208 protein-coding genes and 7 pseudogenes (1 of these 215 running past the window's edge) are annotated in these 226,067 nt (G+C 73.5%); 126 read left to right on the top strand and 89 right to left on the bottom strand.

The window, feature by feature from the left end; all coding sequences use genetic code 11:
* Both IE294_RS15135 and IE294_RS15140 read left to right on the top strand, forming a co-directional pair.
* On the top strand, positions 1 to 525 hold a 525-nt coding region (locus tag IE294_RS15135), incomplete at its 5' end, for an LLM class flavin-dependent oxidoreductase (RefSeq protein ID WP_189886196.1).
* 75 nt (positions 526 to 600) lie between these two features.
* Entirely contained in the window at positions 601 to 1,032 is a 432-nt protein-coding gene (locus IE294_RS15140) for a tetratricopeptide repeat protein (protein ID WP_189886198.1), read from the top strand.
* A gap of 550 nt (positions 1,033 to 1,582) precedes the next feature.
* Here the strand turns inward: IE294_RS15140 and IE294_RS15145 are convergent.
* Genes IE294_RS15145 through IE294_RS15160 form a run of 4 tightly spaced genes read right to left on the bottom strand, consistent with a single transcriptional unit; the run spans position 1,583 to position 3,615 of the window.
* A complete protein-coding gene (locus IE294_RS15145; protein ID WP_189886200.1) occupies positions 1,583 to 1,855 on the bottom strand; it encodes a hypothetical protein in 273 nt (90 codons plus the stop codon).
* 19 nt (positions 1,856 to 1,874) lie between these two features.
* Complete coding sequence (locus tag IE294_RS15150; RefSeq protein ID WP_189886202.1) at positions 1,875 to 2,324, bottom strand: hypothetical protein; 450 nt, start codon at positions 2,322 to 2,324, stop codon at positions 1,875 to 1,877.
* Positions 2,321 to 3,322: a metallophosphoesterase family protein gene (locus IE294_RS15155; protein ID WP_229917170.1), complete on the bottom strand. Its 1,002-nt coding sequence runs from the start codon at positions 3,320 to 3,322 to the stop codon at positions 2,321 to 2,323. The genes IE294_RS15150 and IE294_RS15155 overlap by 4 nt, the downstream gene beginning before the upstream one ends.
* Positions 3,319 to 3,615, bottom strand: a complete 297-nt coding sequence (locus IE294_RS15160; RefSeq protein ID WP_189886204.1) for a cupredoxin domain-containing protein — start codon at positions 3,613 to 3,615, stop codon at positions 3,319 to 3,321. The genes IE294_RS15155 and IE294_RS15160 overlap by 4 nt, the downstream gene beginning before the upstream one ends.
* Positions 3,616 to 4,408: 793 nt before the next feature.
* Here IE294_RS15160 and IE294_RS15165 point away from each other — a divergent pair.
* From IE294_RS15165 to tatC, 6 genes are all read left to right on the top strand, one after another.
* A complete protein-coding gene (locus IE294_RS15165) occupies positions 4,409 to 5,026 on the top strand; it encodes a sigma-70 family RNA polymerase sigma factor (RefSeq protein ID WP_306433448.1) in 618 nt (205 codons plus the stop codon).
* Between the two features lie 25 nt (positions 5,027 to 5,051).
* Entirely contained in the window at positions 5,052 to 5,849 is a 798-nt protein-coding gene (locus tag IE294_RS15170; protein ID WP_189886206.1) for an anti-sigma factor family protein, read from the top strand.
* Positions 5,850 to 6,378: 529 nt separating this feature from the next.
* Positions 6,379 to 6,909, top strand: coding sequence for an ATP-binding protein (locus IE294_RS15175; RefSeq protein ID WP_189886208.1), 531 nt, complete (start codon positions 6,379 to 6,381; stop codon positions 6,907 to 6,909).
* 2 nt (positions 6,910 to 6,911) lie between these two features.
* Positions 6,912 to 7,328 carry a hypothetical protein gene (locus IE294_RS15180; protein WP_189886210.1) on the top strand — a complete coding sequence of 139 codons (417 nt, stop codon included), beginning with the start codon at positions 6,912 to 6,914 and terminating at the stop codon, positions 7,326 to 7,328.
* 212 nt (positions 7,329 to 7,540) lie between these two features.
* On the top strand, positions 7,541 to 7,822 hold the full coding sequence (gene tatA / locus IE294_RS15185) for a Sec-independent protein translocase subunit TatA (RefSeq protein WP_189886212.1): 282 nt from the start codon (positions 7,541 to 7,543) through the stop codon (positions 7,820 to 7,822).
* A 31-nt stretch (positions 7,823 to 7,853) separates the two neighbouring features.
* On the top strand, positions 7,854 to 8,669 hold the full coding sequence (tatC, locus tag IE294_RS15190; RefSeq protein WP_189886214.1) for a twin-arginine translocase subunit TatC: 816 nt from the start codon (positions 7,854 to 7,856) through the stop codon (positions 8,667 to 8,669).
* Positions 8,670 to 8,896: 227 nt separating this feature from the next.
* Here the strand turns inward: tatC and IE294_RS15195 are convergent, their stop codons facing one another.
* Complete coding sequence (locus IE294_RS15195) at positions 8,897 to 10,273, bottom strand: alkaline phosphatase PhoX (RefSeq protein WP_189886216.1); 1,377 nt, start codon at positions 10,271 to 10,273, stop codon at positions 8,897 to 8,899.
* Positions 10,274 to 10,439: 166 nt separating this feature from the next.
* Between IE294_RS15195 and IE294_RS15200 the strand changes: the two genes are divergently transcribed.
* Complete coding sequence (locus IE294_RS15200) at positions 10,440 to 12,761, top strand: ATP-binding protein (protein WP_189886219.1); 2,322 nt, start codon at positions 10,440 to 10,442, stop codon at positions 12,759 to 12,761.
* Here IE294_RS15200 and IE294_RS15205 read toward each other — a convergent pair.
* The 3 genes from IE294_RS15205 to IE294_RS15215 all read right to left on the bottom strand — a co-directional run bounded on the left by IE294_RS15205 (position 12,754) and on the right by IE294_RS15215 (position 16,092).
* Complete coding sequence (locus tag IE294_RS15205; RefSeq protein ID WP_189886222.1) at positions 12,754 to 13,737, bottom strand: AraC-like ligand-binding domain-containing protein; 984 nt, start codon at positions 13,735 to 13,737, stop codon at positions 12,754 to 12,756. The two genes, IE294_RS15200 and IE294_RS15205, sit on opposite strands and share 8 nt — an antisense overlap.
* A 110-nt stretch (positions 13,738 to 13,847) precedes the next feature.
* Complete coding sequence (locus tag IE294_RS15210; protein ID WP_189886224.1) at positions 13,848 to 14,717, bottom strand: LysR family transcriptional regulator; 870 nt, start codon at positions 14,715 to 14,717, stop codon at positions 13,848 to 13,850.
* A 133-nt stretch (positions 14,718 to 14,850) separates the two neighbouring features.
* Positions 14,851 to 16,092 (bottom strand): MFS transporter, encoded by a 1,242-nt coding sequence (locus IE294_RS15215; RefSeq protein WP_189886226.1) that lies wholly within the window; start codon positions 16,090 to 16,092, stop codon positions 14,851 to 14,853.
* Positions 16,093 to 16,422: 330 nt separating this feature from the next.
* Between IE294_RS15215 and IE294_RS15220 the strand changes: the two genes are divergently transcribed.
* Together IE294_RS15220 and IE294_RS15225 are read left to right on the top strand one after the other, a co-directional pair.
* Positions 16,423 to 17,475 carry an AraC family transcriptional regulator gene (locus IE294_RS15220; protein ID WP_189886228.1) on the top strand — a complete coding sequence of 351 codons (1,053 nt, stop codon included), beginning with the start codon at positions 16,423 to 16,425 and terminating at the stop codon, positions 17,473 to 17,475.
* Positions 17,476 to 17,677: 202 nt separating this feature from the next.
* Entirely contained in the window at positions 17,678 to 18,649 is a 972-nt protein-coding gene (locus tag IE294_RS15225; RefSeq protein WP_189886230.1) for an alpha/beta hydrolase, read from the top strand.
* Between the two features lie 42 nt (positions 18,650 to 18,691).
* Here the strand turns inward: IE294_RS15225 and IE294_RS15230 are convergent, their stop codons facing one another.
* Positions 18,692 to 19,672 (bottom strand): AraC-like ligand-binding domain-containing protein, encoded by a 981-nt coding sequence (locus IE294_RS15230; RefSeq protein WP_189886232.1) that lies wholly within the window; start codon positions 19,670 to 19,672, stop codon positions 18,692 to 18,694.
* A gap of 309 nt (positions 19,673 to 19,981) precedes the next feature.
* On the opposite strand from IE294_RS15230, the gene IE294_RS15235 reads away from it, so the two are divergent.
* The 4 genes from IE294_RS15235 to IE294_RS15250 all read left to right on the top strand — a co-directional run bounded on the left by IE294_RS15235 (position 19,982) and on the right by IE294_RS15250 (position 23,056).
* The gene (locus IE294_RS15235) at positions 19,982 to 20,707 is read left to right on the top strand and encodes an alpha/beta fold hydrolase (RefSeq protein WP_189886234.1); all 726 of its coding nucleotides are present in this window, start codon (positions 19,982 to 19,984) and stop codon (positions 20,705 to 20,707) included.
* 43 nt (positions 20,708 to 20,750) lie between these two features.
* Positions 20,751 to 21,599, top strand: coding sequence for an alpha/beta fold hydrolase (locus tag IE294_RS15240; RefSeq protein ID WP_189886236.1), 849 nt, complete (start codon positions 20,751 to 20,753; stop codon positions 21,597 to 21,599).
* A gap of 102 nt (positions 21,600 to 21,701) precedes the next feature.
* Positions 21,702 to 22,349: a DUF4232 domain-containing protein gene (locus IE294_RS15245; RefSeq protein WP_189886238.1), complete on the top strand. Its 648-nt coding sequence runs from the start codon at positions 21,702 to 21,704 to the stop codon at positions 22,347 to 22,349.
* A 62-nt stretch (positions 22,350 to 22,411) separates the two neighbouring features.
* A complete protein-coding gene (locus IE294_RS15250) occupies positions 22,412 to 23,056 on the top strand; it encodes a TMEM175 family protein (protein ID WP_189886240.1) in 645 nt (214 codons plus the stop codon).
* 15 nt (positions 23,057 to 23,071) lie between these two features.
* On the opposite strand, the gene IE294_RS15255 is transcribed toward IE294_RS15250, so the two are convergent.
* The 3 genes from IE294_RS15255 to mdlC form a co-directional block, all read right to left on the bottom strand.
* On the bottom strand, positions 23,072 to 24,319 hold the full coding sequence (locus IE294_RS15255) for an MFS transporter (RefSeq protein ID WP_189886242.1): 1,248 nt from the start codon (positions 24,317 to 24,319) through the stop codon (positions 23,072 to 23,074).
* 93 nt (positions 24,320 to 24,412) lie between these two features.
* A complete protein-coding gene (locus IE294_RS15260; protein ID WP_189886244.1) occupies positions 24,413 to 25,867 on the bottom strand; it encodes a benzaldehyde dehydrogenase in 1,455 nt (484 codons plus the stop codon).
* 54 nt (positions 25,868 to 25,921) lie between these two features.
* The gene (mdlC, locus tag IE294_RS15265; protein ID WP_189886246.1) at positions 25,922 to 27,502 is read right to left on the bottom strand and encodes a benzoylformate decarboxylase; all 1,581 of its coding nucleotides are present in this window, start codon (positions 27,500 to 27,502) and stop codon (positions 25,922 to 25,924) included.
* A 95-nt stretch (positions 27,503 to 27,597) separates the two neighbouring features.
* Here mdlC and IE294_RS15270 point away from each other — a divergent pair, with 95 nt between their 5' ends.
* Positions 27,598 to 28,527, top strand: a complete 930-nt coding sequence (locus IE294_RS15270; protein ID WP_189886248.1) for a LysR family transcriptional regulator — start codon at positions 27,598 to 27,600, stop codon at positions 28,525 to 28,527.
* Between the two features lie 92 nt (positions 28,528 to 28,619).
* Here IE294_RS15270 and IE294_RS15275 read toward each other — a convergent pair whose 3' ends face one another.
* The 4 genes from IE294_RS15275 to IE294_RS15290 are packed head-to-tail and all read right to left on the bottom strand — an operon-like array spanning position 28,620 to position 32,120.
* Positions 28,620 to 29,861 carry a cytochrome P450 family protein gene (locus IE294_RS15275; protein ID WP_189886250.1) on the bottom strand — a complete coding sequence of 414 codons (1,242 nt, stop codon included), beginning with the start codon at positions 29,859 to 29,861 and terminating at the stop codon, positions 28,620 to 28,622.
* Positions 29,858 to 30,901 carry an amidohydrolase family protein gene (locus tag IE294_RS15280; RefSeq protein WP_189886252.1) on the bottom strand — a complete coding sequence of 348 codons (1,044 nt, stop codon included), beginning with the start codon at positions 30,899 to 30,901 and terminating at the stop codon, positions 29,858 to 29,860. The genes IE294_RS15275 and IE294_RS15280 overlap by 4 nt, the downstream gene beginning before the upstream one ends.
* The gene (locus IE294_RS15285; protein ID WP_189886255.1) at positions 30,898 to 31,785 is read right to left on the bottom strand and encodes an NAD(P)-dependent oxidoreductase; all 888 of its coding nucleotides are present in this window, start codon (positions 31,783 to 31,785) and stop codon (positions 30,898 to 30,900) included. The genes IE294_RS15280 and IE294_RS15285 overlap by 4 nt, the downstream gene beginning before the upstream one ends.
* Complete coding sequence (locus IE294_RS15290) at positions 31,782 to 32,120, bottom strand: antibiotic biosynthesis monooxygenase family protein (RefSeq protein ID WP_189886257.1); 339 nt, start codon at positions 32,118 to 32,120, stop codon at positions 31,782 to 31,784. The genes IE294_RS15285 and IE294_RS15290 overlap by 4 nt, the downstream gene beginning before the upstream one ends.
* Positions 32,121 to 32,458: 338 nt before the next feature.
* Here IE294_RS15290 and IE294_RS15295 point away from each other — a divergent pair, with 338 nt between their 5' ends.
* Complete coding sequence (locus tag IE294_RS15295; RefSeq protein WP_189886688.1) at positions 32,459 to 32,785, top strand: hypothetical protein; 327 nt, start codon at positions 32,459 to 32,461, stop codon at positions 32,783 to 32,785.
* A 990-nt stretch (positions 32,786 to 33,775) separates the two neighbouring features.
* Positions 33,776 to 35,065, top strand: a complete 1,290-nt coding sequence (locus IE294_RS15300) for an MFS transporter (RefSeq protein WP_229917173.1) — start codon at positions 33,776 to 33,778, stop codon at positions 35,063 to 35,065.
* Between the two features lie 62 nt (positions 35,066 to 35,127).
* Here IE294_RS15300 and IE294_RS15305 read toward each other — a convergent pair whose 3' ends face one another.
* Together IE294_RS15305 and IE294_RS15310 are read right to left on the bottom strand one after the other, a co-directional pair.
* On the bottom strand, positions 35,128 to 36,033 hold the full coding sequence (locus IE294_RS15305; RefSeq protein ID WP_189886261.1) for an endonuclease/exonuclease/phosphatase family protein: 906 nt from the start codon (positions 36,031 to 36,033) through the stop codon (positions 35,128 to 35,130).
* 49 nt (positions 36,034 to 36,082) lie between these two features.
* On the bottom strand, positions 36,083 to 39,847 hold the full coding sequence (locus tag IE294_RS15310; RefSeq protein WP_189886263.1) for a CHAT domain-containing protein: 3,765 nt from the start codon (positions 39,845 to 39,847) through the stop codon (positions 36,083 to 36,085).
* Between the two features lie 288 nt (positions 39,848 to 40,135).
* Between IE294_RS15310 and IE294_RS15315 the strand changes: the two genes are divergently transcribed.
* Positions 40,136 to 40,561: an ATP-binding protein gene (locus IE294_RS15315; RefSeq protein WP_189886265.1), complete on the top strand. Its 426-nt coding sequence runs from the start codon at positions 40,136 to 40,138 to the stop codon at positions 40,559 to 40,561.
* Between the two features lie 86 nt (positions 40,562 to 40,647).
* A complete protein-coding gene (locus IE294_RS15320) occupies positions 40,648 to 42,720 on the top strand; it encodes a SpoIIE family protein phosphatase (RefSeq protein ID WP_189886267.1) in 2,073 nt (690 codons plus the stop codon).
* 111 nt (positions 42,721 to 42,831) lie between these two features.
* Here the strand turns inward: IE294_RS15320 and IE294_RS15325 are convergent, their stop codons facing one another.
* Entirely contained in the window at positions 42,832 to 43,851 is a 1,020-nt protein-coding gene (locus tag IE294_RS15325; protein ID WP_189886269.1) for a sigma-70 family RNA polymerase sigma factor, read from the bottom strand.
* 398 nt (positions 43,852 to 44,249) lie between these two features.
* On the opposite strand from IE294_RS15325, the gene IE294_RS15330 reads away from it, so the two are divergent.
* Together IE294_RS15330 and IE294_RS15335 are read left to right on the top strand one after the other, a co-directional pair.
* On the top strand, positions 44,250 to 44,756 hold the full coding sequence (locus IE294_RS15330) for an NUDIX domain-containing protein (protein WP_189886271.1): 507 nt from the start codon (positions 44,250 to 44,252) through the stop codon (positions 44,754 to 44,756).
* A 41-nt stretch (positions 44,757 to 44,797) separates the two neighbouring features.
* Positions 44,798 to 45,541, top strand: a complete 744-nt coding sequence (locus tag IE294_RS15335) for a PIG-L deacetylase family protein (protein ID WP_189886690.1) — start codon at positions 44,798 to 44,800, stop codon at positions 45,539 to 45,541.
* Here IE294_RS15335 and IE294_RS15340 read toward each other — a convergent pair.
* The 3 genes from IE294_RS15340 to IE294_RS15350 all read right to left on the bottom strand — a co-directional run bounded on the left by IE294_RS15340 (position 45,516) and on the right by IE294_RS15350 (position 48,462).
* Entirely contained in the window at positions 45,516 to 46,499 is a 984-nt protein-coding gene (locus IE294_RS15340; RefSeq protein ID WP_189886273.1) for a threo-3-hydroxy-L-aspartate ammonia-lyase, read from the bottom strand. The genes IE294_RS15335 and IE294_RS15340 overlap by 26 nt on opposite strands.
* 74 nt (positions 46,500 to 46,573) lie before the next feature.
* Positions 46,574 to 47,773: an alanine racemase gene (locus IE294_RS15345; RefSeq protein WP_189886275.1), complete on the bottom strand. Its 1,200-nt coding sequence runs from the start codon at positions 47,771 to 47,773 to the stop codon at positions 46,574 to 46,576.
* A 14-nt stretch (positions 47,774 to 47,787) separates the two neighbouring features.
* Positions 47,788 to 48,462, bottom strand: coding sequence for a helix-turn-helix transcriptional regulator (locus IE294_RS15350; protein ID WP_189886692.1), 675 nt, complete (start codon positions 48,460 to 48,462; stop codon positions 47,788 to 47,790).
* 125 nt (positions 48,463 to 48,587) lie between these two features.
* Between IE294_RS15350 and IE294_RS15355 the strand changes: the two genes are divergently transcribed.
* Positions 48,588 to 49,367 (top strand): thioesterase II family protein, encoded by a 780-nt coding sequence (locus tag IE294_RS15355; protein WP_306433449.1) that lies wholly within the window; start codon positions 48,588 to 48,590, stop codon positions 49,365 to 49,367.
* 71 nt (positions 49,368 to 49,438) lie between these two features.
* On the opposite strand, the gene IE294_RS15360 is transcribed toward IE294_RS15355, so the two are convergent.
* Positions 49,439 to 49,939, bottom strand: a complete 501-nt coding sequence (locus IE294_RS15360; RefSeq protein WP_189886277.1) for a peptidylprolyl isomerase — start codon at positions 49,937 to 49,939, stop codon at positions 49,439 to 49,441.
* A gap of 123 nt (positions 49,940 to 50,062) precedes the next feature.
* Positions 50,063 to 51,136 (bottom strand): NAD(+)/NADH kinase, encoded by a 1,074-nt coding sequence (locus IE294_RS15365; protein ID WP_189886279.1) that lies wholly within the window; start codon positions 51,134 to 51,136, stop codon positions 50,063 to 50,065.
* A 334-nt stretch (positions 51,137 to 51,470) separates the two neighbouring features.
* Between IE294_RS15365 and IE294_RS15370 the strand changes: the two genes are divergently transcribed.
* A complete protein-coding gene (locus tag IE294_RS15370; RefSeq protein ID WP_189886281.1) occupies positions 51,471 to 52,097 on the top strand; it encodes a DUF4232 domain-containing protein in 627 nt (208 codons plus the stop codon).
* Here the strand turns inward: IE294_RS15370 and IE294_RS15375 are convergent.
* Complete coding sequence (locus IE294_RS15375) at positions 52,060 to 52,986, bottom strand: alpha/beta fold hydrolase (protein ID WP_189886283.1); 927 nt, start codon at positions 52,984 to 52,986, stop codon at positions 52,060 to 52,062. The genes IE294_RS15370 and IE294_RS15375 overlap by 38 nt on opposite strands.
* Positions 52,987 to 53,083: 97 nt before the next feature.
* On the opposite strand from IE294_RS15375, the gene IE294_RS15380 reads away from it, so the two are divergent.
* Together IE294_RS15380 and IE294_RS15385 are read left to right on the top strand one after the other, a co-directional pair.
* Entirely contained in the window at positions 53,084 to 53,509 is a 426-nt protein-coding gene (locus tag IE294_RS15380; protein ID WP_189886285.1) for a winged helix-turn-helix transcriptional regulator, read from the top strand.
* 140 nt (positions 53,510 to 53,649) lie between these two features.
* Positions 53,650 to 55,791: a sigma-70 family RNA polymerase sigma factor gene (locus tag IE294_RS15385; RefSeq protein WP_189886287.1), complete on the top strand. Its 2,142-nt coding sequence runs from the start codon at positions 53,650 to 53,652 to the stop codon at positions 55,789 to 55,791.
* A gap of 213 nt (positions 55,792 to 56,004) precedes the next feature.
* Here IE294_RS15385 and IE294_RS15390 read toward each other — a convergent pair whose 3' ends face one another.
* Positions 56,005 to 56,865, bottom strand: coding sequence for a CAP domain-containing protein (locus IE294_RS15390; RefSeq protein ID WP_189886289.1), 861 nt, complete (start codon positions 56,863 to 56,865; stop codon positions 56,005 to 56,007).
* A 507-nt stretch (positions 56,866 to 57,372) separates the two neighbouring features.
* Positions 57,373 to 57,567: a DUF2795 domain-containing protein gene (locus IE294_RS15395; protein WP_014670942.1), complete on the bottom strand. Its 195-nt coding sequence runs from the start codon at positions 57,565 to 57,567 to the stop codon at positions 57,373 to 57,375.
* Between the two features lie 186 nt (positions 57,568 to 57,753).
* Between IE294_RS15395 and IE294_RS15400 the strand changes: the two genes are divergently transcribed.
* From IE294_RS15400 to IE294_RS15415, 4 genes are all read left to right on the top strand, one after another.
* Positions 57,754 to 57,909 (top strand): hypothetical protein, encoded by a 156-nt coding sequence (locus IE294_RS15400; RefSeq protein ID WP_189886291.1) that lies wholly within the window; start codon positions 57,754 to 57,756, stop codon positions 57,907 to 57,909.
* A 10-nt stretch (positions 57,910 to 57,919) separates the two neighbouring features.
* Entirely contained in the window at positions 57,920 to 58,243 is a 324-nt protein-coding gene (locus IE294_RS15405) for a DUF2795 domain-containing protein (protein ID WP_189886293.1), read from the top strand.
* An 88-nt stretch (positions 58,244 to 58,331) separates the two neighbouring features.
* The gene (locus tag IE294_RS15410) at positions 58,332 to 59,885 is read left to right on the top strand and encodes a purine-cytosine permease family protein (RefSeq protein ID WP_189886296.1); all 1,554 of its coding nucleotides are present in this window, start codon (positions 58,332 to 58,334) and stop codon (positions 59,883 to 59,885) included.
* Positions 59,882 to 60,469, top strand: a complete 588-nt coding sequence (locus IE294_RS15415; protein WP_189886298.1) for a cysteine hydrolase family protein — start codon at positions 59,882 to 59,884, stop codon at positions 60,467 to 60,469. Before IE294_RS15410 ends, IE294_RS15415 begins: the two co-directional genes overlap by 4 nt.
* 70 nt (positions 60,470 to 60,539) lie before the next feature.
* Here IE294_RS15415 and IE294_RS15420 read toward each other — a convergent pair.
* Positions 60,540 to 60,923: pseudogene (locus IE294_RS15420) on the bottom strand (alpha-L-fucosidase); the annotation flags it as partial.
* A gap of 87 nt (positions 60,924 to 61,010) precedes the next feature.
* Here IE294_RS15420 and IE294_RS50125 point away from each other — a divergent pair.
* The 3 genes from IE294_RS50125 to pqqB all read left to right on the top strand — a co-directional run bounded on the left by IE294_RS50125 (position 61,011) and on the right by pqqB (position 62,964).
* Positions 61,011 to 61,148, top strand: coding sequence for an alpha-L-fucosidase (locus IE294_RS50125; protein ID WP_435858090.1), 138 nt, complete (start codon positions 61,011 to 61,013; stop codon positions 61,146 to 61,148).
* A 341-nt stretch (positions 61,149 to 61,489) separates the two neighbouring features.
* Positions 61,490 to 61,888, top strand: coding sequence for an SseB family protein (locus tag IE294_RS15430; RefSeq protein ID WP_030644112.1), 399 nt, complete (start codon positions 61,490 to 61,492; stop codon positions 61,886 to 61,888).
* 179 nt (positions 61,889 to 62,067) lie between these two features.
* Complete coding sequence (pqqB, locus tag IE294_RS15435; RefSeq protein WP_229917174.1) at positions 62,068 to 62,964, top strand: pyrroloquinoline quinone biosynthesis protein PqqB; 897 nt, start codon at positions 62,068 to 62,070, stop codon at positions 62,962 to 62,964.
* Here pqqB and IE294_RS15440 read toward each other — a convergent pair.
* The gene (locus IE294_RS15440; protein ID WP_189886300.1) at positions 62,961 to 63,395 is read right to left on the bottom strand and encodes a MarR family winged helix-turn-helix transcriptional regulator; all 435 of its coding nucleotides are present in this window, start codon (positions 63,393 to 63,395) and stop codon (positions 62,961 to 62,963) included. The two genes, pqqB and IE294_RS15440, sit on opposite strands and share 4 nt — an antisense overlap.
* Positions 63,396 to 63,468: 73 nt before the next feature.
* On the bottom strand, positions 63,469 to 63,819 hold the full coding sequence (locus IE294_RS15445) for a VOC family protein (protein WP_014670933.1): 351 nt from the start codon (positions 63,817 to 63,819) through the stop codon (positions 63,469 to 63,471).
* A gap of 220 nt (positions 63,820 to 64,039) precedes the next feature.
* Here IE294_RS15445 and IE294_RS47560 point away from each other — a divergent pair, with 220 nt between their 5' ends.
* A complete protein-coding gene (locus IE294_RS47560; protein WP_229917175.1) occupies positions 64,040 to 64,810 on the top strand; it encodes a hypothetical protein in 771 nt (256 codons plus the stop codon).
* On the opposite strand, the gene IE294_RS15455 is transcribed toward IE294_RS47560, so the two are convergent.
* Genes IE294_RS15455 through IE294_RS15470 form a run of 4 tightly spaced genes read right to left on the bottom strand, consistent with a single transcriptional unit; the run spans position 64,791 to position 68,960 of the window.
* Positions 64,791 to 65,822, bottom strand: coding sequence for a LacI family DNA-binding transcriptional regulator (locus IE294_RS15455; RefSeq protein WP_041664975.1), 1,032 nt, complete (start codon positions 65,820 to 65,822; stop codon positions 64,791 to 64,793). The genes IE294_RS47560 and IE294_RS15455 overlap by 20 nt on opposite strands.
* Positions 65,819 to 66,724, bottom strand: coding sequence for a carbohydrate ABC transporter permease (locus IE294_RS15460; RefSeq protein ID WP_189886302.1), 906 nt, complete (start codon positions 66,722 to 66,724; stop codon positions 65,819 to 65,821). The genes IE294_RS15455 and IE294_RS15460 overlap by 4 nt, the downstream gene beginning before the upstream one ends.
* Positions 66,721 to 67,647 (bottom strand): carbohydrate ABC transporter permease, encoded by a 927-nt coding sequence (locus tag IE294_RS15465; protein ID WP_189886304.1) that lies wholly within the window; start codon positions 67,645 to 67,647, stop codon positions 66,721 to 66,723. The genes IE294_RS15460 and IE294_RS15465 overlap by 4 nt, the downstream gene beginning before the upstream one ends.
* On the bottom strand, positions 67,644 to 68,960 hold the full coding sequence (locus IE294_RS15470; protein WP_189886306.1) for an ABC transporter substrate-binding protein: 1,317 nt from the start codon (positions 68,958 to 68,960) through the stop codon (positions 67,644 to 67,646). Before IE294_RS15470 ends, IE294_RS15465 begins: the two co-directional genes overlap by 4 nt.
* A gap of 236 nt (positions 68,961 to 69,196) precedes the next feature.
* On the opposite strand from IE294_RS15470, the gene IE294_RS15475 reads away from it, so the two are divergent.
* The 13 genes and pseudogenes from IE294_RS15475 to IE294_RS47570 all read left to right on the top strand — a co-directional run bounded on the left by IE294_RS15475 (position 69,197) and on the right by IE294_RS47570 (position 84,410).
* Complete coding sequence (locus IE294_RS15475; protein ID WP_189886308.1) at positions 69,197 to 71,218, top strand: beta-galactosidase; 2,022 nt, start codon at positions 69,197 to 69,199, stop codon at positions 71,216 to 71,218.
* 214 nt (positions 71,219 to 71,432) lie between these two features.
* Positions 71,433 to 72,469: pseudogene (locus tag IE294_RS15480) on the top strand (glycoside hydrolase family 53 protein); the annotation flags it as partial.
* A 188-nt stretch (positions 72,470 to 72,657) separates the two neighbouring features.
* Entirely contained in the window at positions 72,658 to 72,945 is a 288-nt protein-coding gene (locus tag IE294_RS15485; RefSeq protein WP_189886310.1) for a helix-turn-helix domain-containing protein, read from the top strand.
* Positions 72,946 to 72,999: 54 nt separating this feature from the next.
* Positions 73,000 to 73,959: an SMP-30/gluconolactonase/LRE family protein gene (locus IE294_RS15490; RefSeq protein ID WP_189886312.1), complete on the top strand. Its 960-nt coding sequence runs from the start codon at positions 73,000 to 73,002 to the stop codon at positions 73,957 to 73,959.
* A 68-nt stretch (positions 73,960 to 74,027) separates the two neighbouring features.
* A complete protein-coding gene (locus IE294_RS15495; protein ID WP_189886314.1) occupies positions 74,028 to 74,291 on the top strand; it encodes a hypothetical protein in 264 nt (87 codons plus the stop codon).
* Between the two features lie 329 nt (positions 74,292 to 74,620).
* The gene (locus IE294_RS15500; RefSeq protein WP_189886316.1) at positions 74,621 to 75,457 is read left to right on the top strand and encodes an undecaprenyl-diphosphate phosphatase; all 837 of its coding nucleotides are present in this window, start codon (positions 74,621 to 74,623) and stop codon (positions 75,455 to 75,457) included.
* A gap of 184 nt (positions 75,458 to 75,641) precedes the next feature.
* On the top strand, positions 75,642 to 76,319 hold the full coding sequence (locus tag IE294_RS15505; RefSeq protein ID WP_189886700.1) for a FadR/GntR family transcriptional regulator: 678 nt from the start codon (positions 75,642 to 75,644) through the stop codon (positions 76,317 to 76,319).
* Positions 76,316 to 77,752 carry an amino acid permease gene (locus IE294_RS15510; RefSeq protein WP_189886318.1) on the top strand — a complete coding sequence of 479 codons (1,437 nt, stop codon included), beginning with the start codon at positions 76,316 to 76,318 and terminating at the stop codon, positions 77,750 to 77,752. Before IE294_RS15505 ends, IE294_RS15510 begins: the two co-directional genes overlap by 4 nt.
* Before the next feature lie 40 nt (positions 77,753 to 77,792).
* A complete protein-coding gene (locus IE294_RS15515) occupies positions 77,793 to 78,809 on the top strand; it encodes an asparaginase (RefSeq protein WP_189886320.1) in 1,017 nt (338 codons plus the stop codon).
* A gap of 116 nt (positions 78,810 to 78,925) precedes the next feature.
* Positions 78,926 to 80,338: an aspartate ammonia-lyase gene (gene aspA, locus IE294_RS15520; protein WP_189886322.1), complete on the top strand. Its 1,413-nt coding sequence runs from the start codon at positions 78,926 to 78,928 to the stop codon at positions 80,336 to 80,338.
* 138 nt (positions 80,339 to 80,476) lie between these two features.
* On the top strand, positions 80,477 to 81,406 hold the full coding sequence (locus IE294_RS15525; RefSeq protein WP_373315822.1) for a glutaminase: 930 nt from the start codon (positions 80,477 to 80,479) through the stop codon (positions 81,404 to 81,406).
* Positions 81,407 to 81,618: 212 nt separating this feature from the next.
* Positions 81,619 to 83,013 carry a polyprenol phosphomannose-dependent alpha 1,6 mannosyltransferase MptB gene (gene mptB, locus IE294_RS15530; protein ID WP_189886324.1) on the top strand — a complete coding sequence of 465 codons (1,395 nt, stop codon included), beginning with the start codon at positions 81,619 to 81,621 and terminating at the stop codon, positions 83,011 to 83,013.
* Positions 83,010 to 84,410, top strand: a complete 1,401-nt coding sequence (locus tag IE294_RS47570) for a glycosyltransferase family 87 protein (protein WP_306433450.1) — start codon at positions 83,010 to 83,012, stop codon at positions 84,408 to 84,410. The genes mptB and IE294_RS47570 overlap by 4 nt, the downstream gene beginning before the upstream one ends.
* A gap of 80 nt (positions 84,411 to 84,490) precedes the next feature.
* Here the strand turns inward: IE294_RS47570 and IE294_RS15535 are convergent.
* A pseudogene (locus IE294_RS15535) lies at positions 84,491 to 85,339 on the bottom strand (D-alanyl-D-alanine carboxypeptidase family protein); the annotation flags it as partial.
* A gap of 101 nt (positions 85,340 to 85,440) precedes the next feature.
* A complete protein-coding gene (gene rho / locus IE294_RS15540) occupies positions 85,441 to 86,589 on the bottom strand; it encodes a transcription termination factor Rho (RefSeq protein WP_189886328.1) in 1,149 nt (382 codons plus the stop codon).
* 388 nt (positions 86,590 to 86,977) lie between these two features.
* Between rho and IE294_RS15545 the strand changes: the two genes are divergently transcribed.
* Complete coding sequence (locus tag IE294_RS15545; RefSeq protein WP_189886330.1) at positions 86,978 to 88,228, top strand: cytochrome P450 family protein; 1,251 nt, start codon at positions 86,978 to 86,980, stop codon at positions 88,226 to 88,228.
* Positions 88,229 to 88,344: 116 nt separating this feature from the next.
* On the top strand, positions 88,345 to 89,232 hold the full coding sequence (locus IE294_RS15550; protein WP_229917176.1) for a hypothetical protein: 888 nt from the start codon (positions 88,345 to 88,347) through the stop codon (positions 89,230 to 89,232).
* Positions 89,233 to 89,262: 30 nt separating this feature from the next.
* Here IE294_RS15550 and IE294_RS15555 read toward each other — a convergent pair whose 3' ends face one another.
* The gene (locus IE294_RS15555) at positions 89,263 to 89,661 is read right to left on the bottom strand and encodes a nuclear transport factor 2 family protein (RefSeq protein WP_189886706.1); all 399 of its coding nucleotides are present in this window, start codon (positions 89,659 to 89,661) and stop codon (positions 89,263 to 89,265) included.
* Between the two features lie 76 nt (positions 89,662 to 89,737).
* On the opposite strand from IE294_RS15555, the gene IE294_RS15560 reads away from it, so the two are divergent.
* From IE294_RS15560 to IE294_RS15570, 3 genes are all read left to right on the top strand, one after another.
* Positions 89,738 to 90,352, top strand: a complete 615-nt coding sequence (locus tag IE294_RS15560) for a PadR family transcriptional regulator (protein WP_189886332.1) — start codon at positions 89,738 to 89,740, stop codon at positions 90,350 to 90,352.
* 27 nt (positions 90,353 to 90,379) lie between these two features.
* Positions 90,380 to 90,844 (top strand): hypothetical protein, encoded by a 465-nt coding sequence (locus IE294_RS15565; RefSeq protein WP_229917177.1) that lies wholly within the window; start codon positions 90,380 to 90,382, stop codon positions 90,842 to 90,844.
* A gap of 96 nt (positions 90,845 to 90,940) precedes the next feature.
* On the top strand, positions 90,941 to 91,714 hold the full coding sequence (locus tag IE294_RS15570; RefSeq protein ID WP_189886333.1) for a class I SAM-dependent methyltransferase: 774 nt from the start codon (positions 90,941 to 90,943) through the stop codon (positions 91,712 to 91,714).
* Here the strand turns inward: IE294_RS15570 and IE294_RS15575 are convergent.
* The 6 genes from IE294_RS15575 to IE294_RS15600 all read right to left on the bottom strand — a co-directional run bounded on the left by IE294_RS15575 (position 91,684) and on the right by IE294_RS15600 (position 97,641).
* Complete coding sequence (locus IE294_RS15575; protein ID WP_189886335.1) at positions 91,684 to 92,427, bottom strand: GntR family transcriptional regulator; 744 nt, start codon at positions 92,425 to 92,427, stop codon at positions 91,684 to 91,686. The genes IE294_RS15570 and IE294_RS15575 overlap by 31 nt on opposite strands.
* A 153-nt stretch (positions 92,428 to 92,580) precedes the next feature.
* Positions 92,581 to 93,780 carry a serine hydrolase domain-containing protein gene (locus IE294_RS15580; protein ID WP_189886337.1) on the bottom strand — a complete coding sequence of 400 codons (1,200 nt, stop codon included), beginning with the start codon at positions 93,778 to 93,780 and terminating at the stop codon, positions 92,581 to 92,583.
* 109 nt (positions 93,781 to 93,889) lie between these two features.
* Complete coding sequence (locus tag IE294_RS15585) at positions 93,890 to 94,858, bottom strand: acetylxylan esterase (RefSeq protein WP_189886339.1); 969 nt, start codon at positions 94,856 to 94,858, stop codon at positions 93,890 to 93,892.
* A gap of 247 nt (positions 94,859 to 95,105) precedes the next feature.
* Positions 95,106 to 95,690 carry an Rv1733c family protein gene (locus tag IE294_RS15590; protein WP_189886710.1) on the bottom strand — a complete coding sequence of 195 codons (585 nt, stop codon included), beginning with the start codon at positions 95,688 to 95,690 and terminating at the stop codon, positions 95,106 to 95,108.
* Positions 95,691 to 96,287: 597 nt separating this feature from the next.
* Positions 96,288 to 97,043 carry a ferredoxin reductase gene (locus IE294_RS15595; protein WP_189886341.1) on the bottom strand — a complete coding sequence of 252 codons (756 nt, stop codon included), beginning with the start codon at positions 97,041 to 97,043 and terminating at the stop codon, positions 96,288 to 96,290.
* Positions 97,036 to 97,641, bottom strand: a complete 606-nt coding sequence (locus IE294_RS15600) for a sulfite oxidase-like oxidoreductase (RefSeq protein WP_189886343.1) — start codon at positions 97,639 to 97,641, stop codon at positions 97,036 to 97,038. Before IE294_RS15600 ends, IE294_RS15595 begins: the two co-directional genes overlap by 8 nt.
* 322 nt (positions 97,642 to 97,963) lie before the next feature.
* Here IE294_RS15600 and IE294_RS15605 point away from each other — a divergent pair, with 322 nt between their 5' ends.
* Positions 97,964 to 98,725 (top strand): GNAT family N-acetyltransferase, encoded by a 762-nt coding sequence (locus tag IE294_RS15605; protein ID WP_189886345.1) that lies wholly within the window; start codon positions 97,964 to 97,966, stop codon positions 98,723 to 98,725.
* 33 nt (positions 98,726 to 98,758) lie between these two features.
* On the opposite strand, the gene IE294_RS15610 is transcribed toward IE294_RS15605, so the two are convergent.
* Positions 98,759 to 99,157, bottom strand: a complete 399-nt coding sequence (locus tag IE294_RS15610) for a MarR family winged helix-turn-helix transcriptional regulator (RefSeq protein ID WP_229917181.1) — start codon at positions 99,155 to 99,157, stop codon at positions 98,759 to 98,761.
* Between the two features lie 126 nt (positions 99,158 to 99,283).
* On the opposite strand from IE294_RS15610, the gene IE294_RS15615 reads away from it, so the two are divergent.
* Together IE294_RS15615 and IE294_RS15620 are read left to right on the top strand one after the other, a co-directional pair.
* Entirely contained in the window at positions 99,284 to 100,378 is a 1,095-nt protein-coding gene (locus IE294_RS15615) for an ABC-2 transporter permease (protein ID WP_189886350.1), read from the top strand.
* 210 nt (positions 100,379 to 100,588) lie between these two features.
* Positions 100,589 to 101,380, top strand: coding sequence for a putative protein N(5)-glutamine methyltransferase (locus IE294_RS15620; protein WP_189886352.1), 792 nt, complete (start codon positions 100,589 to 100,591; stop codon positions 101,378 to 101,380).
* 78 nt (positions 101,381 to 101,458) lie between these two features.
* Here the strand turns inward: IE294_RS15620 and IE294_RS15625 are convergent, their stop codons facing one another.
* Positions 101,459 to 103,537 (bottom strand): SpoIIE family protein phosphatase, encoded by a 2,079-nt coding sequence (locus tag IE294_RS15625; RefSeq protein ID WP_189886354.1) that lies wholly within the window; start codon positions 103,535 to 103,537, stop codon positions 101,459 to 101,461.
* Positions 103,538 to 103,874: 337 nt separating this feature from the next.
* On the opposite strand from IE294_RS15625, the gene IE294_RS15630 reads away from it, so the two are divergent.
* From IE294_RS15630 to IE294_RS15645, 4 genes are all read left to right on the top strand, one after another.
* Entirely contained in the window at positions 103,875 to 104,756 is an 882-nt protein-coding gene (locus IE294_RS15630; protein WP_189886356.1) for a hypothetical protein, read from the top strand.
* A 94-nt stretch (positions 104,757 to 104,850) separates the two neighbouring features.
* On the top strand, positions 104,851 to 105,225 hold the full coding sequence (locus tag IE294_RS15635; RefSeq protein ID WP_189886359.1) for a hypothetical protein: 375 nt from the start codon (positions 104,851 to 104,853) through the stop codon (positions 105,223 to 105,225).
* Between the two features lie 162 nt (positions 105,226 to 105,387).
* Positions 105,388 to 107,403, top strand: coding sequence for an NADPH-dependent 2,4-dienoyl-CoA reductase (locus IE294_RS15640; RefSeq protein ID WP_189886361.1), 2,016 nt, complete (start codon positions 105,388 to 105,390; stop codon positions 107,401 to 107,403).
* Between the two features lie 31 nt (positions 107,404 to 107,434).
* On the top strand, positions 107,435 to 107,980 hold the full coding sequence (locus IE294_RS15645; RefSeq protein WP_189886363.1) for a PadR family transcriptional regulator: 546 nt from the start codon (positions 107,435 to 107,437) through the stop codon (positions 107,978 to 107,980).
* 36 nt (positions 107,981 to 108,016) lie between these two features.
* Here IE294_RS15645 and IE294_RS15650 read toward each other — a convergent pair whose 3' ends face one another.
* Together IE294_RS15650 and IE294_RS15655 are read right to left on the bottom strand one after the other, a co-directional pair.
* Positions 108,017 to 108,589, bottom strand: coding sequence for a hypothetical protein (locus IE294_RS15650; protein WP_189886365.1), 573 nt, complete (start codon positions 108,587 to 108,589; stop codon positions 108,017 to 108,019).
* Positions 108,590 to 108,843: 254 nt separating this feature from the next.
* Positions 108,844 to 109,821, bottom strand: coding sequence for a fibronectin type III domain-containing protein (locus IE294_RS15655; RefSeq protein ID WP_189886367.1), 978 nt, complete (start codon positions 109,819 to 109,821; stop codon positions 108,844 to 108,846).
* 419 nt (positions 109,822 to 110,240) lie between these two features.
* On the opposite strand from IE294_RS15655, the gene IE294_RS15660 reads away from it, so the two are divergent.
* Positions 110,241 to 111,020: a glycoside hydrolase family 75 protein gene (locus tag IE294_RS15660; protein ID WP_268252791.1), complete on the top strand. Its 780-nt coding sequence runs from the start codon at positions 110,241 to 110,243 to the stop codon at positions 111,018 to 111,020.
* 305 nt (positions 111,021 to 111,325) lie between these two features.
* Here the strand turns inward: IE294_RS15660 and IE294_RS15665 are convergent, their stop codons facing one another.
* From IE294_RS15665 to IE294_RS15700, 8 genes are all read right to left on the bottom strand, one after another.
* Positions 111,326 to 111,736 (bottom strand): PTS-dependent dihydroxyacetone kinase phosphotransferase subunit DhaM, encoded by a 411-nt coding sequence (locus tag IE294_RS15665; RefSeq protein ID WP_189886369.1) that lies wholly within the window; start codon positions 111,734 to 111,736, stop codon positions 111,326 to 111,328.
* Positions 111,733 to 112,338: a dihydroxyacetone kinase subunit DhaL gene (dhaL, locus tag IE294_RS15670; RefSeq protein WP_014670885.1), complete on the bottom strand. Its 606-nt coding sequence runs from the start codon at positions 112,336 to 112,338 to the stop codon at positions 111,733 to 111,735. The genes IE294_RS15665 and dhaL overlap by 4 nt, the downstream gene beginning before the upstream one ends.
* Before the next feature lie 67 nt (positions 112,339 to 112,405).
* Entirely contained in the window at positions 112,406 to 113,398 is a 993-nt protein-coding gene (gene dhaK / locus IE294_RS15675; RefSeq protein ID WP_189886371.1) for a dihydroxyacetone kinase subunit DhaK, read from the bottom strand.
* A gap of 197 nt (positions 113,399 to 113,595) precedes the next feature.
* Positions 113,596 to 114,441 (bottom strand): class I SAM-dependent methyltransferase, encoded by an 846-nt coding sequence (locus tag IE294_RS15680; protein ID WP_189886373.1) that lies wholly within the window; start codon positions 114,439 to 114,441, stop codon positions 113,596 to 113,598.
* A gap of 31 nt (positions 114,442 to 114,472) precedes the next feature.
* The gene (locus tag IE294_RS15685) at positions 114,473 to 116,869 is read right to left on the bottom strand and encodes a glycoside hydrolase family 65 protein (RefSeq protein WP_189886375.1); all 2,397 of its coding nucleotides are present in this window, start codon (positions 116,867 to 116,869) and stop codon (positions 114,473 to 114,475) included.
* Positions 116,866 to 117,609 carry a beta-phosphoglucomutase family hydrolase gene (locus tag IE294_RS15690; RefSeq protein ID WP_189886378.1) on the bottom strand — a complete coding sequence of 248 codons (744 nt, stop codon included), beginning with the start codon at positions 117,607 to 117,609 and terminating at the stop codon, positions 116,866 to 116,868. Before IE294_RS15690 ends, IE294_RS15685 begins: the two co-directional genes overlap by 4 nt.
* 140 nt (positions 117,610 to 117,749) lie before the next feature.
* Positions 117,750 to 118,964 carry a cytochrome P450 gene (locus IE294_RS15695; RefSeq protein WP_189886380.1) on the bottom strand — a complete coding sequence of 405 codons (1,215 nt, stop codon included), beginning with the start codon at positions 118,962 to 118,964 and terminating at the stop codon, positions 117,750 to 117,752.
* Between the two features lie 210 nt (positions 118,965 to 119,174).
* Positions 119,175 to 119,342 carry a hypothetical protein gene (locus IE294_RS15700; RefSeq protein ID WP_189886382.1) on the bottom strand — a complete coding sequence of 56 codons (168 nt, stop codon included), beginning with the start codon at positions 119,340 to 119,342 and terminating at the stop codon, positions 119,175 to 119,177.
* 273 nt (positions 119,343 to 119,615) lie between these two features.
* Between IE294_RS15700 and IE294_RS15705 the strand changes: the two genes are divergently transcribed.
* Complete coding sequence (locus IE294_RS15705) at positions 119,616 to 119,987, top strand: DUF3040 domain-containing protein (protein ID WP_189886383.1); 372 nt, start codon at positions 119,616 to 119,618, stop codon at positions 119,985 to 119,987.
* Between the two features lie 110 nt (positions 119,988 to 120,097).
* Here IE294_RS15705 and IE294_RS15710 read toward each other — a convergent pair whose 3' ends face one another.
* Together IE294_RS15710 and IE294_RS49035 are read right to left on the bottom strand one after the other, a co-directional pair.
* Positions 120,098 to 120,667 (bottom strand): hemerythrin domain-containing protein, encoded by a 570-nt coding sequence (locus tag IE294_RS15710; RefSeq protein ID WP_189886385.1) that lies wholly within the window; start codon positions 120,665 to 120,667, stop codon positions 120,098 to 120,100.
* Between the two features lie 101 nt (positions 120,668 to 120,768).
* The gene (locus IE294_RS49035) at positions 120,769 to 121,662 is read right to left on the bottom strand and encodes a polysaccharide pyruvyl transferase family protein (protein WP_189886387.1); all 894 of its coding nucleotides are present in this window, start codon (positions 121,660 to 121,662) and stop codon (positions 120,769 to 120,771) included.
* Between the two features lie 283 nt (positions 121,663 to 121,945).
* Here IE294_RS49035 and IE294_RS15720 point away from each other — a divergent pair, with 283 nt between their 5' ends.
* The 16 genes and pseudogenes from IE294_RS15720 (at position 121,946) to IE294_RS15795 (ending at position 138,534) form a co-directional block, all read left to right on the top strand.
* Positions 121,946 to 122,953, top strand: a complete 1,008-nt coding sequence (locus tag IE294_RS15720) for an NAD-dependent epimerase/dehydratase family protein (protein ID WP_189886389.1) — start codon at positions 121,946 to 121,948, stop codon at positions 122,951 to 122,953.
* Between the two features lie 33 nt (positions 122,954 to 122,986).
* On the top strand, positions 122,987 to 124,621 hold the full coding sequence (locus IE294_RS15725) for a carbamoyltransferase family protein (protein ID WP_189886391.1): 1,635 nt from the start codon (positions 122,987 to 122,989) through the stop codon (positions 124,619 to 124,621).
* The gene (locus IE294_RS15730; RefSeq protein ID WP_189886392.1) at positions 124,618 to 125,613 is read left to right on the top strand and encodes a glycosyltransferase family 2 protein; all 996 of its coding nucleotides are present in this window, start codon (positions 124,618 to 124,620) and stop codon (positions 125,611 to 125,613) included. The genes IE294_RS15725 and IE294_RS15730 overlap by 4 nt, the downstream gene beginning before the upstream one ends.
* Positions 125,610 to 126,596, top strand: coding sequence for a D-glycero-alpha-D-manno-heptose-1,7-bisphosphate 7-phosphatase (locus IE294_RS49335; RefSeq protein ID WP_189886395.1), 987 nt, complete (start codon positions 125,610 to 125,612; stop codon positions 126,594 to 126,596). Before IE294_RS15730 ends, IE294_RS49335 begins: the two co-directional genes overlap by 4 nt.
* Entirely contained in the window at positions 126,593 to 127,603 is a 1,011-nt protein-coding gene (locus tag IE294_RS15740) for a glycosyltransferase family 9 protein (protein WP_189886398.1), read from the top strand. The genes IE294_RS49335 and IE294_RS15740 overlap by 4 nt, the downstream gene beginning before the upstream one ends.
* Complete coding sequence (locus IE294_RS15745; protein WP_189886400.1) at positions 127,600 to 128,562, top strand: glycosyltransferase; 963 nt, start codon at positions 127,600 to 127,602, stop codon at positions 128,560 to 128,562. The genes IE294_RS15740 and IE294_RS15745 overlap by 4 nt, the downstream gene beginning before the upstream one ends.
* Positions 128,559 to 129,791 (top strand): glycosyltransferase, encoded by a 1,233-nt coding sequence (locus IE294_RS15750; RefSeq protein WP_189886402.1) that lies wholly within the window; start codon positions 128,559 to 128,561, stop codon positions 129,789 to 129,791. Before IE294_RS15745 ends, IE294_RS15750 begins: the two co-directional genes overlap by 4 nt.
* Positions 129,788 to 130,387: pseudogene (locus IE294_RS47585) on the top strand (D-sedoheptulose-7-phosphate isomerase); the annotation flags it as partial. The gene IE294_RS15750 and the pseudogene IE294_RS47585, both read left to right, overlap by 4 nt.
* Before the next feature lie 362 nt (positions 130,388 to 130,749).
* The gene (locus IE294_RS15760; protein WP_189886406.1) at positions 130,750 to 132,171 is read left to right on the top strand and encodes a PfkB family carbohydrate kinase; all 1,422 of its coding nucleotides are present in this window, start codon (positions 130,750 to 130,752) and stop codon (positions 132,169 to 132,171) included.
* A 372-nt stretch (positions 132,172 to 132,543) separates the two neighbouring features.
* Positions 132,544 to 133,548: a glycosyltransferase family 9 protein gene (locus IE294_RS15765; RefSeq protein ID WP_189886408.1), complete on the top strand. Its 1,005-nt coding sequence runs from the start codon at positions 132,544 to 132,546 to the stop codon at positions 133,546 to 133,548.
* On the top strand, positions 133,538 to 134,479 hold the full coding sequence (locus IE294_RS15770; RefSeq protein WP_189886410.1) for a glycosyltransferase family 2 protein: 942 nt from the start codon (positions 133,538 to 133,540) through the stop codon (positions 134,477 to 134,479). The genes IE294_RS15765 and IE294_RS15770 overlap by 11 nt, the downstream gene beginning before the upstream one ends.
* A gap of 257 nt (positions 134,480 to 134,736) precedes the next feature.
* Positions 134,737 to 135,669: a glycosyltransferase family 2 protein gene (locus IE294_RS15775; protein WP_189886413.1), complete on the top strand. Its 933-nt coding sequence runs from the start codon at positions 134,737 to 134,739 to the stop codon at positions 135,667 to 135,669.
* A 124-nt stretch (positions 135,670 to 135,793) separates the two neighbouring features.
* Entirely contained in the window at positions 135,794 to 136,297 is a 504-nt protein-coding gene (locus IE294_RS15780; RefSeq protein WP_229917178.1) for an STAS domain-containing protein, read from the top strand.
* A gap of 179 nt (positions 136,298 to 136,476) precedes the next feature.
* Positions 136,477 to 137,685 (top strand): ANTAR domain-containing protein, encoded by a 1,209-nt coding sequence (locus IE294_RS15785; RefSeq protein WP_189886415.1) that lies wholly within the window; start codon positions 136,477 to 136,479, stop codon positions 137,683 to 137,685.
* A 100-nt stretch (positions 137,686 to 137,785) separates the two neighbouring features.
* Positions 137,786 to 137,983: a hypothetical protein gene (locus IE294_RS15790; protein ID WP_189886417.1), complete on the top strand. Its 198-nt coding sequence runs from the start codon at positions 137,786 to 137,788 to the stop codon at positions 137,981 to 137,983.
* A gap of 95 nt (positions 137,984 to 138,078) precedes the next feature.
* Entirely contained in the window at positions 138,079 to 138,534 is a 456-nt protein-coding gene (locus tag IE294_RS15795; RefSeq protein ID WP_189886419.1) for an RpiB/LacA/LacB family sugar-phosphate isomerase, read from the top strand.
* 49 nt (positions 138,535 to 138,583) lie between these two features.
* On the opposite strand, the gene IE294_RS15800 is transcribed toward IE294_RS15795, so the two are convergent.
* Positions 138,584 to 138,934 carry a DUF6479 family protein gene (locus IE294_RS15800; protein ID WP_189886421.1) on the bottom strand — a complete coding sequence of 117 codons (351 nt, stop codon included), beginning with the start codon at positions 138,932 to 138,934 and terminating at the stop codon, positions 138,584 to 138,586.
* Between the two features lie 146 nt (positions 138,935 to 139,080).
* On the opposite strand from IE294_RS15800, the gene IE294_RS15805 reads away from it, so the two are divergent.
* Together IE294_RS15805 and IE294_RS15810 are read left to right on the top strand one after the other, a co-directional pair.
* Entirely contained in the window at positions 139,081 to 139,452 is a 372-nt protein-coding gene (locus IE294_RS15805; protein WP_189886423.1) for a four-helix bundle copper-binding protein, read from the top strand.
* A gap of 114 nt (positions 139,453 to 139,566) precedes the next feature.
* The gene (locus IE294_RS15810) at positions 139,567 to 140,745 is read left to right on the top strand and encodes an acyl-CoA dehydrogenase family protein (RefSeq protein WP_189886425.1); all 1,179 of its coding nucleotides are present in this window, start codon (positions 139,567 to 139,569) and stop codon (positions 140,743 to 140,745) included.
* On the opposite strand, the gene IE294_RS15815 is transcribed toward IE294_RS15810, so the two are convergent.
* The 5 genes and pseudogenes from IE294_RS15815 to IE294_RS15835 all read right to left on the bottom strand — a co-directional run bounded on the left by IE294_RS15815 (position 140,643) and on the right by IE294_RS15835 (position 143,274).
* Positions 140,643 to 141,020 (bottom strand): site-2 protease family protein, encoded by a 378-nt coding sequence (locus IE294_RS15815; protein ID WP_189886426.1) that lies wholly within the window; start codon positions 141,018 to 141,020, stop codon positions 140,643 to 140,645. The genes IE294_RS15810 and IE294_RS15815 overlap by 103 nt on opposite strands.
* Before the next feature lie 25 nt (positions 141,021 to 141,045).
* Complete coding sequence (locus IE294_RS15820) at positions 141,046 to 141,504, bottom strand: pyridoxamine 5'-phosphate oxidase family protein (protein ID WP_189886428.1); 459 nt, start codon at positions 141,502 to 141,504, stop codon at positions 141,046 to 141,048.
* 60 nt (positions 141,505 to 141,564) lie between these two features.
* Positions 141,565 to 142,142 (bottom strand): annotated as a pseudogene (locus IE294_RS15825) (putative PEP-binding protein); the annotation flags it as partial.
* Entirely contained in the window at positions 142,124 to 142,771 is a 648-nt protein-coding gene (locus IE294_RS15830) for a CBS domain-containing protein (protein ID WP_189886431.1), read from the bottom strand. The gene IE294_RS15830 and the pseudogene IE294_RS15825, both read right to left, overlap by 19 nt.
* A 44-nt stretch (positions 142,772 to 142,815) precedes the next feature.
* Positions 142,816 to 143,274: a Crp/Fnr family transcriptional regulator gene (locus IE294_RS15835; RefSeq protein ID WP_189886433.1), complete on the bottom strand. Its 459-nt coding sequence runs from the start codon at positions 143,272 to 143,274 to the stop codon at positions 142,816 to 142,818.
* 1,012 nt (positions 143,275 to 144,286) lie between these two features.
* Here IE294_RS15835 and IE294_RS15840 point away from each other — a divergent pair.
* Positions 144,287 to 145,153, top strand: a complete 867-nt coding sequence (locus tag IE294_RS15840; RefSeq protein WP_189886435.1) for an oxygenase MpaB family protein — start codon at positions 144,287 to 144,289, stop codon at positions 145,151 to 145,153.
* A 54-nt stretch (positions 145,154 to 145,207) separates the two neighbouring features.
* On the top strand, positions 145,208 to 146,770 hold the full coding sequence (locus IE294_RS15845; RefSeq protein ID WP_189886437.1) for a phytoene desaturase family protein: 1,563 nt from the start codon (positions 145,208 to 145,210) through the stop codon (positions 146,768 to 146,770).
* Positions 146,771 to 146,785: 15 nt separating this feature from the next.
* On the opposite strand, the gene IE294_RS15850 is transcribed toward IE294_RS15845, so the two are convergent.
* A complete protein-coding gene (locus tag IE294_RS15850; RefSeq protein ID WP_189886439.1) occupies positions 146,786 to 148,573 on the bottom strand; it encodes a serine hydrolase domain-containing protein in 1,788 nt (595 codons plus the stop codon).
* A 164-nt stretch (positions 148,574 to 148,737) separates the two neighbouring features.
* On the opposite strand from IE294_RS15850, the gene IE294_RS15855 reads away from it, so the two are divergent.
* The 3 genes from IE294_RS15855 to IE294_RS15865 all read left to right on the top strand — a co-directional run bounded on the left by IE294_RS15855 (position 148,738) and on the right by IE294_RS15865 (position 153,102).
* Positions 148,738 to 149,850, top strand: coding sequence for a nitronate monooxygenase (locus IE294_RS15855; protein ID WP_189886441.1), 1,113 nt, complete (start codon positions 148,738 to 148,740; stop codon positions 149,848 to 149,850).
* The gene (locus IE294_RS15860) at positions 149,847 to 151,406 is read left to right on the top strand and encodes an acyl-CoA synthetase (RefSeq protein ID WP_189886443.1); all 1,560 of its coding nucleotides are present in this window, start codon (positions 149,847 to 149,849) and stop codon (positions 151,404 to 151,406) included. The genes IE294_RS15855 and IE294_RS15860 overlap by 4 nt, the downstream gene beginning before the upstream one ends.
* A 199-nt stretch (positions 151,407 to 151,605) precedes the next feature.
* The gene (locus IE294_RS15865; protein WP_189886446.1) at positions 151,606 to 153,102 is read left to right on the top strand and encodes an acyl-CoA synthetase; all 1,497 of its coding nucleotides are present in this window, start codon (positions 151,606 to 151,608) and stop codon (positions 153,100 to 153,102) included.
* Between the two features lie 389 nt (positions 153,103 to 153,491).
* Here IE294_RS15865 and paaK read toward each other — a convergent pair whose 3' ends face one another.
* Positions 153,492 to 154,796: a phenylacetate--CoA ligase PaaK gene (gene paaK / locus IE294_RS15870; RefSeq protein WP_189886448.1), complete on the bottom strand. Its 1,305-nt coding sequence runs from the start codon at positions 154,794 to 154,796 to the stop codon at positions 153,492 to 153,494.
* A gap of 171 nt (positions 154,797 to 154,967) precedes the next feature.
* On the opposite strand from paaK, the gene IE294_RS15875 reads away from it, so the two are divergent.
* Entirely contained in the window at positions 154,968 to 155,804 is an 837-nt protein-coding gene (locus IE294_RS15875; RefSeq protein ID WP_189886450.1) for an alpha/beta fold hydrolase, read from the top strand.
* A gap of 105 nt (positions 155,805 to 155,909) precedes the next feature.
* Here the strand turns inward: IE294_RS15875 and IE294_RS15880 are convergent, their stop codons facing one another.
* A complete protein-coding gene (locus IE294_RS15880; RefSeq protein ID WP_189886452.1) occupies positions 155,910 to 157,529 on the bottom strand; it encodes an acyl-CoA synthetase in 1,620 nt (539 codons plus the stop codon).
* Positions 157,530 to 157,717: 188 nt separating this feature from the next.
* On the opposite strand from IE294_RS15880, the gene IE294_RS15885 reads away from it, so the two are divergent.
* The 9 genes from IE294_RS15885 (at position 157,718) to IE294_RS15925 (ending at position 167,228) form a co-directional block, all read left to right on the top strand.
* The gene (locus IE294_RS15885; RefSeq protein WP_189886454.1) at positions 157,718 to 158,518 is read left to right on the top strand and encodes a crotonase/enoyl-CoA hydratase family protein; all 801 of its coding nucleotides are present in this window, start codon (positions 157,718 to 157,720) and stop codon (positions 158,516 to 158,518) included.
* 113 nt (positions 158,519 to 158,631) lie between these two features.
* A complete protein-coding gene (locus IE294_RS15890; protein ID WP_189886457.1) occupies positions 158,632 to 159,573 on the top strand; it encodes a Zn-ribbon domain-containing OB-fold protein in 942 nt (313 codons plus the stop codon).
* Complete coding sequence (locus tag IE294_RS15895; protein WP_189886459.1) at positions 159,570 to 160,640, top strand: thiolase family protein; 1,071 nt, start codon at positions 159,570 to 159,572, stop codon at positions 160,638 to 160,640. The genes IE294_RS15890 and IE294_RS15895 overlap by 4 nt, the downstream gene beginning before the upstream one ends.
* Positions 160,637 to 161,803, top strand: a complete 1,167-nt coding sequence (locus tag IE294_RS15900; RefSeq protein WP_189886461.1) for a thiolase family protein — start codon at positions 160,637 to 160,639, stop codon at positions 161,801 to 161,803. Before IE294_RS15895 ends, IE294_RS15900 begins: the two co-directional genes overlap by 4 nt.
* Before the next feature lie 116 nt (positions 161,804 to 161,919).
* Positions 161,920 to 162,162, top strand: coding sequence for a DUF397 domain-containing protein (locus IE294_RS15905; RefSeq protein ID WP_014670828.1), 243 nt, complete (start codon positions 161,920 to 161,922; stop codon positions 162,160 to 162,162).
* Between the two features lie 117 nt (positions 162,163 to 162,279).
* A complete protein-coding gene (locus IE294_RS15910) occupies positions 162,280 to 163,182 on the top strand; it encodes a universal stress protein (RefSeq protein ID WP_189886463.1) in 903 nt (300 codons plus the stop codon).
* A gap of 416 nt (positions 163,183 to 163,598) precedes the next feature.
* Positions 163,599 to 164,855 carry an extracellular catalytic domain type 1 short-chain-length polyhydroxyalkanoate depolymerase gene (locus tag IE294_RS15915; RefSeq protein ID WP_189886465.1) on the top strand — a complete coding sequence of 419 codons (1,257 nt, stop codon included), beginning with the start codon at positions 163,599 to 163,601 and terminating at the stop codon, positions 164,853 to 164,855.
* A gap of 140 nt (positions 164,856 to 164,995) precedes the next feature.
* The gene (locus tag IE294_RS15920; RefSeq protein ID WP_189886467.1) at positions 164,996 to 166,444 is read left to right on the top strand and encodes a 3-hydroxybutyrate oligomer hydrolase family protein; all 1,449 of its coding nucleotides are present in this window, start codon (positions 164,996 to 164,998) and stop codon (positions 166,442 to 166,444) included.
* A gap of 286 nt (positions 166,445 to 166,730) precedes the next feature.
* On the top strand, positions 166,731 to 167,228 hold the full coding sequence (locus IE294_RS15925) for a glycosyltransferase family protein (RefSeq protein ID WP_189886469.1): 498 nt from the start codon (positions 166,731 to 166,733) through the stop codon (positions 167,226 to 167,228).
* 51 nt (positions 167,229 to 167,279) lie between these two features.
* Here the strand turns inward: IE294_RS15925 and IE294_RS15930 are convergent, their stop codons facing one another.
* Together IE294_RS15930 and IE294_RS15935 are read right to left on the bottom strand one after the other, a co-directional pair.
* Positions 167,280 to 169,250, bottom strand: coding sequence for an N-acetylmuramoyl-L-alanine amidase (locus tag IE294_RS15930; protein ID WP_189886471.1), 1,971 nt, complete (start codon positions 169,248 to 169,250; stop codon positions 167,280 to 167,282).
* Between the two features lie 263 nt (positions 169,251 to 169,513).
* On the bottom strand, positions 169,514 to 170,659 hold the full coding sequence (locus IE294_RS15935) for an aminoglycoside phosphotransferase family protein (RefSeq protein ID WP_189886473.1): 1,146 nt from the start codon (positions 170,657 to 170,659) through the stop codon (positions 169,514 to 169,516).
* Positions 170,660 to 171,003: 344 nt separating this feature from the next.
* Here IE294_RS15935 and IE294_RS15940 point away from each other — a divergent pair, with 344 nt between their 5' ends.
* Positions 171,004 to 172,500: a DNA-binding protein NsdB gene (locus tag IE294_RS15940; protein WP_189886475.1), complete on the top strand. Its 1,497-nt coding sequence runs from the start codon at positions 171,004 to 171,006 to the stop codon at positions 172,498 to 172,500.
* A gap of 46 nt (positions 172,501 to 172,546) precedes the next feature.
* Here IE294_RS15940 and IE294_RS15945 read toward each other — a convergent pair whose 3' ends face one another.
* Positions 172,547 to 173,965, bottom strand: coding sequence for a PP2C family protein-serine/threonine phosphatase (locus IE294_RS15945; protein ID WP_189886478.1), 1,419 nt, complete (start codon positions 173,963 to 173,965; stop codon positions 172,547 to 172,549).
* A 347-nt stretch (positions 173,966 to 174,312) separates the two neighbouring features.
* On the opposite strand from IE294_RS15945, the gene IE294_RS15950 reads away from it, so the two are divergent.
* Entirely contained in the window at positions 174,313 to 174,726 is a 414-nt protein-coding gene (locus IE294_RS15950) for an SsgA family sporulation/cell division regulator (RefSeq protein WP_189886480.1), read from the top strand.
* 73 nt (positions 174,727 to 174,799) lie between these two features.
* On the opposite strand, the gene IE294_RS15955 is transcribed toward IE294_RS15950, so the two are convergent.
* Together IE294_RS15955 and IE294_RS15960 are read right to left on the bottom strand one after the other, a co-directional pair.
* Positions 174,800 to 175,825 carry a Gfo/Idh/MocA family protein gene (locus tag IE294_RS15955; RefSeq protein ID WP_189886482.1) on the bottom strand — a complete coding sequence of 342 codons (1,026 nt, stop codon included), beginning with the start codon at positions 175,823 to 175,825 and terminating at the stop codon, positions 174,800 to 174,802.
* Positions 175,826 to 175,892: 67 nt separating this feature from the next.
* On the bottom strand, positions 175,893 to 176,987 hold the full coding sequence (locus tag IE294_RS15960; RefSeq protein ID WP_189886484.1) for a baeRF3 domain-containing protein: 1,095 nt from the start codon (positions 176,985 to 176,987) through the stop codon (positions 175,893 to 175,895).
* A gap of 776 nt (positions 176,988 to 177,763) precedes the next feature.
* Between IE294_RS15960 and asnB the strand changes: the two genes are divergently transcribed.
* A complete protein-coding gene (gene asnB / locus IE294_RS15965) occupies positions 177,764 to 179,605 on the top strand; it encodes an asparagine synthase (glutamine-hydrolyzing) (RefSeq protein WP_189886486.1) in 1,842 nt (613 codons plus the stop codon).
* 4 nt (positions 179,606 to 179,609) lie between these two features.
* Here the strand turns inward: asnB and IE294_RS15970 are convergent, their stop codons facing one another.
* Entirely contained in the window at positions 179,610 to 180,134 is a 525-nt protein-coding gene (locus IE294_RS15970) for a DUF4232 domain-containing protein (protein ID WP_189886489.1), read from the bottom strand.
* A 178-nt stretch (positions 180,135 to 180,312) separates the two neighbouring features.
* Entirely contained in the window at positions 180,313 to 181,917 is a 1,605-nt protein-coding gene (locus tag IE294_RS15975; RefSeq protein ID WP_189886491.1) for an alpha/beta hydrolase, read from the bottom strand.
* A 283-nt stretch (positions 181,918 to 182,200) separates the two neighbouring features.
* Here IE294_RS15975 and IE294_RS15980 point away from each other — a divergent pair, with 283 nt between their 5' ends.
* Both IE294_RS15980 and IE294_RS15985 read left to right on the top strand, forming a co-directional pair.
* Positions 182,201 to 182,884, top strand: coding sequence for a chaplin (locus IE294_RS15980; RefSeq protein WP_189886493.1), 684 nt, complete (start codon positions 182,201 to 182,203; stop codon positions 182,882 to 182,884).
* A 357-nt stretch (positions 182,885 to 183,241) separates the two neighbouring features.
* Entirely contained in the window at positions 183,242 to 184,096 is an 855-nt protein-coding gene (locus tag IE294_RS15985) for a GNAT family N-acetyltransferase (protein WP_189886495.1), read from the top strand.
* A gap of 3 nt (positions 184,097 to 184,099) precedes the next feature.
* Here the strand turns inward: IE294_RS15985 and IE294_RS15990 are convergent, their stop codons facing one another.
* Positions 184,100 to 184,591 carry a nucleoside deaminase gene (locus tag IE294_RS15990; RefSeq protein WP_189886497.1) on the bottom strand — a complete coding sequence of 164 codons (492 nt, stop codon included), beginning with the start codon at positions 184,589 to 184,591 and terminating at the stop codon, positions 184,100 to 184,102.
* A complete protein-coding gene (locus IE294_RS15995; RefSeq protein WP_189886498.1) occupies positions 184,575 to 185,861 on the bottom strand; it encodes an MFS transporter in 1,287 nt (428 codons plus the stop codon). The genes IE294_RS15990 and IE294_RS15995 overlap by 17 nt, the downstream gene beginning before the upstream one ends.
* A 59-nt stretch (positions 185,862 to 185,920) precedes the next feature.
* Between IE294_RS15995 and IE294_RS16000 the strand changes: the two genes are divergently transcribed.
* Positions 185,921 to 186,292 carry a MerR family transcriptional regulator gene (locus IE294_RS16000; protein WP_189886500.1) on the top strand — a complete coding sequence of 124 codons (372 nt, stop codon included), beginning with the start codon at positions 185,921 to 185,923 and terminating at the stop codon, positions 186,290 to 186,292.
* A gap of 73 nt (positions 186,293 to 186,365) precedes the next feature.
* The gene (locus IE294_RS16005; protein ID WP_189886502.1) at positions 186,366 to 187,142 is read left to right on the top strand and encodes a GNAT family N-acetyltransferase; all 777 of its coding nucleotides are present in this window, start codon (positions 186,366 to 186,368) and stop codon (positions 187,140 to 187,142) included.
* Between the two features lies 1 nt (position 187,143).
* Here IE294_RS16005 and IE294_RS16010 read toward each other — a convergent pair whose 3' ends face one another.
* Positions 187,144 to 187,407 (bottom strand): GlsB/YeaQ/YmgE family stress response membrane protein, encoded by a 264-nt coding sequence (locus IE294_RS16010; protein ID WP_189886504.1) that lies wholly within the window; start codon positions 187,405 to 187,407, stop codon positions 187,144 to 187,146.
* 228 nt (positions 187,408 to 187,635) lie between these two features.
* Between IE294_RS16010 and IE294_RS16015 the strand changes: the two genes are divergently transcribed.
* Entirely contained in the window at positions 187,636 to 189,081 is a 1,446-nt protein-coding gene (locus tag IE294_RS16015; RefSeq protein ID WP_189886506.1) for a hydrolase, read from the top strand.
* A gap of 60 nt (positions 189,082 to 189,141) precedes the next feature.
* On the opposite strand, the gene IE294_RS16020 is transcribed toward IE294_RS16015, so the two are convergent.
* Both IE294_RS16020 and IE294_RS16025 read right to left on the bottom strand, forming a co-directional pair.
* Complete coding sequence (locus tag IE294_RS16020; RefSeq protein ID WP_189886508.1) at positions 189,142 to 191,856, bottom strand: glycoside hydrolase family 2 protein; 2,715 nt, start codon at positions 191,854 to 191,856, stop codon at positions 189,142 to 189,144.
* A 106-nt stretch (positions 191,857 to 191,962) separates the two neighbouring features.
* Positions 191,963 to 193,147 carry an ROK family protein gene (locus IE294_RS16025; protein WP_189886510.1) on the bottom strand — a complete coding sequence of 395 codons (1,185 nt, stop codon included), beginning with the start codon at positions 193,145 to 193,147 and terminating at the stop codon, positions 191,963 to 191,965.
* A gap of 116 nt (positions 193,148 to 193,263) precedes the next feature.
* Here IE294_RS16025 and IE294_RS16030 point away from each other — a divergent pair, with 116 nt between their 5' ends.
* Together IE294_RS16030 and IE294_RS16035 are read left to right on the top strand one after the other, a co-directional pair.
* Positions 193,264 to 194,721, top strand: coding sequence for an APC family permease (locus IE294_RS16030; RefSeq protein WP_189886512.1), 1,458 nt, complete (start codon positions 193,264 to 193,266; stop codon positions 194,719 to 194,721).
* A 68-nt stretch (positions 194,722 to 194,789) separates the two neighbouring features.
* Positions 194,790 to 195,320 carry a GNAT family N-acetyltransferase gene (locus tag IE294_RS16035; RefSeq protein WP_189886515.1) on the top strand — a complete coding sequence of 177 codons (531 nt, stop codon included), beginning with the start codon at positions 194,790 to 194,792 and terminating at the stop codon, positions 195,318 to 195,320.
* 297 nt (positions 195,321 to 195,617) lie between these two features.
* Here the strand turns inward: IE294_RS16035 and IE294_RS16040 are convergent, their stop codons facing one another.
* The 3 genes from IE294_RS16040 to IE294_RS16050 all read right to left on the bottom strand — a co-directional run bounded on the left by IE294_RS16040 (position 195,618) and on the right by IE294_RS16050 (position 199,404).
* On the bottom strand, positions 195,618 to 196,052 hold the full coding sequence (locus IE294_RS16040) for an SPW repeat protein (RefSeq protein ID WP_189886517.1): 435 nt from the start codon (positions 196,050 to 196,052) through the stop codon (positions 195,618 to 195,620).
* A 371-nt stretch (positions 196,053 to 196,423) separates the two neighbouring features.
* The gene (locus IE294_RS16045; protein ID WP_189886519.1) at positions 196,424 to 197,800 is read right to left on the bottom strand and encodes a cryptochrome/photolyase family protein; all 1,377 of its coding nucleotides are present in this window, start codon (positions 197,798 to 197,800) and stop codon (positions 196,424 to 196,426) included.
* A gap of 92 nt (positions 197,801 to 197,892) precedes the next feature.
* The gene (locus IE294_RS16050) at positions 197,893 to 199,404 is read right to left on the bottom strand and encodes an SDR family oxidoreductase (RefSeq protein WP_189886521.1); all 1,512 of its coding nucleotides are present in this window, start codon (positions 199,402 to 199,404) and stop codon (positions 197,893 to 197,895) included.
* Positions 199,405 to 199,766: 362 nt separating this feature from the next.
* Between IE294_RS16050 and IE294_RS16055 the strand changes: the two genes are divergently transcribed.
* From IE294_RS16055 to IE294_RS16065, 3 genes are all read left to right on the top strand, one after another.
* On the top strand, positions 199,767 to 199,943 hold the full coding sequence (locus IE294_RS16055) for a DUF8839 family protein (protein WP_167360873.1): 177 nt from the start codon (positions 199,767 to 199,769) through the stop codon (positions 199,941 to 199,943).
* 591 nt (positions 199,944 to 200,534) lie between these two features.
* Positions 200,535 to 201,089, top strand: coding sequence for an NADPH-dependent FMN reductase (ssuE, locus tag IE294_RS16060; protein ID WP_189886523.1), 555 nt, complete (start codon positions 200,535 to 200,537; stop codon positions 201,087 to 201,089).
* Positions 201,090 to 201,234: 145 nt separating this feature from the next.
* Entirely contained in the window at positions 201,235 to 202,374 is a 1,140-nt protein-coding gene (locus tag IE294_RS16065) for an LLM class flavin-dependent oxidoreductase (RefSeq protein ID WP_189886525.1), read from the top strand.
* A gap of 79 nt (positions 202,375 to 202,453) precedes the next feature.
* On the opposite strand, the gene IE294_RS16070 is transcribed toward IE294_RS16065, so the two are convergent.
* Positions 202,454 to 203,629 carry an acyl-CoA dehydrogenase family protein gene (locus tag IE294_RS16070; RefSeq protein WP_189886527.1) on the bottom strand — a complete coding sequence of 392 codons (1,176 nt, stop codon included), beginning with the start codon at positions 203,627 to 203,629 and terminating at the stop codon, positions 202,454 to 202,456.
* Positions 203,630 to 203,823: 194 nt separating this feature from the next.
* Between IE294_RS16070 and IE294_RS16075 the strand changes: the two genes are divergently transcribed.
* The 9 genes from IE294_RS16075 (at position 203,824) to IE294_RS16115 (ending at position 212,483) form a co-directional block, all read left to right on the top strand.
* Positions 203,824 to 204,174: a YciI family protein gene (locus IE294_RS16075; protein WP_189886530.1), complete on the top strand. Its 351-nt coding sequence runs from the start codon at positions 203,824 to 203,826 to the stop codon at positions 204,172 to 204,174.
* Between the two features lie 71 nt (positions 204,175 to 204,245).
* Positions 204,246 to 205,463, top strand: a complete 1,218-nt coding sequence (locus IE294_RS16080) for an RNA polymerase sigma factor (RefSeq protein WP_189886532.1) — start codon at positions 204,246 to 204,248, stop codon at positions 205,461 to 205,463.
* A gap of 121 nt (positions 205,464 to 205,584) precedes the next feature.
* On the top strand, positions 205,585 to 206,907 hold the full coding sequence (locus IE294_RS16085) for an aldehyde dehydrogenase family protein (protein ID WP_189886534.1): 1,323 nt from the start codon (positions 205,585 to 205,587) through the stop codon (positions 206,905 to 206,907).
* 223 nt (positions 206,908 to 207,130) lie between these two features.
* Positions 207,131 to 207,841 (top strand): chitinase, encoded by a 711-nt coding sequence (locus IE294_RS16090; RefSeq protein WP_189886536.1) that lies wholly within the window; start codon positions 207,131 to 207,133, stop codon positions 207,839 to 207,841.
* A 45-nt stretch (positions 207,842 to 207,886) separates the two neighbouring features.
* A complete protein-coding gene (locus tag IE294_RS16095; RefSeq protein WP_189886538.1) occupies positions 207,887 to 208,795 on the top strand; it encodes an aldo/keto reductase in 909 nt (302 codons plus the stop codon).
* Positions 208,796 to 209,048: 253 nt separating this feature from the next.
* The gene (locus IE294_RS16100; protein WP_189886540.1) at positions 209,049 to 209,429 is read left to right on the top strand and encodes a BlaI/MecI/CopY family transcriptional regulator; all 381 of its coding nucleotides are present in this window, start codon (positions 209,049 to 209,051) and stop codon (positions 209,427 to 209,429) included.
* A complete protein-coding gene (locus tag IE294_RS16105) occupies positions 209,426 to 210,355 on the top strand; it encodes a M48 family metalloprotease (protein WP_189886542.1) in 930 nt (309 codons plus the stop codon). Before IE294_RS16100 ends, IE294_RS16105 begins: the two co-directional genes overlap by 4 nt.
* Positions 210,356 to 210,966: 611 nt before the next feature.
* Positions 210,967 to 211,356, top strand: a complete 390-nt coding sequence (locus IE294_RS16110) for a VOC family protein (RefSeq protein WP_189886544.1) — start codon at positions 210,967 to 210,969, stop codon at positions 211,354 to 211,356.
* A 47-nt stretch (positions 211,357 to 211,403) separates the two neighbouring features.
* Complete coding sequence (locus IE294_RS16115; protein WP_189886546.1) at positions 211,404 to 212,483, top strand: adenosine deaminase; 1,080 nt, start codon at positions 211,404 to 211,406, stop codon at positions 212,481 to 212,483.
* Here the strand turns inward: IE294_RS16115 and IE294_RS16120 are convergent.
* A complete protein-coding gene (locus IE294_RS16120; protein ID WP_041665879.1) occupies positions 212,480 to 212,980 on the bottom strand; it encodes a mycothiol transferase in 501 nt (166 codons plus the stop codon). The two genes, IE294_RS16115 and IE294_RS16120, sit on opposite strands and share 4 nt — an antisense overlap.
* A 109-nt stretch (positions 212,981 to 213,089) precedes the next feature.
* The gene (locus IE294_RS16125) at positions 213,090 to 213,998 is read right to left on the bottom strand and encodes a LysR family transcriptional regulator (RefSeq protein WP_189886548.1); all 909 of its coding nucleotides are present in this window, start codon (positions 213,996 to 213,998) and stop codon (positions 213,090 to 213,092) included.
* A gap of 111 nt (positions 213,999 to 214,109) precedes the next feature.
* Here IE294_RS16125 and mgrA point away from each other — a divergent pair, with 111 nt between their 5' ends.
* Positions 214,110 to 215,102, top strand: coding sequence for an L-glyceraldehyde 3-phosphate reductase (gene mgrA, locus IE294_RS16130; RefSeq protein WP_189886551.1), 993 nt, complete (start codon positions 214,110 to 214,112; stop codon positions 215,100 to 215,102).
* Positions 215,103 to 215,243: 141 nt separating this feature from the next.
* Here mgrA and IE294_RS16135 read toward each other — a convergent pair whose 3' ends face one another.
* Positions 215,244 to 215,627, bottom strand: coding sequence for a nuclear transport factor 2 family protein (locus IE294_RS16135; protein WP_189886553.1), 384 nt, complete (start codon positions 215,625 to 215,627; stop codon positions 215,244 to 215,246).
* Between the two features lie 349 nt (positions 215,628 to 215,976).
* On the opposite strand from IE294_RS16135, the gene IE294_RS16140 reads away from it, so the two are divergent.
* Complete coding sequence (locus IE294_RS16140) at positions 215,977 to 216,387, top strand: hypothetical protein (protein WP_189886556.1); 411 nt, start codon at positions 215,977 to 215,979, stop codon at positions 216,385 to 216,387.
* Positions 216,388 to 216,621: 234 nt separating this feature from the next.
* Positions 216,622 to 217,119: an ATP-binding protein gene (locus IE294_RS16145; protein ID WP_189886558.1), complete on the top strand. Its 498-nt coding sequence runs from the start codon at positions 216,622 to 216,624 to the stop codon at positions 217,117 to 217,119.
* Between the two features lie 60 nt (positions 217,120 to 217,179).
* Here the strand turns inward: IE294_RS16145 and IE294_RS16150 are convergent, their stop codons facing one another.
* Positions 217,180 to 218,070, bottom strand: a complete 891-nt coding sequence (locus IE294_RS16150) for an RNA polymerase sigma factor SigF (RefSeq protein ID WP_189886560.1) — start codon at positions 218,068 to 218,070, stop codon at positions 217,180 to 217,182.
* 263 nt (positions 218,071 to 218,333) lie between these two features.
* Here IE294_RS16150 and IE294_RS16155 point away from each other — a divergent pair, with 263 nt between their 5' ends.
* On the top strand, positions 218,334 to 218,768 hold the full coding sequence (locus IE294_RS16155) for a helix-turn-helix domain-containing protein (protein WP_189886561.1): 435 nt from the start codon (positions 218,334 to 218,336) through the stop codon (positions 218,766 to 218,768).
* A 147-nt stretch (positions 218,769 to 218,915) separates the two neighbouring features.
* Positions 218,916 to 219,398, top strand: a complete 483-nt coding sequence (locus IE294_RS16160) for a VOC family protein (RefSeq protein WP_189886564.1) — start codon at positions 218,916 to 218,918, stop codon at positions 219,396 to 219,398.
* A gap of 22 nt (positions 219,399 to 219,420) precedes the next feature.
* On the opposite strand, the gene IE294_RS16165 is transcribed toward IE294_RS16160, so the two are convergent.
* Positions 219,421 to 220,335, bottom strand: a complete 915-nt coding sequence (locus IE294_RS16165) for an aminoglycoside phosphotransferase family protein (protein ID WP_189886566.1) — start codon at positions 220,333 to 220,335, stop codon at positions 219,421 to 219,423.
* A 119-nt stretch (positions 220,336 to 220,454) separates the two neighbouring features.
* Here IE294_RS16165 and IE294_RS16170 point away from each other — a divergent pair, with 119 nt between their 5' ends.
* Positions 220,455 to 221,249 (top strand): VOC family protein, encoded by a 795-nt coding sequence (locus IE294_RS16170; protein WP_189886568.1) that lies wholly within the window; start codon positions 220,455 to 220,457, stop codon positions 221,247 to 221,249.
* A gap of 34 nt (positions 221,250 to 221,283) precedes the next feature.
* Positions 221,284 to 222,006, top strand: a complete 723-nt coding sequence (locus IE294_RS16175) for a ribonuclease H family protein (protein ID WP_189886570.1) — start codon at positions 221,284 to 221,286, stop codon at positions 222,004 to 222,006.
* Here the strand turns inward: IE294_RS16175 and IE294_RS16180 are convergent.
* Both IE294_RS16180 and IE294_RS16185 read right to left on the bottom strand, forming a co-directional pair.
* A pseudogene (locus IE294_RS16180) lies at positions 222,007 to 222,382 on the bottom strand (tyrosinase family protein); the annotation flags it as partial.
* A pseudogene (locus tag IE294_RS16185) lies at positions 222,382 to 222,708 on the bottom strand (tyrosinase family oxidase copper chaperone); the annotation flags it as partial. The pseudogenes IE294_RS16185 and IE294_RS16180, both read right to left, overlap by 1 nt.
* 220 nt (positions 222,709 to 222,928) lie before the next feature.
* Here IE294_RS16185 and IE294_RS16190 point away from each other — a divergent pair.
* The 3 genes from IE294_RS16190 to IE294_RS16200 form a co-directional block, all read left to right on the top strand.
* On the top strand, positions 222,929 to 224,131 hold the full coding sequence (locus IE294_RS16190) for an FAD-dependent monooxygenase (protein ID WP_189886572.1): 1,203 nt from the start codon (positions 222,929 to 222,931) through the stop codon (positions 224,129 to 224,131).
* A gap of 34 nt (positions 224,132 to 224,165) precedes the next feature.
* A complete protein-coding gene (locus tag IE294_RS16195) occupies positions 224,166 to 224,987 on the top strand; it encodes a lipase family protein (protein WP_189886574.1) in 822 nt (273 codons plus the stop codon).
* A gap of 154 nt (positions 224,988 to 225,141) precedes the next feature.
* Positions 225,142 to 226,067, top strand: the 5' portion of a protein-coding gene (locus tag IE294_RS16200) for an MFS transporter (protein ID WP_189886576.1). It continues 547 nt past the right edge of the window; only the first 926 of its 1,473 coding nucleotides appear in the window; its start codon is at positions 225,142 to 225,144; its stop codon lies off the right edge, out of view.

Here is a 226,067-nt window from a genome sequence, read left to right on the forward strand (position 1 = left end):
GAGATCGCCGAGCAGGCCGCGTACTACGGCGACGGCTTCTTCCACAACAACATCTTCTGGCCCAAGGAACACACCAAGAAGCTGATCGACCTGTACCGGCGGCGGTACGCCCACTACGGGCACGGCACCCCCGAGCAGGCCATCGTCGGACTCGGCGGTCACGTCTACATGCGTCCGAACTCCCAGGACGCCGTCCGGGAGTTCCGCCCGTTCTTCGACCACTCACCGGTGATGGGAGGCGGGATGTCGATGGAGGAGTACATGGAGCAGACCCCGCTGACCGTCGGCACGCCCGAGCAGGTCATCGAGAAGACGCTCACCTTCCGTGAGCACTTCGGGGACTACCAGCGTCAGCTGTTCATGGTGGACGGCGGCGGAATACCGCTGGAGACCGCGCTGGAGCAGATCGAGATGCTCGGTGCGCAGGTCGTACCGGTGCTGCGGCAGGAGTTCGCGAAGCACCGGCCGGCCGACGTGCCCGACGCGCCCACCCACGCGTCCCTGCGCGCGGCCCGCGACGCGTAACGCGTGCGCACCACCGGCTCGGCGGCCTGAGGCCGAGGCACACGCAAGCCCCACGGCAGAGGAGAACGAGGAACGATGACCGACAACTTCAGCGGATACACGGCGGGCGACGGAGTGGCCCCCGACCGGTGGGCGAGCGCCCTGCACCTGTTCGACAACGGCGCCGGCGCGCCGCACGAGGAGACCACCACGGAGCGCTGGGAGCGCGCGCAGCTGCTCTTCGAGGCCAAGGACTACATCGGGGCCGCGCGACTGCTCGCCCTCGTCGTGGAGGAGGCTCCGGAACAGACCGGTCCCCGGCTGCTGCTGGCCCGTGCCTACTACCACTCCGCTCAGCTGCGGCGTGCCGAGGAACAGCTCCGCGCGATCATCGAGCGTGATCCGGTGGAGCACTACGCCCACCTGATGCTGGGCCGCACCTTGCAGCGCCAGGGGCGGCAGGACGAGGCCGAGCCCTTGCTGCGCATGGCCGCCGCGTGGTCGGGCGAGTTCCCGGAAGACGACTGAGGGAAGCGGCGCCAAGACCCGTCCCGTGGGTTCCGTCCGGGGTGTCCGGGGTCACAGCCCCGGACACCCCGGCGGCTTGCGGTCAGGCGGTCAGAGGCGGCACGTGCGAACACGGGGAGCCGCGTGAGGAGGCGGGGGTCCGCGGCGTCGCGGACATCGCAGTTCGGCCTGGGGCCGGACAGGGGGCCGAGCCCGTCCCCGTAGCGGGTGACCAGCCAGGCTTCCGGACCGCCCGCGATCACCGCACGCCGGGCCGGGCCGTCCTCGCGCGGCTCCCGGTGGAGCGGGAAGGGGTCCGCCAGGAAGGCCGGGTCGGAGCACGGCAGGAGCACCGGCTGCCGGCTCGTCGTGGCTCCCGGGCCGACCCCGGCCCATGCCGGCTCCGCGACCATGCCGCACGTCGGTGCACGGATGTGCACCGACGTGCGGCAGGCGACGGCGTGAAGCGGGGCGCCTCGGCTCGGGCGCGCGGCTCGGTCGCTCACCGGAGCCGCCACCCGTCGCCCCGCACCGCGCGGTGCTCGCGATCTCCAGGGCGGCCGGGTGCCGGTCAGCGCGGCTCGTGGCCGAGCAGGGCGGCCCGCAGCTCGCGCTCGGTGATCTGCTCGGCGGGGCGGTGGAGCACCCAGCGGTGGGGTTCGCCCTCCATGGGCAGCACCGCGACGACGGTCTCCCGCGGTGGGTGGCCGGCCTGGCCACAACTGAGCTGACGGATGATGACGGCGGTGTCGTCGTCCAGGCCGAGCAGGGCGCGTACGGCGTCGTTCAGTTCGCGCAGGCGCGGGCTCGGCCAGGCGATTCCTGGGCGTGGTTGCAGGTACATGGGGTGTCCCTCGGGCGGTTCAGCCGGGTGGTGTGCGGGTGGTGGCCCAGGCGCCCGTGCCGACGGGCGGCCGGGCGGCGCGGGGGCGTCCGGCCAGGGTCACCTGCCAGACGGCGAGGAGCAGCAGCGTGCCGGTCTCGGCGAGGAGGCTGAGGAGGGCCTGTGGCGCGGGTCGCAGGCCGTGCTCGGCGAATCCGAACACTCCGGCGGTGCGCGAAGCGGCGAAGCCGCCCAGGGCGCCGAGCGCGATGCCCGCCGCGGCGATCCTCAGCATCAGGGGCGGTGTTCCGATCAGCAACAGGACGGCGAGCGCGAGGGAGGCGCCGGCCTGGAGCAGGAACAGGGGGCCGATGACGGGGATGAAGCGGTAGCCGTCGACGTAGAGCTGGGCGTGGAGGTACCCGCCGGCGGCGAGGGTCGCGGCGGTCGCCGTCCGCAGGGCGGGGGCGAGGAGCCGTCGGGTGTTCATATGAGCCTCTGGTCCGTGATGGCCAGTTCGCGCTCGCCCCGGCGGTAGCCGACGGTACGGATACCGAGGGCCTCTTTGAGCTGCCGGGCGGGGACGACCTGCGGGGTGGGGGCGGGAGCGCGGCCCGGGTGGGGCAGGGGGTAGGCGGTGGTGGTGGCGGAGTGGAAGGTGATGTTGCCCTCCGTCTTGGTGAAGAGCTGGTGGACGTGCCCGTTGAGGCAGGTGACGGAGGAGAAGCGGCGCAGGAGGGCGATGACCTTCAGGGCGTCGTCCGTGCTCCAGCCCCACTTCGGGTACATGGCGAACAGCGGGATGTGGCTGAAGACCACGATGGGGGTGTCCGACGACAGTCCGGCGACGTCCTTGCGGACGAAGTCGATCTGGGCGTTGCCGAGGTGGCCGAGCTTCTCCAGGCTCAGGGTGTTGACCAGGGCGATGAAGTGCACGCCGTGGGTGTCGAAGCTGTACCAGCCGTCGCCGAGCGTGCCCGAGCCGAAGGCCCGCCGGTAGGCGCGGCCCGCGTCGCCGATGGAGTCGTGCTCGCCCGGCACGGTGAAGACGCGGTCGGTCCGCAGACCGGTCATCATCTGCTTGACCTGGTCGAACTGCCCGGCCGTGGACAGGTGGGTCAGGTCGCCGCTGTGCATCACGAAGTCGGGCCGGAAGCCGAGCGCGTTGACCTGGTGGATCGCCTCGGAGAACGAGCCGGCCACATCCGTGTTGGCCGGACCCTGGAACCCGATGTGGCTGTCGGAGACCTGTACGAACCGCAGCGCCCCGGTTTCCGCGGCGGCGGCCCCGGCGGCGCCCCGGGAGGTGCCTTCCCGGGCGTCGGCGATCTGGCTGATCACCTGTCCGCCGGCCACGGTGAGCACCACCGCGCCTCCGAACCAGGCGGTGTGGCGCATGAGTTGACGCCGGGTCATACCGTGCTCGGTGTCGGGCCGGCCGGTGTCGTCGGCCGGTGCTCCGTCGTGGCTGTTCCAGTGGGCGGTCATCGGGTCACCTCCACGGTGGCGGTCATGAACGGATGGATGGTGCAGAGGTAGGCGTAGGTGCCGGGCTTGGTGAACGTGTGCCGGTAGGTGGCGTGGGTGGCCAGGGCGGCCGAACGCAACGGGCCGCCCGATCCGGTGCTGGTGACGGTGTGGGCGTCGGTGTCCTGATTGGTCCACGTCACCGTCGTGCCCGCCTTGATCCTCAGCTTGGCCGGGGAGAACGCGAAGTTCTTGATCGCCACCGCGTTGCCGCTGACCGGCGCGGCCTGCGCGCCCTTGGCCGAGGGACTCATGGGCATGCTCATGCTCGGCATCGGTGAGGCGCCGGGAGTGGAGCCCGCCGCGCCCCCCGGCCCCGTGGCGCCGGACATCCCTGCCATCCGGTGCTGACCCGGGCCAGGTGTGAGGGCACCGGCTCCGGCCGCCGGGGAGTGCGACGACTGGCCGCATGCGCTGAGGAGCCCCAGAGCGCCGCCGGCGGTGACGATGACGACGGCCATCCCGGCCGCGGCGCGTGACCGGCGGCCCGGCGCGCGAAGGTTCAGGTACATGGTGTCCGTTCCTCGTTGATCGGGCGGAGGCGTGGACCGCGCCGGATCGGCGCGCGCACCCGCGCGAATGTGTGGTGGATGCCGTGTTCGTGGGCGCGTGCCCCTCACCGGCCGGCCGGCGGACGAACAGGGGCACCGCCCCGTGCACGCCGCTCGCCTCGACGTGTCCCGCGCCGCACCTGCGCCCCTGCGCACCGCGAAGGTGCGGGCGGGGGCAGGGCGGACGGCGCCGGGAGCGCTTCCGTCGCGTGGCATGTTCCGGCCACCTCTGCCCCCTCCTTCGCTATGCGGGGGACCGGTGAGGAATCGCGCCGGAGTCGGCTCTTGTCCGGCTTCACGGACGGCGGGGGCCCCACGGTTCGACACATGGGCACCTTTCCGGGACGAATCGGTATCGCCACAGGTCAGCCAGGGCTCCGGGCGTCACGCACGCCGGCCGCCGGCGGTGCCGCACGGTCCGGCAGGGTGCCTCGCCCACGGGGTCCGCCGCCCGCCACTTGCGCCTTTCCGTGCATTACAGGACAAAGGAGTGCATATGCGCGACGATCGACTCATGCCCTGGAACCAAAAACGTGGCCCGCGGACCCGTCCGGATCGCTCCGCAGACCGTGTCACTGGTGAAGGGACCCTTTCGACCGCGGACGAGGAACTGCTGCGCACTCTGTACGCCGAGCACGCGGGACCTCTGTTCCACTACGTACTGCGGCTGACCTCGGGAGACTGGCAATGGGCGGAGGACGTGGTGCAGGAGACACTGCTCCGGGCGTGGCAGCACCCCGCCGCGTTCGACCCCGCACGCGGCCCGGCCCGGGCGTGGCTGTGCACGGTCGCCCGGCACCTGGTCATCGACGCCCACCGGGCCCGGCGGGCGAGGCCGGCCGAGGCCGGCGGCGAGGCGCTGGAGCGGGCCGCCGAGCAGAACCCGGGCGAGGACGAGATCGATCAGGCACTACAGAGCTGGGCGGTCGCCGACGCCGTCCGGTCGCTGTCCCCGGACCACCGCGCCGTCCTGCTGGAGACCTACTACCAGGGCCGGACCATGGCGGAGGCGGCACGCGTGCTGGGCATCCCGCTGGGCACGGTGAAGTCGCGGACGTACTACGCCCTGCACGCGCTGCGGCTGGCGTTGCAGGAACGCGGGATCGAGCCATGACAGAGGCGTGCGGGAGGTGGCGACCGTGAGTGCGGAGCACGACGATCTCCGGCTGGCGCTCGGAGCGTACGTCCTGGGCACCCTGCCACCGGAGGAAGCGGAACTGGTGCGCGCCCACCTCGCGCACTGCGCGGAGTGCCAGGCGGAACACGCCCGGCTGGCGGGACTGCCCGCGCTGCTGGCGACGGTGTCCGTGGCGGAGGCTTCGGGACGTACGGTGCCGGCGGCCGACGGGAACCTGGCCGACCGGCTGGTGGCACGGGCGGGCGAAACCGTGCGCGGCCCTTCACCCGAAGAGCCCACGGCGCCCGCCGTGCCCGTGACACCGCCCACGCCGGAGAGAGGTGTGCTGGAGAGACTGCTCCAGCAGGCCGCGACCCGGCGCCGCAGAACCCGGCGCCTGCAACTGGCCGGCGCGGGCGCCTCGGTGGTGCTCGTCGCGGCAGCGGCCGGCGGCACGTGGCTGGCCGCCGTCGGCACCGTGGGCAGCGTGGCGACGCCGCCCGGGCCGAGCGCGCCCACGTTCACGCGCACCTTCTCCGGAAGCGACCCTGCCACCGGCGTCTCCGCCTCGGTGAAGGTCTCGCCCTCCGTCTGGGGCAGTGTCCTACAGGTCTCGGCCAGGGGGGCGCCCGCCGGGACCACCTGCCGGCTGCAAGCGGTCGGGCCCGGCGGAGTCAGGGCGGACGGCGCTACCTGGTGGGCCGGCAAGTACCCTGCCGGCAGCACGATCCCCGGGACGGTCGCCATGGCCCCCGAGGCCATCCAGCACTTCGAGATCATCGCGGACAACGGCCAGAAGCTGGTCACGATCCGGGCGTGACCCGGCGACGGCCGGACCCGGCGACGGCCGTCGGATGTGTGCACAGGGCGGGACGAGGGGCCGGGAGGGGTCCGGGCGGCCGACGGGAGGTGAGCCGCCCTACGACCGGTGGACCAGCCCGAGGGAGCGCGCCCAGGACGTCCGGCGTACGCCCTCCTCCCGGCACGCGCGGCGTCACCGTCGCCGGCCGGTCCCACCACGCGGCACGGCTACGGCGGCGGTGGGGCCGTCCGACCACGGCAGCTCACGGATCAGCGTGGCCACCTCGGCAGCCGGTACCGGCACCTCCGTGGCCGAGAGGCTGACCGGCGTGGCCCGGGCCGGTGCGCGGGCAGGGGCGTTGCTCCCCGGCTCCGCGGCGCGACGGTCCGCAGGGGCGTCTCCGCCCGGTTCAGTGACGCCGCGTACCCGCACCCCGCGTGAGCCCGGCCGGGCCGCCGCCCTGACGTGAGCCGCAAGAAGCCGAGCAAAAGGGGCCGAGCACCGAACCGTTCAGCATGCGCCACCCGTGAAACCAGATGAGCGCGCCATGCAGGACCAGCCCGCCGACAACCCGAAAGGTTGCCGCTGGTGGTCCCCCTTCCCGGTCTCCGCACACTCACAGAAGAGCCAGAAGACCATGTTCGTGACCGACTCCCCCCGCACCAGTGCACAGCCCGGCCGGCCCTGCCGCCACGAGGCGCTGCTCACCCTGCCCGCGCAGGAGGCGCACGTCTGCGCCGTCCGTCACTTCACGGCGGATCTGCTGGAAGCCTGGCAGGTACCCACGAGCGAGCGGGACTCCGCCGTTCTCATCGTCGACGAACTCGCCGCCAACGCCGCCCAGTACGGCCGCGAGCGCATGACCCTGCGGCTCGTCCTCCACGACGGCACGCTGCACATCGTGGTCACCGACTCCGGTGGGGCGGTGGAACGGCACCGCCCCGACCTCGCCTCCGACGAGCACGGCCGCGGCACCGGCATCGTCCAGTACCTCGCCCAGTCGACCGAGGCCCACCAGACAGGCAGTGGCCGCGAGGTCCGCGCCTGCCTGAGTGCTCGTCACGACCAGGAGGAGTGACCATGGACATCACGCCGGACAACGGCGAGGGCATCGACGTCCCGCCTCCGCACGAGGCGTACGCCAACGCACCGGGCCTGCGCCGCGAGCTGCACCAAGTGCTCGCACTCGACGCCGAACGCGACGGCCGCCGGACCGGGCCCGGCACCGGTTCCCCGGCCGATGCGACGGCCGCCGAACGCACCCGACTGCTGCGCCGGGCCGCCCTCATGGACCGACTGGCCTGCGCCGCCCCCGGTCCCGGCCCGATCGCGGCCGCCGCGGAAACCGCCGAACAACTCGTCCTGCACGAGCGCCGCCACCCCGACCTGGTGGCCGGTCCGCACCATCCCGACGCGATCACGTTCGCCCGCAGCCGCCGCCTCTACGTCCGCCAGGAGTACGCCGCCTGGACGGCTGCCGGGCACCCCGGAACCTGAACCGGCCGACCCGACCAGGAGCCGGCTCCGACCCGACCGGAAGAAGGAAACATGACCAGCGACGACCGCGACACCCGGCACGTCTCCGCGCCGGCCGGCCGACCCCCCTCACCTCGCCCGCCCCGCCCGACAGCCGTGCGGGAACGCGCCGACCGGCAACAGGAACGCTCACGCGGTACGGGCGCCGACACGTTCGAAAGGGCGGTGTGACGATGTTCCGCAACGCGCTGGAGCCCTGGCACCTGCTGATCCTGGTCGCCGTGGTGATCATGATCTTCGGCTCGAAGAAACTGCCCGACACCGCCCGGGCGCTGGGCAGGTCCATGCGGATCCTCAAGAGCGAGACCAGGGCGATGAAGGACGACGGCGCCTTGGACGAGGCACGCCCCGAGGCGGCGCCCGCACCGGGGCCGCGGACGGCCCCGGACGCTCCCACGGACGCCGCCACCACCCGCACCACGCTCACGGACGGCACGTCCGGCGACCGGGACTGAGCGGGTCCGCCGCACGAGACGAGGACATGGCATGGCCCAGTCGGTCCGCAACAAGGAGAAGGACCCCGAGGGGCGGATGCCGCTCGCGGAGCACCTTCGTGAACTCCGCAACCGGCTCGCCAAGGCCGTCCTCGCCATCCTGGTCGTCACGGTCGTCGCGGCCTTCTCCTACAAGAGGATCATCAACTTCCTCACCAGGCCGGTCCTGGCATCGGTCGGCTGCCCGACCTCCTTCGCGGATCTGGCCGGGCGGCCCACGAACACCGCCTGCGCGCACATCACGATCAACGGTCTGCTCGCGCCCTTCACCCTGGCGCTGAAGGTCTCGCTGGTGGCCGGCGTGGTGCTGTCCTCTCCCGTCTGGCTGTACCAACTGTGGGCGTTCGTCGCCCCCGGCCTGCACGAACGCGAGCGGAAACACGCCTACGCGTTCGTCGGCGCGGGCGTCCCGCTGTTCCTCGGCGGCGCCTTCTTCTCCTACAAGGTGCTGCCCAGGACCGCGAGGGTGTTGATCGGCCTCACACCGCACGGGGTGAACAACCTGCTGCCGCTGGACGACCTCCTCGACCTCGTCACCCGCATGGTGGTCGTCTTCGGTCTCGCCTTCGAGATGCCGCTGCTGCTGGTGATGCTGAACCTCACCGGAGTGCTGTCCGGCCGGCGGATGCTCGGCCGGTGGCGCGCCATGGTCGTGGGCATCACGGTCTTCTCGGCTGTGGCGACGCCGAGCACGGACCCGCTGACCATGCTGGCACTGGCCGCGCCGATCTGGGCGCTCTACTTCGCCGCCGTCGCCTTCTCACTCCTCGGTGACCGGCGCAAGGCGCTGCGAGAGCATCCGATCTAGCTGTCCTCCCGGAGCGGGTCGCGATGCCCCGCCACCGTTCCCAGCGGTGGACGCAGCGCTCCGGCCTGTGCGGTCGGTCCGCCGCGGGACCGGCCGATGGCGTGGCCGCCGGGTTCGCCGGCCGGGACCCCCTTTCACGGGCCCCGGCCGCGTGCCCGGTGAGCGCGCACGACCGCGCAGTCCACCACGTGGACGCGATGACGATCAGGTGACCTGAACGAAACGGCCTAGCCGCGCCAAGGTCCGGTCACCGCGAACGTGGTGCCGGGCGTGTAGCAGTTGACGTACATCGTCTCGCCGTCGGCGGAGAAGGTGACTCCCGCGAACTCGCCCCACTCCGGCTCCTGCGCCGTACCGCCCGCCGTGAGGACCTGGCGGCCCCGGGCCATCGGGTACACCTCGCCCTTGCGGGTCACGCCGAAGACGTGCTGGGCCCCGTTGCCGTCCTCGCACACCATCAGGCCGCCGCCGGGGGCGAGGCAGATGTTGTCCGGGGACTCGCCGGGGAGCCGCACATCGGTGTCCGGGCCGAACACGACGACCAGGGTCAGCCGGCGGTGCGCCGGGTCGTAGCGCCAGATCTGGCCGTAGTGGTCGGCCGCGGAGCCCTCCGCGCTGCGGGCGAAGGACGACACGAAGTACACACAGCTGCCGCCCCAGTAGCAGCCCTCCAGCTTCTGCGCGTGGGTGATGCCGCCGGGTCCGTAGTCCTGCAAGCGGGTGGGAGTGGAGGCGGCCAGCGGGTCGGGTACGTCCACCCACTCGATGCCGTCGAAGCGCGTTCCCGGCTCCTGGACCGGGGACAGGTCCGGTACGCCGGGCACCCGCATCGCCTGGAGCCGGCCGCCCGCACGCAGTGAACCGACGCCGCCGAGCGGCTTGTCCGGCAGGAAGCGGTAGAAGAGGCCGAACGGCTTCAGGAAGGCGTCCTCGGTCTCGTAGACGATGCCGGAGCGCGGGTCGATCGCGACCGCCTCGTGCTGGAAGCGGCCCATCGCGGTGAGCGGGACGGCGCCGGTGCGGTGCGGGTCGGTGGGGTGGACCTCGAAGATGAAGCCGTGGTCCTTGGTGTAGCCGTTGGTGCCCGCCTTGTCCTCGGTCTCCTCGCAGGTCAGCCAGGTGTCCCAGGGGGTACGGCCGCCCGCGCAGTTGACGGCCGTACCGGCGATGGCGACCCGCTCGGACAGCACGTGCTGGTGCGCGTCGAGCGTGAGCGCCGTACAGCCGCCCTTGCCGGCCGGGTCGTAGGTGAGGCCGCTGACGGTCGGGACCGGGATCGGCGCGGTGACGCGGTTCTCGTGGTTGCGGACGAGGTGGGTACGGCCCCCTCGGCCGGCGAAGGCGGCCATGCCGTCGTGGTTCGAGGGGACTCTGCCCTCTCCGGAGCGGAGCTGGTCGCCCTCGCGGGAGAGCACGGTGTAGCGGAAACCTTTCGGCAGGTCGAGCAGGCCGTGCGGATCGGAGACGAGCGGGCCGTAGCCGGTGTGGCCCAGGTTCTGCGCGGCGGCGGTGCCCGCGAAGAGCTCGGACAGGGCCCCGGTGAAGGCGATGCCCGCTCCCAGGGCGCTCGCTTTGGCCAGGACCTGACGGCGTGTTGCAGACATGCGGCAGCAACCTTCCTGTTGGCGGACAGGAACTGTGATCCCGCTGTGTCTACCACCTGCCGCGGGCCGCGGGAACCAGGCGTGTACCACGTGTCACGCCACGTGACGTATGCCAGACGGGCGTCCGTATTAACATGTTCAAGCGGAGTCGGGGGAAAGGGCGGACATGTCCGGACAGGAGGTCGCGTTCGGGCCGTTGCTGCGCTCGATGCGACGGGCGAAGTCGCTGACCATCGAGGCCCTGGCGGAGGCCTCCGGGGTCAGCGAGCGGGGCATCGGCGACCTGGAACGCGGACGGCGGGCCGCACCGCAACGGCGGACGGTGGCCGCGCTCGCGGACGGCCTCGGCCTGGACGACGCCGACCGGGAACGGCTGCTCGCCGCCGCCCGCGCCGGACGCGCCCCGGGATACAGCCCCGTCGGCGTCCGCTCCTTCCCGCGGGGCATCGACGACTTCGTCGGCCGCGCGGACGAACTGTCCGGGCTGGACGCGCTGGCCGCGCCCCGGGAGGTCCGCGCCGCCGGGGAGGTCCGCGGTGTCCCGGACGACCAGCCCGTCGTGGTCGTCATCCACGGACCGCCCGGCACCGGAAAGACCACCCTCGCGCTGCGCGCCGCCCGCCGACTCGCGGGCCGCTTCCCGGACGGCGAGCTCATGGTCGACCTCAGGGGGACCGACGACAGCCCGCCCGCCCCTTCCGAGCTGATGGTCCGGGTGCTCAAGGCCTTCGGCGTGCCCGACCGCGACCTGGCCAAGGCGGGACCGCAGGCCCACCCCGTCCTCTACCGGCAGGTCCTCGCCGACCGCCGCTGTCTGCTGGTGCTGGACAACGCCCGTGACGAGGCGCAGGTACGCCCGCTGCTGCCGGGCTCGGGCGGGACCCTCGTCCTGGTGACCAGCCGCCGCATGCTCACCGGACTGGACGACGTGCACCGGCTGCCCCTCGGCCGGCTCGAACCCGCCGAGTCGGCCGCCTTCCTGACCTCCCTCGTCGGCGAGGCGCGCGCGACGGCCGAACCCGAGGCCCTGGAGGAGGTCGCCCGGCTCTGCGAGCACCTGCCGCTGGCCCTGCGGATCGCGGGCAACTGGCTGGCGACCCGCACGGGATGGACCGTGCGACGGCTCGCGGACCGGCTGGCGAGCGAGGAACGGCGGCTGGACGCGCTGTCCGCCGGGGACGTACGCGTCGCGACCGCCTTCGACCTGTCCTACCGGCAGCTCACGCCCACGGCCGCCCGCCTGTTCCGGCGCCTGTCCCTGGTCCCCGGCCCGGACGTGGGCGCCGCCTGCGCCGCCCGGCTCACCGGCCAGGACGTCCACGACACCGAGGACACCCTGGAGGAACTGGTCGAGGCCGGCCTGCTCGGCGGCGTCGAGGACCGCTACCGGCTCCACGACCTGCTGTGCCTGTACGGCCGTGGCCGTCTCGTCGCGGAGGACGGCGAGGCCGACATCGAGCGGGCCCGCCGGTCGATGTTCCGCTGGCTGCTGGAGACGGCCGTCGTGGCGGGGCGGTGGTACGAACCCGGCCACGGAGCCCCACCCGCTTCCTGGCGCGGCACGGTGGACCTCTCCAGCGCCGACAAGGCCCGCGAGTGGCTCCAGGCCGAGGCCGCCAACTGGCTGGCGGCCCTGCACGCCGCCGCGGCGGACGGCGAGCACGCCACCGTGGTCGAGGTGGCCGAGTCCCTGCACTGGTTCTCCGACCAGTGGATGTTCTGGGGGCACTGGCCGGAGGTCTTCGGCACCGCTGTCCGCTCCGCCGAGGCGCTCGGCGACCCCCTGCTCGAAGCGACCCAGCTCAACTACTACGCCTGGGCGCTGATGATCTGCGAGGGCCGGCCCCGGGACAGCCTCCCGTACGCCGCCCGTGCGCTCGCCGCGGCCCGGCGGGCCGGTGACGCCGGGCAGCAGGGGTGGGCGCACGCGTACGCCTCCTGGGCCCACCGTGCGCTGGGCGAGGACGGCCCGGCCGCCGAGCACAGCGACCACGCCATCGCGCTGTTCGAGGCCGCCGGCGACCTGTACGGCCTTCTCCAGGCCCTGATCTCGCGCGCCCTGCACCTGAGGGGCGTGGGCCGCGACGAGGAGGCGATCGAGACCTACCAGCGGGTCCTGACCCGACTGGACGAGGCCGGCGACCGCCTCGAACCGCACATCGCCGCCTTCACCCGGGTCAACGCGCTGGCGGGCCTCGGAGGCTGCTACGGCCACCTGGGCCGCTGGGAGGAAGCGGTGGAGTACCTGCGGGCATCGGTCGAGCTGTCCCGGACGGACGGCAACATCGCCCTGGAGAGCCGCTACCTCCTCTCGCTCGGTGACATCCTCCTCCAGGCCGGCCGTCCCGCCGAGGCCCGTGAGGCGTTCACGCGGTGCGTCGCCCTCGGCAGCGACGCGGACCCGCGACGGGTCGCCGAGGCCCGCTCCCGGCTCGCCCGCGTGGACGGCGACCGGCACCGCCCGCCTCCTGGCGTGGGCGTCAGGTGAGGGTCGGACCCGCCGGCTGCTCGTCCTCGCCCCGCTCCAGGTGCAGGGTGCGCCATTCCCGGGGGGAGAGCCCGTACGCGGCGCGGAACGCCCGGCTGAAGTGGGCGGGATTGACGAATCCCCAGCGCCGGGCCACCGCTGAGACGGTGGGTGTCACCCGTCCGCGACGGGCGAGTTCACGCCCGCACGCCTCCAGTCGCCGCTGCTGGATGAAACGGCTGACGGTCATGTCCTCGCCCTCGAAGAGCCGGTGCAGATAGCGGACGGATATGTGGTGCGCCCGGGCGATGGATTCCGGTGAGAGGGAGGGGTCGGCGAGCTTGCGGTCGATGTGGGCCCGGACGCTCACCACGAGATGGTCGCGGTCGTCGTCCGGGTCCCGCAGGGCGTGATCGGTGATCAGGGTGGCGAACAGGTCGACGACATGGCCGGCCAGCCGGTGCCCGATGGCCGCCGGGTAGGAGGGGGCCGCGTCGGCCAGCGTGGCAAGGAAGGGCCGCAGCACAGCGCCCAGGCCGTGTGCCGTGTCGATGGCGGTGCCCGTGACCCGCTTGATGTCACTGTCCGCGACGCTCAGCACATGCCGCGGCAGCTGGAAGACATGGGTGGCGAACCGCTCCGGATAGGTGAAGGAGAACGGCCGCGCGGTGTCGTAGAACACCAGGTCGCCCCCGCCCATCTCGGCCCGCCGGCCGTCCTGGATGAAGGTGGCGCTGCCCGACACCATCAGGCCGACCGCCACGAGGGCCTCGGGTGAACGCTCGATCAGGGCCGGCGTGCGGCTGACCCGCCCGGCGTCGGCCTCCATGCGCGAGACCCGCAGGTAACCCAGGGAGTCGCTGGTGATCCTGCCGTCGAACCGCCGGCCGTCGCGGGGGGCCACGGTGACCGGCACGAGTGCCCTGCTGACCGCGTCGTTCCAGTACGCGACCTTCTCCTGGTCCGGCACCGTGTCGGTCGTCAGCACCAGGCTCAACTGGCTCTCCCTTGGCATGCGTGGCACCGGGGCGCCGTACTGGTTCTGTTCCCCGGCCAGCCAAGCAGTGGGAGCCGGGGAGCACCAGGAAGGAAGCAGGCAGAAATTGATCAAGCGAAGTGCCGCCACAGCGCGGCGACCGCCGGTGACGCCTCGCCCGGAGGGCGCACCAGCATGATCTTCCAGCTGGGTGCGTGGTGCCGGAAACCATACGCGGTCAGGTCGGGGAAGCGGTCGGCGATCGACCTGGGCAGGATGCAGATCCCCAGGTCGTTGCGGACCAGCTCGGCCGCCGCCACGATGTCGTTCACCTCGAACGTCGTGCTGCGGTCGACGCCCGCGGCCCGGAAGGCGCGGTCCACCGAGTGACGGATCGCCCAGCCCGGGCTGAAGTCCACCAGCGGCAGCCGGGCGGCATCGGCGAGTTCCACCTCGCCCCGGGGCGTCGTGGCCCCCACGACCCGGCGCGGCGACGCGACCAGCACCATCTCCTCCTCGGACAGCAGCCGGGTGGTCAGCCCGCGCTGCTGCTGGCGGTCCAGCGCCACCACGGCCAGGTCGACCGTGCCCTCCCGCAGCGCCTGCCGGATGTCGGCGACCGCCGCCTGCCGCAGCTGCACGCCGAGCCCCGGGTGCTCCGCCCGCAGCGCGGCCAGGGCGTGGTGCAGCCCGGCCCAGACCCCCTGCATGGTGCCCACGGTGATCCGGCCGCGCAGTTGCCCCCGCACCGCGTCGACCGCCTCCCGGGCGGCTTCCGCGGCCCGCAGGGCGGCGCGCGCCGCCGGCACGAACGCCTCACCCGCCGGCGTCAGCGCGACACGGTGCGTGGTGCGGTCGAAGAGCGCCGTGCCCAGCTCGCGTTCGAGTGCGCGGACCGTGCCCGACACCGCCGACTGGACCACGTGCAGCTGTCGCGCCGCCGCCGTGAAGCCGCCCGCGTCGGCCACCGCGACGGCGACCTCCATCTGCCGCAGATCCATCGTGTGCTCCTTCGGGCTGGTGCGGGGGTGGTCGCCGGCGGGTGGGACCCGTGCCGCATCGTAGGGGTGCGCCTGACGGCGGATGTCCGTCAGGCGCCTGTGCGGGGTGTGTCGGCCGGCCTTGCCCGGCGTCTCAGTCGCGGGTTTCCGCGGCCGGGGTCCGCCGCGCGGCCCGGGGCCGCTCGAAGGCCCAGTAGACGAGCGCGGCCAGCGGGAGCGCGGCGCCCAGGACGGTGAGGCCGGCCCAGCCTCCGGCGTGGTACACCGTGGACCCGAGCTGCGAGCCGGCGGCGCCGCCGACGAAGAACATGGCGATGAAGGCGCTGTTCAGACGGGCCCGGGCGCCGGGGTCGAGCGCGTAGATGGTGTGCTGTCCGAGGATGAGCGTCGCCTGTACGGCCATGTCGATCAGGATCGCGGCCAGGGCTATCAGCACGATGCTGTGTCCGCCCAGACCCGCGAGCAGGAAGGCCAGCGCGGCGACCACGAACGCGGCACCGGTCATGGGACGCGTGAGCCCCCGGTCGGCCCAGTGGCCGGCGAACGGGGCCACCGCCGCGCCCGCCGCGCCCACGAGCGCGAAGATGCCGACGCCGACCGGCGAGTAGTGGAAGCGGGGGCCGGTCAGGACGAAGGAGACCGTGGTCCAGAACGCGCTGAACGCACCGAACATCGCCGCCTGGTACAGCCCGCGGCGCAGCAGCGCGGGATGGGTGCGCACCAGCCGGACCGTGGAGCGCAGCACGTGGTGGTACGGGACGGAGGTGGTGGGGGCGTGATCGGGGAGAGCGACGCGCAGTGCCACCGTGAGGACGGCCATCAGGGCGGCGGAGCCGAGGAAGACCACCCGCCAGCCGGCGACGTCGGAGACCAGACTGCTCAGGGTCCGGGAGAGCAGGATGCCGGTGAGCAGACCGCTCATGACCCGGCCGACGACCCGGCCCCTGGCGTGGTCCGGGGCGAGGCTGGCCGCGAAGGGCACCAGGATCTGGGCCACGACCGAGGTGGCACCGCTGATCAGCGCGGCGATCAGCAGCACGGGGAAGTTCGGGGCCAGTCCCGCCACCACGAGGGCCGCCGTCGTGACGATCAGCAGGACGGAGACCAGATTGCGCTTCTCCAGCCGGTCGCCGAGCGGCACCAGGAAGATCATGCCGAGGACGTAGCCGATCTGGGTCAGGGTGATCAGCGTGCCGGCGGTGGCCTCGCTGATCCCGAACACACCGCTCAACGACGACAGCAGCGGCTGCGCGTAGTAGAGGTTGGCGACGGTCATCCCGGACGCGACGGCCAGGAGCGCGACCAGCCAGCCGGGCACGCCCTGCACCTCCCGGGCGGCGTGGGTCCTACGGCGGAGATCAAGTGGTGTGGACATGGGCACCTTCTTTCGTCATGCAGCACAACGACCTGACCGCCGGCCGCCTTCCTCACCTGGCGCGATCGTTCGGGATGTCAGTCATCTCGCATGGAGATGAGCATGCGAGCACCGGGCGTCGACCCTAGAGGCGGGCGGACGGTGCTTCTTGCCAGGTGACGCACGCGACGATGCCTCACCGCGCACGGCTCATGCCCCTGCCCGCACGGAACACCGGACGGCCGCCTGCGCGCTGCCCAGCCGCTCCAGGCTGGCATCCGTGGACTCCTCACCGGACGTCCACCGCCGGCCCGTCCCGGCGCGGAACCACCGTTTCAACCAGGGGACCCCATGAATCCGATGCCCCCGCCCACCGGAACCGGCAGCGCCGCCGGCCGACCCCCGTACCCGGACCTGACCCTGGCGAGCGCCCCGGTGCCCGCGCCGATGCGGGCCCTCCTGCCCGCCCACGTCCGTGCCACCGCCCGCTTCACCGCACCGGCACAGGTCCGCATGCTCGGCCTCCTCCAGGTCAGCACCTACCGCGGACCGGCACGGTCCTTCGTCCGCTCCGCCGAGGACACCACCGAGCCGCATCTGACGCTGGGCGTCCACTCCTCCGGCAGGGCGACCCTGGTCCGGGAGGACGGCACCGCGGCCTGCCGTCCGGACGACATCTTCGTCTGCGACCAGGCGGTGCCCTTCCTGCTGCACGAGTCGGTGGACTTCGAACTGCACCTCGTCCGGATCCCACGGGTCGCGCTCACCCTGACCGACCGCCAGGTGCGGGCGCTCAGCGCCCGGGCACCCTTCGCCGACGGCCCCGTGGCGCCCCTGCTCGGCCCCCTCCTGCGGGGGTTGCTCGACACCCTGCCCGCGTACTCGCCGGCGACGGCCCTCCGCCTGGCCACGACCGTCACGGGGTTCGTCGGTTCGCTCGTGGCGGAGGGCCCGGGGCACTCGCAGGACGTGGAGGACACCGTGGACGTGGCGAGGACGGAGGGCGCGGCGGGCGCCGGACCCGCGTCCGGACCGGTGCAGGAGCAGCAGGACCTCCTGTGGCGCGTGCGTGCCTACGTCGACGCGCGGCTGTGGGACCGCACCCTGACCCCCGCCACGATCGCCGCGGCCCAGCACATCTCGGTCCGCTATCTGCACAAGCTCTTCGAGGGCCAGGGCAGCACGATCGGCCGGTGGATCCAGCACCGCCGCCTGGAGGAGGCACGGCGCGAGCTGGCCCGGCCCGAGGCGTGGGACGTCACGGTGGGGGCGGTGGCCAAACGGTGGGGCTTCGCCAACGCCACCCACTTCAGCCGCAGTTTCCGCGCGGCCTACGGCATGTCACCCCGCGAGTGGCGCAACCGTATCCGGCCGTCCGAGGACCCCACGGGCGCGGACGGCTGACGGCGGAAACTGTGCACGCAGCGGCAAGTATCCACAGCACGGTGCCGCCCCCATCCCGTTCGCCGCGCCCTAGGCTGGGCACTCGTGCCGGTGGAGCCGCCTCCGGCGCCGCACGCCTGCCTGCCCGGTCGCGGGGGAGGGGCCGGCACCCTTTCCGACGGTCCGGTCCCTTGCACGGCCGGGCCCCCGCGCAGGAGTTCTCTTGCAAGATGACGTTCCCGCCCCTCGGGCCGCACCCGTCCTGGAGCGGCTGGCACGTGCCTTCGTCGAGAGGTACGCGCTGCCCGCGTCCTCGGACCCGGACGGCGCCAGGGCGCGAATGGCCTCCTTGTGGGCCGGTGACGGCGGTGACGAGCCGGACATCGAGGAGGAGTGGCTGGCGCTGCCGGGCAGCGACGGCCACCGCGTCCGGGTGCGCATCCTCCGGCCCGCCGGCAGTGACGAACCGCTGCCGGTGGTGCTCTACCTGCACGGACTGGGCTGGATGCTGACCGACGCGTACGCGCACCGGCACCTGCTGACCGACCTCGTCCTCGGAACGGACGCCGCCGTGGTCATACCGGAGTACGACGCGCCGGAGGACGTCCGCTATCCGGGCGCCGTCGAGCGGGCGTACACCGTGGCCCGGTGGATCGCCCGGCACGGCTCGGGATGCCGGCTGGACGGGAGCAGGATGGCCGTCGTCGGTGCCAGCGCGGGCGCCCAGCACGCCGCCTCGCTCGCCCTCCTGGCGCGGCAGCGCGGTGGTCCGGCCCTCCGGCACCAGGTGCTGCTCTGCCCGGTGACCGACGCCGCGATGGACACCCCCTCCTACGACCAGTTCGCCGACGGCTACTTCCTGAGCCGCGCGGCCATGCGCGACTACTGGGAGCAGTACGCACCCGACCCGCGGATCCGGACGCACGACACCGTCTCCCCGCTGCGCGCATCCACCCGGTCGCTGCGCGGCCTGCCGCCGACGCTCGTGCTCACCGCGGAGGCGGACGTGCTCCGCGACGAGGGCGAGGCCTACGCCTCCCACCTGAGGGAGGCGGACGTCCCCGTGGTGTCCATCCGCTACCACGGCACGATCCACGGCTTCGTGCTCTTCGACCCCCTCCGCGACACCGACGCCTCCCGCGCGGCCCGCATCCAGATGACGGACACCCTGCACACCGCGCTGCACGCCGCCTGACCCGTCCGCCCGGGGCGCGCCGACGCGGGCGGCGCGCCCGGCTCACCCGGCCGCGCCCATCGCCTCCTCGCGCTTCAGCCGCCGCCACTCGCTGGGCGACACCCCGTACGCCGCCTGGAAGCGCCGGCTGAAATGGCTCGGGCTGCTGAACCCGCAGCGGGTGGCGATCGCCGCCACGGTGAGACGGTCGTACCGGGCGGCGGCGAGCATCCCCTGTGCCTTGCCGAGGCGCTCGGTGATGAGCCACTGCTCCAGGCTGAGCCCCGCCCCACTGAGCAGCACGTAGAGCCGGCGCACGGAGATCGCGTGCTCCGCCGCGATCCGTTCGGGCGTCAGAGCGCGATCCGCGAGGTGGCGCCGCGCATGGGTCATGATCCGGGTGAGCAGGGTGTCGTCCATCACGGACCGGACCTCGGCGGACTCCTCGGCGTGCGCGGCCGACACGAGCAGCGCGCGCACCAGATCGGTCGTCGCGGACGCCAGGTGCCGCGCGCCGGGGTCGGCTTCCAGGCCGTCCGGGTCGCGCCACACCCCGCGCAGATGGGCCAGGACCAGGTCGTGCAGCGGACTGGCACGCAGCCGTTCCGCCGCCCGCACCACCACGTCCACCGGCAGGCCGAGCCGGTGCATGTCGAACATCATCGACTGGGACGCCCCGTCACCGGACCAGCCGTACACCCGGGGCGACAGCTCGTGGAAGACACAGATGTCGTCCGGGCCCAGCAACCGCCGTGCGCCGGAGACCTCGGCCCGGTGCACACCCTCGGGCTGGAGCGAGACGGACACGATCGGGTTGCTCCGGTGGTGCCGGACGTGCCGTTCCGTTCGCCGCACCTCGAAGCCGGAGTTGCGGGTGGCGAAGAGATGCAGATCGCCCACCCGCCACATCCGCATACGGGCGTGGATGCCGGAAGCGGGCTCCTCGTGGACCACGTCGTTGGGCACCGATGAGTCCGTCAACGCGTGGTGGAACGCGTCCGCCCGGTCACGTGGTGCCACGGTGGCGAGATCGAGCAGCAGCACACAACCCCCCGAATCGACTTCCTGGATGCCGCGGTCCCGACGATACGACGCCCCCGGACGGGCCGGTGGCCGCTGAGCGCGCACAGGCCACAGCTGGTGCACAGACAGTCAATCCACCCCCTTGCGCCCGCCCTAGGGTCTCGGAGGTACCGGCGGCTTCGCCACGGCGCGGTGGCGCGCTCCCCGCGCACGAACCGGACGATCGACCCGTCCGGACGTCTCACGGCCCCGGCACCACCCACGAGCCACCCACCCGCCCGGCAGCCGGGCATGGGCCGGCACCCACCCCAGCGACCAGGGAGTCTTCCCATGTCCCGTACCGACGGACCCACCGTCGTCCTCGTCCACGGAGCCTTCGCCGACGCCTCCAGCTACGCGGAGGTCATCCCCCGGCTGATCGCCCGCGGCCTCGACGTCGTCGCCCCGGCCGTGCCCAACCGCAGCCTCCTCGGGGACGCCGCCTACGTCGCCGGCATCGTCCGCCAGATCCCCGGCCCCGTCGTCCTGGTCGGCCACTCCTACGGTGGTGCCGTCATCACGGTCGCCGGGACCGAGGACAACGTCAGCGCCCTGGTCTACCTGGCCGGCTACGCCCTGGAGGAGGGCGAGAGCCTCGGCGAGCTGCAAGGCCGCTTCCCCGACTCCGACCTGGCCGGCGCCCTCGTCTACACCCCGTTCCCGACCGAGGGTTCGGACCAGCCCGGAACCGACGTGTCGGTCCAGCCCGACAAGTTCCCGGCCATCTTCGCCGCCGACGTCGACCCCCGCCTCGCCTCGGCCCTCGCCGTCTCCCAGCGCCCGCTGGCCGCCCAGGCCTTCGCCGAGGCGGCCCCGGCCGCGGCCTGGAAGACCAAGCCGTCCTGGGGCCTGGTCGCCTCCGCCGACCACACCATCAACCCCGACGTGGAGCGCTACGGCTACCGGCGGGCCGGCATGACCACCGTCGAGGTGGACTCCTCCCACCTGGTCATGCTCGCCCACCCCGAGCGGGTCGTGCGCCTCATCGAGGACGCCGTCCGGGCCACCTCCCGCTGACCCCGGCCCGCAGCCACCCTCCACCCCAGACAGAGAGCGAACGATGACCGCACCGATCTCGCGCCGTACCGTGACCACGTCCCTCCTGGCCGGTGCCGCCGCCCTGGGCACCGCCGGAATCGCGCACGCCGCGCCGGCCGCGGGCCGTCCGGCCACCGGACACGGCCGCCCGGCCGACCCCACCGTCGTGCTGATCCACGGCGCGTTCGCGGACGGCTCAAGCTGGCGCGCCGTCGTCCAGCGCCTGCTGCGGCAGGGCCACCGCGTGCTGGCGCCCGCCCTGCCCCTGCGCGGACTGGCGAGCGACGCCGCCTACATCCGCAGCGTCCTGGAGAGCGTCAGCGGACCGATCGTCCTGGTCGGGCACTCCTACGGCGGCGCCGTCATCAGCCAGGCCGCGGCCGGTCTCCCGAGCGTCAAGGCGCTGGTCTACATCGCCGCCTTCGTCCCCGAGATCGGGGAGAGCGCGCTCCAGCTCACCGGCAAGTTCCCCGGCAGCACCCTGGGAGAGGCGACCGTCACCCAGCACTACCCGCTGCCCGACGGCGGCCAGGGCGACGAACTGGTCATCAGGAAGGACCTCTTCCGCAACCAGTTCGCCGCCGGTGTCCCCGTGCCGACCGCCCAGGTCATGGCCGCGGGCCAGCGCCCGATCACCCTGGCCGCGCTCCAGGAACCGGCCACCGCCGCCGCGTGGAAGAAGATCCCCAGCTGGTACCTCGTGGCCACCGAGGACCGCAACATCCCGCCGGCCGCCGAACGCTGGATGGCCGAGCGCGCCCACGCCCACACCGTCGCCGTCCGCGCCCCGCACGCGGTGTCCGTGAGCGACCCCGGCCCCGTCACCGACCTGATCCTGCGCGCGGTCCGCTCCGTCCGCACCGGCCACTGATCCGGCCCGCCGCCCGTCACCGCGCCGGCCCTGTGCCGGCGCACACACCTGCCACGGCGCCCGTGAGCCCCGAGCGCCCGTGAGCCCCGAGGGAGAAGCACCATGACACTCCGTCGCATCCTGCCCGCCGTACTCGCCTGCTGCGCCGTGCTGACCGCGTGTACGAGCCACAGCGCGGACGGCACCTCCGGGGGCGCCCCGCCGGCGTCCACCGCGGCCACCGGTGCGCCGTCGGCGACCGCCTCGGAACCCGCCGGCGGCGACACCGCCGGCCCCTCCGAGCCGACCGGCACCGGCACGGCGGCGGCGTCACCCGCCGCACCGGCCCCCAAACGCTGCCGCACCTCCGACCTCAAGGCGTCCCTCGGGCCCGACCACCCCGGGGCCGGGCAGGAGAACTTCGCCCTCGTGCTGACCAACCGGTCCCCGCACACGTGCAGCCTGTACGGCTTCCCGGGCGTGGCGTTCGTCGACGGAGCGGGCGACGCCGTCACCCCGGACCCGGAGCGGGCCACCGGCCAGCCGCAGCAGCGGGTGACGCTCGCCCCGGGGGACGACGCCTGGTCGGCGCTGAGCTACAGCGATCCGGCGATCACCGGCGTCACCACCGTCACGCCGCAGGCCCTGCTGGTCACCCCGCCCGACGAGACCACCTCGCTCTCCGTCCCCTGGACCGGCGGCAAGGTCTCCAACACGGGCAAGGCGTCCGTCCCCCAAGTGAGCCCCCTCAGGCCGGGCAGCGGGGCCTGACACACCCGTCCCGGCCCCGGCCCCATCCCGTCCCGTTGTGAACCAGCACGTCAGGAGCCAGTGTGTCCCGCACCCGCCTCCGCGGTTTCTCCCGGTCCGACACCACCCGCGCGGAGGCCTTCAGCGACGGCGTGCTGGCCATCGCCGTCACGCTGCTGGCCCTCGGCCTCGCCGACCCACCGCACCGGCCGGGCGGCCTCGGCCACGCCCTGCTGGCCCAGTGGCCCGCCTACCTCGGCTACCTGGCCTCCTTCGGATACGTGTCGGTCATCTGGCTCAACCACCACCAGGCCTTCGTGCGGGTCCGTGTGATGGACCGGGGGCTGCACGCCGCGAACCTGCTGCTGCTGTTCAGCACGGCGGCGCTGTCGTTCCCCACCGCGGTCGTCGCGGACGCGCTCCAGGCGGACCCCGACGGTTCCGACGCCCGGGTCGCCGTCGCCCTCTACGCCGGTCTGGCGGCGGTGATGTGCCTGAGCTGGGTGGCCTTCTACCACCAACTGGCGCGCCGCCCCGAGCTGTTGACCCCGGAGGTGGAGAGCACGTACGTACGGCACGGCCGCCTGCGCTCCTGGGCGGGAGCCCTGGCGTACAGTGCCGCCGGGCTCCTCGGCGTCGTCGTCGCGCCGCTGGTGGCCGTCGCCGTCTTCGTCATGCTGCCGGTGTTCTACTTCATCACCAGCGACGGTTTCCCCGAGGGACGGTGAGCGGACGCCGCCGTGTCAGGCGGTGGGGTCCTGCGGGGGCCGGGCCGGGAGGGTGAGCACGGCCAGGAAGGCCAGGACGGCCACCGTGGCGAAGAAGTAGAAGCCCCACGGGTGGCCGATCCCGGCGGAGACCAGGGCGCCGGTGATCGACGGGCCGACGATGGAGCCGATGCGGCCGATGCCGGACGCGGAGCCGAGCGCGGTGCCGCGGACGGAGGCCGGGTAGTACTGCGTGACGTAGGCGTAGACGAGCACCTGCGCCGAGAAGACGAACACGCCGGTGAGGAAGACGACCGTGTCGAGCAGCAGGTCGCTGTCCATCTTGACGCTGAGACAGGCCAGCATGCCCACCGAGACCGCGAACCAGCCCAGCGTGGTGAGCTTGATGCCGCGCCGGTCCGCCACGAAACCGCCCAGCACCAGGCCGGCCACACCGCCGACGTTGAGAACGAGGAGCTGGGTGACGGCCGTGGGGACGGGGTATCCGGCGTCGTTCATGAGCTTGGGCAGCCAGGTGTTGAGGCCGTAGACCAGCAACAGGCCCATGAAGGAGGCCACCCAGATCCCGATGCCGGCGCGGAGGTAGGCCGGCTTGAGCAGCTCGGTGAACGGAACGCGCTCGGCACCCGGCGCCTCCTTGGCGCGGACGAACGCCTCCGACTCCGGCAGACGGAACCACTGGACGGCCGCGACGACCAGTCCCGCGACGCCCAGGACGTAGAAGAGGACCTCCCAGTCGCCGGTCACCCGCAGCGCGAGCAGCGAGGTGATCACGGCGCCGGTGTGGTAGCCGGTCATGGTCAGCGTGCTGGCGCGCGCCCGCCGGTCCGCCGGCATGTGTTCGGCCATCATCGTCAGGGACACGGGCATGCACGCACCGAGCCCCAGACCGGCTATGAGGCGGAGTACGGCGAACACCGTGACCGAGCCGGCGAGCGGCACCAGCAGGGTGAAGACCGAGAACAGCACCACCGAGCCGATGAGCAGCAGGCGCCGGCCGAGCCGGTCGGCCAGCGGGCCGACCAGTACCGCGCCGATGGCGACGCCGACGAGCGACAGCGTGGCGACGGTGGTCGCGTCCCCCGCGGTCATGCCGAGGTGACGCGTCTTGAGCAGGGTCGGGATGATGGCGCCGAGGACGACGAGGTCGTAGCCCTCCAGCAGGACGGTGATCCAGCACAGGACCACCGTCCAGAGGTTGCGTCCGGCGGTGCCGGTCCCCGTGGTGGTGCCGGACGCGCCGGACGAGGCGATGGATGCCATGGCGGTGTTCCCCCTGTGAGCGGCTGCGGGAGATGGAGACGGAGATGGGGTGAGTGCTGAGCGGTGGTGCCGAGGGCGGTGCCGGGCCCTGGTTCAGAACGGGTACTCGGCGATGTCGGGCCGCACGGTGAGCCACTGCGTCTCGGTGAACGCCTCGACGTTGGCGGCTGCTCCGCCGAACCGGGAGCCCGTACCCGACGCCTTGACCCCGCCGAAGGGCGCGTGGGGTTCGTCGCCGACGGTCTGTTCGTTGATGTGGACCTTGCCGGAGTCGATCCGGTCGGCGAGCCGCATCGCCGTACCGACGTCACCGAGGATGCCGACGGACAGCCCGTACTCGCAGTCGTTCACGATCCGCGCGGCCTCCTCCGGCGTGGAGAAGCCGATGACGGGTGCGACGGGTCCGAAGATCTCCTCACGCCACGCCGGCATGTCGGTGGTCAGGCCGGTCAGCACGGTGGCGCGGTACCCGGCGCCCACGATCTCGCCGCCCGCGGCCAGTGTCGCGCCCGCCGCGACGCTCTCGGTGACGATGCCGTGCACCCGTTCCAGCTGCCGCCGGTCGATGATCGGGCCGAGCGCCACGTCCTCCCGGGCCGGGTCGCCGACGGGCAGCGCCCGGGCCTTCGCGACGAGCGCGGCGGTGTACTCCTCCAGCAGGGACTCGTGCACGACGTGCCGGCCGGTCGTCATGCAGATCTGCCCCTGGTGCAGGTACGAGCCGAACGCACCGGCCGAGGCCGCCTTGCCCGCGTCGGCGCCGGGCAGCACCACCAGGGCGTTGTTCCCGCCGAGTTCGAGGTGGGCCCGCTTGAGCAGACGGCCGGCCCGCTCGCCGATGGCCCGCCCCACCGGTGTGGACCCGGTGAACGAGACGACCCGCACCTCGGGGGCCTCGACGACCGCCTCGCCGACCGAGCCGTCGCCGGGGAGCAGATGGAGCACACCGGAGGGCAGCCCGGCCTCCTCGAAGACCCGCGCGATGACGACACCGCCGCTCACCGCCGTGCGGGGATCGGGCTTGAGCAGCACCGCGTTGCCCAGCGCCAGTGCGGGAGCCACCGAGCGCAGCCCCAGGAGCAGCGGGAAGTTGAACGGCGCGATCACGCTCACCACCCCGGCCGGGCGACGGCGGGCGAACGACCAGCGGGGGTCCTCGGACGCCAGCACCTCACCCTGCGGATACGTCGGCAGCGCCGCGCACTCGAAGCACTCGCCGCGCGCCAGCCCCACCTCGAAACCCGCCTTGGCCCGGACGGAGCCCGCCTCCCGCACCAGCCAGTCCTCGATCTCGGCGGCGTGCTCGGTGAACAGCTCGCCCGCGCGGCGCAGTACGGCCGCCCGCGCCTGCGCGGGGGTGGCCGCCCAGGCCCGCTGAGCCTCGGCGGCGCGGGCGGCGGCGCGGCCCACCTCCTCGGCCGTGGCCAGGCCCACGGTGCCGAGCCCGTCCCCGGTCGCCGGCTCGACGACCGGCTGCTCGCGGGTGGCGGCCGTCCAGCCGTCGCCGAAGATCTTCTTGCTCCAGACGCCGCTGTCCAGGAGTGTCATCGGATTCCCTTCGTGGAGCTGCCGTGGAACGGGGGACTCGCGGGCGTTGCGTGCTCAGGAGGGCGTGGTGAGCGCCGTGTCCACCTGGACGAGCCGGGGACCGTCCGGGCGTTCGGCGAGGACCGCCCGCAACTCGTCCACGCCGTGGGTGTGCAGGGCGGGCACCCCGTAGCCCTCCGCGATACGGGTGAAGTCCAGACCCGGGATGTCCAGGCCCGGAGCGTCCGGCACGCCCAGGAGGCCGCCGAACCAGCGCAACGCGCCGTACGTCCCGTTGCGCAGCAGCACCACGGTGAGCGGCACCCGGTGCTGGGCGGCCGTCCACAGCGCGGTGACGCCGTAGTTGGCCGAGCCGTCCCCGATCACCCCCACGACCGGCCGGCCGGGCTGGGCCATGGCGACCCCGACCGCGCCGGGCAGGCCGAACCCGAGACCGCCCGCCGCCGGGAAGTAGTAGGAGCCCGGCCGGCGCAGATCCATCTGGCGCCACCACGAGGAGTTGGTCGAGGTCGACTCCACCACGTACGCGGTGTCGGCGGGCAGTTCGTCCCGCAGGGCCGCGAAGACCTCCTCCGGATGCAGGCGCGGCCCCTCGGCGGAGCGCGGCGCCGGCACGGGCCGGTAGTCGGCCGAGGGCACCCCGGACGCGTCGAGCGCGTTCGCCAGCAGCTCGATCACCGCGCCGGGATCGGCGACCAGCGCCTCGCCCATCGGCGCCCGCGCGGCGGCGGACGCGTCCTCCGTCACCTGGATCAGCCGGGTGCCCGCCGGCAGATACCGCCCGGGGATGTGCTCGTGGTAGCGGAACACGGGGGCGCCGAGCACCAGCACCAGGTCGTGGCCCTCGAAGGCCCGGCAGACCGGCTCGATACCGGCGGGGAGCACCCCGCGGAACAGCGGGTGGCGGTTGGGGAAGGGCAGCCGGAAGAGCGAGGGCGCCGCCCACACCGGGCCGCCGAGCCGCTCGGCCAGCCGCACCGCGTCGTCGAAGCGCCCGGCCGTGTCGATGTCACCGCCCAGGACGAGCGCGGGCCGCCGGGCGCCGGCCACCGCCTCGGCCAGCCGGTGGCCCTGTTCGCCGGCGGGCACCCCCGCGCGCTCGACCCACCGGTCCAGCACGGCCGGCGCGTTCTCGCCCGCGTCGGCCGCCCAGTCGTCGTACGGGACGGAGAGGTAGGACGGCCGGCGCTGCAACCGCGCCTCGAAGACGGCCTGGGCGAGCGCGCGCGGCACGTCCTGGGCGCACGCCGGTTCGGCGGCCCAGCCGACGAGCGGCCTCATCAGCGCCGGGGCGTCGACGTTGGCGAGGTTGGCCTCCGGCCCGATGGCCGGCCGCACCTGCTGACCGGCCACGATCACCAGGGGCGTCCGCGAGGCCACGGCGTTCGTCAGCGCCCCCATCGCGTTGCCGGAGCCGGAGGCGGCGTGCAGGTTGACCAGCACCGGCCGGCCCGTCGCCTGGGCGTAGCCGTCGGCCATGCCCACGACGGCACCCTCGTGCAGGCCGAGCACGTACCGGAACCCGTCGGGGAGACCGGTGAGGAAGGGCAGCTCGTTCGAACCGGGGTTGCCGAAGACGGTGGTCAGACCCTGGCGCTCCAGGAACTCATGGGCGATGCGGCGCACGGACGGCACAGGCGTTCCTCTCCGAAGTGACGCAGCACACGCTAGGGAGCGCGCGACCAGGCCACCAATAGATGTTGGCGCGCCGCGATATAGAGTCGATCGATATGGGCAGCTTCGATCTCAACCTCGCCCGGGTCTTCGTGCTGCTCTACGAGACGGGCAGCGTCACGGCCACCGCCGAGACCCTCCACGTCACCCAGCCGACGGTCAGTTACAGCCTGGCCAAACTCCGCCGGCACTTCGACGACGACCTCTTCCGCCGCACCGGCCGCGGCCTGACCCCGACCGCCGGCGCCCGCCGCCTCTACGAGCCGCTGCAACGCGCCCTGGCCGACATCGACGGGGCGATCCGCCAGGGCGACGACTTCGACCCGGCGACCATGGCGGGCCGCTTCACCCTCGCCCTGTCCGACCTCGGCGAGGTGACCCTGCTGCCCCGTCTCGTGGCGGCGGCCCGCGCCCGCGCGCCCCGGGTGTCCTTCACCGTCCGCGCCCTGGACGTCGACGACGCCGAGGGCCAACTGCGCCGCGGCGAACTCGACGCGTTCGTCGCCACCCCCGTTCTGACCTCCCACCGCACCGTGCGCATCCCGCTCTTCCACGAGCGCTACGTCGGCATGGTCGCCGCCGACCACCCGCGCGTCCGGGGCGCGTCCGTCACCCTGGCCGAGCTGGCGGCCGAGCACCACGCCACGGTGTACGGCCCCAGCGGTCACGTCGTCCCCCGCTCCGTGCTCGCCACCTACGGGCTCCTGGACCGCGCGGCCGTGGACGCCACCCGCTTCTCGATGCTGCCGTACCTGCTGGAGCGCACCGACCTGATCGCCATCGTCCCCGAGTACGTCGGGGAGGTCTTCACCGCCTCCCACCGCCTGCGCCTGGTGCGCCTGCCGTTCGAGACCGAGCCGATCGAGGTCGCGCTCTACGCCCGGCACGAGGCTTCCCGCAGCCCGTCCCAGCGCTGGCTGGTGCAGTTCATGGCGGAGGTCCTGGGCGAACGGGTCAGCCCGGCCCAACTGCCGCCCAGCGCCTAGGAAACCGGAGGGCGGGACTGGTCCCGCTCCGGCGTGCCACCGCCCGGCCGGTCACGCCGGCCGGGCGGTGGGGGCCTGCCGCGTGCCGCCGCTCACCCCGCGGGATCGAGGACGACCGGCAGCTCGGCCAGGCCCCGGAAGGCCGGGAACGGCACCTCCAGCCACCGCGGTTCACCGGCGGGGTCGGCCAGGGCCATCCGGGGGAACCGCTCGAACAGACGGGTCAGGGCCAGCTGGGTCTCCAGCCGGGCCAGCGGGGCTCCCAGGCAGTAGTGGCTGCCGTGCCCGAAGCCGAGATGGGCGTCCTGCGCGTTGCCCGGCCGCCGCACGTCCAGCTCGTTTGGCGCGTCGAACTTCCGCGGGTCGCGGTTGGCCGAGCTGAGCGCGATCTGCACCAGGGCGCCCTTGGGGATCAGTGTCCCGCCGTACTCCACGTCCTCGGTCGCGTAGCGGAACGTCGCGCTCTCCACCGAGCCGTCGTAGCGCACCAGTTCCTCGACCGCCGCACGGATCAGCTCCGGGTCCTCCCGTACGGCACGCAGCTGGGCGGGGTGGGACAGCAGGTGGTGGACGGCGTTGCCGATGAGGTACGCGGTCGTCTTGTGACCCGCGAACATCAGCAGGAACGCCGTGGAGACCAGTTCGCTCTCCGTCAGACCGCCGTCGTTGTCGCGGGCCGCGATGAGCGCGCTGAGCAGATCGTCGCCCGGACGCGCGCGCTTGGCGGTGAGGAGGTCGGTGAAGTAGGCGTGCAGACCCTCCTCCGCCTGCTGCTGGGCCCGTTTGGCCTCCTCGCCGAATCCGGTCTGCGCCACCGTGGTGGACAGGCGCTGCATCCGCGTCCGGTCCTCGGGGGGCACGCCCAGCAGATCGCAGATCACGATGATCGGCAGCGGGAACGCGAACGCGGGGAGCAGGTCGAAGCGCTCCCGGGCCGGGCACTCGTCCAGCAGGTCCCGGACGATCTCCTCGATCCGGGGCCGCAGCGCCTCCACGCGCCGCGGGGTGAACGCCGAGTTGACCAGCCGGCGCAGCCGGGTGTGCTTCGGCGCGTCGGAGTTGAGCATGTTGTCGTCCAGCGCGACGGACGAGTCGCCGAAGATCCTCCGGTAGGCGTCCATGGCCCCGTACATGTCCTTGCTCAGCCGCGGATCCGACAGGGCGGCCCGCGCGTCGTCGTACCGGGTGACCAGATACGTCTCGTTGCCGTGCGGGGGGCTCATGGGGCAGACGGGCGCCGAGTCGCGGAGGTGGGCGTAGACCGCGTGCGGGTCGCGGCGGAACTCCGGGGTGCACCGCTCGGCCGCGGTGACGGCCTCCTGCGTGGTGGTCACGGACGGCTCCTGAGGTCGAAGAGGGTCTGGGCGTTGCCGCCGAGGATGAGCCGCTGGGACGCCTCGTCGACCGGCAACTTCTCGATCATGCGGATGAAGTCCTCCAGCGGTGCGGCCATCGGCGGCGAGTCGGTGCCGAACAGCATCCGTTCGGGGCCCAGCACTTCGGCGTTCAGGCTCAGGTGCGCGGCGCTGAAGGGGCTCGTGTCGACGTACATGCGCCGCAGGGCGGCGGCCGGGTCGGCGGCGGGCCGCACGGCCTGGGCCGCCGGCCGGCCGGCCGCTCGCTCCTCGGGCGGCCGGCCCTTCGCCTCCGGGTGAACGGCGTCGGACGCCCCGGCCCCGGACCGCCCGGAGGGCGGCGCGCCCCCGGCCCAGTGCCGGGGGCGCGCCGCCGTCCGCAGGCGCTCCGGCAGCAGCGCCATCGCGCCGCCGCCGGTCGCGCCGATCAACCGCAGACCCGGGTACTTGTCCAGCCACCCCGCGAACGCGATCATGGCCATGCCCATCGTGACGTCGCCGAAGCGGCCGATCTGCTCGACGAACCCGGTCTCGTCCACCCGTTCCGTGCCCACCGGCTCGGCCGGGGCGTGCACCAGCACCGGCACCCCCGCCTCCGCGGCCAGCGCGAAGAAGGAGTCGGCGCGGGGCGAGCCGAGCAGCTCGCCGTGCACGCTGGACGTGGTGATCAGACCGACGAAGGCCGGGTCCGCGAGGGTCTCCCGGACTCCTTCGAGGTGGTCGTCGTCGCCGAACGGGTTGGCGTACACGTAGCCGCGCAACTGGTCCGGGAACCTCCGGATCAGCCCCGACATCCAGTCGTGGAAGCGGCGCAGCCGGTCGCGGGGCTGGGCGTAGTTGTCGACGCCCGGCACCCGCGCCATCGCGCCGGCCCCGACGGGGCTGCCGATGACGGTGAGGTCGATCCCGGCCTCGGCGCGGGCGGCGAGCATGCCGTCGACGTCGGTCAGGCTCGGGGGCATGGGGAAGCGTTCGGCCGCTTCCGGTGGGGACAGATGCCCGTGGATGTCGATGATCACGTGTCGGTTTCCGGTTTCGGTACGAGTGCGCGGGTGACCGCGGCACAGTCCTGGTCGCCCAGTCCCTGCTCGGTGGCACGGACGTGGGTCTCCGCCGCGGCGGTCGCCAACGGCAGGCTCAGGCCGACTGTCGCCGCCTGCTTGGAAGCGAGCATGAGGTCTTTCGCCATCAGCCGCAGCCGGAAGTCCGGCTCGTCGAAGCGGCCGGAGGCCAGACGCCGGGACTTGAACGCCATGACCGGCGAGGCGAAACCGCTGCCCGCGATGGTCTTGAGGACCTGCTGCCGGTCGAGGCCGCAGGCGCCCGCCAGTTCGGTGGCCTCGGCCAGGGCCTGCACCTCTATGCCCATGAGCAGGTTGAGGAGCAGTTTCATCCGCATGCCGGACCCGAGTGCGCCCAGATGGACGACCTCCTTGCCCAGCGTCCGAAGCAGCGGGCGGGCGGCGTCGAAGACGCGCTTGTCGCCGCCGGCGAACAGCCGCAGCTCTCCGTCGCGGGCGTGGTCGCGGTTGCCGAGCATGCCGACGTCCAGGACCGAGGGCGCCTCACCGGCGATCTGCACGACCTCGTCGGGGGCGACGGTGCTGGCGCAGATCAGGACGCCGGGGTACGGGCCGTCGGCCAGCACGCCGTGCGGCCCGCGCAGTACGGTGCCGAGGGCCTCCCCGTCGGACACGACGCAGAGGGCGGCGCTCGTGCCCGCGACGGCGTCGGCGGGGTGGGCGGCGGCGTGGGCGCCCGCCTCGGCGAGCGGCTCGGTGCGCTGCGGGGTACGGTTCCAGACCCGGACCCGCATCCCCTGGTCGAGGAGGCGAGCGGCCAGGCCGGCGCCCATCGTGCCGAGACCGAGGACGGCGACGGGGCCGTTGACTGTGCCCGTCATGCGGACACCCCCTTGGTCTCCTTGACCACCCGGAACCGCATCGACTGCCGCTGGTCGACCCACTGGCGCAGCGGGGCCACCAGCTCCTGGTGCTCCTCGCTCTGCTGCCAGGCGAAGAAGTCCTCGGCCGACCGCCACTCGCTGGTGATCACCCACTGGCGGGAGTCGTCGACGGGCTCTCCGAGCCGCTCGACGATGTGACCCGGGGTGTTGGACACGGACTTCCGGAGGTGCTCGTACAGATCCAGGAAGCCCTGCTCGCCGCCCTCGACCACGCGGACCGCGAAGACGACGTTCAGCTTCTCGGCCGGCAGGCCGTTGTGGTTGGTGCTCATGTGTCTCCTCCTGAGTGAGATCCGGCAGGACACGACACCAACGGACTCATGTCCCTCGTACGGCCGCAACTCCGAACGGGGGAGGGGCCGGTCAGCACAAGGGGCGCACGTTCCGGTATTAGCCATTTCGAGTGACGAGGGGGGCCACTCCGACGGGTGACCCGCCGTACGGCGGCCGGGTGACGGTGCGTCGCCGGGGATGAAAGGATGATCACCCTGTGAGGTGACACCGGGGCGGGCCCGCCCTGGGAGGGGAGTGGCGCGGCGTGCCCGACAGGCCGGCGGAAGAAACGGCAGACGAGGCGGCGAGGGGGGCCGGTGCGGCGCCGTGCCGGGTCGTGGTGTGCCGGGACTGCTGCTGCGGCAGCCCGAAGGTGACCGGCGTCGACCACGCGGCGCAGACCGCGCGGCTGCGGGCCGAGGTGCCCGTGCGTGTCTCCGACTGCCTCGACGTCTGCGACCAGGCCAACGTCATCGTCGTCCAGCCGTCCGCCGCCGGCCGGGCCGCCGGCGCGCGGCCGGTCTGGCTGGGGCTCGTCAACGATCCGGACGCGACCGAGGACATCGTCACCTGGGTGCGCGCGGGCGGCCCGGGCGTGGCGCCCCTGCCGGACATCCTCGACCTGTACGCCTTCACACCGCCCCGGCGGCGCGCGGATCCCTGAGACCCGGGCCGCGCGGGGTCACCCGGCACGGTGCCGGCGCCGGTCCTGCCCACGCAGCCCGGGCCGGCGACGCACGTCGACGTCGCGCCACGGTGTGCGGGGCGCCCGCGAGCCGGGGCCGTCGTCCTGTGCACCGCCGAGATGGCACGCGGACCTCCCGAAGGAGCCGGCCGCGCGCTGACTCCCGCCGACCACCGGCGGGTCCGGGGGCCGTCCCCGCCCAATCGCCGTTCGGCAGGCGGCTGTTCGGTCCCCGGTGCGGACAGCGGACGCCCCGGCCGCTGAGTTCGGTGACGGTCAGGGGCGGTACGTCCAGGCGGCAGAAGGCCGCGACGGGCATGCCCAGTGCCGCCACCGCCGCCGCCGTACCACCTCCGGCTCGCCCACGGCGAGGGTACGGCCCTCCAGGCCCCTCACGCTGGGGGAGGCGAGCACACGGACCGCGGAGGGCGGCGACCCGGCCGCCGAACGGGCCCGCCGCGGCGGCACGCTCATCGCGGGCGAGACGAGAAGGACCCGGCGGGTCACGCGGTCGCTCCCGCCGCTGGTGCCGCGGGGCCTCGATGCCGAAGGGCGACGGTGGGCGCGTCGGGATGCGGAGGGTGAGGCGGGACACCCGGTCCCGTTCGGCCGCCGTGGTACGGGCAAGGCGTCACCTCCGATCCGGACACCCCCTGGAGGCGCGGGCACCGGGTGACGGCCTCGTGACCGCGGGCCGGGGCGCACTTGATGAGGCCGAGCGTGTTCCGGGCGTCGGTGACGCGGAGGCCCGGCGTGCCGGTCTCCCGGCCGAGGGTGTTCCGGCGGTGCCCGGGGGCGCCGGGCCGGCGAGAACGGTGTGCCCCTCCGCGGACGGGAGGACCGTGCGTCGGCGGCCTTGCCGTGGTCGGCGTCGGGGACTGCGGCAGGGTCCCTCGGGGGCGTGCTGTCTCGCGTCCGCTCAGTGCCGCGAGGCATGCTGGGCTGGGCAGTCGCGGAGGTGGTGTGGGCGTGCGGGCAGCGCGGGCCGGAGGGCAGGATCCCGTGCGGCCGGGCGGGATCGGGCCGTGGCGGTTCGTCGTGTGGTTCGGCCTGGTCAGCCTGCTCGCCGACTTCGTGTACGAAGGCGCCCGCTCGGTCACCGGCCCGCTGCTGGCGTCCCTCGGCGCCTCCGCCCTGGTCGTCGGTGTGGTCACCGGCGCCGGTGAGGCGGCGGCGCTGGGGCTGCGCCTGGTGTCCGGGCCGCTGGCCGACCGGACGCGCCACTTCTGGGGCCTGTCGATCGGCGGCTACGCCCTGACCGTGTTCTCCGTGCCCCTGCTGGGCGTGGCCGGCGTGCTGTGGGCGGCCTGCGCCCTGGTGATCGCCGAACGAGTCGGCAAGGCGGTGCGCTCCCCGGCCAAGGACACCCTCCTCTCGCACGCCACGGCCGCTACCGGACGCGGCCGGGGCTTCGCCGTCCACGAGGCGATGGACCAGGTGGGCGCGCTGGTCGGTCCGCTGACCGTGGCGGGCGTGCTCGCGCTGAGCGGGAACGCCTACGGCCCCGCGCTCGGCGTGCTCGCCGCGCCCGGCGCCGCGGTGCTGGGGCTCCTGTTCTGGCTCCGGGCGCGGGTACCGGACCCGGCGGCGTACGAGCGGCAGGCGACGGCCCCGCCCGGGAGCCCCGCGCCGGACGGCGCGCTGCCCGCCGGCCCGTTGCCCGCCGCCTTCTGGACGTACGCGGCGTTCACCGCGGTCACGACGGCCGGCTTCGCCACCTTCGGCGTGCTGTCGTACCACCTCGTCCAGCGGCACCTGATGACGACGGCGTGGGTGCCGGTGCTGTACGCGGCGGCGATGGCCGTGGACGCGGTGGCCGCCCTCGCCACCGGCTGGCTGTACGACCGGACCGGCCCGCGGGTGCTTGCGGTCCTGCCCGTGCTGGCCGCCGCCGTACCGGCACTGGCGTTCACGCACACCGTCGCCACCGCCGTGGCCGGTTCGCTGGTGTGGGGCGCGGCGACGGGCATCCAGGAGTCCACGCTCCGGGCGACCGTCGCGGACCTGGTGCCCTCGCCGGGCCGGGCGACGGCGTACGGCGTCTTCGCCGGGGTGGTGGGCGGCGCGACCTTGGTGGGCGGCGCGCTCACCGGAGCCCTGTACGGCTACTCGGTCCCGCTCCTGATCACGGTCGTCACCGCGATCCAGGCCGTCGCGCTCGCCCTGCTCGCCGTCCTGCGGGGGTCGGACGCCCGCAGGGCCGGGCGCCGGGCGCCGGTGAACAGGGCTCCGCGGAACGGTGCGGACGGACAAGCGTGAGGCGGGGTGCCGCGGGGACCATCGAGTGGCAGGAGCACGTGCAGGAGTCCGGGGCGGGGAGTTCAGCGGGCCCCGCGGTGCAGCAGGAGGTCGGCGACCACCGGGCGGTGGTCGGAGGCCGTGGTCCCGGACTCGTGCGCGGCGGTGACGGTGACGTCCGGCGAGACCGTCACGAGATCGATGCGCCTGACCGGTTCCACCGCCGGATAGGTCTTGCCGCCGCCCGGGGCCGCGTCCGCCAACGGGCCCCACAGCCGGGCCAGTTCAGGGGCGTCCGGTTCGGCGTTGAAGTCGCCGAGGAGCACCTTCGGGCCGGAGTCCGCGGCCAGGACGCCCAGCATGTCGTCGACCTGGGCGCGCCGGACCGAGGGGTCGGCGCGGTAGTCCAGGTGGGTCGCGTACACGTGCACCAAGGTGCCCCGGACCTTGACCGCCACCTCGGCGAAGCCGGGCGCGGGGGCCGGCACCGGGTCGGGCGTCTGGGTGGACAGCCGGGTGATCTCGTGGTTCCACGCGCCCCGTACCGGCAGGCGGCTCAGCAGCGCGACGCCGTACTGCCGCCGCTCCCCACCGGGCGTGGCGGGCGGGAGGTCGTAGATCGGCGCGAAGAAGACCCGCATGCCCAGATCTCCGGCCAGTTCCCGGGCCTCGTCCGTGAAGTCGCTCCGCGCACCCCAGTGCACGTCGACCTCCTGCAAGCCGATCACGTCGGCGTCCAGGTCCCGGATCGCCGCCGCCGTGCGGTCGAGGTCGAAGACGTCGTCCTGGCCGGCTCCGGCGTGGATGTTGTACGTGGCCACGCGCAACGGCACACGGGACGCGGCCGGTCCGGCGCCGGTCACTCCGTCCGCCGCGGTCATTCCGTCCGCCGCGGTCGCGCCGGGCGATGCGGCGCCGAGCGCGGCGGTGGCGGCGAGCACGGCGGCGGCCAGTACGCGCAGAGCGGGGCGTCGGGGCTTGCGGTCCACTGAATCCTCCCGAGGTGATCCTTGTAGGTCGCTGGGCGGTTCCCCCGCCTCAACCCGTCGGCGCGGGCGCGGGGTTGCCCTGATGGGCGAAGGCCGCCCAGTGGTGAAGGCCGTGGAGGTCGGAGCGGGCGGCCTCGTGGCGGAGCGGCTCGTCGAGGTCGAGGGGGAGCCTGCGGTGGGGGTCGAGCATCCACAGCTGGGCGGCCCGCAGGGCGTCGGGCGGGGCCAGCCCACCCGCGGTGAGGTGGTGGTGGAAGACGGCCATCATCACGGCGGTCGGACCGTCCCGCACCGCCCACCGCGACCCCACGACGTCGGCGGCCCCACGCGTGATCAGCGCGGTGGCGAGCGTCAGCGACTCGTCGTGGTGACGCGTGCTCAGGTCGGTCTCGCAGGCACTGAGCACGACCAGCGGACCGGCGGTGTCCGGCCGCGGCCCGGCGGCACCGTCGAGGAGACCGGCCACGGTGAGCCGGCCGCTGTCCCGGCCGGCGCCGGGCGCGACGGCCAGCCGCAGCGCGGACTCGGTGGGGCGCGGCGCGGCCCAGGCATGACAGGCCAGGTGCACCACGGACGCCGGTGACGCACCGCCGGGCAGCACCGCGAGCAGGTCCGCCGGTGTCCCCGCCGCGTCCGGCTCCTCACCGGTGTCCAGGAACTCGCCGTAGCGCAGCGCCCCGGGATAGCAGGAGGCGTACAGCGCGGCCGTCTCCACCTCGGCCCAGGGCAGGGTCAGTTCCGGGTCGGCGACGAGCACCTGCCGCCCCTCGGCGGGGGGCATCCGGCGCCGGCCGGCCGCGGCGAGGAACTGCGTCCCGGACGGCGCGTAGCTGATGACGGCCTCCTGGCAGGCGTACCGGTGGCCGTGCCCGCCGGCGCCCCCGGTCCGCGCGGCGTGCCACGGTACGACACCGATCCGGCCGCAGGGCACCAGCACGAGCCGCGGCGGCCGGTCCGGTGGCACCCGCGTGCCCGGTGCCGAGCGCACCGCCGAGAGCACCGGACTCATGACCGCCGGCCACGCCCAGTCGCACAGCGCGCGCAGCGCGGCCTGCCAGTCCATCTCGAAGGCGGCCCGGAACGACGAGTGCATGGTCGGGTGGACGAGCGCCCGGGAACGCGCCGCCGCGGCCTTGAGATACCGCTCCAGCGGCGCGCTGCCGGGGCGGATCAACTCCGGAAGCGGCAGCATGACGGGTTCGGCGCCGGGACGCAGGATCAGCGCGTGGCCGGGGTACGAGCCGCCGGTCGGGGGCAGCGGCACGCCCGGCAGCAGGTAGACCAGCGCGTCCGCGCCCGAGGCGGCGAGACCCTCGGTGAGCGCGGCGACGTCCGCGGCGCCCACCAGCTGCCGGGGGCCCCGGCCTTGTCCGGGGCGGGGACGGACACCCAGCGCGGCCAGCGCGTCACGCCGCAGAGCGCTGGGGATGGGCGGGGTCGCGGCTGCCGGGGCCGACGCGTCACCGGTCCGCGGGCGCAGCGGGTCGGCGGGGATCCGGGTCCGCCACCGCCGGGCCAGTTCCGGGTGGCCGGCGGCGTCGAGGAGTTCGGGGATGCTCCGGGAGGCGGTGGCGGCCTGGTGCACCAGGGCCCGCCCCTTCTCCAGACCGGCCACCGCGTCGGCGGGCCGACGGAGCAGGAGCGCGGCCCACGCCAGCCGCTCCGACAGCAGGTCGCCGTTGAGGGCCGCGGACAGGCCGTCGTCGGCCCCGGTCTGGAGCAGGACGTCGGCGGCCAACTCGTCCAGCGCCTCATGGGTGATCTCCAGGAACGCCCGCTCGTCCGCGGCGGTGTGCGGACCGCGCCGGGAGGCCCGCATGAGGTGTGCCTCGGCCAGTTGTGTCAGGACGTCCACCCGGCGCCCCCCGCCACGCCCCTCGGCGAGCAGCGTCCGGGCGCGGGCCAGCTGGCCGATGGCGCAGTCCAGCAGCACCGGGGCGGTCAGGCCGCGCCGGACGGAGAGGAGCAGCCGCATGCCGAGGGTGACGCGCCGGTCGTACTCGTGGTGGTGGTACAGCGCCGGAGCGTCCAGTTCACGGTCGATCTCGGTGACCGCGCGTTTCAGGTCCTCCAGCTCGGCGGCGAGGTCCACCGCCGGCTGCGCCTCCCCGGCGGCCTGCCGCTGCCCGCCCGAGCCCAGTTCCTCGATCTGCTCCAGCCGCTCCGCCACCGCGCCGCGCCGGTCGCTGTCCACCGGCAGGGCGGCGTGCCGGGCGCGCAGCTCCTCGACCAGGCGCGGCAGTGCCTCGTGGTTCCCGGTGCGCCGCGCGTGGTCCAGTTCGCGGTCCGCGGTGGAGAGCAGGAGGTCCAGGGCGAACGGCGCGTCGAGCGGCAGCGAGCCGTCGTGGCGCAGGGCCGTGCCCAGCTCGCGCAGGGTGGCCAGGGAGCTGTCCGCGTCGTGGAAGCTGCCGCCGTACGAGGCGGCCTGCTCCTGAATCTCGGCCAGCTCCGCCCGCAGGGCCGTGGCCCACCAGGAGTCGGGGCTCAGGTCGATCGCCTCCGTGAGCAGGACGGCCGCGTCCTCCAGGTAGCCGGTGTCGCCGGTCCGGTAGGCCAGCAGCCGGTCGATGCGGGCCGCGTAGCGCCGCTCGCGCACGCCCAGCTCGGCGGAGAAGTCCCGTAACGGGCCGTCGAGATGGGCGACCAGACCGGGCTCCAGGGCGAGGCCGGCCGGCCAGTCCCGCAGCCGGCTGCCGCGGCTCTCGGCTGGGGGCACGGGCCGCTCCGCGGCGCGGAAGTCGACCGATCCGGGCTCCAGCGTCTCCACGTGGACCAGCAGCCAGGCGTGGAGCCGGGCGACCCGGGCCCGTTCGGGCGCGTCCGGGGGCAGTGCGTGGAGCGACCGCAGCGCCAGGTCGGCGGCGCCGCGCAGGCCGTCGGCGCCGGCCGCGCCGCCGACGGCGGCCCGGCGCAGCAGCGTGGCGGCCTCCGGGTCCAGTCCCAGCTCCTGGTACGGGTGGTCGCCGGACCCGGACCGCAGGGTGGTCAGCATCCAGAGCAGGATGCGGGTGAACGTCGCCGTGCTGCGCGCTCCGGCGAGGGCCACCAGGCCGCGTACGGCGTCGAGCAGCGCGGCCTCGGGGTCGTCCAGGGCATCGACGGCCCGCCCGCCGCCGGGCACGGCCGTGCGCGCGCCCGCCGCGTCCGCCCCGCCGGCCGGCGCCGCCGTGCCGGCCGGGGTGGGGGACGGCGTGTCGAACAGGGTCGTGCCCGGTGCCAGCATCCGCTCGATGACCCGCTTGACGTTCGCGGTCCCCTGCTCGAACTCCGCGCCGATCGGCGCCGCCGCGATCCGGTCGACGGTCTCCTTGGCCTCCACGAGATCCCGGCGCACCGACTCGGTCAGCAGCTCCTCCCCGTAGCCGGGGGTGAGCAGCGCGCTCCGCAGGACCGTGTCGGTGCCGTCGGCGCGGGGCAGGGCCCAGGGCACGAGCAGGAAGACCAGCAGCATGCGGGCCTGTACGACGAGCAGGTCGTCCACCGGCCCGTTCCGATCCGCCCACCGTAGGCGCCGCAACGCCTCCGCCCGCTCCTCGGCGCCGGAGCCGGACGACGCGTGCTCACCCCCGCGCAGGTGGCGCATCCCGAGCACGAGGCCCACGAAGACGAAGACGACGGAGAAGTTCTCCCCGTGCTCCCGCAGCGCGGTCTCGATGCCGGTCAGCCGCTCGAGCAGCGGACTCCACGCCTCGGCGGGCTCCCCGCCCGTCGCCGCGTGCAGCAGCCGGTAAGCCTCCTGGAGGGCTTCGGTCAGCTCCTCCTGCCGTCCCGCCGCCCCGCCGTCGTCCCCGTCCCGCCGTACCTCGCCGACCATCGGCCCCCCGCCGCCCGCCTGCCTCGTCCCCGCATGATGCCTGCCCGGGGGCCGCTTGGCCACCGAGCCGTCCGTGGCCGCACCTGCCGGCCCGGTCTCCGGCCGGGCCGGCACCGCGGTGCGGGCCCGCGCCGGTGTCGCTCAAGTCTTCGCCGTCCCCGGCAAGGCCGGATACCGGCCGTTTCTGGGTACACGCGAGGTAGGGATCAGGCGCTCAGGCAGAGGGCGGTCGGGATGGACGAGGGTGCCCGGAGCGGGGATCGGCGGACGGCCCGCGCCGGACCCGTCATGACCTCGGCCGCGTACGAGGGCAGCCCCGCCGACATCGCGGCGGCACGTGGCCCGGCCCGAGCGTTCCTGACGAGGGTGCAGGCCGATCACGGCCTGCCGGTGTCGGAGCGGGTGATGGGCGTGGTCCAGCTGGTGGTCAGCGAGCTGGTCACCAACGCCTGCAAGCACGCGCCGGGACCGTGCCTGGTCGATCTGGAGCTGTCCGGGGACAGCGTCGGGATCGCGGTCTGGGACACCACGCCGGTGCTGCCCGTGGCCAGGGCGGCCGATCCGGGCCGGGTGGGGCAGCATGGGCTTGAGATCGTGATGGCCGTGTGCCAGGGCTTCGAGGTGCACCGGGAACCGGTCGGCAAGCGGATCACCGCGTCCGTGATGCTGGCGGACGATCCCGGCGGGGACGTGGCCGGCCGCTCGCCGGTGTGACGACCGGTGAGCGGCCACCGCCTCGTGCCCGGTGGCTCCCACGGGCCGTGGCACGCTCCGACCGAGTGGCAGAGGAGAAGCGGCGTATGGGTGGAACCGACGTCTCCCGGCCTGGCCGGGGCCGGCCCGTGGCCGGTGCCGGCGCGTCGCCCACCGGTCTGCTCGATCTGCTGAGCGTCGCCGCGGTGGTGCTGGACACGAACGGGCGCGTGGTCTTCTGGAGCCCCCAGGCGGAGGAGCTGTTCGGTTACACCGCGGACGAGGCACTGGGCCGGTTCGCGGCCCGGCTGCTGGTCCACGAGGAGCACTGGGACGAGGTCATCACGCTGTTCGCCGAGGTCATGGAGTCCGGCACCGACTGGGCCGGGGCCTTCCCGATCCGGCACAAGGACGGCAGCACGCGCCTGGTGGAGTTCCGCAACATGCGCCTGCTCGACGACCTCGGCGACATCTACGCCCTGGGCCTGGCCGTGGACCAGTCGACCGTGGTGCGGGTCGAGCGGGGCGTCGCCCTCTCCGCACGCCTGGTCACCCAGTCCCCGATCGGCCTGGCCATCCTCGACCCCGATCTGCGCTACCTGACCGTGAACCCCGCCCTCGAACGCATGCACGGCCTGTCCGCCGCCGAACATCTCGGCCGACGGGTCCGCGACGTCCTGACCTTCCTGGACACCGAGGCCATCGAGAGCCGTCTGCGCCACGTGCTGGAGACCGGGGAACCGGTGACCGACCACTACGTCGTCGGCCGCCCCACCGCCGATCCGCACCGGGAGCACGCCTGGTCGGCGTCGTACCACCGGCTGGAGGACGCCACGGGCCGGGTGCTCGGCGTGGCCACGTCCGTCGTCGACATCACCGAGCGGCACGAGGCGACCACCGCCGCGACCCGCGCCCGGAACCAGCTGGCCGTGATCGCGCACGCCTCCGCCTCCATCGGTACGACCCTCGACGTGAAGCAGACGGCGCACGAGCTGGCCGGGGTCGTCGTACCGGACCTGGCCGACATCGCCTCCGTCCACGTACTCGACAACGTCCTGCGCGGACGTGCCTCGTCCGTCACCGGCCCCGCCCGCTTCCGGGTCGTGGCCACCGCGGCGGCCCACGCCTGCGAAGCCGCGCACGCGGCCGAACCGCCCGGAAGGGTCGCCACCTACGACAGCGACCGTCCGCTCACCCAGTGCGTGCGCACCCGCCGGCCCGTACTGGTGGCCGAGACCACCCGCCAGGACCTGCGGAACATCGCCCGCACCAGCGAGGCCGCCACCCTCCTGGAGACGACCGGAGTGCACTCCTACCTCGCGGTGCCGCTCCTGGCCCGCGGAGAGGTCCTCGGAGCGCTGAGCCTCGCGCGCGCGGGCACCCCCGCGCCCTTCGACGAAGACGACACGCTGCTCGCCTGCGAGCTGGCCGGCCGCGCCGCGACCTGCATCGACAACGCGCGCTGGTACCAGAGCGCCCGCGACACCGCCCTCACCCTCCAGCGCCGCCTGCTCCCGCAGCTCCCGGCCCGCCTGCCCGGTCTGACGATCGCCTGCCGCTACCTGCCGGCCGGAGCCGTCAGCGAGATCGGCGGTGACTGGTTCGACGCCATGCGCCTCCAGGGGGACAGGACCGCGCTGGTCGTCGGGGACGTGATGGGCAGCGGCATCAACGCCGCCGCCAGCATGGGGCAACTGCGCAGCGCCACCCGCGCGTTCGCCGGGCTCGACCTCGACCCGGCGGAGGTGCTCCGGCAGCTCGACCGCCTCACCGAGGACGTCGAGCACACCATCGCCACCTGCGCCTACTGCCAGTACGACCCCGAGCGCGGCCAGTGCCGCATCAGCCTCGCCGGTCATCTGCCCCCGGCCCTCGTCCGGGCGGGCCGGCCGGCGCAGCTCCTCGACCTTCCGTCCGGTGTGCCGCTGGGCGTCGGCGGCACGGCCTTCGAGACGACGGCGTTCGACTTCCGCCCCGGTGATCAGCTCGCCCTCTACACCGATGGACTGGTCGAAACCCGCTCCGATCCGATCGACGCCCGTCTCGACACCCTTCTCGACGCCCTGACCGCCACAGCCGGCCAGGATCTCGGAGAGACCTGCGACCGCGTCCTGGAGAGGCTCCGGCCGCCGGGGGGCGACGACGACGTGGCTCTGCTCGTGGCCCGCGCGGAGGGCTGACCCCCGGCACGGGAGACGCGCCCGTGCGCTGTCGCCCGGCTCGGCGCCGGTACAGACCGACGAGGCGCCGGCCGGCTGGTCGGCCCGCACACCGGGGAGGTGCCCGTACCGTCAGCCCGCCCACTCCAGCAGGCGCTCGCCGGCCTCCGGTGCGCGCAGCCGGCCGAGGGACTCCTTCTCAAGCTGGCGGACGCGCTCCCGGGTGAGTCCCACCTGGTCGGCCACCTGCTGCAACGTTCGGGACTGCCCGTCGTGCAACCCGTACCGCAGACTGAGGATCATGGCCTCACGGGGTGCCAGCGTGCCCAGGGCGTCCCTCAGCTCCTCGGCGAGCGCCCGGTACTCGGCCACCTCCGGAGCCTGGAGCACGTCGGCGGCGGGGATGAGATCGCCGACCACGGTCTCGCCGGTGTCGTCCACGGGCGTGTCGAGACTGAGGGTCTGCCGCCCGACTCGGCGCAGCCAGGCGACGCGCCCCTCGCCGAATCCGCTCTCCCGGGCGACCTCGTCGTCCGTCGGCTCATGGCCGAGGCGCAGGTACAACCGCCGCTCGGCCTTCGCGAGCTTCTGGAGCTCCTCCACGACGTGCATGGGCAGCCGTACGGTACGGGCGTGCTGGGCCAGGCCCCGTTCGATCGCCTGGCGGATCCACCAGGTGGCGTACGTGGAGAACTTGAACCCCTTGGTGTGGTCGAACTTCTCCACGGCCCGGATGAGCCCGAGGTTGCCCTCCTGGATCACGTCGAGCAGGGGCACGCCCCGGTGCGCGTGCCGCTTGGCGATCGACACCACGAGCCGCAGGTTGGCCCGGATCATGCGGTCCTTGGCGTGCAACCCCTCCCGTACGGCCGCGTCCAGCTCCCGGCGCCGCTGCGGAGCGAGGCCGCTCTCGCCGGCCTCGGCCCGTTCCAGTTCCGCCGTGGCGTGCACACCGGCCTCGATGCGCCGGGCCAGCCGCACCTCGTCCTCGGCGGTGAGCAGTGGGGTCGCGGCGATCTGGGCCAGGTACTGGCCCAGCAGATCGGGTTCGTCCCCGGTCTCCGGCACCCTGCTCCGCGGACGTGCGGAGCGGGCGGCGGCACGGCGGCGCTCTCGGGGATCCGCCGCCGCGGATCGTGCCGGCGCAGGCATGGTTCCGGCCCTCCGACTCTGTCGCTCGCTTTGCGCTCTTCTCGACTTCCGACGGGGTGCCGGGTACCCGGGCGGGAGGCCATGACACAGAGGGCCAGGCGGTGGCCGGCCCACCGCCGGGCGACAGCGGCGTTTCGGCCAACCGCGTCCCCGGCGCTTCGCTTGCCGGACAAGGGTGCGTGCACCCCACAGGTTCCGGGACCCGCTCCGTACGGCGGTTCGCGGTCCGTCCGAAATACGTGTGTTCGATATCGCGGCCCGGTCGTTGAACCCGACGACACGACCGGACGACCGCCGAGGGGGACCGCGGTGACCCGCAGCCTCCACACCGGCGGGGCAACACCCCGCGACGCGGCACACGACGACCAGCCGTCCGGGACCGGGGGAAAGGAGATGCCGTGAGCCGTGTCTGGCTCCCGCCAGAGGAGTACGCCGAGCAATTGATGAAGGCGACCGGATTCGCCTGCGTCCACTTCACCGACGAGCGGGACCGGCCCGTCCAGCTCCACTCCCTGTACAGCCCCGCGCACCCGTGGCACATGCCCGGCGGCACGATGGAGCCCGGTGAGCGGCCCTGGGAGACGGCGGTGCGGGAGTGCCACGAGGAAACCGGCATCACGGTGTCCGGCCCGCCGCGGCTGCTGGCCGCGGTCTACGGACTGCCCGGCGAGGAATGGCCGTACAGCACCATGGGCCTGATCTTCGACGGGGGCCGGCTGAGCGACGCGCAGATCCAGGGCATCACGCTCGACCCCGAGGAGCACGACGAGTTCCGCGTGCTGCCGCTGGAGGCGTGGGGCCCGCTGATGCCGGCCCAGGACTTCGCCCGGCTGAACGCCGTGACGAAGGCCCGCCGCACGGGCGTGGCCGAGTACTTCGACACCTGGGACTGGGGGGAGGCGTGAGCGGGGAGTCCGGGCGACGGCCGGACGCACGGACGGCAGCCGTGCCGGCCGGTCTGCTCGCCGTCTTCGCCCACCCGGACGACGAAGCCCTCCTCGCCGGCGGTCTGCTGGCCCGGCATGCCGCCACGGGCGCCCGTACCGCCGTCGTCACGGCCACATGGGCGCCAAGCAGTCCCCGGGCGGGCGAACTCGCGGACTCGCTGGCGGCCCTGGGTGTCCGGGAGCCGCCACGGATGCTCGGTCATGCCGACCACCGGGTCCCCGCGTCCGCTCCCGGCCGGTCCCGGTGGTGCGATGTGCCGCTCGACGAGGCCGTGGGCAGCCTCGTCGCCCACATCAGGGCGGTCCGGCCCGAGACCGTCGTCACCCACGACGCCTACGGGCAGCTGACCGGGCACCCCGATCACCGGCACACGCACCGGACGGTCATGCTCGCGGTGACCGCCGCCGGGCTCGGGCACCTGTACCCCGAGGCGGGTGAGCCGTGGCAGCCCCGGGTCGTCCGGCTGGCGACCCATCCCCACTCGGCCGTGGCCGAGCTGGGCGAACTCCTGGGACAGGTCGGCAAGTCGGCGCTGAGCGTGCCGGACGCGCATGTCACCGACACCGTGGACGTCCGGCCGTGGAGCGGCCCGAAGTGGGCCGCGATCCTGGCGCACCGCAGCCAGGCGGAGGGAGAGCGCGCGCTGCCCGCGATCCTCTCCCGGCTTCCGGAGGAGACCCGGAACCGCCTGCTCGGCACCGAGTACTACACCCGCGTCACCCTCGGTCCGGCCGTCCCGTGAGCGCGGTGAAGCGGTCCACGTCGATGTTGCCGCCGGACGCGATGACGCCGATCCGCCGGGGCGGGTCGCCGACGCGACCGGCCAGCAGGGCGGCCAGGGGTGTCGCGCCGCTCGGCTCCAGGACGATCTTCAGGCGTTCGAAGGCGAAGCGCATCGCGGTGACGATCTCGGCGTCGCTGACCAGGGCGATGGCGTCGACCAGGCGCTGGTTGAGGGGGAAGGTGATCTCGCCCGGCGTGTCCAGGGCCTGTCCGTCGGCGATGGTGCGCGGGACCGGGACGGTGACCCGTGTGCCGGCCTCCAGGGAGCGCTTGGTGTCGTCGCCGGCCTCCGGCTCGACGCCGATGACGCGGATGCCCGGGTGCAGCGCCGTGGCGGCGGTGGCGCTGCCGGCGATGAGGCCGCCACCGCCCACGGGCACGAGGAGGGCGTCCAACGGGCCGGTCTCCTCAAGGAGTTCCAGCGCGGCGGTGCCCTGGCCGGCGATGACGTGGGGGTGGTCGTAGGGCGGGATCAGGGCGAGACCGCGGTCCTCGGCCAGGGCGTGGCCGAGCGCGGTGCGGTCCTGGGTGTAACGGTCGTAGGTGACGACCTCCGCCCCGTATCCGGCGGTCGCCTCCCGCTTGGAGCGGGGAGCGTCCTCGGGCATCAGGATGACGGCGGTGGTGCCCAGTTCCCGGGCGGCCAGCGCGACGGCCTGGGCGTGGTTGCCGGAGGAGTAGGCCGCGATGCCCTTCGCCAACTGGTCCGGGGGCAGCTGGGCGGCGGCGTTGTAGGCGCCGCGGAACTTGAAGGCGCCGATCCGCTGGAAGTTCTCCGCCTTGATGAACACCTCCGCTCCGACCAGGGAGTTCAGCGTGCGGGAGGTGAGGACCGGGGTGCGGTGGGCGATGCCGTCGAGGCGGGTGGCGGCCTCGCGGACATCGGCGAACGTGACGGTCGGTGCGGCGGCGGCCATGGGCGTCCTCGAAGTGTCCTTGACGGGCGGGGAGATGGGGGAGGTGTGCGGGGGGAGACGGATGGCGGGCGGGGTCACCAGCCGGTGACGCGCGGCCAGTACGCCTCGATCCCGGGCGTGGGCGCTTGCGGGCCGCCGGAGCCGTCGATGACGTGGTAGCCCTGGTGCTGGGCGGCGGTGGCGCAGGCGTGGTTGGGCAGGACCCGCAGGCGGGTGCCGATGGGCAGGTCGGGCAGGGCGGCGCCGTCGCGGGCGGTGAGGGTGCCGTGTTCCTGGCTGGCGGCGGTCATGACCAGGTCCGGGATCAGCGTGCCGGACAGGTCGGTGACCAGGCCGTAGCCCTGGTCCTGCGGCTGGACGGCGGTGCCGCGGTCGCGCGACATGGCCATCCAGCCGCCGTCGGTGACGATCCATCCGTACTCGGGACGGTGGCCGATGACGGTGACCACGACGGACAGGGCGAGGTCGTCCAGGTCGCAGACGCCGAGGCCGGCCATCACCAGGTCGAAGAAGGCGTAGTTGCCGGCGCGGAGTTCGGTGACTCCGCTCAGGTCCTCCGCGGCATGGGCGGTGGGGGTGGAGCCCACGCTGACGGTGGGCACGGGCAGACCGGCCGCGCGGAGCCGGTCGGCCGCGGCGACCGCGGCGTCGCGTTCGTTCCGCGCGGCCTGGCGCTGTTCCCCGGCGGTGTAGCAGAAGTACGACTCGCCCGCGTGGGTCAGTACGCCGTCCAGGCAGCCCGCGTCGTGCAGGATCCCGGCGATGCCGGTGAGTCCCGGGGCGTCGGGCCTGAGGCCGCCGCGGTGGCCGTCGCAGTCGATCTCGATCTGGGCGGGAAGGGCGATGCCGGCCTCCCGTGCGGTCGCGGCGACGAACGTCGCCTGCTCGGTGCTGTCCAGCAGGACGCGCAGGGTGACACCGCGGCGCAACAGGGCGATGACGCGCGGGAGTTTGTGCGGCTCGATGCCGACGGCGTAGGTGATGTCGCGATATCCGGCGTCGGCGAACGCCTCGGCCTCGGCGAGCGTGGAGACGGTGACGGGGCCGGGGGTGCCGTCGTGCAGGAGGGCGGCGGCGCCCAGGCTCTTGGCCGTCTTCACATGGGGGCGCAGCGCGACCCCGAGGCGGTCCGCCCGTGCCCGCAGGCGGGCGGCGTTGCGCCGAACCCGGTGCACGTCGACCACGGCGAACGGGGTGTCGGGGTCCGCCAGGCTCCTGGCGGCGGGGGAGAGTTGGGCGGGGGAGGACGGAGCGGGGACGGGCCCGGTCGTCATGGGCAGGTGACCTCTCACTTCGCGTAGTTGTAGACCGTGGCCCGGGACACGCCGAGCAGGTCCGCGATGGTCTGAGCGGCGTCGCGCGAGTCGAAGTAGCCGTCTCGTTGCAGCTGTCGTACGAGGGCCTTCTTGTCCTCCCGGCTCAGCGAGCGGGGTGTGGCGGCACGCTCGGCGGCCCGGGTTTCCACCGCCTGGCGCAGTTCGCGCGCGGTGCGGTCCCGCAGGGTCTCCAGGGGCCGGTCGCGGTGCTCGGTGTCCGTGGCCACGAGGTTGGACAAGGCCAGGGTGACCGGGGACAGGACCGACACGTCCAGGTTCAGGCACAGGGCCGCGATGTACTCGCCGGCGGCGTTCTTGATGCCGATGGAGGTGCTCTTCGCCGGGCGGCCGTCGGGGAACTGGTTGGGATAGTTCTGGATGACGCTGGGGTACTGCGGATCGGCGATGCGGGCCAGGCCCAACTCGGTCGCCGAATCACCCACCTGACGGCCCGACAGGTTGTTCTCGATCGCGCGGATCGCGTGGTCCGGATGCCGCAGGTCGTGCAGCACCACCTCGCACAGGCCGGGGAACATGCGGCCCAGCGCGACAGCGATCTTCTCGGCCTCCCGGATGAGATGCTCGTCCGCGCCGTCCCGGTCCGCGCTCCCCTCGCCCACGCCCCCCTGGGTCACGCCATCCTCCATAGACTCTCTGTCCATCTCTGGATTGTGAGTCTAAGGAGAGGGATGTGCCGGGTCAACAGCGATCACTCGTGATCGGATGAGGGGGCCGAGGACGGCACCTGCTTCCAATCCACCGAGGGGGACACATGACCGACCGGTCCAGCGCGGCACACCGGTTGTGGCTGCGCGGCTTCCACCAGGCGGCACCGGGCGCGCCCAGGCTGCTCTGCCTGCCGCACGCCGGCGGCTCCGCGAGCTTCTACTTCCCCGTCTCCACGGCGCTGTCGCCCACGGTCGACGTGCTCGCGGCGCAGTACCCCGGCCGTCAGGACCGCCTCGCGGAAACCCCGGCGGAGTCGGTCCAGGAACTCGCCCAAGGGGTGTTCCAGGCCCTGGGCGAGGGTGACGGCACACCCCTCGCGCTGTTCGGGCACAGCATGGGCGCCCTGGTCGGCTTCGAGCTGGCCCGGCTCCTGGAGTCCGCCGGGCGGCCTCCCGCGGTGGTCTTCCTCTCCGGCCGCAGGGGTCCGTCCGTCCACCGGGACGAGACCGTCCACAAGGGCGGCGACGCACGGCTGATCGAGGAGGTCGGCAAGCTCGACGGCACCGACGCCGCCCTGTTCCAGGACAAGGCGCTGCTGGAGATGATCCTGCCCGCGCTGCGCGCCGACTACCGCGCGGTGGAGACCTACCGGCGTGCCCCGGGGCCGCGGTTGAACTGCCCCTTCGTCGTGCTGACCGGCGACGCCGATCCCCGTGTGACCCCGGAGGAGGCCCGGACCTGGGACCAGGAGACCGACGGCCCGTTCGAGCTGCACGTGTACCCCGGCGGCCACTTCTACCTCGCGGCGCAGGAGCAGGCCGTGGTGGCCCGGATCGAGGCGACGCTGCGGCGACTCGGTCCCGGCACCGGAGCGGTGGCCTGAGCCCGCGGCCGTAGGCACCGAGCAGCGCGGGGCGGCACCGGTGGACCGGTGCCGCCCCGCGGGGGTGTGCGTCAGCCGAGAACCTTGGCGGACTCGATGACCACGGACTCGGTGGGGACGTCCTGGTGGCCATGGCGGCTGCCCGTCTTGACCGCCTTGATGGAGTCGACGACGTCCCGGCCCTCGGTGACCTTGCCGAACACGGCGTAGCCCCAGCCGGACGGGCTCTTCGCCGAGTAGTTGAGGAAGGCATTGTCCGAAACATTGATGAAGAACTGGGCCGTAGCGGAATGCGGGTCGTTCGTCCGCGCCATCGCCACGGTGTAGTTGTCGTTCTTCAGCCCGTTGTCGGCCTCATTCTGAATAGGCGCCTGGGTGGGCTTCTGGTCCATGTCCGGAGTGAAACCGCCGCCCTGGATCATAAAGCCGCTGATTACCCGGTGGAAAATCGTGCCGTCGTAGTGGCCGCCGCGCACGTACGACAGGAAGTTCTCGACGGTCTTGGGCGCCTCGGCGTCGTTCAGTTCCAGAACGATACGGCCGAAGTTGGTGTTCAGCTCGACTGTCGACATCGGAAATCTCCTTATTCCGGTGGGCCTGCCCACGCCTACGCTACGGAATATACGACCACGGGGCACACGGACCGGCGCCGCGGCACCCCGTGGTGCGCACGGCCATCCGTCCGGGCCATGTCCTCACGACAGCCGGGGCGCGTCGTCGGGGACCGGGGGCAGGGCCAGATGGGCCAGATCGGCCGGCCGTGGACTCGTCACCGGCCACAGCGGAGCGGCCTCCCCGTCGGCGAGCGCGGCCGGCGCGTCGGTGAGGTTCATGCGCTGGCGCAGCCGGCCGTAGAAGTCCATCGGACCGAGCCGGACCGCCTTGAGCCGGCGCGGAGCGGCGTACACGCCGATCCAGTCGCCGGGGCTCAGCACCCCGCGCAACTGGCCGTCGATGCTGACCGCGGCCTGGCCCGAGCGCTCCAGCACCCGCAGCGCGATGGGCTCGTCCGGTGCGGCCACCACCGAACGGTTGAACACCATGTGCGGCGCGACCGGCGTGAACACCAGGGCGTCCGCGCGCGGCGAGACCACCGGACCGCCCGCGGCGAAGCTGTACGCCGTGGACCCGGTGGGCGTGGCCACCAGCAGGGCGTCGGCCGAGTAGGAGGCGAGCAGCCGGCCCGCCAGATAGACCCCGACCGACACCTGACGGTCCCGGGCCAGCTTCTCCAGGACCACGTCGTTCAGCGCGGTGACGTTCAGGGCGACGCCCCAGTCGTTGCCGGCCTCGCACTCCCCGCGCACCTGCGGCGGGGGCAGCAGCGGCCCCCGCCCGTACCGCAGCAGCGTCTCCATCTGCGCGGGGACCTCCAGCCGGCACGACGCCCGCATGGTGAGGAGCATCCGGCTCTCGACGGTGATCCGCTCCTCCCGTACGGCGTCCAGCGCCTCCCGCACGGCCGTGGCGGGGACCTCCGTGAGGAAGCCGACCCGGCCGAGGTCGACACCGAGCACCAGGGCGTCGTTCTCGGCCGCGAGCCGCGCACCGCGCAGGAACGTGCCGTCGCCGCCCAGGGTGACGATCAGGTCCGGATCGCCCGCGCTGTCGACCTCCTCGCGGGCGCTGTGCCGCGCGCCCTCCTGCCACACGTCGATGTCCGCGCATCCCACCGCGTGCTCGGCGCACCACGCGCGCACGGCCCGCGCGGCGGTCGCCGCCTCGGCGCGCCCGCCGTGCACGACCAGACCGACACGGTTCACCGTCATATCCGCACACCGCCTCCCAGCCGGTTCGTACCGAGCGCCATCCTCGGCGCGTACGCGCCGGCCCGCACGCCACGCCGACGGAGCCGGTCCCGCGACCGTCCGCGCGCATCCGGCACCGATCCTCTCCGTGTACCTCGTCCGCTCTCCGTGTACCTCCTCGTCTTTCCGCGTACCCGGCCTTCCGTGCACCACTTCGGCCCTTCGTGCACGTGTACCACATGTGTCACAGCGGACCCACCGGGAACCCGGTACCCCGGTGTCCGGTCCGTGCCGGTGCGCACCGGCGCCACGGCGGACGCCCCGACCACGTACCGCGGACAACCGGGGGAATCCCATGCGCGACCGACACAGCACCCGTGTCACCGCGGCGGCTCTGACCGCCATCGCCGCCACCCTGTCGCCGGTGGCCGCCCAGACGGCGAGCGCCCAGACCGCGAGCATCCGGACGGCGAGCGCCCGGTCGGCGAGCGCCACCTCGGCGGAGACGGCCCCGACCGGCACGGCCTCCGCTTCCGGGGCACCGGCCTGCACACCGGAGGCGTTGGAGGCGACGGCGTACCAGGCCGCCCGCCGGCCCCCGGGCGCGGGCACCGGAGCGGCGATCGTCGAGTTCACCAACGTCTCCGCGCGGGCGTGCGTGGTGCGGGGCCACCCGACGGTGGCCGTGGCCGGCAACGGCTCCCCGGAGCGCAACCTCCCGCTGAAAGTGACCCGCCAGGGCAGCGCGGCCCCGGTGCGGCTCGCTCCGGGCGGCAGGACATGGGTGAAGCTGACGTTCGTCCCGGTGCGGGGCGGGGCGGACGGGTACTGCGCCTCCGGCACCGCGCCCGCCATGTTCCCGAGCCTGGTGGTCGGGCTGCCCGGCGCGGGAAGGCACCAAGTGGCCCTCGTCGAAGGGGAGATCATCGAGTGCGACCACAAGGTCACGGTGACGGCGGTGTCGGCGACACGCCCCTCCTGAGCGCGCTCTCGTCCGCTCGCCGGCCGTACGGCCCTTCGTTCGCGTCGAGGAACGGCTCCAACAGGCGCAGCAGCGCGTCCGGGCGGTCCAGCGGGATGATGTGGCCGCAGTCCGGGATCACGTGTCCCGTCAACCGGTCGGCGTAGGGCCGCAGTTGGTGTTCCAGCGCGCGGCCCACCGGGTGGGCGCCGATGGTCAGCGCGGGCACGGTGAGGCGGGCACCGGCCACGGCCTCACGGATCTGCCGTGCGCCGGTGGGCAGGGCCCGGTACGCGCCGAACGCGCAACGCAGCGCCCCGGTCCCGGTGTACGCGCGGACGAACGCGGCACGGACGTCCGGCCGCACGCCCCGGCCGAGGGTGCCGCGGTCCAGGAACCAGCCGATGTACGCCTCCTCGCGGCCGGCGAGCACGGTCTCCGCCAGGCCGGGTTCCGCGTGGAAGCCGAACCACCATGGCGGACCGCCGGCGAGGAACTCCTCGGCGCCCGGGAGGTCGCCCAGCAAGGACTCCATCAGCACCAGCCGCCGTACCAGTCCGGGCCGCCGCATGGCCAGCAGGAAGGCGGGCGGGCTGCCCAGGTCGATGCCGACCACGGCGGCCGGACCGGCGTCGAGCGCCTCCAGCAGGCCCGCGGCGTCGGCGGCGAGGGTCCCGGCGTCATAACCCTCCGTGGGCCGGTCGCTGTCGCCGAACCCCCGCAGGTCCGGCGCGATCACCCGGTACCGGCGGGCCAGCGGGCCGATGACCTCGGTCCACAGCCGCCAGGTGTGCGGGAAGCCGTGCAGCAGCAGGACGGCCGGACCCTGACCGGCCGTGGCGACGGTGAGTCCGACGCCGTTGACGGTGACCCGGCGCAGCCGCACGCCGGGGGCGGGGGAGACGGTCATGAACGATCCCTTGAGTAACCGATGGTGACAAGGGAACGGTAGGTAACTACCCTGGGCCCCACCAGACCGCACTTTCCCGTCAGATGGTGAGCTTCAGGTGACCTCCCAGGCCAAGGGCGCGACCGCCCCGCGCGGTGACCTGTTCGACCCCGCGTGCCCGACCCGTCGGCTGCTCGACCGGATCGGTACGAAATGGACGTCGATGGCGGTGAAGGTGCTGGCGGAGGCGTCCCCCGGGGAGGTGCGCTTCGCCGAACTGCTGCGCCGGATGCCCGGCGTCTCCCAGAAGATGCTGTCGGTGACCCTGCGGAACCTGGTGCGGGACGGCCTGGTCGCGCGCAGGGTGGAACCCACCGTGCCGCCCGCCGTGCACTACCGCCTCACCGAACTCGGACTGTCCCTCGAAACCGTTCTCGCAGCCGTCCGGAACTGGGCCGAGGAGCACATGGCCGAGGTCGACCGGGCGAACGAGCTGACCGGCCGTCAGGACGCCTGCACCGGGCCCGGGTCCGCCACGGTGTGATCTCCTCCCTTGCGGCCGTCGCGCCGGTCCTGTGAGTCTCCCGTCGAACGATTTTCCGAAGAACTGTTATCGGCACCCGCACCGAGCGGTCTCCCAGGTAACGGACAGCATCGTTCGGCGTCGAGGACAGGGGAGCTCTGATGAGGACACAGCACACGGTGGATCCGGCGGCACTGGTGAACGCCGCCCGAGCGGGGGACCCGGCGGCCCAGGACGCCCTGGTCGGCGCCTACCTCCCGCTGGTGTACAACATCGTGGGGCGGGCCCTGAACGGTTCGGTCGACGTCGACGACGTGGTCCAGGAGACCATGCTCCGGGCCCTCGGCTCGCTCGGCGACCTGCGGACCCCGGAGAGCTTCCGCTCCTGGCTCGTGGCCATCGCGATGAACCGGGTCCGGGCGCACTGGCAGGACCGCCGACTCGCCCCGGACGCCGTGGAGGAGAGCGGCGACGTCGCCGACCCCGGCGCCGACTTCGTGGACCTGACCATCGTCCGGCTCCAGCTCTCCGGCCAGCGCCAGGAGACCGCGCGCGCCACGCGCTGGCTGGAGCCGGACGACCGGGAGGTGCTCTCGCTGTGGTGGCTGGAGTGCGCCGGTGAGCTGACCCGGGCGGAGGTCGCCGCGGCCCTCGGGGTGTCGCCGCAGCACACGGCGGTACGGGTGCAGCGGATGAAGGCGCGGCTGGAGGCGGCCCGGGTGGTGGTACGGGCGCTGGACACGCGGCCCGCCTGCGAGGAGCTGCGCGCCGTGCTGGCCCCCTGGGAGGGCCTGCCCTCCGCCCTGTGGCGCAAGCGAATAGCCCGGCACGCCCGCGCGTGCCCGCGCTGCGGCGGCCTGTGGAGCGGCCTGCTGCCGGCGGAGGGGCTGCTGGCCGGGCTGGCGCTGGTCGCGGTGTCGTCAGCCCTCCTCGCGACGACACGCTCGGCGACGGCCACCCTGACCGTAGGAGCCGCTCCTCAGCTGACCCACCTGGGCCCGGACACGAACGCGGGTGCCGGCGGGCCGGGTTACGGCACCGCCGGGTCGGACGGGGGCGCGACCGGCGGGGATCACGGGGCGACGGGACCGGACCATGGCGCCGTCGGGGCCGGCCAGGGCGCCGTGGGTTCGGACCAGGGTGCCGTCGGGCCGGGTGACGGGGTCTTCGGGCCGGGTGACGGGGCCGTCGGGTTGGGTCACGGGACCTTCGGGTCGGACCACAACACCTTTGGGGCGGATCACGGGGCCTTCGGGTCGGGTCACGGGACCTCCGGGTCCGACCACGGGACCTTCGGGTCCGACCACGGCACCTTTGGGGCGGATCACGGGACCTTCGGCTCGGGGCACGGGACCGCAGGGTCGGAAGGGGCGACCGCCACCGGGTCGGCTCACGCGGCCTCCGGATCGAATCCGGGCAGCCCTGACTCGTATATGGGCAGCGCTGAGTCGGAGCCGGGCGCGGCCCAGGCGGACGCCGGCAGCGCCGGAGCAGGAGTCGGCGGCAGCGAACCCGCGGCCCCCGTCGGCCTCCGGGCGGCCTCTCGCCGTCGTACGACCGGGCGCGGCGAGGCGCGGCGACGGCGGCGGGTCCGGCGCCGGGCCGTCGGGGGTGCCGTGGTGGCGGCCTGTGTGGCCGGCGGCGGCCTCTGGTACTTCGGCACCGACTCAGGACCGGCGGAGACCAGGGAGGCGACCGCCGCGCGGACCGCCGGTGCCCCCGTCGTGGACCTCGCGGAACCCAGCGCCGTCGAGACCTCCTCGTCGCCCTCGGCGTCGCCGTCCCCGTCCCCCACGACGAAGAAGCCGGGCGCGTCCAAGAGCCCCCGCCCCACGCGGAAGAGCGCCACTCCCCGGGCCGAGCCGGCCGCGCCCACGACTCCGCGCGCCTCCCGTACCCCGCAGGCGCAGCCGGCGCCCACCGGCACGGTGGCCCAGGTGGTCGCGCTGGTGAACAAGGAACGCGCCGCCGCCGGATGCGGACCGGTCACCGAGGACCCGCAACTGGACAAGGCCGCCCAGGGCCACTCCGACGACATGGCCGCCCGCGGCTTCTTCGACCACACCGACCCGGACGGCGACGGCCCCGGCGAGCGCATCACCGCTGCGGGCTACCGCTGGTCCACGTACGGCGAGAACATCGCGAAGGGCCAGCAGACCCCGCAGGCGGTGATGGACTCCTGGATGAACAGCCCCGGCCACCGCGCCAACATCCTGAACTGCGCGTTCAAGGACATCGGCGTGGGCGCCCACGACGGCTCGGGCGGCCCCTGGTGGACCCAGGCCTTCGGCGCCGAGCTCTGAGCCCCGGTCAGCGGCGGGGGACACTGCCCGGCGGGTGCCCGAAGGCGACGGAAAGCGTCGATGAACGCGCTGGCCGTGGTGCGCCGCCCGGTCGTGTTCACCGGCTGAGCAGCTTCCTGTCCCGGTACGCCGCGAGGCGCCTGGGCGGCGGCACGGCAACCGGTACGGCCGCGCCGCCGACGCGACGCCCGCCGACGTTCAGCGGGCCGACGTTCAGCGGGACGTGCCGAAGTCCTGGGTCCAGTAGCTGCCGGGCTGGGCGAGACCGACGCCGATCTCCTTGAACCCGCAGTTGAGGATGTTGGCCCGGTGGCCCGGACTGGACATCCACCCCGCCATGACCTGGTCCGCCGTGCTGTAGCCGTAGGCGACGTTCTCGCCGTAGCTGCTCCAGGTGTAGCCGGCCTGCGTGATGCGGTCGCCCGGGGACGAGCCGTCGGACCCGGTGTGCGACATGTTCTGGTGGGCCGCCATGTCGTCGCTGTGGGCCTGCGCGGCCTTGGTCAGCGTCGAGTTGAGGGTCAGGGGCTGGCAACCGGCCTTGGCGCGCTCGGCGTTCACGAGCCGCACGATGTCGGCGGTGACCCCGGACGCCGTGGCGGTGGGCGCCGGGCTGCTCGGCGCGGCGGGGGCCGCGGAAGCGGGGGCGGGCGCGGCGGCGGTCGCGGCGGGGGCGGGGGTGGCGGGGGCGGTGGCCTCAGGGGTGCTGGGCGCTGCGGTCCGCCAGGCCGGGTGGGCCACGGCCTTCTTCTGCGAAGGCGCGTTCTGCTTGGCGTGCCAAGGCGTGCTCGGCCGGGTCGCCGGATGCGTCGTCGCCCGGGGCGTGGGCGGCGCGCCGGTCTCCGGCGCGATGGCCAGCGGCGCTCCGGTGGCGTAAGCGTTGCTGTCGTGATCTCTGGGCACGTAGTGCCACTGCCCCACGGGTGCGCTCGTCGCGGTGGTCTGCGCCGGGTCGTCCGTGCCGGACGGCCACTCGGAACAGGCCAGGGCGACGGACGGCACGCCCACGGCGCCGACGGCGGCGGCGGTGACGACTATTCGCCGGTAGTGCTTGGTCTTGCGGTGCTGGCCCATACGTCAACCTCACTCGGTGATCGCGGAGCGCTCATTCTCAAGAGGGCTTCACACCGAGTGCAAAGGGTGCTTCTCCTATCTCGCCTCGTAGGCGCGCACGGCCCTTGTCAGACGGGCCCAGAGATGCCGACTTCGCGACCGCGACGTTTGCGGAACGCTGTCGGTCCGTCAGAAGCGTGCCAGGGGCGGGGGAAGGGGTCAGGTGTCGAGCCGCACGCGTGTCATCGCTCGAACCGCCACGCATGCTCACGGCAAGCCGGACAAATCCCATATGTCGTGGGAGCGGCACCTACTATCCGCCCCGCCTAGTCGCCGACTCCGCCGTGACGGATGTCACTCCTTACCGGGTCGCCGTGCTGCGAAGGCCGGGAAACGGACCGGCGGCCCTTCCCGGCCCTCTCCTCGAGCGGGCGCGCCTGTGGCACCTCGACCCGGTGCCCCTGCCGTGCATCGCGCGGCGGCCGGAGCAGAAGTCTCCGGCCGCCGCGCACCCGTGTCCGGTCGCCGTCACTCGTTCTGGAAGACGGCCTTGCTGACCTCGGCGGGGTTCTCGAACTTCTTCTTCCCGAGGTGAGAGATCCGCTCGGTGATCTCCTTGGGCGCGTGGTTGTTCTCGGCGACCTTCCGAAGCTGGTCGGAAGTGGCCGGGTAATCCGCGCCCGACAGGGCTTTCTGTAGGTCGGGTGGGGTGATACCCGCCATGGCTCCTCCAGGCGGTGAGTTGGTTGAGGGTCATCGGGCCGGCGCCGCATGCTGCGCCGGACTGGTCAGGTACCCATCCGACGGAAGCGGATTCAGGGATTCCGCGGGTGATGGGTCCCGGCCCGCCCGCACGGGTACCCGGGGCTCCGGAACAGCGCGCACGCATGAGAGGACCGAGAGCATCCGATGAGCGAGAACACCCCTTCGCAGGCCGAGGGCGAACCGGAGCCGGGTGCCCCCGAGGCCGAACAGCCGCCCCGCACCACTCCGTCACAGGCGGAAGGAGAGGACCCCGCCGACGAGACGACGGACGAGACCGCAGACGAGAGCGACGACGCGTGAAGGAGGCGTCATGGGCACGGCACCCACCAGCGTTCCCGAGGTGCTGGACGCGCTGAGGGACGTGACCTACCCGGCCGGCAAGGACCGGCTGGTCTCGGCCGCGCGGGAGGCGGGAGCCTCCGAGGAGGTCGTGAAGGCCCTGCGCGGCATCCCCGCCGAGGAGTACACCAACCGCGCGGACGTGGCCGGGTCGGTCCGCGTGGACCCGGACTCGGACCTCGCCACCCACGCCGCCCAGCGGGCGGAACAGGCACGGCGGGGCGGCAAGCCGGGACTCTCCCGGCATCTGCGGGAGGGGCCGAAGACCCCGATCCAGGAGGAGTTCGACCGCTGACCGGTTGAACCGGGCGTGCCCCGACGCCCCCGAGGGCAGACCTAGCGTGATCGGACACGTTCGGACAGATAGGGCAGGTGGCTCGGCGATGACGCATCCGCACGACCCTCTCGACGGCGGAGCCACCGGTCCTCGGGACGGCGGAGCCACCGGTCCTCGGGACGGCGGAGCCACCGGCCGTCCCCTCCAGGTCGAGACGCACGGGCTCGACGTGATCGCGGACTCGGAGCGCCGGGGCGCTCCGCGCTCCCTGTTCTGGCCCTGGTTCGGGGCCAATGTGTCCGTGCTCGGACTCAGCTACGGCGCCTTCGCGTTCGGCTTCGGCATCTCCTTCTGGCAGGCACTGGCCTCCGGCGTGCTCGGCATCGCCGTATCGTTCCTGCTCTGCGGCTTCGTGGCGGTCGCCGGGAAGCGCGGCTCGGCCCCCACCATGGTGCTCAGCCGGGCGGCCTACGGCGTGCGCGGCAACCGGCTGCCGTCCGTGATCTCCTGGATGCTCACCGTCGGCTGGGAGACCGTCCTCACCGCGCTCGCCACGCTGGCCACCGCGACCGTCTTCGACAGCCTGGGCTGGGGCGGCGGCACCGAGACCAAGGCGGTCGCCCTCATGGTGGTGGCCGCCCTGACCGTTGTCGGCGGGGTCATGGGCTTCGACCTGATCATGCGGTTGCAGACCTGGATCACCGTGATCACCGGCGCGCTCACGATCGTCTACGTCGTCCTCGTCGCCGACCACGTCCACTGGAGCACGGTCGACGCCATCCCGGCGGGCTCAGTGCAGGAGTTCATCGGCGCGCTGGTGTTCATGATGACCGGCTTCGGCCTCGGCTGGGTCAACGCCGCCGCCGACTACTCCCGCTATCTGCCCCGCGACTCCTCCAGCCGGGGCGTGATCGGCTGGACCGCCTTCGGCGCCTCCCTGGCCCCGCTCGTCCTGCTGGTCTTCGGCCTGCTGCTGGCCGGTTCCTCCGCGGAGCTGAGCAAGGCCGTCGCGGCCGATCCGATCGGGGCGCTGGCGACGCTCCTGCCGACCTGGTTCCTGGTGCCGTTCGCCCTGGTCGCCGTCCTCGGCCTGGTCGGCGGCGCCGTCCTCGACATCTACTCCTCCGGCCTGGCCCTGCTCTCGTCCGGCCTGCGGGTGCCCCGCTATCTGGCCGCGTTCTTCGATGGCGTGCTGATGATCGCCGGCGCGATCTACATCGTGTTCTTCGCCGACACCTTCCTCGCCCAGTTCATGGGCTTCCTCACCACCCTCGGCGTGCCCATCGCCGCCTGGGCCGGCGTCATGCTCGCCGACCTGGCCCTGCGCCGCCGCGACTACGACGACGGAGACCTGTTCCGCCCGCACGGCCGTTACGGCGACATCCCCCTGCGCCCGCTGGTCCTCACCCTCGCCGCCACGGCCGTCGGCTGGGGCCTGGTCACCAACGGTGCCGCGCGCTGGCTGACCTGGCAGGGCTACCTGCTGGAGCCGTTCGGTCTCGGCGGCAGGAGCGGTGCCTGGGCCTACGCCAACCTGGGCGTCCTCGTCGCCCTGGGCCTCGGCTTCCTCGGCACGCTGCTGTCCGGCCGGGCCCGGGTCCGCTCCCAGGAGGCCCGGGAACCGAGCCCGGCGCTCGACGGCGGGGTGCTGAACCCATGAGCGCCGGACACCCCGACGCCCGGCCCCGCCGCAGGAGCCCCGGTCATCTCGCCGTCATCGACATGCAGCGCGTGTTCGCCGACCCGGCGAGCCCCTGGGCCACCCCCCGATACGCCGACGCGGCAGCCGGCGTACGCGCCCTGCTGCCGGCCTTCGCCGGCCGCGTCACCTTCACCCGCTTCCTGGCCCCGGAGCGACCGGCCGGTGCCTGGCGCGCCTACTACGACCGGTGGCCCTTCGCCCGCCGGCCCCCGGACGCCGGGCTCTGGGCGCTGACCGACGAGTTCACCGGCCTCGCGGACCACGTCGTGGACGCCACCACCTTCGGCAAATGGACCCCCGCACTCGCCGCCCGCACCGCCCCCGACGACCGCCTGGTGCTGGCCGGCGTCAGCACCGAATGCTGCGTGCTCTCCACCGCCCTCGCCGCCGCGGACGCCGGCACGGAGGTACTGGTCGTGGCGGACGCCTGCGCCGGCGTGGACGACGACTCCCACGTCAAGGCCCTTCAGATCATGGAGCTTTACCGGCCGCTGATCCGGGTCACCACCATCGACGACCTGCTCGCGCAGGCCGGGCCGTGACCGGCGTCCCGCCCGAGCACCGGCGGATGAGCGGCTGCCCGGCGAGCAACCGGGGCGGGCGTCCTCCGCGTCAGGTGCGCCCCGTACCCCGGTAGAGGTCCGGCTCCCCGTCGAGTTCGACGGCGAACACCGTGGCGCACTCGGCCACGTCCTCCGGCGCCGGCGCGTCGAGCCAGGTCACGCCCGGTACGTCGTGCAGCCCGCCGGTGACCCGGTGGCCCAGCTCGGCGCCGGTGCCCGGCACGGTCACCCGGCGGACCCGGTTGCGCGGCCCGCGCACCGACACCGTCTCGCGCGGGACGTCGAAGCAGACGGGGTACCGCGTGCGCCGGTCGGCCGACAGGGTGCTCGGACCGTAGTGGTGCCCCGGAGGCAGACCTGCGACCGTGCCGTACACCGCGTCGGCGCGCCGGGCGATCCACGCCCCGAGTCCCTCCAGCCGCTCCGCCGGTTCGACGGCGAGTGGGAGCGCACCGAGGAGCAGTGGGGCCTGGGCGCGCCGGCCGCCCGGATCCTGGCCGGGAATCCACACCACACGTCGGTGCGCCGGCTGGTGCGCTACTTCATGGAGACGATCGGTGCGGGCGGCAACCCGCTGCTGGACGTGGGCCCGCGCAAGGACGGCACGATCCAGGCGGAGCAGGCGGAGCAGACGGAGCATTGGCGGACGGTGGCGTAGTCGGGGTGGTTGCAGTCCGAGTGAGAGTAGTACAGCCCCACCCGCAGGCACCGGCCCGGACGAACAGGTCCGCCCACGCGCGCGGGTCGCAACGGGCCGCGGTGAAGCCGTCCAGCTGCCTCAGGTACTGCTCCTGGGGCACCTGACCGGTGGAGAAGGACCAGGACTCCGGGGCTCACCTGGTCGTTCCGCGCCCGCCGCCCGGTCCACCGCCTCGTCACCGGACCTCCCGCCGATCCCCACGCATGCCGGGGACCCCACCGGGTACGCGAGGCGGGAGCCCGTCCGGGCACCAGCTCGCCCGGACGGCCCGTACGACCACCGCTACCTGGGGATCAGCCATGGAGACACCCGCACACGACGCCCAGCCGACGCCGGCCCAGCAGGCACTGGACGCGCTGGCCGAGAACGCCGAGGACCAGGCCGCCCTGGACACCCTCGCCCACAGTGACGTACTCGTCCCCGTACCGGACGACGCGGTGGACGGAGAAGGCGCCGACGCCTCGACGGTGGCCCTGCCCGTCCTGGAACAGCCCGGGGGCGACCCGGTCGTCCCGGTGTTCACCACGGAGGGCGAGATGGCCGAGCTGCTGCCGTTCGTCTCGCGCTACCGCCTGATCCCGCTCGGCGCGCTCGCCGCCCAGTGGCCCGAGGGGGACCTCTCCCTGGCCATCGACGGCAGCTCCGCGCACGGGCTGACCCTCACCTCGCAGGGGGTGCGCACCCTGCTGGTCCGGTGATGCGGCGCCCCTGAGGGGCGCGCGAGCCCCGCGCACGCCCACACACCGCGCGCACCCGCGCGCGCACCAAGGCGTCCCCGTCTCATACGGCCGGAAGTGCTCCCCGGCGCCGGTGGTCACCGCCTCTTCCGCGGGAAGATCCCAGTCGGGGGACGAGTCGGGCGAGCGCGAAGGAGCCGATGGTCGTGAAGGTCGTCCTGCTGGGCACCGCCGCCGGGGGCGGCTTTCCACAGTGGAACTGCGCCTGCGCGCTGTGCGCCGCGGCCCGGGACGGCAGGCTGCCCTCCCGCACACAGGACTGCGCCGCCGTCACCGGCAACGGCCGCGACTGGTGGCTGCTGAACGCCTCCCCCGATCTGCGCACGCAGCTCGCCGCGACCCGAGCCCTGTGGCCCGGCCCCGGACCCCGGGACACCCCGCTGCGCGGAGTGCTGCTCACCGATGCCGAGGCCGACCATGTGACGGGCCTGACCGAGCTGCGCGGGGCGGCGGGCCTGAAGATCTACGCCGCGGCCCCGGTGCACGGCGCCCTCGCCCCCGCCCGCGCCGCGCTGGACCGCTACGCCCCCTGGGAGTGGGCCGACAGCCTGGCCGACGGCGGCTTCGTGCTGGCCGGCGGACTCGTGGTGACCGCCCATCCGGTGGGGGCGAAGGTCCCGAAGTACGTGCCGGACCAGGCGTCCACGCCGACGGGACCCTGGGTGACGGCGTACCGCATCGAGGACCTGGCCACCGGGGGAGTGCTGGTGTACGCGCCCTGCGTCGGCGCCTGGAGCCCCGTCCTGGACGGGCTGTGCGCCGAGGCCGACTGCGTCCTGCTGGACGGCACCTTCTTCGCCGCCGACGAGATGGGCACGGCGGTGCGCTCCGGCGCCGGGCAGGCCGCCATGGGCCACCTGCCGGTCACCGGTCCTCAGGGCTCCCTCGCCGCGCTGGCCCGACATCCCGGCGCGCGCCGGATCTACACCCACCTCAACAACACCAACCCGCTCCTCGACCCCGCCTCACCCGCACGCGCGCGCGTGGCCGCATACGGCGCCGAGATCCTGCCGGACGGGACGGAGCTGGTGGTCTAGACGGCCGGTTCCCCAGGGTGGGCCTCGTGGCGCGGGCCTTCCGGCCCGGCCAGCATCCGCCGCAGGACCGTCCGCTGCACCGGCAGCACCTCGGCGTGCAGGGCCCGGCCCTTGGGAGTGAGCGCCACCCACACCCCGCGCCGGTCCTCCGCGCACACCGAGCGCTCCACCAGGCCGTCCTTCTCCAGCCGGCCGATGAGCCGGGACAGCGCGCTCTGACTGAGGTGCACCCGGCCGACCAGGTTCTGCACCCGGCACTGGTCACCCTGCCGGGGCGACTGAGTCGCCAGGATGTCCAGCACCTCGAAGTCGCTGGCGCCCAGTCCGTGCGGATGCAGGGCGCGGTCGATCTCGCACATCGTGCGCGCGTGCACCGCGAGGATGTCCCGCCAGCGTTCTTCGAGCCGGGTCTCGGCCGTCGTGCCTGCCATACCCGCACGGTAGCACCGATCCAGCCAATCGTTGAGTGTGCAACTAGTGCTCGGCGCAGGGGCCGTGGCGACGTCAGGCCGCCGGGTCCTGGAGCAGCCCCACGAGGTTGCCGTCGGGGTCCCTCACGAAGGCGATCAGCCGGCCGCCGCCGACGTCCTGCGCGTCCTGGAGCAGCTCGGCGCCCGCCGCCAGCAGCGCCGCGAGCCGCTCCCGCAGATCCGTCACGTGCCAGTACGGCACCGGCCCGGTCATGCCCTTGGCGTGCCCGTTCGGATCCAGGCCGACGTCCTGGCCGGCGGCCTTGAAACCGACGTAGTACGGCTCGTCCGCGTACGGCTCGACGCCCAGCAGCGCGCCGAACAGGGCCTTGGCGCGGTCCAGGTCCTTCACCGGATAGATGATCGTTTGCAGGCCGGCGGTCATGGTGCTCACTCCTTCGAGATGCGGGACCCGACGGTTCCCCGTCGGTGCTCTCACGCTAGGGCCGGGGAGCCCGCCGCGGCTTCTTCGATCCTGACCGCTTCCGGCGGGGCCGGCTCGTCGGCACCGGCGACGACCCGCCGGAACGCCGCACGCACACCTGGGAGCCGTACCTGAGTAGCCGTGCTCATGCCGGGAGCCGCACGCGTCCGAGACTGCCGGCATGAAGCCACTCTTCAGCACACTTACCCGTGCCGTGCGCCCGGCTCGGCTCACCCGCGTCGGCAGCCGCGCGGTGCCGCTCGCCCTGTGCGCGTTGCTCCTCGCCGCGTGCGGCAGCGAACGAGGGGGCGGTGAGCAGGAGGGCAAGGACGGCGCCGGCAGCCGGTCCGTGGCCGCCCGCACACCCTTGGAGGGTCCCGAGTTCGTCGAGTTCATGGAACTGCTCGACTCCGTCGAGGAACCGTGCGTGCCGCAGGCGCCGGCCACCGTCCCGCCCGAGCCGTCCGAGCCGTCCGAGCCGTCCGAGCCGTCCGAGCCGTCCGAGGCGTCCGAGCCGTCCGAGCCGGGACGGCCGAGGACCGCGCCCACGCCCCTGCCCACGCTCCCCAGCGTCCCGCCGGTCCCGGACGCCACCGGCTCCCCCGTGCACCCCCGTGCGGAGGTGGCACTGAGCGGCGTCGAGAAGTGCGCGGCCCGCGCCCACACCCGCCGGATCACCGACGCCCTGGGGAAGACGCCCGATCCCACCCCCGACCAGGTCGAGGAAGCGCTGCGCGGCCTCGGTTACCTCGACGAGCGCGTCGACGGTCCCCGGAGGTCCGCCGGCGGTGTGGGCTTCACGCTCGACCTGCGGATCATGGGCGGGCACCTGTGCCTGGACGGCACCGTCACCGGCGCGCGGACCGCCGTGCTGCCGTACGGCGCGTCGCCGCGGGTCACCTGCCGGGAGGTGCGCCGGAGCGCACCCGGCGTCACGTCGAGTCGCGCTTGACCAGCTCCGTCGGCAGGATCACCGCCGCCGGGTCCTCACCGCCGATCTGGGCGAGCAGCACCCGCACCATCTCGTTGCTGATCCGGTCCCACGGCTGCCGGATGGTGGTGAGCGCGGGGGTGGCGGCGGTCGCCGCCGGCGAGTCGTCGAAACCGCCGACGGCGATGTCCTCGGGCACCCGCTTCCCGGCGCGGTGCAGGGCCGCCAGCACGCCCTGCGCCATCAGGTCGGAGGCGACGAACACGGCGTCCACGTCCGGCGCCTGCGCCAGCAGCCGCTCCGCGCCCGCCTCACCGCTGGCCCGGCTGTAGTCGCCGGGGACGACGAGCCGCTCGTCGGCCGCGATGCCCGCCTCGGCGAGCACCTCCCGGTACCCGGCGAGCCGCTCCACACCACCCGGGGTGTCCAGCGGACCGGTGACCACCCCGATCCGGCGCCGCCCCAGCGACAGCAGGTGCCGGACCATGTCCCGGGCGCCGTCCCGGTCGTCGGCGGCCACGTAACTCACCTTCGAGCCGAGCCCGATCGGCTTGCCGCACGCCACCAGCGGCACGCCCGCCTCCCGCAACTCCTCGGCGACCGGATCGCCGGAGTGGCTGGAGACCAGCAGCACCCCGTCGACGTGCCCGGCGGTGATGTACCGCGTGATGCGCCGCCGTTCGTCCTCGGTGCCCGCCAGCATCAGCAGCAGCGGGACGTCGTGCGCGGCCAGCGCCTGGGTGCAACCACGCAGCAGGACGTTGAAGTTGGGGTCCTCGAAGAACCGCTCCTGCGGCTCGGTCAGCAGGAAGCCCACCGAGTCGGAGCGGCCCGTGATCAGCGAACGGGCGTGCCGGTTCACGACGTACCCGGTCCTGCGGATGGCGGCGTTGACCGCCTCCTGGGCGGCGGGGCTGACGTAGTGGCCGCCGTTGAGCACACGCGAGACGGTGCCGCGCGAGACGCCCGCCTCGCGCGCCACGTCATGGATCGTCGGCGGTCTGCGCCGGCCCCCCGTATTGCTCATGGTCATGACTTTACGGCCCCGGACAGCAGATCGAGGCTCCAGAAGCGCTGGATGACCAGGAACAGGGCGATCAGCGGGAGCACCGCGAGGAACGCGCCGGTGATCACCAGGGTGTACAGCGCCGGTGTGTTCGCGCCCTGCTCCAGCAGCGTGTACAGACCCAGCGTGAGCGGGAACCTCTCGTCGTCGCTGAGCATGATGAACGGCAGCAGGAAGTTGTTCCAGATCGCGACGAACTGGAACAGGAACACCGTGACCATGCCGGGGATCATCATCGGCAGCGCGATCCGGGTGAAGATCCGCCACTCGCTCGCCCCGTCCATCCGCCCGGCCTCGACCACGTCGGCCGGCACGGCGGCGGAGGCGTAGATCCGGGCCAGGTAGACGCCGTACGGGGAGAGGATCTGCGGCAGCAGCACGGACAGGTACGAGTCCGTGAGGTCGGCCTTCGCCAGCAGCAGGTACTGCGGGATCGCGAGGATCACCGGCGGCATCAGGACGCCCGCGAGCAGGACGTTGAACATCGCCTCGCGGCCCTTGAAGCGGTAGGTCGCCAACGCGTAGCCGCTGAACGCCGAGACGGCGGTGGACAGCAGGGCGCCGAGACCGGCGTACAGGGCGGAGTTGCCCATCCACTCCCAGTAGATCCCGCTCCGGTAGGCGTTCAGGTCCTTGAGGTTGTCGGCGAAGCCGGTGCCGGGCAGGAAGGTGAACGTGGAGAACAGCTCGTGCCCGGACTTCGTCGACGCGATCACCACCCAGGCGACCGGGAGAAGGGTGTAGACCGCGCCGAGCAGCAGCGTGACCGTCGGGACCAGCGCGATCCGGCGGCGCAGCGGAGGGCCCTGCGCGGTACCCGGGGTGGTGCCGGCGGCCGGGGCCGCCTTGCGGACGGCGAGGGTGCTCATCCCGTTGCCTCCTGCTTGTTCCGGCGGTTCGCGGCCCGCAGGAAGCCGAACGACAGCAGCAGCGTGACCACGGCGATCAGCGTGGCCTCGGCCGCCGCCGAGTAGATGTCGTTCCGGCCGAAGGCGTCCTGGTACACCTTCATCAGCGGGCTCCAGGTCGTGTTGACCGAGTTGGTGAGGGGCTTCAGGGTGGTCGGCTCGTTGAACACCTGGAGCGTCGCGATGATCGAGAAGAAGAAGGTCAGCACCAGCGAGGGCGCCACCATCGGGATCTTGATCCGCAGCGCGACCTGCAACGGGGTGGCGCCGTCCAGCTCGGCCGCCTCGTAGACCTCGGCCGGGATGGACCGCAGCGAGGTGTAGATGACGATCATGTTGAAGCCGGTGCCGCCCCAGACCGCGATGTTCGACAGGGCGAGGTACAGCGGACCGCCGTCCAGCAGGTCCGGCTGCGGCAGGCCCAGCCTGTCGAGCACGAAGTAGAACGGGCTGACGTCCGGCAGGTACAGGAAGCCCCACAGCAGCGCGGCCACCACGCCGGGGATGGCGTACGGCAGGAAGATCGCGAGCCGGGTGAACGGGGCGAGCCGCACCTTCTCGGAGTCCAGCATCAGCGCGAACAGCAGCGCGAGGCCGAGCATCACCGGGACGACGACGCAGCCGTAGCCGAGCACGCGCAGCGCGCCGTGCAGCAGTTCGCTGTCCCGGAAGGCCCCGGTGTAGTTCTCGAAGCCGGCCCACACCTCCTTCCGCGCACCCGACCCCAGGCCGAGCCCGGAGACGCGCACCTTGCGGAAGCTGAGCCAGACCGCGTAGCCGATGGGCAGCGCGAAGAAGAGGGCGAACAGGATCGTGGCGGGGAGGAGGAAGCCGTACGGGGCCCCCTTGACCCCGTACGGCCTCCGGCTGGTGGAGCCGCTCACCGAGCGACCTCGAAGCCCTGCTTCTTCAGGTCGGCGACCGTGTCGTCCTGCACCTTCCGCAGGGCGGCGGTGAAGTCCGACTTGTTCTTGGCGGCTGGGCCGAAGGCGTCCTTGAAGGAGGTGTAGGCGACGTTCACGTTCGGGCCCCACGCGGACGGCGCGGTGGTCTTCGCGATGCCGGCGGCCTTGGTGTAGAAGTCCGCCTGGTTGGAGAAGTACGCCGGCGGGTTGGAGAAGGCGCCGCTGAGCTGGGCCGAGGTGGACGCCGGGTAGATGCCGCCCTCCTTCGCCAGCGCGTTCAGGGCGTCGTGGTCGGTGTTCAGCCAGGCCGCGAACTCGGCGGCGGCCTCCTTGTGCGCGGAGTCGGTGGTCACCGCCGTCGAGGAACCGCCCCAGCTGCCGGTGACGTCCTGGTCGGCCGACCACTGGGGGAGCGGGGCCATGGCCCACTTGCCCTTGGTGTCCGGCGCCGCCGTGGTCAGGGTGCCGGGCGCCCACACGGCGCTCACCCAGGCGATCTGCTCGCCGGTGTTCAGCGCCTTGTTCCAGGACGGGGTGTACATCGGCTGGTTGTCGATGACGCCCTCCTTGACCAGGCCGCCCCAGAAGTCGGCGACCTTCCGGGTGGCGGCGTCGTCGATGCCGACCTTCCACTTGTCGCCGGAGGTGGTCCACCACTTGGCGCCGGCCTGCTGGGCGAGACCCGCGAAGAGACCGGAGTCGCCGGCGGAGAAGGTGGTCAGGTCCTTGTCCGGCGCCTTCTCCTTCAGCCGGCGGGCCGTCTCGGCGAACTGCTCCCAGGTCGTGGGGACCTTCAGGCCGTAGTGCTTGAACAGGTCCTCGCGGTAGTAGAACATCATCGGCCCGATGTCCTGCGGCACCGCGTAGACCGCGTCCGTGCCGAGCGTGGTCTGCTGCCAGACGCCCTCGGCGAACTTGTCCTTGACGTCGTCGACCTCGTCGGAGATGTCGGCCAGCGCGTCATTGCTGACCAGGGTCGGCAGCGCCTGGTACTCGGCCTGCACCAGGTCGGGGGCCTTCTTCGCCTTGTGCGCGGTGAGGATCTTGGTGATCAGCGTGTCGCCGGACGCCTGCTTCTTCACCGTGACGGTGATCCGGTCCTTCTTCCCCGGCCCCTTGTTCCACAGGTCCACCACCTTGTCCATGCCGGGTGTCCAGGTCCAGTACGTGAGCGAGACGGGACCCGACTCGGCCTTGGTGCCGTCCCCGGAACCGCAGGCGGCGAGGGCGGTGGCGCCGAGGGACACGGCGAGGGCGGTTGTCACGAGGCGACGGCGCTTCGTGTGCGGCATGGTTTCTCCCCTGACCTGGGTCCCCGCCCGCTGCGGGGACCTGCCATGCAGATGTGCACGTTCACATGACCCGGGTGCTCACAGCTCGGGAGCCCCTGCCATGCTTCTGTGAGCGTTCACAGTAGAGAAACATCCCGGACACTTGTCAATGGTTGTTGCTGTGCGGTTATGTTGGGCTCGCACCGCCGATGATGTGTGTGCACGTTCCCAAATGATCGATTTCCCGGGAGAGATCCATGCCGGACACCAGCCCCAGGGGCCTCACCAGGCTCGCCTTCGGCGGGGACTACAACCCCGAGCAGTGGCCGGAATCCGTCTGGCAGGAAGACGTCAGGCTGATGCGGGAGGCCGGCGTCACGATGGTGAGCGTCGGGATCTTCTCCTGGGCGCTGCTGGAGCCGGCGCCGGGGGAGTACGACTTCGGCTGGCTCGACCGGGTCATCGGCCTGCTGCACGGGAACGGCATCCGCGTGGACCTCGGCACGCCCACCGTGGTGCCGCCCGCCTGGTTCTACCGGGCCCACCCCGAGGCCCTGCCGGTCACCGCCGAGGGCACGCGCTACGAGTTCGGTTCACGCGGGGCGATCTGCCACAGCAACGCCGACTACCGCGCCGCCGCCGCGAACATCACCACCCGGCTCGCCGAGCGCTACGGCGACCACCCGGCGCTCGCCCTGTGGCACGTCCACAACGAGTACGGCGTCCCCGTCTCGGCCTGTTACTGCGAGTCCTGCGGAGCCCACTTCCGTCGCTGGCTCGCGGACACCTACGGCAGTGTCGACGCCGTCAACGATGCCTGGGGCACGGCCTTCTGGGGCCAGCGCTACACCGACTTCGCGCAGATCAACCCGCCCCGGGCCACCCCGACCGTCGGCAACCCGGGCCAGGCCCTCGACTACAAGCGCTTCGCCGACGCCACCATCCGGGAGAACTTCCGCGCCGAGCGGGACATCCTGCACCGCCTCTCGCCGGGCGTCCCGGTCACCACCAACTTCATGACCGCGCTCAGCCAGTGCGACTCCATGGACTACTGGGCGTGGGGCCGCGAGGTCGACCTCGTCACCAACGACCACTACCTGATCACCGACGGCCGCCGCACCCACGTCAACCTTGCGATGGCCGCCGACCTCACCCGCTCCGTCGCCGGCGGCGCGCCCTGGCTGCTGCTGGAGCACTCCACCTCGGGCGTCAACTGGCAGCCCCGCAACCCCGCCAAGGCCCCCGGCCAGATGGCCCGCAACTCCCTCGCGCACGTGGCGCGCGGCTCCGAGGGCGCGATGTTCTTCCAGTGGCGCCAGTCCCGGCGCGGCGCCGAGAAGTTCCACTCGGCGATGCTGCCGCACGGCGGCACCGACACCCGCGTCTGGCGCGAGGTGGTCGAACTCGGCGCCCGTGTGGGTGCGCTGAGCGAGATCCGGGGCACCCGCACCGAGGCCGACGCGGCCATGCTGTGGGACTGGCAGTCCTGGTGGGCGCAGAACCTCGCCTGGCGGCCCAGCGAGGACCACGACCCGCGCGAGCGCGCCGACTCCTTCTACGAGGCGCTCTACGACCGCCACCTCACGGTCGACTTCGCCCATCCCGAGGCCGACCTGTCCGGATACCCCCTGGTCGTCGCGCCGGCCCTGTACCTGATGACGGAGGCCGCCGGAAACAACGTCCGGGAGTACGTCCGAGACGGCGGCACGCTGGTGGTGTCGTACTTCTCGGGCATCGTCGACGAGCACGACGCCGTCCACGACGGCGCCTATCCGGGCGCGTTGCGCGATGTCCTCGGGCTCACCGTGGAGGAGTTCTCACCGCTGCTCAAGGACGAGCGGGTCCGCCTGACCGGCCCGGACGGCTCCGAGCTGACCGGGGACGTGTGGACGGAGTTCCTGGTCCCGCGCGGCGCCGAGACCGTGTGGACCTACGCCGACGGGCTCACCGCGGGCCGCCCCGCCGTCACCCGGCACCGGCTCGGCCGGGGCACCGCCTGGTACGTCTCCACCCGCCTCGACGCCCGGGGCCTGGACGCGCTCATCGGCTGGGCGGCCGACGACGCCCGTCTCGCCCCGCGCGCCGACCTGCCCCGCGACGTCGAGGTCGTGCTCCGCCGCGGCGACTCGGGCACCTACCTCTTCGCCATCAACCACACCGCCGGCGACACCAAGGTGTCGCTGGACACGCCCGGGACCGAACTGCTGACGGGCGAACGCGCCGCGGGCCGCCTCGCGGTCCCGGCGGGGGCCGTCCGGGTCCTACGACTCGACGGCTGAGCCGGCTCCCCTCCGCCCGCGCGTGCCACGAGAGCCGTGGGCGGAGGGGTTCTCCTCCGGCCCCGCCGGAGGACACCCTCCCCACACGTCGAAGGGACGACGGACGATGAAGTTCCATCCCAGACGCACCATCAGGGTTCTGCTGCCGGCACTCACGGCCGGGCTCGCCCTCACCGCCCTGCCCGCCCAGGCCGCGAGCACCCTCACCAACGGCGGCTCCAGTGACGCGAATGCCGGCAACTGGATCAATGTTGACGATCTCACCTTCACGTCCGGCACCACGGGTACGACCGTCCACGGCGCCGACATCTCCTCCCTCGCCAAGAGCGAGGCCAAGGGCGGCGTCTACAAGACGAGTTGAAGGTCTGGGTGAACCCGGCCGACGGCTTCAACGACAAGGCGCACGTCCTCGCGATGGCCAAGCGCGTCAAGGCGCAGGGCATGAAGCTGCTGGTGGACTTCCACTACTCGGACAGCTGGGCGGATCCGGGCCGGCAGAACAAGCCGGCCGCCTGGGCGGGCCATACATACGGGCAGCTCAAGACGGACGTGTACCACCACACGTACGACGTGTTGAACGCCTTGAAGGCTCAAGGCACCACCGCCGACATGGTGCAGGTGGGCAATGAGATCAATGGCGGCATGCTGTGGTCCGAGGGGTCCACGGACAACTGGTGCCGACTCGCCGGGTTGATCAACTCCGGCTATGACGCCGTCAAGGCGGTCAACTCGTCCACCCCGGTCCCTCTGCACCTGGCCGAGGGCGGGGACAAGGCCGGCACCGAGTGGTGGTTCGACAACGCGGTCGCGAACGGCGTCAAGTTCGATGCGATCGGCCTGTCGTACTACGGCTACTGGCACGGCCCGCTCTCCGACTTCCAGAGCACGCTGGACGACGCGGCCTCCCGCTACGGCACACCCGTGTTCGTCGCCGAGACGGCCTACCCCTTCCGGCTGGACAGCGACGACGTGCTCACCAACCAGATCGACACCACCGGCGAACTGGCCCCCGGCTACCCGGCGACCGTGGCCGGCCAGACCAAGTGGATGAACGACGTGGCGAGCATCGTGGAGGCCGTCCCGAACGGCCGCGGCCTCGGCGTCTTCTACTGGGAGGCGACCTGGACCGCCGCCACCGGCAACGGCTGGGACCCGGCGGACGCCACGTCCGGCAACGGCTGGGAGAACCAGGCCCTGTTCGGCTACGACGACAAGGCACTGTCCTCCATGGCGTGGTTCGGCCACCGCTGAGCCGTCCGTGCACGGGCCCGGTCGCCGCGGCGACCGGGCCCTCGCCGTGTTCCGCGGCGGCGGAACCCCCTCGGTCGCACGGCCGTTCGGTACCGGACAACGGCCGCCGAGACCCGGACGTGACGGCGTCGCCCGCGCCACAGTGGGAAGACTGCGTACGAGGAGGCCGGGGACGGGAGGGCGGACGGATGACGGGGACTCCCTCGGGCCGGATGCGGCAGACCATCCTGGACTGGCTCAAGGACCCGCCGGCCCACTTCCCGGTCCCGCGCCGCCGCGACCCCGCCGAGACCGGCGTCACCGCGCGGGCCGTGGCCGCCAAGCTGGGCGTGCCCCGCCGGACCGCACTCGCCCACCTCGACTTCCTCACCCGCCTCGGCGTCCTGCGCACCCGCCGGATCCACGGCCGCACCTACTACCGGCGCGACGAGATCCGCATCGCCGAGGTGGCCCGGATGTTCGAAAAGGGCTGGTGAAGGGGACGGCCACGGGGCGGCTGCCGGCAGGGGCACCGACGGAAGGGACCGCACATGGACCGATCGGCGGCACTCGTACCGCTCCACTACGTCTCCCTGCGCGCCCGCGGCCCCGAGGACGTCGTCGCCGATCCGCACGGGCGCGTGCTGACCGGAGTGGCGGACGGGCGCATCCTCCGTGTCCACCACCTCGGCGACCCGCTCACGGCCCGCACCGAGGTGCTGGCCGAGACCGGCGGCCGTCCCCTCGGGCTCGAACTCCTGCCGGACGGCGACCTCGTGGTGTGCGACGCCGAACGCGGCCTGCTGCGCGTCGGCCCGCACGACGGAACCGTCCGCGTCCTCGCGGACACGGTGGCGGGGGAGCGGCTCCGCTTTTGCAGCAACGCCGTCGCCCTGCCCGACGGCACCGTGTACTTCACCGTCTCCAGCCGCCGCCACCCCCTGGACCGGTGGATCGGCGACATCGTCGAACACACCGGGACCGGCCGCCTGCTCCGGCTCGCCCCCGGCGACCGGGAACCCGAGGTCCTGCTGGAGGGGCTGCAATTCGCCAACGGGCTCGCCCTCAGTGCCGACGGCTCCTTCCTGGTGGTCGCCGAGACCGGCTCCTGCCGGCTCACCCGCTGCCGGCTCACCGGCCCCCGCGCCGGACACGCCGAACCCTTCGCCGACCTCCCCGGGATGCCGGACAACCTCTGGCGCGAGGGCCCCGACGGGCCGCTCTGGGTCGCCCTGGCGAGCCCCCGTGTCCCCCCGCTCGGCCTGCTGCACCGCACCCCGCCGGCCGTCCGCCGCGCCGCCGCGCGGGCCACCGTCCACGCGCCGTACCGCCCGAGCGGGACCGTCGGCGTCGTCGCCGTCGACGACCGGGGCCGGACCGTCCACCACCTCACCCGCCGGCACTCCGGTTTCCGCATGGTCACCAGCGTGTGCGCCGTCGGCGACCACCTGGTGCTCGGCAGCCTCTGGGAGTCCGGTGTGGCGGTCTGCGCCCGGCCCGCCGCCCGCTGAGGCGGCGGTAGCCTGGTCCCGGCCCGGATCGTCCGTCGGGACAGGGGCCGAACAGGAGACCCACCGGCATGACCTTCCCGAAGACGGCGATCCGCGGCGCCCGGCCCCCACGACGGCGGCCGTCCGAGTGGCGCGCGCAGCAGCCCGTCGTGGCGGTCGGCGGCGCGCTCGGCGCGGTGGCCCGCTCCGCGCTCGCGCGCGCCCGATCCCCAGCCGGCGGCGCCACCACGTTGTCCACCTGCGCGTCGGCCTCCGCACGCGAGGTCTCCCTCCCACCAGGCCCGGACAACACGCGGGACAAAACGGACAGTGGAGGTAAGAAGTCGTTGTGAACCGGCTGCTCGTCATCGCGGGAGCCCCCGTCGGCGCACCCCCGCGTCCTCTCACCGGCCGCGCCGTGCGGGCCCGCCACGCCTCGGTCCTCCCGCGGGGCGCCTTCGTCGTCCGGCCTTCTCCCGCGCGCCGCCGCGGCTGACCGGGGACGGCCCGGCCCTCTACGCTGCCCTGGACGTCGCGGCAAGCGTGCCGGCGGGCCTCCCGGCGGCCTTCTCGCCGGGGCCTCACTCGCCGGCGCCTGCGGGCCCGGGCGCTTGCCGTACGGCCGGGCACAGCAAGTACTGTCTACAGCAATGTCGACCAACTCTCCTCAGAACTGGATCCCATGAGCGCCATCTCCGTCGGTCAGGCCGTCGTCCTCGGAGTAGTCGAGGGGGTGACCGAGTTCCTTCCTGTGTCCTCCACCGGCCACCTGAAGATCGCCGAGGGGCTCATGGACATCCCCGTCGACGACAAGTCCGTCGTCGGGTTCTCCGCCGTCATCCAGGTCGGCGCCATCGCCGCCGTGCTCGTGTACTTCTTCAAGGACATCAAGCGGATCGTCTCCGCCTGGTTCCGCGGTCTGACCAACCGCGAGGAGCGCTACCACCACGACTACAAGTTCGCCTGGTGGGTCATCGCCGCGACCGTTCCCATCGTGGTGGTGGGCCTGGCCGCCAAGCCGCTGATCGACGGCCCGCTCGCCTCGCTGTGGGTGGTCGCCGGGTCGCTGATCGCCGGCTCGGGCGTGATGTGGGCCGCCGACCAGATGGGCCGGCACAAGCGCGGTGAGGACGACACGTCCTTCAAGGACGCGATGTGGGTCGGCTGCTCCCAGATCCTCGCCCTGCTCTTCCCCGGCTTCTCCCGCTCCGGCGCCACCATGTCCACCGCGCTCATCCTGGACCTGGACCGCGTCGCCGCCACCCGGCTCTCCTTCTTCCTCGGCATCCCGGCCCTGACCGGCGCGGGCCTGTACGAGCTGAAGGACGCCCTCGGCGCGGGGGTCGGCGCCGCCCCGCTGGCCGTGGGCACGATCGTCTCGTTCGTGGTCGCCTATGCCTCCATCGCCTGGCTGCTCAAGTTCGTCGCCAAGCACTCCTTCAACGCCTTCGTGATCTACCGGATCATCATCGGCATCGGCCTCCTCGGCCTGCTGGCCACCGGCACGCTCAGCAGCTGAGCCCGGCGGGCGAGCGGAGCCGCTGATCACCCACGGGGTGCGGATGCCTGCATTCAGGCGCCGCACCCCGTGAATGTTTCCTTGCGGGATGCCTTGACAGCCCCTGTCCGCAACCCGCAGGATCGCTCCCGTGAACCTGTCAGACAGCCAGACAGGTGGTCCGGCCCCGCGGCGCGTCAGCGCCATGGAAGCGGTGCTCGCCCACCTCCGCGACGCCATCGAGCGCGGCCGGTACGCCATCGGCGACAAGCTCCCCTCCGAGGCCGAGCTGTGCCGCACCCTGGAGGTGTCCCGGCCCGTGCTGCGCGAGGCGCTGCGCGCGCTCCAGACGATGGGCCTCACCGTGTCCCGGACCGGCAAGGGCACCTTCGTCGTCGCGAACGCGGTCGAGGACCCGACCTTCGGCGACTACGCCGCCAGCGACCTGCTCGAAGTGCGCCGTCACATCGAGATCCCGGTCGCCGGATACGCGGCCCTGCGCCGCACCCCGGAGAACCTGGACCACCTGACCCACCTGCTCGACCGCATGGAGCGGGAGACGGACACCACCGCCTGGGTCGCGATGGACACCCTCTTCCACCTCGCCGTGGCCGAGGCCGCCCAGAACCCGGTCTTCCGCCGGGTCATCGAGGAGATCCGCGACGCACTGGCGCGCCAGTCGGCCTTCCTCAACGAACTGGGCGGGCGCCGCGAGCAGTCCAACCGCGAGCACCGGGCGATCGTCGAGGCGCTGACCGACGGTTGCGAGCACGACGCCGTGGCGGCCATGAGCCACCACCTGGACCGCGTCGAGACGACCCTCACCGACATCGTGCGTCCCCAGCGGACGGACCCCCCTACGGAAGGCGGACCCGAGGCGTGAGCGAGCAGCACCTCAAAGACGAGACGCGCCCGTCCGGCCATGTCGACGCCGGAGACGCCGGCTACAGCAAAGGGCTGAAGCACCGGCACGTCAACATGATCGCCATCGGCGGCGCCATAGGCACCGGCCTCTTCCTCGGCGCGGGCGGCCGGCTCGCCGACGCCGGCCCCTCCCTCTTCATCGCGTACGCGGTCTGCGGCGTCTTCGCCTTCCTGGTCGTCCGGGCCCTCGGCGAACTCGTCCTGTACCGTCCGTCCTCCGGTGCCTTCGTGTCGTACGCCCGGGAGTTCCTGGGCGAGAAGGGCGCGTACACCGCGGGCTGGATGTACTTCCTGAACTGGGCGACCACCGGTATCGCCGACATCACGGCGGTGGCCACCTACACCCACTACTGGGGCATGTTCTCGGACATCCCGCAGTGGTTGATCGCATTGATCGCCCTCGCGGTCGTGTTGACCGTCAATCTGATCTCGGTCAAGCTCTTCGGCGAGCTGGAGTTCTGGTTCGCGATCGTCAAGGTCGGCGCGCTCGTCGTGTTCATGTGCATCGGCATCTTCCTGCTGGTCACCCAGCACCCGGTCGACGGCCACCACCCCGGCCCGTCCCTGATCACCGGCAACGGCGGTGTCTTCCCCCACGGCCTGCTGCCCATGCTGCTGATCATCCAGGGCGTCGTCTTCGCCTACGCCTCCGTCGAGCTGGTCGGCGTCGCCGCCGGCGAGACCGAGAACCCCGAGAAGATCATGCCCAAGGCGATCAACTCGATCATGTGGCGCGTGGGCCTGTTCTACGTCGGCTCCGTCGTCCTGCTCTCGATGCTGCTCCCGTGGAACGCGTACTCCGCCGGGGAGAGCCCCTTCGTCACGGTCCTGTCCCACATCGGCGTCCCGGCGGCCGGCGGTGTGATGAACCTGGTCGTGCTGACCGCCGCCATGTCGTCGCTGAACTCCGGCCTGTACTCCACCGGCCGCATCCTGCGCTCCATGGCGATGAGCGGCTCGGCCCCGCAGTTCACCGGGCGGATGAGCCGCAGCCAGGTGCCGTACGGCGGAATCCTGCTCACCAGCGGAATCTGCGTCCTCGGCGTGGGCCTGAACTACGTCGTCCCCTCCGACGCGTTCGAGATCGTCCTCAACTTCGCGGCGATCGGCATCCTCGCGACCTGGGGCATGATCATGCTCTGTCACCTGCTGTTCTGGCGGAAGACCCGGAACGGAGAGCTGGCCCGGCCCTCGTACCGGCTGCCGGGCTCCCCCTGGACCGAACTCGTGACGCTGGCGTTCCTCGCCTCCGTCCTGGTCCTCATGTACGCCGACGGCGGCGCCGGACGCACCACCGTGCTCTGCCTGCCGCTGATCGTCGCCGCACTGGTCGCGGGCTGGTTCGCCGTCCGCGCCCGCATGAACCGCACGTCCACCGGCGCCGGCGCGTGACCCGCGTACCGGCCGCCCCGACCCCATGATGCAGGCAGTGATGCACAGCAGTTCCCCCGCCGACGCGCCCGTCGTCCGCGAACCCCTCCACGCCCCCGTCGCCCACCTCGTCCGCGGCGGGGTCGTCGAGGGCATCCACTACGGCTCCGTCGTCGTCCTCGGCGCCGACGGCCAGGTGCGCTTCCAGCTCGGTGACATCGAGGCGGCCTTCTACCCGCGCTCGGCCCTCAAACCCGTCCAGGCCGTGGCCATGCTGCGGGCCGGGCTGCCGCTCGACGGCGAACTGCTGTCGCTGGCCGCCGCGAGCCACTCCGGAGAGGAACGCCACCTCGCCGGCACCCGCCGCATCCTCGAACTCGCCGGTCTCACCGAGGACGACCTGCGCAACGTGCCCGACATGCCGTTCGACCCGGCCGTCCGGGACACCTGGGTCCGCGAGGGCCGGCTGCCCTCCCGGCTCGCCCAGAACTGCTCCGGCAAGCACGCCGCCATGCTGTGGACCGCCAAGCTCAACGGCTGGTCCCTGGACGACTACCTCGCCCCGGAGCACCCGCTCCAGCAGGCCGTCGCCGCCACCGTCGAGGAGCTGACCGGCCAGCGCGTCGCCGGGGTCACCGTCGACGGCTGCGGCGCGCCGCTGTTCGCCGTCTCCCCGCACGGACTCGCCCGCGCCCTCGCCCGGATCACCTCCGCCGAGCCCGGCACAGCCGAGGCCCGGGTCGCCGACGCGATGCGCGAGCACGCCGAGATGGCCTCCGGCTCGGGGCGTGACGTGGCCGTGCTGATGCGGGCCGTGCCGGGGCTGCTGGCCAAGGACGGCTTCGAGGGCGTGCAGGTCGCCGCGCTGCCGGACGGCCGGGCCGTCGCGGTGAAGATCGCCGACGGGGCGAACCGGGCGCGGATCCCGGTCGCCGCGGCGGCGCTCGCCCGCGCGGGCGTCGACCCCGCCCTGCTCACCGAGTTCGCGGGGGAACCGCTGCTCGGGGGCGGGGAGCCGGTGGGATGTGTGCGGGTCGTGCGCGCGCTGGACCCGGTTCCGCTCACTGCCTGCGCGTAACGCTCCGCCGCATCGGCCGTCTCGGACCCGCCGGTCCGTCGTGGTTGATCGCGCAGTTCCCCGCGCCCCCTCCGGGGCGCTACACCCCCGCACCTCAGGAAGAGGACCGTACCCTCATGACCGCCGCCACCCGCAGCGAACACGATCTGCTCGGGGACCGCGATGTGCCCGCCGACGCGTACTGGGGTGTCCACACCCTGCGCGCGACGGAGAACTTCCCCATCACCGGCACGCCGATCTCCGCCTACCCGCACCTGATCGACGCCCTGGCCGCGGTGAAGGAGGCCGCCGCCCTCGCCAACGAGGAACTCGGGCTGCTGGCGCCACAGAAGGCGGCGGCGATCGTGGCCGCCTGCCGGGAGATCCGGGCCGGGGAGCTGCACGACCAGTTCGTCGTGGACGTCATCCAGGGCGGTGCCGGCACGTCCACCAACATGAACGCAAACGAGGTCGTGGCGAACCGCGCCCTGGAACTGCTCGGCCATGCCAAGGGGCAGTACACGTATCTGCACCCCAACGAGGACGTCAACCTCGGCCAGTCCACCAATGACGTCTACCCGACGGCCGTCAAGGTGGCGACGATCTTCGCGGTACGTGGACTGCTCAAGGCGATGTCCGTACTCCAGGACGCGTTCGCCCGTAAGGCCGTCGAGTTCCGTGACGTGCTCAAGATGGGCCGTACACAGTTGCAGGACGCGGTACCGATGACGCTCGGTCAGGAGTTCTCCGCGTTCGCCGTCATGATCGAGGAGGACCGCAGCCGTCTCGCCGAGGCCGTCGAGCTGATCCATGAGATCAACCTCGGTGCCACGGCCATCGGCACCGGCCTCAACGCTCCCGCCGGCTATGCCGAGGCGGCCCGCCGGCACCTGTCGGCCATCACCGGCCTGCCGCTGGTGACGGCGGCCAACCTGGTGGAGGCCACCCAGGACTGCGGTGCCTTCGTCCAGATGTCGGGCGTCCTCAAGCGCATCGCGGTCAAGCTCTCCAAGAGCTGCAACGACCTGCGGCTGCTGTCCTCCGGTCCGCGCGCGGGTCTCGGCGAGATCAACCTGCCGCCGGTGCAGGCCGGTTCGTCGATCATGCCGGGCAAGGTCAACCCGGTCATCCCCGAAGTGGTCAACCAGGTCGCCTTCGAGGTGATCGGCAACGACGTCGCCATCACCATGGCCGCCGAGGCCGGACAGCTCCAGCTCAACGCCTTCGAGCCGATCATCCTGCACTCCCTGTCGGAGTCCGTCACGCACCTGCGGACGGCCTGCCTGACCCTGGCCGAGCGCTGTGTGTCCGGCATCACCGCCAACACCGAGCGGCTGCGCGCGACCGTCGAGAACTCCATCGGCCTGGTCACCGCGCTCAACCCGCACATCGGCTACACCGCCGCCACCGACATCGCCAAGGAGGCCCTCGCGACCGGCCGTGGCGTGGCCGAACTGGTCCTGGAGAAGGGCCTGCTGCCCGCCGAACAGCTCACCGGACTCCTCCGTCCGGAGGTGCTCGCGGGCAGCGGGACCACGCCGGCGGTCTGACCCGACGGCACCCGCGCTGCGGCCCGTCCTCCCGGCCGGACGGCGGGTGCCGTCACACCCGGGGCCCCTGTCGGGCCCCGGCACCGCCGCGGAGGGAGTCGTCGACGCCCCGGAGCGCCACGGCGCCAGGGGTGCGGCATGATGACGATCATGTCCTCGCAGTTCCAACCGGTCCTCGATCGCATCATGGCGGAGATCGACCGCACTCCCGGGCGCGGCCGGTCCGCCGACTACATCCCGGCGCTCGCCGCCCGCGACCCGCGCCGGTTCGGCATGGCCGTCGCCGAACTGGACGGCGCGGTGTACGGGGTGGGGGAGTGGCGGCAGCCGTTCTCCACGCAGTCGATCACCAAGGTCTTCACGCTCGCCCTGGACCTGGCCCGCGAGGGCGACGAACTCTGGGAGCACGTGGGCCGCGAGCCCTCCGGCAACCCGTTCAACTCCCTGGTCCAGCTGGAGTACGAGAACGGCATCCCGCGGAACCCCTTCATCAACGCGGGCGCGCTCGTGGTCACCGACCGCCTGCACACCCGTACCGGGGACGCGGCCGGCGAACTGCTGTCCTTCCTGCGCGCCGAGAGCGGCAACCCCGATCTCGGCTTCGACGAGGAGGTCGCCGCCTCCGAGACCGCCCACGGTGACCGCAACGCCGCCCTCGCCCACTTCATGGCGTCCTACGGCAACATCGACAACGAGGTGCCGGTCCTGCTCGACCAGTACTTCCGGCAGTGCTCCATCGCCGCCTCCTGCGCCGACCTGGCCCTCGCCACGGGCTTCCTCGCCCGGCACGGCATCCGAGCCGACGGCAGCCGGCTGCTCAGCCGCAGCCAGGCCAAGCAGGTCAACGCGGTCATGCTGACCTGTGGCACGTACGACGCGGCCGGTGACTTCGCCTACCGCGTCGGCCTGCCCGGCAAGAGCGGGGTCGGCGGCGGGATCATCGCCGTCGTACCGGGCCGGTGCACGCTCTGTGTGTGGAGCCCGGGGCTGGACGAACGCGGCAACTCGGTGGCGGGTGTGGCGGCCCTGGACCGTTTCACGACCCTGACCGGGCTGTCGGTGTTCTGAGGCGCGTCACCCTCCGGCCCGGGGCAGGGCAGCCGGCCTGCGAGGGGGCCCGGATTCGGGCGAAGCCCGGGGGAAGCCGACGAGCCACGACGGGCCGGCACCGGGCATCCGGCCGGGACCCACCACGTGCCAGTCATACCCCGGCTCCCGCCCGGCAGGGCTGTCGTCTCCTTCCGGCCACCCGGCGTCGACACGCTGACCAGGTGTTGGCCATGGCGTTCCCCGTCGATCTCCGCCGCTGCCAGGTGATGGGCCTGGCCGGCACCGCCTTCCTCGCGCTCGGCGGTGAGACGGCCGGCGCCCTGCCCGTCCGGGACCTCCTGGCGCCCGCCTCGGTGCAGGCCGCGCTCGGCCTGGTCGGGGTGTACTTCGGGGTCGTCCTGCTCATCGCCGCCTGGGTGCTCCTGGGCCGGCTGGTCCGCGGTCCCGAGCCGCCCACCCCGCGCGCCCTGCTGCTCGTCCTGGCCGTGTGGGCGGCCCCGCTGCTGCTGGCCCCGCCGCTGTTCAGCCGGGACGTGTACAGCTATCTCGCGCAGGGCGCCATGGTCGACGCCCACATGGACGTCTACGCCCACGGCCCGGCGCGGCTCGGCGGCCCGCTCGCCGGCGAGGTCGCCCCGATGTGGCGGCACACCGGCGCCCCCTACGGCCCCGCCTTCCTGGCCCTCGCCTCGGCGCTGTCCGCACTGACCCGCGGGGAGGTGCCCGCCGGCCTGCTCGGCATGCGTCTGGTCGCCCTGCTCGGCGTGGCCCTGATGGCGGTGGCGCTGCCCCGTCTCGCCCGGCACAGCGGCGCCGACCCGGCCGCCGCCCTGTGGCTCGGCGCCCTGAATCCGCTGGTGCTGCTGCACCTGGTCGCGGGCGCCCACAACGACGCCCTGATGCTCGGCCTGCTCGGGCTGGGCCTGGTCGCCGCGCGGGGCCGCGGATCCGTCGTCGGCGCCGTCCTCGTCACCCTCGCCGCCCTGGTCAAGGCGCCGGCGGTACTCGGCCTGCCGGTCGTCGTGGCCCTGCGGGTCCGCTCCGGCCGCCGTCCGCTGCCGGCCGTGCTGACCACGGCGGCGGCCTCCGCGTCGACGACGGTCGCCGCCACGGCCGTCGCCGGCACCGGCTACGGCTGGATCGGCGCCCTGGACACCCCGGTCTCCCCGCACAACTGGGCGCTGACCAGCCTGCTCGGCCGCGCCACCGGCGCCCTGCTCGCACACCTCGGCAGCGGTCTGGCCCCGCTGGCCGTCCCGGCCTGGCACCTGCTGGGCCTCGCGGCCACCGCCGTCGCCGTCCTGCTGATCTGGCTGCGACTACGGCCCCGGCCGGTGTATGCGCTGGGCCTGAGCCTGCTCGCGGTCGCCCTCTTCGGCCCGGCGATCCGCCCCTGGTACGTGCTGTGGGGCCTGTTCCTCATCGCCGCCGCCGCGCCCAGTACCTCGGTACGGCACCGGGTGGCCGCCCTGGCGGGAGTGCTCGCCCTCGCCGTACTGCCCAGCGGTGGCCCGGCCGACCCCGGACAGCTGGTGCTCGCGGTCTCCGGCGCGACGCTCGGGGTGGTCGTCCTGTGGCAGGCCCACCAGGCGGCCCGGACCCCGGTTCCGGGGCGCGTGGCATGACGGGCCGGTGGAGGGGGCCGGTGCTGCCCGGACGGCCGGGAGGGCCGGGGCCGCGCACGGACCGGGGCCGGCTGCTGCTCGTCCTGCTCCTCGCGGCGGCCGTGACCGTGTTCACGGCCACCGTGCCACTGCTGCGCGGCTTCTTCGACCTGCGGGTGTACTACGGCACCGTGCACACCTGGGTGCACCACGGCGGCCGGATCTACGACTACCGGGTGCCGGGCACCCCGTACGGCTTCACGTATCCGCCGTTCGCCGCCGTCGCCATGCTGCCGCTGGCCCTGCTCGGCCGGACCGCGGCGATCGTGGTGTCCCTGCTGGTGAACCTCGCCGCGCTCGCGGTGGTCCTGCGCGTGCTGGCCGGGCCGCACCGGCGCCGGCACGGCTGGTACCGGTGGGCGCTGTGCCTGTGCCTGCTCGCCCTGTTCGAGCCGCTGCGGGACACCGTCAGCTTCGGCCAGGTGAACCTGGTGCTGCTCGCCCTCGTCCTCGGCGACTCCTGGCTGCTGGCGAGCGGCCGGGGCCGCTGGGCGGGCGCGGGGATCGGGCTCGCCGCCGCCGTGAAGCTCACCCCCGCCCTCTTCGTCGGCCTGCTGCTGCTCGCCGGGCGCCGGCGGGCGGCCGGCACCGCGACGGCCGTCGCCCTGGCCGCGACCGCGCTGGCCGCCTGGGCGGATCCGGTGGCCTCCCGCTTGTACTGGACCGAGGCGCTCTGGGACACCGGCCGGGTGGGCCGCCTCGACTACGTGTCGAACCAGTCGCTGCAAGGGGTGCTGGCCCGCCTCGGTGAGACCGGCCGCCCCCTGTGGGCGACGGCGGTCCTGCTGACCCTCTGCGTCTGGGCGTGGCGCGGCCGGCGGGCGGTCGTGGCCGGCGACTGGACGGCGGCGTTCGCGCTCACCGGTGCGGCGACCTGCCTGGTCAGCCCGATCACCTGGGTGCACCATCTGGTGTGGCTGCTGCCCTCCTTCGCGGTGCTGGTCCGCGCCGGGCACCCGCGGATCGCGGCGGCCCTGTACGCGGTGCTGTGCACCAGCGTGGTGTGGCTGTGGTTCGACGACGCCTCCGGCCTCGACGGGTTCCTGGGCGGCAATCTCTACACCTGGATCTCGCTGGGCCTGCTGCTCGGCCTGCCGGTGGGTCAGTCGCGGGCCCCCCGGCTCCCCTTGGCCCGCAGCACCAGCGCCACGGCCCCCGCGCCGAGCCCGGACAGCCCCGCGACGACGGCGGTGCCGGACCAGTCCGAGTCGTCTTCGGGTGCCACGGCCGCCGCCACCGGCGTCGCGGACGCCGCCGGCCGGGAGGAGTGCGGTCGCAGCCCGTCCAGCGAGCCGACCGGGTCGACCCGTCCGGCCGCCGCGAAGCCCCAGTCGAGCAGGGAGCGGGCCTCCTCGTAGACGGTGAACCCGCCGCCGGTCTGAGGGTTGAGCACGCTCACCACGAGGGTGCGCCCGCCCCGGCGCGCCGCGGCCACCAGGGTGTTGCCCGCGTTGCTGGTGTAGCCGTTCTTGATCCCGATGAGTCCGGGGTACGGCGCCACTCCGTCCTCGCCGGTCAGCAGCCGGTTGGTGTTCTCGATGGGGTACGGCGACCCGTCACCGGGGAAGGGGGCCTCGGCGGTGGCGCAGTACCGGGCGAAGTCGGGGTTGCGCAGGCCCGCCCGGCCGAACACGGCGAGGTCGTAGGCGGAGGACACCTGGCCGGGGGCGTCGTAGCCGTCCGGGGAGACCACATGGGTGTCCAGGGCGCCGAGCGCGCGGGCCTTGTCCTGCATGCGGGCGGCCGTGGCCTCCCAGCCGCCGCCCATCCGGGCGAGCACGTGCACGGCGTCGTTCCCGGAGCTGAGGAAGACGCCGCGCCACAGGTCGGCCACCTGGTAGGTGTGCCCTTCCTCGACGCCGACCAGGCTGCTGCCCTCGCCGACGTCGTCCAGTTCGCCGTACCGCACGGTGTGCTGCTGCCCGCTGGGCAGCACCGGCAGCACGGTGAGCGCGAAGAGGGTCTTCAGGGTGCTCGCGGGCGGGAGCTCCCGGTGGGCGTCGTACGCGGCCAGCACCTCGCCGCTGCCCGCGTCTGCGACGAGCCAGGAGAGCGCCGAGACGTCCGGCAGCCCGGGTGTGTCCCGGTGTGGCCGGACCTGGACGCCGGAGCGGTAGAGCAGGGACGGTCCCGGCGCCGCCGCCCTGGGGCGGGGCGGGGCGGGTTCCCCTGCGGGCTGCGCGGCCCGGGGTCCGGCGGCGGCAGCGGCCGGCGTGAGCGTCAGCAGACCCGCCACACAGAGGGAGCAGGCCGACACCGCCGCGCGATAAGAGAATCCGGTGATCATATGATCAAAGTACGAAATTGGTGTGTATACGCCACGCCGCCGGGCCGTTCGGGTCGCCGGGGCAACCCGGATGCCGCACCCGGCCGCCCCGTGGCCGCGCGTCAGGCGGCCGGCAGGGTGGGCCGGACCTGCCGCAGGAACGCGGCGTTGTCGGGTGTGGTGCGCAGCCGCTCCAGCAGGGTCTCCAGCCCGAAGGGCCCGCCGTCCCGCGCGCGCAGGGCGCGGCGCAGACCGTGTACGGCCGTCAACTCGCCTGGGGTGAGCAGGAGTTCCTCGCGCCGCGTGCCGCTGCCGTCGATGTCGACGGCGGGGAAGACGCGGCGGCCGGCGAGTTCCCGGTCCAGGCGCAGTTCCATGTTCCCCGTGCTCTTCAGCTCCTCGAAGAAGTAGCCGTCGGCGCGGGAGCCGGTGTCCACGAGGACCGTGGCGAGGATGGTGAGGGAGCCGCCCTCCTCGGTCTGGCGCGCGGCGCCGAAGAACCGCTTGGGGCCGAGCAGCGCGCCGGCGTCGACACCGCCGCTCAGGGTACGGCCGCCGACGGCGGAGGCGTTGTTGTGGGCCCGGCACAGCCGGGTCAGCGAGTCCAGCAGGACGACGACGTCCTCACCGGCCTCCACCAGGCGTTTGGCCCGCTCCACGACGAGGTCGGCGAGGGCGATGTGCTCCTTGGCCGGCCGGTCGAAGGTGGAGGCGTACACCTCGCCGCGCACCGAGCGGCGCATCTCGGTGACCTCCTCGGGCCGCTCGTCCAGCAGGAGGACCATCAGCCGGCACTCGGGGTGGTTGCCGGCCACGGCGGCGGCGAACTGCTGGAGCAGCACCGTCTTGCCGGTCTTCGGCGGGGCCACGATGAGGCCGCGCTGGCCCTTGCCGACCGGCGCGAGCAGATCGGTGACGCGTCCGGCCAGGCCGGACGCGGGGTGTTCCAGACGGATGCGCCGGTGCGGGTGGAGCGGGGTGAGGTCGCGGAAGTGCGGGCGGGAACCGGGCTCGCCGGGCGCGCGTCCGTTGACGCGCGCGACCTCGGTCAGGGCCCGCTGCGCGCCCCGGACGCCTTCGACCAGGTCGCCCTTGCGCAGCCCGTGGCGGCGGATCAGTGCCGGCGCGACCTGCGGATCGGCGGGCGAGGGCAGGAGGCCGGCGGCCCGCAGGTGCCCCTTCCCGTGCGCGTCGATGTCGAGGACACCGGTGACGAGCGGGGCGGCCGGGGCCTGCCGGGCCGCGGACGGGTGTTCGAGCGTGGTGGTCATGGGAGGGAGTCCTTTCGCGGACGGATCAGGGAGGAGAAGGGTGAGAAGGGGGGAGGCCGCGAGCGGGAGGCGCCTGTGACTGCCTCCGGGCGGCGGGAACGGCACCTCGGGTACGGCGCGGAAGGCCCGTCACGAGGTGGTACCGAGAAGCTGACGCGCCGGGAGCCGGACATCCGGAAAACGGCGGACGGATCAGCGTGAAGGAGGGAAACTGGCACCGGCGGCCACGGTGGCCGTGCACGAGTGCTGAGGGAACGGTACCACTCGGGGCAGTACCGCGTCCGTGCTCCGGTCAACACACCACCGGACGGGGCTATTCCCGGGCGGGCGTCCTCTCGGGGAGACGTCAGGAGGATTCGCCTTGTCAGGGGAACGTCAGGAGCATCGGGTGGACACCTCGGCCGCCCGCGTCCCGCACCGCCTGGACCCCGCCGGCGGCTGCCCGCACGCCGTCAACGCGCGACTGCTGGCCCGGGGCGCCGTGGTCCCGGTCGAGCTGCCCGGCGGGATCGAGGGCATGGCCGTACTCGGACACGAGGCGCTGAAGGAGTTCCTGCAACACCCCCACGTCGCGAAGAACGCGCGCCACTTCACCGCCCTGCGCGAGGGGAGGGTCGGCGAGGGCTGGCCGTTGCTGACGTTCGCCACCGTGCCGGGCATGACGACCGCCGACGGTGACGACCACCGGCGGCTGCGGTCCCTGGCGGCCCGTGCCTTCACACCCCGCCGGGTGGCGGAACTACGGCCGCGCATCGAGCAGTTGACGGAATCGCTGCTGGACGGGCTGGCCCTGGCCGCCGCCGCGGGCGACGGGGTCGCCGATCTGCGGCGGCACTTCGCCCTGCCCCTGCCGATGGGCGTGATCTGTGAACTCCTGGGCGTGGACGTGGAGTTCCGGGACCGCCTGCACCGGCTCGGCAGCCTGGTCGTGGCCACCGACACCGCACCGGCCGAGGCCGTCGCGGCCAACCGCGACATCGTCGCCGTCCTGGGCGAGATCGCCGCGGCGAAGGCCGCGCGGCCCGGCGACGACCTCACGAGCGCGCTGCTCGCCGCCCGCGACGAGGACGGCGACCGGCTCAGCGAGCAGGAGCTGATCGGCACCCTGCTGCTGATGATCATCGCCGGGCACGAGACCACGCTCAACCTGATCACCAACGCCGTGCGCGCCCTGTGCGCCCACCCCGAGCAGCTCGGCCTGGTGCGCGCGGGCCGGGCGAGCTGGGCGGACGTGGTGGAGGAGACGCTGCGCTGGGACGCGCCGGTCAGCTACTTCCCGTTCCGCTATCCCGTGCGGGACCTGACCGTCGCCGGCACGCTCGTCCCCGCAGGCACCCCCGTGCTCGCCGGTTACTCCGCCGCCGGTCGCGACCCGGCGGCGCACGGCCCGGACGCCGCCCGCTTCGACCTCACCCGCTCCGCCCGGCCCGGCGCCGTACGGCACCTGTCCCTCGGACACGGCGCCCACTACTGCCTGGGCGCACCACTCGCCCGGCTGGAGGCCACGGTCGCCCTGGAGCGGCTGTTCACCCGCTTCCCGTCGCTGCGACTCGACGTGCCCGAAGCCGACCTGGTGCCGCACGCGGGCTTCGTCGGCAACAGCGTGCGCGGTCTGCCGGTACGGCTCGCGGCGGGGTGACCCGCCCCGTCCCGCGCACCGGCCGGACCGTCGGGGCCGGGGAACAGAGATCCGCAGACCGTAACGATCCGGGACGTCAGGGGACTTGACCACCAACCGTGCACTATCTTCGCGACATGTCCACGCCACCGCAGCCCCCGCAGCCGGCCGACCAGCCCGCACAGCGGCCCCCGCAGCCCTCGCAGCAACCGGCCGTCCCGCCGCAGCCGACGGCCTACCCGTACCCGAACCCGCAGTCGCCCCCGCCGGGAACGTTCCACGCGCAGCCCACCCTGGCCGCCCCGCCCGCGCCGGGACAGCTCCAGCCGGGCAACCCGTACGCGCAGGCACCCCCGTACGGGCCCGTACCGTCCGTCCCGCAGGCCGGTGGCGGCGGTGGGGCGGGCCGTGCGGTGCTGTGGGCCGCCGTAGGCGCGGTCGTCGCCTCCGCCGGGTGGGCGGCCGGTGTCCTCCTCATCGGCGGGCGGAGCGACAGCGCGGACCTGCGCGGCTACTCGGCGCCCTCCAACATGTGCTCCAGCGCCGACTACTTGTCCTTCAAGGCCGAGTACACCGAGAACGACTCCTCGCCGACCCGCACCTCGCTCAAGGACAAGGCGCTGGACGAGAGTTATTGCAGCGTGGGCCTGAAGAAGTCCGGCTCCTCCTACGCCGACGCCTATCTGACCATGCAACTGGACCTGCACAAGAAGACCGACCCCGCGCCCGAGTTCACCGCCACCTGGAAGAACTACGGGGACAGTCACACCGGTTACGACGTCGACCCGGTCGAGGGCATCGGCGACGAGGCCTACCTGGTCAGCCAGGACACCACGAACGGCTCCTCCTCCAGCGGCTCCCGGTACGCCACGCTCGCCGTCCGCGACGGCTGGGTGACGTACACGATGAGCTACAGCGTCTACCTCACCTCGTACGACCAGGACAAGGACCCGCCCGCGCTGACCGACGTCACCGACTGGCTGAAGACCGACGCCAAGGCCACGCTGCGGCAGTTCCAGGACTGATCGCCGCCGTGCCGCGGTGAGCGCGGCGGTTCACGCCGACCGCGCCCCGGCCTCCTCCGCGATCTGCGCGAACCGCGCGCCCATGGCCTCGCCGAGGGCCCGCGCGCCCGACAGCGGACGGACCATGACCATGAGGTCGTCGATCAGGCCGTCCTCGTTCACGTGCAGGAAGTCGCAGCCGGTCAGTTCCCGGTCACCGACCCGGGCCTGGAAGACCAGCGCGTTGTCCGGGCCGTCCGGGTCGCCGATCTCCCGGACGTACCGGAAGTCCTCGAAGACCTCGGCCACCGCGCGCAGGACCGCCGCGGTGATCGCCTTGCCCGGGTACGGCTTGAAGGCGACCGGACTGGTGAAGACGACGTCCTCGGCCAGCAGCGCCTCGACGGCGTCCAGGTCCCCGGCCTCCACCGCCTCGCGGAACGCGCGCATCGGCTCACCCCACTCAATAGTCAACTAATTGAATAAGTGTGGATGAGATTAATCAACTGACTGCTAGCCTGTCCACATGTCGCTCAAGTACGCCGTGCTGGCCGCCCTGCTGGAGGGCGAGGCCTCGGGCTACGAGCTGTCGAAGGCCTTCGACGTCTCGTTCGCGAACTTCTGGCCCGCGACCCCCCAGCAGCTCTACCGGGAACTGGAGCGCCTCGCCGGGGACGGGCTGGTCCAGGCCCGCACCGTGCAGCAGGAACGCCGTCCCAACAAACGGATGTTCACGCTCACCGAGGCCGGCCGGGCCGAGCTGAGCGCGTTCGCCGCCGAGCCGCCGAAGCGGCCCACCGCGATCCGGGACGAACTCCTCATCAAGGTCCAGGCCATGGACGGGGGCGACCCGGAGGCCATCCGGGCGCTCATCGAGGAACGCATGGGCTGGGCGCGCGGCAAGCTCGACCGTTACCGGAGGGTGCGCGAGCGCCTGCTCGACGGCCGTACGGAGGAGGAGTTCCTCCGGACCGCCGACCGGGTCGGCCCGTACCTCACGCTCCTGGCCGGGATCGCCTTCGAGGAGGAGAACCTGCGCTGGTGCGAGCGGGTCCTCGCGGTGCTGCGACGGCGCCCCGACGCCGCGCCGGCCCGGGGGATCGCTCATCAGGGTGGTGATCCCCTGCGGAACCGGTCGTGACCCCGGGCGCCGCGGCACAGTGGGCGGGTGCCTCTCCGACTTCTTCCGCTGCTGATGGCGGCGCTGGTGACCGTCACCGGCTGCACCACCGTCAGCTCCGGTCCCGTGCCCGACGCCGCCCGCCCCCGGCGCTCCCTCGCACCGGACACGGTGGTGCGGCCCCCGGTGCCCCAGGAGCCGGTCGGAACGCCGTCCGGGCACGCGGCGCTGGTCCGCACCGGCCACGGGCCCCGTTCGTCGGCCGGGCCGCGCCGGAGCCCCGGTACCGGCCGCGCACCGGTGCCCGCGGCGCCTCCCCGGGCGGTGGCACCGGCCGCCCCGCCGGTGCGACACCCCCGCCCGGAGCGCCGGGCACCGGTACGCCACCCGGTCCGGCGCCCCCGCCCCGCCTTCCGGCCGCCCGCCGCCGTCCCGATGCGCGACCTGTGCCGCCAGGCGGACGGCGTCACCACACCGGAGATCGCGCGGCTGTGCCACGACGCCTTCGGCTGAACGCGGTCCTGGGGCCGGCCGAGCCCGCGGTGGAAGCCCGTCCTCGCTCTTCCCGCGTTCGCCCGCGCCGCGACACCACCGGCATAGGCTGACGTCATGTTCGGTCCCGAAGGCCCCACACTCCGCGAGCTGACCGTGCAGGCGCTGTCGTCCGTCGAGCACGGCTACGACCTGCTCGCGCCGAAGTTCGATCACACCCCCTTCCGGACGCCCGACGCCGTGCTGGACTCCGTGGCGAAGGCGCTCGCCCCGCTCGGCCCCTTCACGGACGGGCTGGACCTGTGCTGCGGCACCGGCGCCGGAACGCACCTGCTGACCGGGCTGTGCCGCCGCAGCGTCACCGGGGTCGACTTCAGCGCCGGCATGCTCGACGTCGCCCGTCGGCGGGTGCCGACCGCCGACGGGCCGAGGGTCGCATGGGTCCGCGGCGACGCCCGGGCCCTGCCGTTCACGGCCGCCTTCGACCTCGTCGTCTCCTTCGGGGCGTTCGGCCACTTCCTGCCCCGCGAACTACCGGGCCTGTTCACCCAGGTCCGCTCGGTGCTGCGGCCCGGTGGCCGCTTCGCCTTCCCGGTGTTCGCGCCGCCCGGCCCGGCCCACCCCGGCTTCTGGACACTGCTCGGCTTCGACGCGGTGATGCGGGTGCGCAACGCGCTGTGGCGACCGCCGTTCGTCATGTACTACCGGACCTTCCGACTGAGCGCCGCACTGCGCGAGTTGGAGCGCGCGGGCCTGACGGTCGAGCTGGGCGTCCTGCCCCGGTTCGGCCGGCGAGCCGACGGCAGCCCGCGCGCCCGGCTGGTGGTGGCCCGGCGAGCCGACGCGGCCCCCCTCGGCGGTCAGCCCGCGGCGGGCAGCGTGAACTCGTAGACCAAGGCGTCGCGTTCGGCGTCCACCACCAGGTCGGTGATCTCCAGCGGGCGCGCGTACTGGTCGTGCACGCGCCGGGTCACCCGCACCGAGGAGGCGTCGCCGACCTGGGTGATGGCGTCCTGGTGGTGCAGGGACAAGCCCGCCTTGCGCATCCAGTCGTAGGCCCGTCGCAGCTGCGCGGGCGTGGCCCCGTCGGCCCGGTCCCGGTAGCGGGCCAACTCCGCCACCTCGGCCAGCACCACCGCGGAGAACGACGTCACCGCCGTGCGCAGCGACCGGCCGTCCGGCGTCATCGACCGGTAGCGGTGCACCAGCGTCGGCCGGTGCGGGGCCAGGCCCAGGGCCCGCGCGTGCTCCGGCGGCGGCTCCTCCCAGGTCACCGTGGCCCGGTCGACCGCGTACGGGTCCACCGGCCGCGCACCCACCGGGAAGGTGAGCGATTCCGCCGCCTCGACGGGCCGGCCGGGCAGCGTCGCGTGGCTGCCCCGCCGGTCGGTGGCGACCGCACCGCTGCGGCGCAGCACCTCCAGCGCCTGCCGGACGGTCTCCCGGCTGACCCCGTAGTGCGCGGCCAGGTGCCGTTCGCCCGGCAGCCGTTCGCCTGGTGGAATGGTGCCGGCGCGCAGTTCGTCGAGCAGCAGCGCCGCGATCCGCCCGTACAGGGGCCGGTCGTCGCCGGGCGGGGGATCGTGCGGGGTGGTGCGGGCCATGCCGCGCCCTCCTGTCGGTGACAAAGGGTAGTCGTGCGGGTTCATTGCGCGACCATGACTACCATTGGTCTAAACCACGAGGGAAGAGCGGCCCGTCGGTTCGACCGAAATCCACTCGCGCGCACGGCGGTCACCGGGCGCCGCGCCGCCCCCTCACAGGCCGCTGTAGAGGGCGTCCACCAGCGCTGATTTCCGTGGATCATTGGCGATGTGCGGCCCCATCCGGTTCATGACGTAGCCCAGCGACACCCCCGCGTCCGGATCGGCGAGCCCACAGGAACCGCCGAACCCGTCATGGCCGAAAGCCCGCGGGTTGGGGCCGTACGACCCCTGGGGCCCGCTCAGCCACAGCCCGAGCCCCACCTCGGTCTCGCCCTCGAAACCCGCGCCGAGCACCAGGTCACGGCAACTGCCCTGGCCCTCGCGCACCCGCTCCGCCGCCTGTGGTGACAGGATCCGCCGGCCGCCGTACGAGCCGCGCCCGGCGAAGACGCCGTACAGCACCGCGACCGCCCGGGCGGTGCCGTGACCGTTGGCCGCCGGGATCTCCGCCGCCCGCCAGGCCGGGCTGTTCGCCTCCGCCGCCCCGACGGGCGGATTGGCCAGGGCCGCCAGCGCGGCCGGCGCCAACTGACTGGATGCCGCCTCCTGTTCGCTGCGCGACACGGCCGGTGGATGCACCAGTTCCGCCGCCCGGCCGGAGTCCCGCTCCGGCAGGCCCACGGTGAAGTCCAGCCCGAGCGGTCCGGTCACCTCCCGCTCCAGGAAGGCCCCCGGCCGCAGTCCCGAGACGCGCCGCACGACCTCCCCGACCAGGAAGCCGTACGTCAGCGCGTGGTACCCCGACCGGGTGCCCGGCTCCCACCAGGGCGCCATGGCCGCGAGCCGCGCGGTGGTCAGCTCCCAGTCGTACAGCTCCTCCAGGGAGTGCGGCTCGCGCAGTCCGGACAACCCGGCGCGGTGCGACAGCAGGTGCCGTACGAGCACCTTGTCCTTGCCTTCGGCGGCGAATTCCGGCCAGTAGGCGGCCACCGGGGCGTCGAGGTCGAGCAGCCCCCGGTCGGCGAGGATGTGCGCGCACAGGGCCACGGGGCCCTTGGTGGTCGACCAGACGTTCACCACGGTGTCCCGTGCCCAGGGCCGGGTACGGGCCGCGTCCGCCCAGCCGCCCCACAGATCCACCACCGTCTCCCCGCCGACGGTCACCGCCACCGCGGCGCCGAGTTCCCCGCGTTCGCGGAAGTTCTCCGCGAACGCCTCCCGTACCGCCGCGAACCGGGGATCGCAGTGCCCGTGGATCTGCGCGTCCGTCTGCGGTGTCTGCCGTGTCTCCTGGGCTTCGTGCGCGGACATGTGACCTCCGTCGTCGCCGGGAACCCGGGCAGCGGCACCGCGGCCCGGTCGCTCCGAACGTACCGACTGGTCGGACCGGAGGAAAGACCGGCGCCGCCGGCGGCGGCCCTCAGGCGTATGAGCGCAGCCAGCGCACCTTCTCGGCGTCCTGGAAGGGGCCGCCGCCCTCGTGGTCGTTGAAGTCGTACACCTCGATCGCCTTGTCCTCGTGAGCCCACGCGTTGAACGCCGCGAACACGGTCGACGGCGGGCAGGTCTGGTCCTCCAGGGCCGCCGAGAACAGGGCCGGTGCCCGGCCCCGGGCCGCGAAGTGCACCCCGTCGAAGTAGGACAGCGTACGCAGCACGTCCGTCGAGCGCCCGCGGTGCGTCTTGAGGAACAGGCCGATCTCGCGGTACGGGTGACGGTCCGTCAGGGTTGTCCCGCGCGGGAAGTCGCACAGGAACGGCACGTCCGGGGCGACCGCCACCAGATCCGGGACCAGGCCGCCGACCGCCAAGGAGATGCCGCCGCCCTGACTCGCGCCGGTCACCGCCGTCCGTGCCGGGTCGGCCAGCGGATGGGAACGGGCGGCCTCGACCGCGCGCACGGCATCCGTGAACACCCGGCGGTAGTAGTAGTTCTCCGGCGCGTCGATGCCCCGCGTCATGAACCCGGGGTACGCGGGCGCCGCGCCCACCGGGTCCGGCGTGCCGCCCCCGCCGCCCCAGGCGCTGCCCTGCCCCCGGGTGTCCATCGCGAAGTGGGCCCGGCCCGTCGACGCCCACAGCAGGTTCTCGTGCGGCAGGCCGCGCCCGCCGCCGTAGCCGATGAACTCCACGACCAGCGGCAGCGGTTCCGTGGCCCCGGCCGGCAGCCGCAGCCAGCCCTTCACCGGGTGGCCGCCGAACCCCGCGAACGTCACGTCGTACACCTCGACCGTGGACAGTCCGGTCTCCACCGGCTCGAAGCGCGCGTCCAGCTCGTGCTCGCGGGCCTGCTGGAGCGTCTTGTCCCAGAAGGCGTCGAAGTCGTCCGGCTCGGGGGACTCGCTGCGGTACGCGCGGAGTTCGTCGAGAGGCAGATCGAACAGGGCCATCAACAACCGCCTTCGTGAAGGGAGACTGCGTCGCCTCACCGTACGTGGGTGATCGGATGGCTCGCCAGGGACGGGTGGGAGCGCGGACCGGGTTCGGCCGTTCCCTCGTGCGTGGCGTCGTGGCTGGCCCGGAGGTGGGTAAGCGCTTGCTCACGCCTGCTCCGAGGGGCGGGACGGTACGAGGGCTGGTACGAGGGGACGCTCCCGGTGGTCGGGTCACCTCGCAGCCACGCCCGGCGGCCGGGTGTCATGCGCGCGGCTGGGTCCACCGGGGGCCCGTCCGGGCCCACTCCCGCTCCCACTCGGCCAGCCGATGGCGCAGGGCGATCCGTCGCTCGACCGCGTGCCCGAGGAAGACGACGAACGCCGTACCACCCGCCGCGCACAGCCCCACGGTGACGGCGTGCTGCCACACGGCCACGTCGTCCGCGGGCGGCGCGACACTGCGGCCCCGGGAGTCGAACCACACCGACACCGGCTCCCCGGGCCGGGTCCCCGCCGGCACCAGGGCCCACGCCGTCCGGACCCCCTTGCCCGGCTCGGTCCAGCGGACCTGGGCGCGGTAGGGCTGCCGGTGGTCGCTCTGCGACGCGGTCAGCCGCCGGGGCGTGTCGCCGACCACCACGGCACGCACCTGATGGCGTGCGGCCCGCTGGGCCGCGGCGAGCGCCCGGGCCTGGTCGTGGGCGTGCAGGCCCGCGGCCACCCCGGCCAGGGGCGCGACCACGAACATCAGGACGGCGACCACCAGCACCGTCCACGCCTCCACCACGTCCGACCGGCGCCGCAGCGGATTGCGCCGCCAGCGCCAGCCACGCACCCGGGTACGCATGTCCACCTCCTCGCCACCGCCGGAGCCGGAGAGCGGGAGGAGCCGGTCGCCGGTCCACCGCCCCCGCCGCTCACGGACACGAGCGTCCACACTGGTCTCGTACCCCGTTCGGCGCACCTCGCGCACGCCGCGAACCGCGAGTTCCGGCCCATATGGCGCACTGCACACAGCACGCGCCCCACGGTCACGCGCGGTGCTACCGGTGCGACTCGGGCGCCGCCCCGCCGGGTCCCGGCCGAACCGCTTGTCCTGGGCCGACGGGCTGGATCCCGGGCGAGGCGCTTGGGGTGGGTGCCCGCGATCGGTACTGGACGGCGGCTGCGGGTCAGTCCTTCCGCCGGGTCGCGGTCGGTGGGCTGGGGGGAGCCCCCTCGCACGGTCTCCCGGCGCGCTGGGGGGGAATCCCTCCGCCTGGTCTCAACCGACCCGCTCGGTGGCCGCGTACCCGGTCGTTCTCCACCGACCCGCTCGATAGCCGTCGGCCCGGCCGGTCAGGGGCGACCGACTCCATGCCAGCAGAGCCCATCGGTCCCGGCCGGCCGCTCGGGTCCCGGCCGAAGCGCCCGGAGTCACCGCGCCTCGGCCGGCCACGACGGGTCAGCCGAAGCGTTCGATGCGGATGTGGTCCACCGGCTGGCCGGCCGCCACCAGCAGTCGGGAAGCGTGTTCGGCGAAACCGTTGGACCCGCACACATAGGCTTCCCACCCACCCACGGGCGGTTCGGCCAGGAGTGGCGCCACATGTGCGGTCGTCATACGTCCTACCGGAACCCCAGGCGGAGCGCTGCGCGTGAACACCGGCGTCGTCTCCGCGCCCAGCTCGGACGCGTAGATCAGCTCCTCGGGGCTGCGCGCCGACACCAGCATCCGCAGCGGGACGGCGAGGCCGCGCGCCCGGTGGTGCCGGATCATCGACATCAGCGGTACGACCCCGGAACCGGCCCCGATCAGCAGCGCGGGCCGGTCGCCCGGCCAGGCGAAGAAGCCGCTGAGCGGGCCCCGCACCTCGACCGTGTCACCCGGCCGGGCCACGGTGTGGAACCAGCCGGACACCTCGCCGTCCGGCACCCGGTCGAGGGTCAGCTCGATGTGCCCGGAGCCGTCCGGCGCCGACGCGATCGAATAGTGGCGCTGCGCCACATAGCCGTCGGCGGCGGTCAGCCGCAGCAGCAGGTGCTGGCCCGGCAGGTGCCCCGCCCAGTCCGGCACCGCCAGCCGGAACGTGGCCGCCTGCGGAGTCTCGCGCCGGATCTCCGTCAGGGTGGCCGTCTGCCACACCGAGGCCGCCTGCTCGCTCACGGCGATCCGCCCGGGCACCGCGAACCGCGTCACGGAAGTCGTCGTCTCAGTCACCGGAGTACCGCTGTTCCTCCCACGGGTTGCCGCGCGCGTGGTAGCCGTTGCGCTCCCAGAAGCCCGGCTCGTCGTGGTCGAGGAGCGTGATGCCCGCGATCCACTTGGCGCTCTTCCAGAAGTAGAGGTGGGGCACCAGCAGCCGCGCGGGGCCACCGTGCTCCGGCGGCAGCGGTGCGCCGTCGTACTCCCAGACGATCCAGGCCCGCCCGCCGGTGAGGTCGGCGAGCGGCAGGTTGGTGGTGTAGCCGGTGTGGGAGCGGGCGACGGCATGTGTGGCGGACCCATGGGGGCGCACCATATGGAAGAACGCGTCCAGCGAGACGCCGCCGAACCGCACGCCGAACTTCGACCAGCCGGTCACACAGTGGATGTCCCCGTCGTAGGCCGACGCCGGCAGCGCGTGTGCCGCGTCCCAGTCCCAGGTGTGCGGGCGCTCGACCAGGCCGTCGATGCGGAAGGACCAGTCGGCGGGGGCGAGGTCGGGGGTGACCTCGGCGGACAGGACGGGCCAGTCGTCGCGCGCGTCGTACTGCCCGGGCGGCAGCCCCGGGTTGTGGGCGCGCGGGCGACCCGTGAAGCCTCGCGTGACGTTCATGGTTCAACCGTACGTGGTCGGCCGGGATGCCCTGGTCCCGGCCGGTGGTCACGGCGGTGGCCCCGCCGCGCGCTGCTCATGGCGCCGCCTCGCGCTGCACACCGCCCCGCCGCGCGCTGCACACCGCGCCGCCCCGCGCCGTAGTACGCCTCATCGCCCGGCATTGCAGCCGTGTGAACACTGCTTCGGGCCGGGAATACCGGCCCGAAGCCGCTCCTTGCCGATCAGTGCCGGCTCCGGTGCGCCGGTGACAGCACGAGAGAAGTGAGGAAACGAGGATGCTCCAGGCCCATGTCTCCAGGACCGTTACCGAGGTGGCCGGATGAGTGCCGTGAGCAGTCCGGGCGTCCCCGGTCCGGCCGCCGCCGGTGTCCCGCACGTCCTCGACAACCCGGCGCTCGCCTCCCTGACCGGCCCGCACGCCCACTTCGCCGAGCGGCGCGGCCGGGTGCTGCGCTATCCGCTCGACGTCTCCCCGTGGCTGGCCCTGCCCGACGAGCCGGACGCGCGGGACTGGGCGGACCTCGCCGCGCTGGCCGGTCCCGGCGCCGAGGTCCCGCTGCCCGGCTTCCGCGGGGAGGTTCCGGACGGCTGGGAGATCACCTCCAGGATCGAGGGCGTGCAGTTCGTGGACGACGGCCTCGCCGCGGCACCGGAACCGGAGGCGGTCCGCCTCGGCCCGGCGGACGTGCCCGAGATGCTCGACCTGGTGGCGCGGACCCAGCCCGGACCGTTCCTGCCCCGCACCGTGGAACTCGGCACCTACCTGGGCATCCGTCGCGACGGCGCGCTGATCGCCATGGCGGGGGAGCGGCTGCATCCGCCGGGCTGGACCGAGATCAGCGCGGTCTGCACCGACCCCGCGTTCCGTGGCGAGGGCCTGGCCACCCGCCTGATCCTCGCGGTCGCGCACGGCATCCGGGAGCGCGGGGAGACGCCGTTCCTGCACACGAGTGCCGGGAACACGAACGCCATCCGGCTGTACGAGTCCCTCGGCTTCCGGCTCCGCCGCCGTACGGCGTTCCTCGCGGCGAGGGCGCCGCAGCGGCCGGCTCAGGACCGCGCGGCGGTGCCGGTGCCGTAACCCGGCGCCGCTCCCCGCGGCCCGGCCACCGCCTCAGTCCGAGTCCGCGCCGGCCGGGCCCGCGTTGTACCGCTCCAGGTAGGCGGCGAAGCGCACCAGGTCCTCCTCCGGCCAGTCCGCGAGCCGTTCCCGGAACGCGGCCCGGCGGCTGCGGGTGACCTGGGCCAGGATCTCCTGGCCGGCGTCCGTCAGGTGCAGCACCTGGACCCGGTGGTCCTCCGGGTCCAGCCGGCGCTCGATCAGCCCGGCCCGCTCCAGGGCCGCCACCTGGCGGCTGACCGTGGACTTGTCCAGGGCGTAGTGGGCCGCCAGGTCCGTCGCCCGGCAGCCGCCGCGCTCCTCCAGGTGGCCGAGCAGGGTGTACGACACCAGGGACAGCTCGGGGTGCATGCGGCCCGCCGAGGCACGGGCCCGGCGGGCGAAGATGGTCATCTCGCGCTGGATCGTCTCCACGGCCGACTCCGCTGCGCTCACGGGAACACCTCCTCCGACGTTCTAGTTGTATAGTACAACTTGAGATGACAGTTGTATAAGCCAACCTTTGGAGGGTCGCGCGCGATGAGGTCACCGGCACTGCGCCATGTGCTCACGCACCTGATCACCCCGCTGCTGATGTGCATAGGCATGGGGCTCGCGTACATGGGGGCGTTCGTCACCCCCGAGCCGAACCACCTGCCGGTCGCCGTCGTCGGCACCGCCCCGAAGGCGAAGGTCTTCGCGCAGACCGTCAAGGACGCCGCGGGGGACAAGCTCGACGTCCGCACGGTCGCCACCCGGGCCGACGCGGTACACCTGCTCAGGTCCCGCGATGTGACCGGCGCCTATGTGCCGAGCGCCAAGGCACCCGAGTTGCTGGTGGCGACCGCCGCGTCCGACATGGGGGCCACGGCCGTGGAGAAGGTCTTCACGCCGGTCGCCGCCGAGCAGGGCGTCCCGCTGAAGGTCATCGACGTGGCCGCCCCGGTCGCCGACGACCCCACCGGCCAGGGCCTGTTCTTCCTGCTGGTCGCGGTCAGCATCGGCTCGTACGCCTCGGTCGCCGCGCTCGGCGCCGCGGGCGCCGCCCTCGCGATGCGGGTCCGGGCACTGCTCGCGCTCGGCGTCGCCGCCGTGGTCGGCGGCATCGGCGCGCTGCTCGCCGGGCCGGTGTTCCACCTCGCCCACCACGACCTCGCGGGGGTCTGGGGCATGGCCTCGCTGTACTCGGCGGGCATCCTCCTCATCGGTGTGGGTCTGCACACGTTCCTCAAGCGGTGGACCACGCTCACCATGATGGTGCTGTTCGTGATGCTGAACTTCACCAGCTCCGGCGGTCTGTTCCGGCCCGAACTCCAGAACGGCTTCTTCGGCACCCTGCACGCCTTCTGGAACGGCGCCGGCTTCGTCGAGGGCGCCCGCAGCCTGCTCTACTTCGGCGACGACGGCCTCGCCCGCACCGTGTGGACCCTGGTGGCCTGGCTGCTCGCCGGTGTCCTGGTGACCGCGGTGGCGGCCCTGTACGAGCGCACCCGCGCCGCCCGCCAGGAAGCCGCCGCACCCGGGGCCGACACCGCGTCAGCCGTGTCGGAGCCCGAGTGGAGGGCCCGGCGGGCCGCCGAGGAGGAGGCCGCGCAGGAGGCCGAGGAGGAGGCCGAGGAGACGGTCGGTGTCTGAACCCGGCGTCCCCGAGGGCCCGTCGGGGTTGTGGGGTAGGGTGGCCGTCCGGTCGCGGACGCCTGTCCGAGGCTTCGATGACGAGGAGGTGAGACCCATTACCGCTGTGTCGGCTGGGGTGCTCTCTCCTCGTGACGGCGCGGTACACCGGCACCGGTGACCGCGGGAGCGCCCTGAAGGCTTCGCGCTCCCGAAAGGCTCTCGGCTTCCATGCCCCTTCCCGTTCCGTTCTCCCCGTCCGCCGTCGTCTCCGCGTTGCGCGCCGCAGGGTGCGTCTTCGCCGAGGACGAGGCCGAGTTGATCCTCGCCACCGCCCGCACCCCCGAGGAGGCGGCCGGCATGGTGGACCGGCGCGCCGCCGGGCTGCCGCTCGAACAGGTCCTCGGCTGGGCCGAGTTCCACGGGCTGCGCGTCACCCTGGAACCAGGGGTGTTCGTCCCCCGCCGCCGTACCGAGTTCCTGGTCGACCAGGCGCTGGCCGCCGCGCCCGACGCGACCGTCGTCGTGGACCTGTGCTGTGGTTCCGGCGCGCTCGGCGCGGCCCTGGCCGCCGCCCTGGACGGGGCGGAGGTGCACGCCGCCGACATCGATCCGGCCGCCGTGCGCTGTGCCCACCGCAATCTCGCCCCGTTCGGCGGCCGGGCCCACCAGGGCGACCTGTACGACGCCCTGCCCGCCGGCCTGCGCGGCCGGGTCGGTGTCCTGACCGCCAACGTGCCCTACGTCCCCACCGCCGAGGTGGCCCTGCTGCCGGCGGAGGCCCGCGAGCACGAGCCGTTGGCCGCGCTGGACGGCGGAGCCGACGGGCTCGACGTGCTGCGCCGGGCGGCCGCCGGGGCACCCGGGTGGCTCGCCCCCGGCGGCTGCCTGCTGACCGAGACCAGCGAACGCCAGGCCCCGGCCGCCGTACGGGCCTTCGAGACCGCGGGCCTGACGACCCGCCTGGCGGTGGACGAGGACCTGTACGCGCATGTGGTGATCGGCGTACGGCCCCGGGCCTGAGGGTGATTCCGGTCCGCAACGGGCCGCCGGTATCCCGAACCGCCGTCAGCCGCTCGACCGCCCGAGGCCGCAGGAGTCCTACGGCAGCTCCTGGGCCCGGGCGATGAGCAGGGCCACGTCGTCGTGGTTGTCCGGGTGGTACAGCGTGCGCAGCAGGAGGTCACAGGCATCCTCCAGCGGGCGGGCCGGATCGTCGAGCAGGGACAGCAGGGAGGCGAGCCGCTCGTCCAGCGAGTGCCGGCGCGTCTCCACCAGTCCGTCGGTGTAGAAGACCAGTTCGTCGCCGGGTTCGAAGTCGACCGTGACGGTGGAGAAGGCGACCCCGCCCACTCCCAGCGGCACACCGGTGGGCAGGTCGAGCAGTTCCGCCGGGTGGCCGGGCCGTACCCGGGCCGGCGGCAGATGGCCGGCGTTGGCGATCCGGCACTGCCGCAGATGCGGGTCGTGGACGGCGTACACACAGGTCGCGATCGAGTGGTTCAGGGCCGAGGTGGTCTTGTCCAGGTGCTCCAGCAGCCGGGCCGGGTCGAGATCGAGGGCGGCCAGGGTGGTCGTCGCGGTGCGCAGCCGGCCCATCGTGGCGGCGGCGTTGATGCCGCTGCCCATCACATCACCGACGACGAGCGCGGTCTTGCCCCCCTCCAGCGGGATCACGTCGAACCAGTCCCCGCCGACCTCGCTGGTGGCGCCCGCCGGCTGGTACCGGGAGGCCACCTCCAGGCCGGTGGTGACCGGCGGATGGCTGGGCAGCAGGCTGCGCTGGAGGGTCAGCGCGGTGTTGCGGGCGTTCTGGTACCAGCGCGCGTTGTCGATCTGCACGGCCGCGCGGGCGGCCAGCTCGCGCGCCAGCAGGACGTCGTCCTCGTCGAAGGGCGCCGGATTGCGGGTGCGTTTGAGGTCGAGCGCGCCCAGCACCTCGCCGCGCGCGATCAGCGGCACCGCGAGATACGAGTGCAGGCCCGCCCGGCCGAGCAGCACGGCCGCCTCGGAGGAGCGGGCGATGCGCGGCAGGTCCTCGTCCTTCACCCGCGGCACCAGGACCGCCTCGCCGGTGCGCACGCATTCGGTGACCAGGCGATCGGGCGCGTACCGGGCGATCCCGCCGGGCGGGTCGGCGGCCGGCACCGCCTCCGAGCCCTGCGCGGGCCGGACCGCGAGGGCCCGGATCACCGCTGCCTCCGAGGGGCCCAGGGTGCTGCGCCGGCCCTCGACCACCGCCTCCAGCAGATCCACGGCCGCCACGTCCGCCAGTTCCGGCACGGCGACCTCGGCCAGCTCGCAGGCGGTGCGCTCCAGTTCCAGCGTCGTACCGATCCGGGCGGAGGCGTCCGCGATGACCGCGAGCCGGCGCCGCGCGGCCTCCCGCTCGACCGAGGCCCGGTGCTGCTCGGTGATGTCGGTCATCGAGACCGCCACCCCGAGCACGTTGCCCATGGCGTCCTCCAGCCGGTACAGCGAGTGCGACCAGGTGTGGTCCGCGTCCGGGTCGGCGGGCGTGCGGCCGACGAGCGTGGTGTCGATCATCGGCACACCCGTCTCCAGCACCTGCCGGGCTGCGGCCTCCAGGGCCTCGGTGTCCAGCATCGGCAGCACCTCGCGCAGCGTCCGGCCCACGTGACCGGCGGCCGGCACCCCGTTCATCTTCTCCAGGGCCGGGTTGACCGAGGCGAACCGCAGGTCGGTGTCGAGGACCGCGTAGCCGATCGGTGACTGCATCACCATCCGCTCGGACAGCGCCACGTCCTGCTCCAGCCGCCGTACGGTCGACTGGTCGGCGGCGAGCCCGAGCGCGTACACGTCCCCCTGGTCGTCCAGCAGCCGCATGTTGCGGAACTCCACCAGACGGGTGCTGCCGTCCTTGTGCCGGACCGGGAAGCCGCCGGCCCAGCTCTGCCCGGTGCGCATCACGTCGGCGAAGAGCTTGCCGACGAGCTGGATGTGCCGTTCGTGCACCATCAGCCGGGCGGCGTACTGGCCGAGGGCCTCCCGCGCGGTGTAGCCGAACAGCTCCTCCGCCTGCGGGCTCCACAGGACGATCCGCCCGTCGGTGTCCAGTACCACCGACGCCACGCCGAGGACGTCGAGCAGACCGCCCGGAGGCACCGGCCCACGCGCCGGCTCGCCGCTCTCCGTCACCGGAGCCCCGGGTGCACTCATGCCACGCACCGCCTTCGCCCGTCCGCACGGCACGCCGTCCCCCGTGCCGACTCCCCTTGTTCTACCGCGCTCACACCTGACTCTCCGACGCCTTCGCCGTCTACCTCCACCATCTCTCAACACGGCGCGGCCGTCCGCCGAAGCCGTCGCGCCGGCGGCGCCCACGATGCCGGACCCCCTGCCGGGACCGTACAGCGCGGTCCCGCGGGCCGTGAGAGTTCACGCCCATGTTGCTCTGTTGGTCTGTACATGACTACGACGCCACGCCAGACTGTCCGCCGACCGAGTGTCCCCGTCCGCTCACCCCGGGTCCCCAACCCCGTCAGAGGAGTCGGCCATGCCCGCGTCCGCCCGGCAACGTTGTCACGCAGTTCTCGCCGGACTCGTCACCCTCGCCACCGCCGCCGTCGTGTCGCTCGCCGCGCCCACGCCCGCCCGCGCGGCCGACACCTGGACCGAAACCGGCTCCGACCGTGCCGACCCGCTGACCGAGAGCCAGGGCCTGACCTCGGTGGAGGTCCCGGCGAACAGCCCCAACCGCTACACCGGCATCGGAACCATCCCCCTCGGCGTCTCCAGCCGCGGCTGGAACCACGTCGGCGACCCCGACGCCTCGTACGACGGCTACTACATCGAGCCCTACCAGCGGGACTCCGGCAACTCCAAGATGTTCCGGGTGCAGGCGCCCGGCGGCGCCTGGTCGGAGTACGTCCACACGCTGAGCACGGGCGAGGCGCTGAACAACTCCTGGGCCGCGATCTCGCCCGACGGCCAGTGGATGCTGTCCGGTGAGTGGGGCACGATGACCCGGCTGCTGGTCTTCCCGACCCCGGGCGTCAACCCGGCCACCTCCCCCTCGGCGAACCTCCCGCAGGCCTCCACCGTCCGCCTGGACCACGCCGTCCGCGACGTCCAGGGCTGCGACTTCTCCGGTCCGACCACCCTGCTGTGCTCCTCCGACGACCCGGAGGGCAGCCTGTTCGGCCTCACCAAGCCGCTGCTCCAGATCGACCTGTCGGCCGCGCCGAACGGCACGGCGGACGTCTCGGGCCATGTCACGGCGCTGCGCCAGTTGCCGCTGCGCAGCTCCTGCTCGGGCACCTTCGAGGCGGAGGGCATCGACTACGACCGCCGCAGCGGCACCCTGCGCGTGATCGTGGTCTCGCCCGGCTTCTGCGTGCTGACGGACAGCAAGACGTACAAGTTCTCCCGCGGCTGAGGTGTGCCCGGCGGCCGGTGGTGCTTTGCTGAGGATGGATGCGGTTCGGCGGGGTACCCCGTTCCACCGCAGCACGGCCACGAAAGGAGCGATCATGGCAGACACGGAGCGGTCGCATCCGGAAACCGTCTCGGTGGAGATCAGCGGCTATTCCAAGGACGACGCCCGACTCGTCTTCGAAGCGCTCAGCGCCTGCTTCGCCTCCGACCGGGCTCCGGAAGAGGTACCGCAGCAGCTCCACGAGACCCGTCCGATGGTGTGGCTCGGCACGTACGACGTCGCGGAGGCCCGCGGCGGGGGCTGCCCGCCGGTCCACCTCGACTCGCCCGTCCAGGCGGACGTGCAGGGCGGCTACTGGGCGGTGGAGCGGTTCCGCCGCACCCTGGACTCGATGTTCACCGTGCAGGAGACCTGCACGGCCTCCGGTGACCAGGAGCGGGACCTGCACCTGCGCCTGGAGAGCCGCTGAGCACGTCGAGGTGCCGGGCAACGCCCCGGCCGGCTCACCGCCGGCCGGGGCGTCCTGCGTCAGAAGCCACCGCCCCTCGCGCGGCCCGTTGTGCAACTAGTTGCAAAAAACCTCGGGCTTCCTCTACAACAGGAGGTGACGACACCGCGCACGGAGGGCCCGATGAGCCGTTACCCGCATCTGATGACCCCGCTCGACCTGGGCTTCACCACCCTGCCCAACCGCGTGCTCATGGGCTCCATGCACGTCGGCCTGGAGGAGGCCGAGCGCGGCTTCGAGCGGATGGCGGCGTTCTACGCGGCCCGCGCGCGCGGGGGAGTGGGACTCATCGTCACCGGCGGCATCGCTCCCAACGAGGAGGGACGGCCGTACGAGGGCGGAGCCATGCTCACCACCGAGGCGGAGGCCGAGCGGCACCGGACCGTCACCGAGGCCGTGCACCGCGAGGGCGGCCGGATCGCGATGCAGATCCTGCACTTCGGCCGCTACGCCTACCACCAGGACCTCGTCGCGCCGAGCCCGCTCCAGGCGCCCATCAGCCCCCTCGTGCCCCGCGAGCTGACCGACGCCGACGTCGAGCGCACCATCGAGGACTACGCGCGCGCCGCCCGCCTCGCCCGGCAGGCCGGCTACGACGGCGTCGAGATCATGGGCTCCGAGGGCTACCTGATCAACGAGTTCATCGCGGTGCGGACGAACCGGCGCACGGACCGCTGGGGCGGCTCCTACGAGAACCGGATGCGGTTCCCCGTCGAGATCGTCCGGCGGGTACGCGAGGCCGTCGGCGAGGACTTCATCGTCATCTACCGGCTGTCCATGCTGGACCTGGTCCCGGGCGGCTCCTCGCTGGACGAGGTGATCGCGCTCGGCAAGGCCGTCGAGTCCGCCGGGGCCACGATCATCAACACCGGCATCGGCTGGCACGAGGCCCGCATCCCCACCATCGCCACCTCCGTGCCGCGCGGCGCCTACACCTGGGTCACCAAGAAGCTCATGGGCGAGGTGTCCGTGCCCCTGGTGACCACCAACCGCATCAACACCCCGGAACTCGCCGAGCAACTGCTGGCCGACGGCTGCGCGGACATGGTCTCCATGGCCCGCCCGATGCTCGCCGACCCCGACTTCGTCGCCAAGGCCGCCGCCGGCACCCCGGAGGCCATCAACACCTGCATCGGCTGCAACCAGGCCTGCCTCGACCACACCTTCAGCGGGCAGATCACCTCCTGCCTGGTCAACCCGCGCGCCTGCCACGAGACCGAGCTGGTCATCGCGCCGACCCGGCTGAAGAAGCGCGTCGCCGTCGTCGGCGCCGGCCCGGCCGGCCTCGCCTGCGCGGTCACCGCCGCCGAACGGGGCCACACCGTCACCCTGTTCGACGCGGCGAGCGAGATCGGCGGACAGCTCAACGTCGCCCGCAAGGTGCCCGGCAAGCAGGAGTTCGACGAGACGCTGCGCTACTTCCGCCACCAGCTCGACGCCCACGGCGTGGACGTGCGCCTGGAGACCTGGGTGGAGGCCGGCGACCTGGAGGGCTTCGACGAGGTCGTCGTCGCCACCGGCGTCACCCCGCGCACCCCGGACATTCCCGGCACCGACCACCCCCGCGTCCTCGGCTACCTCGACGTGCTGCGCGACGGCGCACCCGTCGGCGACCGCGTCGCCGTCCTCGGGGCCGGCGGCATCGGCTTCGACGTCGCCGAGTTCCTCACCGACGGCGGTGACAAGGCGAGCGAGGACCCCGAGACGTACTTCCGGAACTGGGGCGTCGACACGGCCTACCGGGCGCCGGGCGGGCTCGCCGCCCCCGAGCGGCCCGCGCCGCCCCGCCAGGTCCACCTGCTCCAGCGCAAGACGAACAAGGTCGGCGCCGGACTCGGCAAGACCACCGGCTGGATCCACCGCACCGAGCTGAAGCACCGGGGCGTGACCATGGTGCCGGGCGTGCGCTACGACCGCATCGACGACGCCGGGCTGCACATCACCGTCGGCGACGAGAGCACGGTCCTGGAGGTCGACACGGTCGTGCTCTGCACCGGCCAGGAACCGCGCCGGGAGCTGTACGAGGAGCTGGTGGCCGCCGGGCGTGGCGCGCACCTGATCGGCGGCGCGGACGTCGCTGCGGAACTGGACGCCAAGCGGGCGATCAAGCAGGGCACGGAGCTGGCGGCGGCGCTGTAGGGGCCCGCGCGCGCCTCCCTAGGATGGGCCCATGTCACTCCCGCACGCGATCCTCACCGCCCTGCTGGAAAAGCCGTCGTCGGGACTGGAGCTGACCCGCCGGTTCGACAAGTCGATTCGCTACTTCTGGTCCGCGACGCACCAGCAGATCTATCGCGAGCTGGGGAAGCTGGAGGCGGAGGGCCTCATCCGCACCCTGCCGGCCGAGCAGCCGGCCCGCGGGCAGAAGAAGAGTTACGAGGTCCTGCCCGCGGGCCGCGCCGAGCTGGCCCGCTGGACCGCCGCCGCACAGGACCCGAAGACCATGCGGGACCCCCTGCTGCTGCGGCTGCGCGCGGCGGCCGTGGTCGGCACCGCGGGCCTGGAGGACGATCTGCGCCGCCATCTGGAGTCGCACCGGCGGCAGCTGGCCGAGTACCGGGAGATCGAGCGGCGCGACTTCCCGCCGGACCGGGACGCCCCGGAGGACCGGCTGCGCCACCTGGTCCTGCGGGCCGGCATCGACCTGGAGACCTTCTGGACCCAGTGGCTGGCCCACGCCCTGGCGGAGTTCGCCGAACTGCCGGACGCCGACTGAGGGGCACTCGCCGGCCGGTACGGCGGCGCGGGCCGCTCAGAGCCGGTACGGCTTCGAGCGACGGCGCAGCACCCAGCCCGTGGCGACGACCCCGGCGCCGACCAGGGCCGCGCCGACGCCCAGGGTCAACGGGCCGTAGTCGCGGGTGGCGCCGCCGAGCCCGCCCATCACGCCCCGGGACGGGGCCGGGCCGGACGTCGAGGAGATCGTCGGTCGCGTCGAGGGGACCGCCGGTTTCGCGGACGCGGGCGCGGACGCGGACACGATCACCGACTGGCTGCCCGCCGTGAGGCCGCTGGAGCAGACCACCACCACGGTGTACGTCCCCGGGTTCACCCCCGTCCAGGCGGCGGACTGGCTGACGGACGTGCCGGACAGGGCCATCTGCCGGCCCTGGGCGAAGTTCGCCTGCCGGTTGGTGAGCAGGGCCGCCGTACCCCAGCTGCCGTTGATCAGGGTGCAGGCGCTGGTGACCACGGAGACCGTGGTGCCGGTGGTGCTGACCGAGATGCCCGAGACCGCGGCGGACGGCCCGGCGAGCGCGGCCGGGAGGGCGGCGGCAGCCGCCAGGGTCAGGCCGGAGCGGAGCGGAAGTCGCGAGGTGTGCATGGGCTGGCCTCCGGCGGCACGGTCGGCGGTACGTCCCATGCGCCGCCGGGGGTCGGGAAGCGTCCGTGTCGCCTCAACCGCAGCCAACGCTTCCCCGGACCCACCCGCATGCGGGGCGGACCCGGCCGGGTGACGCGTTCCGCCGTCCGGCGCAGACAGGACACGCCGGCCCGATGCGCCGGTCAGCCGTGTGTGGTCGCGCCGGGGGGGTGCGCCGGTCAGCCGCCCGTGGTCGCGCCTGCGGGGTGCGACGGTCAGCCGCCCGTGGTCACCGTCCGCTCCGCCGACCAGCCGCCCCAGGTGCCGTCCGGCAGTCGAGCCCGCAGCCGCACGCGGTGCTCCTCGCCGGCGTCCGTGCCGACGTAGAAGCTGTGGTGCGCCCGGCCGCGCGGCGGTGTGCCGCCCCAGACGAGCGAGGTGGTCGCGGTGCGGTCCAACTGGATCTGGTACTCGGTGATCACCCCGTCCGCGCGCGGCGGGTCCCAGGCCAGGTCGATGTAGTGGGCCCCGCCGGCGCGGTGGGTGGCGGCGGTGAACCCGGTGGGGGCGGTGTTCCGGCCGTCGTCGGTGCCCGGTGTGGTGAGGCGGACCGGTGCGCCGGCGGGGGAGAGGTTGTCGGCGGCGTCGCGGGCCCGGACCGTGAAGACGTAACGGCTGCCGGGGCGCAGACCGGTGACGACGGTGGCGGTCTGGTTCCCGCCGACGCTGTGGATCTTCACTCCGCCCTGGTAGACGTCGTACGACAGCACGCCCCGGTCGTCCCGCGACGCGCCCCAGGACAGCTGGACCGCGCGGCTGCCCACGGCCCGCCCGGTGGTCGTCGGCGGCCGTGTCGGTGCCGCGTGGTCCGCCGCCGCTGCCGCCGGCGTCCGGGCGCGCACCGCCCGGCTCGGCGGGCCCTGCCGGCCCGCGCTGTCCCGGGCCCGCACGGTGAACGCATACATGGTGGACGGCCTGAGCCTGGTGACGTCCACCATGTGCTGCGAACCCGGTACTTCCGCCACCTTGGTGGGGCCGCGATAGACCTCGTAGATGCGGACCCCGGAGCCGTCCGGTGCCGCGTTCCACATCACATGGACGCTCGTGGCGCTTCCCGCAGCGGCGGTGACCCCGACCGGGGCGCCGGGCACCCGGCCCTCGCCGCCACCGTCGTCGGCCCGGCTCCAGCCGCAGGACGCGACCAGCAGCAGCGAGCCGCAGCCCAGTACGAGCGGAACGGGAACGCGTCGCACGGCTCTGCCTCCCCCGGACGGCCTCGGCATCCCTAAAGGTCCGGACCAATATGCCCGGCGGGTGCGGTCACAGCAAGGGGGCCGCATTGGTGAGCATCCCCGGAGGTTACGTATGCTGAGCGTCCCTACGGCTGAACTACCCGCGAGAACAGGGAAGTTCATGCCTGTGGCGCGGACACGCTGTCGTCGCCGATCCCGCGCCGGCGCGGGTGGCCGGGGGATCCGGGTCGGTACCCGGTCCGGATCCCCGGCCCCTGTTGTCCCCGCCGGTCCCCGAGGCTCGCCCGGGTGTCCCCTTACGGGGTGTCAGACGCGTGCTCCATCCGGCCCCTTCGCGGCGGCTCCCGTGGCCCTGCGCCCGGAGCCGCACCACAGTGTGCTCGATGTCCGCCATGTCCCCGACGAGAGGGTCCCCCATCGTGCGTGTCCCGTCGCTGATCCTGGCCGCGGCCGGCGCCGCCCTGATCGCCCCGGCGGCGCTGCCCGCCCCGGCCACCGCCGTCCCGCCCCGCGAGCGGCCCGCGGCCCGGGGCGAGGGAGAGGTCACCGCCGACGACCGGCCGGCCCGGGGCGAGGGAGAGGTCACCGCCGACGACCGGCCGGCCCGGGGTGAGGGCGGGGTCACCGCCGACGACCTGCTGGCCCGGACCGGCACCTGCGCCGAGCTCTCCCGGGGCCGGTACCGCACCGACGCCGGCAGCCCCGCGACCGTCCCCGTCTGCGGCACCGACGACGCCGTCTTCTGGAAGGCGGACCTGGACGTCGACTGCGACGGCCGGCCCACCACCCACTGCAACTCCGGCACCGACCCGGTCTTCGCCCCCACCACGGCCTTCCAGCAGTCCGACGGCCGCCACCTGAACGCCGAGACCCTGCCGTACGTCGTGGTCCCCGCGCCGAGCTCGCGCTGGGACTACCGCGCGCACGGCATCCGGGGCGGCTCCGTGGCGGCCGTCGTCCACGGCGACCGGGTGCAGTACGCGGTCGTCGGCGACACCGGTCCGAGCGACCTCATCGGCGAGGCTTCCTACGCCACCGCCCGGGGGCTGGGCGTCGACCCCGACCCGCTCACCGGCGGGGCGCCCTCCGACGTGACCTACATCGTCTTCCGGAACTCCCTGATCACCCCCATCGAGGACCACGAGGAGGCGGTGGCGACGGGGGAGCGGCTGGCCAAGCAGTTCCTCACGAACGACTGACCGCCCGGGTCGGGGAAACGTGGGCCCACTGGCCGTGGAGGGGGCACGCCGTGCTCCGAGGGGCCGGACCGTCCGGGTCCTGGCGGTCACGGGCCGGACCTGTCCGGGCGGGCCCGGACCCGCCGCCGGCCGGCCGGGCGGGACGCCCTGCGCCTCCGGGGACCGACCTGGTCTGGTCCGGGACGGCTGGGCCGACCGCCGGCCGACCGCCGACCGCCGCCCGTCGGCCCGCTCGGGGGCGCCCGCTGAGGGCGCCCGGTCAGGGGCGCCCGGTCGGGTGCTGATCAGGCCGGGGCCCCCGGGTGTCACACCTTGCGGTAGCTGTACGCCTCCACTGCCGCGGCCTCCACCGCGTCCAGGTCCGCCCCGGCGGCGGAGGTGACCACGGCGGCCACCGCGCCCTCCACGAACGGCGCGTCCACCAGGCGCGTGCCGTCCGGCAGTTCGTCGCCCTCGGCGAGCAGCGCCTTCACCGTGAGCACCGCGCTGCCCAGGTCGGTGAGGACCGCCACCCCGGCCCCCCGGTCCACCGAGGCCGCCGCGGCGGAGATCAGCTCGGCGCTGGTGCCGAGCCCGCCGCCCTCGGTGCCGCCCGCCGGGGCCACCGGTACCGCGGTCGCCCCGCCCGCCAGACCCTTGGCCAGTTCGGCGACCGAGGCGGCCACCTCCGCGCTGTGCGACACCAGCACGATCCCGACCAGCTTCTCCCCGCTCACCGCTCCGCCTCCGCCGTGTCGGCCAGCGCGGCGATCAGCAGCGCCGACGAGGTCGCCCCCGGATCCTGGTGGCCGATGCTGCGCTCGCCCAGATAGCTCGCCCGCCCCTTGCGCGCCTGCAACGGCGTGGTGGCCAGCGCGCCCTCCTCCGCGGCGGCCCGCGCGGCGCCGAACCCGGCCCCGAGCGCGTCCACGGCCGGCACCAGCGCGTCGATCATGGTCTTGTCGCCCGGTGCCGCCCCGCCGAGCGCCATCACCCCGTCCACGCCCGCGCGCAGTGCCGCGGCCAGCTCCTCCTCGCCGACCTCGGCGGCGTCCCCGAGCGCCTTGCCGGTCCGGCGCAGCAGGGTGCCGTACAGCGGTCCGGACGCACCGCCGACCGTCGAGATCAACTGCCGCCCGGCCAGCGTCAGCACGCCCCCCGGGGTGTCCGGCGCCTCCTTCTCCAGGGCCGCCGCCACGGCCGTGAACCCGCGTTGCAGATTGCTGCCGTGGTCCGCGTCCCCGATGGCCGAGTCGAGGGCGGTGAGCCGTTCCGCCTCGCGGCTGACGGACGCGGCGGCCGTCGTCATCCAACGACGGAAGAATGCGGCGTCGAGCACTGGATCTCCTCGCATGGTAGGGCTGTCGGCCGGTCGGCCGGGATCGGTCGCCGTCTGCTCCGCCGTATCACATTCCCCAGCGCAGCGCCGGGGTCTTCACCGGCGCGTCCCACAGCCGCAGCAGTTCCTCGTCGGCCTGGCACAGCGTCACCGAGGCGCCCGCCATGTCCAGCGAGGTCACGTAGTTGCCGACGAGCGTGCGGGCCACGGCCACCCCGCGCTCCCGGAGCACCCGCTGCACCTCCGCGTTGAAGCCGTACAGCTCCAGCAGCGGCGTCGCGCCCATGCCGTTGACCAGCACCAGGACCGGGCTGCGCGGCGGCATGTCCTCCAGGATGGCGTTGACCGCGAAGTCGGCGATCTCCCCGGAGGTCATCATCGGCCGGCGCTCGCGGCCCGGCTCGCCGTGGATGCCGATGCCCAACTCCAGTTCGCCGTCCGGCAGATCGAAGGTCGGGCTGCCCTTCGCCGGGGTCGTACAGGCGCTCAGGGCCACGCCGAAACTGCGGGAGTTCTCGTTGACCTGGCGGGCGATGGCCTCCACGCGCTCCAGCGGCTGGCCCTCGGCCGCGGCGGCGCCCGCGATCTTCTCCACGAAGAGCGTCGCGCCGGTGCCGCGCCGGCCGGCCGTGTAGAGGCTGTCGGTGACGGCCACGTCGTCGTCGACGAGCACCTTGGCGACCTGGATGCCCTCGTCCTCGGCCAGCTCGGCCGCCATGTCGAAGTTGAGCACGTCGCCGGTGTAGTTCTTCACCACGAACAGCACGCCCGCTCCGCTGTCCACGGCCGCCGCGGCCCGCGCCATCTGGTCGGGCACCGGCGAGGTGAACACCTCTCCGGGGCAGGCGGCGGACAGCATGCCCGGGCCGACGAACCCGCCGTGCAGCGGCTCGTGCCCCGAGCCGCCACCCGACACGAGCGCGACCTGACCGGCCACGGGGGCGTCCCGGCGGGCGATCACCCGGTGCTCCACATCCACGTTCAGGTCCGGGTACGCGGCCGCCAAACCGCGCAGCGCGTCCGCCACGACGGTCTCCGGGACGTTGATCAGCATCTTCATGCGTATCTCCTCGTGAGCTTGGCGGTTGAGCCCAAGACCTGTGTCTTCGCAGGTCACCGGCGCACTGACGGCCTCCCGAGGGGGAAGCCGCCCGTCCCGTCTACTGGAAGTATCGACCTTGCGGCGGCGAAGGTCACCTGCGACCGCCCCTCTTCACGGTGCGTAGCGGACGGTGGGCGAGCGTGTTCACGCGCGGTCTAGGCGGCCGGGCGGAACCGGGCCAGGACGGTCATGGTCGGCCGGATGTTGCGCACCCCCGGCAGTCGCCGCAGCACGGGCCAGACCACGCCGAAGTACGCGCCGCGTCCGCGCGGCAGCGGCAGTTCGCGCACCTCGGTGACGGCCGGGTGCGCCGTGCGGATCCTCGGCAGCTCACCGGCGTCGAGCGCCCAGGGCATGGGCGGGGTGACGTAGCCCTGCGCCGTCCTCATCCGACCGCTCAGGGTGCGTTCGCTGAACCACCGCGGCACCGCGTCGAAGACCAGCGATCCGCCGGGGAACGCCTCGGCGCAGCCGGCGATCAGCTGCCGCACCTCGGCCGGGCGCAGGTACATCAGCAGGCCCTGAGCGGTGACGAGCACGCCGCGCGAGGGGTCCACCTCGTCCCGCCAGGACGGGTCCAGCGCCGACCGCGCCAGCGTCCGGCGGCGTTCCTCGTCCGGCAGCAGCGCCTGGCGCACCTTCGCCGTCTGCGGGAGTTCGACGCAGAGCCAGTGCGCACGGCCGTTGTCGACCCGCCAGAACTGCGTCTCCAGCCCTTCGGCGAGCGTGACGACGGTGCCGCGGGGATGCTCCCGGAGGAAGGCCCTGACGGCGTCGTCGAAGGTGCGCACCCGCAGGGCCTGCCCCTGGGCCAGGAGCGGGGAGGGCGTGCCGAAGGTCTCCTCGAAGGGGTAGTCGATGCGCTCGACGAGCTCGATCGCCTTCGGGTCGTCGAGCACGGGGTGCGGCTGCCGTGCCTCGTAGGCCCGCTGATGGAGATTCCACAACAGTGTCTCGGGGACGCCCTCCAGGTCGATGCGCCGCCGCCCGTCGTGGTCCATCGCACCCCCTCACCGGTCTGTTCCCGCCGTGCTACTCCAGTGTCTCAGTCCGGTCCTCCTCCCCGACGGGCAGGCCCACCGGACGGCGGCCCGGCGGCTGCTGGGGTTCCGGACGCGTGGGAGGGGTGGGCATCGGGCGGTCGACCGGCCCGTCGGTGGTCAGGGGCGTCAGCTCCCCGTGGTGGAGCACGTCCAGTGGTGCGCCCTCCACCAGCCGGTAGCGCACCCGGGAACGGCCGATGTCCACCTTCAGCCTGCGTCCGTGCACCAGCACGGTGAACGCCACCCTGGACAGAGCTTCCGGCAAGCGCGGTGTGAACGCCAGCATTCCCGGCTTCCCGTCCTCGCCGAGGTACCGGCGCATCCCCCCGAAGCCCGCGACGAGGGCGATCCAGGTTCCGGCCAGGGAGGCGATGTGCAGCCCGTCACGGGTGTTGTGCTCCAGGTCGTCCAGGTCCATCAGCGCGGCCTCGCCGAGGTAGGCGTAGGCCAGGCGCAGATGACCGGTCTCGGCGGCGAGCACCGCCTGGCAGGACGCCGAGAGGGAGGAGTCGCGGACGGTCAGCGCCTCGTAGTAGGCGAAATTGCGCGCCTTCTGCTCTTCGGTGAAGGCGTGCGGGCACTCCATCATGGCCAGCACCAGGTCGGCCTGCTTCACCACCTGCTTGCGGTACAGGTCGAAGTAGGGGTAGTGCAGCAGCAGCGGGTAGTCGTCGGGCGGGGTGGCCTCGAAGTTCCAGCGCTGGAAGCTCGTGAAGCCGGCCGACTGCTCGTGGACACCGAGGGATTCGTTGTACGGCAGCGCCATACGGGCCGCCGCGTCCCGCCACACCGCGGCCTCCTCGTCGTCGACGCCGAGTTCCGCGGCCCGGTGCGGATGACGCACCACCGCGTCCGCCGCGGCCAGGAGATTCTGCCGGGCCATCAGGTTCGTGTACAGGTTGTCCCGGGCGAAGGCGCTGTACTCGTCCGGACCGGTGACCCCGTCGATGTGGAAGACGCCCTCCGGGTCGTGGTGACCGAGGGAGCGCCACAGCCGGGCGGTGTCCACGAGGAGGTCGAGCCCCTCGGCGCGCTCGAATTCCTCGTCCCCGGTCACCATGACGTACCGCGCGACGGCCATGGCGATGTCGGCGTTGACGTGGAAGGCGGCCGTACCGGCGGGCCAGTAGGCGGAGCACTCGGCGCCGTCGATGGTCCGCCAGGGGAACGTCGCTCCGGACAGCCCGAGTTGACGCGCGCGCTCCCGTGCCGCCGGCAGCGTCCGGTGCCGCCAGCGCAGCGCCGACGCGACGGCCTCCGGCGCGGTGAAGGTCAGGACGGGCAGCACATAGGACTCGGTGTCCCAGAAGGAGTGTCCGTCGTACCCGGTTCCGGTCAGGCCCTTCGCGGGAATCGCCCGGTTCTCGCCGCGGGCCGCCGCCTGGAGCACATGGAAGAGAGCGAACCGCACCGCCTGCTGGATCTGCGCGTCTCCCTCCACCTCGACGTCCGCGCCGGCCCAGAAGCGGTCCAGGTACGCCCGCTGGGCGGCGACCAGCCCGTCCCAGCCGGTGCTGACGGCTGCCGCCACCGCACCGTCCACCTGGTCGTGCACGGCCGGCAGCGAACGCTCGCCGGACCAGCCGTAGGCCACGAACTTGACCAGCCGCAGCGGCTGACCGGGCACCAGGTCCGCGGTCACCGTCAGCCGGCTGACGTCGGGCTCGCTGTGTGCCGTCCACTTCGTGCTCTCGGGTCCCTCGACGAGGTGGTCGGCCGCCGTGCCGACCCGCAGCCTGCTGTTGCCGGTGCAGTGCACGAGCCGCAGCCGGGTGTTCTGCGCGAAGTGCTCCTCGGGCATCAGCGGGGACTCGGTCGCCGCTGCGACGCGCGGGTCGCCGTGGAAGCTGGGCAGCTGTTCGTTGGCGACGAGCTCGGACTGCACGGCGACCGTCGTCGGTCCGTCGACCGGCTCCACCTCGTAGACGATCGCGGCGACCGCGCGCTGGGTGAAGGAGACGAGCCGGCGGGAGGTGATCCGGACGGTACGGCCGCCGGGCGACGTCCACCGCGCGGTCCGGCTGAGCACACCGGAGCGGAAGTCCAGGACCCGCTCGTGCGCCCGCAGCCGGCCGTAGCGCAGATCGCACGGGTGGTCGTCCACGAGCAGCCGGATGACCTTGCCGTCGGTGACGTTGATCATCGTCTCGCCGGACTCGGGATATCCGTAGCCCGCCTCCGCGTACGGCAGCGGGTGCCGCTCGTAGACACCGTTGAGATAAGCGCCGGGCAGTCCGTGCGGCTCTCCCTCGTCGAGGTTGCCGCGCCATCCGACGTGGCCGTTGGACAGCGCGAACACGGATTCGCTCTGGGCGAGCACATCGAGATTGAGCTCGGTCTCGCGCAGGCACCACGGCTCGACCGTGTAGCTGGGATGAGTGATCACCGCGACTCCAGGAGCTCGGCCAGGTCCCGGACCACCACATCGGCCCCGTGCTCGCGCAGTTGCTCCGCCTGGCCGACCCGGTCGACGCCCACGACCACGCCGAACCGTCCCGCCCGGCCCGCCTCGACACCGGCCAGGGCGTCCTCGAACACGGCCGCCTCGTCCGGTGGGAGGCCCAGCCCGCGGGCCGCCTCCAGGAAGGTGTCCGGGGCGGGCTTGCCGCGCAGATGGCGCTCGCGTGCCACCACGCCGTCGATCCGCTCGTCGAACAGGTCCTCGATCCCGGCCGCCACCAGCACGTCCCGGCAGTTCGCGCTGGACGACACCACCGCGCAGCGCAGTCCGGCCTCGCGTACCGCGTGCACGAAACGGACCGAGCCCTCGTAGGGCTCCACCCCGTCCTCGCGGATCCGCCGCAGGACCAGGTTGTTCTTCCGGTTGCCCAGGCCGTTCACGGTCTCCGCCTCCGGCGGGTCGTCCGGCGATCCCTCGGGCAGGTGCACCCCGCGCGAGGCGAGGAACGTGCGCACCCCGTCCTCACGGGGCCGCCCGTCCACGTACTCGTCGTAGTCGTCGACCGCGTCGAAGGGGACGAACGCGGTTCCCTCACGGGTCGCGCGCTCGTGTAGGTAGCCGTCGAACATCTCCTTCCAGGCCGCCGCGTGCACTTTCGCGGTCTGGGTGAGCACCCCGTCGAGGTCGAACAGACAGGCACGGACATGAGAAGGAAGCCCCAGCATGCCGCCGAGGCTAGGAGCCCGGAGCGGCCCGCGGCGGCAGGACACCGCGCGCCGGGCCCGGATGGCACCCACTCGGTGGAGGCGGGAACGGCGACGGGGCCGGGCCACCGACCGCGTCGCCGCGGTGGCCCGGCCCGGCCTCACCAGGTGACCGGCAGACTCAGCGGGAAGCGGCGGATGGTGCCGTTGTCCCACTCGATGTCCTCGGCGGGGACGTCGAGGCGCAGTTTGGGGAAGCGGGCCAGCAGGCCGGAGACCGCGCTGTCCAGCTCCGCCCGTGCGAGCGGTGCCGCGAGGCAGTGGTGCCCGCCCCAGCCGAAGGTCATGTGCGGGCGCACGGGCCGTTCCAGGTCGAGTCTGTGCGGGTCGGGGAAGACGTCCGGGTCCCGGTTGGCCGCGAGATAGGACACGTGCACGTAGTCGCCCGCGCGGATCGGGACGCCCTCGATCTCCGCGTCCTCCAGCGCGATCCGCGGGATGCCCACGCCCTTGCGGAACGGGATGAACCGCAGCAGCTCCTCCAGCGCGCCGGGGAACCGCCCGGGGTCGCGCGCGAGCGCGGCCATCTCCTCGGGCCGGGTCAGCAGCAGATAGGCGATGTCACTGATCTGGCAGGTCGCGGTGTCGTTGCCGCTGAGGATGAGCGTCACCGCCAGGACCGCCAGCTCGTCGTCGCTCAGCGGCTCCTCGCCCTCCGGCACCGGGGCGGTGGCCAGCGTGCTGAGCAGGTCCTCGCCCGGCGAGCTCCGCCGGGCCGGGATCCGTTCGGCGAAGTACGTCCGCAGGCAGGCCTTGGCGTCGGCCGCGTCCTGCCGCGCGTCCGGCGAGGTGGCCAGCAGCCGCATGGTGTGCGCGCGCAGCTCGTCGCGGTCGGCCTCGGGGACGGCGAGCAGCTCGCAGATCGTCAGGTGGGGCAGCGGCACGGACAGATGGGTGACCAGGTCCGCGGGCGGCCCCGCCTCGTCCATCGCCGTCAGCAGCCCGGCCACCACCCGGTCCACGGCCGGCCGCATGGCCGCCACCCGCTCCCGGGTGAACGCCTGGGCCGCCACGTGCCGCAGCCGGGTGGCGTGCGGCGGGTCCGTCACGTTGATCGACTCGGGTGACACGATCGGCTCGGGCGTCATCCTCGGATAGTCGCGTCCGACGATCGCCGCCCGGCTGAACCGGGGATCGCACGTCACCTGACGCACTCCGGCGAAACTGGTCACCAGCCACGCCTCCGCCTCGCCGTAGGGCAACCGGATCCGGCTGACCGGGCCGCGCCGTGCCAGGGCGTCCAGCGCTGGGTCGTACTCCAGTGCGTCGGCGAAGTCGAAGGGGCAGTCGAGCACTGCCGGGTCGTGGGACGACATACAGCCTCCTTTGCGCGCCGCCGGGCGCGTCGCTTCCGGGGGGCCGGTCCTACCCGTGCCGGCCGCTCAGCGTCGTCGCGGCGGCCCCGGGGGCGAAGGCGTGGTGCGGGCAGCCCCGGTCCTCCCTGGCCGACCTGGTGCGAGAGCTGTGTTCACTATGCGGTACGCCGACCGCTCTCGCACCACGGGCGCTCCGGGGGACGAACCGGCTCAGGCCGTCATCAGCACGTTGACGAGGGCGATGACCACGCCGGCCACGACGGCCGCGACGACCACCCAGGGCCACATCGGATGTTCCTCGGCCGGCGGTGCAGCCGACCGAGCCGTCGGCTGCACCGCCGACCGAATCGTCGGCTGGACCTCGGCGGACTCGGACACGGTGCTCCTCCCGGGGAGGACGACGGGCGGACGACGGCCGGACGGCCGGACGTACGGAGACTGGACCGGATCCATCGTGGACCGTGCGGGGGCCGCGTTTCAGTCAGGGTGGCCACCGGACCCGGGGTGGAGTTTTCTCCACCCCGGATCCCCACCCGCCTCTTCACCCCCCCGTCCGCCCGGCCGCCACGGCACCGCATCGGCCGGGCCGACCGGGGAACTCGGTCGCCCGGGGTCCGGATGCCGCCGATCGGCGGAGGAGGTGGCGTTGCCGTGGACGACTGGGAGATGTGGGAGATGCGCGACGAGGTACGGCTGTCGCCGCGCGAGCGGCTGGCGCTGTTGCGGATCGAGGCGGACCTGCGACGGGACCGGCGGTTCGCGCGCCGTATGGGCGCCGCCCCGCGCGGTACGGGCGCCGCCCCACGTGCGCTCTGGCTGCCGGTGGCGGTGCTGCTGCTGACGGTCGCGTCGGTGTTCGTCGCCGTCATGGGCATCCGCACCTCGGACCCCGCGTTGCTCTGGTGCTTCGCGCTGCTGTGGCCGCTGACCCTCTTCCAGGTGTTCCGGCTGCTGTGCCGGGCGACCCGCACCCGTCCCCGCTCCGGCGCCCGGACGTCCCGTGGCACGCAACCGTGGTTGTGAGGCGCGGCCCGGCGCTGGGGCGAGTCCGGACGCTGGACGTGGACCCGAACGCGTGAGTCCACACGCCGGCGCCGCCCGGCCCCCGCGGGCCCGGGCGGCGCCGTTCTCGCTCAGCCCTGGCTCTCCTTGCCCCGCCCCGTCAGCGCGTCGCGCATCCGGTCGACCAGACCGGCTCCCGGTGCCAGCAGCTTGTTGGCCGGGGGAGTGTCCGGTGCCGACGGGTGCGGACGGGTGGGCGCCATCTTCTTCGCCCGGCGGATCTTGTCGCCGAGGTCCATCAGCGCGTCCGGGGGGCAGGCCGCCTCCAGCTGCGGGAAGAGGTTCTGCTCCTCGTCCGTCACATGGGACCGGATCTCGCTCATCAGCTGCGCCATCAGCGAGTCGAACCGCGGATCGTCCGCCTGGCAGCCCTCCAGGTCCTTCATGATCTGCTCGGCCTTGGCGTGGTCCTCCAGTTCCTTGTCGGCCAGGGCGTCCCCGCCCGTCAGGTGCCGGCGCACCGCCGGGTAGAGGTAGGCCTCCTCGGCGACCGAGTGGCGGACCAGTTCGATCGTGGCCTGGTCGCAGAGGGTCTTGCGTTCCTCGGAGCCGGGCGGCAGGGCCTCGATGCGGCCGAAGATCTCCTCGACCTCGCGGTGGTCCGTGGTCAGCTCCTGGATGACGTTTCCGCCGTGACCCATGGTCGTTACCTCCTGCGTGGAACGCGGCGGCCCGTGAACGGCCGGCCGTCGCCGCGCCGAGTGCCCCGGGCCGGGCGCGCTACACGGCTCGCCGCGCCCGGTCAGCGCATCGAGTGGCAGGCGGCGGCCGTCCGGCCCACCCCGGACAGCGCCCACTGCCACCAGTGGTCCAGGATGTCCGGCGTCAGCGCGTCCGCCGTCACCAGCGCCGGCCAGCCCAGGGCGCGGGCCTGGGCGCTGACCTTGGCGCCGCCCGCCACCGGATCGACCGCGATCACCGGGGTGCCGGTGCGCAGGCCCAGCACCAGGCCGTGCAGCCGGGTGGTGACGACCAGGTCGAGGCGGGCCACGAGGGCGAGGAACTGCTCGGCGGTGGCGCACAGCCGCCAGTCGTCGGTGGCCAGCCGGGAGTCGGCCGGTACCCGCGCGCAGTCCTTGCCGGCCAGCCAGCCGGTGATCCGCTCGGTCACCTCCGCGTGCCGGCGGCGTGCCCCGTACTCGCCCTGGCCGTGGGAGAGGACCACTCCGGCGACGGGCGGCAGCGGGCCCGCCGGGGCGTCGGCGGCGAGATCGCGCCGGGCCGGGGCGGCGGTGCCGTCCCGCGCGACGATCGCGTGGAAACCGGTGACCGCCGGGTCCGCCGGATCGACCACCGAGACCCCGGCCGCCACTCGTCTGCACAACCCGAACCGTCCGTGCAGAGCGGCCACTTGCGGCCCGTACACGGGACCGCACACGAACAGCAGGGTGTCGTACGCCCGCGGGTCGGCCGTCTCCAGCGACGGCTCACCGGGCCGGAAGCCGGGGCTCCACGCCGTCTCGTGCCGGATGCCCGCCCCGGTCAGCGCGGCCGACATGTGCTGCTGCGCGAGCACGTCCCCGGCCGTCGCCTCCCCGTCCCGGAAGCTGAACCAGCCGGTGAGCAGCAGCCGCTCCGGAGTCCGGCCGGGTGCGTGCAGGGAGCGCAGGACCGCCTCCGCGACATCGTGGTGCATCGGTTCTCCAGCGTGGTGGGCGGGGCGCAGGAGTCGCGCGAGTACCCCTGGGACCGGAGAATAAGAATCCAACGTGTGAATACAACTGGCAGGGGAACTCAGCTGCCAGTGCCGTCCAGCAAGCGGCGGCCTGTCAGGCCGGTCCTCCCGATCAGCGGGGACCCGGGCCGAGCCCTCTTCTTCCCAGCGGGCCGACGACGTCGGTCCCGGCGACGCGGTACGCGCCGAATCCCCAGGCAGGGGCGTTCCCGGGCGCGTACGACGTGGACGAAGGAACAGCCCCATGACTGGTGACACACCGTTCTCCTGGCGGCGCGCCCTCGTGACCGGCGGCGCCGGCTTCCTCGGCTCCCATCTGTGCGAGCGGCTGCTGGATTCAGGTGTCGAAGTCGACTGCGCCGACAACCTGGCCTGCGGGCGGCGCGAGAACATCGCGCACCTGGAGGACCGGCCGGGTTTCCGGTACACGCACTGCGACGTCTGCGCACCCGACTGCACCGAGCGGCTGGCGGGGCCGTACGACCTCGTCCTGCACTTCGCCTGCCCGGCCTCGCCCGCCGACTACCTGCGCATGCCCCTGGAGACCCTGGACGTGGGCAGCCTCGGCACCCGCAACGTCCTGGCGATCACCGAACGCGACGGCGCCCGCTTCCTGCTCGCCTCCACCTCCGAGGTCTACGGCGACCCGCTCGTCCACCCGCAGCACGAGGGCTACTGGGGCAACGTGAACCCGGTCGGGCCGCGCAGCGTGTACGACGAGTCGAAGCGGTTCGCCGAGGCCCTCGTCACGGCACACGCCGGCACCAGGGGAACGAACGCCGGCATCGTCCGGCTGTTCAACACCTACGGTCCGCGCATGCGGGCCCACGACGGCCGCGCCGTGCCCACCTTCATCTGCCAGGCCCTGGCCGGCGAGCCGCTCACGGTCACCGGCGACGGCAGCCAGACCCGCTCGCTGTGCTACGTGGACGACACCGTCGACGGCATCCTGCGGGTCGCCGCGAGCAGGTCGGTACGACCGGTCAACATAGGCGGCAGCGACGAGATCACCGTCGCCGACCTGGCCCGCCGGGTGGTCGCCCTCACCGGCTCCCGCTCCCCGGTCGCGTTCATCGACCGGCCCGTCGACGACCCCGGCCGGCGCCGGCCCGACACCACCCTCGCACGCGAACTGCTCGGCTGGTCGCCGCAGGTCCCCTGGGAGGAGGGCCTGAAGCAGACCATCGCCTACTTCGCGACCCCGCCCCCGGATCGGGACCCGCGCGGGGAGGAACCGGCCCCGCGGTCCTGACCCCCGCACGTTCCCCGGCCCTGGAGACAGCGCATGCACGTCCTCGGTATCAACGCACTCTTCCACGACCCCGCCGCCGCCCTCGTCACCGACGGCAGGGTCGTGGCGGCGGCGGAGGAGGAGCGGTTCTCCCGCCGCAAGCACGGCAAGCGGCCCGTTCCCTTCTCGGCCTGGGAACTGCCCGGACAGTCGGCCCGCTGGTGTCTGGAGCAGGCCGGCCTCACCCCGTCCGACCTGGACGCCGTCGCCTACTCCTACGACCCGGCGCTGGCCCGCCCCGCCGCCGAGATGGGGCTGCACGACCCCTGGGACCACCTGCGGCAGCAGTACGCCCGCGAGGCACCGGACTTCCTCGCCGAGGCCCTGCCCGGACTCGACCCGGCCAAGGTGCGGTTCGTCCCGCACCACGTCGCGCACGCGGCCTCCGCCGGACCCGTCTCGCCGTACCCGGACTGCGCCGTCCTCGTCCTGGACGGCCGCGGCGAGTGCGGCTCCCACCTGGCCGGCCGCTGCACCGGCCGGGAACTGACCGTCCTCGGCACCCAGCGACTGCCGGACTCCCTCGGCCTGTTCTACGAGGACCTCACCCAGCACCTCGGATTCCTGCGCAGCAGCGACGAGTTCAAGGTCATGGCCCTCGCCTCCTACGGCACCCCGCGCCACGCCGGCCGGCTGCGCGCGTACGTCCACGCCGACGGCGAGGGCGGCTTCCGGGCCCGCCCGGTGCCCTGGGCCGAGTTCGTCCCGCCCCGCCCGCCCGGCGGCGCCTGGAACCAGGACCACGCCGACCTCGCCGCGAGCGCCCAGCTCTGCCTGGAGGAGGTCATGCTGGCCCTCGCCCGGTGGCTGCGCGAGCGCACCGGCGAGGACGCGCTGACCATGGCCGGCGGTGTCGCCCTGAACTGTGTCGCCAACACCCGGCTGTGGCGGGAGAGCGGCTTCCGGCACGTGTGGGTGCAGCCCGCCGCCGGCGACGCCGGCACGGCCCTGGGCGCGGCGGCGTACGTCGCCGGGCAGAAGGACACCCTGGAGCCGATGCCGACCGCCGCGCTCGGCCGGGGCTGGAGCGACGCCGAGCTGCGCGCGTGGCTGGAGCGGGCGGCCGTCCCGTACGAGGAACCCGCCGATATCGCCGAGACCGCCGCCCAGGCGCTGGCCGACGACGGGATCGTGGCCTGGTTCCAGGGGCGCAGCGAGTACGGGCCGCGCGCGCTCGGGCACCGCTCGCTGCTGGCCCACCCCGGCAAGGCGGAGAACCTGGAACGGCTCAACGCGGTCAAGGGACGCGAGGAGTTCCGGCCCGTCGCGCCCATGGTGCTCGCCGAGCGCGCGGGCGAGATCTTCGACGGGCCGCTGCCCAGCCCGCACATGCTGTTCGTGCACGACGTGGCCGCCGAGTGGAGGGCCCGCATCCCGGCCGTGGTGCACGTCGACGGCACGGCCCGCGTCCAGACCGTGGACCGCGCCCAGGAACCCCTGGTGGCCCGCATGATCGAGGGCTTCGAACGGCGCACCGGACTGCCCGTGGTGGTCAACACCAGTCTCAACACCGCCGGGCGGCCCATGGTCGACGACCCGAGGGACGCCCTGGAGTGCTTCGGCTCGGCCCCGGTCGACCTGCTGGTGCTCGGCCCGTTCGCGATCCGCCGTGGGAAGGCCTTCGCATGACCGACGCCCCCGCCTACACCGTCGTCGTCCCGACGATCGGCCGCCCCTGCCTCGCCGAGTGCCTGCGCGCGCTCGCCACGGCCGAGGGCCATCCGCCGCACGAGGTGGTCGTCGTGGACGACCGGCCCGCGCCCGACGGCGGCCTGCCCCTGGAACCGGCCGGGCAACTGCTCGACCGGGTACGCACCCTGCGCACCGGCGGCAAGGGGCCGGCCGCCGCCCGCAACGCCGGCTGGCAGACCGTCCGCACACCCTGGACGGTCTTCCTGGACGACGACGTGCAGGTGCTGCCCGACTGGTCCCGGCGGCTCGCCGACGACCTGCGGCAGGCCGGCCCCGACGTCGGCGGAGTCCAGGGGCGGCTGCGTGTCCCCCTGCCCCTGGACCGTCGGCCCACCGACTGGGAACGCACCACCAAGGGCCTGGAGAACGCCGCCTGGGCCACCGCCGACATGGCCTACCGCACCGAGGCGCTGAAGCGGACCGGCGGCTTCGACGAACGCTTCCCGCGGGCCTTCCGCGAGGACGCCGACCTCGCCCTGCGCGTGCAGCGGGCGGGCTGGTCCCTGACCCGGGGCACCCGGGTCACCCGGCACCCGGTCCGCCCCGCCCACTGGTGGGCCTCGCTGCCCGCGCAGCGCGGCAACGCCGACGACGCCCTGATGAACCGGCTGCACGGACGCGACTGGTGGGACCGCGCGCAGGCGCCGCGCGGCCGGCTGTCCCGCCACCTGGTGGTCACCGGCGCCGCCCTCGCCGCGGCCGGCTGCGCCCTGACCGGGCGGCGCCGCGCCGCGACCGCCTACGCCGCTCTGTGGACGCTCGGCACCACCGAGTTCGCCCTCGCCCGCATCCTGCCCGGGCCGCGCACCGCCCGCGAGATCGCCGGGATGCTCGGCACCAGCGTGCTCATCCCGCCGCTCGCCGTCCGGCACTGGCTGCGCGGAGTCGTCCGCCACCGGCACGCCGAGCCCCTGGGAGGTGCCGGGTGAGCAGGCTGTCCGCCGTCCTGTTCGACCGTGACGGCACCCTCGTCGTGGACGTGCCGTACAACGGCGACCCCGGCCGGGTGCGGCTGATGCCGGGCGCCGCCGCGGCCGTCGCGCTGGCCCGGTCCGCCGGGCTGCCGACCGGGGTGGTCAGCAACCAGTCCGGCGTCGGCCGCGGACTGCTCACCGTGGACCAGGTGGTCCGCGTCAACGAGCGCGCCGACGAACTGCTGGGCGGGCTGGACACCTGGGTGTTCTGCCCGCACGCCCCCGACGCCGGCTGCGCCTGCCGCAAGCCCCGCCCCGGCCTGGTCCACACCGCCGCCGCCCGGCTGGGCGTACCGCCGTCCGAGTGCCTGGTGATCGGGGACATCGCCGCGGACGTGCTGGCCGCCCGCGCGGCCGGCGCGCGGGGCGTCCTGGTCCCGAACGCGGCCACCGCTCCGGTGGAGGTGGAACGTTTCGCCATGGAGAGCGCCCCCGACCCCCTCACCGCGGTCCGCGCGGCCCTGACGGAGGCGGGCCTCGCCCCGCCGCGACGGCCCCCGCACGCCCCGCCCGCGCGGACGGCCCCGGCCGGCGACGGGATGCGGTGGTCCCGTCAGGGCCCCGTGGTGGTCTCCGAGGGCCGGTGGTCCTCCGTGCGGGACGCCGAGAGGCCCGGCGGGACGCGGCCGTCCGGGCGCGCCGCGGTGGTCTCCGGGTCCCGGCGGCCGTCCGCGTCGGGTCCGGCGGTCCTGCACCGGACACGGTCGCCGGTGGCGGGTGAGGCGACTTCGGAGGAAGTGCCGGCGTCGGTGCCGGGCGAGGCGGCCCGGGAGGAGTTCCCGGCTTCCGTGCCGGGCGCGGCGGCCCCGGCGAAGTCCCCGTCGCCCGCGTCGGGCGAGATGCCCCCGGAGCAGCCCCGTCCGTCCGCGCCCGCTCCGTCGGGCCCCGACCTGCCCCGGGCGGCCCTGGGGCGGGCCCTCGGGGGGTGGTCGGCGTGAGATCGCTCGTCGTCCGGCTCGACAGCTTCGGTGACGTGCTGCTCGCCGGTCCCGCCGTGCGTGCCGTCGCCGCCCGGTCCTCGCACGTCACCCTGTTGTGCGGCCCCCGCGGCGCGGACGCCGCCCGGCTGCTGCCCGGGGTGGACGAGGTGCTGGTGTGGGAGGCGCCCTGGGAGGGGTTCGACCCGCCCCCGGTCAGCCCCGCGGACATCGACGGGCTGGTGGGACGGCTGCGTGCCGGGGCCTACGACACCGCGCTCGTCCTCACCTCCTTCCACCAGAGCCCGCTTCCCACCGCCCTGCTGCTCCGGCTCGCCGGCGTCGGCCGGATCGGCGCCGACAGCGTCGACCACCCCGGCCGGCTGCTCGACGTACGCCACCGGCGGCCGGAGGGCCGGCACGAGGCCGAGGCGGCGCTGGACACCGCCGCCGCGATGGGCTTCCCGCCGCCGCCGGGGGACGACGGCCGGCTGCGCGTCCTCCCGCCCCCGGACACCGGCAGCCTCACCGGCCACGGCCCCTACGTCGTCCTGCACCCCGGCGCCAGCGCCCCCGCCCGCGCCTGGAGCCCGCACCGCTGCGCCGAGGCGGTCGAACTGCTCGCCGACGCCGGGCACCGCGTGGTCGTCACCGGCGGCCCCGAGGAGACCGGCCTCACCCGGCGGGTCAGCGGGGATCTGGCCGTGGACCTCGGCGGCCGGACCTCCCCGCGCACCCTCGCCGGCGTGCTGCGCATGGCCGACGTCGTGATCAGCGCCAACACCGGCCCCGCCCACCTCGCCGCCGCCGTCGGCACCCCCGTCGTCTCGCTGTTCGCGCCCGTCGTACCGGCCGGGCGCTGGGCGCCGTACGGCGTCCCCGTCATCCTGCTCGGCGACCAGTCGGCGCCCTGCGCGGGCACCCGGGCCCTCACCTGCCCGGTGCCCGGCCACCCCTGCCTGGACGAGGTCACCGGACAGGACGTGGTGCGCGCGGTGCACAAGCTCATCCAGGAGCGGCAGTCATGAACATCCTCGTCTGGCACGTGCACGGATCCTGGCTCACCGCCTTCGTGCAGGGCCCGCACACCTACCTCCTCCCGGTCACCGACGACCGCGGACCCGACGGGCTCGGCCGCGCCGTCACCTGGGACTGGCCGCAGAGCGTGCGGGAACGCACACCGAAGGAACTGTGGGACTGCGACATCGACCTCATGGTCCTGCAACGCCCGCACGAACCCGACCTCGCCCTGCGCTGGACCGGCCGCCGGCCCGGCGTGGACGTGCCCGCCGTGTACGTCGAGCACAACAGCCCCGACGCGTCGCCCGAGCGCCAACTCCACCCGCTGGCCGGGCAGTCGGCGATCCCCGTCGTGCACGTCACCCACTTCAACCGGCTGATGTGGGACAACGGCCAGGCCCCCACCGAGGTCGTCGAGCACGGCATCATCGACCCCGGCGCGCTCTACACGGGCACCGAGCGGCGCGCGGCCGTCGTGGTCAACGAGCCCGTGCGCAGGGGCCGTACCACCGGCACCGACCTGCTGCCCCGGTTCGCCCGCTCGGCGCCCCTGGACGTCTTCGGCATGCGCACCGACGGACTCGCCGAGCACCTCGGCCTGCCGCCCGAGCGCTGCCGCACCCGGAACCTGCCGCAGCACGCGCTGCACCGGGAGATGGCCCGGTGCCGGGTCTATCTGCACCCCGTGCGCTGGACCTCGCTCGGTCTGTCCCTGCTGGAGGCCATGTTCCTGGGCATGCCCGTGGTCGCCCTGGACACCACGGAGGCCCGTGAGGCGATACCCGGGGGCGCCGGGGTGGTCTCGAACCGCCTCGACGTCCTGGAGGACGCCGTACGGGCCTTCCTCGCCGACCCCGGGCTGGCGCGCCGCACCGGCGCGGCGGCCCGGGCCGCGGCCCAGGGCCGCTACGGAGAGCGGCGCTTCCTGGACGACTGGGAGCGCCTGATCAAGGAGGTCACCCGATGAGCCGCATTCCGCACACGGCCGGACGCGTCGCCATGGTCTCCGAGCACGCCAGCCCCCTGGCCGCGCTCGGCGGGCCGGACGCGGGCGGCCAGAACGTGTACGTGGCGCAGGTCGCCCGGCAGCTCGCCAGAAAGGGATACCGGGTCACGGTGTACACCCGGCGGGACTCGGCGGGCCTTCCGGACCGGGTGACCCTCATCGACGGCGTGCAGGTCGTGCACGTGCCCGCCGGACCGCCCGCACCCGTCCCCAAGGACGAACTCCTGCCCCACATGCCCGAGTTCGGTGACTTCCTGGCCCGGCAGTGGGCCCAGAGCCCGCCCGACGTGGTGCACGCCCACTTCTGGATGTCGGGCCTGGCCGCCCTGGCCGGCGCCCGCGACCTCGGCATCCCGGTCGTGCAGACCTACCACGCGCTGGGCACGGTCAAGAAGCGCTACCAGGGCGCCGCCGACACCAGCCCGCCGCAGCGCCTCGCCGTCGAGGAGGCCATCGGCCACGAATGCGCCCGGATCATCGCCACGTGCAGCGACGAGGTGGCCGAACTGAAGGCCATGGGGCTGCCCGAGGACCGCATCGGCGTCGTGCCGTGCGGGGTCGACCCCGACCAGTTCGCCCCCGTCGCCCGCACCCGCCCGCCCGGCGCCCGCAGGCGGCTGCTGGCCGTCGGCCGGCTCGTGCCCCGCAAGGGCTTCGACCGCGCCATCCGCGCCCTCACCGACGTCCCCGACGCCGAACTCCTGGTCGCCGGCGGCCCCGAGGCCGACCTGCTCGGTGCCGAACCCGAGGCCGAGCGCCTCTACGGCATCGCCGGCGAGTACGGCGTCCAGGACCGGGTCACCCTCCTCGGCGGGGTCAGCAGGGCCCGTATGCCCCGGCTGATGTCCAGCGCCGACCTGGTGCTGTCGCTGCCCCGGTACGAGCCCTTCGGCATCGTCCCGCTGGAGGCCATGGCCTGTGCCACCCCGGTCGTCGCCACCGCCGTCGGCGGCCAGCTCGACACGGTCGTGGACGGCACCACGGGCGTCCTGGTCCCGGCCGACGACGACTACGACCTCGGCGCGGTCGTCCGCGCCCTCCTCGCCGACCCCGACCGGCTCGCCCGGTACGGAGCCGCCGGCCGCGCCCGGGTGCTCAGCCATTACACCTGGGACCGGGTGGCCGACGGCGTGGCCGCGGTGTACTGCGCCGTGTCCTCCATCCGCTCGCTCTCGGGAGTGGTCCGATGAGGAGTCGGGCGAAGGCCGTCACCGACACGGCGCACGGGAACACCGCCACCGCCACCGCGCACTGCGACGACCTCGCCAAGGCCCTGGAGGCGTTCCGCGACCACGGTGCGCTCATCGAGCGCTGGGGCACCGAACTCGCCCGGCGGCTGGGCGCGGGTGCCCGGCTGCTCGTCGCGGGCAACGGCGGCAGCGCCGCCCAGGCCCAGCACCTCACCGCCGAACTCGTCGGCCGCTACCGCGACGACCGGCCGCCGTTCTCCGCGGTCGCCCTGCACGCCGACACCTCCTCCACCACGGCGATCGCCAACGACTACGGCGTCCAGGAGGTGTTCGCCCGCCAGACCGCCGCGCACGGCCGCCCCGGCGACGTGCTCCTGCTGCTGTCCACCAGCGGTGCCAGCGCCAACCTGCTGGCCGCCGCCGACCGCGCGCACCGGCTCGGCATGACCGTGTGGGCGCTGACCGGACGGGCCCCCAACCCGCTGCAACTCGGCGCGGACGACGCGCTGTGCGTCGACGCCCCCCTCGGCGCCACCGTCCAGGAACTGCACCTGGTCGCCGTCCACATGCTCTGCGAGGCCTTCGACCAGGCCGTCGAACGGGGTGAGGCCGACCACTGGACGGCGGACACCGGCGCCGCCGACCGGGCGGACGCGGATACCGGGGACGGGGCGGGCGGCGAGGGCGAGCGACGCGCCGAGGGCGAGCGCGTTGTCGATGGCCGACGGGGTCAGGAGGGTCGGCCGGGTGCCGGCGGCGGGCGGGGTGCCGATGGCCGGCCAAGTGTCGATGGCCGGCCGAGTGCTGGCGGCGGGCCGGGTGCCGATGGCCGGCCCGGTGTCGATGGCCGGCCGGGTGCCGACGGCAAACCCGGTGTCGTGGGGCGGCTCGTGGGCCGCGCCCGCACCGTCGGCCGGGCCACGCCCGGCGCGCCCGCAGCCCCCAGGAAGGGACACACATGACCGCCTCGCAGACACCCCTGGTCGTCGTGGGCGACGCCCTGCTCGACCACGACCTGTGCGGCCGGGCCGAGCGGCTGGCCCCGGACGCGCCCGTCCCCGTCGTCCACGGCACCCGGCGCAGTTCCCGGCCCGGTGGCGCCGCCCTCGCCGCCTGTCTCGCGGCGGCCGACGGACGGCCCGTCACCCTGGTCACCGCCCTCGGCGCCGACGCCGCCAGCGACACCCTGAGGGAACTGCTCTCCGGCCGGGTCGGCCTGGTCGAGGTGCCGCTGGAGGGCAGCCTGAGCAGCAAGACCCGCGTCCTGGCCGGGGACCGGCCACTGCTCCGCCTCGACGACGGCGAGGGCCGGGCCCGCGAGGCGACCCAGGAGGCAGTGGCCACGATCGCGGCGGCCGGGGGCATCCTCGTCGCCGACTACGGCCGCGGTACCGCCGACGTCCTCCGGGACGCCCTCGCGCACACGGCGGCCCCCGTCGTCTGGGACCCGCACGTGCGCGGCCGGCCCCCGGTCCCCGGCGTGCGCCTGGCCACGCCCTCGGCCCAGGAGGCCCGCGCCTTCGCCCGGCAGCTCGACGACGCCGGACCCGGCGACGCGGCCGGGCTGCGCACCGCCGCCCGGGACGCCCGCGCCCTCGTGCGGGCCTGGCGGGCCCAGGCCGTCGCGGTGACCCTCGGCGAACGCGGTGCCCTGCTCTCCCACGGTGAGACCCCGCTGCTCGTGCCGACCCCGGCCGCCGCCACGGGCGACCCGTGCGGCGCGGGCGACCGGTTCGCCGCTGCCGCAGCCGGCCTGCTCGCCGACGGCGCCCTCACCGAGGCCGCCGTACAGGCCGCGGTCCACGCCGCCACCCGGTACGTCACCGAGGGCGGCGCCCGCGCGGTCGCCGTCCCGGACCAGCCGGAGACGGCCGAGGAGGCGCCGGGCGACGGCGACACCACCGCGGATGCCGTGCGCACGGCCGCGCGGGTGCGGGCCGCGGGCGGCACCGTGGTCGCCGCGGGCGGCTGTTTCGACCTGCTGCACGCCGGGCACGTCGCCCTGCTCCAGGCCGCCCGCCGGGCCGGGGACTGCCTCGTCGTGTGCGTCAACTCCGACGACTCGGTCCGCCGCCGCAAGGGCGACGGCCGCCCCCTCGTCCCGGCCGCCGACCGGGTGCGGGTGCTGCGGGCCCTGGAGTGCGTGGACGCCGTGGCCGTGTTCGACGAGGACACCCCCGAACGCATCCTCGGCGAACTCCGCCCGCACATCTGGGCCAAGGGCGGCGACTACGCCCGCACCCGGCTGCCCGAACAGCCCCTCGTGGAGAGCTGGGGCGGCCAGGTCCTGCTGCTGCCCTACCTCGACGGCCGCTCCACCACCGGCCTCGCCCGCCGCGCGGCCCTGGCCCCGGCACCCACGGGAGGAGACGCCAGGTGAGCATGGCGAAGCCCCCGGCCCGGCGGACCGGGCGCCCACCGGGCGGACCCGTCGCGCCCCGCTCCGAGGGAACCGGTGGCCGCCGAGCGCCGGATGCCGGTCGCGTGCCTCGCTCCGGGGTGGCGCGCCGGGCCGTGGCGCAGGTGCCGCGCGTCTGGTGCGGGCCTTGCACGGGGGAGGCCGGCCGGCGGGCGCCGGGTGCCTTCCGCGCATCCCCGGCCGGACCCGACCGCCGGCCCCCGGCGCGAGCGTCCCGTCCGCGCCCCGCACCGTCGGCCGAGGCGTACCGCCCGCGCCGGTGGGCGGCGTCGGCGAACGGAGCCCGGCCCGCCGCCCGTCCCCGGCTTCCGCACGCAACGGAGGACCCACTCGGTGACCCGCACCCCGATCTCCACCCCGCACCCCCCGACCGTCCTGATCCTGCGCGCCCTGGGCCTGGGCGACCTGCTGGCCGGTGTGCCCGCGCTACGGGGCGTCCGGCGGGCATTTCCCGGCCACCGGGTCGTCCTCGCCCAGCCGCCGGGGCTCACCGGACTCGCCCTGGAGACCGGGGCGGTCGACGCCGTGTTCCCGGCCGAGGCGCCGGGCCGCGCGGTGCCGGACCTCGGCCACTGGCCGGGCCCGCCCCCCGACGTCGCGGTCGACCTGCACGGCAACGGCCCCGGGAGCCGTGACGCCCTGGCCGCCCTGCGCCCGCGCCGGCTGCTCGCCCACGCCTGCCCGGACGGCCCGCCGTGGCGGGACCGGGCGAACGAACGGGACCGCTGGTGCGCCTTCCTGCACGCCTACGGCATCGCGGCCGACCCCCTGGACCTACGGCTGCCCCGGCCCACCACCCCGTCCCCGGCCCCGGGCGCGGTCGTCGTGCACCCCGGCGCGGCCTCGGGCTCCCGCCGCTGGCCGGGGGAGCGGTTCGCCGCCGTCGTACGGGCTCTGCGCGTCGCCGGCCACCACGTGGTCCTCACCGGCGGCCCCGGCGAGGACGCCCTGGTCCGCTCGGTCGCCGAACGCGGCGGCCGGCGGGGCTGCGACGTGCTGACCGGCGGTCTGCCGCTCGGGGAGCTGTCCGCGCTGGTCGCCGGGGCGTCCCTGGTGCTCAGCGGCGACACCGGCCTCGCCCACCTCGCGGTGGCCCACGGCACCCCCTCCGTCACCCTGTTCGGACCGGTCTCCCCGCGCCTGTGGGGGCCGCCCCGGAGCCCGGACCACCTCGCCCTGTGGAAGCCCGGCCCGCCCGGCGACCCGCACGGCCGCACCCCCGACGCCCGCCTGCTGCGCATCCGCGCCGGTGAGGTCGCCGCCGCCTGTCTGTCGCTCCTGCGGGACGTGCGCGGCCGGCAGCGGCAGCCGGGACCGGAGGTGGCGCATGTCCACTGAGCGGGCCCCGAGCCGCGTGCACCGGCTCACGACCGCCGGCGACCCGCGCGTCACGGTCGCCGTCATCACCCGCGACCGCAGCACCAGCCTGGTGCGCACCCTGGACGCCCTGGCCGCGCTCCCCGAGCGTCCGCCGGTCGTCGTCGTGGACAACTCCCGCGACGACACCACCCGCCGCGCGGTGGCCGGCCACCCGGCGATCGCCCGCCTGCTGCGGCCCGCCGCCAACACCGGTGCCCTCGGCCGCAACCTGGCCGTCCGGCACGCCGGCACCCCCTACGTCGCCTTCAGCGACGACGACTCCTGGTGGGAGCCGGGCAGCCTCGCCCGCGCCGCCGACCTCCTCGACCGGCACCCCCGGCTCGGCCTGCTCGCCGCCCGCACCCTGGTCGGCGACGAGGCCGCCGAGGACCCCCTCAACGCGGTGCTCGCCGCCTCCCCGCTGCCGTTGGAACCGGACCTGCCCGGCCGCCCGGTGCTCGGGTTCCTCGGCTGCGCCTGCGTGGTCCGCCGCGAGGCCTTCCTGAGCGCCGGCGGCTACCACCCGCTGCTCTTCTTCGGCGGCGAGGAGACCCTGCTCGCCTACGACCTGGCCGCCGCGGGCTGGGGCGTCGCCTACGAACCCTCCCTGCGCGCCCGCCACCACCCCGAGGACCACGACCGCACCGGCCGCTCCTTCCTCGTCCGGCGCAACCACGTGCTGACCACCTGCCTGCGCCGCCCCTGGCCGGTCGTCCTGCGCGCCGGCGCCGACCTCGCGCTGGCCGCCGCGGCGGGCCGCCCGGGAGCGCGCCGCGCCCTGAAGGAGACCGTCACCCGGTTCCCGGCCGCCCTCGCCCGCCGCCGGCCCCTGCCCCCGCGCGTCGAACACGCCGCGGGCCTGCTCGACCGCGAGCCGCCCGGCCGGCCCCGGAGAGGCACCGGGCGATGACCGGTACGGCAGCGAGCCCCATGTCCGGGACCCCCTCGACGCCCCACGAGACGGTGCCGCCCGACGCCCGCGCCCGCGATCCGGCCCGGCACGCACACGGAGACCCCGGACGACGACCACTCCACCCTGGCCGCGCACGGCAGGACGCCACGGCAAGGCGCCGGAACGAGGACGCCCCCGACCCCCACGGCGAGGCACCGGACGATCACGACGATCACGACCCCGCCCCCTGACCACCCACCCGGAGGCGCCGGACGATGACCAGTACCGCCCCCGAGACCCCCGCCCGGACCGCCCCCGACGACCGTACGACCGTCGTCCTGATCACCCACAACCGCCGTGACGAACTGCTGCGCACCCTCGCCCTGCTGCGCCGGCTGCCCGAACGGCCGCCCGTGATCGTCACCGACAACGCATCCACCGACGGCACCGCCGAAGCGGTCGCCCGTGAGTTCCCGGAGATGACCCTGCTGCGCCCCGGCCGCAACCTCGGCGCCGTCGGCCGCAACCTGGCCGTGCAGCGGGTGCGCACGCCGTACGTCGCCTTCTGCGACGACGACACCTGGTGGGCGCCCGGCAGTCTGCGCCGGGCCGCCGACCTGCTGGACGCCGGGCCCCGGCTCGCGGGCGTCACCGCGCGGATCCTCGTGGAACCGGAGGGCACCGAGGACCCGGTCGTGCCCGAACTGCGCGAGTCCCCGCTGTCCGGACCCGACTGGCTCCCCGGCCCCGCCCTCGGCTCCTTCCTCGCCGCCGCCACCGTGCTGCGCACCGGGGCCTTCCGCGCCTGCGGCGGCTTCCACCCCGGTCTGTGGCTCGGCGGCGAGGAGGAACTGCTCGCCTGCGACCTGCTCCGCCAGGGCTGGTGGCTCGCCTACGCCGAGGAACTCACCGTCCACCACCACGCCTCCCGGCTGCGCGACAGCACGGCCCGGCGGGTCCTCGGACTGCGCAACACGCTGTGGTTCACCTGGCTGCGCCGCCCGCTGCTGCCGGCGCTGCGCCGTACCGGGCACCTCATCCGGACCGTGCCCCGGGACGCCGCCTCCGCCCGCGCGTTCGCCCACGCCACCGCCGGACTGCCGTGGGTGCTGCGCCAGCGCGACCCCGTACCGCCGGACCTGGAACGCCGGCTCGCCGCGCTCGAACGAGCCCGCAGGAACTCACCCGCCCGGCGGTACGTCGGCTGAGACCCCGGCGCTACGACACGCCCGGGGACGTCGTTGCATCCCCCGCACGGCGCGGGCACAGTGATGTCCCGGTCAAGACGCGGCCGGCTGATCCTTCCTCCCGCCTCCAGGAAGCCCGATCCCCGTGGAAACCCGATCACCCAGGGAAGACGGTCAGCCGTCCCCCACCCGCGTCCGCCCCGGCGGCCCCGCCCCGCTGCTCCTACAGACCGTGCACGAGCACCGCCCGGGGCTCGGCGGCATCGGTGTCCTGAAGGCCCGGGGCACGGTCGACGCCTCCAACGCCCGGCTGTTCTCCGAAGCCCTCGCCGAGCACGTGGCCCATGCCGGCCAGGCCGGTGAACACCCCCTGCTGGACCTGAGCGAGGCGTATCTCGCCTGTGCCGACGCGGTCCGCTCCCTGGACCGGGCGACCGGGGCCCTCGCGCACACCGGCCGCGCCCTGTCCGTCGTACAGCCCAGACCGCACGTCAGGGAGGCCCTGACCTCGGCCGGCCTGCCGGGCATCCGGGTGCACGCGACCCTGGCGTCGGCCCTGGACGCCCTGACATCCCGCGAACCGTCCCGGGAACGGGCGTACCAACCGGCGTACGAACCGGCCCGCCCGGCCCCGGGCGGCCTCGGATAGCGACCGCGCCGCCCGCCACTCCGCCGCACGGCGCGGTGGATGGCGCGGCCGATGGCCCGGGGCCTACGGTGCGGGGTGGTGCACAGGTCGGGAAGAGGCCGATCGAGTTCTTTGGGACGTCCTGTCTGGGTGATGCGATGAAACCTTCTTCCGGCCGGCCTGCGGCACCGGCTCCCCTCGTGATCGAGTCCTCCGTCGTCGACGGTCTGCCCGCCGAGGGCGCCCTCCTGCTGCGCATGTCGGGCAGCCTCGACGCCGACGGAGCCCAGGCATGGTCACAGGAACTGCGCGGTCACCTGGAACAGGCGGACCGCGCCGGACTGCGCCCCGTGCTCGACATGGCACACGTCCAGCTCGGCGGCGCCGCCGTGCTGCGCACGCTCAGCGAGACGACCCGGGCGCGCACCGGACGCCCCGACCTGATCATCGTCCGCGCCCGGCCCGGGGTCCGCGAGGCGGTGCACCTGGCCCGGCTGGACGGCGTCCGGCTGTACGCCACCCTGGACGAGGCGCTGCGCGAGCTGGCGCGCGTCGCCTCCCGGGTGGAGGAGCTGCCCGCCTGGCGGTCGCAGATGGCGGACCCGCTGCGGCCCTCGTACGAGGACCTGTACAAGGAGGTCCGCGCGCTGCGCGCCCGGGTGCGGACCGCGCCGTTGATCGGCATGGCCCAGGGCACGCTCATGGTCCGCTACGGACTGCCGGACTCCGGCAGCGCCTTCCGGGCGCTGCGCGAGGCCTCGCAGCGGTTCAACGTGCCGCTGCGGGTCCTCGTCTCGGCCGTGGTGGTGGCCCGGCCCCCGGACGGTGACGTGTGGTTCCCGGGCCGCCGCTCGCTGCCGGTGCCGCAGCTGCGGATGCTGGCCCGCGGCGGCCGGGATCCGCGCTATCGCCGGCAGATGATCGACGCCGTCCTGCACGAGGCGCTGGCCATCGGGAAGGCGCCCGCCGGGTACGTGCAGTTCGTGGACCCGGCCGTGAACGCCCTGACGCTGGAGACCCACTACGGCTGCGCGGAGACGTTCCTGGACCAGCTCGTGCGCGGCCGGGGCGACGGTACGGCCGACGCGGCGGCCCGGGTCCGGGGCCGCCAGGTGAGCGTGCCCGACGTCGCGACGGACGCGCAGCTCTCCGACGACTGCCGGCGCGTGCTGCTGGCCACCGGCACGCAGGCCGTGCACAGCGTCCCGGTGCTCTCCTCCGCCGGCACGTGCACCGGCGTGATCACCCTGCACTGGCCCGACGCCGGCCACCGGACGACCGCCGCGCAGGCCGAGGCGTTCGCCCTGCTCGCCTCGGACACGGCGGCCTGGCTGAGCTGGTACCACCGCTCGGTGCTCCTGGACGCCCTCGAACACCTCCACCGGGCGCTGACCCGCCCCACGCCGTGACCGCGGTTCACCGCCGGTGTGCGTCACCCGCGTCCCCCTGGGAACCCGGACCCCGTACGGCGCACGCACCATCACGCACCATCCGGAGGGAGTCCGGCCCATGTCCAACCCACAGCAGCCCGAACAGCGGCGCAGTGACAAGGGTGGCGCCACCCCGCAGGACAGCGGCGAGCTGAAGGCCCGCCAGCCGGCCGGCCGGGGCGGTCGCCCGCACGGCTCTGACAAGGCAGGAAAGGGCGGCAAGGGCGGGGGAGAGGGCGGCGGGGCGCCTCCGGCACAGCAGCCCGATCACCCCTGACCCCGTGTCCTGCCCGATGTCTGCCGAACGGCCCCTCCGCGGGGCCGTTCGGCATGTCCGGCCGGGACCCGGCGCCACACGCTAGGCTCCGGAGCATGCGGATCTCCGTCTCCTCCGACATGGACGAACCCGTGGCCCGTCTGCTGGTCGCGGAGCTGCGGCGCCGTGGCCACGAGGTCCGGGAGCACGGCGCGCTCAGGCCCGGGGCCGACGCGCAGTGGGCGGTCTGTTCGGAGGCCGCCGCCCGGGACGTGGCAGAGGGCGCGGCCGACCAGGCGGTGGTGTGCTGCTGGACCGGTACCGGCGCGTCCATCGCGGCCAACAAGGTGCCGGGCGTGCGCGCGGCGCTGTGCGTGGACGCCGGCACGGCCGACGGAGCGCGGCGCTGGAACGACGCCAACGTCCTCGCGCTGAGCCTCAGGCTCACCTCGGAACCGGTGCTGAAGGAGATCCTCGACGCCTGGTTCGCGGCCGAGCCCAGCCAGGACCCCGAGGACCGGCGGAACGTGGCCCGCGTCGGCCGCCTGGACGCCGCCCGGGACTCTTCCTAGGGGCTTACGGCGGTCCGGCGCGGGCAGAGTCGTCGACGGGCACCGGGGCTCAGTGGGCGCCGAGTCCGCCGCCGCCGAACGAGCCGCTGGAGCCCTTGCTCCAGCGCGGACGCTGCTTCGACTCGCTCGTCCGGGTGTCCATGTTGGTCAGCTCGTACGGGGTGAGCGGGCGGTCGCCCTTGGGGATCTGCGGTATCTCCGCGGACTCCCGGTTCTCCCGTACCTCGTGCACCGGCCCCTCCGGCGGCAGCTTGGGCTGTTCCTCGGGGCGGGGGCGCGGCGACTCGCGGTATCTGACGCGCGAGGTCATCCAGAAGCCGCCGGCGAGCAGCGCGAGCACGCCCACGGCCACGACGAACAGGAAGACGCTCATCAGGCCGCTCGCCGCGGCCAGCTGCATCGATGCAGTATTCATAGAACAGAGATACCCGATCAGAACGGGACGAACCCGGACATTGGCGGTTGCGGTGGAGGGGCGCGCGGTGTCCGCCCGGCCCACCCCTGGGGCAGTGGTTTGTCGCCGCCCGCCCCGGCTACCCGCACGGTGTGACATCGCCGACTTCGCAGCAGCTCTACCGGTTCCTGGAGGACCGTTTCACCTGTGCCCAGGCGTGCACGGAGTGCGCCCGGGCCTGTGCCGTGCGCGCGAGCCTGGTCGACCCGGACGGGAGTGAGCACCAGGAGCGGGCGCGCCGGCTGGGCATCATGTGCGCCGAGGTGTGCGACGCCACCTGCCGCGTGCTGTGCGAGGAGAACCGACAGGACGAGGAGACCATCCGGGTCCGGGTGGGCTGGTGCCGCTCGGTCTGCCTGGACTGCGCCCGGGCGTTCGACGAGCACCCCGGTGCCGAGTCCGCCGCGGCGGCCTGCCGGGCCTGCGCCGACGCCTGCGCGGACTTCCTGGAAACGCTCAGGTGAGTGCCCCCGGCCGTCCCCGCCCCGGAATCCGCCCGGGCCCCGGCATTCCCAATTTCTGAAACGCGTTCTACGGTGTGCGCCGTCAGGACCGCCCTTGGGGAGCCTGGAGGCGCCGTGCACCTCGACCACACGCCCGAACAGCAGCGGTTGCGCACCGAACTGCGGGCCTACTTCGCCGGGCTGGTTCCGGACAACGCCTACGCCCGGTACGCCGACCCGGCCGCGCAGAAGCGGTTCTACCGCGACACCATCCGCCGGCTCGGCGCCGACGGCTGGCTCGGCGTCGGCTGGCCCGAGGAGTACGGCGGGCGCGGCATGACGGCGATGGAGCAGTTCATCTTCTTCGACGAGGCCGCGCAGGCCGGCGTACCCCTGCCGCTGATGGCGCTCAACACGGTCGGGCCGACGATCATGCGGTACGGCACGGACGAGCAGAAGGCGTACTTCCTGCCGCGCATCCTCTCCGGGGAGATCGACTTCGCGATCGGCTACAGCGAGCCCGGCGCGGGCACGGATCTCGCGTCCCTGAAGACCCGCGCGGTCCGCGACGGCGACGCGTACGTCGTCAACGGCCAGAAGATCTGGACCACCAACGGCGACACCGCCGACTGGGTGTGGCTGGCCGTGCGCACCGACCCCGGGGCGCCGCCGCACAAGGGCATCACCATGCTGCTGGTGCCGACCTCCGACCCCGGCTACTCCTGCACCCTCATCCGCACGCTCGCCTCCCACGACACCACCGCGAGCTACTACGAGAACGTCCGCGTCCCCGTCTCCCGCCGCGTCGGCGCCGAGAACGAGGGCTGGCGGCTGATCACCAACCAGCTCAACCACGAACGCGTCACCCTCGCCGCCCACGGCACCATGGCGATCCGCGCCCTGCACGACGTACAGCGCTGGGCGATGGAGACCAAGCTCGGCGACGGCCGCCGGGTCGCCGACCTGCCCTGGGTACGCCGCCTCCTCGCCCGCACCCACACCCGCCTCGACGCGCTCAAGCTCCTCAACCGGCAGATGGTCACCGCCGTCCAGGACGGCACGCTCACCCCGCAGGACGCCTCCGCCGTCAAGGTCTACGGCTCCGAGGCCCGCCGGGACGCCTACGCCTGGCTCATGGAGATCGTCGCCGCGGCCGGCCCCCTGAAGGAGGGCTCGGCGAACACCGTCCTGCACGGCGAACTGGAACGCGGCTACCGCTCGGCGGTCATCTTCACCTTCGGCGGCGGCAACAACGAGATCCAGCGCGAGATCATCTCCTGGATCGGCCTGGGAATGCCCCGCGTACGGCGGTAGCCAGGGTGCGCGGCCCGAGGCACCGGGTTCGACCGCGAGGCGCCGGCGCCACCGGCCAGCAGACTGGTGAGCGGGCCCACGGCGGCGATGCGCGGCTCCGCGGCCGGTGTCGCGGCCTCGCTGTGCAGGCGCGCCGCGCCGCCCGGCATCCACAGGGTGATGCCGTCGACCTGCACGCCGTTGCGGCGGGCGACCACGGCGTGCGCCAGCTCGTGCGCCGGCAGCGAGACGAGGAAGACCACTGCGGCCGGCAGGGCCAGCGTCCAGTACTGCACGGCGGAGTAGCCCGGATGGGTGCCGTCAGCCGGTTGTCCTCGCCCCGCCCTCCGTCTCGGTGAGGAGGACACCGGTGACCAGCTCGGGGCGGATGCGCACCGCCTGGTCCCTGGGTTCCAACGGCACCCAGGGCTCCAGCAGGCCACGGACGCGCTCCCGTCCGACCGGGTCGGTGACCAGCTGGGCGTACCCGGTGACGACCATGCTCCAGCCGAGGTGGGTCTCCGGGTCGATGACATCGGCCTCGTACGCGACGACCACACCCGTGCTCTCGGTTTCCCGCGCGCGAGACGTGAGCGCGGCACCCTCGTGGGTGCGGATGACGATGTCCCCGTCGTCCAGAACGTGGTTGACCGGGCGGACGGTGGGGAGAGCCTGCCGGGTGAAGACGATCCTTCCCAGCGACACGCTGCCCAGCAGCCGCAGCGCCTCGGCGTGATCGAGGTCGATGCGCCGATGTGCTCGCATCTCACGGGCCGGCATGACGTGCCTCCCTTCCGCCGCCGGTCGGGCCCGTGCCGATGGGGGGACCGTGCACTCCCGTCACCTGCTCTCACTCGTGTCCACGTCCGCCAGGGCCGCACGGCCCGCCTCAAGACGGGCCACCGGGACCCGCAACGGCGAGCACGAGACGTAGTCCAGACCGACCGCATGGAAGAAGCGGATCGACTCCGGATCGCCACCGTGCTCGCCACAGACGCCGGTCTCCAGGTCCGGGCGGGCCGCACGACCCTCCTCGACGGCGATCCGGACCAGCCGGCCCACCCCGTCCCGGTCGAGCGTCTCGAACGGTGAGGCGGTGCGCCCTTGTCCAAGTAGGCCGAGAAGAACGCGGCCTCCACGTCGTCTCCGGAGAAACCCCATGTGGTCTGGGTGAGGTCGTTGGCGCCGAAGGAGAAGAACTCCGCCTCCTCGGCGATCCGGCCGGCGGTGAGCGCCGCACGGGGCGGTTCGATCATCGTGCCGACAGGACAGTGGACGGGGGTGGCGGTCTCCTCACCCACCTCGGCCAGAACCCGGGCCACCTCTTCACGGGCGAGTCGCAGTTCCTCGAGGGCGCCGAGGGCGTCGACGAAGGCCGAACGGGCGCGCGCTGAAGGCGTCACCCGGCGGCGGTGAGCCGGCAGTCCACGCCCACGACCCCTTCCACACCCTGGACGAGGCGCGCGGCAAGTGGGATCCGTGCGGCGTCCCCGACGCGTCCCGTCAGGGTCGCGACACCGTCATTGACGACGATGTGCACGGGCTCGACCGGGGCGGGGAAGAGGACGTCGACGATGTCGCGGCGGATCTCGTCCGCCAGGTCGTTGTCGGGTCGCAGGAACACCTTCAGCAGGTCCCCGCGGCTGACCACGCCTTCGAGAACGCCCTCGGCATTGACCACGGGCAGGCGTTTGACATGCCGCAAGGCCATGATCCGTGCCGCTTCGGCGAGCGTGGCGTCCCCGTGGACGGTGACTGCCGGGGTGCTCATCAGCTCTTCGGCGGACACCGCCCCGGCCTTCGCGAGGCCGGTCAGGTGGCGCGTCCGGGGGAACCGGTCCGGGTCGCTGTCCCGGAGCGCTTCCTTCGGCAGCAGGTCGGCCTCGGAGACCACCCCGATCACCCGGCCGTCGCCCTCCAGCACGGGCAGGGCGCTGACCTTCCACTCCTCCATGCGTTCGACGATGTCCTTGAACAGCGCCTTGCGGCCCACGGCGACGACGGCACGCGTCATCACATCACCCACCCGGTGCGGGCTGCTCTCCATGCCTTCCTCCCGAAGCCGTTCGGCCGGCCGGATCGGGCGGGCGGTCACAACAGGTCACCGCTGCCGCAGGGGGCGTACAGGTCGAGCAGCCGGACTCGGGTGGCGTGCAGCCGCTGGGCGACCACACGTCCCACCCACACCGCTATGGCCCGTCCGAACGCGGCATCCGCGGCGCACCTCTCACGCACCGCCTCGGCGTCGAACTCCCAGGCACGCACCGGGGTCATCGCCTCGGCGCCCAGGTGCCAGAGGTACGGCGGGAAGTGCCAGGCCCAGCCGACCAGTTCGCCGTGCCCGAGCGACTCGACGACGGCCGGCCGGCGGCCGGGCACGTGCAGGTCGAGGGCGACGGTGCCGGTGCGGACGATCCAGAAACGGTCGGCGTGCCGGCCTTCCTCGAACAGGCGGGTGCCGGCCTCGAAGGAGACCTCACGCGCGAGGCTCATCAGCCGTTCGCGGTGCACGGGCTCAAGCGCCGTACTCATGGTGGTTGCGGAGGTCATCGCACCGGCTCCCTTCCTGGGCTGTCGCTCCCAGCGTGCGCGCCCTCGGGAGCCGGCACCACAGGCCGCCCGGACCCGGCCGTAGGCCCTTCGGCTCTTACCGCGCGGGGCATCGCCGGGCCGGTGCCCCCGCACGCCGGAGCGAGCCGGTGCCGCCCACCCGAAAGGGCCGCCCTGGACCGCCGGACGCACCCGCGGTGGAGGGAGAACGATCAGGAGCGTCTCCACACGCATGCCGTCATCGCGGTCGGTGACCCGTCCCGGCGCGACGAGGGGGTCGGCCGGGCGCTGCTGTCCCGCCTGCGCGAGCGGATGCTCACGAGGCATTTCCCGCCGGGCACCGTACTCGCGGAGTGCGACGTCGATCCGGGGCGGCTGATCCGGCTGTGGGACCACGCGGACCTGACCGTCGTCCCGCAAGCCGCGCGCACCGGCAGGACCGCGGCCAAGGTGCCCAGACCCCAGAAGAGGTCGGCGAGCTCTTCGTCCCCGGCGAGCCAGGCAGCACCCCCTGCGGTCAAGGCCGCCGCCGTGACGGCCGGCAGGGCGGTCTCCAGCCGTTCCGAGGCAACGGTCACGGCCAGGGAGCGCAGCCGTGTGATGCAGGCGGAGCGGTTCATGGCCACCTCTGTCCGTCCGGCATCGCTGGATGAGGCATGGTCCCCTTCCATCACACCCCGGCGCGCCGGCCCCGCGGCAGGGGACGAACGGCCCTGCCGCCAGGGCCGTACCAACCCTGTTCGCGCCCTCGCGGTCGTCCGCTGCGACAGCCCTGAGAACGCAGCCGGGGACAAGAGGCTTGCCATGGGCGCCATGACGAACCGGGCGCCGTATCGATCAGTGAGTCGGGAGCGCAGGCCGACAGCGACACCCCCACACGCTGCCGCACGGCTACCGCGACGCTCCGGTTCCGCCGCGGGACTCGGGGGAATAGGCTGCGCCGAGGAAGCCCGGTGCGCTGCTCCGCGCACCGGCACACGCGCGGGTCGACAACGGCAGGGGGTGACGAACGATGGCTGTGGGCACATCCGCGGGCCCGGGTGACCCCGGACTGTTCACCCCCGCCTCCGTGACCTGGCAGATGCACGGCGACCCCATGATGTGGATCGCCGGGGTCCGTGCGCTGTACCTCCAGGCGTTGCACCCGCGTGCGGTCCGGGGTGTCATGCAGAACTCCGACTTCCGGCGGGACGCCTGGGGACGGCTGATGCGGACCGCGCACTTCGTCGGGACCACGACCTACGGCACGAGCGAGGCCGCCGAGCGGGCCGGGGCGCGGGTGCGGAAGATCCACAGCATGCTCACCGCGACCGACCCGGACACCGGCGAGCGGTACGGCGTCGACGAGCCGGAGCTGCTGCTGTGGGTGCACTGCGCGGAGATCGACTCCTATCTGCACGTCCTGCGCCGCTCCGGCTTCCCGCTCAGCGACGCCCAGGCCGACCGGTACATCGCCGAACACCGCGTCAGCGCCCGCCTGGTGGGGCTCGACCCGCACACCGTACCGGCGAGCCGGGCGGAACTGGCCGCGTACTTCGAGGCGGTCCGGCCGGAGCTGGCCGCCGGACCCGAGGCACACGACGTGGACGACTTCCTGCTCCGGCCGCCGGCCCACCCCCTCCTGGTCCCGGCGCGCGTACTGCTGTGGCGGCGGGTGGCCCTGCTGGCGTACGCGTCCCTGCCGCCCTACGCCCATGAGCTGTACGGCAGGCCCGCCCCCGCGCCCGCCGTCGTCACCCGCCGGCTGCGCGTCACCGCAGCCGTGCTGCGCCGGATCCCCGCACGGCTGCGCTGGCAGCTCCCGCCGAAGCACATCCTGCGCGCCATGGCGCGACTCGGCCCGCAGGCGCGTCCGGCACCGCACAAGGTGAGGGCCTGATCCGGCCCCGGCCCGCCTCTGGCCGTCGTGGATCACCGCGTGCTACGAAGAACCATGTCCGCGAACGAGGGATCCCGCGCGTACGACGCCGTCATCGTCGGCGCAGGCCACAACGGCCTGGTCGCCGCCGCCTACCTGGCCCGGGCCGGCCGCTCGGTGCTGGTGCTGGAACGCCTGGACCACACCGGCGGCGCCGCCGTCTCCACCCGCCCGTTCGCCGGGGTCGACGCCCGCCTGTCGCGCTACTCCTACCTGGTCAGCCTGCTGCCGGACAAGATCGTGCGCGACCTCGGACTGGACTTCCGCGTCCGCTCCCGCACCATCTCGTCGTACACCCCGGCGGAGCGCGCGGGCCGGCCCACCGGCCTCCTCGTCGGCGGCGGCGAGCAGCGCACCCGGGAGGCGTTCGCCCGGCTGACCGGCGGCGACCGCGAGTACGAGGCATGGCAGCGCTTCTACGGCATGACCGGCCACGTCGCCCAGCGCGTCTTCCCGACGCTCACCGAACCGCTGCCCACCCGCGACGAACTGCGCCGCCGCATCGACGACGAGACCGCCTGGCGCGCCCTGTTCGAGGAGCCGGTCGGCGCCGCCATCGAGCGGACCTTCACCGACGACCTGGTCCGGGGCGTCGTCCTCACCGACGCGCTCATCGGCACCTTCGCCGACGCCCACGACCCCGCCCTCGTCCAGAACCGCTGCTTCCTCTACCACGTCATCGGCGGCGGGACCGGCGCCTGGGACGTGCCCGTCGGCGGCATGGGCGCGCTGACCGACGCGCTGGCCGCCGCGGCGCGCGCGGCGGGCGCGCGGATCGCCACCGGGCACGAGGCGATCCGGATCGACACGGACGGGACGACCGCCGAGGTCGTCTACCGCACCGCCGCCGGCGAGGGCACCGCCGCCGCCCGGCACGTCCTGGTGAACGCCTCCCCGCACGAACTGGCCGTCCTCACCGGCGGTCCGGCGCCCGAACCCGTCGAAGGGGCCCAGCTCAAGGTCAACATGCTGCTCACCCGGCTGCCCCGGCTGCGCGACCCCGAGGCCGATCCGCGCGAGGCGTTCGCCGGCACCTTCCACATCGCCGAGGGCTACCGGCAGCTGGCCACCGCCCACGCCCAGGCCGCCGCCGGCGAACTCCCCGCCGCGCCGCCCTCGGAGATCTACTGCCACTCCCTGACCGACCCCACCATCCTCGGCGCCGACCTGGCCGAACGCGGCTACCAGACCCTCACCCTCTTCGGTCTGCACGCCCCGGCCCGGCTCTTCGACCGGGACAACGACGCCGTACGCGAGGAACTGCTGAAGTCCACCCTCGCCCAGCTCGACGCCCACCTCGCCGAGCCCCTCGCGGACTGCCTGGCCACCGACGCCGACGGCCGCCCCTGCATCGAGGCGAAGACCCCGCTCGACCTCGAACGGGACCTGCGGCTGCCCGGCGGCAACATCTTCCACCGGGCCCTGTCCTGGCCGTACGCCGAGGAGGACAGCGGCCGTTGGGGCGTGGAGACGCGGCACCCCAACGTCCTGCTGTGCGGGGCGGGCGCGGTGCGCGGGGGCGGGGTCAGCGGGGTGCCGGGGCACAACGCGGCGATGGCGGTGCTGGAGTCGCACTGACCACGGGGTCCCGGCTCAGTCGGCCGAGCCCTGCCAGCCCACCGCCGCGATCCGTGCCGCGTCCGCCGGGCGCGCCCCGTCGAACAGCACCGTCCCGCCCGCGTCGACGCGCAGCGCGTCGACGTACGCGCCCCGGCCGGCGTACAGCGCGTCCGTGGTGTACCGCCAGCGCAGGACCAGCCGGGGGTCGGCCGGCAGGTCCGCGGTCAGCCGGTGCCAGACGCGGCCCGACCAGCCGGTGACCGTGCCCGCCGGATGGTCCTCGGGGTCCTCGCCATGGCGGGTGGTGGTGAAGGGAACCGGGTGCCAGGTGGTCCCGCCGTCCGTGGAGGACTCCAGGGCCACCAGGTCGGACCGGGGTTCGGTGTCCCACCACAGGGCGCAGCGCAGCCGGGCCGCGCCCGAGGAGGTGTCCAGCGCCGGCAGGGTGAGCGTGGCGGCCGTGGCGTTCGCCATGCCCGAGAACCAGGCCGTACGGCCGCGCGCCGGACGGACCGGCACCGCGCGGGCGAGGTGGTTCCCGGCGGCGACCCGGGGAGCGGAACCGGACCGCCAGCTACGCACCGGGTGCACGGAGTTGCCGAGGACGACCAGGAACGAGTCGGTCGTGGGGTCGAGCACGAGCGAGGTGCCGGTGAAGCCGGTGTGGCCGGCCGTGCGCGGGGTGGCCATCGCCCCCATGTACCAGTGCTGGTACAGCTCGAAGCCGAGGCCGTGCTCGTCACCGGGGAAGGCCGTGTTGAAGTCGGTGAACATCAGGTCCACCGACTCGGGCTGCAGGACGCGGGCCCGGCCGTACCGGCCGCCACTGAGCAGCGTACGGCCGAGGACCGCGAGGTCCCACGCGCTCGCGAACACGCCCGCGTGGCCGGCCACCCCGCCCAGGCTGTACGCGTTCTCGTCGTGCACCTCGCCCCACACCATCCCGCGGTCCAGCCCGGACCAAGGCCGGCGCGCGTCCTCGGTGGCCGCGATCCGCGGCTTCCAGGAGGCGGGCGGGTTGTAGCGGGTGCTGTCGAGGCCGAGCGGTCCGGTGATCTCGTCACGCAGCAGCACGTCCAGCGCGCGGCCGGTGATCTTCTCCAGGACGAGCTGGAGGGAGATCAGGTTCAGGTCCGAGTAGAGGTAGGCGGTGCCCGGCGGGTTCAGGGGCGCCTCGTCCCAGATGAGCTGGAGCTTCCCTTCGTACGTCGGCGCGTTGTACAGCGGGAGCCACGCGCGGAAGCCCGAGGTGTGGGTGAGGAGTTGACGGACGGTCACCGACTGCTTGCCCGCGCGTCCGAACTCCGGCAGGTACGAGGCGACCGTCCCCTCCAGGGCCAGTGCGCCCCGCTCGATCTGCTGCACGGCGAGGAGGGAGGTGAACAGCTTGGAGACGGAGGCCAGGTCGAACACGGTGTCCCGGGTCATCGACAGCTGCTGTTCGGGCGGCAGTTCGACGCCGGTGTCGGTCTTCTCGTCGTACCGGGCGTAGCGCACCGCCATGCCGATCGGCTCGTGCAGCGCCACGGTGCCGCCGCGCCCGGCGAGCAGCACGGCGCCCGCGTACCAGGGGTGCCGGGGGGAGGGCGCGAGGAACGCCTCGGCGTCCGTGACGAGTTGCCGCAGGTGCGCGGGGAGCAGCCCGGCGCGTTCCGGCGAGCCGTGGCGCAGGGTGGGGTGGCGGCCGGAGGCGGGTGCGGCGGCGGCCGGGCCCGCCGGGAGCGCGGCGAGGGCGAGTGCGCCGCCCGCCGCCAGGGTGCCCGCGACGAGCCGGCGGCGGGTGGGTCCGCTCGCTCGTCCGCCTGCCACGTCGTCCGTCATGCTGCGGCCTCCCGCGTGAAAGAATCTTTCGGTGCCTGCCTTGCACCGTGAAACTTTCCTGTCAGGAAGGGGATGTGTCAACGGGGCGCGTGAGCTTCCGAGAAATCTGACGATGTATCAGAAAGGGTCTTCCGTCGTCCGGCCGGCTGCGGCATCCTGCGCCCATGCAGACGGAGCTGAGCAGGAAACTGGGAATCGAGCACGCCGTCTTCGGCTTCACACCGTTCCCCGCCGTCGCCGCGGCCATCAGCCGGGCCGGCGGCTGCGGCGTGCTCGGCGCGGTCCGCTACACCGCCCCCGACGACCTCAAACGCGACCTCGACTGGCTTGACGCCCACGCCGGGGGCCGGCCCTACGGGCTGGACGTGGTCATGCCCGCGAAGAAGGTCGAGGGCGTCACGGAGGCCGACGTCGAGGCGATGATCCCCGAGGAACACCGGCGGTTCGTACGGGACACCCTCGCCGCGCACGGCGTCCCGGAACTGGCCGAGGGCGAGGCGTCCGGGTGGCGCATCACCGGCTGGATGGAACAGGTCGCCCGCACCCAGCTCGACGTCGCCTTCGACTACCCGATCAGGCTGCTGGCCAACGCCCTCGGCTCCCCGCCCGCCGACGTCGTCGAGCGAGCCCACGACCGCGACATCCTGGTCGCCGCGCTCGCCGGCAGCGCCCGGCACGCCCGCAAGCACCAGGAAGCCGGCATCGACATCGTGGTGGCCCAGGGCTACGAGGCCGGCGGCCACACCGGGGAGATCGCCACCATGGTGCTCACGCCCGAGATCGTGGAGGCCGTCGACCCGCTGCCCGTCCTGGCCGCGGGCGGCATCGGCAGCGGACCACAGGTGGCCGCCGCACTCACCCTCGGCGCCCAAGGTGTATGGCTGGGCTCCATATGGCTGACCACCACAGAAGCCGACCTCCACTCGCCCGCCCTGACCCGCAAACTGCTCGCCGCCGGGTCCGGGGACACCGTCCGCTCCCGCGCCCTGACCGGGAAACCCGCACGCCAGCTGCGCACCGAGTGGACCGACGCCTGGGACGGCCCGGCCGGCCCCGGCACCCTGCCCATGCCCTTGCAGGGTCTGCTGGTCGCCGAGGCCGTCTCCCGCATCCAGAAGTACGAGGTCGAGCCCCTGCTCGGCACCCCGGTCGGCCAGATCGTCGGCCGGATGACCGCCGAACGCGGCGTCCAGGCCGTCTTCGACGACCTCACCCGCGGCTTCGAGAAGGCCGTGGACCGCGTCAACCGCATCGCCGGAAGGAGCGGCCGGCCGTGAGCGCACCCGCCAGCACACCCCCCGGTTTCTGGGCCCAGGCCGCCCAGGACCCCGGCCGTACGGTCCTGATCGCCCCGGACGGCGAGGAGTGGACGGCCGGACGGCTGCACGCCGCCGCGAACCGTCTCGTCCACGGCCTGCGCGCCGCAGGCCTCGGGCGCGGGGACGCCTTCGCGGTCGTCCTGCCCAACGGCCCCGAGTTCTTCACCGCGTACCTCGCCGCCAGCCAGGCCGGTCTCTACCTCGTCCCCGTCAACCACCACTTCGTGGGCCCGGAGATCGCCTGGATCGTCGCCGACTCCGGCGCCAAGGTGCTCCTCGCCCACGAGCGGTTCGCCGGCCCGGCCCGCCGGGCGGCCGACGAGGCCGGGCTCCCGCCGAGCCACCGGTACGCCGTCGGCACGGTCGAGGGCTTCCGGCCGTACGCCGAACTGCTCGCCGGGCAGCCCGGGTCGGCGCCTCGGGACCGGGAGCTGGGCTGGGTCATGAACTACACCTCGGGCACCACCGGCCGCCCGCGCGGCATCCGCCGCCCGCTGCCCGGCAAGCGCCCCGAAGAGGCCTATCTCGGCGGCTTCCTCGGCATCTTCGGCATCCAGCCGTACGACGACAACGTGCACCTCGTCTGCTCGCCGCTGTACCACACCGCCGTCCTCCAGTTCGCGGGCGCCTCCCTGCACATCGGCCACCGCCTGGTGCTGATGGACAAGTGGACGCCCGAGGAGATGCTCCGCCTCATCGACGCGCACAGGTGCACGCACACCCATATGGTCCCGACCCAGTTCCACCGGCTGCTGGCCCTCCCGGACGACGTCAAGGCCCGCTACGACGTCTCGTCCATGCGGCACGCCATCCACGGGGCCGCCCCCTGCCCCGACCATGTGAAGCGGGCGATGATCGACTGGTGGGGGGACTGTGTGGAGGAGTACTACGCCGCCAGCGAGGGCGGCGGGGCCTTCGCCACCGCCGAGGACTGGCTGAAGAAGCCCGGCACCGTCGGCAAGGCCTGGCCCATCAGCGAACTCGCGGTCTTCGACGAGGACGGCGAGCGGCTGCCGCCCGGTCAACTCGGCACCGTGTACCTGAAGATGAACACCGGCGGCTTCTCGTACCACAAGGACGAGGCCAAGACGCGGAAGAACCGCATCGGCGACTTCTTCACCGTCGGCGACCTCGGCTACCTGGACGAGGACGGCTACCTCTTCCTCCGCGACCGCAAGATCGACATGATCATCTCCGGCGGGGTGAACATCTACCCGGCCGAGGTCGAGTCCGCCCTCCTGGCCCATCCCGCCGTCGCCGACGCCGCCGTCTTCGGCATCCCGCACGACGACTGGGGCGAGGAGGTCAAGGCCGTGGTCGAACCGGCCCCGGGCCATGAACCGGGCCCGGCGCTGGCCGCCGCGCTCCTCGACCACTGCGCCGGGCGGCTCGCGGGCTACAAACGGCCCAGGAGCGTCGACTTCATCGCCGAGATGCCCCGCGACCCCAACGGCAAGCTGTACAAGCGGCGGCTGCGGGACCCGTACTGGGAGGGACGCACACGCCCCGTGTGAGACCGGTGTGGTCCCGCCCCATGGGGAACGGGACCACAGACGGGCGCGCGGATCAATGTTCGCGCCGGATCGCCCCCGATCCACACGTCGCGCCTCCCAACGGCGTGGAGGACATCACCGGTTGGCGTGCCGAACCGGTACGCGTCCGGGCCGGCCGGGTGCTTGACCCGCCCCGGCGCCGGACCCAGGATCATGAGTCATGACGCAGGGACAGGGCAGCACGGTGGACGGGGTGCTGCGGCGCAGCGCCCGGCGCACCCCGGCACGGGTGGCGGTCGAGTACGCCGACCGCGCCTGGACGTACGCGGAACTCGACGAGGCCGTCTCCCGCGCGGCGGGCGTCCTGCTCGGCCAGGGCCTCGCTCCCGGCGACCGGGTCGGCTCCTACGGCCACAACTCGGACGCGTACCTGATCGGCTTCCTGGCCTGCGCCCGCGCCGGCCTCGTACACGTGCCGGTCAACCACCACCTCACCGGCGACGACCTCGCGTACCTCGTCCGCCAGTCCGGCAGCTCCCTGGTGCTCACCGACCCCGGCATCGCCGGCCGGCTCCCCGACGACGTCCGCACGCTGCCCCTGCGCGGCGCCGGCGATTCACTCCTGGCGCGCCTGGCGACCACACCCCCGTACGACGGCCCCGAGCCACGCACCGAGGACCTGGTGCAGCTCCTCTACACGTCCGGGACCACCGCCCTGCCCAAGGGCGCGATGATGACGCACCGCGCCCTGGTCCACGAGTACCTGAGCGCGATCACCGCCCTCGACCTCAGCGCCGGCGACCGCCCCGCGCACTCCCTGCCGCTGTACCACTCCGCGCAACTGCACGTCTTCCTGCTGCCCTACCTCGCGGTCGGCGCCACCAACCTGATCCTCGACGCGCCCGACGGGGACCGGCTGTTCGACCTGGTCGAAGCGGGCCGCGTGGACAGCCTGTTCGCCCCGCCGACGGTCTGGATCGGCCTCGCGGGCCGCCCGGACTTCGCGACCCGGGACCTGTCCGGACTGCGCAAGGCCTACTACGGCGCGTCGATCATGCCGGTGCCGGTCCTGGAGCGCCTGCGCGAGCGGCTGCCGGAGCTCGGCTTCTACAACTGCTTCGGCCAGAGCGAGATCGGCCCGCTGGCCACCGTCCTCGCGCCCGACGAACACCGGGGCCGGATGGACTCCTGCGGTCGGCCCGTCCTGTTCGTCGACGCCCGCGTGGTCGACCAGGACGGCAAGGACGTCCCCGCCGGCACGCCCGGCGAAATCGTCTACCTTTCACCGCAGTTGTGCGAGGGCTACTGGGACAAGCCCGAGGAGACCGCCGAGGCCTTCCGCGACGGCTGGTTCCACTCCGGGGACCTCGCCGTGCGGGACGCCGACGGCTACTTCACCATCGTGGACCGGGTGAAGGACGTCATCAACTCCGGTGGCGTCCTGGTGGCCTCGCGCCAGGTCGAGGACGCCCTGTACACCCACGAGGCGGTCGCCGAGGCCGCCGTGGTCGGCCTGCCGGACGAGCGGTGGATCGAGGCCGTCACGGCGGTCGTCGTCCCGCGGGGCGAGGTGACGGAGGAGGAGCTGATCGCGCACGTGAAGGCGAGGCTCGCGCCGTTCAAGGCGCCCAAACGGGTGCTGTTCGCGAGGGAGTTGCCGCGCAACGCGAGCGGCAAGATCCTCAAGCGCGAACTGCGCGACCGCTTCGGCGGCTAGCCGGGGCGTAGGGCGGCGGGCCCGGACGTACGGCGCTCGGGCCCGGGTGCATGACGCTCGGCCGGTGGGTACCGCGACCGGGCCGGTCGCTCATCGGCCGGCCGAGTCCTTCGCCGGCGGCAGTGCGCCGGCCGGTGACCGCCGGTGCGGCAGCGCCGACCCGCCCGGCCGCACGCCGATCACCTGTACGGCCCCATGGCCGGCGCCCGCGTCGACGTGTCCGCACGGCTTCGTACGTCGGTGTTCCGGGCCGCCCCGGAACACCAGGCCGTCCACGAAGCGGTCGCCGCCGCCGGAGGGTCGTCGTCGGTGACAGCCGACGGAGATCAGGCAGACCCGCTGGCCACCGCCGACGCCGTACGACCTCGCCGAGTTCCGCCGGCCGGGTCTCACCCGGCGTCGCGTGACCGCAGGTCCACGATCCGGCGGATCTTGCCCACCGAGCGCTCCAGCGACTCGGGCTCCACGATCTCCACGCCGACCGACACCCCGATGCCGTCCTTGACCGCCGCGACGATGGACCGGGCCGCCGCCTCCCGCACCTCCGGCGGTGCGTCGGGGCGGGCCTCGGCCCGCACGGTCAACGCGTCCATGCGGCCCTCGCGGGTGAGACGCAACTGGAAGTGCGGCGCCACACCGGGCGTGCGCAGCACGATCTCCTCGATCTGGGTCGGGAACAGATTGACCCCGCGCAGGATCACCATGTCGTCGCTGCGCCCGGTGATCTTCTCCATCCGCCGGAACACCCGGGCCGTGCCGGGCAGCAGCCGTGTCAGGTCCCGCGTGCGGTACCGGACGATCGGCATGGCCTCCTTGGTCAGCGAGGTGAACACCAGCTCGCCCCGCTCGCCCTCCGGCAGCACCTCACCCGTGATCGGATCCACGACTTCCGGGTAGAAGTGGTCCTCCCACACATGGAGGCCGTCCTTGGTCTCCGCGCACTCCTGGGCGACGCCGGGGCCGATCACCTCGGACAGCCCGTAGATGTCGACGGCGTCGATCGCGAACCGCTCCTCGATCTCCCGCCGCATCTGCTCGGTCCAGGGCTCGGCACCGAAGACGCCCACCCGCAGCGAGGTGGTGCGCGGGTCCACGCCCTGCCGTTCGAACTCGTCCAGCAGGGTGAGCATGTAGGACGGGGTCACCATGATGACGGACGGCTCCAGGTCCTGGATCAGCCGCACCTGCCGTGCCGTCATGCCGCCGGACGCGGGGACGACCGTACAGCCCAGGCGCTCGGCGCCGTAGTGCGCACCGAGACCACCGGTGAACAGCCCATAGCCGTACGCCACATGGACGACATCGCCCGGCCGGCCGCCGGCCGCCCTGATCGACCGCGCCACCATGTCGGCCCACATGGAAATGTCGTTGTCCGTATAGCCGACGACCGTGGGGCGTCCCGTGGTGCCGCTGGAGGCGTGCAGTCGGCGGATCTTCTCCCGGGGCACGGCGAACATGCCGTACGGGTAGTTCTCCCTCAGGTCCGCCTTGGTCGTGAAGGGGAAGTGCGCGAGGTCGGCGAGGGTGCGGCAGTCCTCCGGGCGGACGCCGGCCTTGTCGAAGGACTCGCGGTAGAACGGCACGTTCTCGTACGCGTGCCGCAGCGACGCGCGCAGCCGCTCCCGTTGCAGCGCCCGCAGCTCCTCGGGTCCGAGCCGTTCGCCCGCGTCGAGCAGGTCCGTCACATCCGCCATCGCGACGCCTCCCTCACCAGCACGTCGTTCCACCGACCGATCATTCGGTCGAGGTGTTCCGGGTCAGTAAATGCAGGTCACGAGCCCCGAGGCAAGAGGGTGGCGAAGAATTTCCGCGCGGGAGCGCAATCGCGTTGCGCCCGAGCGGCGGGTGCCGCCATGATCGGCGGCATGCCGATCTTCACCGCGTCCGACGGCACCCGGCTCGCCTACCACCTGCGGGGGCGGGGGGAGCCGCTCGCCGTGGTGCCCGGCGGGCCCATGCGGGCCTCCGAGTACCTCGGGGAACTGGGCGGGCTGACCGCGCACCGCCGGCTGGCCCTGCTCGACCTGCGGGGGACCGGTGACTCGGAGGCGCCCGCGGACCCGGCGACGTACCGCTGCGACCGGATGGTCGAGGACCTGGAGGTATGGCGGGACCACATGGGTCTGGAGCACATGGACCTGCTCGCCCACTCGGCGGGTGCCGCCCTGGCGATGCTCTACGCGGCCCGCCATCCGCAGCGGATACGACGGCTGGTGCTGGTCACCCCCAACCCATCCGCCCTGGGCCTGCGGGCCGTGGCCGAGGACCGGCTGGCCGCGGCCCGGCTGCGTGCGGGCGAGCCGTGGTTCGGGCGGGCGTTCCCCGCCTTCCGTGCCTGGCTCACGGGCGAGGCGGACTTCGACGACGTGTTCCTGCCGTTCTTCCACGGCCGCTGGGACGACACCGCCCGGGCCCACGCGGACGCCGAGCTGCGCCAGACCAACGAGGAGGCCGGCGAGCGCTACTTCGCCGAGGGCGCCTTCACCCCGGACGCCACCCGGAAGGCCCTCGCCGCCCTGACCGCGCCGGTCCTCGTGTACGCGGGCGCGCTCGACGGCTGGCCGAGCCCCGCCGTCGCCCGCCGCACCGCCGAGGCCTTCCCGCGCGCCGAGTGCGCCGTCCAGCCCGGCGCCGCGCACTACCCCTGGCTGGACGACCCGGAACGGTTCGTCGGCCGGACGCTCGCCTTCCTCGACCGGTGACGGGTTCCCCGGCCGGAGGCGGGGCCTCGGGGTCGTGGGCGACGATCGCGACCGGCACGCAGAGTGATCACCCGGTGCGGTCCCGTCGGGGCGGGGCACCCCGCACTACGGCCGTTCCGCCGCCACCGCCACCCGCCGTGCCCACCGGTAGTCCGCCTTGCCGCTCGGCGACCGCTGGATGGCGTCCGTGATGACCAGCTGGCGGGGGACCTTGTACCCGGCCAGGCGGCTACGGCAGTGGCCCTGGATGTCGGCCAGCGAGGGGCGCGGCGCCCCCGCGCGCAGCTGGACCACGGCCGCCACATGGTTGCCCCACCTGGCGTCCGGCACCCCGGCCACCAGCGCGTCGTACACGTCCGGATGCGCCTTGAGCGCCTGCTCGACCTCCTCCGGGTACACCTTCTCGCCCCCGGTGTTGATGCACTGCGAACCCCGGCCCAGGACGGTGACCACGCCGTCCGCGTCGACCGTCGCCATGTCGCCCAGCAGCACCCAGCGCCGCCCGTCCTTCTCGAAGAACGTCTCGGCGGTCTTCGCCGGGTCGTTGTAGTAGCCGAGCGGTACGTGACCGCACTGCGCGACCCGGCCCACCTCGCCCGGCGCGACCGGCTCATGCGTCGCCGGATCCACCACGCGGGTACGGGAGTTGACCCGGACGCGGAACCCGCGCTCGGGCCCCGAGTCCTCGGTCGCGGTGCCGTTGAAGCCCGACTCGGACGAGCCGAAGTTGTTCAGCAGCACGGCGTGCGGGAGCAGCTCGTGGAATTGCCGGCGCACCGTCTCCGACATGATCGCGCCCGACGAGGAGACGCTGAACAGGGCCGAGCAGTCGGTGCCCTTCAGAGGACCGCCGAGCGCGTCGATCAGCGGCCGGAGCATCGCGTCCCCGACCAGGGACATGCTGGTGACCTTCTCCCGCTCGACGGTCCGCAGCACCTCCTCCGGTACGAACTTGCGGTGCAGCACCACGCGTTGGCCGAAGTGGAAGCCGATGAAGGCGGTGAGCGTCGACGTGCCGTGCATCAGCGGCGGGGTGGGGAAGAAGGTGATCCCCGCGCCGCCCGCGGCCACCCGCCGGGCCAGCTCCTCCGGGGCCTTCACCGGCTCCCCGGTCGGCGCCCCGCCCCCCAGCCCGGCGAAGAACAGGTCCTCCTGACGCCACATCACGCCCTTCGGCATGCCCGTCGTGCCGCCGGTGTAGATGATGAACTGGTCGTCCCCGGAGCGCGCGGGGAAGCCCCGCCCGGACGACCCGGCGGCCTCCGCCCCGGCGAACGGCACCGCCCCGGGCACCGCCTCCACGGCCGGTGCGCCCACCCGCAGCAGATGCCGCAGCTTCGGCACCCGCGGCAGCGCACCGGCCACCCGGTCCTCGAACTCCGCGTCGAAGACCAGCGCCACCAGATCGGCGTCCCGGTAGAGGTACACCAACTCCTCTTCGACGTACCGGTAGTTGACGTTCACCGGCACGATCCTGGCCTTCAGACAGGCCAGCACCGTCTGGAGGTACTCGACGCCGTTGTACAGGTGCAGGCCGAGGTGTTCGCCGGGGCGCAGGCCGTGGTCGATCAGGTGGTGCGCGACGCGGTTGGCGGCGGCGTCCAGCTCCGCGTAGGTCAGCCGGCGCTCCGCGCCCGTGCCGGGATGGTCGAGGTACACGAGCGCCTCGCGGTCGGGGACCACGTCGACGACCGACTCGAACAGGTCGGCAAGGTTGTACTCCACCGCTTCCTCCTGACCCGGCAGTGCTGGCGACGTGAGGCGCGTCCGTCGGTTCGCCGGTCATCAGAGCAAAGGGCGCGGCAACTGTGAAGGGCTCGCACCGAAGAAATCTGACTGGCTGTCAGAAAACTCTTGAAGTGCCCCCTCGCCTCCTGCAACCTGTTCTCGTTCTGACCGAGGGGAGATGACCCATGGGTGGGACGGAACACCTCACCGTGCGACGAGAAGGCGCCACACTGGTGCTCACGCTCAACCGGCCCGACGCCAGGAACGCGCTCTCACTGGCGATGCTCGTCGGCCTGTACGACGGCTGGACCGAGGCCGACGCGGACGACTCCGTCCGCTCGATCGTGCTCACCGGCGCCGGCGGCTCCTTCTGCGCCGGCATGGACCTCAAGGCCCTCGCCGGCGACCGCATGCGGGGAGAGGAGCACCGCGAACGGCTCAAGGCCGATCCCGACCTGCACTGGAAGGCGATGCTGCGCCACCATCGCCCCCGCAAACCCGTGATCGCCGCCGTCGAGGGCCCCTGCGTCGCGGGCGGCACCGAGATCCTCCAGGGCACCGACATCAGGGTCGCGGGCGAGTCCGCGACCTTCGGCCTGTACGAGGTGAGACGCGGCCTCTTCCCGATCGGCGGATCCACCGTCCGCCTCCAGCGCCAGATCCCGCGCACCCACGCCCTGGAGATGCTGCTCACCGGACGCCCCTACAGCGCCCGGGAAGCCGCCGGCATCGGCCTGATCGGACATGTCGTCCCCGACGGCACCGCCCTCGCCAAGGCCCTGGAGATCGCCGAACAGGTCAACGCGTGCGGCCCGCTCGCTGTGGAAGCCGTCAAGGCGTCCGTGTACGAGACCGCCGAGATGACCGAGACCGACGGCCTCGCCGCCGAACTCGCCCGCGGCCGGCCCGTCTTCGACACCGCGGACGCCAAGGAGGGGTCCCGCGCCTTCGTGGAGAAACGGCCACCCGTCTACAAGCGCGCGTGACGTGCCGCCGGCCGGCCGTCCCCGGCCGGCCGTACCCGCGCGGCGGAACCGCGGACGCCACCGCCCCGCGCCCCTCGCGCGCTTCCACCGTCGACCTCCCGAGGAGGCAGCCGATGCCCGAAGTCCTCAAGGCCCCACTCGTCGTCGAGTTCCCCTTCACCCGTTCCCTCGGCCCCGTCCAGAGCGCTTTCCTCACCGGCCTGCGCGAACGCGTCGTCCTGGGCGTGCGCACCACCGACGGCCGCACCCTGGTCCCGCCCGTCGAGTACGACCCCGTCACCGCCGAGGAGATCCACGACCTGGTGGAGGTCGCCCCCACCGGCACGGTCACCACCTGGGCCTGGAACCACGCCCCCCGCCGCGGCCAGCCCCTCACCACACCCTTCGCCTGGGTCCTGGTCCGGCTCGACGGTGCCGACACCGCCCTGCTGCACGCCCTCGACGCCCCCGGCCCCGACGCCGTCCGCACCGGCATGCGCGTCCGCGTCCGCTGGGCCGGGGAACGCACCGGCGCCATCACCGACATCGCCTGCTTCGAACCGTACGACGGGGAGCCCGCCCGACCGGGCGGTCACGGCGGCGCGTTCGAGAACCCGCTCACCGGCATCGTCGCCCCCGCCCGCCTCGACTACACCTACTCGCCCGGCCGCGCCCAGTCCGCCTACCTCGACGCCCTCTCCGCGCGGCGCACCGTCGGCGAGCGCTGCCCGTCCTGCCGCAAGGTGTACGTCCCGCCGAGGGGTGCCTGCCCCACATGTGGGGTCGCCACAGCAGAACAGGTCGAAGTGGGTCCCCGCGGCACAGTCACCACCTTCTGCATCGTCAACATCAAGGCGAAGAACCTCGACATCGAGGTCCCGTACGTCTACGCCCACATCGCCCTGGACGGCGCCGACCTCGCCCTGCACGCCCGCATCGGCGGCATCCCCTACGACCAGGTCCGCATGGGCCTGCGCGTCGAACCGGTGTGGACCGAGGGCGCCCGCCACCCCGACCACTACCGGCCCACCGGCGAGCCCGACGCGGCCTACGAGACGTACAAGGAGCTGCTGTGACCAGTGAGGAAGCCCCAGGCCCGCGGGACGTCGCCGTCGTCGCCTTCGCCCAGACCGGCCACCGGCGCTCCACCGAGGAGTCCTCCGAGGTCGAGATGCTCATGCCGGTCCTGCACGACGTCCTGGCGCAGACCGGCCTGCGGGCCGCCGACATCGGCTTCACCTGCTCCGGCTCCAGCGACTACCTCGCCGGCCGCGCCTTCTCCTTCACCCTTGCCCTCGACGGCGTCGGCGCCTGGCCGCCGATCTCCGAGTCGCACGTCGAGATGGACGGCGCCTGGGCCCTGTACGAGGCATGGACCACACTGCTCACCGGTGACGCAGACACCGCGCTCGTCTACTCCTACGGCAAGTGCTCGCCCGGCTCCGTCCGCGACGTCCTCACCCGCCAGCTCGACCCGTACTACGTCGCCCCCCTGTGGCCCGACGCCATAGCCCTCGCCGCCCTCCAGGCCCAGGCACTCCTGGATGCCGGACACACCGACGAACCCGCGCTCGCCGCCGTCGGCGCCCGCAGCCGCTCCGACGCCACCGCCAACCCCCACGCCCAGCTCACCGGCCACGTACCCCAGGGCGACTACGTGGTACGGCCGCTGCGCACCGGTGACTGCCCGCCCATCGGTGACGGCGCCGCCGCCGTGATCCTCGCGGCGGGGGAGCGGGCCCGCCGGCTGTGCGAGCGGCCCGCCTGGATCCGGGGCATCGACCACCGCATCGAGGCCCACGGCCTGGGCGTGCGCGACCTCACCGACTCACCCTCCACCCGGCTCGCGGCCGAGAACGCGGGCGCCTTCGAACGGCCCGTCGACACCGCCGAACTGCACGCGCCGTTCAGCTCCCAGGAAGTGGTCCTGCGCCGGGCCCTCCGCCTCGACGACGGCGTGCGCGTCAACCCCTCCGGCGGCGCCCTCGCCGCCAACCCCGTGATGGCCGCCGGGCTCATCCGCATCGGCGAGGCCGCCGCCCGCATCCACCGCGGCGCCTCCGACCGCGCCCTCGCCCACGCCACCTCAGGCCCCTGCCTCCAGCAGAACCTGGTCGCCGTACTCGAAGGGGATCCACGATGAGCAAGGAACCCGTGGCCGTCGTCGGGATCGGCCAGACCAGGCACGTCGCCGCCCGCCGGGACGTGTCGATCGCCGGACTCGTCCGCGAGGCCGCACAACGAGCCCTGCGCGAAGCCGAGTTGACGTGGGCCGACATCGACGCCGTCGTCATCGGCAAGGCGCCCGACTTCTTCGAGGGCGTGATGATGCCCGAGCTGTACCTCGCCGACGCGCTCGGCGCGGTCGGCAAACCCATGCTGCGGGTGCACACGGCGGGCTCCGTCGGCGGCTCCACCGCGCTCGTCGCCGCGAACCTGGTCGCCGCCCGCGTCCACGGCACGGTCCTCACCCTCGCCTTCGAGAAACAGTCCGAATCCAACGCCATGTGGGGCCTGTCGCTGCCCATCCCCTTCCAGCAGCCCCTGCTCGCCGGAGCCGGCGGCTTCTTCGCCCCCCATGTGCGCGCCTACATGCGACGCAGCGGCGCCCCCGACACCATCGGCGCCCTCGTGGCCCACAAGGACCGGCGCAACGCCCTGAAGAACCCCTACGCCCACCTCCACGAACACGACATCACCCTGGAGAAGGTGGTGGCGTCACCCATGTTGTGGGACCCCATTCGCTACTCCGAGACCTGCCCGTCCTCCGACGGAGCCTGCGCCATGGTCCTCACCGACCGCGCCGGGGCCGCCCGTGCCCCCCGGCCGCCCGCCTGGCTGCTCGGCGGCGCCATGCGCAGCGAGCCCACCCTGTTCGCCGGCAAGGACTTCGTCTCCCCGAGGGCCGGCCAGGACTGCGCCGCCGACGTCTACCGGCAGGCCGGCATCACCGACCCGCGCCGGGACATCGACGCCGCCGAACTGTACGTGCCGTTCTCGTGGTACGAGCCCATGTGGCTGGAGAACCTGGGCTTCGCCGCGGAGGGCGAGGGCTGGAAGCTCACCGAGTCCGGCGTGACCGAGCTCGACGGGGACCTGCCCGTCAACATGTCGGGCGGTGTGCTCTCCACCAACCCCATCGGCGCCTCCGGCATGATCCGCTTCGCCGAGGCCGCCCTCCAGGTGCGCGGTCAGGCCGGAGAACACCAGGTGGACGGCGCCCGCAGGGTGCTCGGGCACGCGTACGGCGGCGGCTCCCAGTTCTTCTCGATGTGGCTCGTGGGCGCCGAGCCCCCCGACTCATGACGGTCCCGCCGGGGCGACCGGCCGGCCCGCCGGAGGGTTCTCCCCGCGTGCCCTGTCCGCCGTAGCGACCGGTCGCTAGGCTGGCCCGCGGACGACGAACCGGGAGGAGCAGGGACGTGGCCGAGAGCACCATCCAGCAGCCGCCGCTCGCGGGCTGGGACAAGCCGGAGCTGGACCTGAGCAAGGCCGAGTGGCAGTCCAGCAGCCGCGGTCTGGGCGATGTCCAGATCGCCTTTGTCGAGGGCTTCATCGCGATGCGCAACAGCGGCCGGCCGGAGAGCCCTTCCCTGATCTTCACCCCCGCGGAATGGGGCGCCTTCGTCTCCGGCGCGCGGGAGGGCGAGTTCGACCTCACCTGAACCGGGGGTGTTCCGGCCGGATTTCCGGACACGCGACCGGCAGAACCCTGCCGGGGCCGGGCCTGAGCCAGGCTGGCCCCAGCAAGAGGAAGGTCGTGTTCCGGAGGTGGGGCAAGGATGAACACTGCGCCGGTCATCGCCGCGGTCGACGGTTCCGCGGACAGTCTGCGCGCCCTGGACTGGGCCCTGGAAGCCGCCCGCCGCCGCGCGGCACCGCTGCGCGTGGTGCACGTACGGCAGTACGCCGCCTGGGGTCAGGCCGACGTGCTGGTCGCCGGGCCGCCCGAGGCGGAGGGTGATCCGGTGCTCGACGAGGTGCGCGGCCGGCTCGCGGACCGCGCCGGGCCACCGGCCGTGGAGTACCTCACCGTGGAGGGCGTACCGGGTGCCGTCCTGCCCGAACTGGGCAGCGAAGCCCAGCTGTTGGTGCTCGGCTCCCGGGGCCGCGGCGGCTTCGCCGGCCTGCTCCTCGGCTCCAACGGCCTCGCCGCCGCCAGGGACGCCGAGTGCCCGGTGGTCGTCGTACCCCGTCCGGGCCGGGAGGTGCACGGGGAGGGGCCGGCCGAGCCCGGGGCGCGGGTCGTCGTCGGCCTGCACGTCGACAGCCCCGACGAGTCCGTCCTCGCCCTCGCGTTCGCCGAGGCGGCCCTGCGCGACGCCCGGCTCCAGGTGATCGCCGCCTACCCGTGGCCGGTGCAGACCTGGTCGGCGCCCGGCCAGCTGGTGCCGCCCCCGATCGACCAGGACGCCGTGGCGAACGAGACCCGCGCCCTCGCCGAGGGCTTCCTCGCCCCGCACCGCGAGCGGCACCCCCAGGTCCGCGCCGACGCCGAGGCACTGCCGGGCGACGCGGCCGGCCACCTCGTCGCCGCCTCGAAGGACGCCGACCTGGTCGTCGTCGGCCGGCACCGGCGGCGGCTGCTCGCCCCGGCCCGCATGATGGGCTCGGTCACCCAGGCCGTCCTGCTGCACGCGGCGAGCCCGATCGCGGTGGTGCCGCCGGCGCCACCACAGGAGTGAGGCCGAGGGGCGACGACAGGGGAGTGGGGCCGAGGAGCAACGACAGGGAGTGGGGCTGAGGAGTTCGGCCGACGGGTGAGGTCGGCAGTAAGCGGTCGACGGAGTGCGGTCGGCTCGACGATGCAGGCGAAGTGACGCACGCGGAGTGACGCACGCGGAGTGACGCACGCGGAGTGGTGCCCGCGGACTGGTGCAGGGCGATGTCGGCCTAGCAGACCGCACCGCGCTCCGCAATCCGTCCGATGCCGACGGACGACCCCACCGCTGTGGTGCGCCGCGCCATGGTGCCCGGACACACCCGAACCTATGGTTCCGGCACTCCCGGCTGGTTCCGCCGCGCTCGGCACGCCAGGCGCGCAAGGCGCCGCCCCCGCGTGGGAGCGGCCGGGACCCGTGTGTCCACCGAAGGAGCCGCCATGCCACTGTCCCCGTTCAGCCGGGCACCCGGAGCGCCCCCACGGGCCCGCCTGCTGCCCCGCCTCCTGCCCCGCCTTGTCGCCGTCCTCGCCGTCGTCCTCGGCACCGCGCTCGCCGGTCCCGCGCCCCGGGCCCACGCCGCCGTCACGCTCACCCGGGTGAGCGACTTCGGTTCCAACCCGGGCGCCCTCACCATGTACGTGTACCGGCCCGCCACCCTGCCGGCCCACCCGCCGGTGGTCGTGGCCCTGCACGGCTGCACACAGAGCGCCCAGGTCTACGCCGACAACTCCGGGCTGCCGCAACTCGCCGACCGCGACGGCTTCCTGCTCGTGCTCGCCGAGACCGGCACCGCCAACAACGCGAGCAAGTGCTTCAACTGGTTCCAGACCGGCGACAACCGGCGCGGCCAGGGCGAGGCCCTGTCGGTCCGGCAGATGGTGAGCAACGCCGTCACCGCCTACGGCGCCGACCCGCAGCGCGTCTACGTCACCGGCCTGTCCGCCGGCGGCGCGATGACCGCGGTCATGCTCGCCGCCTACCCCGACGTGTTCTCGGCGGGCGCGGTCGTGGCCGGCCTGCCCTACGACTGCACCAAGGACAACAGCCCCTACACCTGCATGAACCCCGGCGTCGACCTGAGCCCGGCCGCGTGGGCCCAGCGGGTGCGGGACGCCTACCCGTCGTACGGCGGGCCGTGGCCGCGCACGGCCATCTGGTACGGCGACCAGGACATCACCGTCGTACCGCGCAACGCCACCGAGCTGCGCGACCAGTGGACGGCCCTGCACGGCCTGTCCCAGACGCCCACGCGCACGACGACGATCGGGCCGGACGCCACCCGGCAGGACCAGTACCTGGCCGCCGACGGCACGGTCGCCGTCGAGGTCGACCGGGTCCCGGGCATCGGGCACGGCACCCCGGTCGACCCGGGCACCGGCAGCGAACAGTGCGGAAGCACCGCGGCCCCGTACTTCCTCGACTCGATCTGCTCCAGCCGCTGGATCGCCCGGTTCTTCGGCCTGGACACCAGCGACCCGGGCGGCCCGGACCCGGACCCGGGCGGCGGCACCGCCGCCTGCTGGACGGCGAGCAACTACGCCCAGGTACAGGCGGGACGGGCCACCACCAGCGGCGGCTACACCTACGCCAAGGGCTCCCAGCAGAACATGGGCCTCTACAACACGTTCGTCACCCACACCCTGAAGGAGTCACCCCCGGGCTACTTCACCCTCGCCGACACCGGCTGCCCCTGAGAGCCAGTCAGCGCCCATGAAGGGTCGCCATGGTGCCCGACGCCGTCGAACGCGCCGTCATCATGGCGGCCCAACACATGTCCGGAACCTCCACACCACCCCTAGCCTCCAGCGCGTCCCCAACCCGCCGGAGGAACCCCATGCTTCCCCACCCCACACCACCGCTCGGCCGCGCCGGACGGCGCACCCGGGCAGCCCGGCGCACCGCGCTGGGCGCCCTCTCACTCGCCGCAGCCTGCTCCCTCCTGGTCACCCCCGCCACCGCGGCACCCGTCGGCCCGGGGCCGGCGGACGCCCACTGCGCGGGGCAGGCCCGGCTGCACGTCCCCGGTGCCGCCCGCCAGCAGGCCGACTGCCTGGACGAGCTGACCACCGCCGGGACCGTGGCCACCGGCCACACCGACCCGGCCGACTACGCGGGCCTCACCCCCAAGGACCTGCCCACGCCCAGCGGCGTCCCCGGCATCCAGATCGACGGCTACTTCCCGGACACCTCCACCACCAACACCAACCACGGCTGGCGGCACGACTCCCAGTTCGTCATCCGGCTGCCCGACCACTGGAACGGCGGCCTGGTGGTCGCCGGCACCCCCGGCAACCGTGAGCAGTACGCGAACGACCGCGCCATCGCCGACTGGGTGCTCGCCCGCGGCTACGCCTACGCCGCCACCGACAAGGGCAACACCGGCACGGCCTTCTACCGTGACGGCCGCCGTCCGGGCGACGCCATCGCCGAATGGAACACCCGCCTCACCCAGCTCACCCGCGCCGCCCGCGCCGTCGTCACCCAGCGCTACCACCGGCCCCCGGCCCGCACCCTCGCCACCGGCATGTCCAACGGCGGCTACCTGGTGCGCTGGCAGCTGGAGAACCACCCCGAGCTGTACGACGGCGGAGTCGACTGGGAGGGCACCCTCTGGCGCACCGACGGCCCCAACCTGCTCACCTTCCTGCCGGCCGCGCTGCGCCACTACCCCGCCTACGCCGCGGGCGGCCCCGGCGCGGCCGAGGCCGGGGCGGCGCTGCACCGGGCCGGCTTCCCGGCCGGCTCCGAGTTCCTGTGGCCGTACCACCACCAGGTCTACTGGGACCTCACCCAGCGGATCTACCGGGAGGAACTCGACCCCGGCTACGACGGTGACACCGAGGCGGGCACCCCGTACTGCGCCTCCGGCACCCCCGCCTGCGACGCCGACTACGCCTACCCGGACCGGCCCGCCGACGTCCACCGGGCCGTCGACCGCATCGCCCTGACCGGACGCATCGGCAAGCCCCTGATCACCCTCCAGGGCACCCTCGACGTACTCCTGCCGATCAGCCAGGACTCCGACGTCTACGCGCGCATGGTCCACCAGGCCGGCCGCGGCGCCCTGCTGCGCTACTACCGCATCGAGGACGGCACCCACACCGACTCGCTCGCCGACGCCTTCCCCGACCGGCTCCGCCCGATGGTGCCCTGCCACCGCTCCGCCTTCACGGCCCTGGAACGCTGGCTCGCCGGAGCCGGCCGCCCGCCCGCCGACCGCACCGTCGCCCGCCCGGCCGGCGCGGACCCGGCCACCCTGCTCACCAACTGCCCCCTGCGCTAGCCGCCGCCGTCGGTCATCCCGGCGTCGCGGGGCCCGGCACACGCGTCCGCCGCATTGACGCCGTTTGCCGCCGGTTGTCGACTCCCGCGCGCTCGGCCGCGCTCGCGCGGGGGACCCGGATCGCGCCGGCGGCCTCCTCCGCCTCGCAGCGGCTGCACGCGCCAGGCCCCGCCCGGCTCGGCTCGACGACCCCCCGGCAGCCGGTCCGGTCCGCACGACAGGGCCGGGCCGATCTCCCGGGCGCCCGCAGGTCACCCACCGGAGCCCAGGCACGTACCATGGCCGCATGTCGTTCCTCCGCCGCCGCAGCGCGACCCCCGCCGGACCCGACTTCGACGTGCTGGCCATGGACCCGGGCGACTGGCCGGGCAACCTCGGCGCGGGCCTGCTGCCCGCCCCCGACGGCACCTGCCAGGGTGTCTTCCTGCGTTACGACCTGTTCGGCGGACGCGGCCCCGCCATGATCATCGGCAACCTCCCCGAGGGTTCCCCGGCGCGTGACGTCGCCGAGGGGGAGATCCCCTTCGAGGTGGGACAGCTGCTGCTGGCGCTGGAGAACGACGAGGAGGTCACCGTCGTCGGCATCGAGGACACCCCGGTGCTCCAGGGCGACAACCTCCTCATCGTGCGGCGGCTGAAGCTCTCCGAGAGCCGGATCTCCTGCGTCCAGTTCGACCGTAGCGACGGCGTCCTCGTCACCATCGCGGCCTGGGACCGCCCGATCACCGACGACCTGTACGCCCTGCTGAAGCCGCTCCCGGCGGAGCTTTTCCAGCAGGGCTGAGAGCAGGGACGGGCGCGGGGCGAGGGCCGGGGTGACAGACCCCGGCCCTCGCTAGTGCGCCGGCCCTTCGAGCGTCACGTCCGCCGCCCGGACGAACCCGACCCGGTGGCCGTACTGGATCTCGTAGTACAGGTCCCGGCCCACCACGACCCGGTGCGAGTCGGGAGTGAAGGTGACCGCGTAGTAGTACTCGCCCGGCACCTCGTCACCGACCACGTACTTCTGCCCGGCCGGGATCGTGTAGGGCAGCGGTACCACCGACTGGGCGGGGACGTCCGCCGGGTAGGCATCCTTCTCCGGGTAGGCGCGGCCGTACACCGGGATGCTCGCCAGGCCGTCCCTCGGCCTCACCACGAGGCCCTTCGCCGGTACCGCCGTCGGGTCCCCGACCGGGTTCCGGAACCAGGCCTTCTGCCCCAGGTACCAGATGGCCGTCCAGTCGCCCCAGCGGTCGGCCACCGCGTACTGCTGGCCGGTGGAGACCCGCGAGGACAGGTCGTTCACCCCGTCGGTCGGGTCCGTCTTCAGCCCGATGTCCTTGATCAGCGGGGCGGTCACGTCATGGTCGGTGTACAGCCGCACCTCGCTGGAGCCGTGCGCCGCGCACGGCTCGCCCTTGGTGGTGCAGCCGGTGTACACGGGCCGGTTCGAGGCGTAGTCCGGCAGGATCGTCAGCACCTTGGCGTGCCGGCCGGCCGTGGGCCGGAACGGGTGGCCGAGCAGCTGGAAGTAGTGCTGCCAGTCCCAGTACGGGCCGGGGTCCGTGTGCATCCCCGGGACGGTGGACGCGGTCGGACCGGGCACGTTGTCGTGGCCCAGGATGTGCTGCCGGTCCAGCGGGACGTCGTACGTCCGGGCCAGGTACCGCACCAGCCGCGCCGAGGACCGGTACATCGCCTCCGTGTACCAGGCGTCCGGCGAGGCGAGGAAGCCCTCGTGCTCGATGCCGATCGACTTGGCGTTGACGTACCAGTTGCCGGCGTGCCAGGCCACGTCCTTGCCCTTGACGTGCTGGGCGATCAGACCGTCGGTGGAGCGGATCGTGTAGTTCCAGGACACATAGGTGGGGTCCTGGATGAGGTTCATGACCCCGTCCCAGGCGCCCTCCGTGTCATGGATGACGATGTACTTGACGCTCTGCGACGCCGGGCGGTCGCCGAGGTCGTGGTTGCCGTAGTCGTTGTCCCCGAACTCCTCGTACGGCGCCGGGACCGACACACAGGACACCGACCGGGGGCACTCGGTGTCGTCCGCGGGCAGCGTGCGCAGGCCCGTGCGGCCCAGCCGGCCGGTGTCGGGGGTCAGCCGTGGCCGGGCGGCCAGGGACACCTGCTGGCCGTCGTCCGTGACGCGCTCCTCGCCGGTGCGCAGCACGTCGTACACGTCGTCGGCGTACGCGGCGGCGGTCGCCGTGTCGTCGGCGCCGGAGAACCGGGCCACCGCGCCGTACCAGTCGGCCGGGTCGGCGCTCAGCGGCTCGCCCAGCTCCTTCTGCGTGGCGGCGAGCAGGGCGGCACCGCCCGCCACGTTCGCCGCCGGGTCGGTGCGCAGCTCCTCGGCGGGGATGCCGGTCAGCTCCGCCGCCCTCGGCAGCGTCTTCAGACGGGCCGGGACCGCCGACTCGGCCGGCGCCTCGACGACGGGGTGCAGCGCGGCACGGGCGCTGTCGCCGCGGGCGTCCTCCGTTCCCTCGGCGAAGTGCTCCGCGGTGGCGAGCGCGGTCCGGGCGTCGGTGAGGTGCATGGGGCCGTAGCCGCCGGTCACGCTCGGCGCGCCACCGTGCGCGTCCCAGCGGGACTGGAGATAGGAGACGGCCAGCAGAACGCTCTGCGGCACGTGGTAGTCGGCCGCCGCGGTGGCGAACGCGTGCTGCAACCGGTGCGTGCTGGAATCCGCGGTGGTGGGCGCAGGGGCGGCGCCGAGCAGGGGCAGCAGCAGGGCCGCGGAGGCGAGCGGGACGGCGGTCCGCCGCAGACGTCTGTGGCCGGGTGTGGACGTGGGGTCGGTGGCGGATCCTCGCAATGCGGCCTCCTGTGACGAGCGGGGCGTGGCGGGGTGTACGGCGCCGAGCTGGGTCAGTGGTACCGGCTTGCCGACGATCCGTCAATGATGCCTTCAGGACGGTGATTTCCCATGTCACGGAGGGTTTCCGGCGAGTTTCGCGGCGGCGGTGCACGGGCCTGCGGGGCGTCACTGGCATACACCAGTGGCTCTCGGAGTCCGGGCGTGCGCAGAACGTCCGCGGTGCGCCGCCGCTCAGGACGCACCGCGGAGCCGTCGCCCCGTCAGCGAGTGCCGACCGCCGCGCGGACGGCCTTGCGGGCCATCTGGCAGTCGTCGTGCAACCGCCTGAGCAGCAGCCGCTGTTCCTCGCCGGACGGCGTGGCACCGGGATGGGACACGGCCGGTGCCGCCGGGGCCGTTTCGTGCATCGAACGCTGCACGGCCGTCTCGTACCTACGGATCTCCCGGGTCAGCAGGAGCATCAGGTTCACCAGGAAGGCGTCCCGGGAGGCCGGGCCCGCCGACTGGGCGATCTGGCTGATCTGCCGCCGGGCCACCGGCGCGTCCCCGAGGACCAGCCACAGCGTCGCCAGGTCGTACCCCGGCAGATACCAGCCCGCGTGCTCCCAGTCCACCAGCACGGGACCGGCCGGTGACAACAGGATGTTCGACAGCAGGGCGTCGCCGTGGCAGAACTGGAGCATGCCCTGCCGGCCCACCTCATGGGCGATGCCGTGCAGCAGCTTTTGCAGGTCACCGAGGTCCCGGTCGGTGAGCAGGCCCAGCTCGTGGTACCGGGAGATCCGGGCCGCGTAGTCCAGCGGCACGTCGAAGGTGCCCGCCGGGGGCCGCCAGGCGTTCAGCCGGCAGATCGCGCCGAGCGCGGCCCGGATGTCCGCGCGCGGCGGGGCCTCCATCGGATGCCGCTGGAACGCCGCCGTCCGGCCCGGCATCCGCTCGATCACCAGCGTGCAGTTGTCCGGGTCCGCCGCGATCAGCCTCGGCACCCGGACCGGCGGCCGGTGCCGGACGAACGAGCGGTATGCGGCTATTTCCTGGCGGCTCCGCTCCGCCCAGGCAGGTGAGTGGTCCAGGAGACACTTCGCGACGGCCGTGCTGCGCCCTGTCGTCCCGACGAGGAGGACGGACCGTCCGCTGCGCCGCAGGACCTGCACCGGGGCGAACTCCGGGCAGATCCGGTGCACCGAGGCGAGCGCGGTGCGCAGCTGCGCGCCCTGGGGGCCGGACAGGTCCAGCCTCCCGCTGAGCGGTCCCGTGCCGGGCTGGCCCGGGACCCGCCGGGTCCGGCCCGCGACCGGCACGGGACCGCCCGGACGCGGCGCCGGGTCGAGGTAGGGCCCGCCGCCCGCCGGGCGGGGGCGCAGCGGCCGGGGCGGGGCGGACACGGAGGACGATGCTGCGTACATGGGAGAAACAGATCCCTTCGTGTGCCTGCGGTGCCTGCCTGTACGTCCGCGTCCCGAACTCATGCTCACGTCGCGTGCCCCGTGAGCGTGGTTCCGGGAGCGTGCGCCCACCCGGCCCGGCCGTCGGGGTACACCCTGGGGAATGTGCCCGTCATCGCCCGCCGTGCTCGGCCGTATACGGCCGTCATATGCGGGTGGCGACCGGGTCGGGGTGGCGCGTTCCTACCTGACACCCGATCGCCGGTGGCACACCATCTGGCGGACCCTGGCGAACCATGGCGAATAGTCGCCCGGCAACGTGCACCCGGCTACTGTCAACTCAGCCGAGAACCTGGGGGCTTGATGTGAGCGGACGACCCAACACCCGCCTTGCGGACCTGTTCGGCCTGGCCGGCTGGTCGAAGGGCGAACTCGCGAGGCTGGTCAACCGGCAGGCGGCGGCCATGGGCCACCCCCAGCTGGCGACCGACACCTCCCGGGTGCGGCGGTGGATCGACATGGGAGAGATCCCGCGCGATCCGGTGCCGCGGGTGCTGGCGGCCCTGTTCACCGAGCGTCTCGGCCGTGTCGTGACCATCGAGGACCTAGGTCTGGTGCGGCACGGGCGTACGGGGAAACGGCAGAGCGACGGGATCGAGGAACATCCCGACGGTGTGCCGTGGGCGCCCGAACGGACCGCCGCGGTCCTCACCGAATTCACGGGAATGGACCTCATGCTCAACCGACGCGGCTTGGTGGGCGCGGGTGCCGCGCTCGCCGCGGGATCCACACTCAGCAGCGCCATGCACGACTGGCTGCACACCGACCCGGCCCTGAAGGCCGACGCCCCTGTCCTCGACGACCCCCTGCACGCCGACCCCGCCGGGTTCGACCGCTACGAGGCCGCCCCCATCGGGTCCCAGGAGATCGAGGAGCTGGAGCGCTCGGTCGAGGTGTTCCGCGCCTGGGACGCGGCCCGTGGCGGCGGGTTGCAGCGCAAGGCGGTCGTGGGCCAGCTCAACGAGGTGGGCGGCATGCTCGCCTACCACCATCCCCCCCACCTCCAGCGGCGCCTGTGGGGCGTCGCGGCCAACCTCGCCGTCCTCGCGGGCTGGATGTCGCACGACGTCGGCCTGGAGCCCACGGCGCAGAAGTACTTCGTCATCGCCGCCCACGCCGCCAGAGAGGGCGGTGACCGTCCGCGCGCGGGTGAGGCGCTGTCGCGGGCGGCCCGGCAGATGGTGCACCTCGGCCGGCCGGACGACGCGCTGGATCTGATGAAGCTCGCCCAGTCCGGCGCCGGGGACCGCCTGCAACCACGGACGAAGGCGATGTTCCACACCATCGAGGCCTGGGCGCAGGCGTCGATGGGCAAGGGCCAGGCGATGCGCCGCACGCTCGGGCGGGCGGAGGACCTCTTCGTCTCCGACCGGCAGGACGTGGAACCGCCGGACTGGATGCAGACCTTCAAGGACGAGGATCTGTACGGCATGCAGGCGCTCGCGTACCGCACCCTGGCGGAGTTCGACCCGGGGGCGGCCGCGCCCGCCCAGCACTACGCGGAGAAGGCCCTCGCCCTGCGCGTCGACGGGCGGGAGCGGTCGAAGATCTTCGACCATCTGTCCATGGCGTCGGCCTGCTTCATCGCCGACGACCCCGAACAGGCCGACCGCTACGCCCGGCTGGCCCTGATGTCGATGGGCTCGAACTCCTCCCGGCGCACCTGGGACCGGCTGCGGCAGATGTACCGGCTGACCGCGGAGTACGCCGGCTACCCGAAGATCCACGAGCTGCGGGAGGAGATCAGGCTGGCCCTGCCCAAGCCGAGGAGCAAGGGGGAGGGCAACAGCGCACAGGCGTAGGGGCGTGTGCGCTGCCCGGCCCGGAGGGTCGGTCATGTGGTGACCGTCAGGTCGTGACCTTGACGACGAGCACGCACGCGTCGTCCTCGCGCCCGGCTCCACCGAACTCCTCGACGACCGTTCGCACACAGTCCTGCGCGGTGCGCGCCGCTCCGAACCGTGGGGCGAGGCCGAGCAGCCGGTCCACGGCCGCCGTCCCGCTGTGGCCCGACAGCAGCCCGTCGGTGTGCAGGAGGAGAAGGTCGCCCGGTCGCAGGGTGACGACGGACTGTCCGTAGACGGCGCCCGAGGAGGCGCCGAGCAGAACCCCGTCCGGTGTGTTCAGCACGCGCCCCGTCCCGTCGCGGTACAGCAGCGGGGCGGGGTGTCCTGCCTGCGCCCAGACCAGTGTGCGGGTCTCGGGCCGGTAGCGGCAGCAGACGGCGCTGCCGAGGGCGGGCTGCACGGTGGTGTCGAGTAACCGGTTGAGCAGGGTGAGCAGTTGGCCGGGCTCCGTGCCGGCCATCGCCATCCCGCGTACGGCGCCGAGCAGCGTGGCCATGCCGGAGGCGACGGCCACGCCCTGTCCGGTGAGGTCGCCGACGCTGAGCAGCATCTGGCCGTCGGTCAGTTCCAGGGCGTCGTACCAGTCGCCGCCGAGCAGCGTGGGCGTCGCGGCCGGGAGGCGGTGGGCCGCCAGGTCCAGCGCGCCCGGCCCCTGGCGCGGGAGCCGCAGGGAGCCGCGCCAGGGCGGCAGCACGGCTTCCTGCAACTCGACCGCGATCCGGTGCTCGGTCTGCTGCTGCCGGCGGTGGAGGTGCAGCGAGTCACGGGTCTCGCGCACCGTCCGCTGGCTGCGGCGCAGTTCGCTGACGTCGCGCAGCACGGCCCACATGGAGGCCGTGCCGCCGTCGGCGCCGAGCACCGGCTCGCCCATCATGTGCACGGTCCGCACGGAGGCGTCGGGCCGTACGACGCGGAACTCGCCGTCGATCGGCTTGGCGTCGACCAGGCAGTCCGTGACCATCGCGGTGAGTTTCGGCCGGTCCTCGTCCAGGACCAGGCTGGGCAGCTCGTCCAGGGTGAGCGCCGGACGGTCCGGGTCGAGGCCGAGGATCTGGTACAGCTCGCCGGACCAGGTGGCCTCGTCCGTCAGCAGATCCCACTCGGCGCTGCCGACGCGGGTGAGCAGCGAGCCGCTCGGGACGGCGGCCGGCGCGGGCGGCGCCGCGGGCTCGGCCGGGGCGGGCTGCGGGCCGTCCCGCAGCTGGGCCAAGTGGGCGTCCAGATCGTCGAGTTGGTGCAGGGCGAGGTCGTACAGGGCGCGCTGCCAGCGTTCCTCGGGGTCCGCACCGTCGCTCCGGGTGTCCCGCCGTACGGCGTCCACGTCGCCCTTGAGCCGCCGCGCCTGCGTGATCAGCGCCTCGACCGAGCCGCGCCCGGGCGGCTGGGCGGCTGGGCGGTCCGCGGAGACTGGGGACGGCATGACGGACTCCGATGGGGGACGGTACGGCGGGGACGACGGGGGACCGCTACGACTGTCGCACAGCCCGCGACGCCCTGTAAGGGATTTGGCAACACACGATACGGTGGTGCTTTTGGCATATGCCAGAGTCTTCCCGGAGGGATTCGCGGGTACGAACGGCGTACCCGCTGGGGTGGCCAAGTCGTAGCACCGCTACGCGAGTTGAGCCAATTCGGGCCGCTCGGCCCCCGTGTTCAAGCGCATGTTCGACGGCTGTGTGTTCCGTGACGATACGGAGCGGCCGGTACCTGACGAAGTCTGACCGGAATTGGCGGCATGTGACAGGACCGAGCCGACTCCTTAAGAGCATGGACATCACCGTCGAACAGCTCGCCGAGGCCCGGCTCGTCACCGCCCAGGACCAGGAGGTCCCGGTGTCCGCCACTCTTCGTTACACCGCCGACGACCCCCTCGCCGTGTTCGTGGACTTCCCGGCCGAGGCCGCGCTGCACGGTGAGGAGGTCACCTGGACCTTCGCGCGCACCCTGCTCGACCAGGGGCTGCGGGCCCCGGCCGGCCACGGGGACGTGCAGATATGGCCGTACGGCCGTACCCGGACGGTGGTGGAGTTCCACTCGCCGCACGGCATGGCCCTGCTGCTGTTCCCGGCGTCGTCGCTGCGGCGCTTCCTGGTACGCACGTACGAGGTGGTGGCCGGCGGGCAGGAGGACGTGGCCGACGTGGTGGAGCGGGGGCTGAGCGCGTTGTTCGGCGGGGTGTGAGGCGGTGACACCTCGGCGGCGGCGGTCCGGTCGCCGGCCGGCCGGACGGCACCGGCCGCCCGCGCAGCCGGCGTCAGCGGCCCGCGGTGGCGTACAGGTCCGGACGCGGGGCCAGGTCGACGGCCACCCGGCCTCCCGTCCGAAGCGCACGGACCCCCGCCTCGGCGACGGCGGACGCCGCGTAGCCGTCCCACACGTCCGGCCCGGTGACCTCCCCGCGCCGGGTCGCGTCGACCCACGCCTGCACCTCACGGTCGTAGGCGTCGGCGAAGCGGACGAGGTAGTCCTGCGCCACCTCTTCCCGGGCGCTGCCCCGGGTGGTGACGACCATGGTGTGCTCGTCGCCGATCCGGGCGCTGCCCGCCTCGCACACGGCCTCGCAGCGCACCTGGTAGCCGAAGCCGCTGTTCACGAAGACCTCCACGTCCACCAGGGCGCCCCGCTCGGTCTCGAACAGCACGAACTGCGGGTCGAGCAGGCCCTCGGGCGCGCCCGAGGACGGCGTGGGCCGCAGCACGGTGACCGCCGTCAGCTCCTGCCCGAGCAGCCAGCGGGCCGCGTCGATCTCGTGCGAGACCGAGCTGTTGATCAGCATGGCACTGGTGAAGCCGGCGGGGGAGGAGACGTTGCGGTGCGTGCAGTGCAGCATCAGCGGCCGGCCCAGGCGGCCCCCGTCCAGCAGGGCCTTGAGCCGCCGGTACTCGGCGTCGTAGCGGCGCATGAAGCCGATCTGTGCCAGCCGGCGGCCGAGCGCCGCCTCGGCCTCCACGATCCGCAGGGCACCGGCGGAGTCCGGCACCATGGGCTTCTCGCACAGCACCGGCAGCCGGCGGGCGAAGGCGGCGAGCAGCGCCTCCTCGTGCGCGGGGCCGGGGGAGGCGATCAGGACGGCCGCCACGCCGGGCGCGTCGAGCGCGGCCACCGGGTCCGTGTGCACGCTGACCCCGTCGAGGCCGGCCGCCGCTGACGCGGCCCGCTCGGCATCGGGATCAGCCACCGCCGCGACCCTGGCTCCGCTGACCACCTGGTCGAGCCGTCGTATGTGATCGGCCCCCATGTGTCCGGCACCCAGTACCGCCACACCCAGCAGGTCACCCATGTACGCGCTCCCTTACGCCGACGATCACGCCGTAGCGTACGCCGACGCAAGGGCCGGCCCCGCAGGATCAGTACCGCAGCACTCCCGCGATGCCGTCGGCGTCGCCCAGGGCGCCGTCGGGCACGAAGTGCACCTCGGCGCCCGTCTCCAGGCACTGCTCGACGATCTCGTCCACGATGTCGTCGCGGGCGTCGAGGTCGCCGGGTTCGGCCGGCACCAGGTGCTCGCCGACATCGCGGACGGTGGCCCGGAAGTCCTCCTCCACGGCCAGCAGCCGGACCCGGCCCTCCCGGGCGCTCTGCCACAGCTCGTCCAGCCCGGCCGCGTACGTGCGGTGACCGCGCGCGGAGGTCAGCTCCTCGACCACGGCCGTGGTGTCCTTGCGGGACTCCTCCGCCAGGACCGGGCGCAGCGCCTGCCAGACCGCGTCGGGGCCGGCGTGCCCGAGGCCGCCGTGCGGGACGTGCACGGCGGACTTGGCGACGCTGCCGACCTCGTCCAGCAGCGACAGCGCCGCCTGCTCGCCCATGACGTAGAGCGGCCGGGGCTGTTCGCGCAGGACCGTGCTCATGGCGGTGTCCGCCTCCCGCAGGAACTGGCGGGTGCCCTCGTCGCGGAAGGTGCTCGGCAGATCGCCGATCTGCATCTGGCGCTCCGCGTCGAAGTTCTCCCGTCTGCGCTCCAGCGGGAAGCCGCCCCAGTGGTCCTCCACGACCCGGTCCGGGCCGCCGCTCCACAGGGTGACGCGGTCCGCGGCGACGGACAGCACCCAGTAGGGCCGCTCGGCGGTGTGTGCGGCGACCAGGTTGCGGGTGAGGAAGGTGTCGGACAGCACCACCCGCTCGGGGACGGTCCGGGCCAGGGACCAGACCTGGTGCTCACCCGGCGCGGCGAAGATCACCAGACCGTCCTCGGCATGTGTCAGGTCGACCTCCGCGAGGGCGCGGTCGAGCTGTGCCACGACGTCGGCGCGCCGCTCACGGGTGACGGCGGGGTCGGACTCCAGGCGCCTGCGCGCCTCGGTCAGCGCGTTGCGCAGCCGGACCGGATCCTGGCCGCTTCCGCGTTCCCGACGGTGCGTCGGGGTCAGTACGGAGACTGCCGGATACGGGCGCGGGCGCCGCAGTTCGGCAAGGGTCACGGGACTCAGTGCGTGCTCCATGACACGACGATAGGGCGGATTCACCATTACGGCATTCGGGGTAATCCGGGCTTCGGCGCCCGTGCTGACCGCCGCCGCCGTTCCCGGCGGACGGCGGTGAGGCGCCCCGGTGGCCGGTTGCCGTACTCGCCGGTAACCGGACTGTGCCGCACCCGCCTGGGCCACGAGCGCGGGCGCCGGGGCGCGGACCGCCGCCGAACCGGCGCGGGGCGTCGTGGCGCTCCTCGATCACCTCGGCGTTGAGCGGTGTGCGCCGGTCGGCCACTCGACGGGCGGGATGGTCGCGCGGACCGTGGCCCTCGCGCACCCCGCGCGAGATCGGCCTGACGCCCTGCGGCGCGATGCGGGCCTTCGACGTCCTGGGCCGGCCTGCCCCGACGCGGTCGTCCGCGTCCTGGACGCGGGCCGCGGACTGCCGGTGGAGCAGTCGGCCGAACCGACCGGGGCGCCGGACTTGTTTCTGACCGCGAAGCCGTGGCGGGGCGTACCGCTCGGACTGCTTGAGGAAGTTTTTGCCTGTGGCCGGTTCATGTCGCCCCACGCCCGGTGGCGGGCCTGTCCACGGATTTCGCTGAGGCAAAACGCGGCTGAAACGCGGCTGAAACCGTGGGGCGGACGTCCGTGCCGTGTTACGGCCGCGTTGACTCGGCGGACCGCCTGACGGACGCTCGTTATGTAGGTGCTCGATACAACTGGTTTGCCGGCCGATTCCCCCGCGACCGCGAAAGCGCAGGTGAACGCGGGACCGACGGGCAGCCGGAGGCAGGAGGTAGCGCATGTGCGGCATCACCGGATGGGTCTCCTTCGACCGTGACCTCGCGGCCGAGGCCACCACTTTGCATGCGATGACCGAGACGATGGCCTGCCGGGGCCCGGACGACCGCGGCACCTGGACCGAGGGCCCCGCCGCCCTGGGACACCGCCGGCTCGCCATCATCGACCTGCCGGGCGGCCGTCAGCCGATGTCCCTGCCGACCCCCGAGGGAACCGTCGCCCTCGTCTACTCCGGGGAGACCTACAACTTCACCGAGCTGCGCCGGGAACTCGCGGACCGCGGCCACCGGTTCACCACCGACTCCGACACCGAGGTCGTGCTGCACGGCTACCTGGAGTGGGGCGACGCCGTCGCCGAACGGCTCAACGGCATGTACGCGTTCGCCGTGTGGGACGGCCGCCACGACAAGCTGGTCATGATCCGCGACCGCATGGGCATCAAGCCGTTCTACTACCAGCCCACCGCCGACGGCGTCCTCTTCGGCTCCGAACCCAAGGCGATCCTCGCCAACCCGCTGGTCCGGCCCCGCGTCACGCTGGACGGCCTGCGCGAGCTGTTCGTCATGGTCAAGACGCCGGGCCACGCCTTCTGGGACGGCATGCGCGAGGTGGAGCCCGGCACGGTCGTCACCGTCGACCGCTCCGGCCTGTCCACCCGCGTGTACTGGCGCCTGGAGACCCGCCCGCACACCGACGACCGCGACACCACCATCGCCACCGTGCGCTCGCTCCTCGACGACATCGTGCGCCGCCAGCTGGTCGCCGACGTGCCGCGCTGCACCCTGCTCTCCGGCGGGCTCGACTCCTCCGCCATGACCGCGCTGGCCGCCCGGCAACTCGCCGCGCAGGGCGAGAAGGTGCGCAGCTTCGCCGTCGACTTCGTCGGCCAGACCGACAACTTCGTCGCCGACGAACTGCGCGGCACCCCCGACACGCCCTTCGTGCACGACGTGGCCCGGCTCGCCGGCACCGACCACCAGGACATCGTCCTCGACGCCGACGCCCTCGCCGACCCCGCCGTGCGCGCCCAGGTCATCCGGGCCCGCGACCTGCCGTCCGGCCTCGGCGACATGGACAGCTCCCTGCTGCTGCTCTTCCGCGCCATCCGGGAGAAGTCCACGGTGGCCCTGTCCGGCGAGTCCGCCGACGAGGTCTTCGGCGGCTACCTCCAGTTCTTCGACGAGGAGGCGCGCCGCGCCGACACCTTCCCGTGGCTGACGACCATGGGCCGCCACTTCGGCGAGGACGCCGGCGTGGTCCGCGCCGACCTCGTCAAGTCCCTGGACCTGGAGAGCTATGTCGCCGACGGCTACCGCACCGCCGTCGCCGGTATCGACCGGCTGGACGGCGAGAGCGACTTCGAGTTCCGGATGCGGCAGATCAGCCACCTGCACCTGACCCGCTTCGTGCGCATGCTGCTCGACCGCAAGGACCGTATGAGCATGGCCGTCGGGCTGGAGGTCCGGGTGCCGTTCTGCGACCACCGGCTGGTCGAGTACGTCTACAACGCGCCCTGGGCCCTGAAGTCCTTCGACGGCCGGGAGAAGAGCCTGCTCCGGGAGGCGGCGGCGGACGTCCTGCCGCGTTCGGTGTACGAGCGCGTCAAGAGCCCGTACCCGTCCACGCAGGACCCCCGGTACGCCCGCGCCCTCCAGGAGCAGACCAAGGAGCTGCTCGGCCGGCCCTCCCACCCCGTCTTCGACCTCGTCGACCGGGACCGGGTCCGGCAGGCCGCCGAACGCGAGGCGCCGGTCTCCACCCAGGCGGCCCGGCGCGGCCTGGAACGCACCCTGGACCTCGCGCAGTGGCTGGACCTCTACTCGCCCGAGCTGGTGCTCGACTGATCGGTCAGCCGAGCCCGATGGCGCGGTCGGCGGCCTCCGCCGACCGCTGCCACCAGGTGGTCACCGGCTCCCAGACGAGCACCCGGCGCCCGGTGCCGAGCCGCCCCGCGGTGAAGGAGCGGCCCCCGTGCGCGGCCGACGCCGCCACCCCGACCCCCACCACCCGGCGGGCCTCCGGGTCCGCCGGGTCGGCGATGGTCCGCACGTCGGCGTAGGCCGTGCCGCCCGCCGCGAGCCGGTAGCCGCCCGCGCCGCCCTCCGGCACCGGCAACGCGATCCCGTCCAGGTCCCCGAAGGTCACCGTGGGCACCCGGTCGACGGCACACGCGCGTGTGCCGCGGTTGGTGACGCTGGCGCGCAGCACGGTCGGGTGGCCGGTCACGGCCTTCGCCCGGATCGTCAGCGCCTTCTCGGCGCAGCGGGCGGGCCGGTCCCGGCCGGGGGCTGCCTGGCTCTGCGGGGCGGTCAGCAGCAGGGCCGCCACGGCGGCCGAAGCGGCGGGTACGGCGATGACGGCGCGCATGCGCATGACGGGCTCCCTGTCGCGGTCACGTACGGGATGGGGGATACGGCGGCCTGGGCGCGCCTTGTCGAGTGGGACGGCCGGCGCGGCCGGGAGGTTGCCCCGGTGCGCGGCATTCACCCGGATGCGCCACATCCGGTGCGGGCCGGCGCGGGCGGGACCGGCGGCCGGTGGTGTGCGGCCCTCAGCCGGTGCTGTCCGAGGTGACACTCTGGCGGCTCGCGTCGGCCGGGCAGGAGCTGCCGCTCGCGGGCAGCGAGCCGTACAGCAGGAAGTCGTTGACCTTGCGGTGCACGCACAGGGAGGACGAGTACCCGGTGTGGCCCTCACCCCTGTTGTCGAGCACCACCGCCGACGGGCCGAGCCGGTCCGCCGTCTCCACGGTCCACCGGTACGGCGTCGCCGGATCGCCGCGCGTGCCGACGAGCAGCATCTTCGCCGAGCGCACGTCCTTCACCCGGTCGCGGATGAAGTCGGTGCCCTGGGGCCGGCCGTAGCACAGCAGCAGTTGGGTGAGCCGGTAGCGGCCGAAGACCGGCGAGGCCTGGTCGTAGGCGGCCCGCAGGTCCCTCAGGTCCTCGGTGAGCCGTGCCGCGGTGGGCCGGTCGGGGTCGTCCGCGCAGTTGATCGCCATCAGCGCCGCCGGCAGGTTGTCCGCCGGGACGTCCTGGGCGTCGGCCAGCCCGCCGTCCGTCCGGTGCCGCTCGTGGGGCAGGCCGATGCCGCCCGTGGCGAAGGCCAGGACGCCCCGGGTGTCGCCGTCGTCGATCAGCGAGGCCAGCGCCCGCTCCAGCGAGGGCCACAGCTCCCTGCTGTACAGGGCCTGCCCGATGGCGCCCACCAGGTCCTGGCCGGAGAACGATCCGCCGAAGTCCGTGGGCACCGGGTTCTCGTCGAGCGAGCGCACCAGCCGGATCACCTGGTCCCCGGCCCTGCGCCGGTCCTGCCCGAACGGACAGCCGAGGTCCGTCGTACACCAGTCCAGGAAGTCGTCCAGCGCCGTCTGCTGCCCCTCGGCCCCCGCCACCCCCTGCTCGGCCAGCGACTCGGTCAGCGTGTCCACGCCGTCCAGCACGACCCGGCCGACCTTGCCGGGGAACTGCGCCGCGTACACCGCGCCGAGCCGGCTGCCGTACGAGAAGCCGAGGTAGTTGAGCCGGCCGTCGCCGAGCGCCTGGCGGATGACGTCCAGGTCGCGGGAGGCGTTCACGGTGCCGATGTGCGGCAGCACCGGGCCGGAGAACCGGGCGCACTGGTCGGCGGCCTGCCGCAACCGGTTGAGCAGCGTCCGCGGACGGCTGATGTCGGTGTCCTTCCCGGTCACGGCCGAGGCATCGCCGCTCCCGTCGCCGCAGCTGACGGGGGAGGACCGGCCGACCCCGCGCGGGTCGAAGGTGACCAGGTCATAGCCCTTGGTCAGGTCCATGAACTGCTTGCCCTCGGAGGCCAGAGAGGGGATGCCGGCGGCGCCCGGACCGCCGAAGTTCAGCAGCAGCGAGCCCTGGGACGTCCCGCCGGCGCGGTAGCGGGCCAGCGCCACGTCGAGCGTGCCGGCGCGTGGTCGCGCGTAGTCGAGCGGGACGGTGACCTTCGCGCACTGGAGGTCCTTCGGCATGGCCGTCCCCCGACAGGGGGCCCAGGTGAGCTTCTGCCGGTAGAACCGGGACAGGTCGGGCTGCGGCTGGTCGGAGGCAGCCGCGGGCAGCCCGGCACCGAGCAGCGCGAGGGCGAGGGCCGAGGCACCCGCGCAGCGCCGGACGGCGGGCCGTGTGGACAGCTTGGCCAGCATCGTTCGCCTCCCGGGGCGCCCGCCGCGGACCGGGGTCGGCGCCCTCGGATCAGGTTAAGCGGGCCCCGGACGGCCCGCCTCCGGGCGAGCGGGGCGGCTGCCGGCGGTGTACCGTGCCCGCCCTCCGTGCCCCGTTGGTGATCTTCAGCGGCTTTACACGCAGTTCGATAACCGTGCCGCTCGATGGGGTGAAAGGCCGATCAGCCATAACTCCGATCGGGTGGACTCCGTTTTAGGTGGTGCGGGTGAGTACTCGCGATGATGTCTGGAAGGCAGGGAACCTATGAGACGGGCTACCCGAAACGGTGTGATCGCCGTCGCCGCCGCGTCCGGCGCGATGGCCGTGGCGCTGCCGGTGTCCACCGCCTTCGCGGCGGGCGGGTCCGACGCCCACGGCTCGGCGGCCGGTTCGCCCGGGCTGGTCTCCGGCAACGGCATCCAGCTGCCGGTGCACGTGCCGGTGAACGTCTGCGGCAACACGGTGGACGTCGTGGGGCTGCTCAATCCGGCCGCGGGCAACGCGTGCGCGAACACCGGCGGAGCGAAGAGCGGCGGCACGGGGAAGGGCGGGGCGTCGGCCACGTCCGGCGGGGCGTCCGCCCACGGCGCCGCCGAGGACTCGCCCGGGGTGCTCTCGGGCAACGGCATCCAGCTCCCCGTCGACCTGCCGGTCAACGTCAGCGGGAACAGCGTCGACGTCGTCGGCATCGGCAACCCGGCGCACGGCAACCAGTCGGTCAACGGCCCCGGCGACGAACCGACCCGGCCCCCGCGGACCCCGGCCCCGACGCACCGGGCCCCGAAGCCGCCGGCCCCCGTCCGGTCGCACCCCGTTCCGCACCCGACGACCTCCACGCTGGCCCACACGGGAGCGGACGTGACGGCCCCGGCCGTCGCCGGCAGCGCCGCGCTCCTCCTCACGGGCGCGGTCCTGTACCGCCGCTTCCGCCCCGGCCGCCCCCACTGACCCACCCCGCACACGGCCCCACCGGACCCCGGCCCGGCGGGGCCGTGCGCTCCCGCGAGGGGTGCGGTGAAGGCTGCGGCAGACGTTGGGTGCGGGCCCGTGCCCCCCCACCGACGCCGTACCGCCCCGCGGAGCGGCCGACGGCACCGCGAAGCCGATCCGGCCGATCCCCGTGCCCTCCCACCATGTATCGCCGTATCCAAGCGTCTCCAACTGCCCAGCCCGGTAGACGGAGTCCAGCCGTATCGTCCGATCTCCCCATGGCGCGGCCTCCCTCGATTCGGAAGGATGCTGCGGGCGGCCGGCGGACGGCCGTGCCGTACCGGCAGCCCCACCCGACGGAAACGGAGCGCATCGATGACCTCGGCGACCCCCCACGACCTCGTCGTCACACGGGCCACCCTCGACGACTGGCCGGTGATCAGCGGGTGGGCGGCTGCGGAGGGCTGGAATCCCGGGCTGTCCGACGGGCCCGCGTTCTTCGCGCAGGACCCCGAGGGGTTCTTCCTCGGCCGGATCGACGGGGAGCCGGTGTCGGCCATCTCCGTCGTCAACCACGGCCCCGACTACGCCTTCCTCGGCTGCTACCTGGTCCGCCCCGACCTGCGCGGCCAGGGACACGGGCTCACCACGTGGAAGACCGCGCTGGCACACGCCGGGAACCGGACGGTCGGCCTGGACGGGGTCGTCGCCCAGCAGGGCAACTACCGCCAGTCCGGCTTCCGTTCGGCCCACCGCACCATCCGCTTCACCGGCATCGCCCCCGACGGCGGCACGCCCACCGGCGTCCGCCCGGCCGGGCCCGCCGACCTGGCCGCGCTGACCGCCTACGACAGCACCTGCCACCCCGCCGACCGGCCCCGCTTCCTCGCCGAGTGGCTCCGCACACCCGGCCACCGTGCCGTCCTGCGTGAGAGGGAGGGCCGCCCGACCGGCTACGGCGTGCTCCGCCCCGGCCACGACACCCTGCGCATCGGCCCCCTCTTCGCGGACACCGCCGACGACGCCCGCGCCCTGTTCGCCGCCCTCACCGCCGAGGCGGCCGGCAGCGAGGTGGCGATCGACGTCCCCGAGCCGAACGCGGCCGGCGTCGCCCTCGCCGAAGCGGCGGGCCTGCGCCCCTCGTTCGAGACCGCCCGCATGTACACGGGACCGGTGCGCGCGTACGCCCGGGAGCGGGTGTTCGGCGTCACCACCCTCGAACTCGGCTGAGCCTCAGGCGCCCTCGAAGCTCCTGGCGCGGTGGCGGCGGTGCAACTGCCGTACCTCGTCCACCAGTTCGGGCACCGGTCCCTCCACGGCCACGTCCGGCGCGATGTCCCGCACGGGCAGCGTGCGCACCGGGGGCGCGGGCACGCCCAACTCGGCCAGCAGGGCGGAGAGCTGGACGGAGGAGACGATGTACACGATCCGGCCGAGCCCCACCCAGGCGTGCGCCGCCGCGCACATCGGGCAGTGCTCGCCGGAGGTGTAGACGGTCGCCGCGGCACGCTCCTCGGGCGTCAGGTGCGCGGCCGACCAGCGGGCCAGCTCCAACTCGGGATGCCGGGTGCGGTCCCCGTCCGCCACCCGGTTGCGGTCCTCCGCCAGCACCGTCCCGTCCCCGGCCACGAGCACCGACCCGAAGGGCTCGTCCCCGGCGTCCAGCGCCTCTGTCGCCAGCTCCACACAGCGGCGCAGATACCGCAGCTCACTGTCCCGTACCATCGGCCCGCCTCCTCACGGCATGATCTCCGGCAGGGCAGGCTACGACCACCGCGGCCGACCCGGCCAGCGCGTTTGCCCCAGCGGCAACAGCCGGTCGCCGCGCCGGGAAGGCGTACCGGCGCCCGGCCGCGACCGTCGCGAGCGCCAGCAGGACCGGCGGCAGCGCGGTCCAGGGCAGCGCCCCGGCGCCCGCGGCGTCCAGCGCCAGACCGCCGGTGAGCGAACCGGCGGCGATGCCCGCGTTGTACACCGTGGTCTGCAACGAGGTCGCCACATCGGCGTCGGCCGGCCCCGACGCGTCGACCAGCGCGGTCTGGATCAGCGTGGGCGCCCCGCCGAAGGCCACGCCCCACAGCGCCACCGCGCCGACCAGCAGCCCGGGCACCCGGGCGCCCAGGCCCAGCGCCGGCGGCACGGCGGCGACCAGGGCGAGCGCCATGAGCAGGGTGGGGCGTGGCCTTCGGTCGGCCAGCACGCCGGTGAGCCAGATGCCGGCCACCGTCGCGGACCCGAACGCCGCGAGCAGCACGCCCGTACGGCCGTACCCCGCGTGCGCGGCGAACGGGCCGAGGTACGTGTACATCACCTGGTGCCCCAGCAGCAGGAACAGCGTCACGGACAGCACCGGGCGGATCCCGGGGCGTACGGCGACCCGGACCAGGGGCACGCGCGCGTGCGGCGGTTCGCCCGGGAAGCCCGGCACCCGCAGCCGTACCCAGCCCACGAGCAGCACGGCGAGTACGGCGAGCGCCCCGAACGCGGACCGCCAGCCGATCGCTCCGGCCAGCGTGGTACCGGCGGGCACGCCCAGCGCCAGGGCCAGTGTGATCCCGGCCAGCACCACCGCGATGGCCCGGCCGCGCCGCTCGGCCGGCACCATCCGGGCCGCGTACCCGGCGAGCATCGCCCACAGCGTGCCGCCCATCGCCCCGGCCAGCAGCCGGGCCGCGACGGTGAGCGGGTACGACGACGACAGCGCGACCAGGGCGTCGCTGACGGCGAACCCCAGCAGCGTGCCGCAGAGCACCGGCCGCCGGGGGAGTCCCCGCAGGGCCGCGGTCACCGGGATCGCGGCCACGAACGAGGCGGCGGCGTACGCGGTGACGAGGAAGCCGATCCGGGACTCGGCCACCCCCAGCGGGGGCGCCATCGCGGGCAGCAGGCCCGCCGGGAGGAGTTCGGTCAGTACGGCGGTGAACGCGGCGCAGGACAGGGCGAGCAGCCCCGACCACGGCAAGCGACCGCCCTTGACCTGGGAGGACAGGGTCATGCGACCATGGTCGAAGCCTCACATCAGTGTGAAGGTCAAGCGTCAGTCCGGAGGCCGGCATGCGGATCGGTGAGCTGTCCCGCCGTACGGGCGTCCCCACCCGGCTGCTGCGGTACTACGAGGAACAGCACCTGCTCCACCCGGAACGCACCGGCAACGGCTACCGCAGCTATCCCGAGTCGGCGGTCGCGCGGGTGGGGCAGATCCGCGGCCTGCTGGACTCCGGTCTGACCACCGGGATGATCCGCGTGATCCTGCCGTACCTCTGCGGTCCGGATCACCTCGTGCCGGCTCCCGAGGACGTGCCGGCGGAGACGGCCGCCCTGCTCCAGGGGCACATCGACCGCATCCAGGCCCGCATCGACTGCCTGGCCCGCAACCGCGACCGCCTCACCGCCTACCTGGCGGCGGTACGGCCGGACGGCCGCTGACTTCCTGCCACATCTTCCGGGTCTGCCCGGTAAATCCTTTGTGTCTGCCCGGTCGGCGTGCTGAAGTGGGGACATGGATCATGCCTCAGTGCTCGCTGTGTACGACCGGGACCTGCGCGAGGGTGCCCGGCCCGACGGACCCGGGGCCCGGATCGAGCGGGCCGACGGGGTGGTGCGCCAGGTCGCGGACGCGCACGGCTGGAACGGCGTGCTCTGGTCCGGCCTGGGCGCGGCGGACGTGGACCGGACCGTCCGCGAGCAGATCGCCTACTTCGGCGGCCTGGGTCTGGACTTCGAGTGGAAGCTCTACGGCCACGACGAGCCGGCCGAGCTCGGCGACCGGCTGCTCGCCGCCGGATTCCGGGCCGAGCCCGCCGAGACGCTCATGGTGGCCGAGGTGGCCGGGCTGCCGCTGGACACCGCACCGCCGGCCGGCGTCCGTTTCGTCGAGGCCGGCGATCCGGCCGGCGTCGACCTCGTCGTGGACGTGCACGAGAGGGTCTTCGGGACCGACGGCGGCGGCCTGCGGCACCAGTTGCTCGCCCGCCTGGCCGCCGACCCCGGCACGGTCGTCGCCGTGGTCGCCCTCGCCGACGGCGAACCCGTCGCCGCCGCCCGGATGGAGCTGGTGCCCGGCACCCGGTTCGCCGGGCTGTGGGGCGGCGGCACGGTCGCGGCCTGGCGGGGCCGGGGCATCTACCGCGCCCTGATCGCCCACCGCGCCCGCGTCGCCGCCGCCCAGGGCTACCGCTACGTCTACGTCGACGCCTTGTCCATGAGCCGCCCGATCCTGGCCCGCCTCGGCTTCCACGCGCTGAGCACCACGACGCCCTACGTGTACGAGAACTGACTCAGCGACGGGCCCGGCTCCGGTCCAGCGCGGCCACTCCGACGGCCGCCAGGGCTATCTGGATGAGCCACTCGATCCAGTCGGGCCCCTTCGTGTCGGCGACCCCCAGCCCGGCGGCGATCGCCGAGCCCAGCAGCGCGGCCACGATGCCGACGACGATGGTCCACAGAGCCCCGATGTGCTGCCGTCCGGGGACGACCAGCCGCCCCAGCACACCGATGACGAGGCCGATGACGATGGCGCTGATGATGCCCGAGATCTCCATGGCCGCCCCTCCTTGAGTTCTTGTTGGTGATCCCCGCTGATGTGGCATGTGCCCGCTGTAAGCGGAGCCACTCCGCTCCTGTTGCCCGCGGAAGCCTCTGTTCACCGCCCCTTCATGCCATGTACCTTTCAACCGTTCGACGCGTGTAGAACCCTCAAGCGGGTTCTACGCGCGCAGACTTGGCGCCCGCACCGCCCTCTTCCCCACCCCTTCACGGAGGTTCGACGGATGCCCGGATCCGAAAGATCCCGCCGCATATTCACCACCGCCCTGGCCGGCCTGGGCCTGTTGGTCACCGGAGCCGCCCTCCAGGTCGGCACCGGCGCCCCCGCCCACGCGGCGACCACGCACCGCGTCCTGTTCGACAACGCCCACGCCGAGACGGCCGGCAACGCCGACTGGATCATCTCCACCAGCCAGCCCGACCCGCTCGGCCAGGACTCCACCCCGTCCGCCGAGACGGACTGGACCGGCGCCCTGTCCTCCTGGGGCGTGGCGCTCCAGAAGACCGGCGGCTACAGCCTCAAGACCCTGCCGTCGGGCTCCAGCCTCGCCTACGGCGGCACGTCCGCGACCGACCTGTCGAACTTCGACACGCTGGTCCTGCCGGAACCCAACACGCCGTTCACCAGCGCCGAGAAGACGGCGATCATGAACTTCGTGAAGAACGGCGGCGGTCTGTTCATGATCTCCGACCACACCGGCGCCGACCGCAACAACGACGGCTACGACGCGGTCGAGATCTTCAACGACCTGATGACGAACAACAGCGTCGACTCCACCGACCCGTTCGGCTTCTCCGTCGACTCCCTGAGCATCAGCTCCGACCACCCGTCCGCGATCGGCGACAGCACCGACCCGGTGCTCCACGGCTCCTTCGGCACCGTCACCAAGAGCCTGATCGCCAGCGGTACGACCGCCACCCTCAAGCCGGCCGACAACGCGGCCGTCAAGGGCCTGCTCTACCGCACCGGTTACTCCGGCAACACCGGCGCCTTCTTCGCCACCAGCACCTTCGGCAGCGGCCGGGTCGCGTTCTGGGGCGACAGCTCACCCATCGACGACGGCACCGGCCAGTCCGGCAACACCCTGTACGACGGCTGGAACGACTCCAGCGCCACCGACGCGGCCCTCGCCCTCAACGCCACCGAGTGGCTGTCCGGCGCGAGCGGCAGCAGCGGCGGTGGCGGTGGCGGCACCTGCACGGCCGCCCAGCTCCTGGCCAACCCCGGCTTCGAGTCCGGCGCCACCTCCTGGACCGCCTCCAGCGGTGTGATCACCAACGACACCGGCGAGGCCGCCCGCGCCGGCTCCTACAAGGCCTGGCTGAACGGCTACGGCTCCGCCCACACCGACACCCTCGCACAGTCGGTGACCATCCCCGCCGGCTGCACGAGCGCCACCCTGAGCTTCTACCTCCACGTCGACACCGCCGAGACGACCACCTCGACGGCCTACGACACCCTCAAGGCGCAGGTGCTGAGCAGCAGCGGAACGGTGCTGTCCACCCTCGCGACCTACTCGAACCTGAACGCGGCGAGCGGCTACACCCAGCGCGGCTTCAACCTCGCGAGCTACGCCGGCCAGACCGTGACGATCAAGTTCACCGGCACCGAGGGCTCCACGCTCCAGACGTCGTTCGTCCTCGACGACACCGCGCTCACCGTGAGCTGAGCTGAGCTGAGCCGGGACAGGACAGGGGGGTGGGCCGCGAAGGCCCACCCCCCTGTGGCGTCAGGCCGCCGGCACCGTCCGCTCCGGCGTGTTCCACCCGGACACCCGCACACCCGGTGCCGAGCCGCGCAGGTCGGCCGTCCGGTAGGTGGCGGTCAGCGTCACCGACTCGCCCGGCCACAGGCTCACCTCGTTGTCCGACCAGCGCACCGGCAGCACGGGCCTGCCGCGCCCGTCCACGAGGTGCACGTCCGTCAGCAGCGCGGGGGTCTTGCCGCTTCCGCTGTGGCGCAGGGTCACCGTCGTGGTCGCGGTGCCGTCCGACGAACGCGTCGTCGCCGTCGCCGTCACCGGGACCGGTGCCATCGAGGCGAGCCCCTTCATGTCGGCGTAGCTCGTCGTCGGCGTGTGGTACCAGGTGGTGCCGTCCCAGTCGAGGGTGTCGGGCCGGGTGGAGAGCCAGTACACGTTCCGGCTCACCTCCGTGCCGTGCGCGTCCGTCAGCACCAGCCGGAGCAGATATGTCTGCGACAGCCCGCTCACCGAGGACGGCAGGGTCAGCGGTGTGCCGTGCGCCCCGCCCCCGTCCACCGCCACGCCGGTGACGGTCCTGTCGTACTTCTGCGTGCCGTCGGGGTCGTACAGCGTGGCCCGCGCGGTGAGGCCCTTGGCGGCGGCGGGCCGGTTGTTCACCACCACGACCGAGCGGTCGTCGTAGGAGTACTGGATGTGCAGCGGCTCGTTCGCCTTCTTCGCGCCGTAGTAGGAGCCGTTCTGGTCGAGGTAGCGGTCGGTGAGCTGCCAGTGCAGGGACGTCCAGCCGCTGTTGAACATCCAGTGGATCATCCCGGTGGCGGGCCGGTCCTGGTCGGTCGCGTTGCGTCCGTACGCCTCGAACTGGGCGCGGACGTTCTCGTACTGGGCCAGCTGGGCCTTGCGGACGTAGTCGGTGAGACCGGTCGGGGCGCCGTAGCGGCCGGCGAGGGCGTCGTCGTAGATCTTCAGCGTGCCGAAGACGGGGGACGGCGAACGGTGGTACTGCCTGGCGTCCGGGTCCTTCCACAGGGTGTCGAGTTCGGCGGGCGTCATCATCCGGCGCAGGGTGTCGAGGGTGGGGATGCTCGGACCCGCGCTGGTCTCGGAGTTGAACCCGGTCGCCCCGCCCTCCCGCTTGGCGTACCAGTAGCCGGGTGGCACCCAGTCGTAGGGGCCGGTCATCTTCATGCCCGAGCTGCCCAGCCGCGGGGAGGACCGGTCGGAGGCGGAGGAGACGACGGGCGTGGGCCAGTCGGCGGACTCCAGGGCGTCCAGGTAGGTCTTCTCGATCTTCGCGTCGGGGGCGAAGTCACTGCCGATCAGGAAGGAGACGACGCTCGGGTGGTCACGCAGCCGCGCGGCCTCGGCGGCCATGGACGCCCCGGCGACCGGGTAGTCGGCATCGGTCCACCGGTCGCCCTTCTCGCTGCCGTTGACCTGGCCCTCCCATTTGTTGCAGCACTCCCAGCCCGGCAGGGTGAGCACGCCGTGGCGGTCGGCCAGGTCGAAGAACTCGTCCGGTTCCAGGTGGCCTTCCAGGCGGAGGGTGTTCAGGCCCAGGTCCAGGGCGTACTTCAAGCGGTCCTCGACATAGGCGGGATCCCAGCGCAGGAACTCGTCGGGGGACCAGCCGCCGCCCTTGATCAGCAGCTTGCGGCCGTTGATCCGGTACTGCCGGGCGCCGTCGGAGTCCAGCGGGGCCTTCACGTCCCGGATGCCGAAGGTCTCGTGCGCGGTGTCCGACGTCGTGCCGGCCACGGTGGCGGTGAGGTCGAGGTCGTACAGCGGCTGCCCGCCCATGCCGGCCGGCCACCACACCTTCGGGTCGGTGAGGTGCAGGCCGGGGGTGTCGGCGGGGGAGAAGGTGACGGTCTTCGTCTCGTGTGCCGCGAGCGACACCGTCGTGCGGAACCCGGTCCCGTCGACGCTGCCGGCGACCTCCGCCGTGACCGGCGCGTCCGTGTCGTTGCGGGCCCGGGCCTTGACGGTCAGGTCGGCCGTGGCGAGCGACGGCACCGCCAGCTCGGTGACCACGTGCGCGTCGCGCAGCGCGACCGGGCCGCCCCTGCGGACCAGGACGTCCCGGACGATTCCCATGTTCTGGTCGGGCGGCGGCTGGATCCAGTCGATCCAGCCCATGGTGAGGTCCTTGAGCGGATCGTTGGGCCGGACGCGGAAGGCGACCGTGTTGGTGCCGGACCTGACCAGCGGGGTGATGTCGAGCTCGTGGTGGGTGTAGGCGCCGGTCACCTCGGCGGCCTTCGCCACCTGCCGGCCGTTCACGTAGACGTCCGCCGCCGAGACGACCCCGCTGAAGTCGAGGGAGGTGCGCTGCCGGGTGTCCCCGACGGCGAAGTCGGAGCGGTACCACCAGGGCACCTCGAAGTCGGCCCGGGGGATCTTCTGCTGGTCGGTGGAGTGGAACGGGTCGGCGTACACGCCGTTCGCCAGCAGCGCGGCCAGCACCGTGGAGCGTGGGCCCGCCGGATACCAGTCCCGCGCCGGATAGCCGGGGGAGGACACGGCCGCCGCCGAGTCGCCCACCTTCGCCGTGGACTGGACGGCGTAGCCTGCCAGCGGGGTGCTGGTGCCGGCGGCGGAGGGGACATGGGTGATCCGGACGGGCCGGCGGGACTCCGCCGTGTCCCGGGGGCCGGCCCAGGCGCCGATGGCCAGGGAGCCGGCCAGGGCGAGGAGCGCGGCGGTCAGGGGGAGCCGGCGGGCGGGGCGAGGGAACACGGCGGTCTCCAGCCTCGTAAAGTTAGGAAACTTTACTAACCCAGGCCACGCTAGGGCGCGCCACGGGGCGTGTCAACGACCCCCGCCGTGGAGGCCGTTGCACGGGTCAGGTTCCGGCCGTACGGCGTTCGAACACCAGGTCGCGGGCCGTGTCCAGCGCCGTGGCCACCGCCCCCAGCAGGACGGCGTCCTCGCCGAGCCGGCTCGGCGCGATCCGGGGCCGCAGCGGGGTCAGCGCCCGCAGCCGCTCCCGTACGGGCCGCAGCAGCAGATCGACACTGTGCCCGACACCGCCACCCAGCACCACGAGGTCCGGGTCGAGCACGGCGGCGGCAGCCGCCACGGTGTGCGCTATCCGCTCGCCCTCCAGCTCCACCGCCCGCACGGCGCCCGGATGTCCCTGCCGGGCCGCGTCGAACACGGCCTTCGCCGTGAGCTGCCCGTGCATCCCGAACCGCCGGGCGGACTCCACCACCGCCACCCCCGACACCGCGTCCTCCAGCCGCTCCGGCTTCTGCCTGCCGTGCCACGGCAGGAAGCCGATCTCCCCGGCCAGCCCGCGCGCGCCCGTGAACAGCCGCCCCTCGCTGACCACCCCCATCCCCAGGCCGGTGCCGATGAGGATGTACGCGAAGAGCCGGCTGCCCGCGCCGACGCCGTAGGTGTACTCGCCGAGCGCCGCCAGATTGGCGTCGTTGTGCACCTCCAGCGGCACACCCAGCTCCGTGCGTATGCCGTCCACCAGCCCGGCCCGTCCCCAGCCCGGCAGGTGCATCGCGTAGCGCACCCGCCGCTGCCTCTCGTCGTACACCCCCGGCGTGCCCACCACCCCGTGCACCACCTCGGCCGGGTCCACGCCCGAGTTGGCGATCACCTGGCGGGCGGTGCCCACGACCAGGTCGGTGAGGGCGGCCGAGGCGCGGGCCCGGTTGCGGATGTCGGCGCGGGCCACGACCGTGCCGTCCAGGTCGACCACCGCCACGCGCAGCCAGCCCCGGCCGATGTCCACGCCGAGCGCGTACCCGGCGGCCGGATCGGGGGCGTAGAGCACGGCGGTGCGCCCGCGCTCCGGGGCCTGCGTGCCGACCTCGTGCACCAGGCCGGCCGCCGCCAGCGAGGCCAGCGCGCTGGAGACCGTCGGCTTCGACAGGCCCGTCTCCCGGGCCAGTTGGGCACGCGAGGAGGCGCCGAGCGCGCGCAGCCGGTCCAGCAGCAGCCGCTCGTTGGTACTGCGCAGACGCCGGCGGCTCCAGGGCTGTTCCGGCTGCTCTACGACGTCGCTGGCGGGCATCGCACCATTCTCGTGCATTCCTGTCGCACACTTGACGCCTCTAGTAAGGCTCCTTAACTTTATCCGCCAGTCACCCTCCGCCGGGCGTCGCGCGCCCGTCGCGTCAGGAGTCCCCCATGTCCGGTAGCCCGCCACCCCCGGGTGGTTTCGTCCGCCGTGTCGGTCTGTTCCAGGCCACGGCGATCAACATGAGCCAGATGTGCGGCATCGGGCCGTTCGTGACGATCCCGCTGATGGTCGCCGCGTTCGGCGGCCCCCAGGCGGTCATCGGGTTCGTCGCCGGCGCGGTCCTGGCGCTGTGCGACGGCCTGGTCTGGGCCGAGCTGGGCGCCTTGCTGCCCGGCTCCGGCGGGAGTTACCTCTATCTGCGCCAGGCCTTCCAGTACCGCACCGGCCGTCTGATGCCGTTCCTGTTCGTGTGGACGGCGATGCTCTTCATCCCGCTGATCATGTCCACGGGTGTGGTCGGCTTCGTCCAGTACCTCGGCTATCTCGCCCCCGGCCTCGGGCAGACCGCCGGTGACCTGATCGGCCTCGGCGCCATCGCCCTGGTGGTGGTCCTGCTCTGGCGCGGCATCGAGCACATCGCCCGGATCACCGCCGTGATGTGGACCGTGATGATCGCCTCCGTGCTGCTGGTGATCGTCGCCGCCGCCACTCACTTCAGCCCACACATGGCCTTCACCTACCCGGCCGGGGCCTTCAATGTGATGAGCAACCACTTCTGGCTCGGGTTCGCGGCCGGCCTGACCATCGGCATCTACGACTACCTCGGCTACAACACGACCGCCTACATGGGCGCCGAGATCAAGGAGCCCGGACGTACGCTGCCGCGCTCCATCCTCTTCTCGATCCTCGGCATCATGGTGATCTACCTGCTGCTTCAGATCGGCACCCTCGGTGTGATCGACTGGCACCGGATGACCGACCCGCACGACATCGCCTCCTCCTCCGTGGCCTCCGCCGTGCTGGAGGAGACCTGGGGCAAGGGCGCGGCCGACACGGTGACCGTGCTGATCCTGATCACCGCGTTCGCCTCCGTCTTCGCCGGCCTGCTCGGCGGCTCCCGGGTGCCCTACGACGCCGCCCGCGACCGGGTCTTCTTCCGCCCGTACGCCAAGCTGCACCCGAGGCACCGCTTCCCGATGCTCGGCCTCGCCACCATGGGCGTGATCACCGCCGTCGGCTTCCTGATCGGCCGCCACACCGACCTCGCGACCCTGATCCAGTTGCTCACCACGGTGATGGTCATCGTGCAGGCACTGGCCCAGATCGTCGCGCTGACGGTGCTGCGCCGACGCCGGCCGGACCTGCCCCGTCCGTACCGGATGTGGCTGTACCCCCTGCCGAGCGTCATCGCCTTCGTCGGCTGGTGCGTGATCTACGGCTACGCCGACAAGAACTCCCCGGGCCGTCATCCCATCGAGTTGTCCCTGGCCTGGCTGGCCCTCGGCGGTGTGGCCTTCGTGATCTGGGCGCGACTGGAGAAGGTGTGGCCGTTCGGCCCGAAGGAGGTCAGCGAGGAGACCGGCGCGGAATCCCCGGGGGCGGTCACGGCAACGCCCTTGGCATGAGCTAGAGTTACCGCCATCGAAGCGCACCTCCCCGGCCGGACCGCAGTCCGCCGGGGAGGCTTCGGTTCATGACCGACATCATGACCGCGGACGTCACCGTCCGCCCCGCGACCCCCGAGGACCGGCCCGCCGTGGAGCGGCTGTGGCTGATGTTCCGCCACGATCTGTCCGAGTTCACGGGGTTCACGGGGTTCACGGGCCTCCTGCCCGCCGCCGACGGCACCTTCCGCAGTGCACGCGTGACGTACGCCTTCACGGAGCCGGGCTGGGCGCCGTACCTGCTGACCTGCGGAGAAAACCCCGCCGGGTTCGCCTTCGTCCGCGGGCTCGACGGTCCGGTCCGCGTGCTGAACAGCTTCTTCGTGGTACGCGGCGCCCGGCGCCGGGGCATCGGGCTGCGGGCCGTGCGCGAGGTGCTCACCCGGCACCCGGGGCCGTGGGAGATCGCCTTCCAGCAGGACAACCCGGCCGCGGTGAGCTTCTGGCCGCGCGTCGCCGGGGACCTGGCCGGCGACGCGTGGACCCGGGAGCCACGGCCGGTGCCGGGGCGGCCGGACCTGCCCGCGGACATGTGGATCTCCTTCACGGTGACCGGCTGACCGCGCCGGATCACAGGGGCTTCCTGGACCGCGACGACGAGGGTGGACGCGCGGACGTCGCGTCGGGCCGGCCGGCCGTGCCGCCCCACCCGAAGTCGCTGCGGGAGACCGGTCGGACCCTGCCGCGGAAGCCGTGGCCGGTGCCGTCCCGGTGACCGTCCGCCGCGCGGACGCGGGAACGCGGAGGCCGGTCCGCCGGGGGCGGACCGGCCCCGCGTTCTTCCCTTCCTTTCCTCGGTCTCCTCTTCGAAGGCTCTTACGGCTCTTCCACGGCCGGCTCTTCCACGGCCGGCTCTTCTACGGCCTGGGGGCGCTCTTCGCCGCCGTACCGGCGCATATCAGTCCGAGGACGAGGGCCAGGGCTCCGATGACGATGTTGTTGATGACGACGCCCGTGTCCGGGCCCCTGCCCACGATCCACGGAGCGATGATCATCCAGATGCCCAGGGCACACATGGCCCAGCTCAGGCCGTACATGCGCTCGGGTGCCCGGGTGAATCCCAGTGCCAGCAGGCCTATCGCGATGCCCATGATCAGGTTGTGGGTCATGAGGGCGGGCTGGCTGGCCGTGTAGTGCAGGATCCACGGGGAGGCGGCGCAGTACAGGCCGAGCAGGAACACCGGCCCGTCCACGAGCGCCACATCACGACCGCCGAGCATGCGGGCGTAGCGGTCCCGCATTTCGGAGACATCGGGGTGGCTCGATATGTCACCCCTGTGCAAGTTGGCCATGAGTCGTCTCCTTTGACGTTGCAGGCCAGACCGCGTCTGGTGCGGCATTGCGATAAGCGCCGCATGCTCCAGTTTGCCCTTATTTCTTCCTTATGTGTAGAGCTTGGGCAGCGGTCTCTGGCCACTGCCGCTGGAGGCTGCCGCGCCGGGGTGCCGACCCCGCACGCCGTGGGCCGCGGACGGGCCTCGCCGGGGGACCGGTGCGTCGAGGTCGAACACCTGTTGCCCTGGCATGTCCACCACGCTTCGGTGGCACACGCCGCGCCCCGGGGGCCCGGCGGAGCCCCTTGCCGCCATGGAAGGGCTCACCAGGGGCGCCCGCGATACTCCTGGTGATGTTCGGCGGCCCCGGCCGGGCCGGCGGGGGCCGCTCAACCGCGGCTCCGCGCCCGTCTGAACCGGGCCAGCCCGTCGGCGAGGTCGACGATCGGCTCCGGATACGCGGCGACGAGCTCGCGGTCGGGGCCTGCCGGCTTCCACGGCTCGTGCACCGCCGCGCCCGCCACCTGCTTCAGTTCGGGCACCCACCGCCGCACGTACGCCCCGTCGGGGTCGTACCGCCTGGCCTGGAGCAGCGGGTTGAGGACCCGGTTGGGGCGGGTGTCCGTGCCGGTGCCCGCGACCCACTGCCAGTTCAGCTGGTTGTTGGCCAGGTCACCGTCGACCAGCCACTCGAGGAAGTACCGGGCCCCGACGCGCCAGTCGACGTACAGCGTCTTCGCCAGGAAGCTCGCCGTCAGCAGCCGGGCCCGGTTGTGCATCCAGCCCTCGTGGCGCAGCTGGCGCATCGCCGCGTCGATCACCGGCCAGCCGGTACGGCCCTCCCGCCACGCCTCGATGTCCTCCCGGGCCGTCCGCTCGGACCGCCAACGGTCGTGCCGGGTGCGGTAGTCGGCGACGGCCGCGCCGGGCCGGGCCGCCAGCACCTGACGGTGGAAGTCCCGCCAGGCGATCTGCCGCACGAACGCCTCCGCTCCCGGACCGCCCGCGCGGCGCGCCCGGTGGACCAGCTCGACGGGGGACACCGTGCCGAAGTGCAGGTGCGGGGAGAGCCGGGAGGTCGCGTCCCCGGCCAGGTCGTCGTGGCGGTCGGCGTAGAGCGCGATGCCGGAGCGGAGCCAGGCGGCGAGCCGCTTCCGGCCGGCCGCCTCGCCGCCCTCCGCCAGCCCCGGCGAGGTTCCCGGCAGCGAGGCCCGGGACGGCAGCTCCTCGGAGCCGATGCCGGGCGGCACGGGGACCGAGCGGGGCGCACCCAGGACGTCCCGCGGCCGTTGTCGCGACCACTGCCGGAAGTACGGCGTGAACACCGCGAAGTGGTCCGAGGAGGCAGGGGTCACCTCGCCCGGCGGCACCACCGTGGTCACGGCCTCGTGCACGTGCAGCCGCCGCCCTTCGGCCTCCAGGGCGCGCCGCAGTCGCCGCTCCCGCGACCGGGCGTAGGCACTCGCGTCGGCCGCCATGTGCACCTCGTCGGCGTCCGCCTCGGCGGCCACCGCGCAGACCTCCTCCACGACGTCGCCGGAGCGCACCACCAGCCGCCCGCCACGCTCACGGAGCCCGGTGTCCAGGTCCCGCAGGCAGTCGGCGAGGAACGCCAGCCGATTGGGTGCCGCGAAGCCCGCGTCGGCCACGCCCCGGTCGCGGACGAACAGTGGGACGACCTGACGGGGGCCGTCCAGCGCGGCCCGGAGCGGCGGATGGTCGTGCAGGCGCAGGTCGGCGGTGAACAGGACGACCGAGACATCCATGGCGCGGCTCCGGAACGAGGAAGAACGAACGAGAAACGAGCGAGAGGGGACAACCGGTCACTTCCGTCCCGGTGGGTCCGGCGGATGCGGCGTCAGCGTGCGACTTCGGGGCCCTGCCGGGCCGCCGCCCGCGCGATGTTGCGGGCCATCCCGCCGAAGACCACGGCGTGGAACGGTGAGACGCTCCACCAGTACGCGTGGCCCAGCAGCCCGCGCGGGTGGAACAGGGCCCGCTGCCGGTAGCGGCTGCGACCGTCGCCGGCCGGTTCCGCGCACATCTCCAGCCAGGCCAGCCCGGGCAGGCGCATCTCCGCCCGCAGCCGCAACAGGTGACCCCGTTCGATCTCCTCCACCCGCCAGAAGTCCAGCGAGTCACCCGCCCGCAGGCGCTCCGCGTCCCGTCGGCCCCGGCGCAGGCCCACCCCGCCGACCATCCGGTCCAGCCACCCCCGCAGGCTCCACGCCAACGGGAAGGAGTACCAGCCGTGCTCTCCGCCCACGCCCTCGATCACCCGCCACAGTTCGTGCGCCGGGGCGTCCACCACCGCCTCGCGACGGTCCGTGTACAGGCTGCCGCCGGCCCAGTCGGGGTCGGTGGGCAGCGGATCACTGGGCGCGCCGGGGACAGCGGCGGACGACCAGCGGGTGGTCACGCGCGCCTCGCGTACCCGGCGCAGGGCGAGTCGTACGGCCTGCTCGAAGCCGAGCGGATACCCCGGCGGGTCGGGCAGATACCGGGCGATGTCGTGCTCGCGGCAGACCACCTCGTGGCGCAGCGACTCGGTCAGCGGGCGCGCGATGGACGCCGGGACGGGCGTGACGAGCCCCACCCAGTGGCTGGACAGGCCGGGGGTGAGGACCGGCACGGCCACGATGAGCCGCCGGGGAAGCCCCGCGACACGCGCGTACCGGACCATCATGTCCCGGTACGTGAGGATGTCCGGCCCGCCGATGTCGAAGGCCCGGTTCACGTCGTCCGGCAGGCCCGCACTGCCGACCAGCAGCCGCAGCACGTCCCGCACGGCGATGGGCTGGATACGGGTGCGCACCCAGCTCGGCGTGACCATCACCGGCAGCCGTTCGGTGAGGTAGCGCAGCATCTCGAAGGAGGCCGAGCCCGAGCCGATGATCACGGCGGCACGCAGCACGGCGGTCGGCACGCCGGAGGCCAGCAGGATGCGGCCCACTTCCGCCCGGGACCTCAGGTGCGGGGAGAGCCGGTGCGCGGGCACCCCGGACGGTGTGAGACCGCCGAGGTACACGATGCGCCGCACACCGGCCGCCTTCGCCCGTTCCCCGAAGACGCGGGCCGCGCGGCGGTCGGTGTCCTCGAAGTCCCTGCCGCTGCCGAGCGCGTGCACCAGGTAGTACGCCACGTCGACGTCCCGCATCGCCCGGGCGACCGAGTCCGCGTCCGTGACGTCCCCCCGCACGACCTCCGCCTCGTCCGCCCACGGGTGGTCGCGCAGCTTCTCGGGGGAGCGGGCCAGGCAGCGCACCCGGTGCCCGGCGGTCAGCAGTTCGGGCACGAGCCGGCCGCCGATGTAGCCCGTGGCTCCCGTCACCAGGCAGCGGAGCCGGCCCGTCGAGTCGTCGTGGTCCATTCCGTGCAGGCCCTCCGCGTCGGTGGTCCCCCGGGAATCACTTCCCGCCGGGCCCGGCGGGCGGATGCGTGTCGTCCCATCGGACGAACGTCCGGGCGCGTCCGTGTGTGGATGTGTCCGTGCGCGTTCGGGTGTCCGTGCGTTCGTGCGCGTTCGTGCGCGTTCGTGCGGGTTGGGTTCGTGCGGGTTCGTGCGTTCGTGCGTCCGAGCGTCGGCCGGTCGGCCGCCACCGGTCGGCCGCATGGCCCGCCGCGCGGTGCCGAGGACCGGATGCGGTGACATGTCCTCAGCGATCGGGGGCAGCCGGTCCGGTACAAGCTGTACATTCCGTTCGGTCAGCGACGCAGGAGGTGTCCGCCGCCATGAGTGCCAAGGTGCTGGAGCGATTCCCCGCAGGGGCTCCGCGTGGATCGTGGCCCGCGGAGGAGTACGCCGCCGCCCGGCGCGCCGAGGGCGAACCGGCGACCGTGGTCATGGACTTGAAGTCGGACGCGTTCCTCGTCGTGGTCGAGGCACAGGAGGAGGGCGGCCGGGCCTGAGGCGTTCCCTTCGGTCCCACAGGAGGCGTTCCCGATTTCCCGCCACGCCTTCCTTCTCTTCCCCGGTCCGCCATACGAGACCGGTCGGGAATTCCTTGACGGCCGTCGCCGGCTGCTGCCACGATCACGGCATGACGATGCGACTGGACCTCACGCGGCGACGCCATGTCGACCTCGCACGCGTCTCCAGCGCCTCCTGTCGCCCCACGGCCTGATCCGCGATTTCCCGCCGGTCCCGTCAGGCCTCCCCTACGCGTGACTCGCCTGCCCTCTCCGCCCTTTCGGCACCGGAATTCGGCCTGCCCGGAAATCCCGCCGGGCAATTGCGCAGTGGGAATCCCACAGTGGGAATCCCGCAGTTCTGGGGTTCTTCAGTCCGCGCAGTTCGCTGGTTCCTGGAGTTCGCGGGTTCGCGGGGTTCTCGGGTTCTCGGGTTCGCGGAGTCCGTTGGGTCCCGCATGCCTGAGCGCCTGTGACATCCGCCTGCCGGGTCCCCGCCTGACCGCCGAGCCGGAATCCGCTCCCCTTCGACTTCACCGGGCGCCCGTCCCCGTGCGCGCGTGCCCGGCGCACCCCAGAAACGAGGCACCCATGGCCACCGTCCTGTCCGTCTCCGGCAGCCCCTCCGCCTCCTCGCGCACCGGCCGTCTGCTGCGCCACCTGGACCAGCGGCTCGTCGCCCAGGGCCACGAGGTCATCCCGCTCGACGTCCGTACCGTCCCGGCCGAGGCGTTGCTCGGCGCGGACTTCCGGCACCCCGCCATCGTCGAGGCCACCGAACTGTTCGCCCGCGCCGACGGCGTCGTGGTCGGCACCCCCGTCTACAAGGCGTCGTACTCCGGCGTCCTCAAGGCGCTCCTGGACCTGCTCCCGCAGTACGCGCTCACCGACAAGACCGTGCTGCCGCTCGCCACCGGTGGCTCCACCGCCCATGTGCTCGCCATCGACTACGCCCTGCGCCCGGTGCTGAACTCCATGGGTGCCGCGCACATAGTCCAGGGCTGGTTCACCCTCGACAAGGACATCACCGTGCGGGAGGACGGCGCGGTGTCCCTCACACCCACCACCGCCGAGGCCCTGGGGCACGTGGTGGACCAGTTCGCCGCGGCCCTGGACCGCGCCCCGTTGCTGGCGGCGGCGAGCTGACGACGCCGGCTGCCGGATGCCGGCACCCCCGCCCCTCGGTGTGCGCACCGCCCCAGGCCTCCGCCCCCCGGCGACGCGCACCGCTCCACACCGCACCGCTCCACCCGGCCGCCCCGGTACGGCCTGCTCTGATCGGAGTCCCCGCGTGTCCCTCACCTTCCACTGGTTCCTCCCGACCAACGGTGACAGCCGCCATGTCGTAGGCGGCGGCCATGGCACCCCGGCGACCGCCTCCGGCCGGGACCGGCCGCCGACCGTCGCCTACCTGAGCCAGATCGCCCGGGCCGCCGAGGACCTGGGCTTCGCCGGCGCGCTCACCCCGACCGGCGCCTGGTGCGAGGACGCGTGGCTGACCACCGCGATGGTCAGCCAGAACACCGAGCGGCTGAAGTTCCTGGTCGCTTTCCGGCCCGGCTTCGTCTCACCCACGCTCGCCGCGCAGATGGCGTCCACCTTCCAGCGGCAGACCGGCGGACGGCTGCTGCTCAACGTCGTCACCGGCGGCGAGAGCCACGAGCAGCGGGCCTACGGCGACTTCCTCGACAAGGACGCCCGCTACCGCCGTACCGGTGAGTTCCTGCACATCGTGCGGCAGTTGTGGGAGGGCAAGTCCGTCGACCTGCGCGGTGAGCACCTCCATGTCGAGGACGCGAAGCTCGCCCGGGTACCCGACCCGGTTCCCGAGGTGTACTTCGGCGGCTCCTCGCCCGCCGCCGGAGAGGTCGCGGCCCGGTACGCCGACGTGTACCTCACCTGGGGCGAACCGCCCGCGCAGGTCGCCGGGAAGATCGCCTGGATCCGGAAGCTCGCCGCGGAGCACGGCCGTACCCCGCGCTTCGGGATCCGGCTGCACGTCATCACCCGGGACACCTCCGCGCAGGCCTGGGCGGAGGCGGACCGGCTGCTCGACGGCTTCGACCCGGAGACCGTACGGGCCGTCCAGACGGGCCTCGCACGCAGCGAGTCGGAAGGCCAGCAGCGGATGCTCGCGCTGCACGGCGGCAGCCGGGAGAGCCTGGAGATCCACCCCAACCTGTGGGCGGGCATCGGCCTGGTGCGCGGCGGCGCGGGCACGGCGCTGGTCGGCAGCCATGAGGAGGTCGCCGAGCGCATCAAGGAGTACCACGCCCTCGGCATCGACGAGTTCGTCCTCTCCGGCTACCCGCATCTGGAGGAGGCCTACTGGTTCGGCGAGGGCGTCCTGCCCCGGCTCGCCGCACAGGGGCTGTGGACACACCCTGACAGCAGGGCCGCCGCATCGGCGGAGGTGCCGTTCGCGGGCTGAGCGAGCGGCGGGCAGCCGGCCGGCCCGGTGACGGGGGGAGCGAAGCCGGGCGGAGGCCGTCGGCCCACGGCGGCTGCTCCTATCGGTCCCGTTCCCCGGTGGTGGCCGGTGCCCCGCCCAGCGCCCGTAGATGTGCCGCGCGCGATTCCGCCGTCTGGCCCTGCACCAGCAGGAACAGCCCTTCCCGGGCCAGGCGCTGGGCGCGGCTCGTCAGGGCCATCGCACGGCCGCCGCCGGCCACCACCGCCGCGGTGGTGGCCGCACGCAGCACGTCGTACGCCTCCGCGCGCACGGCCAGCCGCTCCGCGGCCCAGTCGTCCACGCCTGACCCGGCCCGGTCGTCCACGCCTTGCCCGGCCCCCGCTTCCCCTGCCGTCGGCCCATGCCCGCCCCCCTCGGCCCCCGCCCTGCCCCGCTCCTCGCCCCGCGCCTGCGGGACCGGAGCGTCGGCCAAGGCGTAGGCCCGTTCGCGGAGGCCGGTCAGGCGGGAGCGGAGCGGGGTGGCCGCTTCGTCGTCCAGGAGGGACAGCGCCGCCTCCGCCACGCCGAAGACCGCCGGGCTGGTGCTCAGGGTCTTGACCCGGTCGCCGGCGGCCCACCGGGCGTACGGCGTGTGCAGGGACACCGCCTCCGCGGGCAGCCACAGGCCGTCCAGTTCCAGCGACACCGTGTGCGCGGCGGTGAGGGCCGCCAGCCGCATCGGCGCCGACGCCCGCAGCCCGGACTGTTCGCGTGCCTCGGCGAAGGCGAACAGCACCTCGTCGGAGTCCGTCACCCCGGCCAGCAGCATCACGTCGTTCAGGCCCCACCCGGTGTACCAGGGGACGGTGCCGTCGAACCGCCAGCCGGTGCCCTCCCGGCGGACCCGCACCGGGCGGCGCGGATACGAGCGCAGGTGCGCGTACGCCACCCCGGACAGCAGTTCCCCACGGGACAGCGGGCCCAACAGCCTCTCCCGCACCGCCCGTTCACCGCGCGCCAGCGTCTGCACGGGCGTGTGGTGCTGGGTCTGCACGAACCAGGTCGCACAGCACGCGCCGGCCAGGATCTCCGCGGTCTCCCGCAGCACGGCCGGCGGCGCCCCCGCGCCGCCGTACTCCGCCGGCGCGGCCACCCCGAGCAGCCCCGAACGCTTCACCGCCTCGATGTGGCTCGCGGGCACCCCTTCCTGGTCGATCCGTTCGGCCTCGGGAGCCAGCAGGTCCGTGGCGAGCCGGCGGGCGCGGACGACGAGAGGATGCGAGGTGAGGTCCATACGGGAGATTCTTCCGCTCTTCCCCGCCGCACGGTCATCCGGATCTTCGGCATCGCGGCGTTCCGGACTTCCGGTATTCCGGCGCTCCGGAGATTTTTTCCGCGACCGTGGCGCGCGGTGTCGATCCGGGACCCGGCCGTTCGTGTAGGAGGTGACACAGAGCCCGCCCCGGGCCCGACGCCTTGGAGGACGTCATGAAGCACTACCTGCTCAGCGTGGTCCAGCCGGCCGGCGCCACCCCGCCCGGTCCCGAAGCCCTCGCCGCGATCATGCGCAATGTCGAGACCTTCAACGACGAACTGCGCGCCGCCGGCGCCTGGGTCTTCGCCGGCGGTCTGCACGGCCCGGAGACCGCGACCATGCTCCGCCCCCAGGACGGCGACGTGCTCGTCACCGACGGCCCGTACGCCGAGGGCAAGGAGTACCTGGGCGGCCTGTGCCTCATCCGGGCCGCCGACCTGGACGAGGCCCTGGACTGGGGCCGCAAGGCCGCCCTCGCCACCACCCTGCCCATCGAGGTACGTCCCTTCGTGGACCAGTACTGACGGCGGACCAGCCCTGACGACCAGCCCTGACGACCAGCCCTGACGACCAGCACTGACGGCGGAGCGCACCGATGGCCGAGGCCCCCGACATCGAGGCCGTCTTCCGCGCCGGGTACGGGCGCGCGGTCGCCGTCCTGGTCCGCTTCCTCGGCGACATCGACCTCGCCGAGGAAGCGGTCCAGGACGCCTTCGCCACGGCCGTGGCCCGGTGGCCGGAGACCGGTGTGCCGCCGAGCCCGGCCGGCTGGATCATCACGACCGCCCGCAACCGGGCCGTCGACCGGCTGCGCCGGGAGTCCTCCCGGGACGCCCGGCACGCCGAGGCCGCCCGGCTGCACGCCCCCGACGCACCGCCCGAGGAGGGCCCCGTGCGCGACGACCGGCTCCGGCTGATCTTCACCTGCTGCCACCCCGCGCTCGCCCCGCAGTCCCGGATCGCGCTCACCCTGCGGCTGCTCGGCGGCCTGAGCACCGCGCAGATCGCCCGCGCCTTCCTGGTGCCCGAGGCGACCCTGGCCCAGCGGCTGGTGCGGGCCAAGGCCAAGATCCGGGACGCGGGCATCCCGTACCGCGTGCCCCGGGACGCCGACCTGCCCGACCGGCTCTCCGCCGTCCTCGCCGTCGTCTACCTGATCTTCAACGAGGGCTACACCGGCGATCCCGCCCTGTGCGCGGAGGCGCTGCGCCTCGGCCGGCTGCTCGCCGAGCTGATGCCGGACGAACCCGAGGTCACCGGTCTGCTCGCGCTGATGCTGCTCGTGGAGGCCCGACGGCCGGCCCGGCGGGACGTAGACGGCGTTCTCGTCCCGCTGCCCGAGCAGGACCGCGCCCGGTGGGACCGGACGCTGATCGCCGAGGGGCAGGAACTGGTCCGCCGCTGCCTGCGCCGCAACCGGCCGGGGCCGTACCAGATCCAGGCCGCCGTCAACGCGGTGCACAGCGACGCGCCCACCGCCGCCGCCACCGACTGGCGTCAGATCCTCGCTCTCTACGACCAGCTGACGGCCGTGGCGCCGTCGCCGGTCGTCGCCCGGAACCGGGCCGTCGCGGTCGCCGGGACCGAGGGGCCGGAGACGGCCCTGGAGCTGGTCGACGCGCTCGGCCTCGGCCGGTACCACGTGCTGCACGCCGTCCGCGCCGACCTGCTGCGCCGACTGGGCCGGACCGCCGAGGCGGCGGCGGAGTACGGCCGCGCCGCCGAGCTGGCACCGAGCGAGGCCGAACGGGCGTACCTGGAGCGGCGGCGACGGGAGACGCGACAGCGGGCGCCGGGCCGCGGGGGGACGTGACCCTCCTCACCCCGGCACGGCTTCGGAATGAACTTCAGACTATGAAAGGTTGGTGTCTACACCTGATCGACCGGAAACCCGGACCTGGCCCCAACCGGCCCGTGCACCCAGTGAGGCACCCGTGAACGACTCCCCACCCGAGCGGCCCGCCGACGTCGTGGCCCGGCTGCGCGCCGCCTACGCCGCCGGCCGGACCAGGCCCGTCGAGTGGCGCACCGGCCAGTTGCGCCGGCTGCGCGCCATGCTCACGGAACGCGGCGCCGACCTCGCCGCCGCCCTCAACGCCGACCTCGGCAAGAGCGGCGCGGAGGCCTACCGCACCGAGATCGACTTCACGGTCCGGGAGATCGACCACACCCTGGAGCACCTGGCGGAGTGGCTGCGTCCCGAACCCGCGCCCGTCCCGGCGCACCTCGGCGCCGACGCCACGGCCTGGACGCAGTACGACCCTCTGGGCGTCGTCCTCGTCATCGCGCCCTGGAACTACCCGGCGCAACTGCTGCTCGCCCCCGTGGTCGGCGCGCTGGCCTCGGGCAACGCGGTCGTCGCCAAGCCGAGTGAGCTGGCCCCGGCCACCTCCGCCGTCCTGGCCGAGCTGATCCCGGCCTATCTGGACACGGACGCGGTCGCCGTCGTCGAGGGCGCCATCCCGGAGACCACGGCCCTGCTGGCCGAGCGCTTCGACCACATCTTCTACACCGGCAACGGCACCGTCGGCCGCATCGTCATGCGGGCCGCCGCCGAGCACCTCACCCCGGTCACCCTGGAACTGGGCGGCAAGTCACCGGTGTTCGTGGACCGGGGCACCGACCTGGAGACGGTCGCGGGCCGGCTCGCCCGCGGCAAGTTCCTCAACGCGGGCCAGACCTGTGTCGCCCCGGACTACGTCCTGACCGACCCGGAGACCGCGACCGCTCTGGAGGCCGCGCTGGTCCGCGCGGTCGAGGGTCTGTTCGGCGCGGACCCGCAGCGCTCCGAGGAGTACGGCCGGATCGTCAACGAGCGCCATTTCGACCGGCTTTCCGCCCTGCTCGACTCGGGCCGCGTCGTCGTCGGCGGCGTCGGCGACCGGGCGACGAAGTACCTCGCGCCCACCGTCCTCGCGGACGTCGACCCGGAGTCGCCCGTCATGCGGGAGGAGATCTTCGGCCCGATCCTGCCGATCGTCACCGTGCCCGGCCTCGACGAGGCGATCGACTTCATCAACGACCGCGACAAGCCGCTCGCCCTGTACGTCTTCAGCGAGTCCGACGAGACCCGTGAGCGCATCGCCGCCGAGACGTCCTCGGGCGGCCTCGGCCACGGCCTCCCCCTCGCCCATCTCACCGTCTCCGACCTGCCGTTCGGCGGGGTGGGGGAGAGCGGCATGGGCAGCTACCACGGCCGCTACTCCATCGAGACGTTCAGCCACCGCAAGGCGGTGCTGTCCAAGCCGCTGCGCTGACGTCCTCCGGCGTTCCGGGCCCGGCCGCGCGCACGCGGCCGGGCCCGGCCTGCGTCCGGACAACTTCCTTGTGGACAGCCGGTGTTCGCCGACGCAACCGATCAGGGATTGACTGGTCTACACCCTTGACTGGTACAGACCAAGGCGGTTGAGTGTGCCCAACCCCCCACCACGGCCGCTCCCACCTCGTGGGTGCGGCCGTGCCGCGCAAAGGAGTTGGTCCATGGTGAGGCACCGCATCGCCGCGCTTCTGACCTCGCTCGCCCTGGGCACGTCCGCCCTGGTGCTCCAGGCGGCGCCCACGGCCTCGGCCGCCGGGTTCGTGGTCAGCGAGGCGCAGTTCAACCAGATGTTCCCGAACCGCAATTCCTTCTACACGTACAGCGGCCTGACCGCCGCCCTCGGCGCCTACCCCGCCTTCGCGAACACCGGCAGCGACACCGTGAAGAAGCAGGAGGCCGCCGCCTTCCTCGCCAACGTCAGCCACGAGACCGGCGGCCTGGTGTACGTGGTCGAGCAGAACACCGCCAACTACCCGCACTACTGCGACTGGAGCAGGCCGTACGGCTGCCCGGCGGGCCAGGCCGCCTACTACGGGCGCGGCCCCATCCAGCTCTCCTGGAACTTCAACTACAAGACCGCCGGGGACGCGCTCGGCATCGACCTGCTCAACAACCCCTCCCTGGTGCAGAACAACGCGTCCGTGGCCTGGAAGACCGGCCTGTGGTACTGGAACACCCAGTCCGGGCCCGGCACGATGACCCCGCACAACGCCATGGTCAACGGCGCCGGCTTCGGCCAGACCATACGCAGCATCAACGGCTCCCTGGAGTGCGACGGCAAGAACCCCGCCCAGGTGCAGAGCCGGGTCTCCGCCTACCAGCGCTTCGCCCAGATCCTCGGGGTCTCCCCGGGCGCCAACCTGTACTGCTGACGCACTGCCGGGGCCCGGCCGGGTGCCGTGTGCGAAACTCCGCCGATGACTGCTGACGAGATGATCACCGCGGACGCGTCCGGCACCTGGAAACTCGGCGACCTGCCCGTCCACCGCATCGGCTTCGGCGCGATGCGGCTGACGGGCAGCGCCGCCTTCCACCACGGCACCCCGAGCGACCGGGGACGGTCCCTCGCCGTCCTGCGCAAGGCCGTCGGGCTGGGTGTGAACCACATCGACACGGCGGCCTTCTACTTCTCGTCGCTGCGTTCCGCCAACGAACTCATCAACACCGCGCTGTCCCCGTACCCCGACGACCTGGTCATCGCCGCCAAAGTCGGCCCCTACCGCGACCACCACGGCGAGTGGGGCACCTCCGCCCGGCCCGACCAGCTGCGCGGGCACGTCGAGGAGAACCTGCGCCAGCTCGGGCGGGACCATCTCGACCTGGTCTATCTCCGCAGGATGCGCCAGGCGTCCATCGCCGAACACTTCGGCGCCCTCGCCGAACTGCGCGAGGCCGGTCTGATCCGGCACCTCGGGATCTCCGGCGTCGAACCCCGGCACCTCGCCGAGGCGCTGGAGATCGCGCCGGTGGTGTCCGTGCAGAACCGGTACGCGGTGGACCGGCCCGATCCCGTGGACGACGAGGTGCTGCGGCTGTGCGGCGAGCACGGCATCGCCTTCGTCCCCTTCTACGCGGTGGCCGGTGAGACCGGAGAGCGCGGTGCGACGACCGCTCACGACGACGCGGTGCTCTCCGTCGCCCGTGCCCACGGCGTGAGCCCCGCGCAGGTCCGCATCGCCTGGACCCTGCACCAGGGCCCGCACGTCCTCGCCATCCCCGGCACCGGCAACCCGGGCCACCTGGTCGAGAACGTCGCGGCCGGCGCGTTGCGGCTCACCGGGGAGGAGCGGGCACGGCTGGACGAGGCCCGCGCGCAGGCGGGCTGACCGACGGCCATGGAGTGTGGCCGGCACCGAGGGTCCGCAGGCGCCCTCGTGCGGAGGGTCGGGTCCAGGGTGCGTGTCGTGGTGCGTCCGGTGCGAGCCGTACCCGGCCCGCACCCGGGCGGCGTGATCACGACGGCGTACGGTCAGGGCCGGCGCCGGGCTGACTACGATGGCGTGGACGCCCTGCTGGACCGCACACGAAGACGACCGCACGCGAAGACGACCGCACACGAGGACGGGTGAAGACCTCCCCATGACCGACGCCAAGGACGAACGCCGGCCGGCCGGCGAGCTCGAAGCGAGCGTCCTGGCCGCGCTCTGGGCCGCCGGCGCACCCCAGACCCCCGGCCAGGTCCAGCGGAGCCTGGGTACGGACCTCGCCCGTACGACGGTGACGACGATCCTCACCCGCCTGCACGACAAGGGCGTCGTCCACCGGCGGCGCCAGGGCCGCGGGTACGCCTACTTCCCCGCCCAGGACGTCCAGGACGCCCACGGCCTCACCGCCCGCCGGATGCACAGCGAACTGGACCGGGACAGCGACCGCGAGACGGTCCTCGCCCGCTTCGTCGCCCAGCTCAGCCCGGACGACGAACGCATCCTGCGCGACCTGCTCGAATCCGACGGCCGATGACCGCCCCGCTCCTGCTGGTCCTGCCGCTGCTGCTGCCGTGCGCCCTGCCGCCCCTGGCGCGCCGGGCCCTGGACCGGCTGACCCCGGTCGCGGCGCTGTGGTCCGTCACCGGCTGCGCGGTGCTCCTCGCCGGCTGTTCGGCGCTGGCGCTCGGCACCTCCGTCCTGACCGGGCTGCTGAAGCTGCCGCTCTTCGCCGCGCTGGGCGAACTGGTCCATCCGTTGCGCACCGCCCCCGACGCTTTCGTCGTCCCGGCCGCCATCGCCTCGGCCGGCGCGCTGGCCGTGTGCGGCTGGAGCCTCGCCCGCTCGGTACTGAGCCAGGCCCGTGCCTTCCGGGCGGCCCGTGCGGAGGCCGCGTGCGGAGCCGTCGCCGGTGACCTGTGCGTGATCGACTCGTCCCGCCCCGACGCCTACGCCCTGCCGGGCCGCCCGCACCGGGTCGTCGTCACCACGGCGATGCTGCGCAGCCTGGACGGTCCCGAGCGGGAGGCGCTGCTCGCCCACGAGCGGGCGCACACCGCGGGCCGCCACCACTACGCCCTCGCCGCCGCCGAACTCGCGGCGCACTGCCACCCCGCGCTGCGCCCGGTCCGCGCGACGATCCGGCTGGCCGCCGAGCGCGCCGCCGACGAGGCCGCCGCCGTCTCGGTCGGCGACCGGCGCCTGACCGCCCGCGCCATCGCCCGCGCCGCCCTCGCCGGGCAGGCCGCCCGGCCCCGACGCCCTGGCTTCGCGCCCGGCGCGGCCACGGGCCCCGTCCCCCAGCGCGTCCAGGCCCTGCTGACCGCCCCGCGGGCCCGCACCGCCCGCGCGATCTCCGCACTCCTCATCGCCTGCACCGCCCTCTCCTGCGTGGCCGCGGCCACCTCGACGGCCGACGTCCACCACCGCGTGGAGATCGCACAGGGCGAGGCGAGCCCCTGACACGACACACCTCCGCCCCGCGGGAAGCACGGAGGGCAGACACGGGACCGCCGACGGCCACGCGGCCCGTACGCCGACGCGTACCGCCCGCGAGGGAGACGTCCGGCTGACCGCACGCGCAACCCGCCCGCCCGGCGCACGGGGGAGGGCCGACCCGGCCGCGAGAACCGCCTGGAGATGTGCGTGCGGACCCGCCCGGCGACGCGCGGGCGCACCGCCGGGCGGCCGGCGGGATCTTGCCCGGCGAGCTGGGGAGAGCGCCTGATGCGTTCCGGTGAGCCTGCCGGTCGGTGCGCGTGTGCATCCCGCCGGGCGGCCGGCGGGAACACGGTCGGCGAGCCGTAGAGAGCGCCGACGGCGCCCATGCGAACCCACCCCGGAGGGGGCGGCCTGGGTGGGCCGGGCAGCAGGCCGGGACGCGGGCTTCGTACGGGCGCGCGAGGCAGGGCCCCCGTGCGGCCTCGTACGGGCGTCGCCATGCGCGGCCCCCCGTACGCCCGCCCCCCAGCGCCCCCGCCGACCCCCTCCCGCAACGCGCGTAGACCGAGACTGGCGTGGGAGAAGTTTTACGTATAACCTCACCGGCTAACCACCTCCACCGGAAGGTCGCCATGCGTCGCGTCGCCCTTGTCACCCTCGTCGTGCACGACTACGACGAGGCCATCCGCTTCTACACCGAGGCCCTCGGGTTCCGTCTCGTCGAGGACGCCCCGCGTCCCGACGGCTCGCGCTGGGTCGTCGTGGAGCCCGGGGGCGACGGACCCGGACTGGTGCTGGCCCGCGCGAAGGACGACGAACAGCGGGCCCGCGTCGGCGACCAGACCGGCGGGCGCGTCGGCTTCTTCCTGCACACCGACGACTTCGCCCGCGATCACACCCGGATGACCGCCGCCGGCGTGACCTTCCTGGAGGAGCCGCGCCACGAGCCGTACGGCACGGTCGCCGTCTTCCAGGACCTGTACGGCAACCGCTGGGACCTGCTCCAGCCCGCCGGTCACTGACCCACCACCGCACTACCTGTCCCAGGACCCGAGGAAACGAAACGCCCATGACCGCGTCCCGCATCGACACCGAGACCCTCCGCCGGCTCCCCAAGGCCGTCCTGCACGACCACCTCGACGGCGGTCTGCGCCCCGCCACCGTCGTCGAGCTCGCGGCCGCGGTCGGCCACACACTGCCCACCACCGACCCGGACGAGCTGGCCGCCTGGTACTTCGAGGCCGCCAACTCCGGTGACCTGGTCCGCTACATAGCCACCTTCGAGCACACCCTCGCCGTCATGCAGACCCGCGAGGGCCTGCTGCGCACGGCCGAGGAGTACGTCCTCGACCTGGCCGCCGACGGTGTCGTCTACGCCGAGGTCCGCTACGCCCCCGAGCTGAACACGAGCGGCGGGCTCACGATGCGCGAGGTCGTGGAGGCCGTGCAGGAAGGTCTCGCCGCCGGCATGGCCAAGGCAGCCGCCGCCGGCACCCCCGTCCGCGTCGGCACCCTGCTGTGCGGCATGCGCATGTTCGACCGCGTCCGCGAGGCCGCCGACCTGGCCGTCGCCTACCGCGACGCGGGCGTCGTCGGCTTCGACATCGCCGGTGCCGAGGACGGCTTCCCGCCCGCGGACCACCTCGACGCCTTCGAGTACCTGCGCCGCGAGAGCGTGCCGTTCACCATCCACGCCGGCGAGGCGCACGGACTGCCCAGCATCCACCAGGCCCTCCAGGTCTGCGGCGCCCAGCGCATCGGCCACGGCGTCCGCATCACCGAGGACATCCCCGACCTCGCGGCCGGCAAGCTCGGCCGTCTCGCCTCCTGGGTGCGCGACCGCCGTATCGCCCTGGAGATGTGCCCGACCTCCAACCTCCAGACGGGCTGCGCGACCTCGATCGCCGAGCACCCGATCACGGCCCTGAAGGACCTGGGCTTCCGGGTCACCCTGAACACCGACAACCGTCTGGTCTCGGGGACGACGATGACCCGGGAGATGTCCCTGCTGGTCGAGGAGGCCGGCTGGACCCTCGAAGACCTGCGCACGGTCACGGTGAACGCCCTCAAGAGCGCGTTCCTCCCGTTCGACGAGCGCAACGCCCTCATCGAGGACGTGGTCCTGCCGGGGTACGAGAGCGCGCTCTAGAGGAGCCCCCTGAGGTAGGCGGCCTGTCCGACGTGCTGGAGGTCGTCGGACAGGACGCTCACCAGACGCACCCCCAGTGACACCGGCGGGTCCCAGCGCTCGTCCACGATGCGTTCCAGATCCTTGGCGGCCAGCGCGCGCAGACAGCCGAGGGTCTGTTCGTGGACGGCGTCGTAGTACCCGGTCAGCAGGTCCGCCGACTCCACCCGCACCTTCGCGACCTTGGCGGGGGTGTGCGCGTACCCGGTGTCGTGCCGTGGCAGGTCGAGGCCGAAACGCTTCTCCCAGCCCTGCGCGAGCCACACCTGGTCCAGGTCGAAGGCGTCGGCGACGTGGTCGTCCTGCACCCGTGTGAGGTGCCAGACCAGCCAGGCGATGGAGTTGGCGTCGGCGGCCGGGCGGTGGTGCAACTCGTCCGGGCCGAGGCCGTCGAGGGCGGCATGGACTTCTTCCTGGATGCGGCCGTAGCCGTCGATGAGGATGTCCTTCGCATGCATACCGTCCACCATCGCAAATCACCGGCGCCCCCGCGCCCGGAACCCGGCTTTCGCGGAGGCCGCCGGGACATGACGCCTCGCCCGCTGACGTGAGTCCCCCCGACCGCCCTCACCGCACCTCGTCGGTGGCCGCGGCCAGCACCCCCGTTTCCAGCAGGGTGACCAGCGCTCGCGCGGCCGGGCTCGTGGCCCGTTCCGGCGGCAGCAGGGCGACCGTCTCGTACTCCGGCTCGTCCGCGCCCTTCAGCGGGAGCGCCGTGAGTGCCGGCCGCTTGTGCCGGAAGTGCCGGGGTACGACCGCGATCCCCAGGTTCTCGTCCACCAGGTCCAGCAGGCTGTGCACGTCGTTGACCTCCAGTGCGACCGTGCGCCGGACGCCGGCCGTGGCGAACGCGGCGTCGGTGGTGCGGCGCGGACCCCAGTCGGGGTGGAAGTCGACGAAGACCTCCCCGGCGAGATCCTCCGGGCCGAGCACGGCCGGGGCGGAGGCCAGGCGGTGGCTCGGGTGGCACAGCACGGTCATCGGCTCGCTGGTCAGCGACACCGAACGCAGCTGGTCGGTGTCGGCCTGGGTGCGGTAGGCGAAGGCCAGGTCGAGCCGCCCGGCCGCGACCTCCTCGGCCAGCGCGCCGGAGCCGGCCTGCCGCAGCCGGATCTCCACATCCGGGTGCCGGCCCCGGAAGGCCGCCAGCAGCCGGGCCACGTGCACCCCGGCGATGCACTGCTCGGTGCCGAGGGCCAGCGTGCCCCGCAGGACACCCTGCACCGCGGCCACCGCCTCGTGCGCGGAACGCACCTGTGCCAGGATGCGCTCGGCCTCCCCCAGCAGCGCGCGCCCCGCCTCGGTGAGCGTCACCCGGCGGGTGGTCCGCACGAACAGCGGCGCCCGCAGCTCGCGCTCCAGCGCCCGGATGGACGCCGACAGGCCCGACTGGGACACCATCAGGCGTTCGGCGGCCCGGGTGAAGTGCTGGTCCTCGGCGACCGCGACGAAGTGCTGGAGATGGCGCAGTTCCATGATTGAGAAGCCTATCCGCTGAATTCCATCGGATTCTTCTGTTGGACCGCTGCCCGCCGCCCGGGGAAGAGTGGCACCGGTAGATCGTGTGCCAACCCCTCTGGAGTCGCGTTGTACACCGCACATCCCGACCGCTACGCCGACATGCCCTACCGGCGCACCGGCCGCAGCGGCCTGAAGCTCCCCGCCCTGTCGCTCGGCCTGTGGCACAACTTCGGGCCCGACCGGCCGGTGGAGACCCAGCGGGCCATCCTCCGCCGCGCCTTCGACCTCGGCGTCACCCACTTCGACCTCGCGAACAACTACGGCCCGCCGCCCGGCGCCGCCGAGTCCGCCTTCGGTGAGGCGCTGAAGGCGGACTTCGCCGGTTACCGCGACGAACTGGTGATCTCCACCAAGGCCGGTTACCTGATGTGGCCCGGCCCCTACGGCGAGTGGGGCTCGCGCAAGTACCTGCTGTCCTCGCTCGACCAGAGCCTCACGCGGATGGGCCTGGATCACGTCGACATCTTCTACTCGCACCGCTTCGACCCGGACACTCCCCTGGAGGAGACGATGGGCGCCCTGCACACGGCGGTGCAGCAGGGCAAGGCCCTCTACGTCGGCGTTTCCAACTACTCCGCCGAGCAGACCCGCGAGGCCGCCCGCATCCTCGGCGAGCTGGGCACGCCGCTCCTCATCCACCAGCCGCGCTACTCGATGCTCGACCGGCGCCCCGAGGACGAGGGCCTGCTCGACGCCCTGGACGAGCTCCAGGTCGGCTCCATCGTGTACTCCCCGCTGGAGCAGGGCCTGCTCACCGGCCGCTACCTCGACGGCATCCCCGAGGGCTCGCGGGCCGCGAGCGACAGCCCGTTCCTGAACTCGGACGCGGTCACCGCGGACCTGGTCGCCCGGCTGCGCGCGCTGGACGAGATCGCCAAGTCCCGTGGCCAGAGCCTGGCCCAGCTCGCCCTCGCCTGGGTGCTGCGCGGCGGCCGGGTGACGTCCGCCCTGGTCGGCGCGAGCAGCCCGCGGCAGATCGAGGACAGCGTCGCGGCCATCGGCAACCTTGACTTCGACGCCGACGAACTGGCACGGATCGACGCGATCGTGCGGCCGTAGTGCCGTAGTGCCGTAGTGCCGTAGCGCCTCAGCGCCGGCGTGCCGGACGGTCCGGGGGAGTGGCCGCGATGAACCGCGGCTGCTCCCCTCCGTCGTACCGCCACCCCGTCGCCCTCCCTGGAGGCGCCGGCACGGGCCCCGTCAGGCGCTCGCCGGAACCCGGTCCAGGAATCCCAGCACCTGCCGGATGCGGCCCTCCTCGTCCAGCGTGACCACGTCGAACCCGGCCACCGGCGCCGAGCCGTCCTGCTCGTTCACCAGCTCCCAGGCGAAGCGCGCGGTGTCGTGGTGGCCGTCGACCGCGCCGAGCGGACGGAACACGAAGCCGGGGAACTGCTCGTGGGCCGCCGCGATCACGGCCGCGATCTGCTCGTGCCCGCGGACGTCCACGAGCGGGTCGGTGTAGCCGCCGTCCTCGGTCCAGGCGGCGGCGACGGCCTTCCCGATGTCCTCAGGCCGGGTGGCGTTCCAGGCCTCGAAGTAACGGGCGGCGGCGTTGTCGTGACGGTCGGTGTGCGCGGCCATGGCGAAGCATCCTCCATAGAGGTCGTCTCTGCTGGTCAGGTCCCGGATGCGGGGTTCGCCGCTCCGGTGTGACCACCATGCGGGGGGAGGGGGTGCCGGGTCGATTACCTCCGGGGTCATGGCCCGGCGGGCGGGACGGCCCGCCTCATTTCGGTCAGAACAGGTGCTGAACATGCCAAGAGACTGGCCGGAAAGTCATGGTGACAGTGGTTCAGTAGTGAACATACTCAACTGTGAGGACTTCACTTCCAGCGAGGTTCCGATCACGCACCGCACACGGCCGCACCGCAGATGAGCCGCACCGAAAGCGAGGCCAGCCGGCAGGCGAACGACGCGACGGGGAGTGCGCATGCACGACGAGTTCCTGTGCCATGTCACCGCGTACGGCACCTGCGGTGGGCAGCGCATCGGAGTGCCCCTGGGCACCTATCGGGCTCCCACCCTGGCCCTCGCCCTGTGGTGGCTGCGCGACCGCGCCAACTGGATCGCCGACCGCCTCGACCCGAGTCCCGAGGCCGGGCACTTCCCGCCGAGCGCGCTCGTCCCGGTCGCGGACACCGTGCCCGACGTGCCGGGCGTCCTGCGCGGGTGGTGCGGCGACCCGGCCCAGCAGGAGCTGGTCGCCGACGAGCTGGCCGCGGGGAGGCTGGTGCGGATCGCGACCGGCGACGAGACGACCGAGTACGAGCTGCTCGCGGAGTCCGTCGACGCCCTGCGCATGCAGCGGACCGTCCCGGCCCTCGTCGTGCCCGTCGCCTGACCGGCCGCCGTACCCGTCACCCGGCCGGCCTCCGCCGTGGCCGGCCGGCTTGCCGCAGGCGCCCCGCGCCCGGCCGGCCACCCGGTCCGTTCCGGCCTCTCGTGACGGCGTGCGGCGTGACCCTCGCCACTGTGCGCGGTGGGCGAACGCATCCGGTGGACTGGAGGGCCGGGCTCGGGGTACGAGGACTGGTGCAACAGCGACCGGCCGGACCGGGTTTTCGAGAGAGACAGCATGATCAAGCACCTGGGCGGGGCAGTGATACCGACTGGTTTCGATGTACCCGTGGAGCCGCTGCGGCGCGCGGCGCACTACACCGGCGAACCCGGATGCATCGCCGAAGCGCGTGCCTTCGCCTCCCAGTTCCTCCAGCAGCTGCGCACCGAATGGTGCGCCACCGCCGACGGCCGGGCCGACGGCGAGCTGCTGCTGATGGTGAGCGAACTGGTCACCAACGCCGACCAGCACAGCGACGGCCCCTACATCCTGGAACTGGAGGGCACGGCCGCTTCGGTCGCGGTGTCCGTGTACGACAGCAGCACCGCCCTGCCCCGCCGCTACCCGAAGGACCCGAAGCGCGTCGGACGGCACGGGCTGGAGATCGTGCACGCCCTGGCCTCGGAGGTCACCGTGGAGCGCGTGCCCGTGGGCAAACGCGTGCGGGCCGTCTTCCCGCTCCGGCAGCCGGAGCCGGCCCCTCCCGAACGGACTGCCCCGCGCCTGACGGGCTGACCCACCCCCGACGGACTGGGATGTCGGGCCGACGCCGGGGCGCCGCGCCGGCCCGAGGTGTCAGGCGCAGCCGAGTTCGCCCAGCATCCCCTGCCGCAGCCGGGTGATGATCCGCTTGATCAGCCGGGAGACGTGCATCTGGGAGCACCCCAGCCGCTCCCCGATCTCCGCCTGGGTGGCCTCCTCCACGAACCGCATGTGGATGATCTGCCGGTCACGGTCGCTCAGCTCCGCCATGAGCGGGGCGAGCGCGTGGAAGTCCTCGACGAGCCGCAGCCCCTCCTCCTCCACACCGATGAAGTCGGCGAGCACGGCCTCGCCGTCCTCGGGGCCGTCTCCGGTGAGCGCGGCGTCCAGGGAGGCGGAGTTGTAGCCGTTGGAGGCGAGCTGGGCCTCGACCACCTCCTTCTCGGAGAGGTTCATGAGGGTGGCCAGCTCGGCGACCGTCGGGTCCCGGTCCAGGCGGCTGGACAGCTCCTCCCGCGCCTTTGCCAGCTCCACCCGCAGCTCCTGGAGCCGGCGCGGCACATGGACGGCCCAGGTGGTGTCCCGGAAGAACCGCTTGATCTCGCCGACGATGTACGGCAGCGCGAAGGAGGTGAACTCGACCTCGCGTGCCAGTTCGAACCGGTCGATGGCCTTGATCAGGCCGATCATGCCGGTCTGGACGATGTCCTCCATGTCGTCGCCACGGCCCCGGAACCGTCCGGCCGCGAACCGCACCAGCGACATGTTCATCTCGATGAGCGTGTTGCGCGCGTACTGGTACTCGTGCGTCCCCTCTTCCAGCTCGGTCAGCCGGCGGAAGAACTGGCGGGACAGCTCCCGCGCGTCCCGCGGGGCGACGGACGCGGGGTCCGTGATGCCAGGCAGTGATCCCTCGCCCGTCCTGTCCTGCTCGGTCTGCTCGACGACCTCTGCTTCCGACCGGATCCCGGCGGCGGTGTTCATTGCCTCTCCCACGAAAGTCACGGTTCGACGTCTTCCTGTACGGCAGCTTCGTGGCTCCCGATGCAGGACGCGTTCCCTGCGGGTACCCGATGTGCGGCGGGTCATTCCTCCCGCGGAGCCGCTCACGGCGCGAGTACCCCCGGTGACGGCGCGCATGCGCACGCCGCGCCGCAGTGGCGAGAAACGACCGGTCCGGCCCGGATTTCCCTGAGGGCGGAACGCCGCGCCCTTGTCCCGCACCGTACCGCTTCTAGGCTGACGGGATGAGCAACCCGCTGAGCGAGGAAGCCCGAGTGATCCCCCTGCGGCCGGCGCCCGTCCGCCCGGACGCGCCGGACGGCGAACCCGCGCCCCGGGAACCTCTGTGGCGGGATCTGGTCGGCGAGGTGCTGCGCCGGGAGCGGCAGGCGCAGGAGCGCACGCTCAAGGACGTGGCCGACGCGGCCCGGATCTCGCTGCCCTACCTGTCGGAGGTCGAGCGGGGCCGCAAGGAGGCCTCGTCCGAGGTGCTGGCCGCCGCGGCCCACGCGCTCGGCCTGGGCCTCGGCGACCTGCTGTCGCTGGCGCACGGCGAGCTGGTCCGGCGCACGGCCGAGCGGCACCGGCCCGCCGTCGCACCGCACCGGTCCGCCACCGTGCCGAACCGGGCCGTCACCGCGCCGAACCGGCCGTACCAGGGGCTCTGCCTGGCTGCCTGACCGGCTGCCTGACCCGCTGTCCACGTCCGGGCGTCCTTCCGGCAGGTGCGGGGCGGACCGATGAGTTTCGCGTGGGGGAGCGGTCCCCACACACGACGGCGTTCCACGCCCGGTTCCACCCCCTCGTTCACGCCTCGGGAGGCGCTCATGACCACCGCCGGATTCACCACCTGTCTCTGGTTCGACGGCCAGGCGGAGGAGGCCGCGCACCACTACGTGTCCGTCTTCGAGGGCGCCGTGCTCGGGCGCGTCGTCCGCTGGCCCGAGGGCGGTCCCGGGCCGGCCGGCTCGGTGCTGACAGCGGAGTTCACGGCCAACGGCCAGAAGTTCGTCGCGCTCAACGGCGGCCCCGAGTTCACCTTCAACGAGGCGGTCTCGTTCCAGATCCTCTGCTCCGACCAGCAGGAGATCGACCACTACTGGACGAAGCTCACCGAGAACGGCGGCGAGGGCGGACCCTGCGGCTGGCTCAAGGACAAGTACGGCGTCTCCTGGCAGGTCGTCTACGCCCCGCTGCTCGACATGGTCGCCGACCCCGACCCGGAGAAGGCCGCGCGCGCCACCAAGGCCATGATGGGCATGGGCAAGCTGGACGCCGCCGCGCTGGAGGAGGCGTACGCGGGCGCGTAGCGGGACGCCCGGCCGGCCGCCGTCACCGTCGCCCGGCCTCGGCGAGGATCTCGGCGATCACATGCCGGGAGTTCTCCGCGAGGGCCGGGTTGGTGTGCCGGTAGTACGGCAACTGGATCAGCGAGATCGACAGCGCCCAGCCCCGCCCGCGCGCCCACTCCGCGTCGTCCGCGCCGACGGCCTTGCGGAAGGTGTCCCGGGCGGACGCGGGCAGCAGGTTCCAGGCCACGATCAGGTCCACGGCCGGGTCGCCGACGCCGGCGCAGCCGAAGTCGATGACCGCGCCCAGCCCGTCCCCGTCGACCAGCACGTTCCCCGGGGAGAGATCCCCGTGCGCCCAGGCCGGCGGACCGGAGTGGGCCGGGGCCCGCAGCGCCTCCTCCCACAGGGCCGTCACGGCCGCCGTGTCGATCCGGTCGGTGAGCTCGGTGAGCCGCCCCAGCGCGGCCCGGGTCGGCTCGTCCCGGGTGGCGAGCGGCACGCCCCGGGAGGCGGGCGGCCCGGCGTGCGGGTCGATCCGGCGCAGAGCCGCCACGAACGCCCCGAGCCGCTCGGCGAGGCACTCGGGCTCCGCGACGGCACCGGCGACCGGGTTCCGGCCGTCCACCCAGCGGTACACCGACCAGGGCCACGGGAAGTCCTCGTCGGGCGCGCCGAGACCGGCCGGCTCCGGCGTGGCCACCGGCAGCAGCGGGCCGAGACGGGGCAGCCAGCGCTGCTCGTGCGTCACGTCGGCGACGGCGCCGGGATGCCGGGGCAGCCGTACCACCAGGCCGGTGCCCAGGCGGAACATGGCGTTCTCCGTGCCGGAGGAGTCCACGCGCCGTACGGGCAGGGCCGCCCACCCCGGGAACTGCCGGGCGATCAGCCGGCCGACCAGCGGCGCGTCGATACCGACCTCGCCCTCACGCATCCTGACCGTGTTCACCGGGCCCATCACAGCGGGACGCGGGCCCCGCTGTCGACCGAATTACGGCTCCCGGCTCGACGCGCGGGCCGGACCCCTGATGACTAGCGTGAACAAACGGGACACACCACCTCAGGAGGGTCGCCAGCATGGCCGTGCAACCCGAAGGAACGCCCTGTTGGGCCGATGCGATGTTCAGTGACGTCGAGGGAGCCAAGCGGTTCTACGGCGACGTCCTCGGCTGGACCTTCGGCGAGTCGTCGTCGGAGTACGGCCACTACACCCAGGCCTATGCGGACGGCAGGGCCGTGGCGGCGGTCGTCCCGCCCATGCCCGGCCAGGAGGGCCAGTCGCAGTGGTGCCTGTACTTCGCCTCGCCGGACGCCGCGGCCACCGCGGAGAGGATCCGGGAGCACGGCGGCGATGTGCTGATGGAGCCGATGCAGGTCGGTGAGTTCGGCACGATGTGCCTGGCCCGGGAGCCCAGCGGAGCCGTGTTCGGCGTGTGGCAGGCGGGCACCCACGAGGGCTTCGAGGCGACGGCCACGCCCGGGGCCTACTGCTGGGCCGAGGTCTTCACCAGGGAGCCGGAACAGGCGGACGCCTTCCTCGCCGCGGTCTTCCCGTACCGGATGAAGGAGATCGAGGACGACGCGGTGGACTTCCGGATGTTCGACGTCGGCGAGGACACCGTCCTCGGCCGGATGCGGATGACCGACGACTTCCCGCCCGAGGTGCCGTCGTACATCAACGTGTACTTCACCGTCGACGACTGCGACGCTGCCGTCGACCGGGCCGTCAAGCTCGGCGGTGTCCTCCGCTTCGGGCCGATGAGCAGCCCCTTCGGCCGGTTCGCCGCGCTCAGCGACCCGCAGGGCGCGAACTTCTCGGTCATCGACATCACCACCACCGAGGGTGAGATGCCGCAGGTCAAGGACGTCTGACCGGTCCCGGAACAGCGCTCCGCACGGCCATGGCATGATCGGGCACATGCGTGAACGTGTGGTGGCCGCGTGCGACGGGGCTTCGAAGGGAAACCCCGGACCGGCCGGATGGGCGTGGGTGGTCTCGGACGACGACGAGCGGACCCCCGTCCGCTGGGCGGCGGGCCCGCTCGGCCGGGCCACCAACAACGTCGCCGAACTGACCGCCCTGGAGCGGCTGCTCACCGCCGTCGACCCGGACGTGCCGCTGGAGATCCGGATGGACTCCCAGTACGCGATGAAGGCCGTCACCACCTGGCTGCCCGGCTGGAAGCGCAACGGCTGGAAGACCTCCGCCGGCAAGCCCGTCGCCAACCAGGACCTCGTGGTCCGCATCGACGAACTGCTCGGCGGCCGGTCCGTCGAGTTCCGCTACGTCCCCGCCCATCAGGTCGACGGCGACCCGCTGAACGACTTCGCCGACCGCGCCGCCAGCCAGGCGGCCTCCGTCCAGGAAGCGGCCGGCAGCGCGCTCGGCTCGCCGGAGCCCCCGCCGTCGCCCGACACCCCGGCGGGCGCCGGGGCAGCGCGCAAGAAGGCGCCGCGCCGCACCGGTGGCACCGCGTCCTCACGCACCGGCGGCACCGCGTCCGCCCGCACCATCAAGGCGAAGTTCCCCGGCCGCTGCCTGTGCGGACGGTCCTACGCGGCCGGCGAGAAGATCGCCAAGAACGCGCAGGGCTGGGGCCACCCGGAGTGCCGTACCGCCGACGCCTGATCAGGCGTCGAACGTGTAGTACCGGTGTGGTCCAGCAGGTCCGCCGGACGCACCGTGTTCCACGGCTTCATCGTGTCGTTCAGGTCCACCACGTCCGGCGTGCCGCCCGCCGGCACTCCGACCACAGCGTGTCGACCTGGGCGTGATGCAGCCAGAACACCGGGTCGTCGGGGGAGACCCCGGTGGCCAACTGCCCGCCGACCCGCACGTGGACGCGGTGGTGCAGGTTGACCCCGTGCCAGCCCTCCAGGTGGTTGCGGAAGCCGTCCGAGGCGCTGTTGTACGGCGCCGTGTCGTACGCCGCGATCGACAGCACCGACTCCACCTCGGCGCGTGTGGGCAACTCGCGCACGCCGGTGCCGAGCGAGCGACGCAGTCCACCGCGGCACGGGCGGCGGCGCGCGGGGTGGGTGCCGGGGCGTAGTGGCTGACGGCGTTGAGCCAGCTGCCGTCGGCGTTCCGCGTCACGTGCAGCCGCACGCCGTCGACGAACACGGCGTAGTCGCCGCCGTGTTCGTGGTGGTGTCCGCCGCCGCTCGCCTCACGGCCCTGTATCCGGCGGCCCTTGTAGACCTCGTCGAAGGAACCGGGCGCGGCGGGCGCGTGGTGGCCGGCGGCGGGCGCGGCGAGGGTGGCGGCCGAGGCCGTCGCGGCGACGGCGGCTGCCGCGGTGAGCGCGCGGCGCCGGGTGATGTCGGGCATGCGGATACGGAGTCGAACCAAGATGATCTTGCCGTGACGGCGGCCCGATCCGCCCCGGAACGGGGAATTCCTTGCCCGGCCGGCCGGATTCCCGCCGATCCTTCCCGGCTGCCGTCCGTCCGGGTGGCGCGGTTCACCGCGCCAGACCGACGCGATCGGGCACGCCTCCACCCTGCTACCCTCCGGTTCCGATCGACCACGTAAGGTGACTGTCAGGGGTGTGCGCGTGAAGGTCGTCTGTGTCGGAGGCGGGCCCGCCGGTCTGTACCTCGCCATCCTGCTCAAGCGGCAGGACCCCTCCTGTGACATCACCGTCCACGAACGCAACCCGCAGGGCTCCACCTACGGCTGGGGCGTGACGTACTGGCGTGGCCTCCTCGACAAGCTCCAGGCCCACGACCCCGCATCGGCGCGGGCGATCGAGGAGCACTCCGTCCGCTGGAGCGACGGCGTCGCCCACGTACGGGACCTGACGACCCGGCACCACGGCGACGAGGGCTTCGGCATCGGCCGCCACCGCCTGCTCGACCTGCTCGCCACCCGGGCCCGCGCCCTGGGTGTCCACCTGGAGTACGAGAGCGAACTCACCGAACCGCCCGCCGACGCGGACCTGGTCGTCGCGGCCGACGGCGTGCACAGCGCCCTGCGCACCCGCCGGGCCGGCCACTTCGGCACCCGGATCACCTCCGGCCGCAACCCCTACATCTGGCTCGGCACCAGCAAGGTCTTCGACGCCTTCACCTTCGCCTTCACCGAGACCGAGCACGGCTGGATCTGGGCCTACGGCTACGGCTACAGCGGCGACCACAGCACCTGTGTCGTCGAGTGCTCCCCGCAGACCTTCGCCGGCCTCGGCCTGGACCGGGCCGACGAGGGGGAGGGCCTCGCCCTGCTGGAGAAGCTCTTCGCCGGTGTCCTCGACGGCCACCCGCTGACCGCCCGCTCCGGCGCCTCCTGGCTGACCTTCCGCACCCTCACCAACGAGACCTGGCACGACGGCAACCTGGTCCTGCTCGGCGACGCGGCCCACACCACCCACTACTCCATCGGCGCCGGCACCACCCTCGCCCTGGAGGACGCCATGTGCCTCGCCGACGCCCTGCGCGCACACGCGGCCCTGCCCGATGCCCTCGCCGCCTACCAGCGCCGGCGCCAGGCCGAACTGCTGTCCGTGCAGAGCGCGGCCCGCTACAGCGCCCAGTGGTACGAGAACCTGCCCCGCTACGTCCACCTGCCCCCGCACCGGATGTTCGCCCTGCTCGGCCAGCGCCACTCGCCCCTGCTGCCGTACGTCCCGCCACAGCTCTACTACGGCCTGGACAAGGCGGCCGGACGACTGGAGGCACTGCGCCGGCTCAAGCGCTGGCTCGGCCCGCGCGCCGCCCGCGCCCTGCACGCCCGCGCCGCGGCCCGCCGGGACTAGCCGCTCCCTCCCGCCCCCACCCGAGGAGCCCCGCATGGCCGTACCCGTCGCGTTCGACCACACCTCCACCGGCTACAGCCTCCAGCGCGCCTACTGGCTGGCCCGCGCGGCCGACCTGGCGTACCGGGACCGGGCCGCCATCGAGGAACAGGCCGCCCGGTGGGGCTTCGAGGAGGTGCGGTACCACCACACCCGGTTCACCCCGCCCTTCCCGCTCCAGGACACCCAGGCATGCACCCTGGCGAGCGACCGGATGATCGTCACCGCGTTCCGCGGCACCGAACCCGGCCAGATCAAGGACTGGCTCTCCGACGCCACCACCCCGCCCCGGCCCGGACCCGGCGGCCACGGCTACGTCCACCAGGGCTTCGCCGAGGCTCTCGCCTCGGTCTACCCGGCGGTGCACGACACCCTCACCGAGCTGCGCACCGACGGCCAGGCCGTCTACTTCACCGGGCACAGCCTCGGCGGGGCGCTCGCGATGCTGGCCGGCGCCCGCCTCTACCTGGAGGAGCCGCACCTGGCCGCGGACGGTGTCTACACCTACGGCCAGCCCCGCACCTGCGACCGGCTGCTGGCCGAGGCGTTTTACGAGGGGTTCGGCGGCCGGATGTACCGCTTCGTCAACAACAACGACATCGTCGCCCAGCTCCCGCCGGAGCCCGCCTACACCCACGTACGAGCCCTGCGGTATTTCGACTCCAAGGGCCGGCTGCACGAGTCGATGCCCATGCTGTCGGCGCTGGGCGACCGGGCCAGGGGTCATACCGCGGACCCGTTCGCGCCCGCCTCCGACGGCTTCCGCGACCACTCCATGCGCACCTATCTGACGGTCCTGGAGCAGAACCTGGCCTGACGGTCCCGGAGCACGAATCGCGCCTGAGATCCGGCCGCCCGCACCCGGCCGTCGCGGCCTCCCCGTTCGGGCTAGGAAACGTTGGTGAATGACCATTCACTCGATAAGGTGAATGAGTATTCACCTCGTCACCGTGCCGCCCGCAGGAGCGCCGATGGACCAGCCCGTCCCGATATCCCCCTCGCCCCGGCTGCGCGACCGGCTCACCATTCCCGTGCTGGCGTCCGGCGGCATCCTCATGGCGGTCATGCAGACCGTGGTCGTTCCGCTCCTGCCCGACCTGCCCCGGCTCACCGGCGCGTCGGCCGCCGCCGTCTCCTGGACGGTCACCGCGACCCTGCTCTCCGGTGCCGTCCTCACCCCCGTCCTCGGCCGGGCCGGCGACATGTACGGCAAGCGCCGGGTGCTCACCGCCGCGCTCGCCCTGATGACCGTCGGCTCCGTGATGTGTGCGCTCTCCTCCGACATCGGCGTGCTCATCGCCGCCCGCGCCCTCCAGGGCGCCGCCGCCTCGGTGGTCCCGCTGTCCATCAGCATCCTGCGCGACGAACTCCCGCCGGAACGCCGTGGCTCGGCGGTGGCGCTGATGAGTTCCACCGTCGGCATCGGCGCCGCGCTCGGCCTGCCGCTCGCCGCGCTGGTCGTGCAGTACGCCGACTGGCACACCATGTTCTGGCTGACCAGCGTCCTCGGCGCGGCGGGCGTCACGGCGACCTGGTGGGCGGTCAAGGAGTCGCCGGTGCGGGAACCCGGCCGGTTCGACGTCCTCGGTGCCCTCGGCCTCGCCGCCGGGCTGGTCTGCCTGCTGCTGGGCGTCTCCCAGGGCGGCACGTGGGGCTGGGGGAGCGCACGGGTCCTCGGACTGTTCCTCGGGACGGTCGTCGTGCTCGCCCTGTGGTGCCGGCAGCAGCTGCGCACCGCACGGCCACTGGTCGACCTGCGGCTGGTCACCCGGCCACGGGTGGGCCTGTCCCATGTGGCGGCCCTGCTGACCGGGTTCGCCTTCTACGCCAACTCCCTGGTCACCGCCCAGCTGGTGCAGGCACCGAAGGCCACCGGGTACGGCCTCGGCCTGTCCAT

Origin of the sequence: Streptomyces canarius, from assembly GCF_014650735.1 — a bacterium.
GTDB lineage: Bacteria > Actinomycetota > Actinomycetes > Streptomycetales > Streptomycetaceae > Streptomyces > Streptomyces olivaceoviridis.

Coding starts and splice junctions, on each gene's coding strand:
- IE294_RS15140 (WP_189886198.1), top strand. CDS start 601: ATGACCGACAACTTCAGCGGATACACGGCGGGCGACGGAGTGGCCCCC.
- IE294_RS15145 (WP_189886200.1), bottom strand. CDS start 1,855: ATGTACCTGCAACCACGCCCAGGAATCGCCTGGCCGAGCCCGCGCCTG.
- IE294_RS15150 (WP_189886202.1), bottom strand. CDS start 2,324: ATGAACACCCGACGGCTCCTCGCCCCCGCCCTGCGGACGGCGACCGCC.
- IE294_RS15155 (WP_229917170.1), bottom strand. CDS start 3,322: ATGACCGCCCACTGGAACAGCCACGACGGAGCACCGGCCGACGACACC.
- IE294_RS15160 (WP_189886204.1), bottom strand. CDS start 3,615: ATGAGTCCCTCGGCCAAGGGCGCGCAGGCCGCGCCGGTCAGCGGCAAC.
- IE294_RS15165 (WP_306433448.1), top strand. CDS start 4,409: ATGCGCGACGATCGACTCATGCCCTGGAACCAAAAACGTGGCCCGCGG.
- IE294_RS15175 (WP_189886208.1), top strand. CDS start 6,379: ATGCAGGACCAGCCCGCCGACAACCCGAAAGGTTGCCGCTGGTGGTCC.
- IE294_RS15180 (WP_189886210.1), top strand. CDS start 6,912: ATGGACATCACGCCGGACAACGGCGAGGGCATCGACGTCCCGCCTCCG.
- tatA (WP_189886212.1), top strand. CDS start 7,541: ATGTTCCGCAACGCGCTGGAGCCCTGGCACCTGCTGATCCTGGTCGCC.
- tatC (WP_189886214.1), top strand. CDS start 7,854: ATGGCCCAGTCGGTCCGCAACAAGGAGAAGGACCCCGAGGGGCGGATG.
- IE294_RS15195 (WP_189886216.1), bottom strand. CDS start 10,273: ATGTCTGCAACACGCCGTCAGGTCCTGGCCAAAGCGAGCGCCCTGGGA.
- IE294_RS15200 (WP_189886219.1), top strand. CDS start 10,440: ATGTCCGGACAGGAGGTCGCGTTCGGGCCGTTGCTGCGCTCGATGCGA.
- IE294_RS15210 (WP_189886224.1), bottom strand. CDS start 14,717: ATGGATCTGCGGCAGATGGAGGTCGCCGTCGCGGTGGCCGACGCGGGC.
- IE294_RS15215 (WP_189886226.1), bottom strand. CDS start 16,092: ATGTCCACACCACTTGATCTCCGCCGTAGGACCCACGCCGCCCGGGAG.
- IE294_RS15220 (WP_189886228.1), top strand. CDS start 16,423: ATGAATCCGATGCCCCCGCCCACCGGAACCGGCAGCGCCGCCGGCCGA.
- IE294_RS15235 (WP_189886234.1), top strand. CDS start 19,982: ATGTCCCGTACCGACGGACCCACCGTCGTCCTCGTCCACGGAGCCTTC.
- IE294_RS15240 (WP_189886236.1), top strand. CDS start 20,751: ATGACCGCACCGATCTCGCGCCGTACCGTGACCACGTCCCTCCTGGCC.
- IE294_RS15245 (WP_189886238.1), top strand. CDS start 21,702: ATGACACTCCGTCGCATCCTGCCCGCCGTACTCGCCTGCTGCGCCGTG.
- IE294_RS15255 (WP_189886242.1), bottom strand. CDS start 24,319: ATGGCATCCATCGCCTCGTCCGGCGCGTCCGGCACCACCACGGGGACC.
- IE294_RS15260 (WP_189886244.1), bottom strand. CDS start 25,867: ATGACACTCCTGGACAGCGGCGTCTGGAGCAAGAAGATCTTCGGCGAC.
- IE294_RS15270 (WP_189886248.1), top strand. CDS start 27,598: ATGGGCAGCTTCGATCTCAACCTCGCCCGGGTCTTCGTGCTGCTCTAC.
- IE294_RS15285 (WP_189886255.1), bottom strand. CDS start 31,785: ATGACGGGCACAGTCAACGGCCCCGTCGCCGTCCTCGGTCTCGGCACG.
- IE294_RS15290 (WP_189886257.1), bottom strand. CDS start 32,120: ATGAGCACCAACCACAACGGCCTGCCGGCCGAGAAGCTGAACGTCGTC.
- IE294_RS15310 (WP_189886263.1), bottom strand. CDS start 39,847: ATGGTCGGCGAGGTACGGCGGGACGGGGACGACGGCGGGGCGGCGGGA.
- IE294_RS15315 (WP_189886265.1), top strand. CDS start 40,136: ATGACCTCGGCCGCGTACGAGGGCAGCCCCGCCGACATCGCGGCGGCA.
- IE294_RS15320 (WP_189886267.1), top strand. CDS start 40,648: ATGGGTGGAACCGACGTCTCCCGGCCTGGCCGGGGCCGGCCCGTGGCC.
- IE294_RS15325 (WP_189886269.1), bottom strand. CDS start 43,851: ATGCCTGCGCCGGCACGATCCGCGGCGGCGGATCCCCGAGAGCGCCGC.
- IE294_RS15340 (WP_189886273.1), bottom strand. CDS start 46,499: ATGGCCGCCGCCGCACCGACCGTCACGTTCGCCGATGTCCGCGAGGCC.
- IE294_RS15345 (WP_189886275.1), bottom strand. CDS start 47,773: ATGACGACCGGGCCCGTCCCCGCTCCGTCCTCCCCCGCCCAACTCTCC.
- IE294_RS15350 (WP_189886692.1), bottom strand. CDS start 48,462: ATGGAGGATGGCGTGACCCAGGGGGGCGTGGGCGAGGGGAGCGCGGAC.
- IE294_RS15355 (WP_306433449.1), top strand. CDS start 48,588: ATGACCGACCGGTCCAGCGCGGCACACCGGTTGTGGCTGCGCGGCTTC.
- IE294_RS15360 (WP_189886277.1), bottom strand. CDS start 49,939: ATGTCGACAGTCGAGCTGAACACCAACTTCGGCCGTATCGTTCTGGAA.
- IE294_RS15365 (WP_189886279.1), bottom strand. CDS start 51,136: ATGACGGTGAACCGTGTCGGTCTGGTCGTGCACGGCGGGCGCGCCGAG.
- IE294_RS15370 (WP_189886281.1), top strand. CDS start 51,471: ATGCGCGACCGACACAGCACCCGTGTCACCGCGGCGGCTCTGACCGCC.
- IE294_RS15375 (WP_189886283.1), bottom strand. CDS start 52,986: ATGACCGTCTCCCCCGCCCCCGGCGTGCGGCTGCGCCGGGTCACCGTC.
- IE294_RS15385 (WP_189886287.1), top strand. CDS start 53,650: ATGAGGACACAGCACACGGTGGATCCGGCGGCACTGGTGAACGCCGCC.
- IE294_RS15390 (WP_189886289.1), bottom strand. CDS start 56,865: ATGGGCCAGCACCGCAAGACCAAGCACTACCGGCGAATAGTCGTCACC.
- IE294_RS15395 (WP_014670942.1), bottom strand. CDS start 57,567: ATGGCGGGTATCACCCCACCCGACCTACAGAAAGCCCTGTCGGGCGCG.
- IE294_RS15400 (WP_189886291.1), top strand. CDS start 57,754: ATGAGCGAGAACACCCCTTCGCAGGCCGAGGGCGAACCGGAGCCGGGT.
- IE294_RS15405 (WP_189886293.1), top strand. CDS start 57,920: ATGGGCACGGCACCCACCAGCGTTCCCGAGGTGCTGGACGCGCTGAGG.
- IE294_RS15410 (WP_189886296.1), top strand. CDS start 58,332: ATGACGCATCCGCACGACCCTCTCGACGGCGGAGCCACCGGTCCTCGG.
- IE294_RS15415 (WP_189886298.1), top strand. CDS start 59,882: ATGAGCGCCGGACACCCCGACGCCCGGCCCCGCCGCAGGAGCCCCGGT.
- IE294_RS15430 (WP_030644112.1), top strand. CDS start 61,490: ATGGAGACACCCGCACACGACGCCCAGCCGACGCCGGCCCAGCAGGCA.
- pqqB (WP_229917174.1), top strand. CDS start 62,068: ATGGTCGTGAAGGTCGTCCTGCTGGGCACCGCCGCCGGGGGCGGCTTT.
- IE294_RS15440 (WP_189886300.1), bottom strand. CDS start 63,395: ATGGCAGGCACGACGGCCGAGACCCGGCTCGAAGAACGCTGGCGGGAC.
- IE294_RS15445 (WP_014670933.1), bottom strand. CDS start 63,819: ATGACCGCCGGCCTGCAAACGATCATCTATCCGGTGAAGGACCTGGAC.
- IE294_RS47560 (WP_229917175.1), top strand. CDS start 64,040: ATGAAGCCACTCTTCAGCACACTTACCCGTGCCGTGCGCCCGGCTCGG.
- IE294_RS15455 (WP_041664975.1), bottom strand. CDS start 65,822: ATGACCATGAGCAATACGGGGGGCCGGCGCAGACCGCCGACGATCCAT.
- IE294_RS15460 (WP_189886302.1), bottom strand. CDS start 66,724: ATGAGCACCCTCGCCGTCCGCAAGGCGGCCCCGGCCGCCGGCACCACC.
- IE294_RS15470 (WP_189886306.1), bottom strand. CDS start 68,960: ATGCCGCACACGAAGCGCCGTCGCCTCGTGACAACCGCCCTCGCCGTG.
- IE294_RS15475 (WP_189886308.1), top strand. CDS start 69,197: ATGCCGGACACCAGCCCCAGGGGCCTCACCAGGCTCGCCTTCGGCGGG.
- IE294_RS15485 (WP_189886310.1), top strand. CDS start 72,658: ATGACGGGGACTCCCTCGGGCCGGATGCGGCAGACCATCCTGGACTGG.
- IE294_RS15490 (WP_189886312.1), top strand. CDS start 73,000: ATGGACCGATCGGCGGCACTCGTACCGCTCCACTACGTCTCCCTGCGC.
- IE294_RS15495 (WP_189886314.1), top strand. CDS start 74,028: ATGACCTTCCCGAAGACGGCGATCCGCGGCGCCCGGCCCCCACGACGG.
- IE294_RS15500 (WP_189886316.1), top strand. CDS start 74,621: ATGAGCGCCATCTCCGTCGGTCAGGCCGTCGTCCTCGGAGTAGTCGAG.
- IE294_RS15505 (WP_189886700.1), top strand. CDS start 75,642: ATGGAAGCGGTGCTCGCCCACCTCCGCGACGCCATCGAGCGCGGCCGG.
- IE294_RS15515 (WP_189886320.1), top strand. CDS start 77,793: ATGCACAGCAGTTCCCCCGCCGACGCGCCCGTCGTCCGCGAACCCCTC.
- aspA (WP_189886322.1), top strand. CDS start 78,926: ATGACCGCCGCCACCCGCAGCGAACACGATCTGCTCGGGGACCGCGAT.
- IE294_RS15525 (WP_373315822.1), top strand. CDS start 80,477: ATGATGACGATCATGTCCTCGCAGTTCCAACCGGTCCTCGATCGCATC.
- mptB (WP_189886324.1), top strand. CDS start 81,619: ATGGCGTTCCCCGTCGATCTCCGCCGCTGCCAGGTGATGGGCCTGGCC.
- IE294_RS47570 (WP_306433450.1), top strand. CDS start 83,010: ATGACGGGCCGGTGGAGGGGGCCGGTGCTGCCCGGACGGCCGGGAGGG.
- rho (WP_189886328.1), bottom strand. CDS start 86,589: ATGACCACCACGCTCGAACACCCGTCCGCGGCCCGGCAGGCCCCGGCC.
- IE294_RS15550 (WP_229917176.1), top strand. CDS start 88,345: ATGTCCACGCCACCGCAGCCCCCGCAGCCGGCCGACCAGCCCGCACAG.
- IE294_RS15555 (WP_189886706.1), bottom strand. CDS start 89,661: ATGCGCGCGTTCCGCGAGGCGGTGGAGGCCGGGGACCTGGACGCCGTC.
- IE294_RS15560 (WP_189886332.1), top strand. CDS start 89,738: ATGTCGCTCAAGTACGCCGTGCTGGCCGCCCTGCTGGAGGGCGAGGCC.
- IE294_RS15570 (WP_189886333.1), top strand. CDS start 90,941: ATGTTCGGTCCCGAAGGCCCCACACTCCGCGAGCTGACCGTGCAGGCG.
- IE294_RS15575 (WP_189886335.1), bottom strand. CDS start 92,427: ATGGCCCGCACCACCCCGCACGATCCCCCGCCCGGCGACGACCGGCCC.
- IE294_RS15580 (WP_189886337.1), bottom strand. CDS start 93,780: ATGTCCGCGCACGAAGCCCAGGAGACACGGCAGACACCGCAGACGGAC.
- IE294_RS15585 (WP_189886339.1), bottom strand. CDS start 94,858: ATGGCCCTGTTCGATCTGCCTCTCGACGAACTCCGCGCGTACCGCAGC.
- IE294_RS15590 (WP_189886710.1), bottom strand. CDS start 95,690: ATGCGTACCCGGGTGCGTGGCTGGCGCTGGCGGCGCAATCCGCTGCGG.
- IE294_RS15600 (WP_189886343.1), bottom strand. CDS start 97,641: ATGAACGTCACGCGAGGCTTCACGGGTCGCCCGCGCGCCCACAACCCG.
- IE294_RS15605 (WP_189886345.1), top strand. CDS start 97,964: ATGAGTGCCGTGAGCAGTCCGGGCGTCCCCGGTCCGGCCGCCGCCGGT.
- IE294_RS15610 (WP_229917181.1), bottom strand. CDS start 99,157: ATGACCATCTTCGCCCGCCGGGCCCGTGCCTCGGCGGGCCGCATGCAC.
- IE294_RS15615 (WP_189886350.1), top strand. CDS start 99,284: ATGAGGTCACCGGCACTGCGCCATGTGCTCACGCACCTGATCACCCCG.
- IE294_RS15620 (WP_189886352.1), top strand. CDS start 100,589: ATGCCCCTTCCCGTTCCGTTCTCCCCGTCCGCCGTCGTCTCCGCGTTG.
- IE294_RS15625 (WP_189886354.1), bottom strand. CDS start 103,537: ATGAGTGCACCCGGGGCTCCGGTGACGGAGAGCGGCGAGCCGGCGCGT.
- IE294_RS15630 (WP_189886356.1), top strand. CDS start 103,875: ATGCCCGCGTCCGCCCGGCAACGTTGTCACGCAGTTCTCGCCGGACTC.
- IE294_RS15635 (WP_189886359.1), top strand. CDS start 104,851: ATGGCAGACACGGAGCGGTCGCATCCGGAAACCGTCTCGGTGGAGATC.
- IE294_RS15640 (WP_189886361.1), top strand. CDS start 105,388: ATGAGCCGTTACCCGCATCTGATGACCCCGCTCGACCTGGGCTTCACC.
- IE294_RS15645 (WP_189886363.1), top strand. CDS start 107,435: ATGTCACTCCCGCACGCGATCCTCACCGCCCTGCTGGAAAAGCCGTCG.
- IE294_RS15650 (WP_189886365.1), bottom strand. CDS start 108,589: ATGCACACCTCGCGACTTCCGCTCCGCTCCGGCCTGACCCTGGCGGCT.
- dhaK (WP_189886371.1), bottom strand. CDS start 113,398: ATGAAGATGCTGATCAACGTCCCGGAGACCGTCGTGGCGGACGCGCTG.
- IE294_RS15680 (WP_189886373.1), bottom strand. CDS start 114,441: ATGGACCACGACGGGCGGCGGCGCATCGACCTGGAGGGCGTCCCCGAG.
- IE294_RS15690 (WP_189886378.1), bottom strand. CDS start 117,609: ATGCTGGGGCTTCCTTCTCATGTCCGTGCCTGTCTGTTCGACCTCGAC.
- IE294_RS15695 (WP_189886380.1), bottom strand. CDS start 118,964: ATGTCGTCCCACGACCCGGCAGTGCTCGACTGCCCCTTCGACTTCGCC.
- IE294_RS15710 (WP_189886385.1), bottom strand. CDS start 120,667: ATGGGTCACGGCGGAAACGTCATCCAGGAGCTGACCACGGACCACCGC.
- IE294_RS49035 (WP_189886387.1), bottom strand. CDS start 121,662: ATGCACCACGATGTCGCGGAGGCGGTCCTGCGCTCCCTGCACGCACCC.
- IE294_RS15720 (WP_189886389.1), top strand. CDS start 121,946: ATGACTGGTGACACACCGTTCTCCTGGCGGCGCGCCCTCGTGACCGGC.
- IE294_RS15725 (WP_189886391.1), top strand. CDS start 122,987: ATGCACGTCCTCGGTATCAACGCACTCTTCCACGACCCCGCCGCCGCC.
- IE294_RS15730 (WP_189886392.1), top strand. CDS start 124,618: ATGACCGACGCCCCCGCCTACACCGTCGTCGTCCCGACGATCGGCCGC.
- IE294_RS15745 (WP_189886400.1), top strand. CDS start 127,600: ATGAACATCCTCGTCTGGCACGTGCACGGATCCTGGCTCACCGCCTTC.
- IE294_RS15750 (WP_189886402.1), top strand. CDS start 128,559: ATGAGCCGCATTCCGCACACGGCCGGACGCGTCGCCATGGTCTCCGAG.
- IE294_RS15760 (WP_189886406.1), top strand. CDS start 130,750: ATGACCGCCTCGCAGACACCCCTGGTCGTCGTGGGCGACGCCCTGCTC.
- IE294_RS15770 (WP_189886410.1), top strand. CDS start 133,538: ATGTCCACTGAGCGGGCCCCGAGCCGCGTGCACCGGCTCACGACCGCC.
- IE294_RS15775 (WP_189886413.1), top strand. CDS start 134,737: ATGACCAGTACCGCCCCCGAGACCCCCGCCCGGACCGCCCCCGACGAC.
- IE294_RS15790 (WP_189886417.1), top strand. CDS start 137,786: ATGTCCAACCCACAGCAGCCCGAACAGCGGCGCAGTGACAAGGGTGGC.
- IE294_RS15795 (WP_189886419.1), top strand. CDS start 138,079: ATGCGGATCTCCGTCTCCTCCGACATGGACGAACCCGTGGCCCGTCTG.
- IE294_RS15800 (WP_189886421.1), bottom strand. CDS start 138,934: ATGCAGCTGGCCGCGGCGAGCGGCCTGATGAGCGTCTTCCTGTTCGTC.
- IE294_RS15820 (WP_189886428.1), bottom strand. CDS start 141,504: ATGCCGGCCCGTGAGATGCGAGCACATCGGCGCATCGACCTCGATCAC.
- IE294_RS15830 (WP_189886431.1), bottom strand. CDS start 142,771: ATGGAGAGCAGCCCGCACCGGGTGGGTGATGTGATGACGCGTGCCGTC.
- IE294_RS15835 (WP_189886433.1), bottom strand. CDS start 143,274: ATGACCTCCGCAACCACCATGAGTACGGCGCTTGAGCCCGTGCACCGC.
- IE294_RS15840 (WP_189886435.1), top strand. CDS start 144,287: ATGGCTGTGGGCACATCCGCGGGCCCGGGTGACCCCGGACTGTTCACC.
- IE294_RS15845 (WP_189886437.1), top strand. CDS start 145,208: ATGTCCGCGAACGAGGGATCCCGCGCGTACGACGCCGTCATCGTCGGC.
- IE294_RS15850 (WP_189886439.1), bottom strand. CDS start 148,573: ATGACGGACGACGTGGCAGGCGGACGAGCGAGCGGACCCACCCGCCGC.
- IE294_RS15855 (WP_189886441.1), top strand. CDS start 148,738: ATGCAGACGGAGCTGAGCAGGAAACTGGGAATCGAGCACGCCGTCTTC.
- IE294_RS15865 (WP_189886446.1), top strand. CDS start 151,606: ATGACGCAGGGACAGGGCAGCACGGTGGACGGGGTGCTGCGGCGCAGC.
- paaK (WP_189886448.1), bottom strand. CDS start 154,796: ATGGCGGATGTGACGGACCTGCTCGACGCGGGCGAACGGCTCGGACCC.
- IE294_RS15875 (WP_189886450.1), top strand. CDS start 154,968: ATGCCGATCTTCACCGCGTCCGACGGCACCCGGCTCGCCTACCACCTG.
- IE294_RS15885 (WP_189886454.1), top strand. CDS start 157,718: ATGGGTGGGACGGAACACCTCACCGTGCGACGAGAAGGCGCCACACTG.
- IE294_RS15890 (WP_189886457.1), top strand. CDS start 158,632: ATGCCCGAAGTCCTCAAGGCCCCACTCGTCGTCGAGTTCCCCTTCACC.
- IE294_RS15900 (WP_189886461.1), top strand. CDS start 160,637: ATGAGCAAGGAACCCGTGGCCGTCGTCGGGATCGGCCAGACCAGGCAC.
- IE294_RS15910 (WP_189886463.1), top strand. CDS start 162,280: ATGAACACTGCGCCGGTCATCGCCGCGGTCGACGGTTCCGCGGACAGT.
- IE294_RS15915 (WP_189886465.1), top strand. CDS start 163,599: ATGCCACTGTCCCCGTTCAGCCGGGCACCCGGAGCGCCCCCACGGGCC.
- IE294_RS15920 (WP_189886467.1), top strand. CDS start 164,996: ATGCTTCCCCACCCCACACCACCGCTCGGCCGCGCCGGACGGCGCACC.
- IE294_RS15925 (WP_189886469.1), top strand. CDS start 166,731: ATGTCGTTCCTCCGCCGCCGCAGCGCGACCCCCGCCGGACCCGACTTC.
- IE294_RS15935 (WP_189886473.1), bottom strand. CDS start 170,659: ATGTACGCAGCATCGTCCTCCGTGTCCGCCCCGCCCCGGCCGCTGCGC.
- IE294_RS15945 (WP_189886478.1), bottom strand. CDS start 173,965: ATGCCGTCCCCAGTCTCCGCGGACCGCCCAGCCGCCCAGCCGCCCGGG.
- IE294_RS15950 (WP_189886480.1), top strand. CDS start 174,313: ATGGACATCACCGTCGAACAGCTCGCCGAGGCCCGGCTCGTCACCGCC.
- IE294_RS15955 (WP_189886482.1), bottom strand. CDS start 175,825: ATGGGTGACCTGCTGGGTGTGGCGGTACTGGGTGCCGGACACATGGGG.
- IE294_RS15960 (WP_189886484.1), bottom strand. CDS start 176,987: ATGGAGCACGCACTGAGTCCCGTGACCCTTGCCGAACTGCGGCGCCCG.
- asnB (WP_189886486.1), top strand. CDS start 177,764: ATGTGCGGCATCACCGGATGGGTCTCCTTCGACCGTGACCTCGCGGCC.
- IE294_RS15970 (WP_189886489.1), bottom strand. CDS start 180,134: ATGCGCATGCGCGCCGTCATCGCCGTACCCGCCGCTTCGGCCGCCGTG.
- IE294_RS15975 (WP_189886491.1), bottom strand. CDS start 181,917: ATGCTGGCCAAGCTGTCCACACGGCCCGCCGTCCGGCGCTGCGCGGGT.
- IE294_RS15980 (WP_189886493.1), top strand. CDS start 182,201: ATGAGACGGGCTACCCGAAACGGTGTGATCGCCGTCGCCGCCGCGTCC.
- IE294_RS15985 (WP_189886495.1), top strand. CDS start 183,242: ATGACCTCGGCGACCCCCCACGACCTCGTCGTCACACGGGCCACCCTC.
- IE294_RS15990 (WP_189886497.1), bottom strand. CDS start 184,591: ATGGTACGGGACAGTGAGCTGCGGTATCTGCGCCGCTGTGTGGAGCTG.
- IE294_RS15995 (WP_189886498.1), bottom strand. CDS start 185,861: ATGACCCTGTCCTCCCAGGTCAAGGGCGGTCGCTTGCCGTGGTCGGGG.
- IE294_RS16000 (WP_189886500.1), top strand. CDS start 185,921: ATGCGGATCGGTGAGCTGTCCCGCCGTACGGGCGTCCCCACCCGGCTG.
- IE294_RS16005 (WP_189886502.1), top strand. CDS start 186,366: ATGGATCATGCCTCAGTGCTCGCTGTGTACGACCGGGACCTGCGCGAG.
- IE294_RS16010 (WP_189886504.1), bottom strand. CDS start 187,407: ATGGAGATCTCGGGCATCATCAGCGCCATCGTCATCGGCCTCGTCATC.
- IE294_RS16015 (WP_189886506.1), top strand. CDS start 187,636: ATGCCCGGATCCGAAAGATCCCGCCGCATATTCACCACCGCCCTGGCC.
- IE294_RS16025 (WP_189886510.1), bottom strand. CDS start 193,147: ATGCCCGCCAGCGACGTCGTAGAGCAGCCGGAACAGCCCTGGAGCCGC.
- IE294_RS16030 (WP_189886512.1), top strand. CDS start 193,264: ATGTCCGGTAGCCCGCCACCCCCGGGTGGTTTCGTCCGCCGTGTCGGT.
- IE294_RS16035 (WP_189886515.1), top strand. CDS start 194,790: ATGACCGACATCATGACCGCGGACGTCACCGTCCGCCCCGCGACCCCC.
- IE294_RS16040 (WP_189886517.1), bottom strand. CDS start 196,052: ATGGCCAACTTGCACAGGGGTGACATATCGAGCCACCCCGATGTCTCC.
- IE294_RS16045 (WP_189886519.1), bottom strand. CDS start 197,800: ATGGATGTCTCGGTCGTCCTGTTCACCGCCGACCTGCGCCTGCACGAC.
- IE294_RS16050 (WP_189886521.1), bottom strand. CDS start 199,404: ATGGACCACGACGACTCGACGGGCCGGCTCCGCTGCCTGGTGACGGGA.
- IE294_RS16055 (WP_167360873.1), top strand. CDS start 199,767: ATGAGTGCCAAGGTGCTGGAGCGATTCCCCGCAGGGGCTCCGCGTGGA.
- ssuE (WP_189886523.1), top strand. CDS start 200,535: ATGGCCACCGTCCTGTCCGTCTCCGGCAGCCCCTCCGCCTCCTCGCGC.
- IE294_RS16070 (WP_189886527.1), bottom strand. CDS start 203,629: ATGGACCTCACCTCGCATCCTCTCGTCGTCCGCGCCCGCCGGCTCGCC.
- IE294_RS16075 (WP_189886530.1), top strand. CDS start 203,824: ATGAAGCACTACCTGCTCAGCGTGGTCCAGCCGGCCGGCGCCACCCCG.
- IE294_RS16080 (WP_189886532.1), top strand. CDS start 204,246: ATGGCCGAGGCCCCCGACATCGAGGCCGTCTTCCGCGCCGGGTACGGG.
- IE294_RS16090 (WP_189886536.1), top strand. CDS start 207,131: ATGGTGAGGCACCGCATCGCCGCGCTTCTGACCTCGCTCGCCCTGGGC.
- IE294_RS16095 (WP_189886538.1), top strand. CDS start 207,887: ATGACTGCTGACGAGATGATCACCGCGGACGCGTCCGGCACCTGGAAA.
- IE294_RS16100 (WP_189886540.1), top strand. CDS start 209,049: ATGACCGACGCCAAGGACGAACGCCGGCCGGCCGGCGAGCTCGAAGCG.
- IE294_RS16105 (WP_189886542.1), top strand. CDS start 209,426: ATGACCGCCCCGCTCCTGCTGGTCCTGCCGCTGCTGCTGCCGTGCGCC.
- IE294_RS16110 (WP_189886544.1), top strand. CDS start 210,967: ATGCGTCGCGTCGCCCTTGTCACCCTCGTCGTGCACGACTACGACGAG.
- IE294_RS16115 (WP_189886546.1), top strand. CDS start 211,404: ATGACCGCGTCCCGCATCGACACCGAGACCCTCCGCCGGCTCCCCAAG.
- IE294_RS16120 (WP_041665879.1), bottom strand. CDS start 212,980: ATGCATGCGAAGGACATCCTCATCGACGGCTACGGCCGCATCCAGGAA.
- IE294_RS16125 (WP_189886548.1), bottom strand. CDS start 213,998: ATGGAACTGCGCCATCTCCAGCACTTCGTCGCGGTCGCCGAGGACCAG.
- IE294_RS16135 (WP_189886553.1), bottom strand. CDS start 215,627: ATGGCCGCGCACACCGACCGTCACGACAACGCCGCCGCCCGTTACTTC.
- IE294_RS16140 (WP_189886556.1), top strand. CDS start 215,977: ATGCACGACGAGTTCCTGTGCCATGTCACCGCGTACGGCACCTGCGGT.
- IE294_RS16145 (WP_189886558.1), top strand. CDS start 216,622: ATGATCAAGCACCTGGGCGGGGCAGTGATACCGACTGGTTTCGATGTA.
- IE294_RS16150 (WP_189886560.1), bottom strand. CDS start 218,070: ATGAACACCGCCGCCGGGATCCGGTCGGAAGCAGAGGTCGTCGAGCAG.
- IE294_RS16155 (WP_189886561.1), top strand. CDS start 218,334: ATGAGCAACCCGCTGAGCGAGGAAGCCCGAGTGATCCCCCTGCGGCCG.
- IE294_RS16160 (WP_189886564.1), top strand. CDS start 218,916: ATGACCACCGCCGGATTCACCACCTGTCTCTGGTTCGACGGCCAGGCG.
- IE294_RS16165 (WP_189886566.1), bottom strand. CDS start 220,335: ATGGGCCCGGTGAACACGGTCAGGATGCGTGAGGGCGAGGTCGGTATC.
- IE294_RS16170 (WP_189886568.1), top strand. CDS start 220,455: ATGGCCGTGCAACCCGAAGGAACGCCCTGTTGGGCCGATGCGATGTTC.
- IE294_RS16175 (WP_189886570.1), top strand. CDS start 221,284: ATGATCGGGCACATGCGTGAACGTGTGGTGGCCGCGTGCGACGGGGCT.
- IE294_RS16195 (WP_189886574.1), top strand. CDS start 224,166: ATGGCCGTACCCGTCGCGTTCGACCACACCTCCACCGGCTACAGCCTC.